This is a genomic window from Enterobacter sp. CRENT-193, from assembly GCF_002787395.1.
In the GTDB taxonomy this organism is placed as follows: domain Bacteria; phylum Pseudomonadota; class Gammaproteobacteria; order Enterobacterales; family Enterobacteriaceae; genus Enterobacter; species Enterobacter hormaechei_C.
This window is the reverse complement of record NZ_CP024812.1, coordinates 914510-1145195: the sequence shown is the minus strand read 5'-3', so window position 1 is coordinate 1145195 and position 230686 is coordinate 914510. Positions and strand designations below refer to the sequence as shown.

At 55.2% G+C, this 230686-nt stretch carries 188 protein-coding genes, 6 tRNA genes, 6 rRNA genes, 1 pseudogene and 1 riboswitch (2 of these 202 cut by a window edge); of the genes and pseudogenes, 88 read left to right on the top strand and 113 right to left on the bottom strand.

Annotated features, from left to right (window positions below; translation table 11 throughout):
• The 3 genes in view from CU081_RS05580 to livK are tightly spaced (at most 46 nt apart) and all read right to left on the bottom strand, a layout consistent with a single transcriptional unit that may run on beyond the window.
• Positions 1-214, bottom strand: the beginning of a protein-coding gene (locus tag CU081_RS05580; RefSeq protein ID WP_003861542.1) for a high-affinity branched-chain amino acid ABC transporter permease LivM. 1064 nt of this gene lie to the left of the window's left edge; the window shows 214 of its 1278 coding nt (coding positions 1-214); its start codon is at positions 212-214; the stop codon falls past the left edge of the window.
• Positions 211-1137, bottom strand: coding sequence for a high-affinity branched-chain amino acid ABC transporter permease LivH (gene livH, locus CU081_RS05575; RefSeq protein WP_022651965.1), 927 nt, complete (start codon positions 1135-1137; stop codon positions 211-213). The genes CU081_RS05580 and livH overlap by 4 nt, the downstream gene beginning before the upstream one ends.
• 46 nt (positions 1138-1183) lie before the next feature.
• Positions 1184-2293 carry a high-affinity branched-chain amino acid ABC transporter substrate-binding protein LivK gene (gene livK, locus CU081_RS05570; protein WP_003861537.1) on the bottom strand — a complete coding sequence of 370 codons (1110 nt, stop codon included), beginning with the start codon at positions 2291-2293 and terminating at the stop codon, positions 1184-1186.
• Between the two features lie 424 nt (positions 2294-2717).
• On the opposite strand from livK, the gene panM reads away from it, so the two are divergent.
• On the top strand, positions 2718-3101 hold the full coding sequence (gene panM, locus CU081_RS05560) for an aspartate 1-decarboxylase autocleavage activator PanM (RefSeq protein ID WP_003861532.1): 384 nt from the start codon (positions 2718-2720) through the stop codon (positions 3099-3101).
• A 117-nt stretch (positions 3102-3218) separates the two neighbouring features.
• On the opposite strand, the gene livJ is transcribed toward panM, so the two are convergent.
• The 6 genes from livJ to ftsY form a co-directional block, all read right to left on the bottom strand.
• Complete coding sequence (gene livJ, locus CU081_RS05555; RefSeq protein ID WP_072200089.1) at positions 3219-4319, bottom strand: branched chain amino acid ABC transporter substrate-binding protein LivJ; 1101 nt, start codon at positions 4317-4319, stop codon at positions 3219-3221.
• Between the two features lie 197 nt (positions 4320-4516).
• Complete coding sequence (locus CU081_RS05550) at positions 4517-5782, bottom strand: 4-aminobutyrate--2-oxoglutarate transaminase (protein ID WP_022651967.1); 1266 nt, start codon at positions 5780-5782, stop codon at positions 4517-4519.
• A 136-nt stretch (positions 5783-5918) separates the two neighbouring features.
• On the bottom strand, positions 5919-6776 hold the full coding sequence (gene rpoH / locus CU081_RS05545; RefSeq protein WP_000159624.1) for an RNA polymerase sigma factor RpoH: 858 nt from the start codon (positions 6774-6776) through the stop codon (positions 5919-5921).
• A 250-nt stretch (positions 6777-7026) separates the two neighbouring features.
• Positions 7027-8082 (bottom strand): permease-like cell division protein FtsX, encoded by a 1056-nt coding sequence (gene ftsX / locus CU081_RS05540; RefSeq protein WP_022651968.1) that lies wholly within the window; start codon positions 8080-8082, stop codon positions 7027-7029.
• The gene (gene ftsE, locus CU081_RS05535; protein ID WP_003861525.1) at positions 8069-8740 is read right to left on the bottom strand and encodes a cell division ATP-binding protein FtsE; all 672 of its coding nucleotides are present in this window, start codon (positions 8738-8740) and stop codon (positions 8069-8071) included. The genes ftsX and ftsE overlap by 14 nt, the downstream gene beginning before the upstream one ends.
• A gap of 2 nt (positions 8741-8742) precedes the next feature.
• Complete coding sequence (gene ftsY, locus CU081_RS05530) at positions 8743-10203, bottom strand: signal recognition particle-docking protein FtsY (protein ID WP_022651969.1); 1461 nt, start codon at positions 10201-10203, stop codon at positions 8743-8745.
• A 127-nt stretch (positions 10204-10330) separates the two neighbouring features.
• Here ftsY and rsmD point away from each other — a divergent pair, with 127 nt between their 5' ends.
• A complete protein-coding gene (gene rsmD / locus CU081_RS05525) occupies positions 10331-10933 on the top strand; it encodes a 16S rRNA (guanine(966)-N(2))-methyltransferase (RefSeq protein WP_003861523.1) in 603 nt (200 codons plus the stop codon).
• Entirely contained in the window at positions 10917-11198 is a 282-nt protein-coding gene (locus CU081_RS05520; protein ID WP_003861520.1) for a DUF1145 family protein, read from the top strand. Before rsmD ends, CU081_RS05520 begins: the two co-directional genes overlap by 17 nt.
• Positions 11199-11258: 60 nt before the next feature.
• Here the strand turns inward: CU081_RS05520 and CU081_RS05515 are convergent, their stop codons facing one another.
• Positions 11259-11615 carry a DUF2500 domain-containing protein gene (locus CU081_RS05515; protein WP_003861518.1) on the bottom strand — a complete coding sequence of 119 codons (357 nt, stop codon included), beginning with the start codon at positions 11613-11615 and terminating at the stop codon, positions 11259-11261.
• Positions 11616-11744: 129 nt separating this feature from the next.
• Between CU081_RS05515 and CU081_RS05510 the strand changes: the two genes are divergently transcribed.
• Both CU081_RS05510 and zntA read left to right on the top strand, forming a co-directional pair.
• Positions 11745-12371, top strand: a complete 627-nt coding sequence (locus CU081_RS05510; RefSeq protein ID WP_003861515.1) for a lysoplasmalogenase — start codon at positions 11745-11747, stop codon at positions 12369-12371.
• A gap of 76 nt (positions 12372-12447) precedes the next feature.
• Positions 12448-14619 (top strand): Zn(II)/Cd(II)/Pb(II) translocating P-type ATPase ZntA, encoded by a 2172-nt coding sequence (gene zntA, locus CU081_RS05505; RefSeq protein WP_003861514.1) that lies wholly within the window; start codon positions 12448-12450, stop codon positions 14617-14619.
• A gap of 89 nt (positions 14620-14708) precedes the next feature.
• Here the strand turns inward: zntA and CU081_RS05500 are convergent, their stop codons facing one another.
• The 4 genes from CU081_RS05500 to tusA form a co-directional block, all read right to left on the bottom strand.
• Complete coding sequence (locus CU081_RS05500) at positions 14709-15995, bottom strand: TRAP transporter large permease (RefSeq protein WP_003861280.1); 1287 nt, start codon at positions 15993-15995, stop codon at positions 14709-14711.
• Between the two features lie 10 nt (positions 15996-16005).
• A complete protein-coding gene (locus tag CU081_RS05495; protein WP_003861278.1) occupies positions 16006-16515 on the bottom strand; it encodes a TRAP transporter small permease in 510 nt (169 codons plus the stop codon).
• Positions 16516-16527: 12 nt separating this feature from the next.
• Entirely contained in the window at positions 16528-17499 is a 972-nt protein-coding gene (locus CU081_RS05490) for a TRAP transporter substrate-binding protein (RefSeq protein ID WP_003861277.1), read from the bottom strand.
• Positions 17500-17733: 234 nt separating this feature from the next.
• Positions 17734-17976, bottom strand: coding sequence for a sulfurtransferase TusA (gene tusA / locus CU081_RS05485; protein WP_000130627.1), 243 nt, complete (start codon positions 17974-17976; stop codon positions 17734-17736).
• A gap of 169 nt (positions 17977-18145) precedes the next feature.
• On the opposite strand from tusA, the gene CU081_RS05480 reads away from it, so the two are divergent.
• The 20 genes from CU081_RS05480 (at position 18146) to acpT (ending at position 34797) form a co-directional block, all read left to right on the top strand.
• Positions 18146-18811: a 7-cyano-7-deazaguanine/7-aminomethyl-7-deazaguanine transporter gene (locus CU081_RS05480; protein WP_003861274.1), complete on the top strand. Its 666-nt coding sequence runs from the start codon at positions 18146-18148 to the stop codon at positions 18809-18811.
• 72 nt (positions 18812-18883) lie between these two features.
• A complete protein-coding gene (locus CU081_RS05475; RefSeq protein ID WP_003861272.1) occupies positions 18884-19441 on the top strand; it encodes a DcrB family lipoprotein in 558 nt (185 codons plus the stop codon).
• Between the two features lie 135 nt (positions 19442-19576).
• A complete protein-coding gene (locus CU081_RS05470) occupies positions 19577-20626 on the top strand; it encodes an AI-2E family transporter (RefSeq protein WP_003861270.1) in 1050 nt (349 codons plus the stop codon).
• Between the two features lie 125 nt (positions 20627-20751).
• Complete coding sequence (locus tag CU081_RS05465) at positions 20752-21474, top strand: beta-ketoacyl synthase chain length factor (RefSeq protein WP_022651970.1); 723 nt, start codon at positions 20752-20754, stop codon at positions 21472-21474.
• Positions 21471-22286 carry a lysophospholipid acyltransferase family protein gene (locus CU081_RS05460; RefSeq protein ID WP_022651971.1) on the top strand — a complete coding sequence of 272 codons (816 nt, stop codon included), beginning with the start codon at positions 21471-21473 and terminating at the stop codon, positions 22284-22286. Before CU081_RS05465 ends, CU081_RS05460 begins: the two co-directional genes overlap by 4 nt.
• On the top strand, positions 22267-22524 hold the full coding sequence (locus CU081_RS05455; protein ID WP_003861263.1) for a phosphopantetheine-binding protein: 258 nt from the start codon (positions 22267-22269) through the stop codon (positions 22522-22524). Before CU081_RS05460 ends, CU081_RS05455 begins: the two co-directional genes overlap by 20 nt.
• An 11-nt stretch (positions 22525-22535) precedes the next feature.
• Entirely contained in the window at positions 22536-22787 is a 252-nt protein-coding gene (locus CU081_RS05450) for an acyl carrier protein (protein WP_003861262.1), read from the top strand.
• Entirely contained in the window at positions 22759-23358 is a 600-nt protein-coding gene (locus CU081_RS05445) for a hypothetical protein (RefSeq protein WP_039269121.1), read from the top strand. Before CU081_RS05450 ends, CU081_RS05445 begins: the two co-directional genes overlap by 29 nt.
• Positions 23351-24697, top strand: coding sequence for an AMP-binding protein (locus CU081_RS05440; RefSeq protein ID WP_022651973.1), 1347 nt, complete (start codon positions 23351-23353; stop codon positions 24695-24697). Before CU081_RS05445 ends, CU081_RS05440 begins: the two co-directional genes overlap by 8 nt.
• Entirely contained in the window at positions 24684-25034 is a 351-nt protein-coding gene (locus CU081_RS05435) for an ApeI family dehydratase (protein WP_022651974.1), read from the top strand. The genes CU081_RS05440 and CU081_RS05435 overlap by 14 nt, the downstream gene beginning before the upstream one ends.
• Complete coding sequence (locus CU081_RS05430; protein ID WP_003861255.1) at positions 25025-26716, top strand: glycosyltransferase family 2 protein; 1692 nt, start codon at positions 25025-25027, stop codon at positions 26714-26716. The genes CU081_RS05435 and CU081_RS05430 overlap by 10 nt, the downstream gene beginning before the upstream one ends.
• A gap of 3 nt (positions 26717-26719) precedes the next feature.
• On the top strand, positions 26720-27142 hold the full coding sequence (locus tag CU081_RS05425; RefSeq protein ID WP_003861252.1) for an acyl-CoA thioesterase: 423 nt from the start codon (positions 26720-26722) through the stop codon (positions 27140-27142).
• Positions 27139-27744 (top strand): outer membrane lipoprotein carrier protein LolA, encoded by a 606-nt coding sequence (locus CU081_RS05420; protein WP_022651976.1) that lies wholly within the window; start codon positions 27139-27141, stop codon positions 27742-27744. The genes CU081_RS05425 and CU081_RS05420 overlap by 4 nt, the downstream gene beginning before the upstream one ends.
• The gene (locus CU081_RS05415) at positions 27713-30034 is read left to right on the top strand and encodes an MMPL family transporter (protein ID WP_039269122.1); all 2322 of its coding nucleotides are present in this window, start codon (positions 27713-27715) and stop codon (positions 30032-30034) included. Before CU081_RS05420 ends, CU081_RS05415 begins: the two co-directional genes overlap by 32 nt.
• On the top strand, positions 30031-30609 hold the full coding sequence (locus CU081_RS05410) for a DUF3261 domain-containing protein (protein ID WP_022651978.1): 579 nt from the start codon (positions 30031-30033) through the stop codon (positions 30607-30609). Before CU081_RS05415 ends, CU081_RS05410 begins: the two co-directional genes overlap by 4 nt.
• A 1-nt stretch (position 30610) precedes the next feature.
• Positions 30611-31777 (top strand): beta-ketoacyl-[acyl-carrier-protein] synthase family protein, encoded by a 1167-nt coding sequence (locus tag CU081_RS05405; protein ID WP_022651979.1) that lies wholly within the window; start codon positions 30611-30613, stop codon positions 31775-31777.
• Positions 31777-32250 carry an ApeP family dehydratase gene (locus tag CU081_RS05400; RefSeq protein WP_023323848.1) on the top strand — a complete coding sequence of 158 codons (474 nt, stop codon included), beginning with the start codon at positions 31777-31779 and terminating at the stop codon, positions 32248-32250. The genes CU081_RS05405 and CU081_RS05400 overlap by 1 nt, the downstream gene beginning before the upstream one ends.
• Positions 32244-32975, top strand: a complete 732-nt coding sequence (locus tag CU081_RS05395; protein ID WP_026094333.1) for a 3-ketoacyl-ACP reductase FabG2 — start codon at positions 32244-32246, stop codon at positions 32973-32975. The genes CU081_RS05400 and CU081_RS05395 overlap by 7 nt, the downstream gene beginning before the upstream one ends.
• Positions 32972-34201: a beta-ketoacyl-ACP synthase gene (locus tag CU081_RS05390; RefSeq protein ID WP_003861237.1), complete on the top strand. Its 1230-nt coding sequence runs from the start codon at positions 32972-32974 to the stop codon at positions 34199-34201. The genes CU081_RS05395 and CU081_RS05390 overlap by 4 nt, the downstream gene beginning before the upstream one ends.
• A 2-nt stretch (positions 34202-34203) precedes the next feature.
• Positions 34204-34797 carry a 4'-phosphopantetheinyl transferase AcpT gene (gene acpT, locus CU081_RS05385; protein ID WP_003861235.1) on the top strand — a complete coding sequence of 198 codons (594 nt, stop codon included), beginning with the start codon at positions 34204-34206 and terminating at the stop codon, positions 34795-34797.
• Between the two features lie 60 nt (positions 34798-34857).
• On the opposite strand, the gene CU081_RS05380 is transcribed toward acpT, so the two are convergent.
• Positions 34858-35364 carry a phenolic acid decarboxylase gene (locus tag CU081_RS05380; RefSeq protein WP_022651981.1) on the bottom strand — a complete coding sequence of 169 codons (507 nt, stop codon included), beginning with the start codon at positions 35362-35364 and terminating at the stop codon, positions 34858-34860.
• A gap of 99 nt (positions 35365-35463) precedes the next feature.
• Between CU081_RS05380 and CU081_RS05375 the strand changes: the two genes are divergently transcribed.
• From CU081_RS05375 to CU081_RS05365, 3 genes are all read left to right on the top strand, one after another.
• A complete protein-coding gene (locus CU081_RS05375) occupies positions 35464-36345 on the top strand; it encodes a LysR family transcriptional regulator (RefSeq protein ID WP_022651982.1) in 882 nt (293 codons plus the stop codon).
• Positions 36346-36377: 32 nt separating this feature from the next.
• A complete protein-coding gene (locus tag CU081_RS05370; RefSeq protein ID WP_022651983.1) occupies positions 36378-37172 on the top strand; it encodes an SDR family NAD(P)-dependent oxidoreductase in 795 nt (264 codons plus the stop codon).
• A gap of 106 nt (positions 37173-37278) precedes the next feature.
• Positions 37279-37941 (top strand): HAD family hydrolase, encoded by a 663-nt coding sequence (locus CU081_RS05365; RefSeq protein ID WP_003861228.1) that lies wholly within the window; start codon positions 37279-37281, stop codon positions 37939-37941.
• Between the two features lie 60 nt (positions 37942-38001).
• Here the strand turns inward: CU081_RS05365 and CU081_RS05360 are convergent, their stop codons facing one another.
• From CU081_RS05360 to pcoA, 8 genes are all read right to left on the bottom strand, one after another.
• A complete protein-coding gene (locus CU081_RS05360) occupies positions 38002-39027 on the bottom strand; it encodes a TerC/Alx family metal homeostasis membrane protein (protein ID WP_003861227.1) in 1026 nt (341 codons plus the stop codon).
• A gap of 427 nt (positions 39028-39454) precedes the next feature.
• Positions 39455-39889 carry a copper resistance system metallochaperone PcoE gene (gene pcoE, locus CU081_RS05355; RefSeq protein ID WP_000723069.1) on the bottom strand — a complete coding sequence of 145 codons (435 nt, stop codon included), beginning with the start codon at positions 39887-39889 and terminating at the stop codon, positions 39455-39457.
• Positions 39890-40106: 217 nt separating this feature from the next.
• A complete protein-coding gene (gene pcoS, locus CU081_RS05350) occupies positions 40107-41507 on the bottom strand; it encodes a copper resistance membrane spanning protein PcoS (protein WP_001211180.1) in 1401 nt (466 codons plus the stop codon).
• Positions 41504-42184, bottom strand: coding sequence for a copper response regulator transcription factor PcoR (gene pcoR / locus CU081_RS05345; RefSeq protein WP_001188930.1), 681 nt, complete (start codon positions 42182-42184; stop codon positions 41504-41506). Before pcoR ends, pcoS begins: the two co-directional genes overlap by 4 nt.
• A gap of 54 nt (positions 42185-42238) precedes the next feature.
• A complete protein-coding gene (gene pcoD, locus CU081_RS05340) occupies positions 42239-43117 on the bottom strand; it encodes a copper resistance inner membrane protein PcoD (protein WP_229692861.1) in 879 nt (292 codons plus the stop codon).
• 55 nt (positions 43118-43172) lie between these two features.
• A complete protein-coding gene (gene pcoC / locus CU081_RS05335; RefSeq protein ID WP_000025662.1) occupies positions 43173-43553 on the bottom strand; it encodes a copper resistance system metallochaperone PcoC in 381 nt (126 codons plus the stop codon).
• Positions 43554-43592: 39 nt separating this feature from the next.
• Complete coding sequence (gene pcoB / locus CU081_RS05330; RefSeq protein WP_001378118.1) at positions 43593-44483, bottom strand: copper resistance outer membrane transporter PcoB; 891 nt, start codon at positions 44481-44483, stop codon at positions 43593-43595.
• 5 nt (positions 44484-44488) lie between these two features.
• Positions 44489-46306 (bottom strand): multicopper oxidase PcoA, encoded by a 1818-nt coding sequence (pcoA, locus tag CU081_RS05325; protein WP_000925240.1) that lies wholly within the window; start codon positions 46304-46306, stop codon positions 44489-44491.
• A 234-nt stretch (positions 46307-46540) separates the two neighbouring features.
• Here pcoA and CU081_RS05320 point away from each other — a divergent pair, with 234 nt between their 5' ends.
• The gene (locus CU081_RS05320; RefSeq protein WP_001023257.1) at positions 46541-46990 is read left to right on the top strand and encodes a copper resistance protein; all 450 of its coding nucleotides are present in this window, start codon (positions 46541-46543) and stop codon (positions 46988-46990) included.
• 288 nt (positions 46991-47278) lie between these two features.
• Positions 47279-48016 carry a peptidoglycan DD-metalloendopeptidase family protein gene (locus CU081_RS05315; protein WP_000287501.1) on the top strand — a complete coding sequence of 246 codons (738 nt, stop codon included), beginning with the start codon at positions 47279-47281 and terminating at the stop codon, positions 48014-48016.
• A 33-nt stretch (positions 48017-48049) separates the two neighbouring features.
• Here CU081_RS05315 and CU081_RS05310 read toward each other — a convergent pair whose 3' ends face one another.
• The 7 genes from CU081_RS05310 to silC form a co-directional block, all read right to left on the bottom strand.
• Positions 48050-48247 (bottom strand): DUF2933 domain-containing protein, encoded by a 198-nt coding sequence (locus CU081_RS05310; protein ID WP_000843494.1) that lies wholly within the window; start codon positions 48245-48247, stop codon positions 48050-48052.
• A gap of 40 nt (positions 48248-48287) precedes the next feature.
• On the bottom strand, positions 48288-50735 hold the full coding sequence (silP, locus tag CU081_RS05305) for an Ag(+)-translocating P-type ATPase SilP (protein ID WP_001353604.1): 2448 nt from the start codon (positions 50733-50735) through the stop codon (positions 48288-48290).
• Positions 50736-50861: 126 nt separating this feature from the next.
• Entirely contained in the window at positions 50862-51302 is a 441-nt protein-coding gene (locus CU081_RS05300) for a DUF411 domain-containing protein (RefSeq protein WP_000758225.1), read from the bottom strand.
• 86 nt (positions 51303-51388) lie between these two features.
• Complete coding sequence (gene silA, locus CU081_RS05295) at positions 51389-54535, bottom strand: Cu(+)/Ag(+) efflux RND transporter permease subunit SilA (RefSeq protein WP_000574029.1); 3147 nt, start codon at positions 54533-54535, stop codon at positions 51389-51391.
• A 10-nt stretch (positions 54536-54545) separates the two neighbouring features.
• Positions 54546-55838 carry a Cu(+)/Ag(+) efflux RND transporter periplasmic adaptor subunit SilB gene (gene silB, locus CU081_RS05290; RefSeq protein ID WP_000157620.1) on the bottom strand — a complete coding sequence of 431 codons (1293 nt, stop codon included), beginning with the start codon at positions 55836-55838 and terminating at the stop codon, positions 54546-54548.
• Positions 55839-55951: 113 nt separating this feature from the next.
• Entirely contained in the window at positions 55952-56305 is a 354-nt protein-coding gene (gene cusF / locus CU081_RS05285) for a cation efflux system protein CusF (protein WP_001246155.1), read from the bottom strand.
• A gap of 27 nt (positions 56306-56332) precedes the next feature.
• On the bottom strand, positions 56333-57718 hold the full coding sequence (gene silC, locus CU081_RS05280; RefSeq protein ID WP_000475506.1) for a Cu(+)/Ag(+) efflux RND transporter outer membrane channel SilC: 1386 nt from the start codon (positions 57716-57718) through the stop codon (positions 56333-56335).
• 189 nt (positions 57719-57907) lie between these two features.
• On the opposite strand from silC, the gene silR reads away from it, so the two are divergent.
• The 4 genes from silR to copM all read left to right on the top strand — a co-directional run bounded on the left by silR (position 57908) and on the right by copM (position 61236).
• Entirely contained in the window at positions 57908-58588 is a 681-nt protein-coding gene (gene silR, locus CU081_RS05275; protein WP_000697968.1) for a copper/silver response regulator transcription factor SilR, read from the top strand.
• Positions 58581-60062, top strand: coding sequence for a copper/silver sensor histidine kinase SilS (gene silS / locus CU081_RS05270; protein ID WP_000555736.1), 1482 nt, complete (start codon positions 58581-58583; stop codon positions 60060-60062). Before silR ends, silS begins: the two co-directional genes overlap by 8 nt.
• Before the next feature lie 244 nt (positions 60063-60306).
• On the top strand, positions 60307-60738 hold the full coding sequence (silE, locus tag CU081_RS05265; RefSeq protein WP_000790485.1) for a silver-binding protein SilE: 432 nt from the start codon (positions 60307-60309) through the stop codon (positions 60736-60738).
• A 147-nt stretch (positions 60739-60885) separates the two neighbouring features.
• Positions 60886-61236, top strand: coding sequence for a CopM family metallochaperone (copM, locus tag CU081_RS05260; protein ID WP_058647310.1), 351 nt, complete (start codon positions 60886-60888; stop codon positions 61234-61236).
• Between the two features lie 168 nt (positions 61237-61404).
• On the opposite strand, the gene CU081_RS05255 is transcribed toward copM, so the two are convergent.
• The 8 genes and pseudogenes from CU081_RS05255 to CU081_RS05220 form a co-directional block, all read right to left on the bottom strand.
• A complete protein-coding gene (locus CU081_RS05255; protein WP_001239419.1) occupies positions 61405-63231 on the bottom strand; it encodes an AAA family ATPase in 1827 nt (608 codons plus the stop codon).
• A gap of 563 nt (positions 63232-63794) precedes the next feature.
• Entirely contained in the window at positions 63795-64094 is a 300-nt protein-coding gene (locus tag CU081_RS05250) for a helix-turn-helix domain-containing protein (protein ID WP_001097216.1), read from the bottom strand.
• Between the two features lie 352 nt (positions 64095-64446).
• On the bottom strand, positions 64447-65373 hold the full coding sequence (locus CU081_RS05245; RefSeq protein WP_058647309.1) for a hypothetical protein: 927 nt from the start codon (positions 65371-65373) through the stop codon (positions 64447-64449).
• 11 nt (positions 65374-65384) lie between these two features.
• A pseudogene (locus CU081_RS26760) lies at positions 65385-66941 on the bottom strand (TnsD family Tn7-like transposition protein).
• Positions 66942-66981: 40 nt separating this feature from the next.
• The gene (locus CU081_RS05235) at positions 66982-68430 is read right to left on the bottom strand and encodes an ATP-binding protein (protein ID WP_001049180.1); all 1449 of its coding nucleotides are present in this window, start codon (positions 68428-68430) and stop codon (positions 66982-66984) included.
• Positions 68430-70553, bottom strand: coding sequence for a transposase (locus CU081_RS05230; protein ID WP_046092614.1), 2124 nt, complete (start codon positions 70551-70553; stop codon positions 68430-68432). The genes CU081_RS05235 and CU081_RS05230 overlap by 1 nt, the downstream gene beginning before the upstream one ends.
• On the bottom strand, positions 70540-71382 hold the full coding sequence (locus CU081_RS05225) for a TnsA endonuclease N-terminal domain-containing protein (protein WP_000090707.1): 843 nt from the start codon (positions 71380-71382) through the stop codon (positions 70540-70542). Before CU081_RS05225 ends, CU081_RS05230 begins: the two co-directional genes overlap by 14 nt.
• A gap of 142 nt (positions 71383-71524) precedes the next feature.
• Entirely contained in the window at positions 71525-72727 is a 1203-nt protein-coding gene (locus tag CU081_RS05220) for an NAD(P)/FAD-dependent oxidoreductase (protein WP_023304587.1), read from the bottom strand.
• Positions 72728-72955: 228 nt separating this feature from the next.
• Between CU081_RS05220 and pitA the strand changes: the two genes are divergently transcribed.
• Positions 72956-74455 (top strand): inorganic phosphate transporter PitA, encoded by a 1500-nt coding sequence (gene pitA / locus CU081_RS05215; RefSeq protein ID WP_003861225.1) that lies wholly within the window; start codon positions 72956-72958, stop codon positions 74453-74455.
• Positions 74456-74509: 54 nt separating this feature from the next.
• Here the strand turns inward: pitA and uspB are convergent, their stop codons facing one another.
• Complete coding sequence (gene uspB, locus CU081_RS05210) at positions 74510-74845, bottom strand: universal stress protein UspB (RefSeq protein ID WP_003861224.1); 336 nt, start codon at positions 74843-74845, stop codon at positions 74510-74512.
• Between the two features lie 283 nt (positions 74846-75128).
• On the opposite strand from uspB, the gene uspA reads away from it, so the two are divergent.
• Complete coding sequence (uspA, locus tag CU081_RS05205; protein WP_003861223.1) at positions 75129-75566, top strand: universal stress protein UspA; 438 nt, start codon at positions 75129-75131, stop codon at positions 75564-75566.
• Positions 75567-75663: 97 nt separating this feature from the next.
• Here the strand turns inward: uspA and rsmJ are convergent, their stop codons facing one another.
• Together rsmJ and prlC are read right to left on the bottom strand one after the other, a co-directional pair.
• Positions 75664-76416, bottom strand: coding sequence for a 16S rRNA (guanine(1516)-N(2))-methyltransferase RsmJ (gene rsmJ / locus CU081_RS05200; protein WP_003861219.1), 753 nt, complete (start codon positions 76414-76416; stop codon positions 75664-75666).
• A 7-nt stretch (positions 76417-76423) separates the two neighbouring features.
• The gene (gene prlC / locus CU081_RS05195) at positions 76424-78466 is read right to left on the bottom strand and encodes an oligopeptidase A (RefSeq protein ID WP_022652005.1); all 2043 of its coding nucleotides are present in this window, start codon (positions 78464-78466) and stop codon (positions 76424-76426) included.
• Positions 78467-78672: 206 nt separating this feature from the next.
• On the opposite strand from prlC, the gene CU081_RS05190 reads away from it, so the two are divergent.
• The 4 genes from CU081_RS05190 to CU081_RS05175 all read left to right on the top strand — a co-directional run bounded on the left by CU081_RS05190 (position 78673) and on the right by CU081_RS05175 (position 83339).
• The gene (locus CU081_RS05190) at positions 78673-79515 is read left to right on the top strand and encodes a 23S rRNA (adenine(2030)-N(6))-methyltransferase RlmJ (protein WP_003861217.1); all 843 of its coding nucleotides are present in this window, start codon (positions 78673-78675) and stop codon (positions 79513-79515) included.
• Between the two features lie 70 nt (positions 79516-79585).
• Positions 79586-80938 carry a glutathione-disulfide reductase gene (gene gorA, locus CU081_RS05185; RefSeq protein WP_003861215.1) on the top strand — a complete coding sequence of 451 codons (1353 nt, stop codon included), beginning with the start codon at positions 79586-79588 and terminating at the stop codon, positions 80936-80938.
• Positions 80939-81109: 171 nt separating this feature from the next.
• Entirely contained in the window at positions 81110-81397 is a 288-nt protein-coding gene (locus CU081_RS05180) for a hypothetical protein (protein ID WP_003861213.1), read from the top strand.
• A gap of 241 nt (positions 81398-81638) precedes the next feature.
• Entirely contained in the window at positions 81639-83339 is a 1701-nt protein-coding gene (locus CU081_RS05175; protein ID WP_058647308.1) for an alpha,alpha-trehalase, read from the top strand.
• Here CU081_RS05175 and CU081_RS05170 read toward each other — a convergent pair.
• Complete coding sequence (locus CU081_RS05170; protein ID WP_039269127.1) at positions 83336-84922, bottom strand: STY4199 family HEPN domain-containing protein; 1587 nt, start codon at positions 84920-84922, stop codon at positions 83336-83338. The two genes, CU081_RS05175 and CU081_RS05170, sit on opposite strands and share 4 nt — an antisense overlap.
• Before the next feature lie 146 nt (positions 84923-85068).
• On the opposite strand from CU081_RS05170, the gene CU081_RS05165 reads away from it, so the two are divergent.
• Positions 85069-85602 carry a GNAT family N-acetyltransferase gene (locus tag CU081_RS05165; protein ID WP_003861207.1) on the top strand — a complete coding sequence of 178 codons (534 nt, stop codon included), beginning with the start codon at positions 85069-85071 and terminating at the stop codon, positions 85600-85602.
• Positions 85603-85679: 77 nt separating this feature from the next.
• Positions 85680-86018, top strand: coding sequence for a lysozyme (locus CU081_RS05160; protein WP_003861206.1), 339 nt, complete (start codon positions 85680-85682; stop codon positions 86016-86018).
• Here the strand turns inward: CU081_RS05160 and CU081_RS05155 are convergent.
• The gene (locus tag CU081_RS05155; protein ID WP_003861204.1) at positions 85997-86599 is read right to left on the bottom strand and encodes a helix-turn-helix transcriptional regulator; all 603 of its coding nucleotides are present in this window, start codon (positions 86597-86599) and stop codon (positions 85997-85999) included. The genes CU081_RS05160 and CU081_RS05155 overlap by 22 nt on opposite strands.
• A 174-nt stretch (positions 86600-86773) precedes the next feature.
• On the bottom strand, positions 86774-87532 hold the full coding sequence (locus CU081_RS05150; RefSeq protein WP_003861202.1) for an SDR family NAD(P)-dependent oxidoreductase: 759 nt from the start codon (positions 87530-87532) through the stop codon (positions 86774-86776).
• Positions 87533-87651: 119 nt separating this feature from the next.
• On the opposite strand from CU081_RS05150, the gene CU081_RS05145 reads away from it, so the two are divergent.
• From CU081_RS05145 to CU081_RS05135, 3 genes are all read left to right on the top strand, one after another.
• A complete protein-coding gene (locus tag CU081_RS05145) occupies positions 87652-88551 on the top strand; it encodes a LysR family transcriptional regulator (protein WP_003861201.1) in 900 nt (299 codons plus the stop codon).
• Positions 88552-88601: 50 nt separating this feature from the next.
• Positions 88602-89627 (top strand): inner membrane protein YhjD, encoded by a 1026-nt coding sequence (gene yhjD / locus CU081_RS05140; RefSeq protein ID WP_003861199.1) that lies wholly within the window; start codon positions 88602-88604, stop codon positions 89625-89627.
• Positions 89628-89887: 260 nt separating this feature from the next.
• Entirely contained in the window at positions 89888-91210 is a 1323-nt protein-coding gene (locus tag CU081_RS05135; RefSeq protein WP_003861198.1) for an MFS transporter, read from the top strand.
• 250 nt (positions 91211-91460) lie between these two features.
• Here CU081_RS05135 and CU081_RS05130 read toward each other — a convergent pair whose 3' ends face one another.
• The gene (locus CU081_RS05130) at positions 91461-93503 is read right to left on the bottom strand and encodes an AsmA family protein (RefSeq protein ID WP_022652011.1); all 2043 of its coding nucleotides are present in this window, start codon (positions 93501-93503) and stop codon (positions 91461-91463) included.
• Between the two features lie 65 nt (positions 93504-93568).
• Complete coding sequence (pdeH, locus tag CU081_RS05125) at positions 93569-94342, bottom strand: cyclic-guanylate-specific phosphodiesterase (RefSeq protein WP_058647307.1); 774 nt, start codon at positions 94340-94342, stop codon at positions 93569-93571.
• A gap of 230 nt (positions 94343-94572) precedes the next feature.
• Between pdeH and CU081_RS05120 the strand changes: the two genes are divergently transcribed.
• Positions 94573-95502 carry a sugar kinase gene (locus CU081_RS05120; protein WP_003861191.1) on the top strand — a complete coding sequence of 310 codons (930 nt, stop codon included), beginning with the start codon at positions 94573-94575 and terminating at the stop codon, positions 95500-95502.
• 61 nt (positions 95503-95563) lie between these two features.
• Here CU081_RS05120 and CU081_RS05115 read toward each other — a convergent pair whose 3' ends face one another.
• From CU081_RS05115 to bcsR, 9 genes are all read right to left on the bottom strand, one after another.
• On the bottom strand, positions 95564-97054 hold the full coding sequence (locus tag CU081_RS05115; protein WP_003861190.1) for a M16 family metallopeptidase: 1491 nt from the start codon (positions 97052-97054) through the stop codon (positions 95564-95566).
• 222 nt (positions 97055-97276) lie between these two features.
• The gene (gene dctA / locus CU081_RS05110) at positions 97277-98563 is read right to left on the bottom strand and encodes a C4-dicarboxylate transporter DctC (protein ID WP_015571524.1); all 1287 of its coding nucleotides are present in this window, start codon (positions 98561-98563) and stop codon (positions 97277-97279) included.
• 159 nt (positions 98564-98722) lie between these two features.
• The gene (gene hmsP, locus CU081_RS05105) at positions 98723-100729 is read right to left on the bottom strand and encodes a biofilm formation regulator HmsP (protein WP_003861186.1); all 2007 of its coding nucleotides are present in this window, start codon (positions 100727-100729) and stop codon (positions 98723-98725) included.
• Positions 100730-100849: 120 nt separating this feature from the next.
• A complete protein-coding gene (gene bcsC / locus CU081_RS05100) occupies positions 100850-104332 on the bottom strand; it encodes a cellulose synthase complex outer membrane protein BcsC (protein WP_039269129.1) in 3483 nt (1160 codons plus the stop codon).
• Complete coding sequence (gene bcsZ, locus CU081_RS05095) at positions 104314-105420, bottom strand: cellulose synthase complex periplasmic endoglucanase BcsZ (RefSeq protein ID WP_022652013.1); 1107 nt, start codon at positions 105418-105420, stop codon at positions 104314-104316. Before bcsZ ends, bcsC begins: the two co-directional genes overlap by 19 nt.
• A 6-nt stretch (positions 105421-105426) precedes the next feature.
• On the bottom strand, positions 105427-107850 hold the full coding sequence (bcsB, locus tag CU081_RS05090; RefSeq protein WP_071787994.1) for a cellulose biosynthesis cyclic di-GMP-binding regulatory protein BcsB: 2424 nt from the start codon (positions 107848-107850) through the stop codon (positions 105427-105429).
• A gap of 10 nt (positions 107851-107860) precedes the next feature.
• Positions 107861-110476, bottom strand: coding sequence for a UDP-forming cellulose synthase catalytic subunit (bcsA, locus tag CU081_RS05085; RefSeq protein WP_058647306.1), 2616 nt, complete (start codon positions 110474-110476; stop codon positions 107861-107863).
• Positions 110473-111225, bottom strand: a complete 753-nt coding sequence (gene bcsQ / locus CU081_RS05080) for a cellulose biosynthesis protein BcsQ (protein WP_003861177.1) — start codon at positions 111223-111225, stop codon at positions 110473-110475. The genes bcsA and bcsQ overlap by 4 nt, the downstream gene beginning before the upstream one ends.
• 11 nt (positions 111226-111236) lie before the next feature.
• Positions 111237-111425: a cellulose biosynthesis protein BcsR gene (gene bcsR, locus CU081_RS05075; RefSeq protein ID WP_003861175.1), complete on the bottom strand. Its 189-nt coding sequence runs from the start codon at positions 111423-111425 to the stop codon at positions 111237-111239.
• A 174-nt stretch (positions 111426-111599) separates the two neighbouring features.
• Between bcsR and bcsE the strand changes: the two genes are divergently transcribed.
• Genes bcsE through bcsG form a run of 3 tightly spaced genes read left to right on the top strand, consistent with a single transcriptional unit; the run spans position 111600 to position 115025 of the window.
• The gene (gene bcsE, locus CU081_RS05070; protein WP_022652017.1) at positions 111600-113162 is read left to right on the top strand and encodes a cellulose biosynthesis c-di-GMP-binding protein BcsE; all 1563 of its coding nucleotides are present in this window, start codon (positions 111600-111602) and stop codon (positions 113160-113162) included.
• Positions 113159-113353, top strand: coding sequence for a cellulose biosynthesis protein BcsF (gene bcsF, locus CU081_RS05065; RefSeq protein ID WP_003861172.1), 195 nt, complete (start codon positions 113159-113161; stop codon positions 113351-113353). Before bcsE ends, bcsF begins: the two co-directional genes overlap by 4 nt.
• The gene (bcsG, locus tag CU081_RS05060; RefSeq protein ID WP_022652018.1) at positions 113346-115025 is read left to right on the top strand and encodes a cellulose biosynthesis protein BcsG; all 1680 of its coding nucleotides are present in this window, start codon (positions 113346-113348) and stop codon (positions 115023-115025) included. Before bcsF ends, bcsG begins: the two co-directional genes overlap by 8 nt.
• A gap of 35 nt (positions 115026-115060) precedes the next feature.
• On the opposite strand, the gene birA is transcribed toward bcsG, so the two are convergent.
• The 11 genes from birA to pepQ form a co-directional block, all read right to left on the bottom strand.
• Positions 115061-116023 carry a bifunctional biotin--[acetyl-CoA-carboxylase] ligase/biotin operon repressor BirA gene (birA, locus tag CU081_RS05055; RefSeq protein WP_003861169.1) on the bottom strand — a complete coding sequence of 321 codons (963 nt, stop codon included), beginning with the start codon at positions 116021-116023 and terminating at the stop codon, positions 115061-115063.
• Positions 116020-117048 carry a UDP-N-acetylmuramate dehydrogenase gene (gene murB / locus CU081_RS05050; RefSeq protein WP_022652019.1) on the bottom strand — a complete coding sequence of 343 codons (1029 nt, stop codon included), beginning with the start codon at positions 117046-117048 and terminating at the stop codon, positions 116020-116022. Before murB ends, birA begins: the two co-directional genes overlap by 4 nt.
• A 134-nt stretch (positions 117049-117182) precedes the next feature.
• A 5S ribosomal RNA gene (gene rrf, locus CU081_RS05045) occupies positions 117183-117298 on the bottom strand.
• 188 nt (positions 117299-117486) lie between these two features.
• Positions 117487-120389, bottom strand: a 23S ribosomal RNA gene (locus CU081_RS05040).
• 171 nt (positions 120390-120560) lie between these two features.
• A tRNA-Ala gene (locus CU081_RS05035) sits at positions 120561-120636 on the bottom strand.
• 105 nt (positions 120637-120741) lie between these two features.
• A tRNA-Ile gene (locus tag CU081_RS05030) sits at positions 120742-120818 on the bottom strand.
• A gap of 70 nt (positions 120819-120888) precedes the next feature.
• A 16S ribosomal RNA gene (locus CU081_RS05025) occupies positions 120889-122430 on the bottom strand.
• The 16S, 23S and 5S rRNA genes sit together here with 2 tRNA genes alongside, the layout of an rRNA operon.
• A 358-nt stretch (positions 122431-122788) precedes the next feature.
• Entirely contained in the window at positions 122789-123331 is a 543-nt protein-coding gene (hemG, locus tag CU081_RS05020) for a menaquinone-dependent protoporphyrinogen IX dehydrogenase (protein WP_003860122.1), read from the bottom strand.
• Positions 123332-123341: 10 nt separating this feature from the next.
• The gene (gene trkH / locus CU081_RS05015) at positions 123342-124793 is read right to left on the bottom strand and encodes a Trk system potassium transporter TrkH (protein ID WP_022649737.1); all 1452 of its coding nucleotides are present in this window, start codon (positions 124791-124793) and stop codon (positions 123342-123344) included.
• Positions 124794-124834: 41 nt separating this feature from the next.
• Positions 124835-125449 (bottom strand): IMPACT family protein, encoded by a 615-nt coding sequence (locus tag CU081_RS05010; RefSeq protein WP_015572737.1) that lies wholly within the window; start codon positions 125447-125449, stop codon positions 124835-124837.
• Positions 125449-126780, bottom strand: a complete 1332-nt coding sequence (gene pepQ, locus CU081_RS05005; RefSeq protein ID WP_003860124.1) for a Xaa-Pro dipeptidase — start codon at positions 126778-126780, stop codon at positions 125449-125451. The genes CU081_RS05010 and pepQ overlap by 1 nt, the downstream gene beginning before the upstream one ends.
• A gap of 190 nt (positions 126781-126970) precedes the next feature.
• Between pepQ and fadB the strand changes: the two genes are divergently transcribed.
• Both fadB and fadA read left to right on the top strand, forming a co-directional pair.
• Positions 126971-129160, top strand: coding sequence for a fatty acid oxidation complex subunit alpha FadB (gene fadB / locus CU081_RS04995; protein WP_039269131.1), 2190 nt, complete (start codon positions 126971-126973; stop codon positions 129158-129160).
• Positions 129161-129169: 9 nt separating this feature from the next.
• Positions 129170-130333, top strand: coding sequence for an acetyl-CoA C-acyltransferase FadA (gene fadA, locus CU081_RS04990; RefSeq protein WP_000416981.1), 1164 nt, complete (start codon positions 129170-129172; stop codon positions 130331-130333).
• Between the two features lie 202 nt (positions 130334-130535).
• Here fadA and glyS read toward each other — a convergent pair whose 3' ends face one another.
• From glyS to CU081_RS04970, 3 genes are all read right to left on the bottom strand, one after another.
• Positions 130536-132605 carry a glycine--tRNA ligase subunit beta gene (glyS, locus tag CU081_RS04980; protein ID WP_022652021.1) on the bottom strand — a complete coding sequence of 690 codons (2070 nt, stop codon included), beginning with the start codon at positions 132603-132605 and terminating at the stop codon, positions 130536-130538.
• 9 nt (positions 132606-132614) lie between these two features.
• The gene (gene glyQ / locus CU081_RS04975; RefSeq protein WP_003860141.1) at positions 132615-133526 is read right to left on the bottom strand and encodes a glycine--tRNA ligase subunit alpha; all 912 of its coding nucleotides are present in this window, start codon (positions 133524-133526) and stop codon (positions 132615-132617) included.
• 160 nt (positions 133527-133686) lie between these two features.
• Positions 133687-133992 (bottom strand): YsaB family lipoprotein, encoded by a 306-nt coding sequence (locus tag CU081_RS04970; protein ID WP_017693801.1) that lies wholly within the window; start codon positions 133990-133992, stop codon positions 133687-133689.
• A 184-nt stretch (positions 133993-134176) separates the two neighbouring features.
• Here CU081_RS04970 and CU081_RS04965 point away from each other — a divergent pair, with 184 nt between their 5' ends.
• Positions 134177-135172 carry an acyltransferase gene (locus CU081_RS04965; protein ID WP_022652022.1) on the top strand — a complete coding sequence of 332 codons (996 nt, stop codon included), beginning with the start codon at positions 134177-134179 and terminating at the stop codon, positions 135170-135172.
• A 52-nt stretch (positions 135173-135224) separates the two neighbouring features.
• Here the strand turns inward: CU081_RS04965 and xylB are convergent, their stop codons facing one another.
• Both xylB and xylA read right to left on the bottom strand, forming a co-directional pair.
• Positions 135225-136679 carry a xylulokinase gene (gene xylB / locus CU081_RS04960; RefSeq protein ID WP_022652023.1) on the bottom strand — a complete coding sequence of 485 codons (1455 nt, stop codon included), beginning with the start codon at positions 136677-136679 and terminating at the stop codon, positions 135225-135227.
• A gap of 59 nt (positions 136680-136738) precedes the next feature.
• Entirely contained in the window at positions 136739-138061 is a 1323-nt protein-coding gene (xylA, locus tag CU081_RS04955; protein WP_026080557.1) for a xylose isomerase, read from the bottom strand.
• Positions 138062-138432: 371 nt separating this feature from the next.
• Between xylA and xylF the strand changes: the two genes are divergently transcribed.
• The 4 genes from xylF (at position 138433) to xylR (ending at position 143410) form a co-directional block, all read left to right on the top strand.
• The gene (gene xylF, locus CU081_RS04945; protein WP_006808602.1) at positions 138433-139425 is read left to right on the top strand and encodes a D-xylose ABC transporter substrate-binding protein; all 993 of its coding nucleotides are present in this window, start codon (positions 138433-138435) and stop codon (positions 139423-139425) included.
• 72 nt (positions 139426-139497) lie between these two features.
• A complete protein-coding gene (locus CU081_RS04940) occupies positions 139498-141039 on the top strand; it encodes a xylose ABC transporter ATP-binding protein (RefSeq protein WP_022652024.1) in 1542 nt (513 codons plus the stop codon).
• Entirely contained in the window at positions 141017-142198 is a 1182-nt protein-coding gene (xylH, locus tag CU081_RS04935) for a xylose ABC transporter permease XylH (RefSeq protein ID WP_003860151.1), read from the top strand. The genes CU081_RS04940 and xylH overlap by 23 nt, the downstream gene beginning before the upstream one ends.
• Before the next feature lie 33 nt (positions 142199-142231).
• On the top strand, positions 142232-143410 hold the full coding sequence (xylR, locus tag CU081_RS04930; protein ID WP_003860152.1) for a D-xylose utilization transcriptional activator XylR: 1179 nt from the start codon (positions 142232-142234) through the stop codon (positions 143408-143410).
• A gap of 35 nt (positions 143411-143445) precedes the next feature.
• Here the strand turns inward: xylR and CU081_RS04925 are convergent, their stop codons facing one another.
• Positions 143446-144270 carry a protein bax gene (locus CU081_RS04925; RefSeq protein WP_022652025.1) on the bottom strand — a complete coding sequence of 275 codons (825 nt, stop codon included), beginning with the start codon at positions 144268-144270 and terminating at the stop codon, positions 143446-143448.
• A 314-nt stretch (positions 144271-144584) separates the two neighbouring features.
• Here CU081_RS04925 and CU081_RS04915 point away from each other — a divergent pair, with 314 nt between their 5' ends.
• Positions 144585-146615, top strand: a complete 2031-nt coding sequence (locus CU081_RS04915; protein WP_022652026.1) for an alpha-amylase — start codon at positions 144585-144587, stop codon at positions 146613-146615.
• 191 nt (positions 146616-146806) lie between these two features.
• Entirely contained in the window at positions 146807-148060 is a 1254-nt protein-coding gene (gene avtA, locus CU081_RS04910) for a valine--pyruvate transaminase (RefSeq protein WP_015572749.1), read from the top strand.
• A gap of 7 nt (positions 148061-148067) precedes the next feature.
• Here avtA and CU081_RS04905 read toward each other — a convergent pair whose 3' ends face one another.
• Both CU081_RS04905 and yiaJ read right to left on the bottom strand, forming a co-directional pair.
• The gene (locus CU081_RS04905; protein ID WP_022652027.1) at positions 148068-148523 is read right to left on the bottom strand and encodes a 4Fe-4S dicluster domain-containing protein; all 456 of its coding nucleotides are present in this window, start codon (positions 148521-148523) and stop codon (positions 148068-148070) included.
• A 3-nt stretch (positions 148524-148526) separates the two neighbouring features.
• The gene (gene yiaJ / locus CU081_RS04900; protein WP_015572751.1) at positions 148527-149345 is read right to left on the bottom strand and encodes an IclR family transcriptional regulator YiaJ; all 819 of its coding nucleotides are present in this window, start codon (positions 149343-149345) and stop codon (positions 148527-148529) included.
• A gap of 223 nt (positions 149346-149568) precedes the next feature.
• On the opposite strand from yiaJ, the gene yiaK reads away from it, so the two are divergent.
• From yiaK to araD, 8 genes are all read left to right on the top strand, one after another.
• Entirely contained in the window at positions 149569-150567 is a 999-nt protein-coding gene (gene yiaK, locus CU081_RS04895; RefSeq protein ID WP_022652028.1) for a 3-dehydro-L-gulonate 2-dehydrogenase, read from the top strand.
• Positions 150568-150577: 10 nt separating this feature from the next.
• On the top strand, positions 150578-151045 hold the full coding sequence (locus CU081_RS04890; RefSeq protein WP_022652029.1) for a YhcH/YjgK/YiaL family protein: 468 nt from the start codon (positions 150578-150580) through the stop codon (positions 151043-151045).
• Between the two features lie 26 nt (positions 151046-151071).
• The gene (locus CU081_RS04885) at positions 151072-151998 is read left to right on the top strand and encodes a DUF4862 family protein (RefSeq protein WP_022652030.1); all 927 of its coding nucleotides are present in this window, start codon (positions 151072-151074) and stop codon (positions 151996-151998) included.
• A gap of 45 nt (positions 151999-152043) precedes the next feature.
• Positions 152044-153363 carry an MFS transporter gene (locus tag CU081_RS04880; RefSeq protein WP_022652031.1) on the top strand — a complete coding sequence of 440 codons (1320 nt, stop codon included), beginning with the start codon at positions 152044-152046 and terminating at the stop codon, positions 153361-153363.
• Positions 153364-153455: 92 nt separating this feature from the next.
• Positions 153456-154961 (top strand): FGGY-family carbohydrate kinase, encoded by a 1506-nt coding sequence (locus CU081_RS04875; RefSeq protein ID WP_022652032.1) that lies wholly within the window; start codon positions 153456-153458, stop codon positions 154959-154961.
• A complete protein-coding gene (gene ulaD / locus CU081_RS04870) occupies positions 154958-155611 on the top strand; it encodes a 3-keto-L-gulonate-6-phosphate decarboxylase UlaD (protein WP_022652033.1) in 654 nt (217 codons plus the stop codon). Before CU081_RS04875 ends, ulaD begins: the two co-directional genes overlap by 4 nt.
• A 2-nt stretch (positions 155612-155613) precedes the next feature.
• A complete protein-coding gene (locus CU081_RS04865; RefSeq protein WP_022652034.1) occupies positions 155614-156474 on the top strand; it encodes an L-ribulose-5-phosphate 3-epimerase in 861 nt (286 codons plus the stop codon).
• Positions 156468-157163, top strand: a complete 696-nt coding sequence (gene araD / locus CU081_RS04860) for an L-ribulose-5-phosphate 4-epimerase (RefSeq protein WP_017382588.1) — start codon at positions 156468-156470, stop codon at positions 157161-157163. Before CU081_RS04865 ends, araD begins: the two co-directional genes overlap by 7 nt.
• On the opposite strand, the gene CU081_RS04855 is transcribed toward araD, so the two are convergent.
• A complete protein-coding gene (locus CU081_RS04855; RefSeq protein ID WP_022652035.1) occupies positions 157164-157982 on the bottom strand; it encodes an AraC family transcriptional regulator in 819 nt (272 codons plus the stop codon).
• Between the two features lie 226 nt (positions 157983-158208).
• Here CU081_RS04855 and CU081_RS04850 point away from each other — a divergent pair, with 226 nt between their 5' ends.
• Positions 158209-159609, top strand: coding sequence for an MFS transporter (locus CU081_RS04850; RefSeq protein ID WP_022652036.1), 1401 nt, complete (start codon positions 158209-158211; stop codon positions 159607-159609).
• 10 nt (positions 159610-159619) lie between these two features.
• Positions 159620-161569 (top strand): glycoside hydrolase family 127 protein, encoded by a 1950-nt coding sequence (locus CU081_RS04845; protein WP_039269132.1) that lies wholly within the window; start codon positions 159620-159622, stop codon positions 161567-161569.
• 137 nt (positions 161570-161706) lie between these two features.
• Here CU081_RS04845 and aldB read toward each other — a convergent pair whose 3' ends face one another.
• Entirely contained in the window at positions 161707-163245 is a 1539-nt protein-coding gene (aldB, locus tag CU081_RS04840) for an aldehyde dehydrogenase AldB (RefSeq protein WP_022652038.1), read from the bottom strand.
• A gap of 166 nt (positions 163246-163411) precedes the next feature.
• Between aldB and CU081_RS04835 the strand changes: the two genes are divergently transcribed.
• Positions 163412-164296, top strand: a complete 885-nt coding sequence (locus CU081_RS04835; RefSeq protein ID WP_003860164.1) for an ROK family protein — start codon at positions 163412-163414, stop codon at positions 164294-164296.
• A 3-nt stretch (positions 164297-164299) separates the two neighbouring features.
• Here CU081_RS04835 and selB read toward each other — a convergent pair whose 3' ends face one another.
• The 3 genes from selB to CU081_RS04820 all read right to left on the bottom strand — a co-directional run bounded on the left by selB (position 164300) and on the right by CU081_RS04820 (position 168232).
• Positions 164300-166138: a selenocysteine-specific translation elongation factor gene (selB, locus tag CU081_RS04830; RefSeq protein WP_022652039.1), complete on the bottom strand. Its 1839-nt coding sequence runs from the start codon at positions 166136-166138 to the stop codon at positions 164300-164302.
• A complete protein-coding gene (gene selA, locus CU081_RS04825) occupies positions 166135-167520 on the bottom strand; it encodes an L-seryl-tRNA(Sec) selenium transferase (protein WP_022652040.1) in 1386 nt (461 codons plus the stop codon). Before selA ends, selB begins: the two co-directional genes overlap by 4 nt.
• A gap of 103 nt (positions 167521-167623) precedes the next feature.
• Positions 167624-168232: a glutathione S-transferase gene (locus CU081_RS04820; RefSeq protein ID WP_015572763.1), complete on the bottom strand. Its 609-nt coding sequence runs from the start codon at positions 168230-168232 to the stop codon at positions 167624-167626.
• A gap of 436 nt (positions 168233-168668) precedes the next feature.
• On the opposite strand from CU081_RS04820, the gene CU081_RS04815 reads away from it, so the two are divergent.
• From CU081_RS04815 to CU081_RS04800, 4 genes are all read left to right on the top strand, one after another.
• Complete coding sequence (locus tag CU081_RS04815; RefSeq protein WP_022652041.1) at positions 168669-170576, top strand: PTS mannitol transporter subunit IICBA; 1908 nt, start codon at positions 168669-168671, stop codon at positions 170574-170576.
• A gap of 101 nt (positions 170577-170677) precedes the next feature.
• The gene (mtlD, locus tag CU081_RS04810) at positions 170678-171826 is read left to right on the top strand and encodes a mannitol-1-phosphate 5-dehydrogenase (protein WP_017382581.1); all 1149 of its coding nucleotides are present in this window, start codon (positions 170678-170680) and stop codon (positions 171824-171826) included.
• On the top strand, positions 171823-172413 hold the full coding sequence (gene mtlR, locus CU081_RS04805) for a mannitol operon repressor MtlR (RefSeq protein WP_015572766.1): 591 nt from the start codon (positions 171823-171825) through the stop codon (positions 172411-172413). The genes mtlD and mtlR overlap by 4 nt, the downstream gene beginning before the upstream one ends.
• 58 nt (positions 172414-172471) lie before the next feature.
• Positions 172472-172834: a YibL family ribosome-associated protein gene (locus CU081_RS04800; RefSeq protein ID WP_022652042.1), complete on the top strand. Its 363-nt coding sequence runs from the start codon at positions 172472-172474 to the stop codon at positions 172832-172834.
• A 32-nt stretch (positions 172835-172866) separates the two neighbouring features.
• Here CU081_RS04800 and CU081_RS04795 read toward each other — a convergent pair whose 3' ends face one another.
• From CU081_RS04795 to CU081_RS04780, 4 genes are read right to left on the bottom strand one after another with little or no spacing between them, the layout of a single operon-like run.
• Complete coding sequence (locus CU081_RS04795; protein ID WP_022652043.1) at positions 172867-173961, bottom strand: fimbrial protein; 1095 nt, start codon at positions 173959-173961, stop codon at positions 172867-172869.
• 9 nt (positions 173962-173970) lie between these two features.
• A complete protein-coding gene (locus CU081_RS04790; protein WP_022652044.1) occupies positions 173971-176451 on the bottom strand; it encodes a fimbria/pilus outer membrane usher protein in 2481 nt (826 codons plus the stop codon).
• A gap of 4 nt (positions 176452-176455) precedes the next feature.
• Entirely contained in the window at positions 176456-177130 is a 675-nt protein-coding gene (locus tag CU081_RS04785) for a fimbrial biogenesis chaperone (RefSeq protein ID WP_022652045.1), read from the bottom strand.
• Between the two features lie 30 nt (positions 177131-177160).
• Positions 177161-177742: a fimbrial protein gene (locus tag CU081_RS04780; RefSeq protein ID WP_003860173.1), complete on the bottom strand. Its 582-nt coding sequence runs from the start codon at positions 177740-177742 to the stop codon at positions 177161-177163.
• A gap of 1099 nt (positions 177743-178841) precedes the next feature.
• Here CU081_RS04780 and lldP point away from each other — a divergent pair.
• From lldP to trmL, 5 genes are all read left to right on the top strand, one after another.
• Positions 178842-180497: an L-lactate permease gene (lldP, locus tag CU081_RS04775; RefSeq protein ID WP_003860175.1), complete on the top strand. Its 1656-nt coding sequence runs from the start codon at positions 178842-178844 to the stop codon at positions 180495-180497.
• A complete protein-coding gene (lldR, locus tag CU081_RS04770; RefSeq protein WP_022652047.1) occupies positions 180494-181267 on the top strand; it encodes a transcriptional regulator LldR in 774 nt (257 codons plus the stop codon). The genes lldP and lldR overlap by 4 nt, the downstream gene beginning before the upstream one ends.
• Positions 181264-182451, top strand: a complete 1188-nt coding sequence (lldD, locus tag CU081_RS04765) for a quinone-dependent L-lactate dehydrogenase (protein WP_006808631.1) — start codon at positions 181264-181266, stop codon at positions 182449-182451. Before lldR ends, lldD begins: the two co-directional genes overlap by 4 nt.
• 180 nt (positions 182452-182631) lie before the next feature.
• The gene (locus CU081_RS04760; protein WP_022652049.1) at positions 182632-183972 is read left to right on the top strand and encodes an MFS transporter; all 1341 of its coding nucleotides are present in this window, start codon (positions 182632-182634) and stop codon (positions 183970-183972) included.
• A gap of 45 nt (positions 183973-184017) precedes the next feature.
• On the top strand, positions 184018-184491 hold the full coding sequence (gene trmL, locus CU081_RS04755; RefSeq protein WP_003860178.1) for a tRNA (uridine(34)/cytosine(34)/5-carboxymethylaminomethyluridine(34)-2'-O)-methyltransferase TrmL: 474 nt from the start codon (positions 184018-184020) through the stop codon (positions 184489-184491).
• Between the two features lie 38 nt (positions 184492-184529).
• Here the strand turns inward: trmL and ilvC are convergent, their stop codons facing one another.
• Positions 184530-186005, bottom strand: coding sequence for a ketol-acid reductoisomerase (ilvC, locus tag CU081_RS04750; protein WP_006808634.1), 1476 nt, complete (start codon positions 186003-186005; stop codon positions 184530-184532).
• 281 nt (positions 186006-186286) lie between these two features.
• On the opposite strand from ilvC, the gene ilvY reads away from it, so the two are divergent.
• Entirely contained in the window at positions 186287-187177 is an 891-nt protein-coding gene (gene ilvY, locus CU081_RS04745; protein ID WP_022652050.1) for an HTH-type transcriptional activator IlvY, read from the top strand.
• On the opposite strand, the gene ilvA is transcribed toward ilvY, so the two are convergent.
• The 7 genes from ilvA to ilvL all read right to left on the bottom strand — a co-directional run bounded on the left by ilvA (position 187174) and on the right by ilvL (position 193724).
• Positions 187174-188718, bottom strand: coding sequence for a threonine ammonia-lyase, biosynthetic (gene ilvA / locus CU081_RS04740; RefSeq protein WP_026094330.1), 1545 nt, complete (start codon positions 188716-188718; stop codon positions 187174-187176). The two genes, ilvY and ilvA, sit on opposite strands and share 4 nt — an antisense overlap.
• A gap of 2 nt (positions 188719-188720) precedes the next feature.
• On the bottom strand, positions 188721-190571 hold the full coding sequence (ilvD, locus tag CU081_RS04735; RefSeq protein ID WP_008501574.1) for a dihydroxy-acid dehydratase: 1851 nt from the start codon (positions 190569-190571) through the stop codon (positions 188721-188723).
• Between the two features lie 60 nt (positions 190572-190631).
• The gene (locus CU081_RS04730; protein WP_022652051.1) at positions 190632-191561 is read right to left on the bottom strand and encodes a branched-chain amino acid transaminase; all 930 of its coding nucleotides are present in this window, start codon (positions 191559-191561) and stop codon (positions 190632-190634) included.
• Positions 191562-191579: 18 nt separating this feature from the next.
• A complete protein-coding gene (ilvM, locus tag CU081_RS04725) occupies positions 191580-191843 on the bottom strand; it encodes an acetolactate synthase 2 small subunit (RefSeq protein WP_003860184.1) in 264 nt (87 codons plus the stop codon).
• Positions 191840-193486 carry an acetolactate synthase 2 catalytic subunit gene (gene ilvG, locus CU081_RS04720; RefSeq protein WP_022652052.1) on the bottom strand — a complete coding sequence of 549 codons (1647 nt, stop codon included), beginning with the start codon at positions 193484-193486 and terminating at the stop codon, positions 191840-191842. Before ilvG ends, ilvM begins: the two co-directional genes overlap by 4 nt.
• Positions 193487-193488: 2 nt before the next feature.
• Entirely contained in the window at positions 193489-193539 is a 51-nt protein-coding gene (ilvX, locus tag CU081_RS26230; RefSeq protein ID WP_192930497.1) for a peptide IlvX, read from the bottom strand.
• An 86-nt stretch (positions 193540-193625) separates the two neighbouring features.
• Complete coding sequence (gene ilvL / locus CU081_RS04715) at positions 193626-193724, bottom strand: ilv operon leader peptide (RefSeq protein WP_001311244.1); 99 nt, start codon at positions 193722-193724, stop codon at positions 193626-193628.
• Between the two features lie 341 nt (positions 193725-194065).
• On the opposite strand from ilvL, the gene CU081_RS04705 reads away from it, so the two are divergent.
• Positions 194066-195586, top strand: coding sequence for a YifB family Mg chelatase-like AAA ATPase (locus CU081_RS04705; protein ID WP_022652053.1), 1521 nt, complete (start codon positions 194066-194068; stop codon positions 195584-195586).
• Between the two features lie 29 nt (positions 195587-195615).
• Here the strand turns inward: CU081_RS04705 and CU081_RS04700 are convergent, their stop codons facing one another.
• A complete protein-coding gene (locus CU081_RS04700) occupies positions 195616-195954 on the bottom strand; it encodes a DUF413 domain-containing protein (protein ID WP_006808641.1) in 339 nt (112 codons plus the stop codon).
• A 118-nt stretch (positions 195955-196072) separates the two neighbouring features.
• On the opposite strand from CU081_RS04700, the gene hdfR reads away from it, so the two are divergent.
• Positions 196073-196894, top strand: a complete 822-nt coding sequence (hdfR, locus tag CU081_RS04695) for an HTH-type transcriptional regulator HdfR (RefSeq protein WP_003860190.1) — start codon at positions 196073-196075, stop codon at positions 196892-196894.
• A gap of 99 nt (positions 196895-196993) precedes the next feature.
• On the opposite strand, the gene CU081_RS04690 is transcribed toward hdfR, so the two are convergent.
• From CU081_RS04690 to btuB, 9 genes are all read right to left on the bottom strand, one after another.
• A tRNA-Trp gene (locus CU081_RS04690) sits at positions 196994-197069 on the bottom strand.
• A gap of 52 nt (positions 197070-197121) precedes the next feature.
• Positions 197122-197198, bottom strand: a tRNA-Asp gene (locus CU081_RS04685).
• A 55-nt stretch (positions 197199-197253) separates the two neighbouring features.
• Positions 197254-197369: ribosomal RNA gene (gene rrf, locus CU081_RS04680) — 5S ribosomal RNA — on the bottom strand.
• Between the two features lie 69 nt (positions 197370-197438).
• A 23S ribosomal RNA gene (locus CU081_RS04675) occupies positions 197439-200341 on the bottom strand.
• A gap of 171 nt (positions 200342-200512) precedes the next feature.
• A tRNA-Ala gene (locus tag CU081_RS04670) sits at positions 200513-200588 on the bottom strand.
• Positions 200589-200693: 105 nt separating this feature from the next.
• Positions 200694-200770: transfer RNA gene (locus CU081_RS04665), tRNA-Ile, on the bottom strand.
• 70 nt (positions 200771-200840) lie between these two features.
• Positions 200841-202382: ribosomal RNA gene (locus CU081_RS04660) — 16S ribosomal RNA — on the bottom strand.
• Positions 202383-202768: 386 nt separating this feature from the next.
• Entirely contained in the window at positions 202769-203620 is an 852-nt protein-coding gene (gene murI, locus CU081_RS04655) for a glutamate racemase (RefSeq protein ID WP_003862067.1), read from the bottom strand.
• Positions 203565-205415 carry a TonB-dependent vitamin B12 receptor BtuB gene (gene btuB / locus CU081_RS04650; RefSeq protein ID WP_039269135.1) on the bottom strand — a complete coding sequence of 617 codons (1851 nt, stop codon included), beginning with the start codon at positions 205413-205415 and terminating at the stop codon, positions 203565-203567. The genes murI and btuB overlap by 56 nt, the downstream gene beginning before the upstream one ends.
• A 66-nt stretch (positions 205416-205481) precedes the next feature.
• Positions 205482-205657: riboswitch (cobalamin riboswitch) on the bottom strand.
• Positions 205658-205761: 104 nt separating this feature from the next.
• On the opposite strand from btuB, the gene trmA reads away from it, so the two are divergent.
• Positions 205762-206862 (top strand): tRNA (uridine(54)-C5)-methyltransferase TrmA, encoded by a 1101-nt coding sequence (gene trmA, locus CU081_RS04645; RefSeq protein WP_003862063.1) that lies wholly within the window; start codon positions 205762-205764, stop codon positions 206860-206862.
• Between the two features lie 90 nt (positions 206863-206952).
• Here trmA and CU081_RS04640 read toward each other — a convergent pair whose 3' ends face one another.
• Together CU081_RS04640 and fabR are read right to left on the bottom strand one after the other, a co-directional pair.
• Complete coding sequence (locus CU081_RS04640; RefSeq protein WP_003862061.1) at positions 206953-207312, bottom strand: YijD family membrane protein; 360 nt, start codon at positions 207310-207312, stop codon at positions 206953-206955.
• Positions 207313-207321: 9 nt separating this feature from the next.
• Positions 207322-207960, bottom strand: a complete 639-nt coding sequence (gene fabR, locus CU081_RS04635) for an HTH-type transcriptional repressor FabR (protein ID WP_003862059.1) — start codon at positions 207958-207960, stop codon at positions 207322-207324.
• Positions 207961-208156: 196 nt separating this feature from the next.
• Between fabR and sthA the strand changes: the two genes are divergently transcribed.
• The gene (gene sthA / locus CU081_RS04630) at positions 208157-209557 is read left to right on the top strand and encodes a Si-specific NAD(P)(+) transhydrogenase (protein ID WP_003862057.1); all 1401 of its coding nucleotides are present in this window, start codon (positions 208157-208159) and stop codon (positions 209555-209557) included.
• On the opposite strand, the gene oxyR is transcribed toward sthA, so the two are convergent.
• From oxyR to argC, 4 genes are all read right to left on the bottom strand, one after another.
• Positions 209540-210457, bottom strand: coding sequence for a DNA-binding transcriptional regulator OxyR (gene oxyR / locus CU081_RS04625; protein ID WP_008501786.1), 918 nt, complete (start codon positions 210455-210457; stop codon positions 209540-209542). The two genes, sthA and oxyR, sit on opposite strands and share 18 nt — an antisense overlap.
• Positions 210458-210762: 305 nt before the next feature.
• Positions 210763-212136, bottom strand: coding sequence for an argininosuccinate lyase (argH, locus tag CU081_RS04620; RefSeq protein ID WP_003862053.1), 1374 nt, complete (start codon positions 212134-212136; stop codon positions 210763-210765).
• 105 nt (positions 212137-212241) lie between these two features.
• Positions 212242-213018 carry an acetylglutamate kinase gene (gene argB / locus CU081_RS04615; RefSeq protein ID WP_086527949.1) on the bottom strand — a complete coding sequence of 259 codons (777 nt, stop codon included), beginning with the start codon at positions 213016-213018 and terminating at the stop codon, positions 212242-212244.
• 6 nt (positions 213019-213024) lie between these two features.
• Positions 213025-214029 (bottom strand): N-acetyl-gamma-glutamyl-phosphate reductase, encoded by a 1005-nt coding sequence (gene argC / locus CU081_RS04610; RefSeq protein WP_022652055.1) that lies wholly within the window; start codon positions 214027-214029, stop codon positions 213025-213027.
• Positions 214030-214117: 88 nt separating this feature from the next.
• On the opposite strand from argC, the gene argE reads away from it, so the two are divergent.
• From argE to gldA, 3 genes are all read left to right on the top strand, one after another.
• Entirely contained in the window at positions 214118-215269 is a 1152-nt protein-coding gene (gene argE, locus CU081_RS04605; protein WP_003862050.1) for an acetylornithine deacetylase, read from the top strand.
• A 271-nt stretch (positions 215270-215540) separates the two neighbouring features.
• Positions 215541-218192 (top strand): phosphoenolpyruvate carboxylase, encoded by a 2652-nt coding sequence (ppc, locus tag CU081_RS04600; protein WP_003862049.1) that lies wholly within the window; start codon positions 215541-215543, stop codon positions 218190-218192.
• A gap of 206 nt (positions 218193-218398) precedes the next feature.
• Positions 218399-219502 carry a bifunctional L-1,2-propanediol dehydrogenase/glycerol dehydrogenase gene (gene gldA, locus CU081_RS04590; RefSeq protein ID WP_003862047.1) on the top strand — a complete coding sequence of 368 codons (1104 nt, stop codon included), beginning with the start codon at positions 218399-218401 and terminating at the stop codon, positions 219500-219502.
• Positions 219503-219594: 92 nt separating this feature from the next.
• Here gldA and katG read toward each other — a convergent pair whose 3' ends face one another.
• From katG to metB, 4 genes are all read right to left on the bottom strand, one after another.
• Positions 219595-221775, bottom strand: coding sequence for a catalase/peroxidase HPI (gene katG, locus CU081_RS04585; RefSeq protein WP_003862046.1), 2181 nt, complete (start codon positions 221773-221775; stop codon positions 219595-219597).
• A gap of 144 nt (positions 221776-221919) precedes the next feature.
• Positions 221920-222810: a methylenetetrahydrofolate reductase gene (gene metF / locus CU081_RS04580; protein ID WP_003862045.1), complete on the bottom strand. Its 891-nt coding sequence runs from the start codon at positions 222808-222810 to the stop codon at positions 221920-221922.
• A gap of 226 nt (positions 222811-223036) precedes the next feature.
• A complete protein-coding gene (locus tag CU081_RS04575; RefSeq protein ID WP_003862044.1) occupies positions 223037-225469 on the bottom strand; it encodes a bifunctional aspartate kinase/homoserine dehydrogenase II in 2433 nt (810 codons plus the stop codon).
• A gap of 2 nt (positions 225470-225471) precedes the next feature.
• Positions 225472-226632, bottom strand: a complete 1161-nt coding sequence (gene metB, locus CU081_RS04570; protein ID WP_003862043.1) for a cystathionine gamma-synthase — start codon at positions 226630-226632, stop codon at positions 225472-225474.
• A gap of 275 nt (positions 226633-226907) precedes the next feature.
• Between metB and metJ the strand changes: the two genes are divergently transcribed.
• On the top strand, positions 226908-227225 hold the full coding sequence (metJ, locus tag CU081_RS04565; protein ID WP_003862042.1) for a met regulon transcriptional regulator MetJ: 318 nt from the start codon (positions 226908-226910) through the stop codon (positions 227223-227225).
• A 42-nt stretch (positions 227226-227267) separates the two neighbouring features.
• On the opposite strand, the gene CU081_RS04560 is transcribed toward metJ, so the two are convergent.
• Both CU081_RS04560 and rpmE read right to left on the bottom strand, forming a co-directional pair.
• Positions 227268-227948 carry an oligogalacturonate-specific porin KdgM family protein gene (locus CU081_RS04560; protein ID WP_022652056.1) on the bottom strand — a complete coding sequence of 227 codons (681 nt, stop codon included), beginning with the start codon at positions 227946-227948 and terminating at the stop codon, positions 227268-227270.
• Positions 227949-228269: 321 nt separating this feature from the next.
• Entirely contained in the window at positions 228270-228482 is a 213-nt protein-coding gene (gene rpmE, locus CU081_RS04555) for a 50S ribosomal protein L31 (RefSeq protein WP_003862040.1), read from the bottom strand.
• A gap of 200 nt (positions 228483-228682) precedes the next feature.
• Between rpmE and priA the strand changes: the two genes are divergently transcribed.
• On the top strand, positions 228683-230686 hold the 5' portion of the coding sequence (gene priA / locus CU081_RS04550) for a primosomal protein N' (protein WP_022652057.1). 192 nt of this gene lie beyond the right edge of the window; only the first 2004 of its 2196 coding nucleotides appear in the window; its start codon is at positions 228683-228685; its stop codon lies beyond the right edge, outside the window.

The following is a 230686-nucleotide window of genomic DNA, read 5'->3' as shown; positions in this document are numbered from 1 at the left end:
CGTTTTTCAGCGTCTTCTGGAACAGCGGACGCAGCAGCTGGAACAGGAACACCACAGCGGTGCCGATAAACACCCACTGCCAGCGGATGTCGGGGGCGGTATCCACCACCAGCTTCGTGCCGTCCAGCCCTAACTGGACGCCCATAAAGACGCCCGCCAGGACGAAGAACATGGCGGCAGAGAGCAGCGCCATCGCAAAATGCATCGGTTTCATACTTTCTCTACCTCCGGACGGCCCAGAATACCGGTAGGCATCACCAGCAGAACCAGAATCAGCAGGGCAAACGACACCACATCTTTATATTCGGTGCTCAGATACGCAGAGGAGAGCGCTTCGGCCACGCCCAAAATCAGGCCGCCGATCATCGCGCCCGGAATGCTGCCGATGCCGCCCAGTACCGCTGCGGTGAAGGCTTTCATCCCGGCCATAAAACCGATGTACGGGTTGATTACGCCGTAGAACTGACCGAGCAACACGCCAGCCACCGCCGCCATCGCTGCGCCGATCACGAAGGTCAGGGCAATCACGCGGTCGGTGTTGATCCCGAGCAGGCTCGCCATCTTCAGATCTTCCGCGCAGGCGCGGCAGGCGCGTCCCATGCGGGAGTAGCGGATGAACAGGGTCAGGGCCAGCATCGCAATAAAGGTCACAACCCAGATTACCAGCTGCATGGTGGTGACAGAGGCGGAGAAGTTTTCGCTGGCCCCCACAATCCACTGGCCGTTAAACAGGCTTGGCAGCGCCACGTCGCGTGAACCTTCAGTCAGGCTGACGTAGTTTTGCAGGAAAATGGACATCCCTATGGCGGAGATCAGCGCGATCAGGCGCTTGGAGCTGCGCACCGGTCGGTAGGCTACCCGTTCGATACTCCAGCCGTAGGCGCTGGCGATCACAATCGCGCCGATAAACCCGGCGGCTACCAGCAGCCAGCTGCTGTCGATGCCCATCATCATCAGCGCGGCGATGATCATAAAGGAGACGTAGCTACCGATCATGTACACCTCGCCGTGGGCGAAGTTAATCATGCCGATAATGCCGTAAACCATCGTGTAGCCGATGGCGATCAGCGCGTAAGTGCTTCCCAGCGTGACGCCGTTAAACATCTGCTGCAAAAAGTAGAGAAACTGCTCGGACATATGCAAACCTTTTTATACCCGCCCGGTGAGCCGGGCGGTGGGATGATTATCTGGCGACCGAGGACGAACCGTCGGCGTGCCACTTAAAGACACCAAATTCAAATCCCTTCAGATCGCCTTTCTCATCCCAGTTCAGCGGCCCAATCACGGTGTTCGCCCCGTGCGCTTTTAAATCTTTCACCAGATCCAGCGGTTCTTTGCTGCCGGTACGGTCCAGCGCGGTGGCCAGAGACTGCACGGCCGCGTAGGTGATCCAGACGTACGGACCACTTGGATCTTTCTTCTGCGCCTTGAGCGCATCCACGATAACCTTATTCGCCGGATCCTGGTCATAGCGTTTTGGCATCGTCACCAGCATGCCTTCGGCAGAATCCCCCGCGATGTTGGACAGGGAGGCATTGCCCACGCCCTCTGGCCCCATGAACTGGGTTTTCAGGCCGGTGGCGCGCGCCTGGCGCAGCATCTGCCCCATTTCCGGGTAGTAGCCGCCGTAGTAAACGAAGTCGATATTCTCTTTTTGCAGGCGGGCGATCAGCGCGGAGAAGTCTTTTTCACCGGCGGTAATGCCGTCGAAGAAGACGATGTTCGCCCCGCCTTTTTTCAGGCCGTCCTGTACGGAACGCGCCAGGCCTTCGCCGTACTGCTGTTTATCATGAATGATGGCGATACGCTGCGGCTTAACGGTTTCGAGGATGTATTTGGCGGCGGTTGGCCCCTGAGAGGAGTCCAGACCGGCGGTACGCATGATGTGCTGGTAGCCGCGCTGGGTCAGTTCCGGGTTGGTGGCGCCCGGGGTGATCATCAGAATGCCTTCGTCTTCGTAGATATCAGACGCAGGCTGCGTGGAAGAGGAACACAGGTGCCCTATGACGTACTGGATACCGTCGTTAACAATTTTGTTGGCGACCGCGACGGCCTGTTTTGGATCACAGGCGTCGTCATACTCCACGCCCACCAGCTTGTCGCCTTTGATCCCGCCTTTGGCGTTGATATCTTTGATGGCCTGACGCGCGCCGTTGAACTCCATGTCACCCCACTGGGCAACAGGGCCGGACATCGCCCCCACTACCGCAACTTTAATGTCGTCTGCCATAGCGGCATGCGAGATCGACAGTGCGACCATCCCCGCGATTAATGTCTTCGCGTTCCTTTTCATCTCTGAATCCCCATTCGTGATGTCGTGTTTATATTTTGTTTTATTATGGTTAAAAAGCATTCTGTACTTTTAATGAACAACGCTATTTTTACCAGTGCCTTTAATGGTTTAGCGCAGTTTTTTGTCAAAAACCAGACTAAAATCTCTATTTTTCAGGCGATTAAGCAAAGATAATATTCTGAAATCAGGCGGAGATAAACAAATAAAAGCGCAGTTGGCAGCATAAAATAACGGCACAAAGCGCCGAATAAATCACTACCCTTCAGGTTAAAATTCTGCTTATTTTTCGATCCATGTGTTTTCAAACTGCGCATTACGCTGTCAAAAAACTAATCACCTGGTAAATGGGAAGAAAAAGAGAAAGCGCCTGAGCAAATAAATTGAGTACACTGGCCCTACTCTTTTTGATTTGGACAAGCAGCTAATGAAACTGACTATCGTGCGTCTGGTGACCTTTAGCGACCAGGATCATATCGACCTGGGCAAGATCTGGCCGGAATATTCCCCTTCATCGCTGGCCGTCGATGAAAACCACCGCATCTATGCCGCGCGTTTTAATGAACGTCTGCTGGCCGCCGTCCGCGTAACGCTGAGCGGCACGGAAGGGGCGCTGGACTCCCTGCGCGTGCGCGACGTGACCCGTCGTCGCGGGGTCGGGCAGTATTTGATTGAAGAGGTGATCCGCGAAAACCCGAGCGTAACCTCCTGGTGGATGGCCGACGTGGGCGTGGAGGATCGCGGCGTGATGGCAGCGTTTATGCAGGCGTTAGGGTTTACGGCGCAGGCGAACGGGTGGGAGAAGCGCTAGATCTGTGCGGCCTGATACCCTCATCCCGGCCCTCTCCCTAAGGGAAAGGGAGAAAACCGGGTAATCCCCTCTCCCCGTGGGAGAGGGTTAGGGTGAGGGCATCAACCCGCGCCAGCATTATTTGGCATCAGTAGCAGTGCCATTGGCATGCCAGTCAAACACGCCGAACTCGAAGCCCTTCAAATCGCCCTTCTCATCCCAGGACAACGGTCCCATCACGGTTTCCACCGAGTTCGCTTTCAGCCAGGTGGCAATCTCCGCCGGATCGGCTGAATGGTTCAGGCCCGCTTGCAGAGATTGCAACGCTGCGTAAGTGGTCCAGACGAACGCACCGCTTGGATCCTGTTTCTTCGCCTTGATGGCATCGACAACAGGTTTGTTCGCAGGCACCTGGTCGTAGTTCTTCGGTTTGGTCACCAGCAGACCTTCAGCGGATTCACCCGCGATGTTAGACAGGGAAACGTTCGCGACACCTTCTGGCCCCATGAACTGCGTCTTCAGACCCGCCGCACGCGCCTGACGCAGGATCTGCCCCATTTCCGGGTGGTAGCCGCCGTAGTAAACGAAATCGATGTTTTCTTTCTTCAGACGCGCGACCAGAGTCGAGAAGTCTTTCTCACCGGCGGTGATACCGTCAAAGAACACCACGTTGGCGTTCGCTTTTTTCAGGTTATCCTGCACCGCACGGGCCAGGCCTTCGCCGTACTGCTGTTTGTCATGAACAATCGCGATGCGCTGCGGCTTCACTTTTTCCACGATGTATTTCGCGGCGGTTGGCCCCTGATCGGAGTCCAGACCGGTGGTACGCAGGATCAGCTTATAGCCGCGCGCGGTCAGCTCTGGCGCCGTCGCGGCCGGCGTGATCATCAGAATGCCTTCGTCTTCGTAGATGTCAGATGCGGGCTGGGTGGAAGAGGAGCACAGGTGACCAATAACGTATTTGATCCCGTCGTTTACCACTTTGTTCGCCACCGCGACCGCCTGTTTCGGGTCACAGGCATCGTCATATTTTACGATTTGCAGCTTTTCGCCCTTGATGCCGCCCTTAGCATTAATGTCTGCAACCGCCTGTTCCGCGCCCGTAAATTCCTGGTCGCCGTACTGTGCTACCGGACCGGACATCGCGCCCACCACGGCCACTTTAATATCGGCCTGCGCCATGGCGCTGAATGCCAACGCGATACATCCTGCCAGTAACGCTTTACCCTTCATGTTCATCCTGAGATTCCCCATTATTATGGTTATAACGATTGTTGTGATGTTGTTGTGTAGCGCTTTATTTCAGTTATAGGCGTGCTGTTCGCGCTTTTTCAGCATACTCTGCTAAAACATACCCCATTTTTATGATTTTGGAATAGCTAATTTGAAATGAAAATATGATAAGCCCGGCCTTCATTTCAGCCGGGCTTTTGGCTTTATCGTGTCAGCGAGGCGGAAATAATATCCAGCGCTTTACGAAACTGCGCTTCGGGGATGGTGAGTGGGTAGAGGAAGCGAATAACGTTGCCGTAAACGCCGCAGCTCAAAAGCAGCAGCCCTTCGTTCAACGCGCGCTCCTGAACCTGACGGGTAAATTCCGGCGACGGCTGTCCGGTTTGCGGATCGGTAAATTCCACCGCCACCATCGACCCCTGCCCACGGATATCGGCGATATACGGACAGCCATCCTTCGCTTTATTCAGCACCTCGACCAGATGATGCCCGAGATGCGCCGCGCGGGTGCAGAGATCGTCCTCGTCAATCACATCCAGCACCGCATGGGCCGCCGCAATCGCCAGCGGGTTACCTGCGTAGGTTCCGCCAAGTCCACCCGGCGCGGGCGCATCCATCACCTCCGCCCGGCCAGAGACGGCAGAAAGCGGCATCCCGCCCGCCAGGCTTTTCGCCATAGTGATCAGATCGGGCTTCACGCAGTGGTTTTCCATGGAGAACAGCTTGCCGGTACGGGCGAAGCCGGTTTGCACTTCGTCGGCAATCAGTAAAATCCCGTGGGTATCGCACAGGGCACGCAGCGCCTGCATAAAATCAGCGGGCGCGACGTTGAATCCGCCCTCGCCCTGAACCGGTTCAATAATGATTGCCGCCACCTGATCGGGCGCGATATCGGCTTTGAAGATGCGCTCCAGGCTTTTTAACGCTTCGGCGGTACTGACGCCGTGCAAGCTGTTAGGGAATTGCGCGTGGTACACCGAGCCAGGGAACGGGCCGAAGCCGAGCTTATAGGGCGCCACTTTGCCGGTCAGCGCCATGGTCATAAAGGTACGGCCATGGAACGCGCCGCCGAAGGTGATAAGGCCGGGACGTCTGGTGTACGCGCGGGCAATTTTCACCGCGTTTTCGACCGCTTCTGCACCGGTTGAGAAAAAGGCGGTTTTGGCTGGCCCCTCTATGGGTACGCGCTGGTTGATGCGCTCGGCAAGCGCCACATAACCTTCATAGGGGACGATCTGATAAGCGGTATGGGTAAAGGCGTGAAGCTGTTTTTCGATGGCGGCGATAACTTTAGGATGGCGATGCCCGGTATTCAGCACGGCGATCCCGGCGGCAAAATCAATATACTCGTTACCTTCCACGTCCCACACCGTGGCGTTTTCGGCTTTATCGGCATAGAAGTTACACATGACGCCGATACCGCGCGGCGTCGCCTGTAAACGCCGGTCGTTCAGTTCGTTATTTTTCACCCTGTCACCCTCTGAAAGTCGCCTGCTTAGCGCATCAGTAAGTGTTTGCCAGGGGGAAGAAATTCGCCAGAGCGGGCGCTAAAAAAACAAAACCCCCAGACTCTCATCCAGGGGTTCTCGGTGTACTTCGCGAAAATTACGCTTCGATAGCGGCGCGAAGTTTCTTCATGGCGTTCTTTTCAAGCTGACGGACACGTTCAGCGGAGACGCCGTAGCGGTCGGCCAGTTCCTGCAATGTGGACTTGTTATCTTCGTCCAGCCAGCGGGCACGGATAATATCCTGGCTACGCTCGTCGAGGCCTTCCATCGCGAAGGTCAGCTTGTTCGCCGCCTGGTCTTCCCAGTTATCCTCTTCAATGCCGTCAGCAAAGTTAGAGGTTTTATCCTGTAGATACAGAACCGGGGCCATCGGCTGGCTGTCGGACGCGTCATCGTCGGCAGACATATCAAACGTCATGTCCTGCGCGGCCATACGGGATTCCATCTCGCGGACGTCTTTGCTGGAAACGCCCAGCTCGCGCGCCACCATTTCCACTTCATCCTGATTGAACCAGCCCAGACGCTGCTTGGTTTTACGCAGGTTGAAGAACAGTTTGCGCTGCGCTTTCGTCGTGGCGACTTTCACAATACGCCAGTTACGCAGGACGTATTCGTGAATTTCCGCTTTGATCCAGTGCACGGCGAAGGAGACGAGTCGCACACCCACTTCCGGGTTAAAACGACGTACCGCCTTCATCAGGCCAATATTACCTTCCTGAATCAGGTCCGCCTGCGGCAGGCCGTAGCCCGCATAATTACGAGCAACGTGAACAACAAAGCGCAGGTGAGACAGGATCAGCGTTTTAGCTGCTTCCAGATCGCCCTGGTAATGCAGCTTTTCAGCAAGCTCCTTTTCTTCCTCAGCCGTTAACATCGGCCAGGTGTTCGCAGCCCGGATGTAAGATTCCAGGTTACCAACAGGGGCTAAAGCTAAAGTTTGCATTTCTTTGGTCATTCATTCCTCTCAATGTTTCTTCTGGTCCAGGTTGTCCCCGTCAGGCAACAACCATGCCAAAGCGTTTGAGCAACGAGATTAGCATTCACTCTTTTATCAGACAGTGATTTTATCCACAAGTTCCAGGTGGAACAGTGAATAAATTACGCACAAAATGTGACATGAAGATGATTACAGGGGAAGAGACAACAGGGACGCTTTCCCTGCAAGCGAACATCTCGGTGCAGGGAAAGATTATATCACGCTTTTATTAGTCGGGAGTAAAGTGGCGTAAATGTTGAACCGTTGCCAGCCATGCCGCCACCCAGCCGATCATGGAGCACACCAGCAGTAACAGCAGGCACTCATCGAAACCTAAACCACTGATATCAAACTTAGTTCCGAAAACCTGCGCCACCTCGGTGACGGCTGACGACAGCCGCATCACCAAAATTTCTGACAATATCAATGAAAGAAATGCACCAGAAAAACCTAATAACGCGCCGCCGTAGAGGAACGGGCGGAGGATGAAACCATCCGTTGCGCCAATCAGTTTCTGCACGTTGATGGTATCGCGACGGGCGAAGATGCTCAGGCGCACGCTGTTACCGATGACGAGGAACACCGCCGCCACCATCAGCACGCCGATCATCGCCGACACGCGTCCTACCAGCCCGGTCAGGGCGGCAAGACGGGCAAACCAGCTGTCGTCCATGCGCACTTCATCAATCCCGTTAATGCGGGTAATGCGGTCGCGCAGGGTATTGAGCGAATCTGTGCCCTGGAAATCGAGTTTCGGGATCACCACCGCCACCGCGGGCAGCGGGTTCTCTTCAAGCATATCCAGCGCGCCGCCAAATCCGGACCAGTTGCGGAATTCGCCCAGCGCTTCATCGCGGGAGAGATAGTTCACCTTTTCCACGCCCTGCTCGGCCTGAATCTGCCCCACTACCTGAGCCGCCGCGTTATCGTCGAGGGCTTTATCCAGATAAACGGTAATCTGCGGCGACGGATAGTACTGGGACGCCGCCTGGTTTACGTTTTTGTAAACCATATAGCAGACGCTGGGCAGCGTCAGGGAGATGGCAATCACCATCACCGTCAGGAACGTCGCCAGCGGTTTGCTTTTCAGATCCTGCAACGCGCCCTGGAAGGCATACCGCACCTGCTCGTTAAAGACGTTGGTTTTGCGGGAGTTCGGTTTCGGTGTCGCTTTGGCACGCTTAGGCGCATTGCGATTGCCGTCCCCACCGCTCTGAGGCTTGCGGAAACGGTCAAACCGGTTGCTGAACTGCCGAATCTGGTTCATTGCATCACGCTTGTTCACCGTGGCCTCCGTGCAAATGCCCGTCGCTCAGGGTCAGCATGCGGTACGAACGGCGGGAGATCAGCCCCATGTCGTGCGTCGCCATCAGTACCGTGACCCCCACGCGGTTAAATTCCTCAAACAGACGCAGGATCCCTTCAGAGAGGGCATCATCCAGGTTACCGGTCGGTTCATCCGCCAGCAAAACGGCAGGCTTGTTCACCACCGCACGGGCGATACCCACGCGCTGCTGCTCACCGCCTGAGAGCTGGATTGGGAAGTTCTTCGCTTTGTCCAGCAGCCCGACCTTATCCAGCGCCGCCGAAACGCGACGGCGGATATCATCGTAACTGGCGCCGGCAATAATCAGCGGGATCGCGACGTTATCGAAAACCGTGCGATCCATCAGCAGGTGGTGATCCTGGAAAATCATGCCAATCTGACGACGCAGGAACGGCACTTCACGGTTCTTAAGACGGCTAATTTCATGGCCGCTGAACCAGATTTTCCCGGCGCTTGGCCGCTCGATCCCACAGATCAGCTTGAGCAGGGTACTTTTCCCCGCGCCGGAATGGCCGGTCAGGAATGCCATCTCGCCTGGCTGGAGGTGGAATGTCACCCCCTGTAGCGCTTGTCTCCCGCCGAGATAGGCCTTGCTGACGTGTTCAAAGCGAATCATTGTTAGTCCTCTCGGGCAAATAGTGCCTCAATAAAGTCGTCCGCTTTAAACGGACGTAAATCCTCAATACGCTCGCCCACACCGATGTAACGGATAGGAATGCCGAACTGGTCGGCCACGGAGAAGATCACCCCGCCTTTCGCGGTGCCGTCCAGCTTGGTCAGCGTGATCCCGGTCAGTCCTACCGCTTCATGGAACAGCTTCGCCTGGCTGATGGCGTTCTGTCCGGTGCTGGCGTCGATAGTCAGCATAATTTCATGCGGTGCATCTTCGTCCAGCTTCTTCATGACGCGAACGATTTTCTTCAGCTCTTCCATCAGGTGCGATTTGTTCTGCAAACGCCCCGCGGTATCCGCAATCAGCACGTCCACGTTACGCGACTTCGCCGCCTGGATGGCATCGAAAATCACGGACGCGGAATCCGCGCCGGTGTGCTGAGCAATGACCGGAATATTGTTGCGCTGGCCCCACACCTGGAGCTGTTCCACCGCTGCCGCACGGAAGGTATCGCCCGCCGCCAGCATCACCGATTTGCCCTGCTGCTCAAACTGGCGCGCCAGCTTGCCGATGGTGGTGGTTTTACCCACGCCGTTGACGCCAACCATCAGGATAACAAACGGCATTTTGCCTTCAATATTAAGCGGTTCGTCAACTTTTGCGAGAATTTCACCCATCTCGTCTTTCAGCAGGCCGTACAGCGCCTCGGCGTCGCGCAGCTGTTTGCGGCTCGCCCCTTCGGTCAGGTTGGCGATGATCTTACGGGTAGTTTCCACGCCCACGTCCGCAATCAGCAACTGCTCTTCCAGCTCTTCAAACAGATCGTCGTCGATCTTTTTGCCGCGGAAAAGACTGATAAATCCGGAACCTAAGTTTTCTTTGGTTTTGAGCAGGCTGCGCTTCAGGCGCGCGAAGAAACCTTCTTTTGTCGGTTTTTCCTGCTCCTGAACGATCTCTTCTTCGGCCTGCTCTTCCACCGGTACGACGATGACCGCTTCTTCAGCCGCTTCCGCCGCCAGCGCCTGGGCTTCCAGCTCTTCGTCGGTCAGCTCTGGCTCAAGGACCGCTTCTTCTTCCACCGCCTCAACAATTTCAACGGTTTCCGCTTCGGCCAGCCACTCTTCGGCAGAAACCTCTTCAGCTTTAACCTCTTCGGGCAGCGGCAGCGCTTCGTGTTCGATAGCGGCCTGCGGCGCTTCGGTAAGGGTTTCTACGATAACCGGCTCTGGCTTCTCGCTCTCCTGAACCTGCTCAGTGACCTCAACCACCTCTTCAGCAAAGGATTCAATCTCTTCTTTACTGTGGGCTGGCTCTTCCGCTTCGACAACCGCAGCGGTTTCGACAGGCGTTTCAGGCTGTGACTGCTCTTCTACAACCTGCTGTTCTTCGGTTTTCTGTTCTGTTTCTTGCTCTTTTTCACCGAAACCCAACCAGGAAAAGAAGCCACGTTTTTTTTGTTTTGCCATCTGCGACTACACTCCTCGCGGCGCTATATACAGGGAAGCTAAAAAAATGATGAAATAGTCTAACACTTTACTTAATTGACATCACCGCCCGCAATCGCAGGGCAATGGTTAACAGAGCTTTCCTGAGATGAAGAAACCCACCCGCGCCCCGGCCGGTCAAATTCGCATTATCGGCGGTCAGTGGCGAGGCCGGAAATTACCGGTGCCGGACAGCCCCGGTTTACGCCCCACCACGGACCGCGTTCGCGAGACGCTGTTTAACTGGCTCGCCCCGTCTATGGTAGACGCCAACTGCCTGGACTGCTTCGCCGGAAGCGGTGCATTAGGGCTGGAAGCGCTGTCGCGCTATGCTGCCAGCGCCACGCTGCTGGAGATGGAGCGCGGCGTCGCGCAGACGTTGCAGCAAAATTTGGCTACGCTGAAGGCAACCAACGCCAAAGTGGTGAATACCAACACGCTGAGCTTCCTCGCCCAACAGGGGACGCCGTACAACGTGGTGTTTGTTGACCCGCCGTTCCGTAAAGGGCTGCTGGAAGAGACGCTATCCCTGCTGGAGCAAAATGGTTGGCTGGCGGATGACGCGCTGATTTACGTTGAAAGCGAAGTGGAAAATGGTCTGCCGCCCGTTCCCGTTCACTGGGATCTGCACCGCGAGAAGGTCGCCGGCCAGGTGGCTTATCGTCTGTATCACCGTCAGGCACAAGGAGGATCCGATGCCAGTACTGATTAACGTAGGGCGCGTGCTGATGCTGGGCGTCTGGGCATTTTTGATTTTGAATCTGGTGCACCCGTTCCCGCGTCCGCTGAATATCTTCATTAACGTGGCGCTGATTTTTACCGCGTTCATGCATGCCTTACAGATGGTGATGCTGAAAAACGGACTGCCGAAAGATAGCCCACCGATGACCGGCTGGCAGCAGCTGCGGGTGTTTATTTTCGGCGTATTTGAGCTGCTGGTGTGGATGAAGAAGTTTAAGGCGCAGGTGAAGAAGTAAGGTGCGGTGTGATGCCCTCACCCTAACCCTCTCCCACTGGGAGAGGGGACCGATCGCGCATTATTCAGCCCTAAAACCTACAAAACGCGACCCTTTATAGCTCAACGTGCCTTTCTCTCCCACCGTCAGCTGATGGTACTGCTGCGCCTCCAGGCGGAAGGTCATCTCCAGCCCGCCGGTTTCCGGCTTAAAGCTCGCTTCATAACGCATTGTTGTGCCCGCAGGCGTCACCTGCTGCTGGCGGGATCGGCGGTCATTAAGCGGCTTCTCACGCTTGTTCGTCACCACCACGCGCTTTTGCATCAGCGGCGCGGCATCGTTATCCGCCTTCTCGCGGCGCTGCTGCACGAAGCGGAACGAGGCGGCAATGACGATAATCGCCACCACGATAATGAAAAACAGCGGCATCTTGCTCATTGAAAAATCCCATCAGATTATGCGGAATTCAGGATACCTCGCCTGCCCCGGCATTGCCAAACGACCGCTCGCGTCACTACACTGGATCAGGAACTGATCATTCAGCCTCAACAGTTACAGGGAGTTAATATGCTTTGGTCATTTATCGCTGTCTGTTTTTCCGCATGGCTTTACGTCGATGCGTCCTACCGTGGCCCAGCCTGGCAGCGCTGGTTATTTAAACCCGTCACGCTATTACTCCTGCTGTTGCTTGCCTGGCAGGCCCCGATGTTTAACGCCGTTAGCTATCTTGTCCTCGCGGGGCTGTGTGCTTCCCTGATTGGCGATGCCTTAACCTTGCTGCCGCGTCAGCGCCTGCTGTACGCCGTGGGGGCGTTCTTCCTGTCACATCTGCTCTATACCATCTACTTTGCCAGCCAGATGACGCTCTCCTTCTTCTGGCCGCTGCCGCTGGTGCTGCTGGTGATTGGCGCCCTGCTGATCGCGGTGATCTGGTCGCGTCTGGAAGAGATGCGTCTGCCGGTCTGTACGTTTATCGCTATGACGCTGGTGATGGTGTGGCTGGCGGGCGAGCTGTGGTTCTTCCGTCCGACGGCGCCTGCAATGTCTGCGTTCTTCGGTGCCGCACTGTTGCTGTTGGGTAATATCGTCTGGCTGGGCAGCCACTATCGTCGCCGCTTCCGTGCGGATAATGCGATTTCCGCCGCCTGTTACTTTGCCGGACACTTCCTGATTGTGCGTTCGCTGTATATCTAAATAACGCTTGACTCTGGAGTCGACTCCAGAGTGTATGCTGCGGTTAATGAGAAAATTATCATTACCGGAGACTGCCATGTCGACTCCAGAAACACCTAAAAAAGTTCCCCAATTCTCGGCACTTAAGCTCAGCCCGGTTCCGCCAAAAGAGGACTGCTGCTGCGAGGGCGCGTGCGAAACCCAGACCGAAGCGCTGCCTGAAAGCGGCAACCGCTACAGTTGGGTGGTCAACGGCATGGACTGCGCGGCCTGCGCCCGCAAAGTGGAAAATGCGGTGAAGCAGGTGCCAGGCGTGAATCACGTTCAGGTGCTGTTCGCTACCGAAAAGCTGCTGGTCAGCGCCGAAAACGACGTCAGCAGACAGGTTGAAGCCGCCGTCAGCAAAGCGGGTTATACCCTGCGCAGCGAAACGGCGCCCGCAGAAAAAACGTCCCCGCTAAAAGAAAATCTGCCCCTTATCACCCTCATCATCATGATGGCCCTGAGCTGGGGGCTGGAGCAGATCAACCACCCATTCGGCAACCTGGCGTTTATCGCCACCACGCTGGTTGGCCTGTTCCCGATTGCGCGTCAGGCGCTGCGTCTGATGAGAAGCGGCAGCTGGTTTGCCATCGAAACGCTGATGAGCGTGGCGGCTATCGGGGCGCTGTTTATTGGCGCGACGGCGGAAGCGGCGATGGTGCTGCTGCTGTTCTTAATTGGCGAACGCCTTGAGGGCTGGGCGGCGAGCCGGGCGCGTAAAGGGGTGAGCGCGCTGATGGCGCTGAAGCCGGAAACCGCCACGCGGGTTATTGATGGTCAGCGTGAAACGGTCGCCATCAACACCCTGCGCCCGAGCGACGTGATTGAAGTGCCCGCAGGCGGACGCCTGCCAGCCGATGGGGCCCTCGTTACTGCCACCGCAAGTTTTGACGAAAGTGCCCTGACCGGAGAATCCATCCCGGTAGCGCGCGCGGCGGGTGAAAAGGTGCCTGCGGGCGCCACCAGCGTCGACCGACTGGTGCAGTTGACGGTCCTTTCCGAACCGGGCGACAGCGCCATCGACCGCATCCTCAGGCTGATTGAAGAGGCCGAGGAGCGCCGCGCGCCGGTAGAACGCTTTATCGATCGCTTCAGCCGGATTTACACCCCCGCCATCATGCTGGTGGCGCTGCTGGTCACCGTCGTCCCGCCGCTGTGCTTCGGCGCGCCGTGGGAGGGCTGGATTTACAAAGGGCTGACGCTGCTGCTGATAGGCTGTCCGTGTGCGCTGGTGATCTCCACCCCGGCGGCGATTACCTCAGGGCTGGCGGCAGCGGCACGTCGCGGGGCGTTGATTAAGGGCGGCGCGGCGCTGGAGCAACTGAGCCAGATCCGGCACGTTGCCTTCGACAAAACCGGAACGCTCACCGTCGGCAAACCGCAGGTGACCGGCGTGTATCCGCAGGATGTCAGTGAAGACGATCTGCTGACGCTGGCCGCCGCCGTGGAGCAAGGCTCCACTCACCCGCTGGCGCAGGCGATTGTGCGAGAAGCGCAGTCGCGCGGGCTGAACATCCCTCCGGCAACCGCCCAGCGAGCGCTGGTCGGGTCAGGGATTGAGGCTGTGGTCGAAGGCAAAAAAGTGCTGATTGCCGCGGCGGACTCGCGCTCTACTCCACAGGTTGAGGCGCTGGAGCAGGCCGGGCAGACGGTCGTTGCCGTGATGCAGGACGGTGTACCGATGGGCATGCTGGCGCTGCGCGACACCCTGCGCGACGATGCGAAAGACGCCGTCGACGCGCTGCACAGGCTGGGAGTACAGGGTGTGATCCTGACCGGCGATAATCCGCGCGCGGCGGCGGCGATTGCCGGTGAGCTGGGGCTGGCGTTTAAGGCCGGATTGCTGCCTGCGGATAAAGTCAGCGCGGTAACCGAGCTGAACAGCAACGCCCCGCTGGCGATGGTCGGGGACGGGATAAACGATGCCCCGGCAATGAAAGCTTCCACCATCGGCATTGCGATGGGCAGCGGCACCGACGTGGCGCTGGAGACCGCCGACGCGGCGCTGACGCACAACCGCCTGACCGGGCTGGCGCAGATGATAGATCTTGCGCGGGCGACGCGGGCCAATATTCGGCAGAACATCGGCATTGCGCTGGGTCTGAAGGGGATTTTCCTGGTCACCACGCTGCTCGGCATGACCGGACTGTGGCTGGCGGTGCTGGCGGATACGGGGGCGACAGTGCTGGTTACGGCGAACGCGTTGCGGCTGTTGCGCCAAAGGTAAAAGTGAAACGGCAACCGGGTTGCCGTTTCTCGTGTTTGCCCCCTCTCCCCGCGGGAGAGGGCCGGGGTGAGGGCATCAGGCCGCACGCATCACTGCATCCCTAGCAGCCCCGGCAACCACAATGAAATCGCCGGGATGTACGTCACCATCCCCAGCACCACCAGCAACATACCGTAAAACGGCAGCATCGCCCGCACCACGTGCTCGATCTTCTGCTTACTCACCGCGCTCGCCACAAACAGCACCGATCCGACCGGCGGCGTGATCAGCCCAATCCCCAGGTTCACCATCATGATCATCCCGAAATGCACCGGGTCGATCCCCAGCGAGTTGGTCACCGGCAGCAGCACCGGGGTCAGGATCAGGATGATCGGCGCCATGTCCATCAGCGTGCCAATCAGCAGCAGCATGATATTGAGGTACATCAGGATCACGTATTTGTTATCGGAGAGCGACGTGAAGAATTCGGTGATGCGCATCGGCAGCTGCATGTAGGTCATTACCGCGCCAAACGCCGCGGCAAAGCCAATCAAAATCATCACGATGGTGACGGTTTTCACCGTGCGGCACATCAGCTTCGGCAGTTCGCTCCATTTATAGTCGCGGTAGATAAACATGGTGACGAAAAACGCCCACAGGCAGGCCACGGCGGCAGATTCGGTCGCCGTGAATATCCCGGACAAGATCCCGCCGAGGATAATCACCACCGTCATCAGCCCCCACAGGGCATCGAGCATGATTTTCAGCGCCTGCCTGAACGGGATTTTGTCCCCCTTCGGATAGCCGCGCTTGCGGGCGAAGCACAGGCAGAGCACCATCAGGCTCACGCCCAGCAGCAGGCCCGGCAGCACGCCCGCGATAAACAGCGTGGCGATGGAAACCGTTCCCCCTGCCGCCAGGGAGTAAATCACCGAGTTGTGGCTGGGCGGGATCAGGATCGCCTGCACCGACCCGCTGGCCGTCACCGCCGCCGCGTATTCGCGCGGATAGCCCTTCTTCTCCATCTCCGGGATCATCACGCTGCCGATAGACGCCGTATCCGCCACCGACGAGCCGGAAATCGCGCCGAAGAACGTTGATGCCACGATGTTCACCAGCGACAGCCCGCCGCGAATAAAGCCGACAAAAACGTACGCGAAGTTAACCAGCCGTCGGGCAATACCCCCTTCCGCCATGATCGCCCCGGCAAGAATGAAGAACGGGATCGCCAGCAGGGTAAATTTATTCACTCCACTGGTGATCTGGATCATCAGCGCCTCCAGCGGCAGGTCAATCCACAGCGCGCCCGCCACGGCGCTTAAGCCGACGGCGAAGGCCACCGGCATCCCCAGCGCCAGCAAAATGGCGAGGGTGAATAACAAAACAAAAGCATCCATTGTTCACCCCTTAACTGTGATTGCCGATCAGCACGACCGGACGGTTTTCCTGCGAGCCAAACAGCAGGCGTTCAAGCACAAACAGGATCAAAATGGCCGACCCGACAGGCAGCGGCAGATAGCTTTCGCCGGAGGTCAGGAGCGGAAACTCCGCCACCGGCTGCTCCCACAGCTCGACGCACAGCCAGTAGCTGTACCAGCACATCAGGCCGGAGATGAGCAGCATCAGCAGATCTACCACTCGCGCGCACACTCTTTGCAGCGACGCGGGCAGGCGGTCGGTGAGCATGTTGACCGCGATATGCGACCCGGCGCGATAGCTCACCGCCGCGCCGATAAAGGTAAACGTCACCATGCAGATAATGGCGATCGGCTCCGGCCAGGATTCGCCGCGATTGAGCACATAGCGAGAGAAGATGCCAATGGGGATCACAATCGTCATCACCAGTAGCGAGAGACCCGCCACCACCATGGCGAGCAGGTACAGACGGTCCATCCACTTCAGGTAGAGTTCGGACATACGTACTCCGGTTTACTGGACGTCAGCGATGGCTTTCATCAGATCCTGATGCTTATCGCCATACTGCGCGCGCACCGGCTCTGTCGCCTTGATAAACACCGTTTTATCGATGTCGTGGAACTGCACGCCGCCGGCCTTCATTTTCGACAGGGCCTGGTCGTTATACGCATTCCACAGCTTGCGCTGCTCGAACTGCGCTTCGCGGGCCAGCGTCAGGATTTTTTGCTGTTCGTCAGCGCTGAGCTTGTCCCATTTCACTTTGGAGTAGAGCAGCATTTCCGGGGTGATGAAGTGGCCGCTCAGCGTGTAGTTTTTGGCGACCGGCATATAGTTGTGGGCGATAAAGGTTGGCGGGTTGTTCTCCGCGCCGTCGATCACCCCGGTCTGCATGCCGCTGTAAACCTCGCTGACGCCCATCGCCACCGAGTTCGCCCCCATCGCTTTCAGCGTGGCCAACGCCACCGGGCTGCCCTGCACGCGGATTTTCTTCCCTTTCAGATCGTCCGGTTTGACGATCGGCTCTTTGGTGATCAGGTTGCGGGTGCCGGAATCCATCCAGCCAAGGAAGACCAGACGCGATTTCGGGTTGGCGGTGAGTTTGTCGCCGATCTGCTTGCCGATATCCCCGTCAATCACCTTGTGCATGTGGTCTTCATCGCGGAATACGTAGGGCAGGGTAAACACTTCGATATCCGGCAGGATGGCAGCCACCGGTGCCATGGAGACGCGGATCATGTCGATCGCCCCCATCTGCGCCTGCTCAATCATCTGCTTTTCATCCCCCAGCACGCCGCCGGGGAAGACCTTAATCTCCAGCTTGCCATCGGTTTGTTGTTTGAGTTTTTCACCCATGTGCTGGACCGCCACCACGTTCGGGTAGCCTTCGGGATGCACATCGGCGGCTTTAATGGTCTGGGCAGAAACGGTGCAGGCGAAAGCAGTCAGACACAGCGCGGCCAGTAACGGCTTGAGGGTCGTTTTCATTAAGTCAACTCCAGGGTAGTGAGATAAGCGTTAAAACGATGTTTTAGTTTTTGACGCTTAAAAATTAGACTACGGCTGGAAAAGGGAGGGTGAAGCGCCTCACAAAAAGCGCGAAATTTTGAAACGATGGTTCGAAATTGTGATGAGTACTTGTCGGGTGGCGGCTGCGCCTTACCCGACCTACTACACCCGTAGGCCCGTGCAAGCGAAGCGCCGCCGGGCGTCAGGCCGCACTTACCCCTTACGAATCAAATACCGGTACGGCAAGGTCTCGGTTTGCTGCGCCACCAGCTCATGTTCCATAAAGGTACAAAAGCCGGGGATATCACGGGTGGTAGCCGGGTCATCGGCGACGATCAGCAGCGTTTCGCCACTCTGCATGTTACGGACGGTTTTACGCACCATCATTACCGGCTCCGGGCAACGGAGGCCCTGAGCATCAAGCGTGTGGTCTGGGCTGGAAAACAGGTCGGTCATTTTCTTCTCGTTCAGGTAAAAACGGCTGTAGTTTACGCCCCGCTATCGCCAATGCAAACCAGGTTAACGATTGCGTGAAAATTAGCCATTGCAAAGTGTCGTCAAAGCAGTATCATGCGGCGGCTTTATTGGGTTCCCTCACCCCAAATATTAATCAAAAAGGTACAATATGAACTCCTTTACACAATCGCAGCGCGTCAAGGCGTTGTTCTGGCTTTCGCTATTTCATCTGCTGGTGATCATCTCCAGTAACTATCTGGTACAGCTCCCCATCTCCATTTTTGGTTTCCATACCACCTGGGGCGCGTTCAGTTTCCCGTTTATTTTCCTTGCGACGGATTTAACCGTGCGTATTTTTGGCGCACCGCTGGCGCGGCGGATTATTTTTGCGGTGATGATCCCGGCACTGTTTGTCTCCTACGCCATCTCCTCGCTGTTTTACATGGGAAGCTGGCAGGGCTTCGAAGCGCTGACGCACTTCAACCTCTTCGTCGCGCGTATTGCCACCGCCAGCTTTATGGCCTACGCCCTGGGGCAGATCCTCGATGTCCACGTGTTTAACCGCCTGCGTCAGAACCATCGCTGGTGGATGGCGCCAACGGCCTCCACGCTGTTCGGTAACGTGAGCGATACGCTGGCCTTCTTCTTCATCGCCTTCTGGCGCAGCCCGGACGCCTTCATGGCAGAACACTGGATGGAAATCGCTCTGGTGGACTACGCCTTTAAGGTGCTTATCAGCCTGGTTTTCTTCCTGCCGATGTACGGCGTACTGTTGAATATGCTGCTGAAAAGGCTGGCAGATAAATCTGAAATCTCCGCATTGCAGGCAGGTTAAGGGTTCGCTTTATCAGTTGTGATAAGATGAACGAATGAGCCGTTATGGCCGTTTATCGAAAGGAAGAAGTCAATGCGCAATCTGGTTAAATATGTCGGGATTGGCCTGCTGGTTGTTGGCCTTGCAGCCTGTGATAACAGCGACACCAAAACGCCTGCTCAGGGCGCGTCAGCAGAAAGCAACGCCACCGGTCAGCCGGTGAGCCTGATGGATGGCAAACTCAGTTTCTCTCTGCCCGCGGACATGACCGACCAGAGCGGTAAGCTGGGTACCCAGGCGAACAATATGCACGTCTATTCCGATGCCACCGGCCAAAAAGCGGTGATTGTGATCGTCGGTGACGATACCAGCGAAGATCTGGGCGTGCTGGCCAAACGCCTGGAAGATCAGCAGCGCAGCCGCGACCCGCAGCTTCAGGTGGTCACCAACAAGTCTGTTGAACTGAAAGGCCACACGCTGCAACAGCTGGACAGCATCATCTCTGCCAAAGGCCAGACCGCGTATTCCTCCGTGGTGCTCGGCAAGGTGGACAATAAACTGCTGACCATGCAGATCACCCTGCCGGCAGATAATCAGCAGAAAGCGCAGACCGCCGCTGAAAACATCATTAACACCCTCGTGATCCAGTAATCGTTCACCGGGATGCCGTGGCCTCCGTCGCTTGCGCCGGGGGCCATTTTTTTGCCACGACTTTCAGACTAACGCTCCAGACGAAGCCCATCCGGCGCACTACAATTAACACGCCCCCCGGAAAAAGGAATTCTTATGACTGCCAGCCCGCCCGACAAAGCCGGACTTCATATTTTATTAAAACTTGCCTGCCTGGTGGTTATCCTTGCGGGTATCCACGCGGCGGCGGATATCATTGTTCAGCTTCTGCTGGCGCTGTTTTTCGCCATTGTGCTCAACCCGCTGGTGACATGGTTTTTACGCCGGGGCATCAGCCGCCCAGTCGCGATTACCATTGTGGTGATGGTGATGCTGGTTGTCCTGACGGCGCTGTTCGGCGTGCTCGCCGCCTCGCTGAGCGAATTTTCCACCATGCTGCCGCAGTACAATAAAGAGCTGACGCGCAAGCTGGTCGATCTTCAGCGCATGTTGCCATTCGTGAATCTGCATATCTCACCGGAACGGATGCTGCGCCGGATGGATTCCGAGAAGGTGATGACCTACGCCACCACGTTGATGACCGGGCTTTCAGGGGCAATGGCCAGCATTCTGCTGCTGGTGATGACGGTGGTGTTTATGCTGTTCGAAGTGCGCCACGTGCCGTATAAGCTGCGTTTTGCCCTGAACAATCCGCAGATCCACATTGCCGGCTTGCACCGCGCGCTGAAAGGCGTATCCAAGTATCTGGCGCTGAAAACATTGTTAAGCCTGTGGACCGGCGTGATTGTCTGGCTGGGGCTGGTACTGCTGGACGTGCAGTTCGCGCTGATGTGGGGCGTGCTGGCGTTTTTACTGAACTACGTACCCAATATCGGCGCGGTGCTTTCCGCCGTTCCGCCGATGATCCAGGCGTTCCTGTTTAACGGTTTTTATGAGTGCATGCTGGTAGGGGCGCTGTTCCTCGTCGTGCATATGGTGCTGGGTAACATTCTTGAGCCGCGCATGATGGGCCACCGTCTGGGCATGTCGACGATGGTGGTGTTTTTATCGTTACTGATCTGGGGATGGCTGCTGGGTCCGGTGGGCATGCTGCTCTCCGTGCCGCTCACCAGCGTCTGTAAAATCTGGATGGAAACCACGAAAGGAGGCAGTAAACTCGCCATTCTTCTGGGTCCGGGTCGGCCAAAAAGCCGTTTGCCGGGATAACCGGGTGGAAAGGGTCAAAAGTGACGTTTATTCGCCAGCGCGACGACAACATTGTACGATGTGCGCAGTAAATCGCGCTGGCGAAGAAAAAGTCACAGAAACAGGTTTATCGCGGACGCGCGTAGATGAAATTTACACTTACCCTTATCGACTGGCAGGCAAGAGCGCCAGGACTCAGCGATGCCGACGAATGGCAGGCATGGTCACGCCGGTCTGACGCCATCGATCCCACTGCACCGCTGGCGAAACTGACCGATCTGCCGATGATGACCGCCCGCCGCCTGAATTCAGGCAGCAGGCTGGCCGTCGATCTTGGCCTGATGATGCTGCGCAAACACCGCATCGATGCCGTCGTCTACAGCAGCCGTCATGGGGAGCTGGAGCGCAATTTCCGTATTCTCCAGGCCCTGGCGGCAGAACAGCCCGTTTCCCCCACCGATTTTGCCATGTCGGTACACAACTCGGCGGTCGGCAATCTCACTATCGCCGCGCGTCAGCCTGTTGTCTCTTCGTCGGTTTCCGCCGGTATGGATACCTTCCAGCAGAGCTTGTGCGACGTGCTGAGCCTGCTGCATGCGGGATACTCCCGCGTATTGCTGGTGGATTTCGACGGTCTGCTGCCTGATTTTTATCACGCCGGGTTGCCACCGCAGATGCCCGTCTGGCCCTACGCGCTGGCGCTGGTGATTGAAGCCGGAAATACGCTCAGCTGTGAAACGCACGTCAACCGCACGCCTGAAGAGCCCGCGCTGCCGCAAAGCCTCCAGTTCCTGCGCCATTACCTGCGGGACGAGCGCCAGTTCACCCTGCCGGGCGAGCGCCTGCTGTGGCAATGGACGCGCCAATGAGAGGGTTACGTTCCCGCCTCGATCGGTTATGGCGGATGCTGATGACCGGATTGTGCTTCGCCCTGTTCGGCCTCGGCGGACTGACGCTGTCGCTGGTATGGTTTAACCTGCTGCTGATTTTCCAGCGCGACCGCAACCAACGTCGCCGCCTGGCACGCCGTACTATTTCTGCCAGTTTTCGCCTGTTCCTCGCGGTGGTACGCGGTGTAGGGGTACTGGATTACCGTTTCAACAACCTGGACGTTCTGCGCGCCGAGCGGGGCTGTCTGGTGATTGCGAATCATCCCTCGCTGCTGGACTACGTTCTGCTGGCGTCGGTGATGAACGAAACCGACTGTCTGGTGAAAAGCGCGTTGCTGCGTAACCCGTTCGTCAGCGGCGTGATCCGCGCGGCTGACTATCTGATTAACAGCGAAGCCGACACGCTGCTTGCCGCAAGCCAGCAGCGTCTGTCCCAGGGCGACACCCTGCTTATCTTCCCTGAAGGCACCCGCACCCGGGTGGGGGAAGCCATGACCCTGCAACGTGGGGCGGCGAATATCGCCGTTCGCTGCAACAGCGCCGTGCGCGTGGTGGTGATCCACTGTAGCGAACGGATGCTGGATAAACAGAGCAGCTGGTATAACGTGCCCCCCAACAAACCTGTTTTCACCGTGGATGTTCGCGAACGCATCAACATTCATGATTTTTATGATGCGAGTCAGCACGAACCCGCGCTGGCAGCAAGGCAGTTAAACCGGCATATGCAGCATCAGTTAACAACCGGTCTTCAATCTTTGTCAGGAACGAAAGATGCAAGCGCTCTATCTTGAAATTAAGAATCTCATTATCTCTACGCTGAATCTGGAAGAACTTACCCCAGAGGATATTGATACAGACGCCGCGCTCTTTGGCGACGGCCTCGGTCTGGACTCAATCGACGCCCTTGAGCTGGGGCTGGCGGTAAAAAATCAGTACGGCGTAGTGCTTTCTGCCGAAAGTGACGAGATGCGTCAGCACTTTTATTCCGTTGCCACGCTCGCGGCTTTTATCCATCAACAACGCGCCTGAGAATGACCGCTATGACAGAACAACAAACGATTTATCAGGAAGTCTCTGCGCTTCTTATTACGCTGTTTGAAATCGCCCCGGAGGATATTACCCCTGAGGCACGTCTTTACGAGGATCTGGACCTCGACAGCATTGATGCCGTCGATATGGTGGTGCACCTGCAAAAGAAAACGGGCCATAAAATCAAGCCTGAAACCTTCAAAGCGGTGCGCACGGTGCAGGACGTCGTGGACGTTGTGGAACAGCTTCAGCGCGACGCGTAACGTGCGTTCGATTCGAGTTCTTCCCGCCCTGACGGGGCTGATGCTGCTGGCATGGCCGTTTTTGATCGGCTTCGGGCTGGCGAATAATAGCCTGCACGGGATACTGCCCGTGATGGCGCTGGTGCTGCTGATGCGCGTCTGCCAGGCCCGTCGGCAAGGCGGCCCCCTGCGTTATCTGTTCGTAAGCGTGGCGCTGGCCGGCATAGCGCTTTGCGCGGCGAGCTACGTCCTGCACGCGCACCAGTGGGTGCTGTTATATCCGGTGGTGGTGAATCTGGTGATGCTGGTGGTGTTTGGCGGTTCGCTGTGGACGGCAATGCCCGTCGTCGAACGGCTGGCGCGCCTGCGTGAACCGGACCTCTCCCCCGTCGGGGTACGTTACACGCGCCGGGTTACCCAGGTCTGGTGCGGCTTTTTTATTATCAACGGGGCGATCGCGCTGTTTACCGTATTACACGCCGATATCCGTCTGTGGACGCTGTGGAACGGGATGATTGCCTATCTCCTGATGGGCACGCTGATGGCTGGCGAGTGGCTGGTGCGACAACGGGTGAAGAAAAACGATGCTTAACCCTCTTCCGCTTAGCCAGTGGCTCAGTGCGCCCCGCCCTGACGACACCCCTGTCGCCTGGCAGGACGACCATCTCTGGACGCTTGGCGATCTGCGCCACGACGTCACTCAGCTGGTCGACACGCTGCGTCGTGAAGATGGCGAGCGCTGGGCGCTGTGCATCGAAAACGGCTATCTGCTTATTGTCGCGCTGCTGGCGACGCTGCATGCGGGTAAAACGCCGGTCCTCCCCGGGCACAGCCGGGCGGCGCAGCTTAACGAACAGCGGGCGCTGTTCAGCGGCGTCCTGAGCGACACCACGCTCGATTTTCAGGGGCAACAGCTGCGGGTGGCTTCCGCTCAGCGGGCAGGCCATCCCTTTTCACCGCTGCCTGCCATCGGTGAGATGCGCACGATCGAGCTTTACACCTCCGGCTCGACCGGCACGCCGCAGCGGGTGAGTAAGCCGGTGGTCAGCCTGGATCGTGAGGCTCGTCTTCTGGCGGCGCATTTTGGCGAGCGTCTGGCGGGCTGTCACGTCGTGGCTTCCGTGGTGCTGCACCACCTGTATGGCCTGACGTTTCGTGTCGTCTTACCCATGGCGCTCGGCCTGCCGCTGCACGCCAGCCTGCTCAACTATGCCGAGCAGCTCTCAGCCCTTCCCGACGATAAACGCTATCTTTTCATCAGCAGTCCGGCGTTTCTCAAGCGGCTGGACGCGTCACTGACGCCGCCCCCCGTCAACCTGCTCTTCTCCGCTGGCGGCGCGCTGCCCTGGCAGGAGGTCGCCGCGGTTCAGGCCTGGCTCAACGTCTGGCCGGATGAAATATACGGCAGCACGGAAACAGGCGTAATGGCCTGGCGCTACCGTCAGGAGGAAAGCACCCGCTGGCAGCCTTTCCCCGGCGTGACGTTTCACGGCGATCGCGTGATGTCGCCGCTGATCCCCGAGGTGGAGGGGGTCGTGCTGGATGATATCCTGCACTTCACGGCTGACGGGCAGTTCAGCCTCGTCGGGCGCCGCGGTCGGGTGGTCAAAATTGAAGATAAACGCATTTCACTCGATGACATTGAGCGCCGCCTGTTGGCGCTGGACGGCATCCGCGAGGCCGCCGCGCTGACGGTGACGCGCGGCGGGCGTCAGGGCATTGGCGTATTGCTGGTGCTGAATGAAGCGGTGCGTCAGCAACACGAACAGGGCAAAAAAGCGCAGGAGCTCGCCTGGCGACGCGCCCTTCGCCCCTGGCTTGAACCGGTTGCCGTGCCGCGCTACTGGCGGATCGTTGATGAAATCCCGGTCAACAGCATGAACAAGCGCGTGACTGCGCAGCTACAGGAGTTGTTTCATGAAGATCCCTGAAATCGGGCGCCTCCAGCCCGATCCACAGCATCTGGAGATAACCTTTTATCTTGATCCTGACCTGCTCTGGTTTAAGGGACATTTCGCCGTACAGCCGCTGCTGCCGGGCGTGGCCCAGCTCGACTGGGTAATGCATTACGCTGCCGCGCTGGCGCCGGGCTACCGTTTTCACAATATTCAGAACGTGAAGTTCGCCGCCCCGCTGTTGCCGGAGAATACGGTCACGCTGCTCCTTGCCTGGCAGCCCGAACGCGAGATGCTGACCTTTAGCTACCAGCGCCATGCGGGTAACGAGCGCCACACCGCCAGCAGCGGGAAGATTCGCTTATGTCAGTAACCTTCCGTCCCTGCGTGCTGATCCCGTGCTATAACCACGGGGCGATGATGGCTTCGGTGCTGGCGCGCCTGGCGCCTTTCGATCTGCCCTGTCTGGTGGTGGACGACGGCAGCGATGAAACCACGCGCCGCACGCTTGAAGCGCTGGCGGCGGATCGTCCGCAGGTCACGCTACTGCGGCTGGCCGAAAACAGCGGCAAAGGCGCGGCGGTGATGCAGGGGCTGAAAGACTGCGCCGATCGCGGCTTCACCCACGCCGTTCAGGTGGACGCTGACGGCCAGCACGCTATCGAAGACATCCCCAAACTGCTGGCGCTGGCCGAACGCCATCCCGATGCGCTCATTTCCGGGCAGCCCGTTTACGATGACTCGATCCCCCGTTCGCGCCTGTACGGCCGCTGGATAACGCACGTCTGGGTCTGGATTGAAACCCTCTCCCTGCAACTGAAAGACAGCATGTGCGGGTTTCGCGTTTACCCTATAGCCCCGGTTTTGCGCCTTGCAGCAACCACGCCGCTCGGCAGGCGAATGGATTTTGATACCGAAGTGATGGTGCGCCTCTACTGGCAGGGCAACACCAGCTATTTTCTGCCCACCCGCGTGACCTATCCGCCGGACGGGGTATCCCATTTCGATGCCCTGAAAGACAACGTGCGCATCTCGTTGATGCATACCCGTCTGTTTCTCGGCATGCTGCCGCGCATTCCTTCCCTGCTGATGCGTCGCCGCTCGCAGCACTGGGCGCAGCAGCAGGAGGTGAAAGGATTATGGGGCATGCGCCTGATGCTGCGCGTCTGGCAACTGCTGGGGCGTAAGGCGTTTACCGCCCTGCTATGGCCGGTTACGGCCGTCTACTGGCTAACCGCCCGCGCTGCGCGTCAGGCGTCGCAGCAGTGGCTGGCGCGGGTTAAAACGGTGATGGCACAGCGGCAAATGCCGCAACCCGCGCGGCTTAACAGTTTTTCCCACTTCCTGCGCTTCGGTCATGCCATGCTGAACAAAGTGGCCAGCTGGCGCGGCGAAATGAAACTCCATCGCGATCTGGTCTTTGCGCCAGGCGCGCAGGAGGCGCTGGGGCTCGACGATCCTCAGGGCAAACTGCTGCTCGCGTCGCATCTTGGCGATGTGGAAGCCTGCCGGGCGCTGGCCCAGCGCGAAGGGGCGAAAACCATCAACGCGCTGGTCTTTAGCGACAACGCCAGACGTTTTAAGCAGGTGATGGAGGAGATGGCGCCGCAGGCGGGCATTCACCTGATGCCGGTCACCGACATTGGCCCGGAGACCGCCATCCTCATCAAAGAGAAGCTGGATCGCGGCGAATGGGTGGCGATCGTGGGCGATCGCATTGCCGTCACCCCGCAGCGCGGCGGCAGCTGGCGGGTGATATGGAGCGAATTTATGGGCCAGCCCGCGCCGTTCCCGCAGGGGCCGTTTATCCTGGCGTCCATTTTGCGCTGCCCGGTGGTGCTGATTTTTGCCCTCTGTCAGCAGGGAAAGCTGACCCTGCACTGCGAGCCGTTTGCCGACCCGCTGCTGCTGCCGCGCGGCGAACGCCAGCAGGCGCTACAGCAGACCGTCGACCGCTATGCGGAGCGTCTGGAGCATTACGCGCTCTTGTCGCCGCTCGACTGGTTTAATTTTTTCGATTTCTGGCAGCTGCCAGAGATCAACGAGAAGGAGTAAAGGGTGCTGACCGATCCCCGCTTTACGGCTGAAGTTGAAATCACCGTTCCGTTCCACGACGTCGATATGATGGGCGTGGTGTGGCACGGCAACTACTTCCGCTACTTTGAGATTGCCCGCGAAGCGCTGCTCAACCAGTTTGATTACGGCTATCGCCAGATGAAAGCGTCCGGCTACGTCTGGCCGGTGGTGGATACCCGGGTGAAATACCGCGACGCGGTGACCTTCGAGCAGCGCATTCGCATCCGCGCCCACATTGAAGAGGTTGAAAACCGTCTGCGCATCGCCTATCAAATCTTCGACGCGCAAACCGGGAAACGCACCACCACCGGCTACACCATTCAGGTGGCGGTGGAAGAAGCAAGCCGGGAGATGTGCTTTGTCAGCCCGGCCATTCTGTTCGAACGCATGGGGATCGCGCCATGAAATGGATAACGCTACTCGCGCTGCTGGTAAGCCCGCTGGTGAACGCGGTCACGCTGGATGAACTGCAACAGCGGTTTGCGGAGCAACCGGTAGTGCGCGCACACTTCGAACAGACCCGCACGATCAAGGATATGCCTCAGCCCCTGCGCTCGCAGGGGGAGATGCTAATCGCCCGTGACAATGGCCTGCTGTGGGATCAAAAAGCGCCGTTCCCGATGACGCTGCTGCTGGATGACAAACGGATGGTGCAGATCGTCAACGGTCAGTCGCCGCAGACCATTACCGCCGACACTAACCCGCAGATGTTTCAGTTCAACCATCTGCTGCGGGCGCTGTTCCAGGCCGACCGCAAGGTACTGGAAGAGAACTTCCGCGTCGATTTCAAAGACCTGGGCGAAGGCCGCTGGTCGCTGGTGCTGACGCCCGTCACCACGCCGCTGGACAAGATTTTCTCCACCCTTGATTTGAAGGGCGCGATCTATCTGGAATCCATTCGCCTGAACGATAAGCAGGGCGACACGACGGATATCGCCCTCTCCCGCCACCAACTGACGCCCGCCCGCCTGACTGATGCAGAACGCCAGCGCTTTGCCGCACCGTAACGCCCTGCGCCCGGCGCTGCTGTGGGCCGCGGTATGCCTGATCCTGCTGGGCGTGCTGCTGTCGCTGCTGCCTGGCGCGCGGCTGAACAGCAGCGTGCTCGCCATGCTGCCGAAACAGACGCTCGGCGCGATCCCTCCCGCTCTCAACGACGGATTTATGCAGCGCCTCGACCGCCAGCTCATCTGGCTGGTCAGCCCCGGCAAACAGCCGGACCCGCGCGTGGCGCAGCAGTGGTTAACCCTGCTGCAACGCAGCCAGGCGCTGAGTGTCGTAAAAGGTCCGCTGGATGCCGCCGGGCAACAGGCCTGGGGAGATTTCTTCTGGCAGCACCGCAATGGCCTGGTCGATCCGGCCACCCGCGCCCGCCTGCAAAACGGCGGTGAAGCGCAGGCTCAGTGGATCCTGTCCCAGCTCTACTCCGCCTTTTCCGGCGTGAGCGGCAAGGAGCTGCAAAACGATCCGCTGATGCTGATGCGCGGCGCGCAGCTCGCGCTGGCGAAGAACAGCCAGAAGATGCAGCTGATGGACGGCTGGCTGGTGACAAAAGATGCGGCCGGGAACTACTGGTATCTGCTGCACGGCGAGCTGGCGGGCTCGTCGTTTGACATGCAGCAAACCCACCAGCTGGTGACCACCCTCAACGCGTTGCAGCAGACGCTGAAAAGCCAGTATCCACAGGCGCAGCTGCTCTCGCGCGGGACGGTGTTCTACAGCGATTACGCCAGCCAGCAGGCTAAAAACGATATTTCCACGCTTGGCGTCGCCACGGTGCTCGGGGTGATCCTGCTGATTGTGTCGGTGTTTCGCTCCGTGCGTCCGCTGCTGCTGAGTCTGCTCTCCATTGCCATCGGCGCGCTGGCGGGGACGGTCGTGACGCTCCTGCTGTTCGGTGAGCTGCACCTGATGACGCTGGTGATGAGCATGAGCATTATCGGCATCTCGGCGGACTATACGATTTACTACCTCACGGAGCGGATGGTGCACGGCGCGGAACACTCGCCCTGGCAAAGCCTGGCAAAAGTGCGTAACGCGCTGCTGCTGGCGCTGCTGACCACCGTCGTGGCGTATCTCTTCATGATGCTGGCCCCCTTCCCCGGCATTCGTCAGATGGCGGTGTTCGCCGCCGCAGGGCTGAGCGCCTCGTGCCTGACGGTAATGTTCTGGCATCCGTGGCTGTGCCGGGGCATGCCGGTTCGCCCGATCCCCCTGAGACGGATAATGCAGCGCTGGCTGGACGCCTGGCGCGACGGTAAAGCCCTCTCTGTCGGGCTGCCGGTAGCGCTGGCGCTGCTCTCCGCCATCGGGATCGCCAGCCTGCGGGTGGATGACGATATCGCCCGGCTTCAGGCGCTGCCGCAGGACATTCTGGCGCAGGAAAAAACCATCACCGCCCTGACCGGGCAAAATGTCGATCAGAAATGGTTCTTGGTGTACGGCGCGTCGGCTCAGCAAACGCTGGAGCGGCTGGAGGCATTTACCCCGGCGCTGGCGCAGGCGCAAAAAGCCGGTGAATTAACCCGCTGGCGTACCCTGCCGCTGAACTCGCTGGCGCGACAGAACAGCGATCTGCATCTGCTGCGCAACGCCGCACCGACGGTGGTGAAAATGCTGCAAAGCACAGGGCTGAACGCCGTCCCTCCGAACCTGAACGCCATGCCTGTCAGCGTGGAAGCGTGGCTCGCCAGCCCGGCCAGCGAGGGCTGGCGTTTGCTGTGGCTGACGTTGCCGGACGGCAAAAGCGGTGTGCTGGTCCCGGTCGATGGCGTCAGAAACAGCGCCGCGCTCGGTGAGCTGGCCACCCGCCATCCCGGGGTCGTCTGGGTTGACCGTAAGGCCAGCTTCGACAGCCTGTTTGCGCTCTACCGCTCGCTGCTGTCGGGGCTGCTGGGCGTGGCGCTGGCGGTGATTGCCGGCGGCGCGATGCTACGTCTCGGCTGGCGAAAAGGGCTGGTGGCGCTGGTGCCGTCCGTGCTGTCGCTGGGCGGCGGGCTGGCGGCGCTGGCCATAACGGGCCATCCGGTGAACCTGTTTTCCATGCTGGCGCTGGTGCTGGTTCTCGGCATTGGCATCAACTACACGCTGTTTTTCAGCAACCCGCGCGGCACGCCGCTGACCTCCATGCTGGCGATTACCCTCGCCATGATGACCACCCTGCTGACGCTGGGGATGCTGGTATTCAGCACCACTCAGGCCATCAGCAGCTTTGGCATTGTGCTGGTGAGCGGTATCTTCACCGCGTTCCTGCTCGCCCCGCTGGCGATGCCGTCTAACAAAGAGAACTTACCATGACCCGTTTCATTCGCCTGGCGGCAGTGATGATGGCCCTGTTGCTGGCGGGGTGTAGCCATACGACGAACCGCGATGACGCGCGCCCTCAGGCCTGGCTCCAGCCCGGCACCCGCGTCACGCTGCCCCCGCCGGGCATCACGCCTGCCATCCGCGCGCAGCAGTTGCTTACCGGCAGTTTTAAAGGCCAGACCCAGTCGCTGCTGGTGATGCTGAACGCCGACGGAAATAAAGTGACGCTTGCCGGCCTCTCCTCCGTCGGGATCCGCCTGTTCCTCGCCACCTACGACGACACCGGGATCCACACCGAGCAGTCGGTTGTGATGCCGCAGCTGCCGCCCGCCAGCCAGGTGCTGGCCGACGTGATGCTGAGCCACTGGCCGCTCAGCGCCTGGCAGCCGCAGTTGCCGAAAGGCTGGACGCTGAACGATACTGACACCAGACGCGAACTGCGCAACCCCGATGGCAAGCTGGTCACGGAAATTGCCTACCTGAACCGTAACGGCAGGCGCGAACCGATTAGCATTGTGCAGCACGCTTTTCACTACCACATCACCATTCAATATCTGGGTGACTGAGATGATTTACCTTTCTGCCGTTGGCATGGTCAACGCGCTCGGCAACTCGGCTGATGAAATAGCGGCGAACCTGATCGCTGGCGTGGCCCCCGGGATGCGCCAGCGTGCGGGCTGGCTACAGGGCTTACCCGAGGCCGTGCTGGGAGGCGTGGAGGGTGAACTTCCCCCTGTCCCCGAGTCTTTTTCCGCCCATCGCAGCCGCAACAACCAGCTGCTGCTGGCGGCGCTTGCGCAAATCTGGCCCGCCGTCGATGCGGCCATTGCGCGCGTGGGGCGAGACCGCGTGGCGGTTGTGCTGGGCACCAGCACCTCCGGACTGGACGAGGGTGATGAGTACGTGCGCCGCGCGCAGAACGGCGAGCGCAGCCCGCAGTGGCAATATCCGCAGCAGGAGCTGGGCGATCCGTCGCGCTTTCTCGCCAGCTGGCTTGCGCTGGACGGCCCGGCGTATACCATTTCGACCGCCTGCTCCTCCAGCGCGCGGGCGATCATCAGCGGTCGTCGCCTGATCGACGCCGGGCTGGTGGACGTCGCCATCGTCGGCGGGGCCGACAGCCTGAGCCGCATGCCGGTCAACGGCTTCAACAGCCTGGAGTCCTTCTCCCCGACCCTGTGCGAACCGTTTGGCCGCCACCGTCGGGGGATCACCATTGGCGAAGCGGCGGCACTGATGGTGCTGACCCGCGAGCCGGGCGAGGTTGCGCTGCTGGGCGCGGGGGAATCCAGCGATGCGTACCATATTTCCGCACCACATCCGCAGGGCGAAGGGGCGATCCGCGCCATCAACCAGGCGCTGAACGAGGCGGGCATAACGGCGGCGGACGTCGGCTATATCAACCTGCACGGCACCGCCACGCCGCTGAACGATCGCATTGAGGCGCAGGTTATCCACGATCTCTTTGGCGACCGCGTGCCGTGCAGCTCCACGAAACATCTTACCGGCCACACGCTGGGCGCCGCGGGGATCACCGAGGCCGCCCTGAGCTGGCTGATCCTGACCCGAGACCTGCCGCTGCCGCCGCAGGATTTTTCCCGCTACGCGCCGGACGACACCCTGCCCGCCTTCGGCCTACTGCACCAGAGCGCACCGCTGAATAAACCGGTGATCCTGTCAAACTCCTTCGCGTTTGGCGGCAACAACGCCAGCCTTCTGCTGGGGAGAGTATGATGCACTACTTACCTCCCGGGGATTATCTTCCTCACGACACGCCGATGCTGCTGCTTGAGAGCGTGGAAAGCGTCACCGATGACCGCGCCGTTTGCAGCGTGACGGTGAACGAACGGGGCGTTCTGGCCCCGTTCCTGGACGCGGACGGCAACCTGCCTGGCTGGTTTGCGCTGGAGCTGATGGCCCAGACCGTGGGCGTCTGGTCTGAATGGCACCGGATGCAAAAAGGGCTGCCGCACTGTGCGCTGGGCATGGTGCTGGGCGCGCGCGAGCTGGTGTGCGACGCAGGGCATTTTGCCGCAGGCAGCACGCTGACCATCACCATCGAACGTCTGATGCAGGATGAACGCTTTGGCAGCTTCGAGTGCACCATTCATGCGGATAGTGTCTCCCTCGCCACGGGCCGCGTGAACACCTTCCAGCCGAGCGAGGAAGAATTAACCACACTTTTCAACCAGGGAACACCATCATGAGATCCGTACTGGTCACTGGCGCCAGCAAAGGCATTGGCCGCGCTATCGCCCTTCAGCTTGCGGCGGACGGTTTCACCGTCGGCGTGCATTACCATCGTGATGAAGCGGGCGCGCAGGAGACGCTGGAAGCGATTGTCCAGGCAGGCGGCGCGGGCCGTTTACTCACCTTCGACGTGGGCAACCGCGAGCAGTGCCGCACGGTGCTGGAACAGGAGATCGCTGACCACGGCGCGTGGTATGGCGTGGTCAGTAACGCCGGTATTACCCGCGACGGCGCATTTCCTGCGCTCAGCGACGATGACTGGGACAGCGTGATCCACACCAATCTCGACAGTTTTTATAACGTCATTCATCCCTGCATTATGCCGATGATCGGCACCCGCAAGGGCGGGCGGATCATCACCCTGTCGTCGGTGTCAGGCATTATGGGCAACCGTGGGCAGGTGAACTACAGCGCGGCGAAAGCCGGGATCATCGGCGCCACCAAAGCGCTCGCCACCGAGCTGGCAAAACGCAAAATCACCGTCAACTGCATCGCGCCGGGGCTGATCGATACCGGCATGATCGAGATGGACGAAGCCGCACTGCACGCGGCGATGTCGATGATCCCGATGCAGCGTATGGGCCAGGCCGAGGAGGTCGCGGGGCTGGCGAGTTACCTGATGTCGGATAAAGCAGGCTATGTGACGCGTCAGGTGATTTCGATTAACGGAGGCATGCTATGACCCGCCGGGTAGTGATTACGGGCATGGGCGGCGTCACCGCGTTCGGCGAGGACTGGCCGACCATCTCGCGCCGTCTGCGCGAGTATGAAAATGCGGTGCGAACCATGACGGAGTGGCAGGCGTATGACGGCCTGCAAACCCTGCTCGCCGCGCCGATTGAAGACTTCACTCTCCCCGCTCACTATACCCGTAAGCGCATTCGCGCCATGGGCCGCGTGTCGCTGCTCTCTACCCGCGCCACCGAGCTGGCGCTGGAGCAGGCGGGACTAATCGACGACGCGGTGCTGACCAACGGTCAGACCGGCATCGCCTACGGCTCGTCGACGGGCAGCACCGGGCCGGTCAGCGAGTTTGCCTCCATGCTCACCGAAAAGCACACCCACAACATCACCGGCACCACCTATGTGCAGATGATGCCGCACACCACGGCGGTGAATACCGGGCTGTTCTTTGGCCTGCGCGGACGGGTGATCCCCACCTCGAGCGCCTGTACCTCTGGCAGCCAGGCGATTGGCTACGCCTGGGAAGCGATTCGTCACGGCTACCAGACGGTGATGGTGGCAGGCGGCGCGGAAGAGCTGTGCCCGTCGGAAGCGGCGGTTTTCGATACCCTGTTTGCCACCAGCCAGCGTAACGACGCGCCAAAAACCACGCCGTCGCCGTTTGACGTTCAGCGCGATGGCCTGGTGATTGGCGAAGGGGCGGGTACGCTGGTGCTGGAAGCGCTGGATCACGCCAGAGCGCGCGGAGCGACAATTTATGGCGAGATCGTGGGCTTTGCCACCAACTGCGATGCGGCGCACATCACCCAGCCCCAGCGTGAAACCATGCAGGTGTGTATGGAGCAGTCGCTGGCGATGGCGGGTCTTGGCCCTCAGGACATTGGCTACATTTCTGCCCACGGCACGGCAACCGATCGCGGGGATATCGCCGAGAGTCAGGCGACCGCCGCCATTTTCGGCGACAGCGTGCCCATCTCATCCTTAAAGAGTTATTTCGGTCATACCCTGGGAGCCTGCGGCGCGCTGGAAGCCTTGCTGAGTCTGCATATGATGCGGGAGGGCTGGTTCACGCCGACGCTCAATTTAAGACAACCGGATGAGCAATGCGGCGCTTTAGATTATATTATGGGGGAAACCCGCCCGATTGATTGCGAATTTATTCAGAGCAATAACTTTGCCTTTGGCGGCATCAATACCTCGATAATCATTAAACGCTGGGCGTAACTATGTACCAGTTTGTACTGGGAAAGATCTCCACCCTTAGCGCGGACCCGCTGGCGTCAACGCTCGCAGACATGGCACCTCAGGGTGCACGACACGCTTCCTGGCTTGCAGGCCGGACGCTGCTCGCCAGAACCTTATCCCCCTCGCCCCTTCCCGAGATAATTTACGGCGAGCAGGGAAAACCGGCCTTCGCTAACGGCCATCCGCTGTGGTTTAACCTGAGCCACAGCGGGGACGATATTGCCCTGCTGATGAGCGATGAAGGTGAAGTGGGCTGCGATATCGAAGTGATCCGCCCGCGGGAGAACTGGCAGGCGCTGGCAAATGCCGTTTTCAGCCTCACCGAACATGACGAGCTGGAACGTGAAGCGCCGGAAGAGCAGCTTTCCGCATTCTGGCGCATCTGGACACGCAAAGAGGCAATCGTCAAACAGCGTGGCGGCAGCGCGTGGCAGATAGTCAGCATTGACAGCACCGCCCAGTCGCTCCCGGTCAGTCAGCTACGCTTCGGCTCGCTGAGCCTGGCGGTCTGTACCCCTACGCCTTTCACCTTAACGGCGGAAGCGGTTACTTACTCCGGTATTCCTGCGGCATAAAAAACGGCCATGCCGGTTAAAACCAACATGGCCGATGTCCCGTTCACGTTGTTCTCGATCTTATTTTAAATTTTCCGGGAAGTTTGCAGGCAGCTCGCTGGCCGCGCAATTGATCACGCTATCGTCATTCGCACCGCAGTCACGCACGAAGGTGATGGTGGCAAATTCATCAATCACTTCGGTTGGATACGCTGGTCCGGCATCACGGTAGCTGTTCATCAGCGGAATGTGATCGTTCTGGAAGCAGACGGTTTTTTCCGGATTATTCATGACCCAGCGCGGGAAGAAGATGGTGCCGTGGAACAGGCGGTCGCCCAGGTTCACGATCAGGCTCACGTCAGTACCGGTTGGCTCCGTCCAGGAAATTTTATAGATGCTCTCCCCAACACGGACGATGTAGGCCTGCTGATCTTTCACCCAACGGTTGCCCACCAGACCACTGTGAATACGGTAGTCCAGGGTGTTTTCGTTTTTAACGTAAATTTCGTAATTCCAATCATTATCGTAGGTATATACAAGATGTTTGCCGACGAAGCCGCTTAAATCATGTTTATCGAAGGTGCTCATACGATGTCTCCTTTGTTTTGATGAGACGATCGTACCCCTTCAAAAAATGAATGAATAACGCTATGTTTGAATCAAATTCATCCAAAATTTAGATTAATTATGCACAAGACGACGCTCGAACAGTGGGCCTTGCTGGAGAGAGTCATCGAGGCTGGCAGCTTCGCTAAGGCGGCGGAAGAGACCTACCGCAGCCAGTCCTCGGTCAGCTATAACCTGTCGCTTTTGCAGAAGCGGCTGGGCGTGGCGCTCCTGATGACAGAGGGACGGCGTGCCGTGCTAACCCCGGCGGGTGAGCTGTTGCTGAATCAGGTTAAACCGCTGCTGAAAGCCTTCGCCTATGTTGAAACGCGCGCTGCGACCCTGCGCAGCGGGATGCGAACCCGTATCGACCTGATGGTAGACAGTATTTTTCCGCGTAGCCGGCTGTTCGCGATTTTGCGCCAGTTTCAGCAGCTGTACCCGCAAACGCAGGTGCGGCTTACCGAGGTGCTGGAAAACAGCCGCGCAGATGCGCTCAATGATGAAGCCGACGTGATGGTCTTAACCCGCCGCCAGGACATTACCGGCCTGGGCGAATGGCTGATGAATATCGATTTTGTTGCCGTCGCGCATCACGCGCACCCGCTGTTTTCGCTGGATACGCCGCTTAATGACGAGATGCTACGGCCGTGGCCGCGCATTCAGATCGCAGACAGCCAGCCCACCACTCACCCCACCGGGGAGTCGTGGACATTCTCCACTATCGATGCCGCGATCGAAGCGGTGATGTATCAGGTTGGATACGGCTGGTTACCGGAAGAACGCATTCAGACCCCGCTCCAGCAGGGCATCCTTAAAACGCTGCCGCTCAGCCACGGCGTACGTCGCGCCACGCCGCTGCACCTCATCGTCAAACGCTCCCTCAGCCCGCTGGACGAGCAGGTTGAGACGCTGTTGCGCCTTTTTAAGCAGGAGCCGTCATCGTCAACTGCTACGCTTTAAGTTTTGAACCATAAAACGACAAGGAGTGAACGATGAAAATCGATTTAACGGGGAAAGTAGCGCTGGTGACCGCGTCCACCGGCGGTATTGGGTTTGCCATCGCCCGCGGGCTGGCGGAGAGCGGTGCGGAAGTGATCGTAAACGGACGCAGCGTCGACTCGGTGAATAAAGGCATTCAGGCGCTACAGCAGGTGGTGCCTGGCGTACAGGTCCGTGCCGCCATCGCCGACCTGAGCTCGCAGGAGGGCGTTGACGAACTGCTCAGGGTCGCCACGCACGTCGATATTCTGGTGAATAACGCCGGGATCTATGGCCAGCAGGATTTTTATTCCACCGACGACGAGACCTGGGAACGCTACTGGCAAACCAACGTGATGTCCGGCGTGCGCCTCTCCCGTGCCCTGTTGCCCGGCATGGTACAAAAGGGCTGGGGTCGGGTAGTGTTTATCTCGTCAGAATCGGCCTGCAATATTCCTGCGGATATGATCCACTATGGCGTGACAAAAACCGCCCAGCTCTCGCTGGCGCGCGGTCTGGCGAAGTTCGTGGCAGGCAGCGGCGTGACGGTGAACAGCGTACTGCCGGGCCCGACAATGTCGGACGGTTTTGCCGCGATGATGAAAGACGAAATCGAAAGAACCGGTAAATCGCTGGAGCAGCTGGCGAAAGCGTTCGTGATGGAGAATCGTCCCAGCTCGGTTATTCAGCGCGCCGCAACGGTAGAAGAAGTGGCGAATATGGTGGTGTATGTCTGTTCCATGCAGGCCTCCGCGACTTCCGGCGCGGCGCTGCGCGTTGACGGTGGCGTGGTGGATGACATAGTTTGACCCGTCAGGCCACAGGTTCAGGAAAAAATGCGGCCTGATATAAGGACTATGAAGGTAAAGCAGGTAAACTAGTGAACAGAATGTGTATTTCAGCTAAGACGTATTTATGACCAATATGATTGCCGACGAAGCCGTGGCGAAGTCCAGCGTGCTCTCTGTCTTTGACTTTGATGGTACGTTGACGCACCACGACAGTTTTATCCCGTTCCTGCGCTTTGCCTTTGGCAAGCGCTACTTTGCTGGCCGACTGGTGCGCATGGCCCTGCCTACGCTGCACTGTGTGCGCCGCAAGCTGACGCGAGATGAGCTGAAAGAGGTGTTGATCAAAACCTTCCTGACGGGGGTGGATGAGCACTGGTTACGTCAGCAGGCGGAAGCCTTCTGTGAAAAATACTGGAACAAGCTGATGCGCCCGGAAGGTGTGCTGGCCGTCGCCAACGAGGTCAATTCCGGTGCGGAAGTGACGATTTGCTCTGCTTCCCCGGCGCTGGTATTGCAGCCGTGGGCCGATAAGCTCGGCATTAAGCTGATTGGCACGCAGCTGGAAGTGAAAGACGGCAAGCTGACCGGGCGGATCACCGGCCACAACTGCCGGTGTGCCCAGAAGGTGGCGAGGCTGGAGAAGGTGTATGGGGATTTGAATGCGTATCACCTGCGCGCCTGGGGCGACACGCGTGGCGACCACGAGTTGCTGGCGGCGGCGCAGGATCCGCACTGGCGGCATTTTCATCATCCGAGCAAGCGCCGAAATTCACCAATTAAGGGTTAGGTGCGGCCCGGTGCCCTCACCCCGGCCCTCTCCCACAGGGAGAGGGAGAAAAGCGGTACATCAGGCCTCACGTTTTCCCGGGAACATCACGCTCGCAATAATCCCCAGCGCCAGTACCCCCAGCACCACAAACAGACTTGCCGTGGCGCCGATGTTATAACCGTGATGCCAGAAATGGTCGGTCGCATTCAGCCCCAGCTTGAACGCCACGAAGAACAGCAGTAACACCACCGCTTTCTCCAGATGCACCAGATACTGCTTCAGCGCTTCCAGCACAAAGTAGAGGGTACGCAGGCCGAGGATCGCGAACATCATTGCGCTGTAGATAATCAGCGGCTCACGGCTGACGGCAATGATTGCGGGTACGGAATCGAAGGCGAACATCACGTCGGACAGCTCCACCACCGCAACACAGAGCAGCAGCGGCGTCGCGTAGCGCTTCGCCTTCTTCACGCGGCCTACCATTACATCCTTGTTTTCAGGCTTCTCCAGTTCGGCATCCACCTCTTTCTGGGTCAGGATAAACGCATGGCTGCTGATTTTTGGCCACACCGGGTAGAAGCGTTTCACCAGGCGGTACGCCAGATGGTTGGAATAATCTTCTACTTCATCGCTCTCTTCATTGCGTTTCAGCATCATCACCGCCGTCCAGCCGACGACCAGCGCAAAAATGACCTCAACATACGGCCCCAGGCTCAGCAGGCTGGTGCCGATGGCAACAAAAATACCGCGGAACACAATCGCCCCGAGCACGCCCCAGTAGAGCACGCGGTGACGATATCTATCCGGCACGCCGAACCAGGCGAAGATCGCCATCATCACAAACAGGTTGTCGACGGAGAGCACCTCTTCCAGCGCATAGCCGGTCAGGAACAGACTGGCCATCTCCGCGCCGTGGTGCACGTATAAGAATCCGGCGAAGGCCATCGCCATCATGACCCAGAAGATGGACCACATGACCGCGTTTTTCAGCGAGATCGGTTTATCGTGACGGTGCATGAAGAGGTCGATAAACATCGCCCCAACGGCCATCACCACGAAGACAACAACGGTTTCCGTCGGGAAACCGAGATGAGCAGCAGACATAGACAACCCTTTTAAGAAGACAAAACACCATGCACGCAATAAAAAGCGTGGGCCCGTTAAGGAGGCATCACGCTAAAAAATAAATATTAACCGTTCTTTTCAGCTGTGTAGAGACATTAAAGTTGTATCCTTTAACCTGAAAAAGACTTTAAAGTTGTAAAGTTTTAAAAAAACACATACAAAACATGATGCTAAGTGTGTATCACACGCTGTTCCAACATTATGCCTTGATGTTCTTGCAGGAACTGCAATTTACAGGAGGAAAAAGGTGTTTTTGTAGTTATCTGGCGTTACGTGACAGTGTTGGTCAGATACTTCCACCTCTTCAGAGTTAAAGTTTGATATATGGGAAAAAAAACGCTCCCGGACGGGAGCGTAAGCCAGTGACTTCGGCGTCAAATGAGGGTCTAACAAGTGGAGCTGCGGGTTAATTCTGGGTGATCTGACTGCGATGCTTATCAGCCTGCTGCTGGTGAACAACGGAAGACTGACCATTATTCGCCTTCTCATGTACAGCTGCGGCCTTCTCATGCTCGCTCATTTCAGAAAATGACTTTGCTGTTTCGTTGGTAGCTCCGGGTTTAGCTTTCATCATTTTTTTATGCATTTCAGCCATGTCCTGGTGGGCAGCAGAATTGCTGTTTTGCATCATGTCATGGGACATTGCGGCCTGATCGTGACTGCTCATATCCATCATTGTCATGCTGTCTCCCTGAATTGCACTTTTTTCAGCAGATGACTGCATCTGGTGGGCAGGTGCCTGTGCATTATTTACCTGGTCATGCATGTTCATTGTCTCTGCAGCCATGGCAGATGAAGCGGCAGCCATAATGGCAACAAATGATACGAGAATCTTTTTCATGGTTGGGTCTCCGGTGTTTACATACCCAAACAATCAATGGCTTATAACAGAGAAAGCAGTTGATCTCAGGGCGGGTTAATCATCACTCCAGGAACCAGGTGATTGTGTTATCACGCTGCTCCTGATTTATGAATAATTATAAAAAACCGCCTCTGTTTATCGCGTGACTGAATGATGACAATTTTGTCACCTTCCAGGTTTCTCCTGAACAACGGGATTAATCCATTAACAGGCGCACTTTGAACACAATTTCACGCCCCTGCTGTTCTGCTGACAGCTCGCCGCCGTGAGCATGAATGATCGACCTTGTAATTGATAATCCCAGCCCCGCGCCTTCCGTGTTGTAGAACCTTGATGAGTCTGCGCGATAGAACCGGTCAAACAAACGTTCCAGATTAGCGGGAACCTGGCCGGACATCGTATTCGTAATCATCACGTTCACACAGTCACTGTCACGCTCAAGGTGTATCGCTGTACAGGTGTTATCGGGAGAATACTTGATTGCATTGGAAAGCAGGTTACTGAAAGCACGTCGGAGCATATCGCTGTCTCCGGCAACAACGCCCTCTCCTTCAACCGTGATTGTCTTTCCTGTTTCGTCTGCCAGGGGCTCGAACAACTCACGTAATTCATTCAGTTCGGCTGCCAGATCCACATCATGTTTATCCAGCCGCAGCAGACCATGCTCTGAACGTGCCAGAAAAAGCATGTCACTGGTCATTCGTGACAACCTTTTCAGTTCTTCCAGGTTAGCGAATAAAATTTCGCGGTAATGCGAAACATCCCTTTCCTTAGCCAGTGCAAACTGCGTCTGCATCATCAGATTACTGACTGGTGTGCGCAGCTCATGCGCGATGTCAGACGAGAAATCTGACAGTTTCCGGAATGCCCCCTCCAGGCGATCAAACATATTATTGAACTCCTGCATGGTCTCAGAGATTTCCGGCGGAGCCAGATCGGGATTTAGACGCTGATCCAGGCTGTGTACGGTCATGGAGGAAGCCAGACTGGTCATTTCCCGTAGCGGTTTCAGACCAATACGTGTGGTCAGCCAGCCCAGAAAAACAGAAATAAAGACCAGACCGATATTGAACCAGAACAGCCAGGTACTGAGTTTGTCCATAAACAGGGTGTGATACCCAGTATCCGTGGCAACCGTAATGATGACATGTTTGCTTTTACCCTGTTCCGGCGTCACGGCAACCCGCCGCGAGATACTGCGGTACACGGTGTTATTTTCTTCCGTCTGGATCATATAGTCGAGAATATCACCCGACTTATTAAGCAGGACCGCTGGAACAACAGAATTTTTGGCATAGAGTTCAACAATTTTTTCATTTTCCATGTTTTTTATAGAAATGAATAAGCCATTGTGCCCCACCATCGCATCGTTTATTTTTTCTGATAATGACTTAATATCCGTTTTGTTCCTGAACGTCTCTGTTTTAAGAAACTCTTCGGTGAGCTGAAGTTTACCTGTCAGAAAATCGCGGTCCTGATTATCGAAATAGCCATTAAGGGTGCTAATCAGGATAAAACTTGATAACCACCATACCGTAAGCATCACCGCAGAAAAAATCAGGCTCAGGCGTGTGGTCAGGGAAATTTTGAACCTCACTCTTCTCTGATCTCCAGGACATATCCGGCACCGCGAACGGTATGGATCAGTTTTGGCTCAAAGTCATCATCAATTTTACTTCTCAGACGTCTCACGGCGACATCAATCACATTCGTATCACTGTCAAAATTCATGTTCCAGACCAGGGACGAGATAAGACTCCTGGGTAACACTTCTCCGGTGCGTTGCAGCAGCAACTCAAGCAGAACGTATTCTTTACCGGTGAGATGGATCTTCTTCCCCGAACGGATCACGGTCCGGCGCACCATATCAACGGTCATATCGGCGATGGTGCAGACTGTTGCGGCCTGCGAGCGTGCCCGGCGCAGTAGGGTTCTTACACGTGCAACCAGCTCCGTAAAATCAAAGGGCTTAATCAGGTAGTCATCTGCGCCAAGCTCCAGTCCTTTCACTTTGTCCCGCACGTTGTCCTTTGCGGTTAAAAACAGGACCGGTTCTTCGTGCCCGGACTCCCTCAGTGCGCTGATGATTTGCCACCCGTCGAGGAAAGGCAGCATCACGTCCAGTATTATCAAATCATACTGTCCCTTCGACGCGGCCCCGAGACCATCGCGGCCATTATTAAAGAGATCGGCCTGATAGCCTTCCTCAACCAGTCCCTGCTGCAGGTAACGACCTGTTTTTTGTTCGTCTTCAACGATTAAAATACGCTGCATGGTCAACTCGCTGATATGAAAGTAAAAATCTCACGCATGAGCTTTGGCTGTCCCCTAGCTGACCTGAGACGGAGCAAGCATTCCGAGCCACGCTACGGCGCCCAGAATGATAATCGCAACAACGAATTCTGTCAGGATGCTGTTTCGCATCAGGGCAACGCTGCGATCATAATTCCCTTCCCTGACCATAACTTCAAGCCGGGGACCCAGGTGAAACCGGTTTGCTGCAGCCAGAAGAAGCATCAGAACAAACAGAGCCGTCTTGGCAAGCAATATCCTCCCCCAGGAACTGTTGAATAAGGGAGTTAAGTTACCCTCAGCAATATACAGATAGTTGACCAGCGCACTCAGGATCAGGGCTACAACAATCACCGTTCCTGCCGTGGCAAATTTTGCCAGGGAGTCAGATATCACAATGACGCTCTGTGCATTATGCTCGTTTCTGCGCATCAGCAGGATAGCAAATGCAACCAGAGCACCTGTCCAGGCACCTGCAGCGCCGAGATGGGTCAGATCGCTCAGTAAATGGAGATAGTAATGCAGACCGTCATGCATAACGGCGTGTCCTCCCCAGGCAAGTGTAGCCAGCGCCACGCCCCCACTCATCGTCATCAGCAGGCAGGACAATACTCTCTTATTAGTGTAAAGGAACAAAGCACCGAGTGTGGTAAACAGGGCACAGAGCCTGACAATCCAGCTAATACCCACATCAGTTTCTTCTATCACCATCTCGATAACATGGATGGATAATTCTCTGAGGTCAGTTACTCCACTCATGGCATTAGATACCAGGAGCATATTAATGCCAGTAAGAATGATGCCTGTAACAACAGCAAAAGTTATAAACGACCTGAAATTAGTCAGGTTATAGGTTTCATGTCTGACACCGCTTATTCCATATATCTGAAAAAATGGCAATCCAAATATTACCATCAAATCCAGATAAAGAAGAAAACGAATAACAATCATAATCAGGTCGTTCATAATATTACTTCACTGTAAAGGTGTAATTACCGGTAATAGGGTGCGTATCTGAAGAAACCGCGCGCCAGTCAACACGATAAGTGCCAGCGGGTAAAGGCTCTCGCGGAATAATGACCATCGATTTAGGGTCAGCGCCTGGCGCCACTTTTGCCGCGACCGGCATCGGAGAATGTGATGACATGCCTTTCATACCCGTCATCGTTAATTTTGCACCTGAGAATTTCACGGTCAGATTTTCCGAGAAATTAAGCTGAATCTTTTCCGGGGCCGCTACGGCTGAATCAGCCTGTGGCACAGAGCTTTTTAATTCCGGATGGGCCATAGCAGAGAAAGCAACGCCCATAACGAGGCCACCTGTAAGAATGGCTTTATTTAAAATCGACATTTTATTTACCTGTTTAGTTGAGTGTTTTATATCAGTGCGTTAAAACCAGATTCTGGCTCCCGCCAGGAATACTACCTGATGGTCTTTCTCACCTTCTCTTTTCGCCATATCGGATGTTTTCCCGTAAAGTTGATTCCAGGAAACGCCTATATAGGGTGCAAACTCACGGCGTATTTCATAGCGCAGCCGGAGCCCCAGCTCTGTGTCAGTCAGTCCCCTGCCGCGACCCCGCGATTCATCATCCTGACTGTAGAAATTCACCTCATAGGATGGCTGGAGTATGAGCCGGTTAGTCAGTAAAACGTCGTATTCTCCTCCCAGACGAAGGGCTGCTTTTCCGCCATTACTGACAAAACCCGTAATTTCAGACTCAAAATTATAGAGTGCCAGCCCCTGAAAACCGACAGCAGCCCAGGTCCGGGCAGAAGCAGGTCTGAAATCCTGCCTGACACCCGCAACCAAATCCCACCATGGGCCAACCGCATGTCCCCAGAGTAACTGCGCTTCAGCCGCCTCCGTTTCCCCATTGCTTCGTTCACCTTCACTCTTTAGCCAAATCCGATCTGTGTCGCCTCCAATCCAGCTGTTAACACTCCAGCTGAAATTGTTGGTGTTATCCGACCGTTGCCATTCCAGTTGATCCAGCAGAACCAGATAATTAATCGCACTGTCGTGAATCGCATGCCCCTGTAAATTGCCGAATGCAGCCTTCCGGTCGGCATCGGTAACAGGCGGAATTGGCGTTCTGCTCTCAGTTACAATGGGCTCCATTGACGTCATCTCAGTGAAATTCTCATCTGCTGGCATCTGCATGGCAGACATGTCGTGCCCGGCGTGGGGATCTGCAGAGACGGAGCCCGCCGCAATAGAAAGCTGTGAGGTAAACAAACCGGCGACCAGAACAGGTATGGCCTTCAAATTTCTCTTCATTCGCATCATTCCTCCACCCGGACTTCACGAAACATTCCCATTTCCATGTGATAGAGCAAATGGCAGTGATACGCCCAGCGGCCAAGCGCATCTGCTGTCACTCTGTAACTGCGTTTTGTACCAGGGGGAACATCTATTGTGTGTTTACGAACCATGAAATTACCGTTTTCATCTTCCAGATCGCTCCACATACCATGCAGGTGAATGGGGTGAGTCATCATGGTATCGTTGATCAGCGTGATCCTGAGCCGCTCACCGTATTTCAGCAGCACCGGTGCGGCATCTGAAAACTTGATTCCGTTAAATGACCAGGCAAACTTTTCCATGTGGCCGGTTAAATGCAGTTCTATGGTACGGCCAGGTTCACGTCCGTCAGGATCCTCAAAGCGGCTTTTCAAATCCGCGTACGTGAGAACCTTTCTTCCGTTATTTCGAAGACCAATACCCGGATCATTTAACTTCGGAGAGACGCTCATCGCCTGCATATCAACCAGTGGGTTATCCGTTTCTGACGCAGGATGACTTTGCATACCCGGCATTCCGGCCATCCGGGAATGATCCATACCGGCCATGCTGCTGTGATCCATGGGCGCGGAGGATGTCCCGCTATCCGGAAGGTCAGCACCGTCCATAGACATCATCTCTCCGCTGTTATCCATGCCTCCCATCTGGCTGTGGTCCATTCCTGCCATATCATGTCCCATTCCCCCCATACCCATATCTTCCATGGTCAACAGAGGACGGGGATCGAGGGGGGGAACGGCAGCACTTAACCCCTCTCTCGTGGCCAGTGTCCCTCGAGCGTAACCGGTCCTGTCCATGGATTGTGCGAAGATGGTATAGGCCTCACCCTGAGGCTCCACAATGACATCATAGGTTTCGGCAACGGCAATCCTGAATTCGTCAACGGTAACCGGGTTTACATACTGGCCATCTGCAGCCACGACCGTCATTTTCAGCCCGGGGATACGGATATCGAAATAGGTCATTGCCGAGCCGTTGATAAACCGTAAGCGTATCTTTTCACCGGGACGGAACAGTCCGGTCCAGTTTTTCAGCGGGGCCTGCCCGTTCATGAGATAGGTGTAGGTGTAGCCACTGACATCCGCGAGGTCAGTCGGATTCATTTTCATTTCAGCCCACATTTTCCGATCGGCAATGGTGGCTGACAGCCCCCTGGTATTCACGTCGCGGAAAAAAGAGCCAACGGTTGGTTTATTGAAATTGTAGTAATCCGACTGTTTTTTTAATTTTTTCAGCAGGCTGTGAGGATTTTCATCGGTCCAGTCAGACAACATGACCACATGCTCACGATCGTAAGTAAACGGTTCTGGCTCCCCGGCATCGATGATAATGGCACCGTATACCCCCTCCTGTTCCTGCAGACCGGAATGGCTGTGGTACCAGTAAGTCCCGTTCTGCTTAACCTTAAAGGTGTAAACGTAGGTATCATCAGGCTCTATGCCCATAAAACTCAGCCCCGGAACACCATCCATATTGGCCGGAAGAATAATGCCGTGCCAGTGAATGGACGTCTGTTCATTAAGACGGTTTTTGACCTTCAGGGTAATGGTGTCACCTTCTTTCCAGCGAAGAACGGGCCCCGGCAGGCCTCCATTGATTGTTTTGGCCTGACGCTCACTGCCCGTGATATTGACGGCCGTTTCACCAATGGTCAGGTCAAACTGAGTACCCTGCAGGGATGCGGCAACTGGCAGGCTCAGACTGGAACGCGCATTGAAACTCCATACGCCAAGACTTCCGGCTACGCCAGAGAGGGTTAACCCCTTCAGGAAAGTTCGTCGAGACGTTTTCAACAGCATGCGCATTCCCTTATTTAAAGTATGGTTACTGACAGAATTCGAGAACCGATTTAAATTAAATTACTGGTTCATCCACTTACAATGAAATGAATCTAGCACACCTTAAGAAACAAATTCATTACAATCGTGTAATGTACATAGCTGTATTACATTTACGTCATCTTCCCCACAGGTTGATTATTTTTATATATGATCATAAGGACATCTTTTATGTACCTCAGAAGGTAATTACACATGAATATATTAATCACGACCACTGCGTTTACAGCTTTATTTTGTGGGGCAGCTTTTGCTCAGTCCAGTGATATTGCCCATGAAGCACATCGATTTGTTAATAATGCCTCAGCCGTCAGTCATGTGAATTCCTCGACGCATGAAAACTTACCGGACAGGGTTAATAAAAACAACACGCCCTCATTCTCTGAAATGAATGAACATGAAAGGGCCATTGTTGCTCATTCATTTATGAACAACAGCGCGTCCTATGCGCATCAGAAAATGATTGAGGAACATAAAAAAATGCTGTCCGGCAGTGATGCAAATTCAAAGACCTCGTCTTCTTCTTTTAACGAACTGAATGCCGGAGAAAAAGCCGCTCTCGTGCATGAGCAGGTCAATAATGCCGGTGCGGAAGCACATCAGACGCAGGCAAGAAAGCTTCGCGGGCTGTATTCGACCAGGTAACTGCAGGCGGGTTAGTGCTTAGCGTCAGGTGCGCAGCAGGGCTTTACTGACGGGTTACGTAGCAGGACATGAGCCCCATATTGCTCTGCCGTAACCTGTTTCAGTCCCGTTAATCATCACCGTCGGGCTGGTCATACAGTTCCCAGAGCTTCAGGAGCAAACGGGAAACAAGATATGTTACAAAAATGACGACCATCAACGGTGCTCCCGATTAACTGACAGATGACACGCCTCCTGAAAACCCCTAGCATACGCCGCAGTGTTCATGCTAACGGCGAATTCCAGTAAATGTATTCTACCGATGTCGTAAAAGAAAATGCCTACCTTTCAGCCACCCGCTCGGGGCTGGAATCGAACGAGATCGCTACTCTTCAGCGCTCCTTGCCTTCCCGGTTTAATCTGCGGCATTTGAAAAAAAATGAATCATTAAAACTCGTACTGCAAAAGAAAGCGGGAAAATCACGTGTCGTGGCCTATAAATTTACGTCCGGTTCATTTAATTACACGGCGTATCGTATATCAGATAAAAAGTTCTATAACCTTTCCGATACTTCCGGGAAAGGCAGTCTCGATTATCCGTTACCGGCCACAGCAAGACTCAGTTCGCCTTTCAATCCTGCAAGACTTAACCCGGTATCGGGAAAAGTGAGTCCCCATAATGGCATTGATTATTCCATGCCCATGAACACGAAAATAGTCAGCGTCATCGACGGAAAAATCACCCGGGCCGAATACAACAGTACCATGGGATATTTTGTTGAAGTAACGGGAAAAGCCGGTGTTAAAACTCGCTATCTCCACCTCAATAAAATACTCGTTACTAAAGGGGCCAGGGTTACACGGGGAGGTGCTATTGCGTTATCCGGTAACAGCGGACGTTCATCCGGTCCTCATCTGCATTACGAGCTGGTCATCAATAACAACCCTGTTAACTCTCTGGCGTTCCGGGCAGCGGCACCCGCTGATAACAAACTCGAACAGCATGCCTTTGCGCATGCCAGAGACTACGAACGATACCTGGACTGATAACGGGACCGCGACGCGGCCCCGTCTGCCGGATTAATTTTTTTTATCGTTTTCACTTCCGTGATGTTGATGATCTCCATGCCCTCCGTGGCCGTGGAAAAGATGCATTAGCGGGCAGACCAGCAATAACAGATATGGCCAGTAACCTGCCACATGTGACCAGTGTTCGCGCAGGAGGGCAAATGCCGCGATCGCGGCGACAGCAATAAGCGCATAGGTGGTACTTTTCATACTGGACTCCTTCTGTTCGTAACTGACCCTTCACTCAGTGTTATTTCCCGAGCCTGACACTTTTCAGACGCAACGCATTCACAATGACGCTGACGGAGGAAAGAGCCATGGCCGCCGCCGCAATAACTGGCGACAGCAGTATTCCATACACAGGATAAAGCAGACCTGCAGCCACAGGCACGCCAAGTGCGTTGTAGATAAATGCAAAAAACAGATTCTGACGGATATTTTTCATGGTGATCTCTGACAGATGACGGGCCCTGTTCAGTATCATCAAGTCGCCTTTGAGAAGGGTGACTCCGGCACTTTCAATTGCCACATCTGTACCCGTTCCCATGGCTATACCCACGTCAGCCGCTGCCAGCGCCGGGGCATCATTCACACCGTCTCCGGCCATCGCAACCACATGGCCAGACTCTTTCAGTCGGGTTATCACTGCTTTTTTGCCATCCGGCAGAATTCCGGCTTCAACCTCATCTATTCCCAGTTTCCGTGCGACTGCTTCAGCAGTAAGCTGGTTATCCCCGGTGAGCATAACGATGCGGATCCCCGCCTGACGCAAAGCTTTAAGCGCATCCGGCGTGGTTGTTTTCACGGGATCCGAGATAGCTATCAGGCCTGCAAGGTCCCCGTCTGTGGCCACATAGATAACGGTAGCGCCTTCCATCCGCAACGTATCCGCAACGGCCTTTTGATTATCAATAACTATACTGTTTTCCTGCATAGCCAGTTCATTACCAATAACAACCCGTTGACCTTCGACATCGCCTGAGACACCTTTACCCGACGGTGCATCGAAATGAGTGACTGCGGGTATTGCGATCCCCTTTTCCTGTGCTGCTTTAACTACTGCCATACCCAGCGGATGCTGCGAGCCTTTTTCCACTGCGGCTGTTACACGCAAAAGAGATGTTTCCCCACCCGGATTGAGACTGATAATCCCTGTCACCGTAGGCGAACCTTCCGTGAGCGTGCCTGTTTTGTCGACAACCAGCGTGTCCACTTTTTCAAGACGCTCAAGGGCTTCGGCATTCCTGATTAACACCCCGGCCTGGGCTCCTTTGCCCACCCCCACCATTATCGACATCGGCGTGGCCAGCCCCAGCGCGCAGGGACAGGCAATAATCAGGACCGACACAGCCGCAATGAGACCGTGCGCCATCCTGGGCTCGGGCCCCCAGACAGACCAGATCACGAAAGCAACAACCGCGATAAGTATCACCAGAGGAACAAACCAGCCTGAAACGCTGTCAGCCATTCTCTGGATGGGGGCACGCGAACGCTGTGCATCAGCGACCATCTGAACAATTCGTGAGAGCATTGTTTCATCACCGACTTTCTCTGCACGGATGATGAGACTCCCTGTCTGATTAATGGTCCCCCCGATGACAGGGTCACCCTCCGTTTTGGTAACCGGCATAGATTCCCCGGTCACCATCGATTCATCAACGGTTGTTTTGCCTTCGATCACGATACCGTCGACCGGAATACTCTCTCCAGGTCTGATGCGGAGCTTATCGCCAGGCAGGACATCTTCCGCATTAATATCCGTTTCATGACCGTCATGATCCAGCCGTCTGGCGGTTTTGGGGGCAAGGTTCAGAAGCGCAGTAATGGCGCCTGAGGTTTGTTCCCGTGCCCGCAGCTCAAGAACCTGTCCCAGCAGAACAAGCACCGTAATAACTGCTGCGGCTTCAAAATAAACGGCCACCAGGCCATCCATGTTTCTGAACGATGCAGGAAACCAGGAGGGGAAGACGGTTGCAATGACGCTGTAAACCCAGGCTACGCCGGTCCCCATTGCAACAAGGGTAAACATATTCAGGGAGCGGTTACGTAACGACATTCCGGCCCGGGCGAAGAATGGCCAGCCACACCACAACACGACAGGGGAGGCCAGAAGCAGCTGCAGCCATGTGTTGTACTGTGGCGGTACTGTATTCCTCAACTCGGGAAACAGATGAGATCCCATTTCGAGTACCAGAACCGGAAACGCCAGCAACAACCCCAGCCAGAAGCGTCTTGTCATGTCGTGAAGTTCATCACTCGGCCCCGTGGATGCCGTAGCTACGAGCGGCTCCAGTGCCATTCCACAGACAGGACAGCTTCCGGGACCACTGCGGCGTATCTCCGGGTGCATCGGACATGTCCACACACCTTCAGAATTCTCTTTTTCCGCCTGGTGGTGAGGCTGTTTTATCTGATCAGGGCTGACTTCGTGATGATCGTGGTGATGGTGATGGGAATGTTCACTGGCATCTTCGGTAAGATAACGATCGGGATGGGCTTTAAATTTACTCTCACAGCTGGCGGAGCAGAAATAAAGTTGATGGTCCTGGTATCGAATGCTGCTGTGCGCCCTGTCGGGCAGGATGGCCATCCCGCACACGGGATCTCTCACCTTATGCAATACGTGGCCCTCGTCCGGGGATAATGTCTGCTCAGAAGCAGTCTGGTTGTTGTGTTGCACTGCATTGTCATTTTTCACAGTAACTCTCCTTATGCATACCGAAGCATCTTCTGTCTTCAGGGTATGTCATGGATGCGATTACCACGAATATCGCCGGCACAGGAGTGCCTGCTACCGGCGTCCCGTTATCAGCCGTTCCGCTGACTATTCGATTCGCTGGAAGACTTTTTTACTTCCATCCGGTGAGAATGCGATAACATCGTAAGCCTCTTTTCGGGCTCCCATCTCCATTCCAGGACTTCCTGCTGGCATACCGGGGGTGGCGAGACCGTATATACCTGAACCAGACTGCATTGCCTTATGTATCGTTGTCGCAGGCACATGGCCTTCAATGATCAAATTACCGGCAACCGCGGAATGACAACTTCGCAGTCCTGCAGGAATAGCATGCTTTTCTTTCAGGGCTGACAGCGCCTGATCATTCATGACGTGAGTTCGTACTTCAAACCCGTCTTTTTCCATCGCCTTGCCCCACAGGGAACAACAGCCACAGTTTTCAGATTTGTACATATCAATCACTTTTTCACTCGCCATCGCGGGCAGTGAAAGGCCGAGAGCCAGCGCCATCAGAACCACTTTTTTCATACTCACCTCTGTATATTATCGATTTAAACCCTGACGTCAGGGTGAATCAGTAAAGAAGGACACCCACAGGGGGTGCCCTTTCAGGTTCAGGACACGCTTTTTTTATGTCTGCGCAGCCAGATTAATTTGTAGGCGGCAGGAATAATGAACAGGGACAGCAGCGGAGCCGTGATCATCCCACCAATCATGGGTGCCGCGATACGGCTCATGACTTCTGAACCTGCACCGGTTCCCCAGAGTATTGGCAGCAGACCCGCAATGATCACCGCCACGGTCATGGCTTTCGGCCGGACACGCAGTACGGCACCATGATAGAGGGCTTCATCAAGGCCTTCCGGTGTGAACGTCTCTTTACGGGACAATTCCGGGTGCGCTTCAATGGCATGACGCAGATACATCAGCATGACCACGCCAAACTCTGCTGCCACCCCGGCCAGAGCGATAAACCCCGTTCCGGTTGCGACAGACATATGGAAGCCCTGCCAGTACAGGAACCATATCCCGCCAACCAGGGCGAACGGCAGGCTCATCAGGATCAGCAGGGCTTCATCAACCCGGCGGAATGCCAGATACAACAGGATGAAGATGATCATCACCGTCATCGGCACCATCAGCTTCAGTTTCTTGTTGGCATGCTCAAGCAGTTCAAACTGTCCGGAGAATGACACGCTGGTACCCGGTCTCAGTTTCACTTTCTGACTGATCGCCGTTTTAATGTCATTAACCACCGACACCATATCCCTGCCGCGCGCGTCAATGTAAATCCAGCTGGCTGGACGGGCATTTTCCGTTTTCAGCATAGTCGGCCCGGAAACGACCTTAATATCCGCAACATCGCCCAGCGTGATCTGCTGCTTCATCGGGGTCAGGATCGGCATCTGTTTCAGGGCCTGCGGGCTGTTCCGGTAATCCTGCGGATAGCGGATATTAATCGGGTACCGGGCCACGCCTTCAACCGTTTCCCCTACCGTCGCGCCGCCGATGGCTGATGAGATGAACAGCTGCACATCGCCCACCGTCATTCCGTAGCGGGAGGCTTTTTCCCGGTTGATATCCACATCAATGTAGCGCCCGCCTTCCAGTCGCTCTGCGAGAGCAGACACTACGCCGGGTACGGTTTTGGCGACCGCTTCGATACTCTGCGCCGTTGCATCGATATCGGACAGAACCGTTCCGGACACCTTGATACCTATCGGGCTTTTGATCCCGGTTGAGAGCATATCAATACGGTTACGGATTGGCGGCACCCAGAGGTTTGCCAGCCCCGGTAAACGGACGGTCCTGTCGAGTTCTTCAATAATCTTGTCAATCGTCATGCCTGGACGCCACTGATCCTCAGGTTTGAGCTGGATCGTGGTTTCAACCATTTCGAGCGGTGCGGAATCCGTGGCGGTCTCTGCTTTACCGGTCTTGCCAAATACAGAGGCCACTTCAGGAACGCTTTTGATTAACTTGTCCGTCGTCTGCAGGAGCGCTGCAGCTTCAGCCGGAGAGACACCCGGCAGGGTCGACGGCATATACAACAGGTCGCCCTCGTTAATCTTCGGCAGAAACTCACCGCCCACCTGGCTCAGCGGCCAGATAACGGTGAAAATGGACAAGGCCGCAACCAACAGGGTTGTTTTTGGCCAGTGGAGAACCCGCAACAGCAATGGATGATACGCTTTGATCAGTACCCGGTTCAGGGGGTTACTGGTCTCTGCAGGAATTTTCCCCCGGATCCAGAATCCCATCAGAATCGGAATGACGATGATGGCCAGCGCGGCCGCGCCCGCCATGGAGTACGTTTTCGTGAATGCCAGCGGGCCAAACAGACGTCCTTCCTGACCTTCCAGGGTAAAGATAGGAATAAAGGACAGGGTGATGATCAGCAGGCTGATAAACAGTGCGGGTCCCACTTCAACGGAGGCATCGGTAATCACCTTCCAGCGGGTGGCGTTGTCAATCTGCTCACCCGGATGCTGATGATCCCACTCCTCAAGCCGCTTATGCGCATTCTCAATCATCACAATGGCGGCATCCACCATCGCACCGACGGCAATCGCTATCCCTCCCAGCGACATGATATTGGCGTTCAGTCCCTGGAAGTGCATGACGATAAAGGCGATACACAGACCAAGCGGCAGAGAGATAATCGCCACCAGGGCAGAACGTACGTGCCACAGGAACAGGGCACAGACGATGGCCACCACGATAAACTCTTCCAGAAGTTTGGAACTGAGGTTATCAATCGCCCGGTCGATGAGCTGGCTGCGATCGTAGGTGGTCACGATTTCAACGCCTTCCGGCAGGCTGGCCTTCAGCGTCTCAAGTTTATCCCTCACTGCCGTGATAACGTCGCGTGCATTTTTACCCGACCGCAGGATCACCACGCCGCCAGCGACTTCGCCCTGGCCGTTCAGCTCGGCAATACCACGCCGCATTTCAGGCCCGGTCTGCACGCGGGCAACATCCCGCAGATAAACCGGCACGCCGTTCTCGCCTGTTTTCAGGACGATGTTATTAAAATCATCAATGCTCTGAAGATAACCGCTGGCACGGACCATATACTCAGCTTCGGCCATTTCAACGGATGAGCCACCGGCCTCCTGGTTAGACGATTCAAGGGCCTGTTTCACTTCGGGCAGGCTGATACCATACTGAGACAATTTTACCGGATTGACCTGAATCTGGTACTGTTTCACCACGCCGCCAACCGAAGCGACCTCAGCCACGTTCGGGATGGTTTTCAGCTCAAATTTCAGGAACCAGTCCTGCAGAGAACGCAGTTCTGAAAGGTCGTGTTTTCCGCTGCGATCGACAAGGGCATATTCAAATATCCAGCCCACCCCCGTGGCGTCCGGACCGATTTCAGAACTCACACCGGCGGGCAGTTTTCCCTGTACCTGGTTCAGGTACTCCAGCACGCGGGAACGGGCCCAGTACAGATCGGTGCCGTCTTCAAAAATGACATACACATACGAATCACCGAACTGTGAAAAACCACGCACGGTTTTTGCGCCAGGCACGGACAGCATGGTGGTGGTAAGTGGATAGGTGACCTGGTTTTCTACAATCTGCGGGGCCTGGCCGGGATAGCTGGTTTTGATAATGACCTGCACATCTGACAGGTCAGGCAAGGCATCGACAGGCGTGTTAATAATCGTCCATGTGCCCCAGATGCTGAGAAACAGGGCCCCCATCATGACCAGGAAACGGTTGGCGACAGAGCGCCGGATAATCCATTCAATCATCGTCGTCTCCTCAGTGCCCTGAATGCATATTTACAGGCTGGTCAGACATTGCTGGCATACTGCTTTCTGTTTTTTCAGGGTGGCGCATACGTTCCAGTGCGCCCGTAATATTGGCTTCAGAGTCAATGAGGAACAGGCCACTGACCACCACGGTATCGCCTTCATTCAGGCCGGAGCCGATGCCGGACTGTTGCTGTGACTCATGCAGAACGTGGATCTGTTTCGGCACAAACTTGCCTTCATCATCAACAGTAATCACGCGCTGTTCTTTGCCGGTATCGATAACGGCCTGGCTTGGTATCAGCAGCATCTCCTGGCTTCTGGTATTCAGTTTCAGATAGGCATTCATGCCCGGCTTGAGAAACTCATCCTTATTAGAAACCTGGAGACGGACCTGAAGCGTACGGGTTGTCTGATCCACGCTGGGAAGAATATTCCATTTTTCGACATGGAATGTTTTATCCGGATAAGCCGGTACCGAAATTTCAAACTGCGACGTATCTTTCAGCAGATAGGCGATAGATTCTGGCACTGCAGCGCTGATCCAGACCGGGTCCATTCCCTGAATCTGAGCCACCACCTTATCTTTCGAAATATTCATGCCGGTGCGCAGGTCAAATGCAGTAATGACACCATCAATAGGTGCTTTAATGGTAAAACGGGTCTGAATGCTCCGGGTAGAACGCAGTCTCTGAATATCCTCTTCCGGCATACCTGCCAGGCGAAGCCGTTCCAGAACGCCTTTAATTTGCGTGGAAGTACCACCGGTGCTGGATAACAGAAGGAATTCACTCTGTGCTTCCACCCAGTCCGGAATGGTAATATCGATAAGTGGCGTCCCCTTCTTCACATGATCGCCAATCGTCATGGGGTAGACTTTTTCGACAAACCCGTCAGAACGCGCCTGCACAATAACAAACTGATACTCGTTATAGCTGACATTAGCCGGGATTGTCTGAGAATAATTCAGCATTCCTCGCGTGACTTTTTGCGTTTTTAATCCCAGATTCTGAACCTGGGTTGGGTCGATACGGATCCCGCCACTGCTTTTATCGCCACTGTCATCAGCATATTTTGGCACCAGGTCCATATCCATAAAGGGCGATTTTCCGGGTTTATCAAATTTGGTATCCGGTTTCATTGGGTCATACCAGAAAAGCACCTTTCGTTCCGGTGCCTTTTGTTCTGTTTTTTCTGTCTTTTGTGCTGAGTTTACATACTGCCAGGCAGTAACCGATATCAGCCCCCCTGCTATGAGGCTGCTGATAATTATTGCAGCATATTTTATCTTTAAAGAAGCCATACAATTTTCCGCTAAAAAATCAAAACACCTGGCATATGCGCCTGACGGTTAACTCACACATATACCTATGTGAATGTACAGGCGCACAGGATGTAATCGCTCCGGACAGCCAATCAGGACTGCGTCACGTTAATGCTTTTGAGTAAGGAGATATTGCCCTGCTGAATAAACGAGAAATCGACATGGTTGCCTGTTTTCAGGGCATTAATAGCATCGTCTGCATTAACAAAAGTAAAGCGCATGGTCATTGCAGGCCAGCCCACCGCTGGAATTGCTTCATGCGAAATGGTGATTTTCTTAGTATTCATATCAATGTCTTTAACGACACCGGTGCCCTTGATAACTTGCTGTACCGAAGCATCACTGGCAGTATTCATATCGCCATGCTGATGTGTTTCAGCATGAAGACCGGCAGAAAACATGACAGAGAAGGCACCAAATAAAACGGCTTTAAGTGAATTACGCATTTTAATTTCCTGATTAATTAAATAAATTTACTCTACCCAACCGCCACCCAGCGCGGTAAACAGATTAATTTCGTTAACCTGCCGGGAATAGGTAAGATCGAGAATGGTTTGCTGGGTAGCGAAGAGGGAACGTTCTGCATCCAGCACTTCGATGTAACTGACAGCACCACTTGCATACAATCCTCTGGCACGCTGGAGAGTTATCTGAAGTGAATCAAGATAACGCTGCTGTGACTCAAGTTGCTGGCTAAGGCTGTCGCGCAGCGCAAGCGTGTCGGAAACATCCTTAAAGGCTGACTGAATTTTTTGTTCGTAATTAACCACCGACTGTTGCTGGCGAATTTCAGCCAGCTTCAGATTGGCTTTATTCCTGCCAGCATTAAATATAGGAATTTCAATTTTAGGGATAAAATTCCACATTCCACTTCCTGACGTAAACAGGCTGGACAGCTCCGTACTGCTTGCGGAAAGACCACTGGTCAGGGTAATTGAGGGGAAAAAGGCCGCTCGCGCTGCGCCAATATTGGCATCAGCCGCTTTCAGCTGATATTCCGCTTCCATAATATCCGGTCGCTGCAGCAAAATTTGTGAAGACAGATTTGGTGGCAATTTTACTGGGGCTATCTCCCCGCCTTTCATCCCTTTTTCTGACGGAAGTGCGCGGTACGTTCCCAGCACCAGTTGCAGGGCATTGTTTGCCTGAGCCAGATCGCCTTCTCGTTTGGCTATTTCGGCGCGGGTACTTTCGATTTGTCCTCGCGCCTGTTCAAGTGCCAGAACGTTCGTACTCCCGGTCACGAGCTGCTGCTCAACGAAAGCATAGGACTGTTGATAATTTTTCAGCGTTTCCCGCGCAATACGAAGTTGTTCGTACGCCAGTTGCTGGCTGAAATAGCTTTGTGAAACGTTGGATACCAGCAGGATGTGTACGGCCCGACGGGCTTCTTCGCTGGCAAAGTAGTTCTGGCGATCAGCATCACTCATGTTCTTAAGTTTGCCGAAAAAATCGAGCTCATAGCTGAGCTCCAGTCTCGCGTCGTACTCCTGTGTGGTCGGCTTGTCACCTTTCAGACCACCGCTGTATGTTATCCCGGATGAGGCATTCAGCTGGGGATAACGATCTGCATCCGTGACGTTGAACTGGGCTCGGGCCTCTTCAACCTTCAGGGCAGCCATTCTCAAATCACGGTTATTAGTCAGAGCTTCACCGATCAACCGGGTAACCTGGGGATCGACAAAAAAGTTACGCCAGCCCGTATCCTGATAGCCATTTACCGCTGGCGTCAGGCTGTTATGGGACAGTGAAAACTGCTGGGGTACCGGTGCTGCGGGCCGCTGATATTCAGGCGCAAGCGACACGCAGCCTGCCAGGATGAATATCGTGCTAATGCTGAGTAATTTTAATTTGAACATAACGCTTCTCGTCCAGGCAGACCTGGTAAATGGTTCAAATGAAGTCCAGAGTATTGATAGGGGTACTTTACCTAACGCTCTCTGTTTGCCGGGTGACAGGATAATGACAATGTTGTCATTTTTGCTGTAATCCGTTGATAACGATCGTGGGCGCAATAGAATGACATTAGCAGCCAGCCGGGGAGCAAGATGAAAATATTGATCGTCGAAGACGAAATTAAAACAGGTGAATATCTCAGCAAAGGGCTTACAGAGGCAGGGTTCGTAGTGGATCACGCTGATAATGGTCTTACCGGATATCATCTCGCCATGACAGCCGAGTATGATTTAGTCATTCTGGATATCATGCTACCTGATGTGAACGGCTGGGATATCATCCGCATGCTGCGCACTGCCGGAAAGGGTATGCCGGTCTTACTGCTGACAGCCCTCGGCACGATCGAACATAGGGTCAAAGGACTGGAACTGGGTGCGGACGATTATCTGGTTAAACCCTTTGCGTTTGCCGAACTGCTCGCCCGGGTGAGAACCCTTCTGAGGCGGGGAAACACGATGATCACGGAAAGCCAGTTTAAGGTGGCTGACCTCTCGATTGATCTCGTATCCAGAAAAGTCAGTCGCGCCGGAAACCGCATTGTGCTCACCAGTAAAGAGTTCAGCCTGCTGGAATTCTTCATTCGCCATCAGGGAGAGGTTCTTCCCCGCTCCCTGATTGCCTCTCAGGTCTGGGACATGAATTTTGACAGCGACACTAATGCGATCGATGTCGCAGTAAAGCGACTCCGCGCTAAAATAGACAACGATTACGAGACAAAGCTGATCCAGACAGTCCGGGGCGTGGGCTACATGCTGGAGGTCCCGGATGCATAGCAAACCTTCCAGACGCCCTTTCTCACTCGCTCTGCGGCTGACCTTTTTTATCAGCCTGTCCACGATACTGGCTTTTATCGCATTCACCTGGTTTATGCTGCATTCTGTTGAAAATCATTTTGCCGAGCAGGATGTCAGCGATCTTCAACAAATCAGCACCACACTGAACCGTATACTGCAGTCCCCGGTGGATCCGGATGATAAAAAAATAAGCAAAATAAAGGAATCAATTGCCAGCTACCGCAACGTTGCCCTTTTGCTCCTCAATCCCAGGGGGGAAGTGCTCTTTAGCTCAGCTCAGGGGGCGGCACTACGCCCGGCAGTGAATTCAGCAGATTTTAGCGAGCACAGCCGCGCACGGGATGTCTTTCTCTGGACGGTGGAGGATCCTGCGGGACCGATGGATACCGGGTCCGAAATGAAGATGGAAACATACAGGATTATCGCCTCCTCTGGTCAGGCGATATTTCAGGGCAAACAGCAGAACTATGTCATGCTGACTGGCCTATCCATTAATTTCCATCTCCATTACCTCGATGCGCTGAAAAAGAACCTGATTGCGATTGCCGTCGTGATAAGCCTGTTGATTGTTCTGATCATTCGAATCGCTGTCCGTCAGGGGCACCTGCCCCTTCGTAATGTCAGCAATGCCATTAAAAACATCACCTCCGAGAATCTTGATGCGCGACTGGAACCGACACGCGTTCCCATTGAGCTGGAGCAACTGGTTATCTCGTTCAATCATATGATTGGAAAGATTGAGGATGTCTTTACCCGCCAGGCCAATTTCTCTGCCGATATCGCGCATGAGATCAGAACGCCCATCACCAATCTGGTGACGCAGACTGAAATCGCACTGAGTCAGGATCGAACACAGAGGGAACTTGAGGATGTCCTCTATTCCAGTCTTGAAGAGTATAACCGGATGACCAAAATGGTCAGCGATATGCTGTTCCTGGCACAGGCAGATAATAATCAGCTGATACCTGACAGGGTCATGTTTGACCTCAGAGCGGAAGTCATGAAAGTCTTCGAGTTTTTCGAAGCCTGGGCCGAAGAACGCAATATCACGCTCAAATTTAACGGGATGCCCTGCCTGGTTGAGGGAGATCCACAAATGTTCAGAAGGGCGATCAATAATCTGTTATCCAATGCCCTGCGTTATACCCCGGAGGGACAGGCAATCACCGTCTCAATAAGAGAGCAGGAGAGCTTTTTTGACCTTGTGATTGAAAATCCGGGGAAACCAATCCCTGAAGAGCATTTATCAAGGTTGTTTGACCGTTTTTATCGGGTGGATCCGTCCAGACAACGAAAAGGAGAAGGCAGCGGCATCGGCCTTGCGATTGTGAAGTCAATCGTGGAAGCACATCACGGAAGAGTGCAGGTGGAATCGGACGTACACTCAACGCGTTTTATCTTATCCGTGCCCAGACTGGAGAAAATGATTCCGGACACCCAGTGCTGGGAATAAAGATTTAAATGACAAAGATGTCATTAGCCTGTCATGCAGCAAACAGAAGCCATTCGATATAATTAGTGCAACTTATCAGGAAGGCTGGATTGCTTTATCAATATCCGGCGTCAGTGGACGCCAGGAAATGAATATCCAGTCCCCTCCCGGAGAAATAAACACTTCCGAACCTGTTTCAGTTATGGAACTGAAAACACCGGTTGTACTCCCCCGGACATCACTAATTAAGAAATGGAGAGTTATCATGAAAAATATCGTATTAGCATCCTTGCTGGGCTTTGGCTTAATTTCTTCGGCCTGGGCCACTGAAACCGTGAATATCCATGAGCGGGTCAACAATGCACAGGCACCTGCTCACCAGATGCAGTCTGCTGCGGCTCCTGTCGGGATCCAGGGGACTGCACCTCGTATGGCCGGTATGGACCAGCATGAACAGGCCATTATTGCTCATGAAACCATGACGAACGGGTCGGCGGATGCGCACCAGAAAATGGTGGAAAGTCATCAGAGGATGATGGGAAGTCAGACCGTTTCCCCTACCGGGCCGTCGAAGTCATTAGCGGCAATGAATGAGCATGAAAGAGCTGCAGTTGCCCATGAATTTATGAATAACGGTCAGTCTGGCCCACATCAGGCCATGGCCGAAGCGCATCGTCGCATGCTCAGTGCAGGCTGACGGCGAGGGAAGTATCTGTGCTGTCCTTATTTCCTTGATAGATTTTTCCGTAACCGGATATATGGCAACATCTTTGCCCCCTACAGGGGGCATTTTTATCAGATTCTGCTACAGTTAACGGGCATCAACGCTAAAAGGATATTTTTTATGAAAGCCAGAAACACTTTATTTGCAGTATTAATGTTATCCCTGCCAGCGATTTCAGCAGAACATTCAGAAGTGAAAATGACTGATATGTCTACCTCGGCTTCGTCACAGGAATATATGGCTGGCATGAAAGACATGCATGACAAAATGATGGCTGCCGTAAATGAGTCCGATCCCGACAAGGCTTTTGCGAAAGGCATGGTAGCGCACCATGAAGGGGCAATAGCAATGGCTGAGACCGAGCTCAAATACGGAAAAGATCCGAAAATGAGAAAGCTCGCGCAGGACATCATTAAAGCTCAAAAAGGTGAAATTGAGCAGATGAATAAATGGCTTGATAGTCAAAAGTAAACATTGTAGAAATGTCACGACAAGCGTGATTTTACATCGTTCCTGGGCGCGGGAGTCGGTTAATCTTTATATAATTCAAACCCGATTAATTTCGGGTTTTTACTACTCTGTACTCCGGTCCTTTGTTGAGGACCGGAATATATGCACCTGAGATGCTTATTTAATACATTATCTCGTCATGGATACAATGTCGCTCAGGATCTCAACCAGCTCGCTTCTCTCCTGCGTTCCGTCATGATAGGTTGATCTTGAGATGATTCTTTCTGATGTCATCTGAGGCCAGAATTTATCTAGTACATTATCGGGTTTCATTCCCACAGCCCGGCCGATTATTTTTTTAGCGTCACAGGTGTCCGTAAACGTGACGGCTACACCAGTAATTTCCTCGATAAGATCCGGGCACAGATAGTTTTCTATCTCACGTTTGCGCGTAGCGAAAAATACCTTACCGGCCTCCTCTACTTCTTTTTTACGCTTCTGGATGGACAGAACCTGTGCAGGGTCTCCCCCAATATCGGAGTCCAGAAATACGCACCAGGGAAGCCCCAGATCTTTGGCCAGATTCAATGTAACCCAGTGTTTGACGCTACCACACCCTCCTATGAGGACTGGCACTATTTTCACGTCCTCCAGAGAGGCTGGCAGCGCACCTGACTGTTTTAATGAACTGGCCGCATGCCTCAGGAAAGTAACATCCGACTTTCCCTCTACCAGAACAATCCCCTGCGCCCTTTCCATACCGGTCTCTGGCAGCACCCCCAGGCTTTCAGTGGCTTCCTTCAGCACTGCGTCATCCGGCATTTTTACTACGGGTTCACCCGCCTCATTTCGGGTAACATAACGTACGCCTTCGACAGGGATTAATCCGGCCAGCGCCGGGACATGGGTGGTGACGATAATCTGACGGTGCGGCTGGCCTGCCAGTGCCAGTAACGCTTTCATCAGCATCATCTGATAGTTCGGATGCTGTGACGTTTCAGGCTCCTCTATGGCATAAATCACATTTCTGGGCGTCCCCGCGACATTCTTTTCAGCCTCAGCCCGAAAAAAATTCAACAGGATAAGCCTCCTTATCCCGCTGCCGCGCTTATTGATGGGGATGCCATTTTCCCCGTCCAGGGTGAAATTGAAGGTCCACTTGGGTTTCTCCTTAAATCGTGGAGTCAGTTCACTGGCGAGTTCGGGGGCCATTTCACGTAATTTATCCAGCGTTCTCTGTGCGACATCCAGGACGCTGTCCTGAATCTCATTTTCCAGCGCTGTAATTTTGTCCTGCAGCGCAGCCTGAGCGTCTTTTACGGCCTGCTGTAAGGGGTTTTTAGCTTCGGAATCCCCGTCGCTGCTTTCCCTGTCGGCTTTGAAAATCGCATACGTGGGCAGCAAATCGAGGATCTTACCCCATAATGATTTTGTGTCGGTTCCGAACTCTTTATCGACATCCAGCATAATTTCCGAACAGGTATAGGGGGCTGCGGCTTCCCTGATGGCCTGACGCCATAACGATGCAGTGCGTTTATCCGCCACATTTTTTTCAACTTCTTTTCCCACCGCCTTGAGCTCAGAAATTTTCATGCCCAGTAAATTTCTCAGGGGCTCCTCATCCGGGTGGATGCAGCGGATGCAGGTCTGCTCCGGTTTTCCTGAGGTCGTTGCTTTAAACGTTTTGACGATTTCAAAATTGCCGTCCTCATTCAGCAGATGTTCTGAGGCGAGCGTGGTCTGCACCCTGTCGTCGATCATGATAAAATCGGGCAGGTCATCAAATTCACAGGCTATTTCAAAACGGCCGTCCCCTTCTCTTAGGCTGAAACAGTTCATGTCATTCTTGTCAGCCTTCATTCCTTCTGTTTCAAAAAAAATAGCCAGCGCTTCCAGAAGCGTTGATTTCCCAAAGTCATTACGACCGACAATACCCGTCATGCTTTCATCAATAATGATTTCAGTAGAGTTTCTGTAGCCTCTGAAGTTTTTCAGTTTTAATTTTCTGAGCCGCATATGAAGTCCTGTGTGTAAGAAAGCGTTTTGCTGCAACCTGAATACAAAATATATTTTCAAATGCCTGCCAACAAGCAGGGATAACCGTTATTCAGAATATCTTAACGACATTTCGGGATTATGATCTGGTCGCGCTTTCAGAACTTTACTGCCCCTCAAAACACCGGAAACTAACTTGTGGTTGGTTACATGGCAAAGTTAAAACTCCAGAATCACGGGTAATGATTTCAATGCTTATTATATTTTTTGGAATTGACTCATGAGCTTTATAATTTAAATGATAATAATAACCATTCTTTTATGCGTAATATTTGCTACTGACACTGATGAATTTAAAAGAAGATAGATTTTCATTTACGGATTATTTCCTAAATTCATCGATAATGTGATCGACATAAAATTTTCACTGAAGAATGAAGAGATAATTTAAGGCCGAGCGAAATAGCTCAAAATGGTGTATTTAACATAACAGAAGAAATGAAAGGCTCTATCGCAACCTGATACTTCAGGCCGCTAAGGGGTTAATCTTGTTGAAGAAAAATTAGACCGGGAAGCGCCAGGCGTCACCATTTCTCCCGCCTGGCTGGAAGTGAAGAATAATTGTGCATAGCTCCGTATTCGGGCTTTGCATCTGACAATGGTTCCCTGGATGAAAGTACGATCTCCACTCCAAGGACGCTGAACACCCTAAACAAACGCTCAAAACCCGCACTTGCAGGGTTGGCCTCTAGTCGGGCATAAGTTTGCTGTGTTATACCCAAACGTTCAGAAACATCTTTTTGCGTCAGTCCATTGGCTTTGCGAAAGCCGATTAAAACAGGACGTAACTGATTCAAAGTCTTCAAAGCGTATTGAGTGTTCATAAGTGACCTTCCGTATCGACGAGTTAACAAGCATAACGCAGGGATTTACAGCATATAGGCTGTAATGCTCATTAACAGACTATAGGCTGTAATACGAATCCTGCCAAGATGCGGCATCTTTCAAATACAAGGCCGTATTGGGTAAGCAGTACACCGTTATATAGCACCCCTTGCCCCTTTGCTGGAGAGGGACCCACGTGATCGCAGGTCTTTTAGACGTTGTTGCTAACCGGCATCATACACAGGTGGTAACCCCCAGGGAAACTCTATGAGTGATAATTTATTCCTGCCCCAGTCAAAATATAAAACCTTATCTAACTAGCTTTCTTAGTATTTTATAAATGAAGTGAAATTAGCGAAGAAGTTTTACATTGTAAAGTGAGCAAAAATATTTACCATTCAACTGGCAAAATTTACAATCTGCAGCCCTTAGCCTGAGAAAATGCACATTAACAGAATAATCATCAAGTCCGATAGAGGCATAACTTACGTCCTCAAAAATATCAGAAATAAATGAGTTGAAATTACAAAAATTAACTTCACTTAACATCTTGAACACCGCAGAAATATATCTATCATGCATTATCTTGACTTCGATAACCTTAGATAAACTTGAATGCGACTTACATTTGAAGAGATCAAAGAGAAAGTAAATCAGCATATTTTTATTGTCCGAAATCCATTTTAAAATTTTATTACGTGCACATGATAATATATACACTGGATTTTTGAAAGGGTTTGAAACGTCAACCACAAGGGAACAATAACCATGAGGATTTATTCCACTTATAATTAAGTCACTAAGTCCTTTCACTGCATTCAAATAGTTATCAAAACAAACCTCATATAAACTGGTACTATGAACTGCACATTTAGATTCAAACAACCATCTATGACGCAGATAACCAATGCCTTTAGAGTGTATATCTTCAACAATACATTTGTGACAGTAACGAATGTTTGAGATGTTTACCAATGGATATGAATTAGTTATGTGAAAATTTTTCCGACAGGCATCTTCAACAGCGTTAAAATACCCGTAAACACCAGAAGATAACGACACTATATTGGAAGTTAGTATATAACCATTTCTAGTGGCAAGAATGTCATATATATCCTGCAAGCTATGCAATTTGTACATATCAATCAGTTCGAAACGAGGAAAGGCATCGTACCTTAGTGCGCCATGCTTTGATATTATGTTCCTGCAATTGGATAAGTTATACATTATCTGTGAACGCAGAAGAAAACTGTGCCACAATTCATTTTCGTAAACCATATAACTCCCTCTTATTTAATTAGTTCCATTTTTCTGAGAAGTATCATTGTCATTGGTAGTTTATCTCTGTATTTCAAAAGCCAGCCATGCCCTCCCAGTAAAGCATCTAGACTTGTAAGTGACATCGAGTACTGCCCCTGAGATAAAACATCATTTATTAATGATGATGAGATAATATCTCTCTCGCTCCAGTCTACTCTTTTATTTTTATAGCATCGTATTGTTTTAGGAAGACAGGAATTAAGCCAGTCACATTCATGTTTATTTAGCCAATAGAAACTTGCATAACAACTTTCTTTGACTAACTTTCGTGTTATAGAAACGGATTGATTATGTATAAATCTTAATATTTTCTGCTTATGACGCCGTCTTAAAGAATCTTTTTTACATTTTTTACGCCATGAGCATAAACCGTAACAAGATGAAATTACAGAGGATACAGCTCCTTCCGATAATGAGTTTTTCTCAGCTATGGATGCCAGACTAAACCCCCTTACAGCCATAGACTTGATAAGCAATTCAGTGAATATATTAATTTTTGTGTTTCGCTTAAACGCCCTCAGGTATTTTTTATAAATAAGTGTTTTAATGTAACATCTGCTGCGACTAAATTCCTTCCCAAGGTTGCTAACACTAGTATTATTTTCAACTATATGAAAACTGTATTTCTTATGACTTTTAAAGATTTCTTTCTTTTTATTAGTACGACTTCCTGCATACGTTGGCCAGCAAGTATTTAACAAACAATAACAAAGCAAAAGATGCTTTGTGGGATGCTGACAACATTTGTCTTTGAGTATAGGCTCCCAGTAATGATAATCAGTTAGGGATGTTGGTATAAGTCCCGATGAACCCTCCCCAAATAACTGGCACTTAGCATAAACATGTGCTTAGAATACATTTTTCTTTAAATTTCCATCCAATGATAATAAATTCAACTTTTTAAGTACATCCATGTAATTGGGGTGTGTAATATCTTTTCTTCTGATTATATTTAGGGACTCATAACAAAACTTAGCAAAATCGAAGTCTATCTCATTGCTAAGTTGTTCTGTATACGAAACAGGAGGCATCAGTCCAATACGTATGTGCGGTGAAGAAGGGACATGGATGCTTTCAAGCGCTACCGGATGCCGATGGCAGGTTGTAACCCCATGAAGCTGATGCGCCAGATGCCAATAAGTAACACCATAATGAAAAGTATCTTCACGAGCGCAAACCGGGCAAAACTTCAATAGTGTGCGCTGCCCTAGTGAAAAATTACTAAGGCGGCACAATCGATTAAGCCTGGCAGGGGTCGTGTTGAAATCCATAATTTCATTACGACTGATTGGTAGTGCCCAGGCAAAAAGAGGGAGTAAAGTCTGTTCATGCCAGAGCTGATCTGCACTTTCGGATGTATGAAGAGAAATAGCCTTTAATCCTGAATTGAGAATTGGATGGACGTTCATATCAGGTTTGTTGAAAATGATCGTTAACAGAGAAGATGGGGACATACCGTACACGGTAGTTGTCCGACAAAACCGGCTGAACAAGGATTCATCAGGCAAAACAGGCAACATTCTCATTTCCCACACCTCTCTTTGACCGTTACGAACTGTTACCTCATTACAATTTATTAAGTGGATCTATATTTATAAGCCCGCAACGCTGAAGAGCATCGTAGGTATTTTTCTTTTCAGCTGTTCTGTTGATAACAAGATCGTGGTCAAGAGACAGTATTTTCTCGTCGAAATTGCGCAAAACCTCGTCTATTTTTCCTACGAATTCCTTGTGCTGTGGCCTGTCTATATCCCCAGGGATCAAAGACTTTAGGGACTTCTCTGCCATGATTTTAGCCGAAGCATCACCCTCATTAGATGCAGAGAGCCATTTAGCTTCCTCATCTTCAGTCGCGGCCCCCGGGAGTGGAGTATCCTTATATTCCTCCGTATGACTCACGAGTACCGGTACAGAGGCCGACAAGACTGCGCCAGTGATGATTTCATTGCCGCTACCGATAACCTTTAATTGTGCCCCCCGATAAATCATCTGAGCCAATCCAATATTGCCTTTAGATAAAATGAATAATTTTTCGTTTAACTCATCATTTAATGGAGTTTCAACATTTGTCCATTGTAATGGCCATAAATAATGAATAAACGATTGCCAGTCTTGTGAATCGTATCTAACATTCTTAATTTTCATGTAACCACCAGACTCTGCCCGCCTGGCAATTCTCATTTTCTTTGTCAGCGTCTCGTCAAAAGGATGATTTCCACAAAAAACCATAGATACCCCCATGGAATCTACAATTTCATGTAAAAAATCAATCAACTTACTCTCACCCCCGGTTCTTGAAAATTTAAGCCTCTGCATTTCATCAATAACAAGGATACCCAAAAATGATGATTTAATTCTTTGTGCAATCTGGCGAGCCAGAGCACCATTTCTAATCTCAGGTGTAGTTCGTTCAATACCAATTGCATCATCTAATTTTTGTAAAATCTCTTCACAAAGGTCTCTCACACTTGAATTGTATGGACAATTAATCTTTACCCATACAATTTGCTTACTGAAGCCGGGAAAAACTCCTTTATAGCTGCTGTGTTCTATAATCTGAGGGAAATGATCCATGACTTGCTCAATCATGGTAGTTTTTCCAGAACCACTCATTCCAACTATCGTAATAGTTTCAGCCTGGGATTTAAAATATCCACTTTCTGGCTCAATATCAGGACGCTCATTTCCATAGTAATGAAGATATTGAATTGTTCCGCTTTTTAAAGGATTACGAGCTGCATAGCTTTCCCTAAGTGCCCGTAAGATCATCTTATAAGCCTGGATAAGATTGGTTTGAGGGCAACGGAATTTCTTTATACGTTCGACATACTGCTCTCTAACATTCGCCGGGGCAGTCCAGCGGATTTTTTCGTCAATTTCGGGGAAATAACTCATTTCCAGAAGTACTTCATCTTCCGTAAGCGCTTCAGGAAGTGCTTCAATTAAGGGATTGCCACGATACTCAGGTAACTCCTGTTCTTTATATATCGCTGAAACGCGCCGTATAAGATTCATTATTCTGCGTCCTCAGTCTTCTTCTTACCTTTTAACCATCTTTGTTTCTCCTCCCGGCCAGGCAAAAGCAGAACATTACTGGATGAAGGAAGTAGGGGTTCAGATCTTCCATTAGCAACATGAGTTCGCCCTAATGAATCAAGTTCATTTTTCCTGTTCTTTTTAATATCTTTACCATGTACCCGGCGAGATTCGTATATTTCATTTAATCTTTCGTTACCTTTCCTGTTAAATTCATCTTTATTATTGATATTGCTGAGCGAATCCAGAGTAAATAAATTAATTTCTTTTTGAGTATCTACCCAATCAGCCATTACATCTGTATCAAGATGAGCTTTCCCTTTAAATACATCTCTTTTCTTAAGTAGGTAATGTTTTTTGAAAATGCTATTTTTGTCAAATCTTACATATATATAATCTACGCAATTGTCATCTATTCTTGCTTCACAAGTGGTTCTTCCAAATACTCTGACACCTGATGCAATTTCAGGATCACATTCATAAAAAAGATTATTGTACTGAATCCCACCGGCGGTAATGTTAGCGTTCACAGGGATTAACAATCGTGCGATCACTTCGTCGGCCCCAACGGCTCTTGCGCTGAATCTCCCGTGCTTTAAGCTTATCATCCAACTATTTTTTGGTGATATTACGAGATCATTTTCAATCAGTAAGGGATTGATATAAGCCAGTTCCTCATACGTTCTCTGATTATGTGCAAGTATCTCCCGAATCAGTAAAGACGTGACCTCCTGAATCGTTAAACAAGCCCTGGATTGCGGTGTTGGCTCTCCTTTAACAATCTTTCCCCTTCGTGTTGTTCCAATAAGCCTATGAATAACCTCATCATTCAGAATGCCGAAACAGCGTTCAACAATGCTTTTTCTGTCGCCTCTACCGACTGGCGCAAACTCAAGTTTTGTCAGGGGGGTCATCTCTTCCTGAGGTTTAAGACCAATCATCTCCCCGTTGTCACACATCAATGTTAATGGAATGTGAGAACAAGGCCAATCATCATCAGTAATAGAGATTCCAAATAATCTACAATATTCTTTTTTTGGCATAAAGCAATTTGCTAACGCTTGTCGGGCGGCTCGCCATGAAGCATGGTATAAAGAAACATGAAGGCCAACAATCATTCTTGTTGCACGATCCACCACTGTATAAATAGTAGGACGCCCAATGACTTTTCGTCTGTTTAAACTCGAAATAAGATGTACATCAGCGACAGTTGAGTCTATTTCGAAAACATCACCCGGCAAAACAGTTGTATTAGCCACACTACCTAAAAGCGCCCGCATTTTGAGGTCTATTTCTTTTTTCGTGTTCTTCTTATTTATCGAGAAATCTTTAGTGAAGAGTTTTTTATTCCAGTATGAAAATTGTTTTAAAGAAGGAACATATGGAGCTCTATTTTCTAGGTTTGCTGTTTTAATTTCATCCCTAAAATACAAATCAATATGTCTCTCTAATGTTTTCTTTATCGTATCTCCGTTAACTTTATAATGATACGTAATGAGAGATTTTCTAATATTATTTATATCTCTTTCATTAAGAATGAAAACACGTGATCGTTCATTAGGTAATGCTCTGTTTTTTTTGGAATTCCCAAGTTTAATTTCATGTTTGATTCTACTTTTCCCAGCGGCGCCACAGTTCGAGAATGCGGGTAGCAATGCATAAATATCCTGCCCATGTCGCCAATACAACGCCAGAAGCGTTCTGATAGTATATTGTGATATTTTTTTATTTCTTGAGTAATCCATTAAAAGGTGCGACTTTTTATGTAATGCATAGTCGAACAGAAACATTCTGTCATCTACAAGATCTTTAATGATATTGTAATTTTCATCTCGCCTTCCTCTGTCTTTATCTGTTAATTCTTTCTCATCTACTAACATATATGAAGGATATATATAATCTTTACAAGTTATGCTATTTGATTCAATATAATATTTAAACATTGAAAATGAGAAAGGGATTGGCTTACCCGTTCTTTCTGTTTTTATTTTAAACAAAATTAACAAATCGACCTTTCTGTCAAAATCCAAAACACGGTAAAGTCCCTCTGCAAGCAAATCAGTGCCTTGAGAGAGCCAGACTGAATTCCTAATAATATCCATTTGCGTTCAGTCCTATATAGTGGTCATTGGAAATTATCTTTATCAGACCGGTTTCGAGTATTGGATATGATAAATCAACATTTATCATTTTTAATCCAATCATTGCCTGCAATAACATCATCGCTTCTTGTGCATCTACCCCAAAGATTGATGAAATCATTGCACGTAGTCCTACTATGGGATAAACATCTGGTTTAAGCTTCCATAGGATTTTATCAAGAGGATATTTATCATAAAATTCAGAACCATCTCTTAATACAGAAGTAGCCCAGCAAATGTTTTTACCGACGACGTTATTGAGTTCCGAGCCAACATAAATTTGAAACTCAACATCAATCAACTGCCAAAACATCCTCTCTATTTCAAGTTTTTGGGCTTCGCGTTCAGGTATGCTCTCGTTATGTTTTACTGCTATAGCTTTGTATCGAAGTCCGCCTTCAGGAGTTCTCAAGGTCAGTAAAAAATCGGTTGTCATAACATTCAGAACTTCGACAGGTACTCCTCTTACTCCCCTCACCATAGGATGTTGAAAATGTAGATGATTTGCTATTTGTTGGGTAAGCCGGAGAGGAAAGAGTGGGAATTGTTCCCGGATATCAATCACCGAGTCATTAAACTCAGCCAGATAGAAAAAGTTACTTTCGACAGAAGAAAGGAGATGATGGTTTCGAAACGTCTTAAGGCCAAAGACTATCGAACGGTTTCCACGGGATTTAACGTCCTGAGCTCTAAGCCAGGGCTGATAACTTTGGCCATAGCCCACTCCTATGCCGTCACCTAGCGCATTTTCATAATCCAAATAGGATTTGAGACGCCTACCCCTAGCCATGATCGTACCCTAAAAACGACATTGATACGTACCTATATGTGCATTTTATAGTCTCCAACCCTATAACCACACATTCAGTAAGTATACAACATTAGCGTCGTTTTTTGAGAATGGTTACAACTTTAGTGCTTTGTGTACAACTTTATTGTCCTCGGACATCAGCCAGCGCTTGCGCGCATGCCCAGGCACTGGCCCACGCCCACTGGAAGTTATACCCGCCGAGCCAGCCGGTCACGTCCATCACTTCACCAATGAAATAAAGACCCGGCACGTTGCGGGCTTCCATCGTGCGGGATGAGAGTTCGTTTGTATCCACGCCGCCCAGCGTCACTTCCGCCGTGCGGTAGCCTTCGGTGCCGTTTGGCTGTACGCGCCAGTTCGTCAGCGTCTCCACCAGCGTTTCCTGCTCACGGCTGTTGAGCTGCTTGAGCGCAACATCCGGAATTTGCCCTAACACCTGCAAGCACTCCACGAGACGCTTCGGCAACTGCATCGCCAGGGTATTTTTCAGGCTTTGATTCGGGTGCGCGGCGCGTTGCTCGTTGAGGAAGGCGTCCAGATCGCAGTCCGGCACCAGGTTTACGGAGACAAACTCCCCCGGCTGCCAGTAGCTGGAGATCTGCAATACCGCCGGCCCCGAGAGTCCACGATGGGTAAAGAGCAGGTTTTCGCGGAACACCGTGCCGTCTTCGGCCGTAATGACCGACGGTACAGACACGCCGGAGAGTGTCTGAAGCTGCTCCAGCAGCGGCTTATGCAGCGTGAACGGTACCAGCCCGGCGCGGGTGGGCAGTACCTTCAGGCCAAACTGCTCGGCAATTTTATAGCCGAACGGTGAGGCGCCCAGCCCCGGCATCGAGAGGCCGCCGCTGGCGATCACCAGGTTATCGGCGCTGACGGTCTCACCGTTGAGTTGCAGCGTGTAGCCCTGCTCGTCACGGGCGACGTCCAGCACTTCGGTGCGCAGGCGCATTACTACGCCGCCTTTCTCGCACTCGGCCACCAGCATATCAACGATTTGTTGCGCGGAGTCGTCGCAGAACAGCTGTCCCAGCGTCTTCTCATGCCACGCGATACCGTGTTTACCCACCAGTTCGATAAAATCCCACTGGGTATAGCGCGCCAGCGCAGATTTGCAAAAATGGCGGTTCTGGCTCAAATAGGCCGCAGGCTCGACATAAAGATTAGTAAAGTTGCAGCGCCCACCGCCAGACATCAGGATCTTGCGGCCAGGCTTTTTTCCGTTATCCAGCAGCAGCACGCGACGACCCGCTTGTCCGGCCATCGCCGCACAAAACATACCCGCCGCACCGGCGCCAATAACTACGGCATCAAACCTTTCCACGTCAAAATCCTCTTCGTTAACTGCCGCGGATTGTAAAGTTTCCTCAGTGGTCGCACCAGCGTAAAAAGATATTACAAAGCCATTTCATTGATATTTAAAGATTATCCTTTCAGGCACATTTCTCAAATCAGGTGGTATGTCAAAAAAAGTCTATATTTCACTTTGCCCGTTGCGCATTTGTCCTGGATAATGCGCCGCGTTCATGTCCTCAAAATGGCGTAACGTCCTATGCTACATTTGTTTGCCGGCCTGGATTTACATACCGGGCTTTTATTATTGCTTGCTCTGGTTTTTGTGCTGTTTTACGAAGCGATCAACGGCTTCCACGACACTGCAAACGCAGTAGCAACGGTTATCTACACTCGCGCAATGCGATCGCAGCTTGCGGTTGTTATGGCGGCGGTATTTAACTTTTTTGGTGTCCTCCTGGGCGGACTAAGCGTTGCGTATGCCATTGTGCATATGCTGCCAACGGATCTGCTGCTTAACGTGAGTTCCGGTCATGGCCTGGCCATGGTGTTCTCTATGCTGCTTGCTGCGATTATCTGGAACCTCGGTACCTGGTATTTCGGCCTGCCGGCATCCAGCTCTCACACCCTCATCGGCGCGATTATCGGTATCGGGTTAACCAATGCCCTGATGACCGGGACCTCCGTCGTTGATGCGCTGAATATCCCGAAAGTTCTCGGCATTTTCGGCTCTCTGATCATCTCCCCTATCGTCGGTCTGGTGGTGGCGGGTGGCTTGATTTTCATCCTGCGTCGCTACTGGAGCAACACGAAAAAACGTGCGCGTATCCACCTGACGCCAGCAGAGCGTGAGAAGAAAGACGGCAAGAAAAAGCCGCCGTTCTGGACGCGTATCGCGCTGATCATTTCCGCTATCGGCGTCGCCTTCTCTCATGGCGCGAACGATGGTCAGAAAGGTATCGGCCTGGTGATGCTGGTTCTGATTGGCGTCGCACCGGCGGGCTTCGTGGTTAACATGAACGCCTCCGGTTACGAAATCACCCGTACCCGTGATGCGGTAAACAACGTTGAGACTTACTTCCAGCAGCATCCTGATTTGCTGAAGAAAGCGACCGGCGTGGACCAGCTGATTCCTTCTCCGGAGTCAGGCGCAACGACGGCACCGGGCGAGTTCCATTGCCATCCGGCAAACGCGATTAACGCGCTGGAACGTGCGAAAGGCATGCTGGCCGATATCGAAAGCTATGACAAACTGGCTGTTGAACAGCGTGGTCAGCTGCGTCGCATCATGCTCTGTATCTCCGACGTGACCGATAAAGTCGCGAAGCTGCCAGAGGTTAATGCTGACGACCAACGTCTGCTGAAGAAACTGAAAGGCGATATGCTCAATACCATTGAGTACGCGCCAATCTGGATCATCATGGCGGTCGCGCTGGCGCTGGGTATCGGTACGATGATTGGCTGGCGTCGTGTGGCGACCACCATCGGCGAGAAGATCGGTAAGAAAGGCATGACCTATGCGCAGGGTATGTCCGCGCAGATGACGGCAGCGGTATCTATCGGTCTGGCGAGTTACACCGGTATGCCAGTCTCCACCACCCACGTACTCTCTTCGTCCGTGGCAGGTACAATGATTGTTGACGGCGGCGGTTTGCAGCGTAAAACCGTGACCAACATCCTGATGGCCTGGGTGTTCACCCTCCCGGCGTCCATCCTGCTGTCTGGCGGTCTGTACTGGATTTCGCTGAAGCTGATTTAATCGGCTGAAGGCGACAAAAAAGCGGGTCAGGAAACTGGCCCGCTTTTTTTATGCTCAGTGCCAAATCATCAGCGCAATCATACTCACCACAACCAGACCACAGAGGGCGCTGGTCAAAATGAACTGACGACGCAGGCGCTCGCAGCGACGGATAAACTCTTCATCGTGGTGATCGCGGTAGCGTTGGTAGTAGATATACCCCACCAGACGCATCTGCTTGCTGGGCTGTCCGTGCGAGGTGAAGAACCCTCCACCGTCCACATACTGATAAAGCAACGGATCGCAACCACGAAGTACCACTAACAGCGCACGTAACGATGAGAAGTAGCGCGCCATATTCACTATGCAAACCACGCATAACGCCCAAAACAATGCGACGGTGCTAATCATACATCCTCCCCGGCGTCCGCCCACGAAGCAAGGCTCCTGAGCTACCGCACCCCAATGCCCTGACAGACAGTTCAGTGAAAGAATGACCAAAAGTCGATCCGGTTCGCGTTTTAATATCCGAACGGCTCATTAAATAGTGTAGGAGATCCGTTAATTTTTTTGCCACAAGGTTAATCGTTATCAACACCAAAGCTTGAAAAATATGTTTAACTGGGCCGTAATGAAAGCATCAGACGACGGCTTTCCCATTTAGTCATCGATAACTTAAGGAAGGAGTAACACTATGGCTTACAAACACATTCTTATCGCGGTAGACCTCTCCCCGGAGAGTAAAGTGCTGGTTGATAAAGCAGTATCCATGGCACGTCCCTACAACGCGAAAGTTTCGCTGATTCACGTTGATGTGAATTACTCCGACCTCTACACCGGTCTGATCGACGTGAATCTCGGCGATATGCAGAAACGCATCTCCGAAGAGACTCACCACGCGCTGAGCGAGCTTTCTACCAACGCGGGCTATCCGATCACTGAAACCTTAAGCGGTAGCGGCGATCTGGGCCAGGTGCTGGTTGATGCGATTAAGAAATACGATATGGACCTGGTGGTATGTGGTCACCATCAGGACTTCTGGAGCAAACTGATGTCTTCCGCGCGCCAGCTGATTAATACCGTTCACGTGGATATGCTGATTGTTCCACTGCGTGACGAAGAAGACGAGTAAGTGCGTTAAATTCCCCTCATCCTAACCCTCTCCCAAAGGGAGAGGGAATAGATCGAGGATGTAGGCCGGGTAAGGCGAAGCCGCCACCCGGCTTTTTCTATTCCGGCGTACCCGAATAAATATCAAACCGGTGCCCTTTCGTGGTCACCGCGTTAGTGGTCGCAACGTCCGCCAGCGGCGGCGCATAGTCCGGCCGCTTCACCACCACACGCTTCGTCGCCAGCTGACGAGCCGGTTCCAGCAGGCCATCGGCATCTAAATCCGGCCCCACCAGCGACTGAAACACCCGCATCTCTTTCTTCACTAGCGCGCTTTTCTGCTTATGCGGGAACATGGGGTCGAGATAAACCACCTGCGGGCGCGGGGTGATGTCGGTGAGCGCCGTCAGGCTGGAGGCATGAATAAGTTGTAAACGTTCCTGTAACCACGGGCCGATTTCCGGGTCCTCATAGCCCCGCGTCAGCCCGTCGTCGAGCAGCGCGGCGACAACCGGATTACGCTCCAGCATCCGCACCCGGCAGCCCACCGAGGCCAGCACAAACGCATCGCGCCCCAGCCCCGCCGTGGCGTCCACCACGTCCGGAAGATAGCTCCCTTTAATGCCAACCGCCTTGGCCACCGCTTCGCCGCGACCGCCGCCGAACTTACGCCGGTGCGCCATCGCGCCGCCGACAAAATCGACAAAAATCCCGCCAAGCTTTGGCTCATCGCGCTTGCGCAGCTCCAGATGTTCCGGCGTCATCACCAGCGCCATCAGGTTGTCTTCATCATGTTCCAGCCCCCAGCGGGCCGCCAGAACAGATAAGGCGCCGTCCCCGGCGCCTGTTTCATCTACTAAGCAGATCTTCACGTAGCAATCAGCCTTTGATTCCGTAATGCTCCAGCATCGCATCCAGCTGAGGCTCGCGGCCACGGAAGCGTTTGAACAATTCCATAGGCTCTTCTGAACCGCCGCGGGTCAGGATGTTGTCGAGGAACGACTGACCGGTTTCGCGGTTGAAAATCCCCTCTTCTTCGAAGCGCGAGAAGGCATCCGCCGCCAGCACGTCGGCCCACAGGTAGCTGTAGTAGCCTGCGGCGTACCCGCCTGCGAAGATATGGCTGAACGCGTGCGGGAAGCGTCCCCAGGTTGGCCCTGGAATAACGGCAACCTGCTTTTTAATCTCAGCCAGGGTTTCGAGGATTTTCGCCCCCTGCTCCGGGCTGAACTCGGCGTGCAGGCGGAAGTCGAACAGGCCGAACTCCAGCTGGCGCAGGATAAACATCGCCGCCTGGTAGTTTTTCGCTGCCAGCATTTTATCCAGCAGTTCTTTCGGCAGCGGTTCACCCGTTTCGTAATGGCCGGAGATAAACGCCAGCGCGTCCGGCTCCCAGCACCAGTTTTCCATAAACTGGCTAGGCAGCTCGACCGCATCCCATGGCACACCGCTGATACCGGCGACGCCAGCGGTTTCGATGCGGGTCAGCATGTGGTGCAGGCCGTGACCGAACTCGTGGAACAGGGTGATCACTTCATCGTGGGTAAACAGCGCAGGTTTGCCGCTCACCGGACGGTTGAAGTTACAGGTCAGGTAGGCGACCGGTTTTTGCAGGGAACCATCCGCTTTACGCATCTGGCCCACGCAGTCGTCCATCCACGCCCCGCCGCGCTTGTTCTCACGCGCGTAGAGATCGAGGTAGAAGCTACCGCGCAGTTCATTTTTCTCGTCATACAGCTCAAAGAAGCGCACGTCCGGATGCCAGACGTCGATGTCGGTACGCTCTTTCGCGGTAATGCCGTAGATGCGTTTCACCACCTCGAACAGGCCGTTAACGGCTTTGTTTTCCGGGAAGTACGGACGCAGTTGTTCGTCGCTGATGCTGTAGAGATGCTGTTTCTGTTTTTCGCTGTAGTACGCGATATCCCACGGCTGAAGCTCGTCTACGCCGAACTCCGCTTTCGCAAAGGCGCGCAGCTGAGCCAGTTCTTTTTCACCCTGAGGACGGGCGCGTTTCGCCAGATCGGTCAGGAAGTCGAGCACCTGCTGTGGGTTCTCGGCCATTTTGGTGGCGAGGGATTTATCCGCGTAGCTGTCGAAGCCCAGCAGCTGTGCCAGCTCGTGGCGCAGGGCGAGGATCTCCGCCATCACCGGGCTGTTATCCCATTTGCCCGCATTCGGCCCCTGATCGGAGGCGCGGGTGCTGTAGGCGCGGTACATCTCTTCGCGCAGGGCCTGGTTGTCGCAGTAGGTCATCACCGGCAGATAGCTTGGGATATCCAGCGTTAACAGGAAGCCTTCCTGCTCTTTCGCTTCGGCCTGGGCTTTTGCCGCCGCCAGCGCGCTTTCCGGCATGCCCGCCAGTTCAGATTCATCGGTAATCAGCTTCGTCCAGCCCATGGTGGCGTCGAGGACGTTATTGCTGTACTGGTTGCCCAGCTCGGACAGGCGCGCAGCGATTTCACCGTAGCGAACCTGTTTTTCTTTTGGCAGGCCAATCCCGGACAGTTCGAAATCACGCAGGGCGTTATCGACCGATTTTTTCTGCGCCGTGTTCAGTTCGGCATAGTGGTCGCCGTCGCGCAGGTCGCGGTAGGCTTTGTAGAGCCCCTCATGCTGGCCGACCCAGGTGCTGTACTCAGAGAGCAGCGGCAGGGTTTGCTCGTAGGCTTCGCGCAGCTCCGGGCTGTTTTTTACCGAGTTCAGGTGGCTCACCGGGGAGAAGATGCGCCCCAGCACGTCGTCCACTTCGGCCAGCGGCTGACACAGATTTTCCCAGGTGTACGGCCCGCCCTGCGCGACCACGCTTTCTACCGCCGCGCGGCAGTTGTCCAGCGATTGCGTAACCGCTGGAACCACATGCTCGGGGAGGATTTTAGAAAACGGTGGCAACGAAAAAGGCGTCAGTAATGGATTGGTCATAAACGCTGTCCTGTTGAAATAGGTGAATGAAGCGCGCATCCGGCGCTGTGCATATTGTTCAGTAATGGGGTTAAGTGTAGAGGATTTCAATGCCAGACGTGGGGGAAAAGAGCCCGGTGGCGCTGCGCTTACCGGGCCTGCGGGTAATCTGTGCCGTTCTGCTGTAAACTGTGGCAAATCGTCAATTCAGCGGAATATCATTACCCATGCTCAGTTATCGCCACAGCTTCCACGCAGGCAACCACGCCGACGTCCTCAAACACACCGTTCAGAGCCTGATCATCGAATCGCTTAAAGAAAAGGATAAACCGTTCCTTTATCTGGACACCCACGCGGGCGCGGGCCGTTATCAGCTGAGCGGCGAGCATGCCGAGCGTACCGGTGAATATCTGGAAGGGATTGCGCGTATCTGGCAGCAGGACGATCTGCCTGCCGAGCTGGAGCCGTACATTGGCGTGGTGAATCACTTCAACCGCAACGGCCAGTTGCGTTACTACCCTGGCTCCCCGCTGATTGCCCGCCAGCTGCTGCGCGAGCAGGACAGCATCCAGTTAACCGAGCTGCACCCGAGCGACTTCCCGCTGCTGCGTTCTGAGTTTCAGAAAGATAACCGCGCCCGCGTGGACAAAGCCGATGGCTACCAGCAGCTGAAAGCCAAACTGCCGCCGGTTTCCCGTCGCGGCCTTGTGCTAATTGACCCACCGTACGAAATCAAAACCGACTATCAGGCGGTGGTGACCGGCATTAACGAAGGTTACAAACGCTTTGCGACCGGCACCTATGCTCTGTGGTATCCGGTAGTGCTGCGCGCGCAAATTAAACGCATGATCAAAGACCTCGAAGCGACGGGCATTCGCAAAATCCTGCAAATTGAGCTGGCGGTGCGCCCTGACAGCGACCAGCGCGGCATGACCGCGTCTGGCATGATCGTCATTAACCCGCCGTGGAAGCTCGAAGCACAGATGAACAACGTGCTGCCGTGGCTGCACAAAACGCTGGTGCCAGCCGGTACGGGTCACGCCACCGTGAGCTGGATCGTGCCGGAGTAATCGCAGCCATCGGTGGAAACTATTGATTTCAGGTATACAATCGCGGCAATTCACGATTAAGGACAACGCTATGACTAAGCATTATGACTACATCGCAATCGGCGGCGGCAGCGGCGGCATCGCCTCCATCAACCGTGCAGCCATGTACGGCCAGAAGTGTGCGCTGATTGAAGCCAAAGAACTCGGCGGCACCTGCGTGAACGTGGGTTGTGTACCGAAGAAAGTGATGTGGCATGCCGCGCAAATCCGTGAAGCTATCCATATGTATGGCCCGGACTACGGCTTTGACACCACCATCAACCACTTCGACTGGGATAAACTGATCGCCAGCCGTACCGCCTACATCGACCGTATTCACACCTCGTACGATAACGTGCTGGGCAAGAATAACGTCGACGTGATCCGCGGCTTCGCCCGTTTCGTGGATGCGAAGACGATCGAAGTGAACGGCGAGACGATCACCGCCGATCACATCCTGATCGCCACCGGCGGCCGTCCGAGCCACCCGCACATTCCGGGCGCGGAATACGGTATCGACTCCGACGGGTTCTTCGAGCTGCCTGCTCTGCCAGAACGCGTTGCCATTGTGGGCGCAGGTTACATCGCGGTTGAACTGGCCGGCGTGATTAACGGCCTGGGGGCGGAAGCGCACCTGTTCGTGCGTAAACACGCGCCGCTGCGCAGCTTTGACCCGCTGATCGTCGACACGCTGGTCGAGGTGATGAACGCCGAAGGCCCAACCCTGCACACCAACGCCGTGCCAAAAGCGGTGGTGAAAAATGCGGACGGTAGCCTGACGCTGGAGCTGGAAGATGGCCGCAGCCAGACCGTTGACTGCCTGATCTGGGCGATTGGCCGTGAACCGGCCACCGACAACTTCAACCTGGCCGCAACCGGGGTGAAAACCAATGAAAAAGGCTACATTGTCGTTGATAAATTCCAGAACACCAGCGTACCGGGCATTTATGCCGTCGGTGATAACACCGGCGCCGTAGAGCTGACGCCGGTTGCCGTGGCGGCGGGGCGTCGTCTTTCCGAGCGTCTGTTTAACAACAAGCCGGACGAACATCTGGATTACAGCAACATTCCGACCGTGGTCTTCAGCCACCCGCCAATCGGTACCGTCGGCTTAACCGAGCCGCAGGCGCGTGAGCAGTACGGCGATGATCAGGTGAAAGTGTATAAATCGGCGTTTACCGCGATGTATACCGCGGTCACCTCGCACCGTCAGCCGTGCCGCATGAAGCTGGTCTGCGTGGGCCCGGAAGAGAAGATCGTCGGCATCCACGGCATTGGCTTCGGCATGGACGAGATTCTGCAAGGCTTCGCGGTGGCGCTGAAGATGGGCGCAACGAAGAAAGACTTCGATAACACCGTGGCAATCCACCCGACTGCGGCGGAAGAATTTGTGACCATGCGCTGATCGGTCTGATCCGCAACAAAACCGGCCAACTGGCCGGTTTTTTTATGCCCTGGGCAGGTAAACCCAACGGGTGTACAAACGGTAACAAAATAACCCGCTACCCGCGGTGGAATTAACTAATCTTAGAAAGCGCTACGCGTTCGCCTGTTACTACGGAAAAAGATTAGAGATATGAAAATGCACGTAAAGATCACCGCAAAACTGATGGCCAAAATGCACCTTGTTCTCGCGCTGGTATGGGCGATACTGACTATTCCTACCCTGCTGTGGTGGAAAAACAGCATTCTGTGGGTGTCGTTAATGAGCATTTACGCTATCGTGATTTCCCATCTGGCTGCGTACAGCGCCGCCCATGCAGAAAAAGCGGCCAGCAAGGCGATGGATAAAAGCGAAGGCGCCAGCCAGAAAGCCAATCAAACCGCCAACAGCCTTCAAGGCAATGCGCGTCAGGCACATTAATCCCTGCGTAAATGCAGAATACCGAATGCTCTGAATTTTATTCCTGCTCTGTTTCCAAAGATTCTGATTTAATGATTTCATAATCAAAGGGATATCTGATTTTCAGCGTGTTTAAATCCATTTTGAAAGCGTGATCTACCGCACACTTCGCACCGCATTAACCGAAGCGAATGTCTACGCTTAAAAGATAGCCGGGAAAAACCCGTATTTGTTACGACAAAAACCGGAGGTCCTGAACACCATGTTCAACCAGAAACTACAGACTGCCGAGGATATCGAGTTCGATATTGCAGAAGAGCTGCGCTATGAAACCGATCCCTGTGAGTTAAAACTGGATGAGATGATCGAGGCAGAGCCGGAACCGGAAATGATTGAAGGGCTGCCGGCGTCCGATGCCCTTACGCCCGCTGACCGCTACCTTGAACTGTTTGAACACGTCCAGTCGTCGCGGCTGTTTGCGGACAGCAAAACCTTTCCCGACTGCGCGCCGAAGATGGATCCGCTGGATATTTTGATCCGCTATCGCAAGGTGCGTCGCCACCGTGATTTTGACCTGGCGCGCTTTGTGGAGAATCACTTCTGGCTACCGGAGGACTACAGCAAAGAGTACGTCTCTGATCCCGGCCTGTCCCTGAAAGAACATATCGATAATCTGTGGCCGGTGCTGACGCGCGAGCCGCAGGATCACATCCCGTGGTCGTCGCTGCTGGCGCTTCCGCAGGCCTATATTGTGCCCGGCGGGCGATTCAGCGAGACCTACTACTGGGACTCTTACTTCTCCATGCTGGGGCTGGCAGAAAGCGGTCGTAACGATCTGCTGAAATGTATGGCCGATAACTTCGCCTGGCTGATTGAGCGCTACGGCCATATCCCGAACGGCAACCGCACCTACTATCTCAGCCGCTCCCAGCCGCCCGTTTTTGCCCTGATGGTGGAGCTGTTTGAAGAGGACGGCGTGCGCGGGGCGAAGCGCTATCTTGAGCACCTCAAGATGGAGTACGCCTTCTGGATGGACGGGGCGGAATCGCTGCTGCTCAATCAGGCCTATCGCAGTGCGGTTCGTATGCCGGATGGCTCATTGCTCAACCGTTACTGGGACGATCGAGATACGCCGCGGGATGAATCGTGGATTGAGGACGTTGAAACTGCCCGTCATTCTGGTCGTCCGCCGAACGAGGTGTACCGTGACCTGCGTGCCGGGGCAGCCTCAGGATGGGATTACTCATCCCGCTGGCTGCGCGATCCTGCGCGGCTGGCCAGCATCCGCACAACACAATTTATCCCCATCGATTTGAACGCATTCCTGTTCAAACTGGAGAGCGCTATCGCCAACATCTCCGCGTCGAAAGGGGATAAAGAGACGGCTGATCTGTTCCGCCAGAAAGCCAGCGACCGGCGCGCGGCGGTAAACCGCTATCTGTGGGACGAAGAGAACGGCTGTTATCGTGATTACGACTGGCGGCGTGAAGCCCTGGCGCTGTTCTCTGCGGCCAGCATTGTGCCGCTGTATGTGGGCATGGCGACGCATGAGCAGGCTGAACGGCTGTCCGATGCCGTTAAAGCCCGTCTGCTCACGCCGGGCGGTATTCTCGCCACCGAATATGAAACCGGGGAGCAGTGGGATAAGCCGAACGGCTGGGCGCCGCTCCAGTGGATGGCGATCCAGGGGTTCAAGCAGTACGGCAACGACTCGCTGGGAGATGAGATCGCCTGGAGCTGGCTGCACACGGTGAACCATTACTACAAAACCCATCATAAGCTGATTGAGAAGTACCACATCGCCAGCAGCACGCCACGCGAAGGTGGCGGGGGGGAGTATCCGTTGCAGGATGGCTTCGGCTGGACGAATGGCGTGGTGCGGCGGTTGATTGGGTTATATGGTGAACCTTGGGCCTTGCCCCTTACCCTAACCCTCTCCCCTGAGGGGAGAGGGAAAAGTTAACGAATCACCTCATAAATGGCAGTCTGGATGGACTGCCATTTTTTTGTGCTGGCATCGGGCTGCGTCTTCGCGCGGCGCGTTGCCATATCGGCGTCGTGCTGCTGGCGTTTCACCACCGCAGGGACGGTACAGAATGCTTTCAGGTACTGCTTACGCATAGGCGTCAGCGATTCCCCGTTCGCCATCGCATGGCTAAGCGTATTAATAAAGCGTCGGCAGGGCTTTTGCTCTGTCATTTGCAGGCGGTAGCGCAACATTACTTCCAGCACATCGTCGTAGCCTGCCGACAACGCCTCCTCCGTCCATGACATTTTCCAGTCCATCCCGCCCTGCAAAAACAGGAGCGCCACCCGGGTATCGTTGCGGCTAATCGCTGAACGGAAGTTGTTTTCATCCCAGGTGACACCCATCCGCGTCAGCGTTTCTCGCGAGGAAGGCGTTTCGCGCATCTCCTGCACCGGTGCGGGAGATGCCGTACTGGCCACAGCCGGCTGCGGTTTACTGCTGGTCACCAGCCAGAATCCCCCCACGACAATGGCGATAACCATCACGCCAACCGCTCCCCACAGCACGCCGGAAATCAGCTGTTCGCGCTGCTCTGGCGTACGCGTGGCACGCTGAGTCGGTTTTTCTATACTGTCGCGCACTTCAAAAAGATCGCCGCCTGTGGTGCGGTCCATTTTTTGCGCCTTTTCCCAGAACGCGTGCAGCTCGCTTTCGTCCACCGCCATCAGCGCCGCCGGGTTAACGCGTGTCCGCCCTTCCTCAAACGCGCGCTGAACGGAGCGGGTGATCTGCGTGTAATAGCAGTCGAGCAGCTGGATTTGCGCTCCGCTTAACGGCTGCTGCACGGTGATGCTGTTGCGGATTTGTCGAATATCTTCGAGGAAGGTTTGCAGGGTTTTGCGGGGCTCTACCAGCAGCGTCAGCATGTCCGGGGCGTTAAACAGCGGCGCGTAGTAGCGGCTAAATTCTTTTTTATCCACCAGCAGTTGGGCCAGTTCGCTGAACAACATGCCGCTCAGAACATCATTAATCTCACCGTTTTTCAGCCAGCGACGCACGCGTTCAGCGTTAAACAAGGTCTTAAGATGATTATTCAGCCGCACCGGATCGGGCCACGCCTGCTGTATCAGCCCTTTAATCATCAGCTCAATGGCACGCACCTGTTTCTGCGCCTGAAGCTGGCTCTCCTTCTCTGGCACCCTCCCGGTTTCGTAGGTCAGGAGGGGCTGTTGCAGACGCAGATATTCAAGGGAGGTGACGAAGCGCATCGCCGCAATCAGCTGATTTTCGCTGACATCCTGCCCGCTTTCATACTGGGGAACACGCTGCTGAAGCAAGCGTAATTGCAGCGTAAAGGCCGTCATTTCCGCATCATTCAGGTTCAGCTTCCTGGCTACAGCGCCCCACCCGCCCAGCCCCAGGCGGGCGCTATCCAGTTGCTCCAGAAGCCAGCGTGGATCTTTTCCTTCAGAAACATGTACATTCAACAGAAGTAAAATTTCAACAGACGCCTGACGGATCGCCGCCAGACAGTGTTCAAACTGTTCGCGGGTATGATGCGATGAGCTAATCATCATTGTTTTCCTTGAGAGACAATGAGTACCGCTAAAGCGGCATTAAAAGTCGTTTTTCTTTTTATTTATATGAGGTTAAACATACCTGACTTTCTGTTGAAATAAAGTGACAACCTTATAATCATTTGCAATGTCTCCGGAGGATCGTCATGCCCGCCTTAACCACCGCGCGTCTCACCTGCTCGCCGCTGCAAGAGCAAGACTGGCCCTTTTTTCTGTCGCTACAGCAAAATCCTGAGGTAATGCGTTTTGTCGCCCCTGCGCGTAGCGAGGCGGACATTCGGGAAGCCTTTGAGTCTCGTCTGTTGCCGTGGACGCCGGGCAGTTCGCACTGGCTCTGCCTTATGGTGCGTGAGACGGCCAGCCAGACGCCGCTGGGCGTAACCGGATATGTGCACCGGGAGGCAGATTGTGCTGAAGTCGGTTTTCTCTTTGCGCCTTCTGCGCAGGGGAAAGGTTACGGCTTTGAATCTCTGCGGGCTGTGTGTGATTTTGCGCTGACTCAGGGCAATATCCGTCGGCTCACCGCGACCGTGACGGCGGGAAATATCGCCTCCAGGCGACTGCTGGAAAAAACAGGTTTTCAGCTGGAAGGTGAGTTGCGCGAGAGTTATTTCCTTTCAGGGCAATGGCATAACGACTGGCTATTCGGTTTACTGAAAAAGGAATTCCCGTTCAGTTAAACCTGATCAACAGCCATTTGGCGGATATTTCCCCGGCGGCGTTTCCTCTATAGTCGCGTCATTAAGAGGAAACGCTTATGACGGGTTATGCAATGCAGATATCTTCTGCTGCAATCGCATTAATTAAAAAACAACAGGGTCTTTCCCTGGAGAAATACCGTGACGAAAAGGGAATATGGGTTATTGGTTATGGTCACGTAATTCGCCAGTGGGAAAAATTTAACGGTCTCATCACGCCGACTGAGGCGGAGAATTTGCTTTGTAATGATATTCAATTATGTGAGGCGCTGCTGCGGGAAATGAACAAACGCCCATTAACCCAACAGCAGCATGACGCACTGATATTAACCCTCTTCAGTTTTGGGGAAGAGTCCCCTCTGCCAGAGAAGATCCTTCAGGCCGTCGCCCGGGTGTAGTACATCGCGGCTTGCGTCCGGTTTTTGACATCAAGACGCCGGAAAAGCGTCTCAAGATGGGCTTTTACCGTTGCCGCACTGATATTGAGATTACGTCCAATCTCTTTATTGGACTCTCCGGCCGCCAGTAACTTCAATACCTCACGCTGGCGCTCGCTTAACACTGCCAGTTCATCCTGAGAGGTGTGCTGCTTCAGCCACTCGCCGGGAAAACAGACCATTCCTCGCGATACAGAATCCAGCACTGCGGAAAAGCGTTCGGGATTCGCATTGCGGGGAATTATCGCCACCACGTTGCGCTGAAACATTTGCTCAACCCAACGCCGCTCTTTTTTCGTTAACACCAACACCACGCGCGACGTTGGAAAGCGATCCATAATCTCTTCCAGTAAAGCCACACCATTATCACGAATTAAATACCCATCTATCATGACGATAGCGGAGGGTGACGCGGATAATTGCGCCCATAATTCATCAGTCTGACGAGTTCCTGTCATATCTATTTTCGGAATTAACTTCTGCAAACTGTACATCGCTCCATGAATAAATAATGACTGCCTGTCAAACATGATTACTCGCATCGTTTTACTCCTCTGAGAATAGCGAAGGGGGATTCTACAGAGGCATTTTTTAAGAAAAAACTCAATGAATGGAGAGGTTACAAATCACCCAGCTCTCTTTATATCTTCCAGCATTTAGACATAACTGTTTTAAGGATTTCCTTAAGAGGGTTCCTTCCCCCTTAAGACTGAATATTACAGAAACATACCGCCTGAAACTTCAATACGTTGCGCATTCATCCAGCCCAGTTTGTCACTGAGCAACGCCGCAATGGCGTCACCAATATCATCGGGCAGGCCCACGCGTCCCAGCGCTGTCTGCGAGGCCAGCAGCTGGTTAAGCTCCGCATTATCCCGCACTCGCCCGCCCCCAAAGTCGGTTTCAATCGCGCCGGGCGCGATGATATTGACGGTAATTCCGCGCGCGCCAAGCTCTTTTGCCTGATAGCGGGTCAGCACCTCCATCGCCCCTTTCATTGCCGCGTAGGTTCCTGAACCGGGCTGAGTAAAACGGGCCAGTCCGCTGGAGACGTTCAGGATCCGCCCTCCGTCTTTTATGAGCGGCAGCAGCTGTTGCGTGAGGAAAAACGGTCCTTTGAAGTGAATGTTCATCGCATCATCAAACTGCGCCTCGGTCGTCTCGGTATAGGGTGCATATAACCCTGTACCTGCGTTGTTCACTAAATAGTCAAAGGTGTCACGTTGCCAGACGTGTTTAAGGGTATCTTTCACCTTTTGAGCAAAGCGCGAAAAGCTTGCCGTATCGCCGACGTTGAGCTGCAATGCTGCCGCTTTTCCGCCTTTTCCCTCGATTTCGCGCACAACTTCCTGCGCCTCCTGCTGGCTGTTGATCCAGGTGAGGATAATGCCTGTCCCTTCCGCGGCCAGCTTCAAAACGGCATTTTTACCCAGGCCGCGGCTACCGCCCGTCACTAAAGCAATACGTTCACTCATAATTCACCTCGTTTCGGCTGTGATGAAGATTGAGAAAGAGCTTATTAGATGGTAGAAAATCAATAAATAGTGCCGTGAGCGCTTCACTGTTTCATTCTTAACAACAATGACCAACATCTATGGATAAAATACACGCAATGCAGCTTTTCCTTCGGGTCGCGGAACTGGAGAGTTTTTCCCGCGCGGCGGAGACGTTAAGCCTGCCGAAGGGGAGCGTATCGCGACAGATCCAGGCACTGGAAAACGCGCTGGGCACGCAGCTGCTGCACCGCACTACCCGCCGCGTCAGCCTGACGCAGGACGGCATGGTTTATTACGAGCGCGCCAAAGATCTGCTGATGAATCTGGACGAACTGGACGGCATGTTCCTGCACGACCCTTCAACCATCAGTGGTCGGCTACGTGTGGATATGCCCGTTGCCATTGCGCGAAATGTCGTCATTCCGAAACTGCCTGCATTTTTACAACAGTTTCCCGGCATTGAACTGGAGCTGAGTAGCAGCGATCGTCTGGTCGATGTCATCCGCGAAGGATTTGACTGCGTGGTTCGCGTGGGAAACTTAAAGGACTCCGGGCTTATCGCCCGCCCGCTTGGGAAACTCTCGGTGATTAACTGCGCCAGCCCGGATTATCTGACGCGATTCAGCTACCCTGAGACGCTGGACGATTTGGCTTCGCATGCCCTCATTCACTACTCCGCCACGCTGGGCACCCGTCCGCAGGGTTTTGAATATTACAACGGCAGCGCGACCCAGTGGGTAAAAACGGGGGGCGTATTGACGGTTAACAGCACAGAAACCTACCAGGCCGCCTGTATCGCCGGGCTTGGGATTATTCAGGTCCCGCGCGTCGGGGTGCGTGATGCCCTGCGCACGAAAAAACTCGTTGAGATCCTGCCGCAATATCGGGCTGAACCAATGCCCGTCTCCCTCATTTATCCCCACCGCCGTAACCTCTCCCGTCGGGTGCATGTGTTTATGGAGTGGCTTACCGAACTCACAAAAGGTTACGTGGACTAGTCGCAAGCTATAATTCAGTAACATCCAGCTCAACGAAAAGGAAAATGCGCGTGACGCCGGAAAATAACCCGCAACGACCGACTCAACATTTAGATTATGAACCCATCAAAAAGATGGATAACGAGCCTGAAGCGCCGAAAGAGCCTGGAACGGCCAGCAAAGCGCTGGGTACCGTGACCGGCATAGCCGAAAAAATTCAGCAGATACCCGCGATTGCTCACCTGATACGCGCCGCTGAGCGCTTTAACGACCGCATGGGAAATCAGTTTGGCGCGGCGATTACCTATTTCTCGTTCCTGTCGATGATCCCCATCCTGATGGTGTCATTTGCCGCCGCCGGTTTTGTGCTGGCGTCTCACCCGACGCTGTTGCAGGACATCTTCAATAAGATCCTGACCAACGTCAGCGACCAGACGCTCGCCACAACGCTCAAAAGCACCATCAACACCGCCGTGCAGCAGCGTACCACTGTGGGTATCGTCGGGTTGCTGATTGCGCTCTATTCCGGGGTGAACTGGATGGGCAACCTGCGTGAGGCTATTCGCGCCCAGTCGCGTGACGTCTGGGAGCGTAGACCGCAGGATCAGGAGAAGATATGGGTGAAGTATCTGCGCGACTTTATTTCGCTGATTGGGCTGCTGGTGGCGCTGGTCATCACGCTCTCTATCACCTCGGTCGCCGGTTCCGCGCAGCAGATGATTATCTCCGCGCTGTACCTGGATTATATTGAATGGCTGAAACCGGCCTGGCGCGGTATAGGGCTTGCAATCTCCATCTTTGCTAACTACCTGCTTTTCTTCTGGATCTTCTGGCGTTTGCCCCGCCATCGGCCGCGCAAGAAGGCGCTGATCCGTGGGACGTTGATTGCCGCCATTGGCTTTGAAGTGATCAAAATTGTGATGACCTATACGCTTCCGTCGCTGGTGAAGTCGCCCTCCGGCGCGGCCTTTGGTTCGGTGCTGGGGCTGATGGCTTTCTTCTATTTCTTCGCTCGCCTGACGCTGTTCTGCGCCGCGTGGATCGCCACGGCTGAGTATAAAGATGACCCGCGCATGCCGGGTAAAACCCACCGCTGATGTCCTGTCGGGCTGATATTTCAGCCCGATCCGCCATTTCAGCATATAAATCCAGTCCGTAACTTTTATTTAACGCAAAACCAGTTTTAATGACTAATATTTAAAAAGTGTGAAGCATTTCATAGAAGTGTTTTCGCTGGTCTGAAAATTATCCGCTTTTTGTTGCTTTTATGACCACGCCACGCCTTTGTTACAGATTGAAATGTCGCTTTTGCTATGCCTAATATGGCCCTTCGTTCGTCCAAAAATAAGAAAATATTATGCAAGCAACAGCCACCACACTTAACGAAGGGGCGGAACACGTTCCGGTCAACTCGCGCAATAAAGTCGTCGTCGCATCGCTGATTGGCACCGCCATTGAGTTCTTCGACTTTTATATTTACGCCACCGCTGCGGTCATTGTCTTTCCGCATATTTTTTTCCCTCAGGGCGACCCGACGGCAGCCACGCTACAGTCTTTAGCCACCTTTGCTATCGCCTTCGTTGCGCGTCCGATTGGTTCAGCGGTCTTTGGGCATTTTGGCGATCGCGTTGGCCGTAAAGTGACGCTGGTTGCCTCGCTGCTGACGATGGGGATCTCCACCGTCGCCATCGGCCTGCTGCCGACCTATGAAACTATCGGCATTCTGGCGCCTGTGCTGCTGGCGCTGGCGCGCTTTGGTCAGGGTCTGGGGCTGGGCGGGGAATGGGGCGGCGCGGCACTGCTGGCGACCGAAAACGCTCCGGCGCGCAAGCGTGCCCTGTATGGCTCTTTCCCGCAGCTGGGCGCACCGATTGGGTTCTTCTTCGCTAACGGCACCTTCCTGCTCCTCTCCTGGCTGCTGACCGATGAACAGTTCATGAGCTGGGGCTGGCGTATTCCGTTCGTCTTCTCTGCCGTGCTGGTGCTGATTGGCCTGTACGTGCGCGTGTCGCTGCACGAGACGCCGGTCTTTGCTAAAGTCGCCGCGGCGAAAAAGCAGGTTAAAGTTCCGCTGGGGACGCTGCTGACCAAACACCTCCGCGTGACCGTGCTGGGCACGTTCATCATGCTGGCGACCTACACGCTGTTCTACATCATGACCGTTTACTCCATGACCTTCAGTACTGCCGCCGCGCCGGTCGGCCTGGGCCTGCCACGTAACGAAGTGTTGTGGATGCTGATGATGGCGGTCATCGGATTTGGTGTGATGGTGCCTATCGCGGGCCTGCTGGCGGATAAATTTGGCCGTCGTTCAAGCATGATCGTCATCACCTCCCTGATTATTCTGTTCGCGCTGTTTGTCTTCCCGCCGCTGCTGGGTTCAGGTAGCCCTGCGCTGGTGATGGCGTATCTGCTGATTGGCCTGAGCCTGATGGGGCTGACCTTTGGCCCAATGGGCGCGCTGCTGCCGGAGCTGTTCCCGACTGAAGTGCGTTACACCGGCGCCTCGTTCTCCTATAACGTTTCGTCGATTCTGGGCGCCTCGGTAGCCCCGTATATCGCCACCTGGCTTCAGGCAAACTATGGCCTGTTCTATGTGGGTGTCTATCTGGCGGCAATGGCAGCGCTGACGCTGATTGCGTTGCTGCTGACGCATGAGACGAAGCATCAGGCGCTGTAAGTGAATGCCGGGGCGAGGCGCGGGGATGCGCCGAGAGGGCGGGTCGCCAGGGTGGTGGCGACTGAGCCACCCTGGCACGTTCACCGGTTATGTTGTGACAGAGTAGTAAGGAACATAACGTGAACGGAATGACCACCAGAGCCGTATGTTCCCCCTCACCCCAGCCCTCTCCCTCAAGGGAGAGGGGGCCGTCTGTGCAGGCATTATTTTGTGGGGATCCCTCACCCCACAGGGAGAGGGAGAAACGGGACTACTTCTTCATCTGCGACAAAATCGTCCGACACTGATTCGCTTCGCCTTCTGACGGCGAAATCAACGCCAGCAGCGCCGCCGCAGGGGTGACCAGCGTAGCGAGCGCGGCGGCGACCGCACCACGCGCAATCAGCGGCCCAGCCTTCACGCCCGCCTGCGGATCTTTGAAGGTTCCGCGAACGTACAGCGGCGAGCGCAGGGTGATGATACGAATGCCTTTACTTTCCGGATCGATGGTTAAATCGAGCTGCTCGGACGCCATGCTGGCGGTACCGGTGACGTTGATAACCGCGTTTTCCGTGTCGAAGGCGAAGATCTGCGGACGCGCCACGCCGTTGACCAGATCCAGATTTGCCGCCGCGCAGTTAACGCGTACTTCGTCGTCACCGAAGATTTGCCCGATGATAAAGTTCCCGACGTTCAGCCCCAGGATCTCCATCAGGTTACGGCTCACCAGCCCGTCGTTCATCAGCAGTTTCAGGTTGCCGTTTCCGCTGCCCAGCAGCGCCGCTACGGAGTTACCCGTGCCGCGAATATCCGCGTCGCCGTTCATCTCACCGAGGGTTTTCTGCATCAGTTCCACGTCCGGCATCAGCTCTTTCAGCTTCAGCCGACGCGCCTGGATCTCCGCCCTTCCCTGCATCGGCTTTTTATCCCCCTCCAGGTGGATATTCGATGAAATGGTTCCCCCGGCCATGCCAAACTTCAGCGGTTGCAGGCGCAGGTCGGCGTTTTTCAGGATGATATGGGTCGAGAGGTTGCTCAGCGGCAGCGTGCTGCCATGCTCGATTTTACGTCCTTTGAAGCGCACATCCGCATCCATCACGTCCCATTTGTCGGTTTCGAAGCGGTCATAGGGCAGCACTTTACCCGCAGGCTGAACGTCCTTTTTAACCTCTTTAGACTTCGTGCCTTTGCCCGAATCTACGCCAATCAGCGGACCAAGATCGGCCAGACGCAGCTGGCGGGATTCAACGTCCCCCTCCAGTTTCGGGCGCGGTTTACCGGTGGTGTAGGTCAGCGTGCCGTGGATATCGCTGTCGCCGATGCGGCCGTTGAATCCACGGTAGTCAAAGACGGACGATTTTTCGGTGTTGATTTTGGCAACCAGGTGCCCGTCCGTTTCAAACGGCGGAGTATCCGGCAGCAGTACGCCGGTGAGATCGTACAGTTCCCCCAGCGAATCACCGGCAAACTTAAGCTGGAGGTCGACGCCGCCCATGTTCATCGGGTCGTTAACCGTGCCCACGAACGCCACGCGGGTATTGCCCGAGCGGAAATCCGCCTGCACCGGGAACGGCGTGCCCTCGCTCCTGAGCGCCAGCATGCCGCCGATTTTGCCTTTACCGGTGAGCGGCTGGCCGTTGTAGCGCCCTTTCGCCGTCAGGCCAAAGACGTAATCGCCCGCTTTGCTGTCATCGCCTTTGGCTTTGCTGCCCGTTACTTCGCTAAACGGCAGCGGCTTGCCCAGCGGATCGACGAGGATCTCCACGTCAGCCTTACTCACTTTATCGTCAATGGCGATCCGCCCCCGATCGAACAGAATATTGTCGAGGCGGAAAGACCACGAAGAGGGCTGCGCATTCTGATCTTTATCGCCGCTGCTGGCGAGATCGAACGTCCAATTGTTGTTTTTCTCTGACAGGCGAATCAGCCGCGCGTCGGGCTGCTGGAGTTTGATCCACGGCAGATACACCGTTTTGGTTAACAGGGCTAACGGCGCCAGCGTGGCTTCCACTCGCGGCAGGTGGATCATGGTTACTTCTGGGATGTCGGGCGGGTTACCGAGAATAATATCGTCGGCATGAACGTGCGGCCAGGGCACCCAGCTCCGCCAGCCAGTTTCCTCTTTCTGGCGCTCCCACACGATGCCCAAATCGCCACGTATTGCGAAGGGGCGGTTCAGCTCGGTTGAGACTTTCTGGTTGATGGTCGGTTTGAGGCGGTTCCAGTCAAACGTGGCGATAATGATGATTAAGACCACGATCAGCAACAAGAAAATCCCTGCTGTCCAGGAAATCACCCTGGTTGTTTTTGTCATTGTTGTCCCCTTTCCTGATGAACTTGCCTCTAAAACTATAGTTCAGACAAAGGGAAGCGGGCAGATCAGAGGCTGGTTATCACCTTTTCCAGGGTATCCATGGGGACAGGACGAGAGAGGAAATAACCCTGTGCCGCCGCTGCCGGGGAATTTTGCACGTCGCGCCACTCCTCCAGCGTTTCTACGCCTTCCACAATGACACCCTGGCAATAGCGGTTCATCAGTTGCAGGAGCATCGTAAACAGGTTCCGTCCCTCCGGCGTCTGGCGCAGCATGATAAACAGATCGCGGGCCACTTTGATGTAGTCATAACGCACTTCGCTCAGGGCGGAGAAATTGGCCATACCGGTACCGAAATCATCCAGCCACAGCGGGCCAAACTCACACATCGAGGCAAACGAGGAGTCCTGCGGCAGCTGAACATGTTCCACCAGCTCGAAGCGCATCCACGGCAAGGTAGCAATCAGCGCCTGCAACGTCGCATTCTGACGTAACGCCATCAGGGTGGGGCCATCCACGTTCACCGACGCCAGAATACCGTGCTGCTCGAAGAACGCCTGCTTCGTCGCCAGCATTCTCAGCTGCTCTTCCAGCACGTCGATACGCTGACGCACGGCAACCTCCGCAAAATAGCGGTCCGGTGCAATACGATGTGAAGGATTCGATGGATGAGTGACGACCGTTAACACCTCAATCGCCATTAACCGACCGTCGGTACGGTAGATGGGCTGATAAGTGTACGCTCGCTCACATTGCAGCCAGTAGCGATGCTCCTGCAAGTTCTCAATACTTGCCTCAGGCGTAGTGCTCAGCCGCTGGATAACCTGCTCTGACTTCATTTCGGATGTCCTGTTGTATGGGATAGCCTTTCTGGACTCGTCACTGAGTTATCGGCCCGCCAGGTGAGAACTTTATGTTCAATTCACCGGGAAAATGAAATTAAGATGACAGAAATATGCCGGAATACGCGCTGGCTCAAAAAAAATAATGGAACGTCGTTTTAATATAGTTGACCATAAAAAACACACAGCGCACACTACCCTTAATTACTTTGTTCAGGTTCACGACTATGTCTAAAAAAATTGCCGTGATTGGCGAATGCATGATTGAGCTGTCCCAGAAAGGCGCGGAAGTCAGCCGCGGTTTTGGTGGCGATACATTGAACACCTCCGTTTACATTGCCCGTCAGGTCTCCCCCGACGCGCTGAGCGTGAGCTACGTTACCGCGCTGGGAACGGACAGCTTCAGCCAGCAGATGCTGGAAGCCTGGCAGGGTGAAAACGTTGGGACCTCGCTGATCCAGCGAATGGAAAACCGCCTGCCGGGTTTGTACTACATCGAAACCGACAGCACCGGCGAGCGCACCTTCTATTACTGGCGTAATGAAGCGGCCGCCAAATTCTGGCTGGAAAGCGAGGCCGCCGCTGCCATTTGCGAAGAACTGGCGACCTTCGATTATCTCTACCTGAGCGGGATCAGCCTGGCGATCCTGAGCCAGGAGAGCCGTGAAAAGCTGCTGTCACTGCTGCGCGAATGCCGTGCCAATGGCGGTAAGGTGATTTTCGATAACAACTACCGTCCACGTTTGTGGGCCAGCCGCGAAGAGACGCAGCAGGTCTACCAGCAGATGCTCGAATGCACCGATATCGCCTTCCTGACGCTGGATGATGAAGATGCTCTGTGGGGCGAAAAACCGGTTGATGAGGTCATCGCCCGGACGCAGGCTGCCGGGGTCAGCGAAGTGGTGATCAAGCGCGGGGCGGAGTCTTGCCTGGTGGCGGTTGCAGGTGAAGCCGTGACAGAGGTCCCGGCGGTGAAGCTGGCGAAAGAGAAAGTGATCGATACCACTGCGGCGGGAGATTCTTTCAGCGCGGGGTATCTGGCGGTACGTCTGACGGGAGGTACGCCGGAAGCGGCGGCGCAGCGCGGTCATTTAACGGCCAGCACGGTGATTCAGTATCGCGGAGCGATTATTCCGCGCGAGGCAATGCCTGCTTAAGGACTGGGCGGGCTGATGCCCTCACCCTAACCCTCTCCCACAGGGAGAGGGGACGCAGGGCTTACTGGCCCTGCGGAATATCGCTCGCATCCTGATGTAAATCATCGGCTGCCGTTTGCGCTGGCTGCGGCGCCGTCGCCATGATGGCGTTCCAGGTGGCCTTCAACTCTTTCATGTCATATTCCGGCTCACCTTTCGGCTGTAACAGAATCAACGCCATATCCTGCGACAACTGCTGGCGCAGATCCTGATTCAGCATCTCCACGGTCAGACCGTTCAGGAAGTCCTGACGCAGTTTCTGATACTGCTCCGGCGCGATATCCACCACCTGATTCTGCAAGGAGCGAATGCGCTGGCTGATTAAGATATCGGTATCGGCGCGGGCATAGGTGGCGAACAGTTTCTGCAATTCAAGGGATTTCTGCGCCACCAGCGCGTTAAACTCCTCTTCAGACAGGCCCTCTTTACGCACTTTAGCCAGCTCTTTCGCCACCACGCCGAGATTGGCATTGAGCTTATCGCCCGGCGATTCCACGTTAATGGCGCACTGGGCGCGCTGGAACAGCACACGGCAGTCAAAGCCCAGGCCAATATCTTTCACGTTGTTCTTGCTGAGCGTCTGCTGAACGTGCCAGAACAGCGCTTCACGCGCGAGATCCGCACGCCAGTAACGCAGCAGCGCAGAAGACTCGCGGATCGGCTGCCAGGCCGTATCCCACATCATTGAAAGACGATCCTGACGCACGGTATCCGTCATGATGCTGACCGTCTCAGGACGCAGCGGGGACAAGGTAGGAACAGGGGCAGGCGTTTCACGCTTCCCTTTCAGATCGCCAAAGGCTTTGTTGATCTGCTCTATCACCGCACGGCTGTCCACGTTGCCCACTACAATGAGGGTCATGGCATCCGGGGTGTACCACTGCTGGTAGAAAGATTTCACCTGCTCTGCATCCACCGGCTGTTTCAGCGGTTCTGCCGGGTCGTGGCCAAGCAGCGTGGACCCTTTCAGGCGGTAGCGCCACCAGCCTTCTTTGGTATCCGTCGGCCAGGTCGCCACCATGTCGCTGTTGCTCAACGCATAGTTTACGGTCTCAGGCGTAATCGCCAGTTTGCCGGTGGCATCGGATAGATAGGTAAGCGCTTCTTTAAGCAGATCGTTACGGTTGTTGGGCAGGCTCAGGTTAAACATGGTGTAGTCATAGGAGACCACAGCCGGGGGCAGCGGGCGTTTCGGATCGATGGCCTGTTGCCATAAAGAACGCACCTGAACCGCCTGCAAACTGCCGCTCTGGGTGAGCGCCAGTCGAGGAATAAAGTGGCTTAAGCCGGTCTGCTGGGTGCTTTCAGTGAGGGAGCCGGTATTCACAGAAAGACGGATTTCAATGCGATCGCTCGGACGTTGCGGAGTGGATAATACCTGCCACTGGAAACCGTTCGCCAGTGTTCCCTGTTGCCAGGCCGGGTCTGGCTGGAGCGCATCTGCCTGCACATAACTGGCTGCTGCCATCATCAGCAAACCGCCGGTTAAGAGTCGAATTTTTGTGCCCTGCATGTGAACCCCTGATCAACATTCCTGGTTAAAGAGAGTGTCTCGCGACGTGAGCACTCAAAGATGACGATGAAAACCTTCCGATTAGACAGCGTGTTCGGCTAAACGTCACGGGCGGAAGTGAAATATACCCAAAAAAAATCTTGTCGAATTATGACAGGTATGAACGGTTATTATGCGCAGGTGCCCGCATCCCCACAAGGGAATACGGGCATTTATGAGGGATTAAGAGGATAAACCGGGGGTTTTGTCCTCAGATGTGCGGTTATTCAGCGTATCGTTAAGCTTCTTGTGATCCAGCTCTTTCACCCACTTCGCCACCACAATCGTCGCCACGCCATTGCCGACCAGGTTGGTTAACGCACGGGCTTCAGACATAAAGCGGTCAATACCGAGGATCAGGGCCAGGCCCGCCACCGGCAGATGGCCCACCGCCGAAATGGTGGCCGCCAGCACGATAAATCCGCTGCCCGTTACGCCCGCCGCCCCTTTTGAAGAGAGCAGAAGCACCACCAGCAGCGTAATCTGATGGAAGATATCCATGTGGCTGTTAGTGGCCTGGGCAATAAAGACCGCCGCCATCGTCAGGTATATCGAGGTGCCATCCAGGTTAAAAGAGTAGCCCGTAGGAATAACCAGCCCCACCACTGACTTACGGCAGCCCAGCTTTTCCATTTTATCGAGCATACGCGGCAGCGCGGACTCCGAAGAGGATGTGCCGAGGACAATCAGCAGCTCTTCACGAATGTAACGGATAAATTTGAAGATGCTGAAGCCGGTCGCACGGGCGATGGAGCCGAGCACCACCACCACAAACAGAATACAGGTGATGTAGAAGCAGACGATCAGCTGGCCCAGCTGTACCAGCGTGCCGACGCCGTATTTCCCGATGGTGAAGGCCATCGCGCCAAAGGCGCCAATCGGGGCCAGACGCATAATCATGTTGATGATGCCGAAGATAACCTGCGAGAAGCTTTCAATGACGTTAAAAATCAGCTGGCCTTTGCTGCCAAGACGGTGCAGGGCAAAGCCAAACAGCACGGCAAACAGCAGTACCTGGAGGATGTTTCCGCTGGCGAACGCGCCAATCACGCTGCTCGGGATCACGTCCAGCAAGAAGGCAACAATCCCCTGATCTTTCGCCTGTTCAGCGTAAACCGCCACCGCTTTCGCATCCAGCGTGGCCGGGTCAACGTTCATGCCCGCGCCAGGCTGTACCACGTTGACAATAATCAGGCCGATAATCAGCGCGATGGTACTGACAATCTCGAAGTACAGCAGGGCAACCGCCCCCGTACGCCCGACCGCCTTCATGCTTTCCATGCCAGCGATACCGGTCACCACGGTACAGAAAATGACCGGCGCGATGATCATTTTGATGAGCTTAACGAACGCGTCGCCAAGCGGTTTCATCTGCGCGCCCAGCTCCGGGTAGTAGTGACCGAGCAGAATACCGATGGCGATGGCTGTCAGGACCTGGAAGTAAAGACTTTTGAAGAGTGAGGTTTTCATAGGGTGTCCCTGGAAAGAAAAACTACAGGCTTTGTAAGGTTATGGTTAACCTGCGGCTTTAAAATAACACCCACATAACAGGACAGAAATAAACGGGGTTCAAATTTGAAACACAAATGTTAAGAACTTTGAGCTGGCTCGCACAAGCCAGCAACAAAATTACACTTTTGCGTTATTGCCAGCGTCGGCGAGATAGCGTTGCTCAAAGATATCCGTCGGTACGGCGCGATCAAACAGGAAGCCCTGTCCGCTCTCTACGCCCGCCGCAGCCAGCCACTCACGCTGGGCGTCGGTTTCAATACCCTCGGCAATGACGTGCAGATTCAGGCTGTGCGCCATCTGAATAATGGCCTGCACCAGGCTGCAATCCTCCGGCAGCCCTTCCACAAAGGTTTTGTCGATTTTCAGGACGTCCACTGGCAACGTTTTCATGTGCTGGAGCTGACGCAGGCCGGAATACCCCATACCGAAATCGTCCAGCGCAATGCGGATCCCGGCATTACGCAGCGGTTTCAGGATGGCGACAGCGTCGTCAGGATTATCGATACAACGGCTCTCGGTGACTTCCAGGATCAGCGTGTGGGGCTGGATGCGGTAGCGATGGATCAACTCAAGCATCTCCGGCACCATGGTCGGGTGCATCAGCTGTAGCGCAGAGAGATTCACCGACAGCGGCAGCGTGATGCCCCGTTGTTGCCAGGCCGCAAGCTGGCGGCAAGACTCTTCCAGCACCCAGTAGCCGACGGTGACCATCAGGCCGCAGGACTCGATACGTTCGATCATCCCTTCAGGCAGCTCCCACGTGCCGTCCGGCTGTTGCATACGCAGCAACGCTTCGGCGCTGGTCACTTCACCCGTGCGCAAATTGACCTGCGGCTGTAGCCAGAGCGCAAACTGGCGATTGTCCATCGCCGTCAGAATGTCGCTCTCTTCCGTCAGGCGCTGCTGGGCTTTTTCCATCTGCTCCGGATCAAAGAACTGGATCTGGTTTTTCCCTTTCCGGCGCGCGGTGAACGCGGCCGAGAAAGCCCGACGATAAAGCTGCTCGGCGGTCAGCCCCCCGGAGTACATCGCAATACCGATGCTGGCGCTCGGGCGAAGCTGGATACCCTGAATGGGCAGCCGCTCATTAATGACAGTGAGTACTTGCTGACCTAGCGTAATGGCGTGCCACGGCTCTTTAACACCGTTCGCGATCACCACCAGGTCATAGCCGCTGACCTGGGTGAGCACCATGCGCGGCGCCAGAACGGATTTCACCTTTTCCACCAGCGTCAGTAACAGCATTTCGCGCTGGCTCTCTTTCAGCACGCCCGCCGTGTCCTGCAAGGTTTCGCAGGCAATTACCATCAGCGCGGTGGTCTGCTGGCGGGCGACGGTCTGCTCCAGCAAGGCCATTAAAAACGCTTTGTTTGGCAGATCAGATACCGGAAAACGGGTGGCGTTGCTACTGAGCTCTTCCTGCTGACGCAGGACACGCTGCTGGTTGATATTGTAACTGCGGACCAGCATGCCAATTTCATCGTCGTGATGCAGGCGCGGCAACGGAAGCTGATGCCCCATGTGCTCCTGTGGAGAGAGGTCGTTCAGCTCCCGGGCTATGCGGCGCAACGGATGCACAATTAACCGGTTGATACACCACGTCAGCGCCACGCTCAGCATTAATGTCAAAAGTAAGTAAGTGGTCACTAATGTAGCAACCCAACTCATGACGAATTTATACATGCGGTACGAGTCGGCCTGTAGCACCAGGTAGGCCAGCGGTTGCGGGTTAGCCGGTCTTTCCAGGGAGTAGAGAGGCAGGGAAATTTGCACCGGCAGTTCAAACAGGCGCATCACCATCATCGGGACGGAACGCTCCGGGATAAAGCTCATCCGCAGCGCCTGGAACTGGTTCGGCAGTACAACATCCGCGCGGCTCACGATACCGGCGGGCTGAATGCGCTTCAGGATGGATTCCGCCTCGGGGATATCCCCTTTCAGGATCGAGGCTGACAGGGGTTCCCGCACCGAGCGGGCAATACTTTCCAGTTGCGAAGCCGTGTTGTAGCGATTCTGCTGTACGGAGTGAAACAGCAAAATGACGCAGAAGATGAAGACAAACAGCATTGTGACGGCAGACACCATCGCCATCTGTTTGATCGTTAAGGAACGGCTGACACGCAAAATGACTCTCCACAAAACTCGAAGCGCAGGGCGCACCAGGGTGTAAACCTGGTGCGTCCGAGTATACCCGATAGCTGCACTTTTAAGAGAGACTTACAATTAGATTAAGTAAAAATCCGATCACCAGTCTGCATAAGGCACCAGCGGTTCCGGTGGTAAGTCCATATCACCCTGCCAGCCCGCGGCAGAATACCGAACGTAGAGCAGCGCATGGCTCGGGGTATAGTCTTTTGCTTCCTGAATATCGACGCCCAGACCGACAAACCAGTTGGACGTCACGCGGCGTTCAACAATCGCCCTTGCGGTATAACCCGTGCCTGACGAGCTACTTCCGGTTTCCATCACACCTTTATCGGTATAACGGCCTGGCTCATTGTCCGGGATCAGCCCCTGTAACGGATAACGCATCACATCTTTTGTTTTTGAATGAGACCAGGAGACGGAGCCGCCCAGCTCCCATGACCAGTTCTCTGTGCGTTTACGCCAGTTCACCGGTAAGGCGAACGACACATACTCCTGGGGACTGTAGTAACCGCCCTGGCCCAGCGAATAGCCACTTAAATCCTTATCGTAATGCCAGAGCATGTTGGACACGCCCACCGTCAGGCGTTCGTTGTTCTGATTGATGAGCTTGTAGTAATAGCCGGTCATCCAGCGGACGCGCCAGTTATCTTCGACATTCTTCCCGGTGAGGCTGTCGGCACTCAGGCTTGACCAGATACCGTTAGCTTCGCCTTTGTCGTAGCTCATGCTCACGCCGCCACCGGTGGCACGCACGCCGCCCCAGGTGGTGTCGGTATTGGGATCTTTTTGCCCGGCGAAGGCCAGCACCGAGCTGGAAATCGGACGGCGATGGGCGTTCAGGGTGTAGCCAATCGGCCCTAAATCGTTGCTGTAGCTCAGGCTGCCCACCACATCGACCACGTCGAAGCCCATCGGCGTTGTACCGATATCCCACGCCCAGGTTTTGTTCTGCCAGCCGACGGCCACGCTGGCGCCGTTGGCCGACTGGTTCGTGCTGCCGTGACATGGCGTTTCGGCACAGGTCCCCCATGTCGGGTCGTAAGTTCCGTTATCGGTGTCAAAGGAACCGGCGTTCATATTGACCAGATCGCTACGGAAGAACATACGTCCATCCGACAGCGGCGCATCAACCTGGAGCATGGTGGTGTGCGCTTTCAGGTCGGAATAGCCTCCCGTGCCGCTGGAGCCCCAGTAGTCGTGTTGCAGCGTGACGTTCAGATCCTGCTGACGATAAAGATCGCCTGCATCGCTACGCACGCCGCGCTTCAGCCAGTCATCTTTCTCATCGTTACGCGTGAGTCGCGTAAAGCTGTCGTTATCGGTCGGACGGGTCGTTGTGATGCCCGATGAGACCATCGCATCTTTCCAGGTGTCCAGCGCCTGCTGAGGCTGACCATTTTGTGCCTGGAAACGGGCGGCATCGCGCATCACCAGCGCACTTTCCATCGAAGGCTGCTGCGATTTGGCCTGCGGAAGAATGGCGTTGAAGGTCTTTTCGGCCGCGGCAGGATCACCCAGTCCGGCCTGCGCCATGGCAAGCCGGCGCTGCATATTGATGGAGAGCGGTTCGCCGTTCTGTGCCGCGGGCAGTTTCGCCAGCGCCGCGCGCGCCGAGTCCTTGTTGCCCTGGGCAAGAGAGACCTCGGTCAGGCCGAGGATCGCGTCTTCGTTCTGCGGTTCGCGTTGCAGAATGGTGTTGTAGGCGGTTTTCGCGGCCTCATGATCGCCCCGCTGTTCAGCCCAGTCCGCCAGCGTCAGGTCGATACGGGTGGACGGAGGCTGCTGGCGAAGCAACGTTTCCGCCTCCTGCTCTTTTCCACTGTCGCGCAGGCGGTTGGCGGTTTCCAGCACCTGGTTACTTTGCAGGCGGTCCGCCAGCGCCTGAATGTTGCCGTTCCACTTGTCGCGCGGCAGCGTGTTCAGATGCGCCAGCGCCGCCCGGTCCTGATCGTTACCGGACAGGTACAGCCCGCTGGCGTAAACCTGATCCGGATCGCCCGGTTTCTGACTTGCCAGCTGACGCATCAGGTTATCCGCCTGGCTGCGCTGACCCGCGCTATACAGATCGCGTGACAGTCGGTAGGTGATCCACACGTCGCCCGGGGAAAGCGCAAGGCGTCGGCGCTGAATTTCTGCGGCCTGCGCATATTTCCCCTCGCTTTCCAGCCGTTCAGCCTGGGCTGACAGCTGCTCGTTCGTCAGGCTACGTTCAATATCATCAATGCTGCGGCGCTGGCTGGCAGAGAGCGACTGAATAAACTGCGTCGCCTTCTCCGGAGACTGCGCGCGATAAATATTGGCGAGACCGCGCACCGCGTTGCTGTTGCCGCTGTCCATCCGCAACGCCTGGCGGTAATAGCGCTCGGCCGCGTCGTTATCTTTGCGCGCCGCCGCCGCATCACCGAGCCCCAGAACCGCGTAGCTGTCAGTATTGTCGATATTGCGCGCCTGCTGGTAATAGCGTTCGGCCTGGGTCGTATTATTGGCTTTCAGGGCGTTATCCCCCTGCTGGATCAGCAGCCAGTATCGGTTGACCTTCAGCAGGCTGTCCCATTTGCCCCGGTTATCGCTCTGCGGATCGAGGGCGATCGCCTTTTCAAACTGCGCAACCGCACGCGCGCGATCGCCTTTCTGAGAATAGGCCTGCCCCAGCGCGCCTACAGCTTCACTGTCAGCGTGGTTGGCGCTGACTGCTTTTTGCAACTCCGTTACCGCTTTACTGCCCTGCCCGGCATCCACTGCGGCTAACCCTTCGGCTTTGGCGCGGAACGCCGGATCGGCGAGCTGTTTTTGCTGTGCTTCAAGCTGGGTGCGCGCCGCCGTCACGTTATCGCCATCGCTGAATACGCTCAGGTATTGTTGCAGCGCGGTGACGCTGGCGCTGCTGACCGGCTGATCTTTGATCTGCTGGTACCACATGTCCGACGCCTGACTGCGGCCATTATTCGATTTGGCCATCTCCTGCAACACCGCGAACCCTTCATCACGCCGTCCGCTCTGGAACAGAAGCTGTGCCAGCGAGGACTGTAGCGGGACGTTGCCCGGACTGCTGGCGTTTATTTTCTTAAGCTGATTAATGGCCAGGTTGCGGCGGGCTGGCTCTTTCGCCACCACGTTCCAGTACTCCGTCGCGATGTCGCCGCTGGGCGGCTTACCGTCAAACAGTTTGTCATACGCAGCAATGGCTTCCTGCGTGTGCCCGGTGGTGGCAAGCAGGCGAGCCTGCTGGAGGGCCTGGCGACCATCCGGCGTGGAGAGCAGCATGGTAGTACGGGAGGACTGGTAGGCACTGGAATCGGGTGCCATTCCTTTCAGGCGATCCAGCTCTTTTTGCGCGCCCGCCGTATCGCCCTGTCGTAACAGGTAGCGGAAGCGCGCGGCAATCACGTCCGGGTTGTTGGGGTCGATCAGCTCAAGGCGATAGAGCGACTGGCGCACTAAATCCTCACGCTGGGTGGATTCCCCCAGACGGACCTGTTCCAGCAGCTGTCTCTGCTGCGGGGAGTTGGCGGCCTGGGCCAGGGGCATTAGCGCCAGGCCAAGCGATAAGGTGAGTAGATTCAGTGTGAACGTGCGCATTCCTGGCCCCAATCCGGTAGTAATTCACCTTGCACGGTGAAACGAAAACGATGCTGATCCCACCCTTGTCCAAAGAGGGTCAGAACGTAGCTGTAATAAGCATTGTTATCGGGAAAACGATCGGCGACGTGCTGGCGTTGCACCGCCTGCGCGTCCCGGTTTTGTAAAAACGGAAGGAGAGAGGCAGAAAACCCTACCGGCCCATCTCCGGTGCGTTTCCCGGTTGCTACATCCACTTTCTCCGGCGGCAAGCCTTGTTTGATCGTGGTGGTCGCCATGGGCTTGAAACGCGCCAGTAGCCGGGCTTTCTGCGGATCGTTATCGTTCATCATCCCTACCCACAGATAGACGCGAATCGCATCGTAGCTGCCGATCAGGGATGCATCCTGCGACAGCTGCCAGCCGCCCTTTTTCTGGTATTTCACCCAGTTCGGGGAAAATCCTTTAGGCGCGGTCTCCAGCAGCAGACGCAGGTTAGTTTCACGGAGCGTCGTCCACGGCGCGCCAAAACGGGTGAAATAGCTCGCAAGCTGCGGCGGCAGGTAGCTGGGGTTGAAGCGCCAGACACTCTCTTCGGCAAAACCGACTTTACCCGGCAGCAGCATAGAACCCAGCCCCGGCACCTTCACCACTTCCTCACTGGCAATGCGCGTCAACAGCGCCTTACCCGTGCGCGTGTAATCGGGATTTTTCCACAGCCGCCCGGCTTCCAGCAGCGACCAGGCAATCCAGATATCGGCATCAGACGCGGAGTTAGGGTCGATAACCGCCCAGGTTTCGTCGTCCTTTTTTCCCCACAGCCAGGCCGGGAGATGTTGGGCTAAATCTCCCTCGGCAAGGTTATCGCGCGTCCATGCCAGCAGCAGATCGAACGCCTTGCGATCGTTTGCCGCGAGGGCAAAGAACAGCCCGTAGCTTTGCCCTTCGGAGGTGGTGATTTTGCGCGCGTCACTGGGATCAATGACCCGCCCACTTTCGCTCATATAATCCTGCTTGAACGTCTCCCAGGCAGGCCAGCGACAGGCGGCGTGAAGATTCGCCGCCGTCAGCATCAACGCTGCGACTACACACCCGCGAAAGATTTTCATCACCGCTTACTCATGGTCCGGGTTAAGACGACGACGGCTGATGATTCGCAGCAGACGCCACAGTACCCATGCCAGCAATACGACGCTGAGCGCAGCCAGCACGGCCAGCAGCACCGGGTGGTTAGACAGGGCGTACCACAGGCGTTCGAACCACGGCAGATGACCGACGTAGTAGACATCCCCCACGCGCAGGCTGTTTACCCCCGACTCACGGATCACCGAGACGGAACCGAACATTGCTGCCCGTTTACCGCTGTCGTTCATGGCCGTGTTGAGCAGCTCATAGCCGCGTGGGCTGTCCGCCAGCAGGGCGATAACGCTGCGCTGGTCGTTATACGGCGACTGGAAGCCGACAATCGCGGCCATCGGACCCGTTGAACTTACGGTCGTCCTGATATTGGCCTGACGATCGCCGCTGTCCGGCATGATGCTCGGGAACTCGGTCTGACGCAGCGGCGTGTTGACCCATGACTGAGCCGCCTGCACCAGCAGATCGACGCGCTTCTCGTCTTTCAGCTTGTCCGGAATGTTGCCGATGACCATGATATCGGCATCTTTGTTCTGGATCTGACTACCGTCATCCGTCACCGTCACGTTGATAGCCGGCAAGCCGGTTTGCGCCCCAACGGTGCCCATGGTGTCCAGCAGCGTGGCAACCTGACCTTCGTTGGCCGCTTTTGGCATCACGACAATCGATTCAGAGAGATCAGCCATGCGGCTGAACGGGAAGCTGGCGTTAGCAAAGGCACGCAGATCCGGCATCGCGATAAAGTGGTAATACTTCGAGAAGTCGATCGTGGAATCATCGCCAATCACCACGTGGTTTTGCACCGGCTGGAAGGTAATACAGTTTTCTACCGATCCACCCGGCATGGGGTTCATATACTGGAAGTTAAACCGCAGCTGGTTCACCGCACCGAGCTTCAGCGCCGGGATCGACACATCGGTTTTGCCGTCCAGCAGCCCCTGCAATACAGGCAGACGAAGCATCAACCGGTTTGTCTCCTGGCTGCTGGTCAGGCTGAACGATTGCAGGAACTGGTTGTTGAGGCTGATATCCATGCGCGAGCTATCTTTGGTTGCCGGCGCGGTGTAACGGTAGTTCAGGTTGATATCAATGCCGTTGGTGCGCAGCAGATAGAGATCCGGCGGCAGGTTCAGCGACAGGCTGACAGGAGAAGGTTCAAGCCCGGTTGACTGCAATTGCTCTTCATAGGTTTTCAGCTCGCCAAAGGTGATTGCCCGGTCGGTACGTACCCAGTTCGGCGCATCATAAGGCTTACGCGCCAGCAGCGGTTTCACCTCATCCACCACAACGCTGTTACCGCGGAACAGGATATTTCCCTGCGCAATGCCCTTCGCCGCCTGCACCAGATCTTTGTCATCACGGCCGAAGATCACCAGCAGCTTCACGTACGGATTGTCCGGATGGCTGATCATCTCGATGGTGGGTGCTTTCACCTCCGGATGGTCACGCAGGAATGCCGGGCGTTTGGCGTTGGTGGCAAACACAATCGCGTTTTTGTCCGGCATTTTGTCGTACATGACCGGGAAACTTTGACCACGCCAGCCGGAGCGGGAACCAAACCAGGATGCCACGATAGAGGCCGCCAGCTGTTCGGTCACATCCGGCGAGCCGGCAAAGACCATCGGCAGGTTCAGCGGACGGTTATCACGCGGGTCGAAGAACGGCACCGGGAAGGCGGAGAGATCGTTTTTCAACGCCAGCGGCTGATAGGTCATCTGAAGCGAAGAGTTACGCCCGACATCCAGCCACAGGGTGCTGCTGGCCGGGTTTTCACAGACATCGCGGTAGTGGCCGACAAACTCCAGACGCACGCGGTTAAAGTCGGTGATAAACAGCGGGTTAATCGGCACCTGAGCCAGGGTTTTCTTACCCAGTTGCTCTTTGGTGACGGGCAGGACGTCCATTAGCTCGTCATTCAGATAGACCTTAAGCTGGGACTGCACCGGCAGCAGCGACGGCGATGGGGTGTATTCCAGGTTGAGCACCGCTTTCGACACGACTTCATCACTGCGCATACCGAATTCGATACCGCCATTTGGGTTGATGCCGCGCAGAACCATACTGCCCGGAGGAGGCGCGATCTGGGCAAACGTCAGCTTAACGTCACGCGACGGCGTATTTTCGGCAACCACCGGCGCACTGGCTCCCGGCACGCCAGGCATGACCTGCCCAACCACCGGGTTGTCGCCGGGCAGCGTATTCCCCGTCGTCGGCTGATTCGGGACAACGTTCTCCGTCTGCCCCGGCGCGGCCGTCACAACCGGATCGGTCGCTTGCGCGACGACAGGCACCGTTGGCGCGGGCGTGGTCGCTGCGTTATCAGGCGCCGCGTTAGCCACTGTTGCAGGGAGCGCACTCATCCCCATTGCCACTGCACATAACCAGGAAAGTTTTGTTTTCATCGCGTTATCATCATTGTTGAGCCATAACCGGGTCCGCCTGCTTCGCTTCATCTCGCTCAGGTCGACGCGGAATGAACGACACGACCCAGGAAACCAGTGAAGTAAGTGACCGGAAAATTAATTTCACCGACGACGGGGCAAATTCTGCAAGGTGACGATAGCCACGGAACCCCAGCTTAAGAATATCCAGCAGGCTTTCCAGAGGCTTATCCTCAGGGAAGCTGTCCTGCCAGAGAGCCCACGTATCCGCGCGGGCAAACGTACACTGCACAAAATAAATGTGTTGTTTTTTGGTCAGCGGCATCAGTTGCAGACCCACTTCATTTCCTCTCACACGCACCACCTGCGTCGGGAAGACATACTCCTGCTGGCCGCGCTTAAGCAGTAGGTTGACCTTCTGCCCCTCCAGCACCTTCGCCTGACCGTTGATCTTGATACCCAGACCGCCATCCGAAAAGTCATGTACGGTACAGGAGAAGAGATGTCCATCGTCGCGGGCAATGGCCGCTGGCATGCTGATTTCGACGCGATGCGCGCGGCGAACCTGCTTGCTCTCCACCGATACCGCCACCGCGCCACCGAGGATAATCAGGTTATAAAACACCCACGCCATACTCACGAAGACCGTCAGAATTTCGTTTTCCGGGCCGTAGAAGTAGCGCCAGATCCCAACAATCACGCCCACAATATTCAGCAGCACCAGGAAGATATAGGGCCGGGAGATCACCCAGTCGACATACTCCTCTTCCACCAGCCCGCCCTTCGCGGTGACGTTGAATTTCCCTTTATGCGGGTTAATCAGCGCCACCATGGTTGGCGGCGCGATGTACCAGGCCAGCACCGTTTCGTAAATTTCACTCCAGAAGGAGTGCCGATATTTCCCCTGAATCTTCGAGTTCGTCAGGCTGGCGTGGATCATGTGCGGCAGAACGAACAGGGCAATCATCAGCGCAGGCGCATAGATGATGTAAGCGTGAAGGAGCAGGAACGCCAGCGGCGCTGTGAGAAAGATAAGCCGTGGAATACCCGACAGGAAGTGGAACATGGCGTTGACGTAGCACAGCCGTTGCGCCAGCTTCAGCCCTTTACCCATCAGCGGGTTATCGAGCCTGAAAATTTGCACCATGCCGCGGGCCCAGCGAATACGCTGGCCGATGTGCGCCGACAGGGATTCCGTGGCCAACCCCGCCGCCTGAGGAATACGCATGTAGGCCGAGGTATAGCCAAGACGGTGCAGACGCAGCGAGGTGTGCGCATCTTCCGTGACCGTCTCGACGGCGATCCCGCCAATTTCATCCAGCGGTTTCCGGCGGATCACCGCACAGGAGCCGCAGAAGAACGTGGCGTCCCACATGTCGTTCCCGTCCTGCACCAGGCCATAGAACAGCGTGCCCTCGTTCGGGGTTTTACGAAAACGACCGAGGTTACGTTCAAACGGGTCCGGTGAGAAGAAGTGGTGCGGCGTCTGCATCATCGCAAGCTCTTTCTCCTTCAGGAACCAGCCCATGGTCATTTGCAGGAACGAGCGCGTTGGCACGTGGTCGCAGTCGAAAATAGAGACGAATTCCCCTTTGGCATATTTCAGCGCATTGTTGATGTTACCGGCTTTCGCGTGTTCATGCGTGGTACGGGCGATGTACTCTACCCCCACTTCGTCCGCGAACTGGCGGAACTCGGCGCGGCCACCGTCATCGAGGATCCAGATTTTGATTTTATCCTTCGGCCAGTCGATACCCAGCGCGGCGTAAATGGTGTTTTTTACCACCGACAGGTCTTCGTTGTAGGTCGGCACGAAGAGGTCCACCGTAGGCCACTGGGTCGTGTCTTTTGGCAGCGGCACCGGCTGTCGATTCAGCGGCCAGATAACCTGGAAGTAACCCAGCACCAGCACGATCCAGGCGTAAGTCTCAGCAAACAGCAGCACTAAGCCGCACACCAGGCTGACCGGATCGTCCCAGTTCAGCGTTGAGGTATATCGCCACCAGATGTAGCGGCAGGAAACGGTCAGCGATAGCACAATCAGCATCAGGGCAGAAAAACGCCCTGGTATGCGCCGCACCAGCAGCGCCACGCCCCACAGCAGGATCAGGAAGGTGAACTGCGCCAGCGGGTTGAAAGGCTGGGTAATACAGACCAGCGCAAGAATCAGCGAGAACACCACAACCACGCCGAGAATAAAACGCCGCAAGCCCGGGTGTAGGTGCCCGAGCTCTTTTTGGTTATCTAAATGACCCGTTTTGTCGCCCACCCGGTCGGGTAGCCGGTCAAGCCACTGGTGGTAGTGTTCACGCAGGTTCTGCACACGATCGAAGCTGCGCCAGCGGGACGTTTTTTTCTCCGCGCCCGTTGAGGTCGTCAGTAGCCAGATGGACTGAATAGCGTAGCGCGCGGGATCCAGCGGACGCGGCTTGTCAGGGTTGATATGCGGATAGAGTTCACCGTGGCGCGCGCGAATGCGTTGCCAGCGGGGATGCTCGAGGGGGATGAACATCCACGCCAGAATCATCCACAAACAGCCCAGCGCTGCGCTCAGCGACGAGGCGCCGTGATGACGGTAATGGCGGTAGCGTTCACTTAAGCGCGAACTGACCGGCGGAATGAGCAGCCAGTTAGTCAGGCGGCTCATACTGAACTCCCGGCAGGCTCCGGCCGTTTAGCAAAGTGCAGCAGACACCAGTTGGCCAGCGTCAGGATCTCTTCCGCCGCCAGTGAATCGCTACGGTACTCCCCGAGGGGTTGTTTGGACGCGAGGCACTCCGCCATCGCTTCGTCACGATGGATCACCATCGGCAACAGGCGGCGCTGACTCTGGAGCCAGACCTGGTAGAGATCGTCCTGGATCTGGCTGCCAATGCGCAGATCGTTGATCAGAATATGGGCATTGGCAGGCATCGGCTGCTGATGCAGACGGATATGACAATTCGCATCTACGTTCGCGATGGAGAGCACATGGTCGCACTGCGCCAGCAGCTGGCGGGTCAACGACGCGGCACCGTGCGGCAGGTCCAGCAGGATCCACTGGTAGTGCCCGCTCTCTTTCAGGCTCTGCAATGCGGTGATGAAGCGAGAGAACAGGCGCTGGTACGCGGCTTCATTCCCGCGCTCGGTTTCGGTCAATTGACCAAAGGGAAGCAAATCGAGCTGGGAGGTATAACGCAAACCCGCATCCCGCCAGTCTTTATCGTCCAGAAGCGCACGTCCCCAGCCGTTTGCATGCGTAAAGTCGACATTGAATGACATGCGCAGCAAATTATCGGAACAGGCATCAATGACCAGTACCGATTCACCTAATACCTGCAATGACCACGCCAGCGCCGCGGTAACGGAAGTTGTACCCACCCCACCACGGACGCCCTGTAATCCTAGTACAGCCATCAATGGCTTCCTTATTGTTGTTGGGCAAACTCAGCTAATAACGGCCAACGTTTAATAGCCGCCGCCAACTGTTCCCGCTGGGAAATATCGGTGTAATCTATTTCAGGCAAAGAAAAAGCCTGCGTGAGTGCCAAAAAATCGTTCTGGAATGTGTAACCCAGACTTGAGTCGACTGGGGTTGCGGGTTCGTTATTTTGCATTCTTTTTTCATCCCTTTGAGTAAAATCATAAGATTCAGATGCAGCGAGGCGTCCTGCCCACTAAATTTCATTTACATGCTAAATCTGATGTTCTTTAATTTCAATGTTAGGTTTATTTCTACGCTTTCGCTAGTAAACTGAGAGACATAGAAATTCGACGAAAAGAGGGACACCGTGGACTCCATATTTTCTATTGGCATCCAGTCATTATGGGACGAATTGCGCCACATGCCAGTCGGAGGAGTCTGGTGGGTTAATACGGATCGTAATGAAGATGCCATCAGTCTGGTAAACCAGACGATAGCGGCGCAGGGGAAGGATTCCCGCGTGGCCATAATTACGATGGGCGAAGAGCCGAAGTCAATCATCAGGCTCGACAGTGACCGTGGACCCCAGACAGTACGATTATTTTCCATGCCTGCGGAGGCTGACAGTCTATACTTTTTACCCCGCGATATTCAGTGTTCTATTGTTCCTGAACACTATTTACTGATTCTAAAATGCTCTAATAACGGCCTGCAAAATATCCCCTCTGAAAAACTGCTGAAATGGCTGGAAAGAATCAACAGATGGGCAAAAAATCAAAATTGCACCTTATTGGTTGTTAACCCAGGCAGTAATAATGACAAGCTTTTTTCACTTTTAATGAGTGAATACCGTTCTCTCTATGGCCTGGCCAGTATTCGTGTCCAGACCGACAGCCATCTTTACGACGTGGCTTTCTGGTGCAATGAAAAAGGGGTGAGCTCCCGACAACAACTTACCCTCAAACATGTCGGGGATGAGTGGCATCTTGCTCAACAGGAAGAGACGGTAGTTCAGCCACGCAGTGATGAAAAACGCGTTCTGAGTCATATTGCGGTACTGGAAGGTGCGCCTGCACTGTCTGAGCACTGGTCACTGTTCGATACCAATGAAGCCTTATTTGATGAGGCGCGCACCACGCAGGCGGCGACCATTATTTTCTCGTTGATCCAGAATAACCAAATCGAAACGCTGGCAAGGCACATTCACACATTACGTCGCCAGCGCGGCAGCGCGTTAAAAATTGTGGTGCGTGAAAATAATACCAGCCTGCGCGCCACCGATGAGCGCTTATTACTGGGCTGCGGCGCGAATATGGTCATCCCGTGGAATGCTCCCCTGTCGCGCTGTCTGACGCTGATCGAAAGCATCCAGGGCCAGCAGTTTAATCGACATGTTCCGGAAGATATCAGCACCCTGCTTTCAATGACGCAGCCGATGAAACTGCGCGGCTACCAGAAATGGGACACCTTCTGCGATGCGGTGGGCAACATGATGAGCAATACGCTGTTACCGGCAGACGGAAAAGGGGTGATGGTTGCCCTGCGCCCCGTGCCGGGTATTCGCGTTGAGCAGGCGCTTACTCTGTGCCGCCCTAACCGTATCGGGGATATCATGACCATTGGCGATAACCGCCTGGTGCTGTTCCTCTCCTTCTGCCGGGTGAACGATCTGGATACGGCGCTTAACCATATCTTCCCGCTTCCTACCGGGGATATCTTCTCGAACCGCATGGTCTGGTTTGAAGATAATTTGATCAGCGCTGAGCTTGTCCAGATGCGTGCCCTGGCTCCTGAAAAGTGGGCGAAACCGTTGCCTGTGACAAGCGGTGCCAAACCGGTTCTGAACGCGAAACATGACGGGCATGTCTGGCGTCGGGTACCTGAGCCGCTACGCTTACTGGATGAGAACAAGGAGAGCGCGCCATTATGAATATCAGCGATATCATCCAACTGGTTGTTCTGTGCGCGCTGATTTTTTTGCCGCTTGGCTACTATGCACGCCATTCCCTGCGCCGTATTCGCGATACGGTCAGATTACTGTTCGTCAAACCTCGCTATATTAAACCCGCCGGAACACTGAGTCGCGCTCCGAACGTCAAGGCAAACCGAAAACATGACTAATTCTACCTATACCTCTTCGGCGCCATCGCCACTCTGGCAATACTGGCGCGGCCTGTCCGGCTGGAATTTCTACTTTCTGGTGAAGTTTGGTCTGCTGTGGGCAGGCTATCTTAATTTCCACCCTCTGCTTAACCTGGTGTTTATGGCATTCCTGCTGATGCCAATCCCGAACCTCAGGCTGCACCGTATACGTCACTGGGTCGCTATTCCCATCGGTTTCGCCCTGTTCTGGCATGATACCTGGCTGCCCGGCCCTGAAAGCATCATGAGCCAGGGCTCCCAGGTCGCAGGTTTCAGTGCGGACTATATGCTCGATCTGGTTGAGCGCTTTATTAACTGGCAGATGATTGGCGCGGTATTTGTCCTGCTGGTCGCCTGGCTGTTCCTGTCTCAGTGGATCCGGGTGACGTTGTTTGTCGTCGCGATTATGATCTGGCTTAACGTCCTGACGCTGACGGGCCCGAGCTTCTCGCTGTGGCCAGCCGGTCAGCCGACGACAACCGTGACCACCACGGGCGGTTCCGCCGCCGCGACCGTCGCGACAGCAGGGGATACGCCTGTGGTTGGGGATATTCCAGCGCAGACTGCACCGCCGACATCCACGAACCTGAACGCGTGGCTCTCCAGTTTTTACGCTGCGGAAGATAAGCGTCAGACGAAATTCCCGGACGCGCTGCCTGCCGATGCTCAGCCGTTTGAACTGCTGGTCATTAACATCTGTTCTCTGTCCTGGGCTGACGTTGACGCGGCTGGTTTGATGTCGCACCCACTGTGGTCGCATTTCGATATTCAGTTCAAGGACTTCAACTCGGCCACGTCGTACAGCGGCCCGGCGGCTATCCGCCTGCTGCGCGCCAGCTGCGGACAGCCTTCGCATAAGAACCTCTACCAGCCGGCAGCTAACCAATGTTATCTGTTTGATAACCTGGCAAAACTGGGCTTTACCCAGCACCTGATGATGGGTCATAACGGTCAGTTCGGTAACTTCCTGAAAGAAGTACGTGAACAGGGTGGCATGCAGGCCCCGCTGATGGACCAGAAAGGGCTGCCGGTAACGTTGCTGGGCTTTGATGGCTCGCCGGTGTATGACGATACCGCCGTGCTTCAGCGCTGGTTAGATACCGTCGGCAAAGAGGAAGGGACACGTAGTGCGACGTTCTATAACACGCTGCCGCTGCACGACGGGAACCATTATCCCGGCGTGAGTAAAACGGCCGATTATAAGGCCCGTGCGCAGAAGTTCTTTGACGAGCTGAACGCGTTCTTCAACGAGCTGGAAAAATCAGGCCGCAAAGTGATGGTGGTGGTAGTACCGGAACATGGGGGAGCGTTGAAAGGCGACAGGATGCAGGTGTCTGGTCTGCGCGATATCCCAAGCCCGTCCATCACTAACGTTCCGGCCGGGATTAAGTTCTTTGGCATGAAGGCGCCGCATCAGGGAGCGCCAGTTGAGATCACCCAGCCAAGCAGCTATCTGGCTATCTCGGAACTGGTCGCTCGCGCAGTAGACGGTAAGCTGTTTGTGGAAGATAGCGTGAACTGGGATCAGCTCACCAGCGGGCTGCCGCAGACGGCGGAGGTATCGGAAAACGCCAATGCGGTGGTGATCCAGTATCAGAATAAGCCTTATGTCCGACTGAATGCCGGGGATTGGGTGCCGTATCCGCAGTGATGAGCTGCTACACCCTCTCCCCTGTGGGGAGAGGGTTACTCTGCACTTCGTAACGAAATTTCACCGCCCACCCAGGGCTTAATCACACCATCCTGTTCAAGAAGCAACGCACCCTGCGCGTCAATGCCGCGTGATGTGCCGTAAATCTCTTTATCCCCAATCAGCAGCTTCACCGGTCGGTTAATAAAGTTATCCAGCTTTTCCCAGCGGGACAGGAATGGCGCTAACCCCTCCTGTTCAAAGAGCGTCAGCGAACTACGCAACTCATTGATCATGCGGACGGCAAGCGTATTGCGATCGATGGTGATCCCCGCTTCCTGTAGGTTGGTCCAGGCCTGGTTCACGACATCGTTCTGCACGTTTCGCATCACCATGTTCAGCCCCGCTCCAATAACGATCTGTGCGGCATCGCCTGTTTTTCCCGTCAGTTCGACCAGGATCCCCGCCAGCTTCCGATCGTTGAGATACAGATCGTTGGGCCATTTTACCCGCACCTGATCGGCACCCAGATCGTGCAGCACCTCTGCCATCACAATGCCGATGACCAGGCTCAGCCCGATGGCCGCAGCTGGCCCCTGTTCAAGCCGCCAGTACATGGACAGGTAGAGGTTGGCGCCAAATGGTGAGAACCACTTACGCCCCCGGCGGCCACGTCCTGCCTGTTGGTACTCGGCAACGCAGGCATCACCGGATTTCAGCTCGCTCAGGCGATCCAGCAGATACTGGTTCGTCGAATCAATGACCGGCAATACCGCGACGTTACCGTGCCCAATCTGGCTGCGGATGATCTCTTCATTCAGTAACTGGATCGGTTCCGGCAGGCTGTAGCCTTTTCCCGGCACCGTAAACACATCCACGCCCCAGTCGCGGAGCGTTTGAATATGTTTATTGATGGCAGCGCGGCTCATGCCCAGCTGTTCGCCCAGCTGCTCGCCAGAATGAAACTCGCCATCAGCAAGGATACCGATGAGAGTTAACGGAATAGTATTGTCCTTCACGCAATGGTCTCCACGGCATTCACTTCGCCCGTTCGGCCAATAAAGCGAACTTCAGGCTCCAGCCAGACGTTGAATTTTTCGCCCACGCGCTGACGAACATGGTGCGCCAGGTTGACGACATCCTCACTTGTCGCGTTGGACTGGTTGATCAGTACCAGCGCCTGCTGACGATGAACAGCAGCGCCACCAAGAGTAGTACCTTTTAATTCACACTGATCGATAAGCCAGCCTGCGGCCAGCTTCACGCTGCCATCCGCCTGAGGATAATGCGGGGCCGTTGGCCAGCCAGCGAGAAATGCTTTTGCATTTTCGCTGCTGATCACCGGGTTTTTGAAGAAACTGCCCGCATTTCCGTTGACTTTCGGGTCCGGGAGCTTGGTCATGCGCATGTGGCATACGGAATCAAATACCTCACGCGGTGTGACGGTAGCCGGGTCAAGACGGGTCAGATCGCCGTAAGTCAGAACGGGTTTCCAGGCTTTCGCCAGGCGCAGACCAACGGCCACAATGACGAAACGATCCTGATAATCGTGCTTGAAAATGCTGTCGCGATAACCAAAGCGGCACTGCTCTGCGGTCAGGCGCTTCGCCGTTCCGGTCGCGAGTTCGATGCAATCGACATATTCGCAGACGTGTTTCAGTTCGATGCCGTAGGCACCGATGTTTTGAATAGGAGATGATCCTGCACAGCCCGGGATCAGGGCCAGGTTTTCCAGTCCGGGCATCCCTTTTTCAAGGGTATATTGCACCAGATGGTGCCAGTTCTCGCCAGCACCCACGTGTAAATGCCAGCTTTCAGCGCTCTCTTTACACTCAATCCCCATGATGCGATTGACGATTACCGTCCCCGCAAAATCATCGAGAAACAGGACATTACTTCCTTCGCCCAGAATAAGTACGGGTTCACCGTTTCCTGTTGCGTTTTGCCATGCATTCAGCAACTGCTGAGCACTTTCGGCACGTACAATTTGATTAGCATTCCGTTGAATACCAAAGGTATTCCAGGGCTTAAGGGAGTGATTCATAGACGCTATCCTGATGCAAAAACCGGGATAGTTTACCGTATATATGGGGGGATAGGTGATTTGTTTATGGAAAGGAAGCAGGTGTAGAAACGCAAAAAGGCCATCCTTGCGGATGGCCTCTTCACTTGTTTGATGCCTGGCAGTTCCCTACTCTCACATGGGGAGACCCCACACTACCATCGGCGCTACGGCGTTTCACTTCTGAGTTCGGCATGGAGTCAGGTGGGACCACCGCGCTAAAGCCGCCAGGCAAATTCTTGTGCTCTGTCCTGTGTCTTTCGCACTGATACTGCGTTGGCTGCTCTCGTAAAGTCAGTCACATACCTCAGTATGCTCCTTCCTTTCCTTCGTTTGCCGCCTTGTCTCAGCGCAAAATCCTTCGGACTCTGAATCTAAGCTGAAAATTTCGTCTCTTCGCCAAAACATCTTCGGCGTTGTAAGGTTAAGCCTCACGGTTCATTAGTATCGGTTAGCTCAACGCATCGCTGCGCTTACACACCCGACCTATCAACGTCGTCGTCTTCAACGTTCCTTCAGGAGACTTAAAGTCTCAGGGAGAACTCATCTCGGGGCAAGTTTCGTGCTTAGATGCTTTCAGCACTTATCTCTTCCGCATTTAGCTACCGGGCAGTGCCATTGGCATGACAACCCGAACACCAGTGATGCGTCCACTCCGGTCCTCTCGTACTAGGAGCAGCCCCCCTCAATTCTCCAGCGCCCACGGCAGATAGGGACCGAACTGTCTCACGACGTTCTAAACCCAGCTCGCGTACCACTTTAAATGGCGAACAGCCATACCCTTGGGACCTACTTCAGCCCCAGGATGTGATGAGCCGACATCGAGGTGCCAAACACCGCCGTCGATATGAACTCTTGGGCGGTATCAGCCTGTTATCCCCGGAGTACCTTTTATCCGTTGAGCGATGGCCCTTCCATTCAGAACCACCGGATCACTATGACCTGCTTTCGCACCTGCTCGCGCCGTCACGCTCGCAGTCAAGCTGGCTTATGCCATTGCACTAACCTCCTGATGTCCGACCAGGATTAGCCAACCTTCGTGCTCCTCCGTTACTCTTTGGGAGGAGACCGCCCCAGTCAAACTACCCACCAGACACTGTCCGCAACCCGGATCACGGGTCTACGTTAGAACACCAGCCATTAAAGGGTGGTATTTCAAGGATGGCTCCACGCAGACTGGCGTCCACGCTTCAAAGCCTCCCACCTATCCTACACATCAAGGACCAGTGTTCAGTGTCAAGCTATAGTAAAGGTTCACGGGGTCTTTCCGTCTTGCCGCGGGTACACTGCATCTTCACAGCGAGTTCAATTTCACTGAGTCTCGGGTGGAGACAGCCTGGCCATCATTACGCCATTCGTGCAGGTCGGAACTTACCCGACAAGGAATTTCGCTACCTTAGGACCGTTATAGTTACGGCCGCCGTTTACCGGGGCTTCGATCAAGAGCTTCGCGTTGCCGCTAACCCCATCAATTAACCTTCCGGCACCGGGCAGGCGTCACACCGTATACGTCCACTTTCGTGTTTGCACAGTGCTGTGTTTTTAATAAACAGTTGCAGCCAGCTGGTATCTTCGACTGATTTCAGCTCCGCCCGCAGGGGCTTCACCTACATATCAGCGTGCCTTCTCCCGAAGTTACGGCACCATTTTGCCTAGTTCCTTCACCCGAGTTCTCTCAAGCGCCTTGGTATTCTCTACCTGACCACCTGTGTCGGTTTGGGGTACGATTTCGTGTTACCTGATGCTTAGAGGCTTTTCCTGGAAGCAGGGCATTTATCACTTCAGCACCGTAGTGCCTCGTCATCACACCTCAGCGTTAAAAGGTACCGGATTTACCTGGAACCTCCGCCTACATGCTTAAACCGGGACAACCGTCGCCCGGCTGACATAGCCTTCTCCGTCCCCCCTTCGCAGTAACACCAAGTACAGGAATATTAACCTGTTTCCCATCGACTACGCCTTTCGGCCTCGCCTTAGGGGTCGACTCACCCTGCCCCGATTAACGTTGGACAGGAACCCTTGGTCTTCCGGCGAGCGGGCTTTTCACCCGCTTTATCGTTACTTATGTCAGCATTCGCACTTCTGATACCTCCAGCATGCCTCACAGCACACCTTCAACGGCTTACAGAACGCTCCCCTACCCAACAACACATAGTGTCGCTGCCGCAGCTTCGGTGCATGGTTTAGCCCCGTTACATCTTCCGCGCAGGCCGACTCGACCAGTGAGCTATTACGCTTTCTTTAAATGATGGCTGCTTCTAAGCCAACATCCTGGCTGTCTGTGCCTTCCCACATCGTTTCCCACTTAACCATGACTTTGGGACCTTAGCTGGCGGTCTGGGTTGTTTCCCTCTTCACGACGGACGTTAGCACCCGCCGTGTGTCTCCCGTGATAACATTCTTCGGTATTCGTAGTTTGCATCGGGTTGGTAAGCCGGGATGGCCCCCTAGCCGAAACAGTGCTCTACCCCCGAAGATGAGTTCACGAGGCGCTACCTAAATAGCTTTCGGGGAGAACCAGCTATCTCCCGGTTTGATTGGCCTTTCACCCCCAGCCACAGGTCATCCGCTAATTTTTCAACATTAGTCGGTTCGGTCCTCCAGTTAGTGTTACCCAACCTTCAACCTGCCCATGGCTAGATCACCGGGTTTCGGGTCTATACCCTGCAACTTAACGCCCAGTTAAGACTCGGTTTCCCTTCGGCTCCCCTATACGGTTAACCTTGCTACAGAATATAAGTCGCTGACCCATTATACAAAAGGTACGCAGTCACACCCGAAGGTGCTCCCACTGCTTGTACGTACACGGTTTCAGGTTCTTTTTCACTCCCCTCGCCGGGGTTCTTTTCGCCTTTCCCTCACGGTACTGGTTCACTATCGGTCAGTCAGGAGTATTTAGCCTTGGAGGATGGTCCCCCCATATTCAGACAGGATACCACGTGTCCCGCCCTACTCTTCGAGTTCACAGCAAGTGCATTTTCGTGTACGGGACTATCACCCTGTACCGTCGGACTTTCCAGACCGTTCCACTAACACACAAGCTGATTCAGACTCCGGGCTGCTCCCCGTTCGCTCGCCGCTACTGGGGGAATCTCGGTTGATTTCTTTTCCTCGGGGTACTTAGATGTTTCAGTTCCCCCGGTTCGCCTCGTTAACCTATGTATTCAGTTAACGATAGTGTGTCGGAACACACTGGGTTTCCCCATTCGGACATCGCCGGGTCAAGGGTTCATATCACCTCGCCGGCGCTTTTCGCAGATTAGCACGTCCTTCATCGCCTCTGACTGCCAGGGCATCCACCGTGTACGCTTAGTCGCTTAACCTCACAACCCGAAGATGTTTCACTTCATGGTTGCGAAAATTTGAGAGACTCGAACACACATGAGCTGTGTGTCGTTTCAATTTTCAGCTTGATCCAGATTTTTAAAGAGCAAAACTTCGCAGTGCACCTTTTCAGGTTCACTCTGAAGTTTTCTTGTGTTCGCAGTAAAAGATGGTGGAGCTATGCGGGATCGAACCGCAGACCTCCTGCGTGCAAGGCAGGCGCTCTCCCAGCTGAGCTATAGCCCCATCGTAGTCACCTCTGTACCGGTAATTTTTGTTGAAGCAAGGCGTGGTGACACGAAGCATACTCAGGTATGTGAGTGTCGCCGCAACGCAGCATCAGCAAAAATTTGGTAGGCCTGAGTGGACTTGAACCACCGACCTCACCCTTATCAGGGGTGCGCTCTAACCACCTGAGCTACAAGCCTGTAGAGGTTTTTTACTGCTGTTTTTCATCAGACAATCTGTGTGAGCACTGCAAAGGCAGGTTCTTTAAGGTAAGGAGGTGATCCAACCGCAGGTTCCCCTACGGTTACCTTGTTACGACTTCACCCCAGTCATGAATCACAAAGTGGTAAGCGCCCTCCCGAAGGTTAAGCTACCTACTTCTTTTGCAACCCACTCCCATGGTGTGACGGGCGGTGTGTACAAGGCCCGGGAACGTATTCACCGTGGCATTCTGATCCACGATTACTAGCGATTCCGACTTCATGGAGTCGAGTTGCAGACTCCAATCCGGACTACGACGCACTTTATGAGGTCCGCTTGCTCTCGCGAGGTCGCTTCTCTTTGTATGCGCCATTGTAGCACGTGTGTAGCCCTACTCGTAAGGGCCATGATGACTTGACGTCATCCCCACCTTCCTCCAGTTTATCACTGGCAGTCTCCTTTGAGTTCCCGGCCTAACCGCTGGCAACAAAGGATAAGGGTTGCGCTCGTTGCGGGACTTAACCCAACATTTCACAACACGAGCTGACGACAGCCATGCAGCACCTGTCTCAGAGTTCCCGAAGGCACCAAAGCATCTCTGCTAAGTTCTCTGGATGTCAAGAGTAGGTAAGGTTCTTCGCGTTGCATCGAATTAAACCACATGCTCCACCGCTTGTGCGGGCCCCCGTCAATTCATTTGAGTTTTAACCTTGCGGCCGTACTCCCCAGGCGGTCGACTTAACGCGTTAGCTCCGGAAGCCACGCCTCAAGGGCACAACCTCCAAGTCGACATCGTTTACGGCGTGGACTACCAGGGTATCTAATCCTGTTTGCTCCCCACGCTTTCGCACCTGAGCGTCAGTCTTTGTCCAGGGGGCCGCCTTCGCCACCGGTATTCCTCCAGATCTCTACGCATTTCACCGCTACACCTGGAATTCTACCCCCCTCTACAAGACTCTAGCCTGCCAGTTTCGAATGCAGTTCCCAGGTTGAGCCCGGGGATTTCACATCCGACTTGACAGACCGCCTGCGTGCGCTTTACGCCCAGTAATTCCGATTAACGCTTGCACCCTCCGTATTACCGCGGCTGCTGGCACGGAGTTAGCCGGTGCTTCTTCTGCGGGTAACGTCAATCGACAAGGTTATTAACCTTATCGCCTTCCTCCCCGCTGAAAGTACTTTACAACCCGAAGGCCTTCTTCATACACGCGGCATGGCTGCATCAGGCTTGCGCCCATTGTGCAATATTCCCCACTGCTGCCTCCCGTAGGAGTCTGGACCGTGTCTCAGTTCCAGTGTGGCTGGTCATCCTCTCAGACCAGCTAGGGATCGTCGCCTAGGTGAGCCGTTACCCCACCTACTAGCTAATCCCATCTGGGCACATCCGATGGCAAGAGGCCCGAAGGTCCCCCTCTTTGGTCTTGCGACGTTATGCGGTATTAGCTACCGTTTCCAGTAGTTATCCCCCTCCATCAGGCAGTTTCCCAGACATTACTCACCCGTCCGCCACTCGTCAGCAAAGCAGCAAGCTGCTTCCTGTTACCGTTCGACTTGCATGTGTTAGGCCTGCCGCCAGCGTTCAATCTGAGCCATGATCAAACTCTTCAATTTAAAAGTTTGATGCTCAATGAATTAAACTTCGTAATGAATTACGTGTTCACTCGTTGAGACTTGGTATTCATTTTTCGTCCGAGGACGTTAAGAATCCATGTCACTTTGAGTGCCCACACAGATTGTCTGATAAATTGTTAAAGAGCAGTGCCGCTTCGTTTTCGCTGCGGCGCGGGGTGTGCATATTACGCTTTCCCGCTTCAGAGTCAAGCGTTTGTTTTGCTTTTCTCTGCTGACCCGGCGGCTTGCGTGCCGTTGTTCCGTGTCAGTGGAGGCGCATTATAGGGAGTTCTTCTGAAGTGACAAGCACTAAATACAAAAAACTTTTCGTTCGCTCATTTTTCAAACTCAACGCTTATTAAACCCGCGCATCGTCCGTTAAATGCGCAATTTCACGGGCAAAACTGGCGACCTGAGCCCAGTCGGTATAAACCACTTCTTTACGCGTATCCGTTTCCCCGCCCGTCATTTTCATGATCAGGCGGATCATAAAGCGGTCGTACCAGCGGTAACGCGGGTAACGCAGCGCGCCAGCAAAGACAGAACAGATATCGGGCTGCCATGGCGAACTCAGCAAAAACTTGCGCGTATAGCTGTTAGTCTGCGGCGTACGCTTCTCTGCTTTACGGGCAACCAGGTTGACCGAGTAAAACGCGCCAGGCAGCTGAGCGAGTTCCGCCGTATGCTTTTTCACAAAGCGATCCAGCGCCGGATGGAAATGGCCGTAACGAATTGAAGCGCCAATGACCACGCGGTCGTAATCCTGCCAGGCAATCTGTTCAGTGCGATTCAGGTTCACCACATCAGAATAAATGCCCAGCTCTTTGAGTTCAGAAGCCAGATATGAAGCAATCTCACGCGTTTGTCCGTCACGCGTTGAGAAAAGAATTAACGTTTTCACCAATGTCTCCTTACTCACGCCAGAATGTTGGGGTAAACAGCACCAGCAGCGTAAAGACCTCAAGACGCCCAAACAGCATATTGGCGATTAAGATCCACTTCGCCACCGGGTTCATACTGGCGAAGTTATCCGCCACGACGCCCAGCCCCGGCCCCAGGTTGTTTAACGTTGCCACCACAGAGGCGAAGGCAGAAAAATCATCCACGCCCGTGGCGATTATCGCCAGCATACTGACAATAAAGACCAGTGCATAAGCGGAGAAGAATCCCCACACCGCTTCGAGGATGCGTTCCGGCAGCGCGCGGTTCCCCAGCTTAATACTGTAAACCGCATTCGGGTGGACCAGACGTTTCAGCTCACGGTTCCCCTGCTTGAACAGCAGCAGAATACGGATCACCTTCAGACCGCCGCCCGTTGACCCGGCACAGCCGCCGATAAACGCAGAGCACAACAGCAGCACCGGCAGGAACAGCGGCCAACGCGCAATACTGTCCGTGGTGAAACCGGCGGTTGTTGCCATCGATACCACCTGGAAGAAGGCCTGGTTCAGGGTCGTGACCGCCGAGTTATAAACATCGTGGAACCACAGTACCAGGGTACAGATGATCACCAGAGTCAGCTGGACGCCAATAAACATCCGGAATTCCGGGTCGCGCCAGTACACCTTCAGGCTCCGTCCGCTAAGCAACGAGAAGTGTAGACCGTAGTTACAGCCTGAGATCAGCAAAAAGATGGCAATGATGGTATTGATTGTCGGGCTGTCGAAGTAGCCGACGCTGGCATCGTGGGTGGAGAACCCGCCGATAGCAATAGTCGCAAAGCTGTGCCCGATGGCATCAAACGCAGGCATCCCGGCAAACCACAGCGCCAGCGCGCAGGCCACCGTCAGCAGGACATAGATAAGCCACAGGGTTTTCGCCGTCTCCGCAATACGCGGGCGCATTTTGTTATCTTTCAGCGGGCCGGGCATCTCCGCCCGGTAAAGCTGCATCCCCCCGACGCCCAGAATCGGCAGGATAGCCACCGCCAGGACAATGATCCCCATACCGCCGAACCACTGAAGCATCTGCCGGTAAAAGAGAATCGCATGCGGGAGCGAATCCAGCCCCACAAGCGTGGTGGCCCCGGTGGTCGTTAATCCGGAGAACGATTCAAAAAACGCATCCGTGACGGTGAGATTCGGTTGTTCGGAGAAGATAAACGGCAGCGCACCCACGCTTCCCAGTACCGTCCAGAACAGGACCACAATCAGAAACCCCTCCCGGGATTTCAGTTCACCTTTCTCACGGCGGTTTGGCCACCACAGCAGGGAGCCAATCGTCAGCGCGACAAAAAAGGTTTGGGTAAATGCACGCCCCGCGCCGTCCCGGTAGATGAGCGCCACCAGTCCGGGAATGATCATTGTCCCGGAGAAAAGTATGACCAGCAATCCAACGATTCGGGTAATGGCACGAAAATGCATCTCTGCCGCTTCCTTAGGTATTCAAAATTGTGAGGTGGGGATTATTCTTCAATCGGCAGTAATTGCAATGAACCGCGACTAAAATCAGCGAGTTTTGCTGAAAAAGCAGCCAGTTCCGCCTGAGGAAGCGCCACGCGTAATTGCACCATTGCCTGATAATCACTGTGTGCGATGACACCGTTAAACTGTTTAAGCAGTGCTTCGATACCCGATAGCTGGGCGTAATCGCATAACAAAGTATATTCCGTAAGTGGCGTTTTGCGGGTTGTTATCAGAAGATTAAGCGCCTGCTGGACACCACCTCCGTAGGCTTTGACCAGCCCTCCGGTGCCTAACAAAATGCCCCCGTAGTAGCGGACCACGACGGCGGTGATTTCACCCACGCCGCTGCCCATCAACTGGGAGAGCATCGGTTTTCCGGCCGTACCCGCCGGTTCACCGTCGTCAGAAAACCCGAGCTGCTGTGAGTCGTCTGGCGGCCCTGCGACCCACGCCACACAGTGATGGCGGGCATCCGGGTGCTGCGCGCGGACGGACTCGACGAACGCCTTCGCCGCCTCCACGCCGTCGGTATGCGCCAACAGCGTGATAAAGCGGCTTTTTTTGATTTCCTCAACAAAGGTGACCGGCTCGGCCGGTATCAGCCAGCTTTCCATCAGGCCAGCTTCAAATCTCGCGTCATGTTCTCAATGCTGTTCTCGTGAATAACCACGTTATCCTCGATACGAATGCCGCCATAAGGCTTCAGCGCTTCAATTTTCTCCCAGTTGAAGTGCTTGCTGAATTGCCCTTCGCGCCACGGCGCCAGCAGGGATTCAATAAAGTAGATGCCCGGCTCGATGGTCAATACCATACGCGGCGCCAGAACGCGGGTGCAGCGCAGATAAGGATATTTAGACGGTGCCGCCAGGTGCGTGCCGGTATCATCCTGCATAAAGCCCGCGACGTCATGAACCTGCAAACCCAGCGGGTGGCCGATACCATGCGGCATAAATGGCCCGGTCAAATCGTTCTCAACCATCGCCTCTTCGCTCATGTCTTTGATAATCTGATGCTTACGCAGCAGTTTAGCGATGCGCTGATGGAACTGGATGTGATAATCCACGTAGCTGGTTCCGGCCTTCATGGTGCCAATCAGCGCCAGCTGTTCGTCGTTCACGTCTTTAATCAATTGCGCAAAATCGGTATCCGCATTCGCCGCCCAGGTACGGGTCAGGTCTGCCGCATAACCATTGTACTCAGCCCCCGCGTCCAGCAGGAAGCTACGCATCTCAGCCGGAACCTGATGATCCAGTTTGGTGTAGTGCAGAACCGAGGCATGTTCATTCAGCGCCACGATGTTGCTGTACGGCACGTCGGTATCGCGGTGGCCGGTCGCCGTCAGGTAAGCCTGATTGATATCGAACTCGCTCATACCGGACTGGAACGCTTCGTGCGCCGCACGGTGGCCATTCACCGCCGTTTTTTGCGCTTCACGCATGCAGTAAAGTTCGTAGTCGGTCTTGTAGGCGCGATAGTAGTGCAGATAATCCAGCACGCCTTTCGGGTTGAGTTTATCTGCCGGAATATCCAGACCCAGCGCGCGCTCAGGAACCGGACCAATGTAGCCGATGTTGCCGCGCGCCGCTGGCAGCTGGCTGCCTATGCCGTCTGCTTTTGGCAGCGCAATCACGTCAATTTCTTCGGTCCAGAATGAGGTCGGCAGCGGCTCCACGTTGTGCCAGTAATCGACCGGCAGGTAGAACCACAGTTTCGGCTTGTTCACGCCATCCACCAGCAGCCAGCAATTTGGAACCTGCGTGACAGGCACCCAGGCTTTAAACTGCGGGTTAACCTTGAAGGGATAAGCATGGTCATCAAGAAAAGTATTCATCAGCTCGCCGGAGTGGATCAGCAGGGCATCCAGCTTGAAGCGGGCCAGTACATCGCGGGTACGTTCCTGTAGGGTAACGATATGATTTTTATAAAGCGAAGCCAGTGAGTCCATCATTCTTCCTTTCGTTTTTTTGACCTCAAGTCATCGCATCTTAGCACACCTCACTCCGGCTGCGTGATTTCCACCGACCGTGATCAGCGCAGCAATTTCTTAATGACTAATTTGCATTTTATTAACATAAATTCCACACTCCGTTTCATCTGGTATGACCAGATCCAATTGCTGGATTCAGGAGACCGACATGCTCTACAAAGGCGACACCCTGTACGTAGACTGGCTGGAAGATGGCATTGCCGAACTGGTGTTCGATGCCCCCGGCTCAGTGAATAAGCTTGATACCGCGACGGTGGCCAGTCTTGGCCAGGCGCTGGATGTACTTGAAAAGCAATCAGATTTAAAAGGGCTGCTGCTGCGCTCCAACAAAGCGGCCTTTATCGTTGGCGCGGATATCACCGAATTCCTGTCGCTGTTCCTGGTGCCCGAAGAACAGCTGAGCCAGTGGCTGCACTTCGCGAACAGCGTCTTTAATCGTCTGGAAGATCTGCCTGTCCCGACCCTTTCTGCCGTCAACGGTTACGCGCTGGGCGGCGGCTGCGAATGCGTGTTAGCCACTGATTACCGTCTGGCGACCCCGGACCTGCGTATCGGCCTGCCGGAAACCAAGCTGGGCATCATGCCGGGCTTTGGCGGCTCCGTCCGTATGCCGCGCATGCTGGGCGCCGACAGCGCGCTGGAGATCATTGCCGCGGGTAAAGACGTCGGCGCAGAACAGGCGCAGAAAATTGGCCTGGTCGACGGCGTTGTAAAGCCTGAGAAGCTTGTTGAAGGCGCACTCGCCATTCTGCGTCAGGCCATTAACGGCGACCTCGACTGGAAAGCCAAACGTCAGCCGAAGCTGGAGCCGTTGAAGCTCAGCAAAATTGAAGCCACCATGAGCTTCACCATCGCCAAAGGCATGGTGATGCAGACGGCGGGTAAACACTACCCGGCGCCGATCACGGCGGTGAAAACCATTGAAGCGGCAGCCCGTCTGGGCCGTGATGACGCCCTGAAGCTGGAAAACCAGAGCTTTGTCCCGCTGGCGCACACCAACGAAGCCCGCGCGCTGGTTGGTATCTTCCTTAACGATCAGTTTGTGAAGGGCAAAGCCAAACAACTCACCAAAAACGTTGAAACGCCAAAACACGCGGCGGTACTCGGCGCGGGCATTATGGGGGGCGGCATCGCCTACCAGTCTGCCTGGAAAGGCGTGCCGGTGGTGATGAAGGACATCAACGAGAAATCCCTGACGCTGGGCATGACCGAAGCGGCCAAGCTGCTGAATAAACAGCTTGAGCGCGGCAAAATTGATGGTCTGAAGCTTGCAGGCGTGATCTCCACCATCCAGCCAGTGCTGGAATACAGCGGTTTCGACCGTGTGGACGTGGTGGTTGAAGCGGTCGTCGAGAACCCGAAAGTGAAAAAAGCGGTGCTGGCCGAAACCGAAGACAAGGTGCGTCCGGAAACCGTGCTGGCCTCTAACACCTCCACCATTCCTATCAGCGAACTGGCGAGCGTGCTGAAGCGTCCGGAAAACTTCTGCGGGATGCACTTCTTTAACCCGGTGCACCGCATGCCGCTGGTCGAAGTGATCCGTGGGGAGAAAACCTCCGACGAAACCATCGCCAAAGTGGTGGCGTGGGCGAGCAAGATGGGCAAAACGCCGATCGTCGTTAACGACTGCCCGGGCTTCTTCGTTAACCGCGTGTTGTTCCCTTACTTCGCCGGCTTCAGCCAGCTGCTGCGCGACGGCGCAGACTTCCGCAAAATCGATAAAGTGATGGAAAAACAGTTCGGCTGGCCGATGGGCCCGGCGTATCTGCTGGACGTTGTCGGCATCGATACTGCCCATCACGCGCAGGCGGTGATGGCGGCGGGCTTCCCGCAGCGCATGCAGAAAGACTATCGCGACGCCATTGACGCCCTGTTCGACGCCAATCGCTTTGGTCAGAAAAACGGTCTGGGCTTCTGGCGCTATAAAGAAGACAGCAAAGGCAAACCGAAAAAAGAAGAAGATGCGGCGGTGGATGGCCTGCTGGCCGACGTCAGTCAGCCGAAACGCGACTTCACTGACGACGAGATCATCGCCCGGATGATGATCCCGATGATCAACGAAGTGGTGCGCTGCCTCGAAGAAGGCATTATCGCCAGCCCGGCAGAAGCGGATATGGCGCTGGTGTACGGCCTCGGCTTCCCTCCGTTCCACGGCGGCGCGTTCCGCTGGCTGGATACGCTCGGCAGCGCTCGCTATCTCGATATGGCTCAGCAGTACCAGCACCTCGGCCCGCTTTATGAGGTGCCGGAAGGTCTGCGTAACAAAGCGCGTCATAACGAACCCTACTACCCAGCAGTTGAGCCAGCCCGTCCGGTTGGCACGCTGAAAACGGCTTAAGGAGTCACAATGGAAAAGGTTGTCATTGTTGATGCGATTCGCACCCCGATGGGCCGTTCAAAAGGCGGTGCGTTCCGTAACGTGCGCGCGGAAGACCTCTCCGCGCACCTGATGCGTAGCCTGCTGGCGCGTAACCCGGCGCTGGACCCTGCTGCGCTGGACGATATCTACTGGGGCTGCGTCCAGCAGACGCTGGAGCAGGGCTTCAACATTGCCCGTAACGCGTCTCTGCTGGCGGAGATCCCGCATTCGGTTCCGGCGGTCACCGTCAACCGTCTTTGCGGTTCGTCGATGCAGGCGCTGCACGACGCGGCGCGGATGATCATGACCGGCGATGCGCAGGCCTGTCTGGTGGGCGGCGTGGAGCACATGGGCCACGTGCCGATGAGCCACGGGGTCGATTTCCATCCAGGTATGAGCCGCAACGTGGCGAAAGCCGCCGGTATGATGGGCCTGACCGCCGAGATGCTCTCCCGTCTGCACGGCATCAGCCGTGAGATGCAGGATGCCTTTGCCGCTCGCTCGCATGCCCGCGCCTGGGCCGCCACGCAGTCTGGTGCCTTTAAGAATGAGATCATCCCGACCGGCGGTCACGACGCAGACGGCGTACTGAAGCAGTTCAGCTATGACGAAGTCATCCGCCCGGAAACCACCGTTGAAGCGCTTTCTACCCTGCGTCCGGCGTTTGATCCGGTCACCGGCACGGTAACGGCGGGCACCTCGTCTGCCCTGTCCGACGGTGCCGCCGCGATGCTGGTGATGAGCGAAAGCCGCGCCCGCGAATTAGGCCTGACGCCACGCGCCCGCGTGCGTTCGATGGCGGTCGTGGGCTGCGATCCATCCATCATGGGCTACGGTCCGGTTCCGGCGTCAAAACTGGCGCTGAAAAAAGCGGGGCTGAGCGCAAGTGATATCGACCTCTTTGAGATGAACGAAGCGTTCGCCGCGCAGATCCTGCCGTGCATTAAGGATCTGGGGCTGATGGATCAGATCGACGAGAAGATTAACCTCAACGGCGGCGCGATCGCCCTCGGACACCCGCTGGGCTGTTCCGGGGCGCGTATCAGTACCACGCTGATTAACCTGATGGAACGCAAAGATGCCCAGTTTGGTCTGGCAACGATGTGTATCGGGTTGGGTCAGGGGATCGCGACAGTGTTTGAGAGGGTGTAAATTAATTGAGAGAGTGTAAATAAGGAAAAGTATCTCAAAGCCAATGACGTCAGAACAAGGCGGCAAGCGAGCGAATCCCGATGAGCTTACATTAGTAAGTGATTCGGGTGAACGAGCGCAGCCAACGCAGTTATGGCGCCATTGGCGAAGAGAGACAGTTTAGTTGCCGTTCTTCCCGCCTGTCAGGGGCGGGTTTTTTACGTTATTGCAGCAGCGAAATATCCGCCACGCGCAGGAACAGCTCACGCAGTTTCTCAAGCATCGAGAGACGGTTAATCCGCAGCTCTTTATCTTCCACGTTCACCATCACCTTCTCGAAGAAGGCGTCGATGACGTCACGCAGCTCCGCCAGCTCCACCAGCGCTTCCTGGTAGCGACCTTCCGCGAAATACGGCTCCAGCTTGTCGCGCAGCACCACAACCTGCATCGCCAGAGAAATCTCTTCCGGCTCTTTCAGGGTTGCAGCGTTTACGCGATCGTTCAGCGTCTCGTCGGATTTCGCGAGGATGTTGGATACGCGCTTGTTAGCCGCGGCCAGCGCAGACGCCGCTTCCAGCGTACGGAAGTGGGATACCGCTTTCATACGCGCATCGAAATCTGCCGGACGGGTCGGACGACGCGCCAGCACCGCCTGAATGGTATCAACGGAGTAACCTTCGTCCTGATACCACGCGCGGAAACGACCGAGCATAAAGTCGATAACATCATCCACAACCTTCGCGTTGGTCAGCTTATCGCCGTACAGACGTACCGCTTCTTCGGTTAGCGTTTGCAGATCGAGGTTCAGGTTCTTCTCAACGATGATTCGCAGCACGCCCAGCGCAGCACGACGCAGCGCAAACGGGTCTTTGTCGCCTTTTGGATGCTGGCCGATACCGAAGATACCCGCCAGGGTGTCCATCTTATCGGCAATCGCCACGGCGCAGGCAACCGGATTGGACGGCAGATCGTCACCGGCAAAGCGCGGCTGATACTGCTCGTTCAGGGCTACCGCCACGTCTTCCGCTTCGCCATCGTGACGCGCGTAGTGCATACCCATCACGCCCTGGGTGTCGGTAAATTCGAACACCATGTTGGTCATCAGGTCGCACTTGGAGAGCAGGCCCGCACGGGTAGCGTGGTTAACGTCGGCGCCAATTTCACGGGCAATCCAGCCGGACAGCTCCGCGATACGGTCGGTTTTGTCGCGCAGCGTACCCAGCTGCTGCTGGAACAGTACAGTTTGCAGACGCGGCAGGTTATCTTCCAGACGTTTTTTACGGTCGGTGTTGAAGAAGAACTCGGCATCCGCCAGACGCGGACGCACCACTTTCTCGTTACCGGAGATAATCTGGCTCGGATCTTTCGATTCGATGTTCGCTACGAAGATGAAGTTTGGCAGCAGCTTGCCGTCGTTGGCGTAAACCGGGAAGTACTTCTGGTCACCCTTCATGGTGTAAACCAGCGCTTCTGCCGGAACGGCCAGGAATTTCTCTTCGAATTTCGCGGTCAGTACAACCGGCCATTCGACCAGCGAGGTCACCTCTTCCAGCAGGCTGTCGCTCAGGTCAGCGTTTCCGCCAATCTTGCGCGCCGCTTCTTCTGCGTCCGCTTTAATTTTGGCTTTACGCTGTTCGTAGTCGGCAATCACTTTACCGCGTTCCAGCAGGATCTGTGGATACTGGTCGGCATTGTCGATGGTGAACTCCGGCTCGCCCATAAAGCGATGGCCGCGGATCACGCGATCGGACGCCACGCCCAGAATGGTCGCCGGGATAACGGTATCGCCCAGCAGCAGGGTCACGGTGTGAACCGGACGCACAAAGTGAACGTCGGACGCGCCCCAGCGCATCAGCTTAGGGATTGGCAATTTTGCCAGCGAGGTCGCGATCATGTCAGGCAGCAGCGCTTCGGCGCTTTCGCCTTTCACATGGGCACGATACAGCAGCCATTCACCTTTGTCGGTGGTCAGACGCTCGGCCTGATCAACGGTGATGCCGCAGCCGCGCGCCCAGCCTTCTGCCGCTTTGCTCGGCTTGCCTTCCGCGTCGAACGCCTGAGCAATGGCCGGGCCACGTTTTTCAACTTCGCGATCCGGCTGGGACGCCGCCAGGTTTGCCACTTTCAGCGCCAGACGACGCGGCGCAGCAAACCACTCAATTTTACCGTGCGCCAGGCCAGCGTTATCCAGCTCAGCAGTGACGTTCGCAGCAAAAGATTCAGCCAGGCTGCGCAGGGCTTTTGGTGGCAGCTCTTCAGTGCCGATTTCCACCAGGAAAGTTTTCTCAGACATGGCCGCCTCTTATTTGTTTCGGTTGCACATCGGGAAGCCAAGGGCTTCACGGGACGCGTAGTAAGCTTCTGCAACGGCTTTGGTCAGGGTACGAATACGCAGAATGTAGCGCTGACGTTCAGTCACGGAGATCGCTTTGCGGGCATCCAGCAGGTTGAAGCTGTGGGCAGCCTTCAGAATACGCTCGTAGGCAGGCAGCGGCAGCGGAGTCTCCAGCGCCAGCAGCTGCTGGGCTTCTTTCTCGTACTGCTCGAAGCAGGTGAACAGGAAGTCCACGTCCGCGTATTCGAAGTTATAGGTGGATTGCTCCACTTCGTTCTGATGGAACACGTCGCCGTAGGTGGTTTTACCCAGCGGGCCGTCGCTCCAGACCAGGTCGTAAACGCTGTCTACGCCCTGAATGTACATGGCCAGACGTTCCAGACCATAGGTGATTTCGCCGGTAATCGGTTTACATTCCAGACCACCAACCTGCTGGAAGTATGTGAACTGGGTCACTTCCATGCCGTTCAGCCACACTTCCCAACCCAGACCCCAGGCACCCAGCGTTGGGTTTTCCCAGTTATCTTCCACGAAACGAATGTCGTGAATGGTTGGATCCATACCCAGCTCTTTCAGTGACCCGAGGTACAGTTCCTGAATGTTGTCGGGTGATGGCTTAATCACCACCTGGAACTGATAGTAGTGCTGCAAACGGTTCGGGTTTTCGCCATAACGGCCATCGGTCGGACGACGGGATGGCTGCACATAGGCGGTCGCCATTGGCTCTGGCCCTAACGCGCGCAGGCTGGTCATCGGGTGTGAGGTGCCTGCGCCAACTTCCATGTCCAAAGGTTGAACAATGGTGCAGCCCTGACGAGCCCAGTAATCCTGTAAGGTCAGGATCAGGCCCTGGAAGGTCTTGGTATCAAACTTTTGCATAGTATTTCGTGCTGGATACGTGTGGTTTTAAATGGAAGGGATCAGTATACCCGCTGGCTGCAAGATATACAGTACGAAACGGGGTTGTTTAGGGAAAATTGGGGAATAAGCCCTACAGCCAGAACCTGCGAAGGCTCTGGTTGCTGCTTATACGAGCAATTTAACGCATTGAGAGATGTAAAAACTGGCCGTCTGCATCAAAAGAGCAGACAAAGCCCTCTTTACGCGCCGTATAGCCTTTCAGTTCATAGCTGCCCTGAAAGCGCTCGAAGCCGTTTATATGAATTTTCTGTGCTTCAGAATTATAGCGGTGAGCCGCCTGATCCCTGCACAGCTGTTCCATATTCAGGGAACGCTCCGGGCTCATTTTCCCCTGCTGCGCTTTTTGGACAGGTATCTCCTCAGAAGCACTGCATCCTGTTAATAAGAGCAGCAGAAAGAGTGACACCCCACGCTTCATCATCATTTTTATTACCGCCCTGGTCAGTGGCTGTTATTTTTAGTAGCAACACGTTTATAGATTAAAGTCCGTCATTCTGCGAATCTCGCCAGCTCCCTACAAGTTAGCCTGGCTAAACTCAGAATTTTCCAAGGGAAAAGTTTTACGCAATCGCAGTCACACTTTCTTTATCAGGAATACAGAGGAACTGATGCAGTCAAAAATTAACTGGATTGATAACCTGCGGGGAATAGCCTGTCTGATGGTGGTGATGATCCACACAACGACCTGGTATGTCACGAACGCGCACAGTATCAGCCCTGTTAACTGGGATGTCGCCAATGTTCTGAACTCGGCCTCCCGCGTGAGCGTCCCGCTGTTCTTTATGATTTCCGGTTTTCTCTTTTTTGGCGAGCGTAGTGCACAGCCGAGACATTTCATCCGTATTGTCTCCTGTCTGCTGTTTTACAGCGCGATTTCGCTGCTCTATATCGTCCTGTTCACTTCAATTAACGCTGAACGTTCCCTGCTCAACTTGTTGCAAAAACCGGTGTTCTATCATCTATGGTTTTTCTTCGCGATAATCGTTATTTATCTTGTTTCACCGTTAATTCAGGTAAAAAACGTCAACGGTAAAATGCTGCTGGCGCTGATGGTGGTCATCGGGATCGTGGCCAACCCGAATACCGTCTCACAGAAAATTGATGGCTTTGAATGGCTGCCCGTTAACCTCTATATCACCGGGGATACGTTTTATTACGTGCTGTACGGCATGCTGGGGCGCGCCATTGGCATGATGGAGACGCAAAAGCGAGGAATAAACTGGCTATGCGCGGCCGCGTTTCTCGTCGGTGTGTTTATTATCTCTCGCGGGACGCTGCATGAGCTGCAATGGCGCGGCAACTTTGCCGATACCTGGTATCTGTACTGCGGCCCGATGGTCTTTATCTGCGCGCTCTCTCTGCTGACGCTGGTTAAAAACACCCTGAATGCCCGCCCGCTTCCGGTACTGGGGTTTATCTCTCGCCACTCGCTGGGCATTTACGGTTTTCACGCGCTGGTGATCCACGCCCTGCGCACCCGTGGCGTTGAGCTTAAAAGCTGGCCGGTGCTGGATATTGTCTGGATATTTACCGTTACGCTGGTTGTCAGCCTGCTGCTGTCAATGTTGCTGCAAAGAATCGATACGCGCCGGTTTGTGAGCTAACCCGGTTGAAGGCTGGCAGGCCGGGTAAGCGTTAGCGCCACCCGGCTCCTGTTTATGACATTAGCGGCAAAAGCTGCCGATAAATTTTGCGGAACACGTCTCGTCTTTCAGCATAGCGAGCATGATTTTTCGCATCAGGACGATGCTGCTGTTCAAGCGACAGCTGGGGCAAAAGCTGGGGCAGTGGTTTATCCCGGTTCAGCGCAATTTGCGCCAGCCGTGCCGCACCGAGCGCCGGGCCGACATCGCCTCCCGTACGATAGTCCAGCTGCAACCCGCTGATATCGGAAAGCATTTGCCGCCAGTAGCTGCTTCGCGCACCGCCGCCAATTAACGTAATGCTGGATGGCGTAAGTCCACAGTCATGCACGACATCCATTCCGTCCGCCAGAGCATAGCCAACGCCTTCAAGCACCGCGCGCGCCAGCTCTGCCGGGCCGTGCTGATGGGTAAGACCGAAGAACACCCCTTTCGCTTCCGGGTTGTTATGAGGCGTCCGCTCGCCGGAAAGGTACGGTAAAAACCAGACCGCACCGGCATTATCATCCGCCTGCTGTGCCGCTGCGATAAGCGCCGGGACGTCCGCCATTCCGGTTAGTTTTGCCGCCCAGTCGAGGCAGGAAGCCGCGCTCAGCATCACCGACATTAAATGCCATTTACCCGGCAACGCGTGGCAGAAGCTGTGTACGGCGCTTCCAGGATTGCTACGATACCCGTCACTGACGGCAAAATAGACACCGGAAGTGCCGAGCGAGAGCATGGCCTGTCCTGCCTCGACCATCCCCACGCCGACCGCCCCCGCCGCATTATCGCCGCCGCCAGCGACGACAGGTACGGCTGGCATATTCCAGCGTTCAGCAACAGAAGGCTGCAAAGCGCCCGTGATTTCGCTGCCTTCAAACAGCGCAGGCATATGATCGCGCGTCAGCTGGCAGGCATCCAGCATCGCCTCGCTCCAGTCCCGTTTCGCCACGTCGAGCCACATCGTGCCCGCGGCGTCAGACATGTCGCTGGCAAAATCCCCCGTCATGCGAAAACGCAGGTAGTCTTTCGGCAACAGAACCTTCGCCACCTGGCGAAAAATATCAGGCTCATGGCGCTGCACCCACAGGAGTTTTGGCGCGGTAAAACCGGGCATCATCAGGTTGCCCGTAATCTCGCGGGACGCAGGCACACGTTCCTCAAGGATCGCGCACTCTTCCGCACAGCGGCCATCGTTCCAGAGAATAGCCGGGCGCAGAACGCGATGCTGGCTATCCAGCAACGTTGCGCCATGCATTTGTCCGGCGATGCCCAGCGCTTTAACGTCGCGCAGGCTGTGCTGCTCGCCTAAGGCTGTCATCGCGCGGTCCGTCGCCTGCCACCACTGCTCCGGATCTTGTTCCGACCAAAGCGGATGCGGGCGTGAAACCTGCAACTTTTCAGTCTGCGTGGCTAACACATCGCCCTGCTCGCTTAACAGGATGGCTTTCACCCCCGACGTGCCAAGATCGATCCCGATATACATGTGGTGACTCCTTTGACAGAAATGCCCGGTGGCGCAGCGCTTACCGGGCATGAATGCTGTTATTTATCGAACAGGTAGTGATTGACCAGGTTTTCCAGCAGCTCCTGATGGCCGCTCTGATGCTGCGGCGCAAGCTGATGCTGTTCAGCGTACTTCGCGATCTCCGCAAGCGATAACTGACCTTTCAAAATTTGCTGGCCCAGCTCACTGTTCCAGCCGCTGTAGCGCTTCGCCACGCGCTTATCCAGCTCACCGTCTTCAATCATACGGGCTGCCACTTTCAGCGCCAGCGCCATGGTGTCCATCGCGCCAATATGCCCGTAGAACAGATCGTATTTGTCGGTGCTCTGGCGACGCACTTTGGCGTCGAAGTTCAGGCCGCCGGTGGTGAAACCGCCCGCTTTGATGATCTCGTACATCACCAGCGCATTCTCTTCCACGCTGTTCGGGAACTGGTCGGTATCCCAGCCCAGCTGTGGATCGCCACGGTTAGCATCGACAGAGCCGAAGATGCCCAGCGCAATCGCAGAGGCAATTTCGTGATGGAACGAGTGGCCCGCCAGGGTAGCGTGGTTAGCCTCAATATTCACTTTGATCTCTTTTTCCAGACCAAACTGCTTCAGGAAGCCATACACGGTGGCGACATCATAATCATACTGATGCTTGGTTGGCTCCTGTGGTTTTGGCTCAATCAGCAGCGTGCCGCGGAAACCGATTTTGTGTTTGTGGTCCACCACCATCTGCATAAAGCGACCAATCTGCTCACGCTCCTGACGCAGGTCGGTATTCAGCAGCGTTTCATATCCTTCACGACCGCCCCAGAGTACATAGTTCTCACCGCCCAGCTGATGCGTGGCGTTCATCGCAGTCACGACCTGGGTTGCCGCCCAGCTGAAGACTTCCGGATCCGGGTTGGTTGCCGCGCCCGCGCCATAGCGAGGGTTGGTAAAGCAGTTAGCCGTACCCCAGAGCAGCTTGACGCCACTTTGCTGCTGTTTTTCAGCCAGTACGTCGACCATCTGCGCGAAGTTGTTCAGATACTCTTTCAGCGATGCCCCTTCCGGCGACACATCCACATCGTGGAAACAGTAGTACGGCACGTTCAGCTTATGGAAGAACTCGAACGCGACGTCGGCTTTACGCTTCGCCAGCTCAATGGCCTCGCCCGGCTGTTGCCATGGACGGTCAAAAGAGCCCACGCCGAACATATCGGCACCGTTCCAGCAGAAGGTGTGCCAGTAGCAGGCGGCAAAGCGCAAGTGATCTTCCATGCGCTTACCCAGCACCAGCTCATCCGGGTTGTAGTGACGAAATGCTAAAGGATTGGTCGTTTTCGTGCCTTCGAAACGAACGCGATCGAGTTGGTCGAAATAAGCTTGCATATTGAGCTCCATAATCAGGGTATGCGGCGTGGTCTTGCTTCTGGAGTAATAGTGAATAGACATTGGAGGTTGCTCAATTACGTTATTTCACACTGCTATTGAGAGAATGCGCAATTGTGCGCTGGCTCGCAAAATAATGTGCAGACAAACTATTTTTCGGCGCGCATTCCAGAATCAAATGTAATTAATAGGTTACGCTTTTTAAAATCCGATCGCGGTCATAAATTCAGAAATAAACCAAATATCGTAATGAGAAGATAAAAATCTGTAATTGCCAGCAGGCCTTTCCACGTTAAAAATTTGCTGCGTCTCAGCAGTGAATGTTTCTTTTATCTCAGCTACACATACCCCTACAAAAAGGCCTAATAATTATGAAGATAAAGAACCTGACCCTAACGCTCTGCACTACTCTCCTGCTTGCAAGCTTTGCCGGCCACGCCAAAGAGGTCAAAATCGGCATGGCGATTGATGACTTACGCCTGGAGCGCTGGCAAAAAGATCGCGATATCTTTGTTAAAAAAGCGGAATCTCTCGGCGCGGAGGTGTTCGTTCAGTCCGCTAACGGCAACGAAGAGACGCAAATGTCGCAAATCGAGAATATGATCAACCGTGGCGTCGATGTGCTGGTCATTATCCCGTATAACGGCCAGGTATTAAGCAACGTGGTGAAAGAAGCGAAACAGGAAGGCATAAAAGTCCTGGCTTATGACCGCATGATTAATAATGCCGACATTGATTATTATATTTCGTTCGACAATGAAAAGGTGGGCGAATTACAGGCTAAAAGCCTGGTCGCAAAAGTGCCTCAGGGGAATTATTTCCTGATGGGCGGCTCGCCCGTGGATAACAACGCCAAACTGTTCCGCCAGGGACAAATGAAAGTGCTGAAGCCGTATATCGACGAGGGCAAAATTAAAGTCGTCGGCGACCAGTGGGCTGACGGCTGGTTACCGGAAAACGCGCTGAAAATTATGGAAAACGCGTTGACTGCAAATAACAACAAAATCGATGCGGTGGTGGCCTCTAACGATGCCACTGCGGGTGGCGCCATTCAGGCGCTGAGCGCGCAGGGTCTGGCCGGGAAAGTCGCTATTTCCGGACAGGACGCCGACCTTGCGGGTGTAAAACGCATCATCGCGGGTACCCAGACCATGACGGTGTATAAGCCCATTACCGAGCTTGCCAATACGGCCGCCGAAATTGCCGTTGAGCTGGGCAATGGCCAGCAACCTAAAGCAGACGCGACGTTAAATAACGGCCTGAAAGACGTACCTGCTCGCCTGCTTACCCCTATCGAAGTCAACAAAGAGAATATTGACGCCACCGTGGTGAAAGACGGTTTCCATAAGAAGAGTGAACTGTAATCCAGCGCAGCCCCTGCCCGGCAGGGGCGCATCGACCTGCCCTGTACATCTGTCGGGCCATGCGGAGCAGTTATGTCTTATTTACTTGAAATGAAAAGCATTACCAAAGCCTTCGGGGCGGTGAAAGCAGTCGATAACGTAAGCCTGCGGCTGAATCCCGGCGAAGTGATGTCGCTGTGCGGCGAAAATGGCTCGGGAAAATCCACGCTGATGAAAGTGTTGTGCGGGATCTATCCGCACGGCAGCTACGAGGGCGAAATCGTCTTTGCCGGCGAGGTGCTCCAGGCCACGCACATTCGCGATACCGAACGTAAAGGCATCGCTATTATTCACCAGGAGCTGGCGCTGGTGAAGCACCTTACCGTGCTGGAAAATATTTTTCTCGGCGCCGAACTCTCACGCCACGGCGTACTGGATTACGACACCATGACGCTGCGCTGCGAAAAACTGCTGGCCCAGGTGAGCCTGGCTATCTCACCGGATACGCGCGTGGGCGACTTAGGTTTGGGCCAGCAGCAGCTGGTGGAGATCGCCAAGGCGCTGAACAAGCAGGTACGCCTGCTGATCCTCGACGAGCCAACCGCCTCACTCACCGAACAGGAAACCGCCGTTCTGCTCAATATCATCCGCGACCTGCAAAACTACGGTATCGCCTGCATCTATATTTCGCACAAGCTCAATGAGGTGAAAGCTATTTCCGACACCATCTGCGTCATCCGCGACGGGCAGCACATTGGCACGCGTGAAGCAGAAGGCATGAGCGAAGATGACATCATCACCATGATGGTGGGTCGCGAACTCACCGCACTGTATCCCAACGAACCACACACCATAGGCGAAGAACTCCTGCGCGTGGAAAACCTGACGGCGTGGCATCCCGTTAACCGCCACATCAAGCGCGTGGATAACCTCTCCTTCTCGCTGCACCGCGGCGAAATTCTCGGTATTGCGGGTTTAGTGGGTGCCGGAAGAACCGAGGCCGTGCAGTGTCTGTTTGGCGTCTGGCCGGGGCGCTGGGAAGGCAAAATTTATATCGACGGTCAGCCGGTAAAAATCGACAACTGCCAGCAGGCCATTGCCAAAGGCATTGCTATGGTGCCCGAAGACCGCAAAAAAGACGGCATCGTGCCGGTCATGGCGGTGGGAAAAAATATCACGCTGGCGGCGCTCAGCCAGTTTTCCGGCGCGCTGAGCAGCCTGGATGATGCCGCAGAACAGCAGTGTATTCTTCAGTCACTTGCCAGGCTCAAGGTGAAAACCTCCTCGCCGGAACTGGCGATAGGTCGCCTGAGCGGCGGCAACCAGCAGAAAGCGATTCTGGCGCGCTGCCTGTTGCTTAATCCGCGCATTTTAATTCTGGACGAACCCACGCGCGGGATCGATATCGGCGCGAAGTATGAAATCTACAAGCTGATCAACCAGCTTGTGCAGCAAGGGATTGCCGTCATTGTTATCTCGTCCGAATTGCCTGAAGTGCTGGGGCTGAGCGACCGCGTGCTGGTCATGCATGAAGGGAAACTCAAAGCCAACCTGAACAACCAGAACCTGACGCAAGAGCAGGTGATGGAAGCTGCCTTAAGGAGCGAACGCCATGTCGAAAAGCAACCCGTCTGATATCAAAGTCGCTGTTCCGACGCCCGGTGCGTTCGCAGGACTTAAATCGCTGAATCTGCAAGTTTTTGTAATGATTGCCGCCATTATCGTGATCATGTTGTTCTTTACCTGGATGACCGATGGCTCCTATTTGAGCGCACGTAACGTTTCTAACCTGCTGCGTCAGACCGCCATCACCGGGATCCTGGCGGTGGGGATGGTCTTTGTGATTATCTCAGCGGAAATTGACCTGTCAGTAGGGTCGATGATGGGTCTGCTCGGCGGCGTGGCGGCAATTTTTGACGTCTGGCTCGGCTGGCCGCTGCCGCTGACGATTGCGGTCACGCTGGTACTGGGTCTGCTGCTGGGGGCGTGGAATGGCTGGTGGGTGGCCTACCGTAAGGTCCCGTCGTTTATCGTCACCTTAGCGGGGATGCTGGCCTTCCGCGGCATTCTGATTGGGATCACCAACGGCACTACCGTCTCCCCGACCAGCGCCTCGATGTCCCAGATTGGCCAAAGCTACCTCTCTGATGGCGTCGGTTTTACGATCGGCGTGGTTGGGCTGATGGCGTTTGTCGCGTGGCAATGGCGAGGACGCATGCGTCGCCAGGCGCTGGGGCTGGCCTCGCCTGCTTCAACCTCGGTTGTCGGCCGTCAGGCGCTTACTGCGGTGATTGTACTGGGCGCCATCTGGCTGTTAAACGATTATCGCGGCGTCCCAACGCCCGTTCTGCTGCTGGCGCTGTTGCTGTTAGGTGGGATGTTTATGGCCACGCGTACCGCATTCGGTCGCCGTATTTATGCCATCGGTGGCAATCTTGAAGCCGCGCGTTTGTCCGGCATTAACGTAGAACGCACCAAACTCGCCGTCTTTGCCATCAACGGCCTGATGGTGGCCATCGCGGGGCTGATCCTCAGCTCACGTTTGGGGGCGGGCTCCCCCTCTGCCGGTAATATTGCCGAGCTGGACGCCATCGCCGCCTGCGTGATTGGCGGGACCAGCCTCGCCGGGGGCATTGGCAGCGTGGCGGGGGCGGTGATGGGCGCATTTATTATGGCTTCGCTGGATAACGGGATGAGTATGATGGACGTGCCGACGTTTTGGCAGTATATCGTCAAGGGTGCCATTCTTTTGCTGGCAGTCTGGATGGACTCTGCCACCAAGCGGCGCGCCTGATAACAGTATCGTGACTAATTTGGGAAATAAGCCATGTTTGAAAAGCGTCACCGCATTACGTTGTTATTCAATGCCAACAAAGCCTATGACCGGCAGGTGGTTGAAGGGGTTGGCGAATATTTGCAGGCGTCGCAATCCGAATGGGATATTTTCATCGAAGAAGATTTCCGTACCCGTCTGGAGAACATCAAAGACTGGCTGGGCGACGGGGTCATCGCTGACTTTGACGACCCCGTGATTGAACAGTTGCTGAGTGGCGTTGACGTGCCTATCGTGGGCGTTGGCGGCTCTTATCATACACCGGAACATTATCCTCCCGTTCACTACATCGCCACGGATAACCATGCTCTGGTCGAGACCGCCTTCCTCCATTTAAAGGAGAAAGGCGTCCATCGTTTTGCGTTTTACGGATTGCCCGCCACGAGCGGAAAGCGCTGGGCGATGGAGCGTGAGTATGCCTTCTGCCAGCTGGTTGCCCAGGAGAAGTATCGCGGCGTCGTTTATCAGGGGCTGGAAACCGCGCCAGAAAACTGGCAGCACGCACAAAATCGTCTGGCTGACTGGCTGCAAACGCTGCCGCCCCAGACAGGGATTATCGCCGTGACGGACGCCCGCGCCCGCCACGTATTACAGGTGTGCGAACATTTGCATATTCCGGTGCCTGAAAAGCTGTGCGTGATTGGTATTGATAACGAAGAGCTTACGCGCTATCTGTCGCGCGTGGCGCTCTCATCCGTGGCTCAGGGTACCCGTCAGATGGGCTATCAGGCCGCAAAGCTGCTGCACAGACTGTTAGACAACGAATCCCTGCCGCTCCAGCGTCTGCTGGTTCCTCCCGTTCGCGTGGTCGAACGTCGCTCAACTGACTACCGCTCATTAAACGATCCGGCCGTGATTCAGGCGATGCACTACATTCGCAATCATGCCTGCAAAGGGATTAAGGTCGATCAGGTGCTCGATTCGGTCGGCATATCACGTTCGAATCTGGAGAAGCGGTTTAAAGAGGAAGTGGGTGAGACGATCCACGCCGTGATCCATGCGGAAAAGCTGGAGAAAGCGCGCAGTCTGCTGATCTCCACCTCGCTGTCGATCAACGAGATTTCACAGATGTGTGGCTATCCGTCGCTTCAGTATTTCTATTCGGTGTTCAGGAAAGAGTATGACACCACGCCGAAGGAGTACCGTGAACGGTACAGTGAAGTCCTGCTCTAGAAAAAAGAACGCCTTCCAGTGGAAGGCGTTTTTCATTACATATGTGCGGCAATCAGACGCTGGTTATCCTGGTACATGGAGAACAGGTAATTGTTATAACGCTGTCCCTGAGTGGAATAACCTTTCAGCTTATGGATCATCGCCGTGGCCGTCACTTCCTGATCCGCCTTACGCAGCTGAGCGCGTGACTTACGGAACGAGGAATAGGCCGGGTGGGTGTTCAGGTTCACCACGTAGGCATTCACGGAATCTTTCACCGATTCAAACTGTGAATAGCCCTTCACCTTGCCGGGCGCGTTAGTACAACGACCTTTTACGCATTTCATGCCAAACAGATTGTTGTTGTTGCGCGCCAGCTTCGAGGTGCCCCAACCGCTTTCGGCGGCGGCCATTGTCGCGACCATACTGCCTGGAATGATGTCCACACGTTCTAACAGTGAGTTCCAAGGCACGCGACGCGTGTTCCCGCTCCACTTCACTTTATAGCGTTTGGCGATATCTTTAAGGCGAGTGCGCTCAGACGGCGACCAGCGGCTGTCGTACTGTTTGGAGATCAGCCAGTTACGATCCGCAGTAATCGCGGCATTTTGGCTTTTAATGTAAGGCATTACCGTCCGGAGAAACGCTTTTTTCCTTGGTGTCCCGGAAGGGTATTTTCGCAAATCAGGAAGTGAACTACTCTTTGCACTATTGCGAGAATACTCTTGTTTACTGCTAACCTTACTGCTTGTCGTCTTTATTACGTGGGCTTTCTTACTCGTTGTATCCGTGTGCGTCTTTGCAAGCACCTCACCTGAAAATGCCATGGTGAGTAACATGAGTATCGCGGCCCCATATCGTCGAATGGGAGTCGATATCATTAGGTCTCCTGGTCGGATATAAACATTCCAACACCTTATTTTCTTCAAAAATTTGAGAGCGGAATCTCAAATCGTACCAAAAATAGTCTTCAAGAGCACGTCTATAAATAGTCCAATTCCGAAACTATGTCATCCGGAACATGCTCATTAAAGCATCAACGCTGGAAAAATGTGCGCGATATCGCAGATAACTGCCTAATTTTGCGCGGGATCACTCATCCCTTCGCGTCCTCCTTGCAGAAAGCCGTAGAGGAGGAGTTTTTCCCCTGAGCCGAATGGCACACTGGTCAAAAATGCCGCGACAGGAAAATGGAATGAAACGCACTGCATTAGCTGTTCTGATGTTACCCGCATTCGCGCATGCCGACTGGTCATCGCCGGGATTTAACGCGTTTAGCGCTGAAGGTACCGGCGTCTTTACCAGCCAGGCAACGCTTGCGAAGGGTACCCGCCCGCTGACGTTGAGTCTTGACAACGCGTGCTGGCAGCCGACAGGTGCCATTAAGCTCAACGAAATGCTGTCGCTCAAACCGTGCGAAGGCACCCCACCGCAGTGGCGGTTATTCCGTGACGGCGTTTATCAGATGCGTATTGATACGCGCTCGGGAACGCCGACGCTGATGTTGACGGTGCAAAGTGCGGCGCCACAGCCTGTCGCAAACGTCACCCGCCAGTGCCCGAAGTGGGACGGCAAACCGCTGACGATCGACGTCGTTAACACCTTCCCGGAAGGCACGGTGGTGCGTGATTTTTACAGTAAACAGACCGCGACCGTTCAAAATGGCAAAGTGACTCTTCAGCCAGCCGCCAACAGCAATGGCCTGCTGCTGCTTGAGCGCGCCGAGACGGACAAACCCGCGCCGTTCAGCTGGCAAAACGCCACCGTCTATTTCGTGCTGACCGATCGCTTCGTGAATGGCGACCCCACCAACGACAACAGCTATGGCCGTCATAAAGACGGTATGCAGGAGATTGGTACTTTCCACGGCGGCGATCTGAAAGGGCTTACCAGCAAACTGGATTACCTTCAGCAGCTGGGCGTGAATGCGCTCTGGATAAGCTCGCCGCTGGAGCAGATCCACGGCTGGGTTGGCGGCGGCACCAAAGGGGATTTCCCCCACTACGCCTATCACGGCTATTACACTCAGGACTGGACGAAACTCGACGCCAACATGGGCAACGAAGATGATTTACGCCAGCTTGTCGACGACGCGCACAGGCGCGGTATCCGCGTCCTGTTTGACATTGTCATGAACCACGCGGGTTATGCGACGCTTGCAGATATGCAGGAGTATCAGTTTGGCGCGCTCTATTTGCAGGGCGATGAGCTGAAAAAAACCCTCGGCGAGCGCTGGACTGACTGGAAGCCAGGAGCGGGGCAAAGCTGGCACAGCTTCAACGATTACATCAACTTCAGTGACAAAGCCGCATGGGAAAAATGGTGGGGTAAAAAATGGATCCGTACCGATATCGGTGATTACGACAACCCGGGCTTTGACGATCTGACCATGTCGCTGGCCTTCCTGCCTGATCTGAAAACGGAATCTAAGATCCCGTCAGGTTTGCCGAACTTTTATCAACACAAGCCCGACACCAACGCGAAAGTGATGACGAATTTCACGCCGCGAGATTACCTGACTCACTGGCTTAGCCAGTGGGTACGTGACTACGGCATCGACGGTTTCCGGGTCGATACCGCTAAGCACGTTGAGCCTGAAGCCTGGCTGCAACTGAAAAACCAGGCCAGCCAGGCGCTGGCCGCGTGGAAAGCCGCCAACCCGGACAAAAAACTCGACGATGCGCCATTCTGGATGACCGGTGAATCCTGGGGCCACGGCGTGATGCAGAGCGATTATTACCGCCACGGCTTCGATGCGATGATCAATTTTGACTATCAGGAGCAGGCGGCAAAAGCGGTGGACTGCCTGGCCGATATGGATTTGACCTGGCAGCAAATGGCAGAAAAGCTGCAAAGTTTTAATGTGCTGAGCTATCTCTCCTCCCATGATACGCGTCTGTTCCGTGAAGGAGGCCAGCGCGCCGCTGAGTTACTGCTGCTGGCACCGGGAAGCGTGCAGATCTATTACGGCGATGAATCAGAGCGTCCTTTCGGCCCGACGGGCTCCGATCCGCTACAGGGAACCCGTTCGGATATGAACTGGCAGGACGTCACGGGTAAACAGGCGTTAACTGTCGCCCACTGGCAGCTTCTGGGGCAGTTCCGCGCCCGTCATCCGGCGGTGGGTGAAGGCAAGCAAACAACGCTGTCGATGAAAGAAGGCTACGGCTTTGTGCGCGAGCACAAGGGCGATAAGGTGATGGTGGTGTGGGCGGGTAATCAATAGACCCCCTCACCCTAACCCTCTCCCCAAAGGGGAGAGGCCTGGGGTGAGGGGCATTCACCAGAACAATTCACCACACAAATACAAACCCGCCACATAAAACAACAAATCCGACCACATCCGCCGATTTGCACCAACACGGTGCTGGCGTTATGGTTACTGCCTTTCATATTAAGCCCGACAGATCACCTGCTATGACGTTTTCACTTTTCGGCGACAAATTTACCCGCCATTCAGGCATTACCCGCCTGATGGAGGACCTCAACGACGGGCTGCGCACCCCAGGCGCTATCATGCTTGGCGGCGGAAACCCGGCTCAAATTCCGGAGATGAACACCTACTTCCAGACGCTGCTGGCAGAGATGCTGGAAAACGGTAAAGCAACCGATGCGCTATGTAATTACGACGGCCCTCAGGGTAAAACAGAACTACTGACGCTTCTGGCGGCAATGCTGCGGGAAGCGCTGGGTTGGGATATCGAACCACAGAATATTGCACTGACAAACGGCAGTCAGAGCGCGTTTTTCTACTTATTCAATCTGTTCGCCGGACGCCGCGCCGACGGCACCACGAAAAAAGTGCTGTTCCCGCTGGCACCGGAGTATATTGGCTATGCCGATGCCGGCCTCGAAGAAGACCTGTTTGTTTCCGCACGTCCGAATATCGAGTTGCTGCCAGAGGGCCAGTTCAAATATCACGTCGATTTTGAACATCTGCATATCGGTGAAGAGACGGGCATGATCTGCGTATCTCGTCCCACCAACCCGACGGGGAACGTGATCACCGACGACGAGCTGATGAAGCTGGATGCGCTGGCGAATCAGCACGGCATCCCGCTGGTGATCGATAACGCCTATGGCGTACCGTTCCCGGGGATCATCTTCAGCGAAGCGCGTCCGCTATGGAACCCGAATATCATCCTCTGCATGAGCCTCTCCAAGCTGGGCCTGCCGGGCAGCCGTTGCGGCATTATCATTGCTAACGAGAAAATCATCACCGCCATTACCAACATGAACGGCATTATCAGCCTTTCGCCTGGCGGCATCGGCCCGGCGATGATGTGCGAGATGATCAGGCGTAACGACCTGCTGCGCCTGTCGAATGAGGTGATTAAGCCGTTTTACTCTCAGCGCGTTCAGGAAACTATAGCCATCCTTCGCCGCTACTTACCGGAAGAACGCTGCCTGATCCATAAACCGGAAGGGGCAATTTTCCTGTGGCTGTGGTTTAAGGATCTGCCCATTACGACAGAGCTGCTTTATCAGCGTCTGAAAAAACGTGGCGTACTGATGGTGCCAGGGGATTACTTCTTCCCGGGGCTGGATAAGCCGTGGCCGCACACGCACCAGTGCATGCGTATGAACTACGTCCCGGACCCGGAAAAAATCGAAGCGGGTGTGAAAATTCTCGCCGAAGAGATTGAGAACGCCTGGCGCGAGGCCGGTTAATAAAACCTCAGGCCATATTACGCAGCCGTTCCGCGCGTAAGCTGGCGGGGTCTATGCAGCGCAGCGCGTGGGTGGGACAGGCTTCGACGCAGGCGGGACCGCCCTCGCGATGCGCGCACAAATCACATTTCAGCGCCTGAACGCGATCTTCCACGACCCGAACCTGCATTGCCCCGAACGGGCACGCCACCATACAGCTTTTGCAGCCGATACAGCGCGATTGCTTAACGAGCCAGGCTCCCGCAGCGCGGTGAATGGCCCCCGTCGGGCAGACATTCGCGCAGGGCGCATCTTCACACTGGTGGCAGCCCACTGCCGTGGTGAAGGTTTCCCCCTTAACCACGCGGATCCGTGACGTAAACGCTACTGGCGTGGCGCTGCTTTGATGCGACATCATGCACGCTACCTCACAGGTACGACACCCGATACATTTTTCAGGATCCGCCAGGATAAATTGGTTCATCAGTTACGCCTCGCGCACGTTAAACCCCAGTTCTTTCGAGATAGCTTCCGCCGTGTCACGCAGCGGTTTTAGCAAGTTTTTCTCACCCACCTGCTTCATGCGCGACGTCGACAGCGAAATGGAGATGGCATAGGGTACGCGCCCGTGAATATCAAAGACCGGCACGGCGATACATGACACACCCAGCTCGTTCTCTTCTTTATCCATCGCCATACTGTGATCGCGAATTTCCGCCAGCTCATCATACATCGCGCTCAGTTCGGTGATGGTGTTGCGGGTCAAAGGTTGGATCTGTTCCTGGTGGCTTTCCCAGTAGCTCGCCACGTAATCCTGATGACCAAACGCCATATAGATTTTGCCCATTGCAGAACAATAGAGCGGCATATGCTGGCCGATATATGCGCGCGTGCGCAGCATACCGGTTGTCGGCTCAAGCTTATAAATCAGGATCGCGTGATCATCTTCACGGCTGGAGAAGTTGACCGTTTCGCCGGTGGCAATGTTCAGCGCCTCGAGGTGCGGCGCCGCCACGTGAATAATATTGAGAGATGAAAGTGCCTTTTGCCCGACGGCGATAAATTTGGTGGTCAAACGATAGCTCCCTGCCGCCGGCGCTGGCGTCACGTACCCGCACGACTGCAACCCCTGCAATAACCGGTGCACGGTACTTTTATTCAGCCCCGCCAGTTCTGATAAATGCGCAAGCGGACACCCGTTCGGATAGTTACTGAGGATTTCAATCAGCATCAGGCCGCGAAACAAGCTCTGGCTACCTGCTGGCCTCTCTTTTTCTTGCGTCATTTCGCTCTCTTTTATGCTCATCCAATAGCTCCTGTTTATTGCGCCCTGATGGTAGCGCAAAGTGTGTTTTAGTTCACGATCTCAACAGAAAAAACACAACCATTTGATTTTAATCGATTTGAAAAACGTGAATGTCGTTGATCTGACAAAATTTGATCGTTATATTTGAAATCATATTTCGCATAGTGAAATTTAGTGATAAAAAAGCACTCGCACTTGCCCCTAAAAAAACAGGAGAACAGGGATGAAAGTGACCTTCGAAGAGTTGAAAGCGGCGTTCAATCGGGTTCTGCTCGATCGCGGTGTAAAAGCGGATACCGCTGACGCCTGCGCCGAGATGTTCGCCCGCACCACGGAGTCCGGCGTTTATTCACACGGCGTCAACCGCTTCCCGCGATTTATTCAGCAGCTTGACGCAGGCGACATCATCCCTGACGCCCAGCCGAAACGCGTAACGACATTAGGCGCCATCGAACAGTGGGATGCGCAGCGTTCCATCGGCAACCTGACGGCGAAGAAGATGATGGACCGTGCTACTGAGCTGGCGTCCGATCACGGGATCGGCCTGGTGGCGCTGCGTAACGCGAACCACTGGATGCGCGGCGGCAGCTACGGCTGGCAGGCGGCGGAGAAAGGCTATATCGGCATCTGCTGGACCAACTCTATTGCCGTGATGCCCGCGTGGGGATCAAAAGAATGCTGCATCGGCACAAACCCGCTGATCGTCGCTATCCCGTCGAATCCAATCACCATGGTCGATATGTCGATGTCGATGTTCTCCTACGGCATGCTGGAGGTGAATCGCCTGGCCGGACGCGAATTACCGGTCGACGGCGGCTTTGACGATGAAGGCAATCTGACCAGAGAGCCGGGCGTGATTGAGAAAAACCGTCGCATTCTGCCCATGGGCTACTGGAAAGGTTCTGGCTTATCGATTGTGCTCGACATGATCGCCACCCTGCTCTCTGACGGCGCGTCCGTTGCGGAAGTGACCCAGGACAACAGCGACGAATACGGCGTATCGCAGATCTTTATCGCCGTCGAAGTGGATCGCCTGATCGACGGTCCAACCCGCGATGCCAAACTACAGCGCATCATGGACTTCATCACCACCGCAGAACGCGCTGATGAAAATGTCGCCGTCCGTCTGCCTGGACATGAATTTACTCGCCTGCTGGAAGAAAACCGCCGGGACGGCATCACCATCGACGACAGCGTGTGGGCGAAAATCCAGTCTCTGTAAGGAGTGGGTCATGATATTCGGACATATTGCACAGCCAAATCCATGTCGCCTGCCGCTGGCGATAGAAAAGGCGCTTAATTTTCTGCGTACCACGAATTTCACCACCCTGGCACCGGGCGTGATCGAAATTGAAGGCCGCAACATTTTTGCCCAGGTTCTCGACCTCACCACAAAGGAGCAGCACGAGAACCGCCCTGAAGTCCATCGCCGCTATCTGGATATCCAGTTTCTGGCCTGGGGTGAAGAAAAAATCGGTATTGCTATTGATACCGGGAATAACAAAATCAGCGAATCATTGCTGGAGCAACGGGATATTATTTTTTATCACGACAGTGAACACGAGTCGTTTATCGAAATGATACCTGGCAGTTACGCCATATTTTTCCCGCAGGATGTTCACCGTCCTGCCTGTATTAAAAACAAGGGATCCGCAATTCGTAAAATTGTGGTGAAAGTGGCCATCAGCGAATTAGATTAATTTTCTGATAAATACAGGAATGCGAAATGACCAACACCGGTTTTATTATTGGTGCGTACCCCTGCGCACCCTCGTTTCACCAGAAAGGGGAGCAGGAAGAATACACCTTCTGGCGGGAACTTTCCGACACGCCAAATATTCGCGGGCTGGAACAACCTTGCCTTGAAAATCTCCATCCGTTTGGTGATGAATGGCTGTTTCGTCATACGCCGGGCAACTGGCAGATCGTTGTCACAGCCGTTATGGAAACCATGCGCCGCCGCGGCAGCAACGGCGCGTTTGGCCTGGCGTCCGCGGACGAAGAACAGCGTAAAGCGTGCATTGAATATTACCGCCATCTGCATCAAAAGATTGATGCCGTTAACACCCGCTTTCCCGGGAAAGTGGTCGCTCTGGAAATGCAGGCCGCACCGCAGGCGGGTAATGAATCTGTCGAGCAAGCGACAGAAGCATTCTCCCGCTCGGTACGGGAAATCGCGAGCTGGGACTGGGGCTGCGATCTGGTGCTGGAACACTGTGATGCGATGAATGGCCCGGCGCCGCGTAAAGGGTTCTTGCCCTTAGAGCAGGTGCTGGAGGTAGTGAAAGAGACCGATATCAGCGTCTGTATCAACTGGGCACGTTCGGCTATTGAAGGTCGCAACACCGCCCTTCCGCTGGAACATGTTCAGGCGGCACTCGCTGCCGGGAAACTGGGGGCGCTGATGTTTTCGGGCACGACCCCTCACGGTGAGTATGGAGAATGGCAGGATCTGCACGCGCCGTTTTCTTCGTTCTGCGCCGACAGTCTCATGTCCATTGAACATGTAAAAGCGCTGTTTACTGCGGCGAGCGCCGCAACATTGAAATTCTCCGGTATTAAATTACTGGAAATAAATGCTAATGCTGACGTCAGCCATCGCATCGCTATTTTGCGCGACGGCATTAGCGCTATGAATAAAGCATCACAATAAAAATAAAGAATACATTTTCCGGTTACCTTCACTGAGATATTAACTATGAATATTTCTTCTAATGCTCTACACGCGGACATTCCGCGTCAACGCTGGCTAAGGATCATTCCCCCTATTCTTATCGCCTGCATTATTTCCTATATGGACCGCGTAAATATAGCTTTTGCGATGCCCGGCGGTATGGATGAAGAGCTGGGCATTTCCGCCACGATGGCGGGCCTGGCGGGGGGGATCTTTTTTATCGGCTATTTGTTCCTGCAAGTTCCCGGCGGCAAAATTGCCGTGCACGGCAGCGGTAAGAAGTTTATCGGCTGGTCGCTGGTTGCCTGGGCGGTGATCTCGGTTCTGACCGGGCTTGTGACCAACCAGTATCAGCTGCTGGTGCTGCGCTTCTTACTCGGTGTGGCGGAAGGCGGGATGCTGCCCGTTGTGCTCACGATGATCAGTAACTGGTTCCCGGATGCCGAGCGCGGCCGCGCCAACGCGATTGTGATCATGTTCGTGCCCATCGCCGGGATCATCACCGCCCCGCTGTCGGGCTGGATTATTACCGCTCTCGACTGGCGCTGGCTGTTCATTATTGAAGGTCTGATGTCCGTTGTTGTGCTGGTGCTGTGGGCGTTCACCGTCTACGACCGGCCTCAGGAAGCGCGCTGGATCTCTGAGGCCGAGAAAAACTACCTGGTACAAACGCTGGCGGCAGAGCAGCAGGCCATTGCGGGTAAAGAGGTGAAAAACGCCTCGCTCAGCGCGGTGCTGTCTGACAAAACCATGTGGCAGCTGATCGCCCTCAACTTCTTCTACCAGACCGGCATTTACGGTTACACCCTCTGGCTGCCCACCATTCTGAAAGAACTGACGCACACCAGCATCGGCCAGGTGGGAATGCTCGCCATTCTGCCTTACATCGGCGCCATTGCCGGCATGTTCCTGTTCTCTTCACTCTCTGACCGCACCGGCAAGCGCAAGCTGTTTGTCTCCCTGCCATTGATTGGCTTTGCGCTCTGCATGTTCCTCTCCGTGGCGCTGAAAGAGCACACCTGGCTGGCCTATGCCGCGCTGGTGGGCTGTGGCTTCTTCCTGCAATCCGCAGCGGGCGTGTTCTGGACTATCCCGGCGCGTCTGTTCAGCGCTGAGATGGCGGGTGGCGCTCGCGGCGTGATCAATGCCCTGGGCAACCTCGGCGGGTTCTGCGGTCCTTATGCGGTAGGCGTACTGATCACCCTGTACAGCAAAGACGCAGGCGTTTACTGCCTGGCGGTTTCGCTGGCGCTGGCATCGCTGCTGGCCCTGCTGTTACCGGCGAAATGCGATGCCGGAGCAGAGCCTAATCCCACGGTGACTCCACATAAACGTGCGGCCTGATGCCCTCACCCCAGCCCTCTCCCACGGGGAGAGGGAGAAAACCGAACCGTAGGCCGGGTAAGCGAAGCACCCGGCAATTAAGCGAGAAGAAGATGAGTGAAAAAGAGCCCTTCTGGCTGGGTATCGATTGTGGCGGTACTTATCTGAAAGCCGGTTTATACAACAGTCAGGGCAAAGAAGTCTGTATTGAACGCCGCTCAGTGACCACGCTCAGCCCACGTGCCGGCTACGCCGAGCGGGATATGCACCAGCTCTGGCAGCACTGCCACATAACGGTCGCCCTGCTGCTCAAAAATTCAGGCGCTGACGGCGGTCAGATCAAAGGCGTTGGCATTTCAGCCCAGGGGAAGGGGCTGTTTTTGCTCGATAAACAGAATCGCCCCTTGGGTAACGCCATACTCTCCTCCGATCGCCGTGCGCTGGAGATCGTGCAACGCTGGCAGCAGGACGGTATACCCGAAAAGCTCTATCCGCATACTCGCCAGACGCTGTGGACGGGGCATCCGGCCTCGCTCCTGCGCTGGGTTAAAGAGAACGAGCCGCAGCGGTATCAGCAAATTGGCAGCGTGATGATGGCGCACGATTACCTGCGCTGGTGTCTGACCGGGGTCAAAGGCTGCGAAGAGAGCAACATCTCGGAATCCAATCTCTACAACATGAATACCGGGCAGTACGATCCGCAGCTCACGCGCTGGCTCGGCATCAGCGACATTGACGGTGCCCTGCCGTCCATTATCGGTTCAGCAGAAATTTGCGGGGAAATCACCGCTCAGGCAGCCGCACTGACCGGTCTCACGGCGGGTACTCCCGTCGTTGGTGGACTGTTTGATGTGGTTTCCACCGCGATCTGCGCCGGGCTGCATGACGAACATACGCTGAATGCCGTAATGGGGACCTGGGCCGTGACCAGTGGGATTGCCCACGGCATCCGCGACAACGAGCCGTTCCCCTACGTCTATGGCCGCTACGTCCATCCGCAGCAGTTCATCGTTCATGAAGCCAGCCCCACGTCGTCCGGCAACCTGGAATGGCTGACGGCCCAATGGGGCGATATGTCATTTGATGAGATTAACCACGCCGTGGCCAGCCTGCCAAAAGCTGAAAGCGATGTGTTCTTCCTGCCTTTCCTCTACGGCAGCAACGCCGGGCTGGAGATGACCAGCGGTTTCTATGGTTTGCAGGCGCTGCATACCCGCGCGCACCTCCTCCAGGCGGTTTATGAAGGGGTGGTATTCAGCCACATGACCCACCTCAACCGTATGCTCGAACGCTTTTCCCATGTGCAGGCCCTGCGCGTGACGGGCGGCCCCACCCATTCGGACGTGTGGATGCAGATGCTCGCGGACGTCAGCGGCCTGGCGATTGAACTCCCGCAGGTGGAAGAGACCGGCTGTTCCGGTGCGGCGCTGGCCGCGCTCGTCGGTACAGGTCTCTATCCTGATTTTTACGCCGCTCAGCGCGCCCTCAGGCATGACATCCGGATGATTGAACCTGACATGCGTGCCCATGCCGCCTACCAGCGCAAATATCACCGTTACCAGCTACTGATTTCAGCATTACAGGGCTATCACGCCCGTGTTAAGGAGTACGACCTATGAGCCGACCATTATTGCAGCTGGCGCTCGACCACACCTCGCTTCAGGCCGCGCAGCGCGATGTCGCGACGCTTTCCGAGCACGTCGACATCGTCGAAGCTGGCACCATTTTGTGCCTGACCGAAGGGCTAAACGCCGTTCGCGCCCTGCGTGCGCAGTGTCCGGATAAAATTATCGTGGCGGACTGGAAAGTCGCCGATGCCGGAGAAACGCTGGCTGAACAGGCGTTTGGCGCAGGCGCAAACTGGATGACCATCATCTGTGCCGCCCCGCTGGCCACCGTTGAACGTGGCCACGAGGTCGCACTGCGCGGCGGCGGCGAGATCCAGATGGAGCTGTTTGGCAACTGGACGCTGGACGACGCGCGCGCGTGGCACCGCATCGGGGTGAAGCAGGCGATATACCACCGCGGGCGCGACGCACAGGCCAGCGGCCAGCAGTGGGGCGAGGCGGATCTCAGCAAAATGAAGGCGCTGTCCGATATCGGGCTACAGCTTTCCATCACTGGCGGTATCACCCCCGCTGACCTGCCGCTGTTTAAGCAGATCAACGTCAAAGCCTTCATTGCCGGTCGCGCGCTGGCTGGCGCCGATAATCCGCCGCAGGTGGCACAGGCATTCCATTCGCAAATCCGCGACATCTGGGGAGAGTAACCATGCGTCAGCATCCGTTAGGCATTTACGAAAAAGCGCTGCCAAAAGATCTCTCCTGGCCGGAGCGCCTGGTTCTGGCAAAAAGCTGCGGCTTCGATTTTGTGGAGATGTCGGTGGATGAGACCGACGAGCGTTTATCGCGCCTTGAATGGAGTACCACGCAGCGCGCCTCTCTGGTGGAAGCGATGCTGGAGACCGGCGTGGCGATCCCGTCGATGTGCTTGTCTGCCCACCGTCGCTTCCCGTTTGGCAGCCGCGAAGAAATCGTGCGCGAACGTGCCCGCGAGATCATGACCAAAGCCATCCGGCTGGCCCGTGATTTGGGTATTCGCACCATCCAGCTTGCGGGTTATGACGTGTACTACGAGGAGCATGACGAGGGCACGCAACAGCGCTTTGCCGAAGGGCTGGCGTGGGCCGTGGAGCAGGCTGCCGCCGCACAGGTAATGCTGGCGGTAGAGATCATGGACACCGCGTTTATGAACTCCATCAGCAAGTGGAAAAAGTGGGACGACATGCTCGCCTCGCCGTGGTTCAGCGTTTACCCGGACGTCGGCAACCTGAGCGCGTGGGGCAACGACGTCACCGCCGAGCTGACGCTGGGCATTGACCGCATCGCCGCTATCCACCTGAAAGATACCCGGCCCGTAACCGAAAAAAGCCCCGGCCAGTTCCGCGACGTGCCGTTTGGCGAGGGCTGCGTCGATTTCGTTGGCGTGTTTAACACGCTGAATCAACTTAACTATCGCGGCGCATTTCTGATTGAAATGTGGACCGAGAAAGCCAAAGAGCCGGTGCTGGAGATCATCCAGGCGCGCCGCTGGATTGAAGCCCGAATGCAGGAAGGAGGCATGACATGTTAGAACAACTCAAAGCCGAGGTGCTGGCGGCAAATCTCGCCCTGCCCGCCCACCAGCTGGTGACGTTCACCTGGGGCAACGTCAGCGCTGTTGACCGTGACAGCGGCATGATGGTGATCAAACCATCCGGCGTGGAGTACGACGTGATGACCGCAGAAGATATGGTGGTGGTAAATATCGCCACGGGTAAAGTGGTCGAGGGGAGTAAAAAACCCTCCTCCGACACCCCGACCCATCTCGCGCTGTATCGTCGTTACCCGGAAATTGGCGGCATTGTGCATACCCATTCCCGCCACGCCACCATCTGGTCGCAGGCGGGGCAGGATTTACCCGCGTGGGGCACAACGCACGCGGACTATTTCTACGGTGCGATCCCCTGCACGCGGCTGATGACCCCGGCTGAAATCGCGGGTGAATATGAATACCAGACGGGGGAAGTCATTATCAAAACCTTCGAGGAGCGCGACATAAGCCCGATGCAGGTCCCGGCGGTGCTGGTTCATTCTCACGGCCCGTTTGCCTGGGGCAAAGACGCTGCCGATGCGGTACACAATGCCGTGGTGCTGGAAGAGTGCGCCTATATGGGGCTTTTCTCACGCCAGCTTGCACCACAGCTTCCGGTTATGCAGCAGGAATTGCTGGATAAGCATTACCTGCGCAAGCATGGCGCAAATGCCTATTACGGCCAGTGATCATCCAGAATTAATATGCTCTTTACAGTACCGCCGTTTCCAGACGGCGGGCGTTAACCCGGTATGTTTCGAGAATATTTGCCGGAAATAACCCACGTCATTAAAACCGCACCGGGCGGCCACTTCAGTTAATGAGGCCGCATCGTTCAGCAGCAGTTTTTCAGCGGCCCTGACGCGCTGGCGGTGAATTGCCTCCGTCAGGGTTAAATGAAACGTCCGGCGAAATACTCGCCCCAGATAATCGGCGTTGCAGTGCAGCTCTTTCGCCAGCTGTGAAGTGGACAGGGGCAAATGAAAGTGCGTGCGGATAAGCTGCTTGGCCTTCCACGCCATTGCTGCGCCCGCATCATCCGCTTTATCTTCATATCCCGGCGAGAGCGATATCTGCTGCAAAATTAACAGCAAAATTATCTCCAGCGCCTGGCTACGCTGTAATTTTTCCTGCTCGCTTAAAAACTGACGGAATAACGCAATAACATATTGCGGATCCCGCACGCTACAGTGTTGCTCAATCGACAGCGGCGTCGCGCCTGGCAACACCGGCAAGCGTTCATCCACCTCAAAATGCAGCCAGTAAAATTTGAGATCGTCCGGAAAATCTTCCACGCCGACATGCCGTCGCTTCGGCCAAAGTAATAAACTCTCGCCAGCGTTTACCTCAAACAGCGTATTTTCCTCCTGGATCGTTAATGTCCCTTTTTCGACAAAAATTATCTCCCACGAAGATAATTTTCGTGCGGGATGACGGCCCACGCCCCGGGAGATAAATAACCCGCCATTTTGAACCCTGATCGGAAGTGCTATGGATAATTCAAGCATGGATATTCATTTTTCCGCTTTTATGGTGGCTAATATTGTCTTTATCCCTTGATTATTAATAAATATCAGCAGAACGGCTCGATCAAACTCACAGTTTTATCATCAGGTCGGAATTGTCACCTTTTTATACTTTTCCCTTCCCTTGTTGGTCTGCCCGTTGAATGCAGAATAAATGGGGTACCTTGCACAAATACGATAAAAAAATCGTTTATCGAGGAGTTACCCCATGACTTCCACACCGATTACAGACGCAGAAGTTGCAAAACAGGCAGCCGATGAACGGCTGTCAGTCCGCGAGAAAATTGGCTACGGCCTGGGCGACGCGGGCGGCACGGTAATTACCTGCCTGATCATGAACTTCCTGACCTTTTTCTATACCGATGTATTTGGCCTGACGCCCGCGCTGGTGGGCACGCTGTTTATTGCCCTTCGGGTATTTGACGCGATTTCCGATCCGGTGATGGGCGTGATTGCCGACCGCACGCAGAGCCGCTGGGGGCGTTTTCGTCCGTGGCAGCTGTGGGTCGCGCTTCCTATCGGGATCGTCGGCGTGCTGACCTTCACCGTCCCGGACGCCAGCATGGGCGTGAAAATCGCCTGGGCGTTCGGCACCTATCTGTTGCTTTCAGTGGGCTATACCGCCATCAACGTGCCGTATTGCGCGCTGATCAACACCATGACCACCCGCCACAACGAGGTTATATCCTGCCAGTCCTGGCGCTTCGTACTGTGCGGCGTGGCGGGCTTTCTGGTCTCCGTTGGCCTGCCGTGGCTGGTGTCAGAGCTGGGACAGGGCAATACCGCCCGGGGTTATCAGTTGGGCGTTGGCGTGCTGTGCGCCATCGCTGTGGTGATGTTCCTGTGCTGCTTCTTCTGGGTGCGCGAGCGCGTCCCGCTTGCGCTGATGGGTAAATTCACCCTGCGCGAGCACCTGGCTGGCCTGCGGAAAAACGATCAGCTGCTGCTGATGCTGGTGATGTCGTTTCTGCTGATCAACGTCTTCAATATTCGCGGCGGCGGATACATGTATTTCATCACCTACGTGCTTCAGGGCAGCACGGCGTACACCTCGCTGTTTTTCACCATGGTGACCTTTGCTGCCATTCTGGGCGCGGTGATCGTCAGCCCGCTGTCGCGGCGGATTGATACCGTCAAACTCTACTACTACACCAACCTGGTACTTGCTGCGCTTGCGGTGGGAATGTGGTTCCTGCCGGGTGGCCCGGCGCACCAGACGCTCTGGCTGATCGTGATTTTAAGTAACGGCGTGATCCTGGGCTTCACCCTGCCGCTGCACTTCTCACTGATGGCCTTTGCCGATGATTACGGCGAATGGAAAACCGGCGTGCGCTCCTCGGGGATGAACTTCGCCTTCAATCTGTTTTTCATCAAGCTCGCGTGGGCATCCAGCGCCGGGATCATCAGCCTGGTGTTTATTGCCGTGGCCTATCAGCCAGGCGCGGGTAACCAGACGCCCGCCTCATTGCAGGGCATCACCGCCATGGAGACGCTGCTCCCTGCCCTTTTCCACCTGCTGCTGGCGGTCGCTATCCGCTGGTGCAGGCTTAACAATCCCGTGATGTCGCGCATTGCCACCGTTTTGCGCCAGCGTCATGTACAGTCCTGAGGAGAACGATATGACCATAATGGAAGCCGACCTGCATCAGCTGAAAATCAACGACCCGTTTCTTGGTCAGTACCAACGGCTGGTCCGCGATGTGGTGATCCCCTACCAGTGGGATGCGCTTAACGATCGCGTGGCAGAGGCCGAACCCAGCCACGCCATCGCCAACTTCCGCATCGCGGCCGGTCTGGAACAGGGGGAGTTCTACGGGATGGTCTTTCAGGACAGCGACGTGGCGAAATGGCTCGAAGCCGTGGCGTGGTCGCTGTGCCAGAAGCCGGATGCTGAACTGGAAAAAACCGCCGACGAGGTGATCGAGCTGGTCGCAGCGGCGCAGTGTGAAGATGGCTATCTCAATACCTATTTCACGGTGAAAGCACCGGCCGAGCGCTGGACCAATCTGGCCGAATGCCACGAACTGTACTGCGCCGGGCATATGATTGAAGCGGGTGTGGCGTATTTCCAGGGAACCGGAAAGCACCGCCTGCTGGACGTGGTGTGCAGGCTGGCGGATCATATCGACAGCGTGTTTGGCCCGGGCGAAAACCAGCTGCACGGCTATCCGGGCCACCCGGAAATCGAGCTGGCGCTGATGCGGCTGTACGACGTCACGCAGGAGCCACGCTATCTCAATCTGGTGAAATACTTTATTGAGGAACGCGGCGCGCAGCCTCACTTCTACGATATCGAATACGAGAAGCGCGGCAGAACGTCATACTGGAACACCTATGGCCCGGCGTGGATGGTCAAGGACAAAGCCTACAGCCAGGCGCATCTGCCCCTTGCCGCACAACAAACGGCCATCGGCCACGCCGTGCGTTTTGTCTATCTGATGGCGGGCATGGCGCATCTGGCGCGCCTGAGCAACGACGAGGGGAAACGTCAGGATTGCCTGCGGCTGTGGAACAACATGGCACAGCGCCAGCTGTACATCACCGGCGGGATTGGCTCCCAAAGCAGCGGCGAGGCGTTCAGCAGCGATTACGATCTGCCCAACGATACGGTCTACGCCGAAAGCTGCGCCTCCATCGGCCTGATGATGTTTGCCCGCCGGATGCTGGAGATGGAGGCGGACGGCCACTACGCCGACGTGATGGAGCGCGCGCTGTACAACACGGTGCTGGGCGGCATGGCGCTGGACGGTAAGCATTTCTTTTATGTGAATCCGCTGGAAGTGCACCCGAAAACCCTGGCCTTTAACCATATCTATGACCACGTCAAACCGGTGCGCCAGCGCTGGTTCGGCTGCGCCTGTTGCCCGCCGAATATTGCGCGCGTGCTGACCTCGCTGGGGCACTACATTTATACCGTTCGCCCGGACGCGCTGTTGATCAACCTGTACGTGGGGAACGACGTCGCCATTCCGGTTGGGGATAACATCCTCCAGCTGCGGATTAACGGGAACTATCCGTGGCATGAGCAGGTGAAAATCGAGATTACCTCACCAGTTCCGGTGACTCACACGCTGGCCCTGAGGCTGCCGGACTGGTGTGCGGAACCGGCTGTTTCGCTCAATGGTCAGGCCATTACAGGCGAGGTCTCCCGTGGATACTTATACCTCAACCGCAGCTGGCAGGAAGGCGACACGCTGACGCTGACGTTACCGATGCCGGTCCGCCGCGTGTACGGCAACCCGCAGGTGCGCCAGCAGGCGGGGAAAGTCGCATTGCAGCGTGGGCCGCTGATTTACTGCCTGGAAGAAGCCGATAACGGCGCAAATCTGCATAACCTTTCTTTGCCCCAGGACAGCGCGTTTCGGGTATTTGAAGGCAAAGGCATTTTCGCGCACAAGATGCTGATACAGGCAGAAGGGATCGGGTGTCAGGCGAAGGACACTGATGCCCTGTGGCAGTACGACCACTCACCGGTAGAACGTCAGCCCCGGACGCTGACCTTTATTCCGTGGTTCAGCTGGGCAAACCGGGGGGAAGGGGAAATGCGGATATGGGTGGATGAAAGCTGAATAACTGCGGCCTGTTGCCCTCACCCCAGCCCTCTCCCACGGGAGAGGGAGTAAAAAGTAGGCCGGGTAAGGCGAAGCCGCCACCCGGCTTTAACCCGGCTCAGGCCACCCCACCCGGGACGGCCTGAGCCCGGAGATTAAAACAACCCCAGCGGTTTATCGGAGTAGCTGACCAACAGACATTTCGTTTGCTGGTAGTGCTCCAGCATCATCTTATGGGTTTCACGCCCGATGCCCGACTGCTTGTAGCCGCCAAACGCCGCATGAGCCGGATAGGCGTGATAGCAGTTTGTCCATACGCGTCCGGCCTGAATGCCCCGGCCCATTTTATAGGCCAGATTACCGTTACGGCTCCAGACGCCCGCCCCCAGGCCATACTGCGTGTCGTTGGCGAGCTCCAGCGCCTCGTCCATGGTTTTAAACGTGGTGACGGCCAGCACCGGTCCAAAAATTTCCTCCTGGAAAACGCGCATGTTGTTCTTACCGAACAGGATAGTCGGCTCAAGGTAGTAGCCCTCCTGCAAATCGCCGCCCAGCACCTTACGACGACCGCCGGTCAACACATCGGCCCCCTCTTTTTTACCGATATCAATATAGTTGAGGATGGTTTCCAGCTGGCCATGCGATACCTGCGCCCCCATCTGGGTAACGTTATCCAGCGGATTACCGCTGCGAATCGACTCCACGCGCCGGATCGCCCGCTCCATAAAGCGCTCATAAATGGATTCCTGCACCAGCGCGCGGCTCGGACAGGTGCAGACTTCGCCCTGGTTAAACGCGAACAGCGCAAACCCTTCCAGCGCTTTGTCGAAGAAGGCGTCCTCTTCGTCCATCACGTCGGCAAAGAAGATGTTCGGCGATTTGCCGCCCAGCTCGAGCGTGACCGGAATGATGTTCTGGGTCGCGTACTGCATGATCTGCTGGCCCACTTCCGTTGAGCCGGTGAACGCCACTTTGGCGATACGTTTTGAGGTAGCCAGATATTCGCCGATCTCTCCCCCGGCCCCGTTGACCACGTTAATGACCCCCGGCGGCAACAGGTCGCCAATCACCTCCATAAGCAGCAGTACCGAAAGCGGCGTTAAGCGAGCGGGTTTCAGCACAACGCAGTTACCCGCCGCCAGCGCGGGCGCCATTTTCCAGCTAGCCATCAGCAGCGGGAAGTTCCACGGAATAATTTGCCCCACCACGCCGAGCGGCTCGTGGAAGTGATACGCCACGGTATCTTTGTCAACTTCACTTATTCCCCCCTCCTGGGCACGAATGCAGGACGCAAAATAGCGGAAATGGTCAATCGCCAGCGGCACGTCCGCCACCATGGTTTCCCGGATCGGCTTGCCGTTGTCCCACGTTTCTGCGGTCGCCAGCAGCTCCAGATTCTGCTCCATCCGATCGGCGATTTTGAACAAAATGGCCGCTCTGTCCTGAACGGACGTTTGTCCCCACTTATCTTTCGCCTTATGCGCCGCATCCAGCGCTAAATCGATATCCCGCTTGCCCGAACTGGCAATTTCACACAACGGCTGGCCGGTAACGGGCGTCAGGTTGGAATAGTATTCACCGTCGACGGGCGCCACCCAGTCGCCGCCAATAAAGTTGTCATAGCGGGGCTTCAGCTTAAGGGGAAAACCATACTCGCCTGGCTGGATACGCGATGAGGGAGGATTGTTTGTCATGACCGTCTCCTTGCAGTAGGTGTACAACAAGGGTAGTTCCGGCTGGTGGTTTTCTCGCCTGTCGGTAACGGGTTTACGAGCCGTATCACGGATTACCGTACTTTACGTTTCGTTTCTGCCGCCAGAGCCATACTTAATAGCTCAGGGGCTCATGAGGAACGATGCAATGCAGCTATTTATCGGCTTTGACGTGGGCGGAACCCACATCAAACACGGCGTGATTAACGAAAACGGCGAAGAACTGACATCCGATGAATATGATACGCCTGACGATGAAAGCACCTTCAAACAGAAGTGGAAAGCGGTGGTGGATAAGTACCGCCAGGAGCATGAGATCGTCGGCATCGGCGTGAGTTTTCCGGGCCACATCAATCACCATACCGGCGAAGCGGCCAAGGCCGGGGCGCTGGATTACCTTGACGGTGAAAACCTGTGCGAGCTTTTCGCACAGCTGACCGATCTCCCCGTAACAACCGAAAATGACGCCAACTGCGCGGCGCTGGGCGAACGCTGGCAGGGCGCCGGCAAGGACTATGAGCATTTTGTCTGCATCACCATCGGCACCGGCATCGGCGGCGGTATCGTCATGGAGGGCGATCTCTACCGTGGGTCGCACTACCGGGCGGGTGAGTTTGGCGTGCTGCCCGTTGGCAACAACGGCGAGCCGATGCACGAAGTGGCGTCAGCCAGCGGCCTGATGAAAGCCTGCCGCCGCGCGCTGGCCGTGTCGGAAGATGAGATGCCTGACGGTGAGGAGCTGTTTAAACGCATGGACAGCGACGTGCATCTGCGTGAGGCCATAGAAGAGTGGGCGCATTTCCTCTCGCGCGGCATCTACAGCGTGATCTCCATGTTTGATCCGCAGGCGGTGCTGATTGGCGGCGGCATTAGCGAGCAGGAGAAAATCTATCTCCTGCTGGATAAATACCTACAGCGATTCGAGGAGTGGGAGGCGCTCCGGGTGCCCATCCTTCCCTGCGAGCTGGGTAACCAGGCGGGAAGGCTGGGCGCGGTCTGGCTGGCTAAGCAGAAACAGGCGCGCAGCGCTTAACGCTTACGGAAATAACTGCGCGTCGCGTAGCACATGGTCATTGCCACGACGACGCGTAAACCCGATGCGGTTGAAATACTCCAGGATCTGAATCGCCAGTTTGCGTCCCACATTCAGCCGATCGCGGAAGTCTGCGGCGCAGGTTGATCCGCGCGCCTGATCCAGCTCCCGGATCAGGTTCGCAAACGCTACGATCCGATCGTTGCGGTAATAACGATCTTTCACGATCGCCACAATCATCCCCTGCTGTGCCGCATGGCGCAGTACCTGACGCATCAGCTGCTCATCGGTATTGGTTTCACGCGCCAGATCGCGCACCCACCACGGTTCATCGCCAAACAGCGCCGCCACTTTTTGCCAGACCGCGTCCTGCTCAGCGGTAAAACCGGCCTTGTGTTCCGGCAGGTGTAGCCAGCCGTGATGACTTGCAATAACGCCGCTTTCACGCATGTTTTCAATCAGCAACAGCACCAGCGCGTCGTCTTCCATGGGCAACGCCATGCGCCGCAGACGTTCACGGCCCGGGCCGGGCTCATCCTGATGCTGTTCATGGTAGGTCGCCAGCGTGCTCAGCACTTTGCGCTGCCAGCGCGCCGCCACCGGCGCGTTCAGCAGGCTGTTCCCGGCCTGAATAAAACCTGGCTCCTGCGTCAGAAGACGCAATCCTTCGCCGCTGAGCTGGCGCGCCCAGGCGAACGCCGCCAGATCCACCGCGCCACGCTCAAGGTGGATATCTAACGCAGACTTATCATCGCGGGTCTGGGCCAGCGCGGCCAGCCACTGTAAATACTCGGGCTTACGTTTGCCGCGACGGGGCGGATCCAGCATGACCACGCGCGCGCCCGCCAGCGTTTCCCGCGCCGAAATATCGCGCAGAACCAGGCGGTCGTTATTCGCCAGCCAGAGCGGGGAGTCGAACACCAGTTCGGCGAGATCGTTTTCCAGCAGCGACACGCGTCCGGTGATGTGGCTGGCCGCGTGGTGGATATGCAGCGGCTGCCACTGGGTCAGCGGCGTATGGGTCTGGAGAGAAACGATAATCCGTTCAGAGGGCTCCGGCGGCGCGTCGGCCAGCAGCCAGTCGCCGCGGTTAAGCTGGTCTTTTTCGGCATCACCGGCAATATTCAGCGCGATACGCTGCCCGGCGTGGGCCTGTTCCACCGGCTGGTTTTGCGCATGAAGCCCGCGCACGCGCATCGGTTTGTTCACGCCCGTGAGCCACAGGGTATCGCCCACGTGCACTTCCCCGCTCAGCGCGGTACCGGTCACCACCAGCCCAGCCCCTTTCACGGTAAACGCCCTGTCGATCGCCAGACGGAAGCGGTGATGGCTGGCCTGTTCACGAGACGGGATCTGCTGCAAATGGTTGCGAAGAGCATCGATACCGCGGCCTTCTGTCGCTACGGTGACAAACAGTGCGGCATCCTTAAAACCGTATTCACTCAGCGCCGCCAGCACCTCTTGACGCACCTCGTCGATACGCGCCTCCTCCACACGGTCCGCTTTAGTGAGGGCGACGGTCAACTGCGGGTTTCCCGTCAGCTGGAGGATCGCCAGATGCTCGCGCGTTTGCGCCATCACCCCGTCATCGCACGCGACCACCAGCAGAGCGTGATCGATCCCGCCCACGCCCGCGAGCATATTGGAAAGAAACTTCTCGTGGCCGGGCACGTCGATAAAGCCCAGCACGCGACCGTCGGGCTGCGGCCAGTAGGCGTAACCCAGGTCAATGGTCATGCCGCGCTTTTTCTCTTCCGGCAGGCGATCGGCATTCACGCCCGTAATGGCCTGCAATAACGTGGTTTTGCCGTGGTCAACGTGACCGGCGGTGGCAATAATCATTTCAACATCATCTCCAGAAACCGCACTTCATCTTCCAGACAGCGTAAATCCAGCCACATGCGCCCGTCACCGATCCGGCCAATCACCGGCGTCGGTAATGCGCGCCAGCGCGCCGACAGCGCCTCAAGCTGGCTTCCGCGTCCGTCGCGCGGGGTGAACGTCAGCGCTTCGCTCGGTAACCTGTCCACCGGCAGCGAGCCGCTGCCAATTTGCGACAGGCAAGGCTCGATACGAACTTCAAACTCAGGGTAATGAGGAGCAACCTGCGGCAGTAGCGCTTCCGCCTGCGCGCGAACAGAGGCCGCATCACGGCTCAGCAAACGCAACGTGGGCAGGCGGTCAGCCAGTTTCTCCGGGTGGAGATAGAGCCGCAGCGTGGCTTCCAGCGCGGCCAGCGTCATTTTATCGGCACGCAGGGCGCGCTTCAGCGGATGCTGCTGTAGCTGCGCAATCAGCTCGCGCCTGCCGACGATAATACCCGCCTGCGGCCCGCCCAGCAGTTTATCGCCAGAGAAACTGACCAGGCTTACGCCCGCGGCAACCATTTCCTGCACCATTGGCTCTTTTGGCAGACCATACTGGCGCATATCCACCAGCGACCCACTGCCAAGATCGGCAATCACCGGCACGTTTAGCTCGCGCCCGATGGCGGCCAGTTCAGCCTCTTCCACCGTTTTGGTGAAACCCTCAATGTGGTAATTGCTGGTATGCACTTTCATCAGCAGGGCGGTGTTTTCATTCACCGCCGCGCGATAATCTTTTGCATGGGTACGGTTAGTTGTGCCCACTTCATGCAGCGTGCAGCCCGCCTGCCGCATGACGTCCGGAATACGAAACGCCCCGCCGATCTCCACCAGCTCGCCGCGAGAGACGACAACCTCTTTTCCGCTTGCGGTGGCCGCCAGCATTAACAGCACCGCCGCCGCGTTGTTATTCACAATGCAGGCATCTTCCGCGCCGGTGATCTGGCAGAGAAGATCCGCCAGCGCGCGATCGCGATGTCCGCGCCCGGCGCCGTCCAGATCGTACTCCAGCGTCACCGGCGAGCGCATGGCCCGGGTGACGGCCTCTATTGCCTCTTCTGCCTGCTGTGCCCGGCCCAGATTGGTGTGCAGAACCGTGCCTGTCAGGTTAATAACCGGGCGCAACGCGCTTTGCGCGTGCTTGCTCAACCTCCTTTCAACTTCCTGCGCCCATGCCTCGCACCAGCCGGGTAGCGCGTTCTCAGCCTGAATATGGCGACGCGCATCGTCCTGAAGCTGGCGTAGCATGTCGACCGTTGCAGTATGGCCAAACTGCTCCAGCACCGCAGTGATGCGCGGGTCACGAAGCAGACGATCGGTAGCGGGGATCTGGCTGTAGAGGGAATGATGAGTAGTCATGAATGCGCCTGGCGAGTAAATATCTTCCCCCCTCCCGACGGGAGAGGGAGTTAACATGTGGGGGGATTGTACCGCCTCCCGCCAGGAAGTGTTATAACCCGCATCAAGCCTTTGGCGGTTCAGTCCGGGCGAAACTTTCGCGCTGGAAGAGCGTCTCCGCCAGTTTGACCAGCAGCGGACGATCTACGCACCAGCCCGGCGAGACGCGGCGGAAATTGAGGTAGCCGATGGCGCAGGCGATGGCGATCGTCGCCAGATTCAGGCTATCGCTCTGAATTTTCCCGTCGCGGATCAGCTGTTCGCACATATCCAGGCTGCGGCTGATTTTTTCGCGCTGGCGCAGCAGCTCATTTTCTGACTGCTGGGCGGCGGGCCTTGCCTGCTCGCGTACGGACGTTAATGCCGCATCCATAATGCCATCCGCCAGGGCTTCAATTTGCTTCATCGCCAGCGCTGCTTTTGGATCCGCCGGCAGCATGGCCGGCGCAACGCCAAGCAGCTCGATGTACTCCGCAATGATCGGGGAATCAAACCAGTAGTCGCCCTCGTCCGTTACCAGGGCCGGGACTTTCCCCAGCGGGTTGTACTGCGCAACGCCGTTCTCAGCGTTGTAGGGTTGTTCATTTACGAATTCAAATTCAATCCCTTTCTCCAGCAGGAGAATCGAAATCTTACGCACGAAAGGACTTGTATAACTGCCGATGAGTTTCATTGCTTATCCTTAATGCCCACAAAGAGGTCAGTATGGATCAAGCCGTGGTAAAAGACAGGTGTGCGTATCGCATTCCTGTCGTGAGGGGATACGGGAGAAATCTGCATAAAAATATTTTGTGAATCAAATCACAATCTGAAAACAAACAGCCAACTTAACATTGTGATATTAATCACAAAAACCCGCCCATTTTGGCGTAATTCTGAACGATGTATTTTTTTTACACACTCATTATGTGATCGCGATCACTTCATTAATATCCTCACCCCCTACATTCATGTGATTCAGATCACACAAAATTTCGCTGTCTGGACAGTTGAACGATTCAGTGCCAGATTTCACAGCATCAGAACAGGGCCCGGCTACCTCTGCCGCCGCACATTAACGATAAACCTCGGGCCACAAGCCTAAGCGTAAACATAAGAAGGGGTGTTTTATGTCATCCGATTTCAAGATCAAAGTGCAAAGCTTTGGTCGTTTCCTCAGCAACATGGTGATGCCAAATATCGGCGCGTTTATCGCGTGGGGTATTATCACCGCATTATTTATTCCGACAGGGTGGTTGCCTAACGAAACGCTGGCGAAACTTGTTGGCCCAATGATTACGTACCTGCTGCCGCTGCTCATCGGTTATACTGGTGGTCGTCTGGTGGGCGGTGACCGTGGAGGCGTCGTGGGTGCCATCACAACCATGGGGGTGATCGTCGGTGCGGATATGCCGATGTTCCTCGGTGCGATGATTGCCGGTCCTCTGGGCGGCTGGGCGATTAAGAAATTTGACGTCTGGGTTGATGGCAAGATCAAATCCGGCTTCGAAATGCTGGTGAACAACTTCTCTGCGGGCATCATCGGGATGATCCTCGCGATTCTGGCGTTCCTCGGCATTGGCCCTGCGGTTGAAGTGCTCTCCAAGCTGCTGGCGGCGGGCGTTAACTTCATGGTGGCGCATGACATGCTGCCGCTGGCGTCAATCTTCGTTGAACCGGCGAAAATCCTGTTCCTGAACAACGCCATCAACCACGGTATCTTCTCGCCGCTGGGTATTCAGCAGTCTCACGATCTCGGCAAGTCCATCTTCTTCCTGATTGAAGCCAACCCGGGTCCGGGTATGGGCGTTCTGCTGGCATATATGTTCTTCGGTCGCGGCAGCGCGAAGCAGTCTGCTGGCGGCGCGGCAATCATTCACTTCCTGGGCGGTATTCACGAAATTTACTTCCCGTACGTGCTGATGAACCCACGCCTGATCCTGGCCGTTATCCTCGGCGGTATGACCGGCGTGTTCACCCTGAGCGTACTGGGCGGCGGTCTGGTCTCTCCGGCTTCTCCAGGCTCTATCCTGGCGGTGCTGGCGATGACCCCGAAAGGCGCCTACTTCGCGAACATCGCGGCGATCTGTGCGGCCATGGCGGTCTCCTTCGTGGCCTCCGCTATCCTGCTGAAAACCAGCAAGGTGAAAGAAGACGACGATATCGAAGCGGCAACCCGTCGTATGCATGACATGAAAGCCGAATCCAAAGGCGCAACGCCGCTGGCGGCAGGCGATGTCTCTAACGACCTGAGCCACGTTCGTAAAATCATCGTGGCCTGTGATGCCGGTATGGGCTCCAGCGCAATGGGTGCGGGCGTGCTGCGTAAGAAAGTGCAGGATGCGGGTCTGATCAACATCTCCGTCACCAACAGCGCGATTAACAGCCTGCCGCCGGACGTTGACCTGGTGATCACGCACCGCGATCTGACCGAACGCGCTATGCGTCAGGTACCGCAGGCGCAGCACATTTCCCTGACCAACTTCCTCGACAGCGGCCTGTACACGAGCCTGACCGAACGTCTGGTGGCGGCGCAGCGCCATGAAGATAACGAAGTGAAAGTACGTACCAGCCTGCAAGACAGCTTCGACGAGAGCAACGCGCATCTGTTCAAACTGGGCGCAGAAAACATCTTCCTTGGCCGCACGGCGACCAATAAAGAAGAGGCCATTCGCTTCGCCGGTGAGCAGCTGGTGAAAGGTGGCTACGTTCAGCCGGAATACGTTGAGGCGATGCTGGAGCGTGAAAAGCTGACCCCAACCTACCTGGGTGAATCCATCGCGGTTCCACACGGTACGGTGGAAGCCAAAGACCGCGTGCTGAAAACCGGCGTCGTGTTCTGTCAGTATCCTGATGGCGTGCGCTTCGGTGAAGAAGAGGACGACATCGCCCGTCTGGTGATTGGTATCGCCGCTCGCAACAACGAGCATATCCAGGTGATTACCAGCCTGACCAACGCGCTGGATGACGAAACGGTTATTGAGCGTCTGGCCAACACCACCAGCGTTGAAGAAGTTCTGGCCCTGCTTAACAAATAACGGTACTCCTCCCTCTCCCCCCCGGGGAGAGGGCTAGGGTGAGGGGAAAACGTTCCTCACCCCAGCCCTCTCGGGTAAAAACATTGATGAAGGTTAACACTATGAAAGCATTACATTTTGGCGCAGGTAATATTGGTCGTGGCTTTATCGGTAAACTGCTGGCAGACGCGGGCATTACCCTGACATTCGCCGATGTGAATCAGGTGGTTCTGGATGCCCTGAATGCCCGTCATAGCTATCAGGTTCACGTGGTGGGTGAAAACGAACAGGTTGAAACGGTCTCTGGCGTCAACGCGGTAAGCAGCATTGGCGACGATGTTATCGATCTTATTGCCAGCGTTGATCTGGTCACCACAGCCGTGGGTCCGGTGGTGCTTGAGCGTATCGCCCCGGCGGTCGCGAAAGGCCTGGCGAAGCGTAAAGCACAGGGCGTTGAAACGCCGCTGAACATCATCGCCTGTGAAAACATGGTGCGCGGCACCACGCAGCTGAAAGGCCACGTTCTTGCGGCCGTCGCCGACGAAGATAAAGCCTGGGTTGAAGCGCACGTAGGTTTTGTTGATTCCGCCGTGGATCGCATCGTTCCGCCGTCAGCATCCGCCACCAACGACCCGCTGGAAGTGACCGTGGAAACCTTCAGCGAGTGGATCGTTGATAAAACCCAGTTTAAGGGCGCGCTGCCGACCATTCCGGGAATGGAATTAACCGATAACCTGATGGCATTTGTCGAACGTAAACTCTTCACGCTGAACACCGGGCATGCTATAACCGCGTACCTCGGAAAATTGGCCGGTCATCAGACCATTCGTGACGCGATCCTCGATGAGAACATCCGTGCGGTGGTCAAAGGGGCAATGGAAGAGAGCGGCGCGGTGCTGATCAAACGCTACGGTTTTGATGCTGATAAACACGCAGCATACATCCAGAAAATCCTCGGTCGTTTTGAAAACCCGTATCTGAAAGATGACGTTGAGCGCGTGGGTCGTCAGCCGCTGCGTAAACTGAGCGCGGGCGATCGCCTGATTAAACCGCTGCTGGGCACGCTGGAATACGGCCTGCCGCACGCTAACCTGGTGAAGGGAATCGCTGCCGCAATGCACTACCGCAGCGAGCAGGACCCGCAGGCGATTGAGCTGGCTCAGCTGATTGATGACAAAGGCGCGCAGGCTGCGCTGGCGCAGATCTCCGGTCTGGATGCCAACAGTGACGTAGTTGCGGAGGCGGTCAGCGCATACAACGCAACCAAATGATGCAGAGTCCGGCGCAGGTGAGCCTGCGCCCGAATAACAGATTGTCAGATATGCAGGCAATAATGGAACAAACCCAGGCCTTTGAAAATCGTGTGCTTGAGCGTCTGAATGCTGGCAAAACCGTACGAAGTTTCCTGATTGCCGCCGTCGAGCTGTTAACCGAGGCGGTAAACATTCTGGTGCTTCAGGTGTTTCGCAAAGACGACTACGCGGTAAAGTACGCTGTAGAACCGTTACTGGACGGAGACGGACCGCTGGGCGATTTATCGGTACGGCTGAAGCTGATTTACGGTCTCGGCGTGCTGAACCGTCAGGAGTATGAAGACGCAGAGCTGTTAATGGCGCTGCGCGAAGAGCTCAATCATGACGGCAATGAGTACACCTTTACCGATGATGAGATACTGGGGCCCTTCGGCGAACTGCACTGCGTATCCGCGCTCCCTCCCGCACCTCAGTTTGATAACAGCGACCCAGAGCTGTACGCGATGCAAAAGCTGCGTTATCAACAGGTTGTCCGCTCCACCATGGTGCTTTCCCTGACTGAGCTGATTTCTAAAATCAGCTTAAAAAAAGCGTTTCAGAAGTAAGCCCGCACACATTGGTGTATCCTTCCCTGTAAATTCCCCGTTTTCAGAGTTATTTGTCATGAAAGAAGTCGAAAAGAACGAAATTAAACGCCTGAGCGACCGTCTGGATATGATCCGCCATCAGATGGCCGGCCTCTCCCTTGTTGATTCCGCCGAGAAATATGCCGAGCTGGAAAAAGAGTCCGTGAAGCTGGAGGCGGAAATTGAACGCCTGCGCGAAGTGAAAGGCCAGAAGCTGAGTAAAGAAGCGCAGAAGCTGATGAACATGCCGCATCGCCGCGCGATCACCAAAAAAGAGCAGGCCGACATGGGCAAGCTGAAGAAAAGCGTCCGTGGCCTGGTGGTGGTGCACCCGATGACTGAGCTTGGTCGCGAAATGGGCCTGAAAGAGATGACGGGTTTTTGTAAGACCGCGTTCTGATCGTCCTCCCCTGCCGCTGCGGCAGGGGAAACTCAGTTGTAAATCAGGTTAAACGTGGCCATCGCATCCGCTTTTCCCGCCGTCACGTTCGCTTCCGTCTGAATGTAATGCGCATCAAACCAGAAGGTTTGCGTCTGGTTATCCCCTACTTGCCCAAGCGCTGATACCTGCGGGGTGTTCCACGGTACCACCTGCCCCTGAACCGAACCGGTATTGTCACCGTAAAGCAGTTCGATCCCGACACCGCTGGCGCTATCCTCCTGCTTCGTCAACGCCAGCGCCCGATCGTTGCCCGGCGTGGTATCGCCAAAGAAACCCATCTTAACCGCCGTGTTATTTTCGCAAGTCACCGGAATGCTGAAGCGTCCGCCCCCGGCGCGGGAGCCGATGCCGTGAAATTCACGCTGGCTCACGCTCCCCATGGGAACAAGAATGCTGCGAGAGCCCACTGAACAGCTGGTACGCCTGACGGTGAAGCTGGCGAGATGAATCTGTACTGGTGTCGCCACGTTGGTGGCGCTGGCTTGATTTTCTCCCGCCTGCAATATCAGCGATCCGACATTTTGCTCCTGGGAGTTGGCGTTATCGTCAGGCATGGGGCTGGTCGTCGGGATTTTGTAAAACACCACCCAGAACTGCAATTTATACGTTGGGGCGCTGGCAAAGGCAGGATTCTGTGAGGCATCGCAGATACGCCGGGACTCGTTGCCGTCTACCGGGCTGGTGCCATCAATATACCGTACGGCATCCGCACCACAGTACTGCTGCTCGCGGAACCCGAGCGCGTAGCCGATGCCGTCAATTTGGGTTTTGTAGACGTGCCGCGACGCACCGTCTTCCCCCACCACGGTGCCGACGGGGTTATCCAGCTCGACAAATCCGATACTACGCCAGGGGTCATTCCCGCCATCACAGCTGTAGAAATCCGCCCCGGTAGACTGTATCGGCGCAGATATCGGCGTCCAGTCAGACGTGCCGGGCGCATACCCAATGGCATAAGGCACCTGAACGACCCACTGATCGCGCGTGGTGCGGCAGGTTGAAGTCTGGGCATGGGCATGAAAACTCAGCATGCCAAAAAGCGAAAGCAGACTGAGATAGAAAAACCAGTGAATAAAACGACGCATGATATTCCTCTAGTGGCACTCAAGAGACAGCGTAGCGATGCCGGGGGCCATATGAGCTTTCCCCAATCTGAAAGGTGTCTGGCATTGCTGCTGCTCCCCGTTTTCATACCAGGTGACGCGCAGGGTGCCGCGCTCGGGTACTCCGCTCAGGTAGGCCTGACCGCCGTCAGCGACCATGCTTCGGTTTGCAGAATGGCGGTTCTGCTCCACCACTTCAGCCTGCGCGCCAAACGGCAACGGTTCACCGTGGTAGCGCAGGGAAAACAGAACGCGATAACCAATGTGGGTTTTGTAATTGGCCAGCACCACCGCGCCGCTGGTGGGAATGAGCGTCAGACCGCTCTGCTCAACGTCGACGTTCTCACCCAGCGTCGCCGTATCAAGGCTGACGGTATTTTTGCGATACGCCGAGAGCGTTGGCATGACCGCATAGCCGCGGCTGTCGGTATGGATCCCGTTGTAACCCTCCGGCTCAACGTTCGCCGCACCGGGCACGCGCAGCAGGGCGACGGTATCGCCCAGCGGCTCGCTAAGCGTGACGCCATACTGCGTGGCGATAACGCCTCCGGCGAGTCCGAGGCTCGCGTTGCTACCGCTTCGGCTGTGGTCATAACCGAGGCTGACGTTGCCGTAGCCACCGTTGTATTGCAGCGCCAGGCTGGTACTGTCGGCTTGTCCCTCGCTGGCCTTACTCTGCTGAACGCTGTAATTAAGGTTGCGATTCGCCAGCGCGCTGCCGTTGAGAGACATCTGCTGCGTGGTCATTCCACGATTGTTGTGGTTGATGAAGTAACTGACCGAGCTGTCCGGTAACCAGTGGCCAAGCGGAACATTGACGTTAAACGACACGGTGCGATCGGGATGCTGCTCACGCGCTGAGTCGGTGTAGTCATATCCCGCGCCCCAGGAAATGCCCCGCCAGCTGGTGTACCAGCCAATGTGGATGGTTTTATCCTGCCCGGACGTATGCCAGTAATCCTGCATCCATGCCGAGACGCTGAGGCTGCCGAACTGACCCAGCGTCTGTGAAAAGGTGACCTGCGAGCGGCTACGGCGATTATTGAGTTGCAGCTGTTGGCTGTCAGACTGATTCAGTTCACTAAATTCATAGTAATTGCGCGAGGCATAGCGATAACTCGCCAGGTTGAAGGCGGTGCCGGTAGCGCTGAAATCTTTCTGATACTGAATGCGCCACGCCTGCCCTATCGCGTTTTTGCCGTCGGGTAAATGGCTTTTTGCCAGCGTATCGTCAATGCCCAGCGAGCCAAATGCGCCAAACCCTCTGCCTATGCCAATTGCACCGGCCTGGTAGTTGCTCGCCGTACGAAAGCCGCCATACACCGTCATCCTGGAGAGCAGACCGTAGAAAAAAGCGCCTTCAACAAACTCAGGCGAACGCGCATCGCCGGAGCCGGAGTGAAATCGTCCGGCGTTGAGACTGTATTTCAGGCTGCCCTGGCGTCGCATAAACGGCACCGCAGAATAGGGTTGGGTAAAGACGCGCGTTGAGCCGTCACTTTCCGTGACCGTAACCTGTAGATCGCCGCTTTGTGCGCCGGGGAACAGATCGTTAATGATAAATGGCCCGGCGGCCACCCAGGTTTCATAGATCACATAGCCATTTTGCGAAACGGAGACTTTAGCGAAGCTGTGTGCAACGCCGCGGATGGTTGGTGCGAAGCCGCGCTGGCTGTCGGGTAACATGCTCTCGCTGGACGAGAGCTGAACCCCGCGAAACGCCACGCTATCGAAGACGTCGCCTGCGGTCCAGGCATCGCCGATCCGTAGCTGGCTGTTAAGACGGCGAATATCCCGGCTCAGCCAGCTACTTTGCGACTGAAAATGGTTGCCGCCCGCGTCGCTGTGGCTCCAGGCCGAAGAGTTGCGCAACCGCCACGCCCCCAGATTGATGCCGTTACGCAGGCTCAGATAGCTGGATGTCGTGACCCCGCTCTGATGACGGGCCTGACCGCCCGACAGACTGTAATCAGTAAATGCCGCCGGGATACCATCGTCCCACTGCGACTGCGGCACGTAGCCACGGCTGCGGTGTTTCATCGCCGCCTGCGGCAGGTTGAGAAAAAGGCGCTGTTGGTTGAAATCATAGGAGGTTCGCGCTGCCGGAATAAAATCCTCGAGGTGCGTGAACGTTTCTCCCTCCTGCAACCGGGAGAATGCAGGAATGGCCCCTACATTTACGCCAAGCGCTTCCAGCAGCGATACGCTAAAAACGGGTTGCAGGCTGCCTTTCTCATTGACGAAGGTGATCTCCTGATGCCGCTCCTCGCGTCCGTTAATCTCCAGCGTCACGAGCCAGGTGCCTGGCATCTGCCCGCCCTTTTCAGAGAAATAGTGCAGATCCGCCGTTTTCTGTTCAGTAGAGGAAAGCTCCAGCGCGGCGGGATCAAAGTAATCCTCGGCCATCCCCGCACGGCTGAAGCTAAGCAGCAACACTGAAAGCGGCGCGTAACGAAACAGGCGAAAAGGCATGATCTTAAAGAGGCTGGGTGTGGGTGGCGGTGATGGCACCAAAATCATTAATAGCCGACCAGCTTACGCCCCCGGAGGCGGACACAGGCCATTCACGGGTTTCCCCTGGACCGATCATGCCCGGCTGCTCAATTTTATGCCCGCCAACGGTCAGCCGATAAAAAGAGACGTAGTATGGCGTCGGGTTAGCGGCCTTAAGCCCTTTTCCCGTCCGCGAAAACGTTATTTTCTGCCAGGCAGTTGCAGCGTCCCCTTTTAGATTGTCCGGGCGGTAGAAAATTTTAAATTTCGATTTAACGTTAACTTGTAATTCGTTGCTGCTCTCTTTTGGCTTTGGCGCAATCGCTTTAATATCGAGCCAGAATACAGATTCACGATCTGTGGGCAGCGGAGCGCCGGTATATTGAATACGCAGCGTATTGGTCTGCTCCGGATCAAGTCTGAACAGAGGTGGCGTGACAATAAATGGCGCAGCGTTATTTTTACCCTGCCCATCCCCTTCAACCCACGACTGAATAAGATAGGGAACCGCACTTTCCATATTAGAAACAGAAAATGCCACCTCCTTGCTGTGTTGTGGGTATACGATCCGTGTTCCCCCCATTACAACGCCAGCGGAAACTGACGCAGAACTAACCATTAATGCAGTGAGCATAATATACGATAAACGTTTCATCATTATTATCTCTGGAGGTGGCTGACAGTGAAATCAGTTATAAACCATCAGGAAGTTAGAAACGGCGTTAACATCGCCGGCGTTGATTTCTGTGCCATCTTTGTCAAGTGCGGCATAGAAAGTTAATTCAGCATTGCCTTCATCATCCGGTGCGGTTGTTTCAGATACCGTACCCGGTTTAATCGCGGTGCTGCGATCGCTGTTATAAAGCTTCACGCCGACACCCGTCGCCATACCTTCACCTGGCGTAACCTGAAGCAGTGTGTCATTCACCGTATCTTTGGTTCCGTCAAACAGTACCGCAACCGATTCAACCGTCTCCGGGCAGTTTTCCACGTTGATTTTGAACTCGCGCGGCGTCGTTTCGTTGTGATCGTCAAAGTAGCTTTTTGCCCACGCCCCAAGGTCTACCGTTTTGTTTTTAGAGGCCGGAGTAATATCACAGGAAATAAGGGTAATCTTCCCGGTAAAATTGATCACCCCGCCCGTACTTTGCGAACCCGCACCGGTATCCAGAGAAGCATTAACGCCAGAATCACTGCTTGCCAGTACCGATTGAGAAGATAACAGCAGCCCCGCCGCGGCAATCGCCAGCGCCACATTTTTGATTTTCATTTGGAACACTTTCCCCTCTGTAAATTAAACAGATATAGACTTGTTGTACCAGGTACAATAACCGCTATAAGGATTTAAAAACGCCACCGAAAGGGTTTTAGCAGAATGGGTGACGCGACCTTATAGAATAAAGCAGGGTCCATCCCATGGTGATAATCCGTATATTTTCAGAAGGCCATACACAGATATCCTTCAACTGAGGAATGACTTCTGGCCGAAAATAACACTGAATACGTTGTGGTTAGTAATAAATTTAAAATCTTCTGTTACGTTGCTTCTGAATAAATAGTAAATCAAATGCCTTTTAACGTCTACGTATTGAAAAGTAATACGCCGCGCTTGTAAACATTCTGAAATTAACACTCAACTAACAAATTTAACCCCTTTCCATTGCCCTAATAATTATTAATCTGCTTTTAATACCGCAACTAAATTACAAGAGAGTTAACTGATCATTGTTTGATCAATTTATTTCAGAATATTATTAGCCAAAAAATGTCACTTCAGCAAAAAATTATTTCACTTTATCCTGAAAAATCGCGGTTAAACAGGATATTTCCTTATCGATCAGCAATTGATCGTTTGTAATACACTGTTAAAATCTATATGTGAAATTTACCTTAATTAAAATTTTTTGCTACAGCTTCGATTTCGCATTTTTAACCAAAAAAAATTTTTATTTATAAGAAATATATCACTCTGATCACACATATACAGATTTTCAAAAACATAAATAAAACAAACAAACCTCATTTGATTCACGCAATATTATCACATACCCATTTTATTCAACCTCTTTTACGCGCCGTATCTGCTCAAAAGGCGAATGTAATGCCCTCCACCTGACTACCGCTCCCAACGCACGCGGTGAGTTGAACTTGCGGTTTTGGTCCTACCAATCATGCGTAAAGCTATCCATCGTTCACAGTTTCGATGCTCCACTTCACAAAAGCATTGCTGAATAGCAACACTTGGTTAACCATTTATTGCCATTAACCCTACATCACAATATTGGAAGGACCACTTTTACACTAAGTGTGACGCTGAGATGAGCAGAGACTCACCCGACGAACACCCGTGTGGTCCTCAGGAGACCTGCATGAGCCTCTGGCAACAAAACTACGATCCGGCCGGGAATATCTGGCTGTCGAGCCTGATCGCATCGCTACCGATCCTGTTCTTCTTCTTTGCGCTGATAAAGCTCAAGCTGAAGGGCTACCTTGCCGCAACGTACACCGTTGCCATCGCCCTGCTGGTGGCGCTGTTCTTCTATAAAATGCCGGTCGATCGCGCGCTGGCCTCCGTGGTGTATGGTTTCTTCTACGGCCTGTGGCCGATTGCGTGGATCATCATCGCCGCTGTCTTTGTCTACAAAATCTCGGTGAAAACCGGGCAGTTCGACATTATTCGCTCGTCGATTCTCTCTATTACACCGGACCAGCGTTTACAGATGCTGATTGTCGGTTTCTCCTTCGGGGCGTTCCTTGAAGGGGCGGCAGGATTTGGCGCGCCGGTGGCGATCACCGCCGCTCTGCTGGTCGGGCTGGGCTTTAATCCGCTGTATGCCGCTGGCCTGTGCCTGATTGTGAACACCGCCCCGGTGGCGTTTGGCGCGATGGGCATTCCGATTCTGGTGGCGGGTCAGGTGACCGGGCTGGACAGCTTCGAGATCGGCCAGATGGTGGGCCGCCAGCTGCCGTTCCTGACCATTATCGTGCTGTTCTGGATCATGGCGATTATGGACGGCTGGCGCGGCGTGAAGGAGACCTGGCCTGCGGTGATGGTAGCGGGCGGTTCGTTCGCCATTGCCCAGTATCTCAGCTCCAACTTCCTCGGCCCGGAACTGCCGGACATCATCTCTTCCCTGGTGTCGCTGGTCTGTCTGACGCTGTTCCTGAAACGCTGGCAGCCGGTACGTATCTTCCGCTTTGCTGACATGGGCGCATCGCACGTGGATCAGACGCTGGCGCGCACCGGCTATACCGCCGGACAGATTGTACGCGCATGGTCACCGTTCCTGTTCCTGACCGCCACCGTGACGCTGTGGAGCATTCCGCCGTTTAAAGCCCTGTTCGCCCCGGGCGGCGCGCTGTACGACATGGTGATTAATATCTCCGTGCCGTTCCTCGACAAAATGGTCGCCCGTATGCCGCCGGTGGTGCACGACGCCACGCCGTATGCGGCAGTGTTTAAGTTCGACTGGTTCTCAGCCACCGGTACGGCCATCCTGTTTGCCGCTATCCTTTCCGTTGTGTGGCTGCGCATGAAGCCTGCCGCCGCGGTACAGACCTTTGCGGCGACGATTAAAGAGCTGATGCTGCCGATTTACTCCATCGGCATGGTGCTGGCGTTCGCGTTTATTTCGAATTACTCCGGCCTGTCGTCGACGCTGGCGTTAGCGCTGGCGCATACCGGCCACGCGTTTACCTTCTTCTCGCCGTTCCTCGGCTGGCTGGGGGTGTTCCTGACCGGTTCAGATACGTCATCTAACGCCCTGTTTGCTGCCCTACAGGCCACGGCCGCGCAGCAGATTGGCGTCTCGGACGTGCTGCTGGTCGCTGCGAACACCACCGGCGGCGTGACCGGGAAGATGATCTCACCGCAGTCCATCGCCATTGCCTGTGCTGCGGTGGGGCTGGTAGGCAAAGAGTCGGATCTGTTCCGCTTTACCGTTAAACACAGCCTGATATTTACCTGCATGGTGGGCGTGATCACCACATTGCAGGCCTATGTCTTAACCTGGATGATTCCATGATAGTGATGCCCAGACGCCTGTCCGACGAGATTGCCACTCGCGTACGGGCGCTGATAGAAGAACAACAGCTGGAAGCGGGCATGAGATTGCCCGCCGAGCGTCAGCTTGCCGCTCAGCTTGGCGTGTCGCGCAACTCACTGCGCGAGGCGCTGGCGACGCTGGTTAGTGAAGGGGTGCTGCTGAGCCGTCGCGGCGGCGGCACCTTCGTGCGCTGGCAGCATGACGACTGGTCCGAACAAAACATCGTGCAGCCGCTGAAGACGCTGATGGAAAACGACCCTGACTACAGCTTCGACATCCTCGAAGCGCGTCACGCCATCGAAACCAGCACCGCGTGGCACGCGGCGATGCGGGCAACCGACGCCGACAAAGAGAAGCTCAAAGCCTGTTTTGAAGCCACGCAAAGCAGCGACCCGGACATCGCCTCCCAGGCGGACGTGCGGTTCCATCTGGCGATTGCCGAGGCCTCGCACAACGTGGTGCTGCTGCAAACCATGCGCGGGTTCTTCGACCTGCTGCAATCCTCCGTCAAGCAGAGCCGCCAGCGCATGTATCTGGTGCCGCCGGTGTTTGCCCAGCTGACCGAACAGCACGAGGCGGTGCTCACCGCCATTCTGGCCGGAGATGCCGAGGCCGCGCGCAAGGCGATGATGGCGCATCTCGGCTTCGTGCATACCACCATTAAACGATTCGATGAAGATCAGGCCCGACAGGCGCGTATTACCCGTCTGCCTGGCGAGAGTGATATTTCCAGGGAGAACAAAGCATGATTATTTCAGCAGCCAGTGACTATCGCGCCGCGGCGCAGCGCATTTTGCCCCCGTTCCTGTTCCACTATATCGACGGCGGGGCGTATGCCGAATATACCCTGCGCCGTAACGTGGAGGATCTGTCGGAAGTGGCCCTGCGCCAGCGCGTGCTGAAAAATATGTCTGACCTGAGCCTTGAGACGAAGCTGTTTAACGAGACGCTCTCCATGCCGGTAGCGCTCGCACCTGTCGGTTTATGTGGCATGTATGCCCGTCGCGGTGAAGTGCAGGCCGCCGCCGCCGCAGATGCCAAAGGCATTCCGTTTACCCTTTCCACCGTGTCCGTCTGCCCGATTGAAGAAGTCGCCCCGACCATCAAGCGCCCGATGTGGTTCCAGCTGTACGTCCTGCGCGATCGCGGTTTTATGCGCAACGCGCTGGAGCGCGCCAAAGCGGCGGGCTGCTCAACCCTGGTCTTTACCGTCGACATGCCGACCCCCGGCGCGCGCTACCGCGACGCCCACTCCGGCATGAGCGGCCCTAACGCGGCCCTGCGCCGTTACTGGCAGGCGGTGACGCACCCGCAGTGGGCGTGGGATGTCGGGTTGAACGGCCGTCCGCACGATCTGGGCAATATTTCGGCCTACCTCGGTAAACCGACCGGGCTGGAGGACTACATTGGCTGGCTGGCGAACAATTTCGATCCGTCGATCTCCTGGAAAGACCTGGAGTGGATCCGCGAATTCTGGGACGGCCCGATGGTGATCAAAGGGATCCTCGACCCGGAAGATGCCCGTGACGCGGTGCGTTTTGGCGCCGATGGGATCGTGGTCTCTAACCATGGTGGCCGCCAGCTTGATGGGGTGCTCTCCTCCGCCCGCGCCCTGCCGGCCATTGCCGATGCGGTGAAAGGCGATATTGCGATCCTGGCCGATAGCGGCATCCGTAACGGGCTGGACGTGGTGCGCATGATTGCGCTCGGCGCCGACAGCGTGCTGCTGGGCCGTGCTTACCTGTACGCGCTGGCCACCAGCGGCCAGGCGGGCGTGGCGAATCTGCTGAACCTGATCGAGAAAGAGATGAAAGTAGCGATGACCCTGACCGGGGCGAAGTCGATTAGCGAAATCAGCAAAGACTCTCTGGTGCAGGAGCTCAGTAAGCTGCCTGCGGCGCTGGCCCCTCTTTCCCAAGGAAACGCGGCCTGATCTTCCCCGGTTAGCCTCCCCTTCTTCCGCGCCCGACTTTCCCCTCGGGCGCTTTTTTTGTCGAAAATAACACCTGCGTAACATTTTTGATAAGAAAATTTGACACACCCCGCCCCTCCGCAATTGTATAGACAAGCAAATACAAGAACACAAAAACAACATCACATCGGAGGGGAACGTATGACGTATTCAGGTCGGGTGGATATTCAGCAGGTGATCGATGAAAGTCCTTTTTCAGGGTTTCACTGGCTTCTTATTGTGCTGGGCTTTCTGGTGCTGGCGATCGATGGGTTTGATACCGCAGCGATGGGTTACATTGCGCCTACGCTGTCGACGGAGTGGGGAATACATAAACAGGATCTGGGGCCGGTGCTGAGTGCGGCGCTGCTGGGGCTGTCGCTGGGAGCCCTGATTGCAGGTCCGGTATCGGACCGGATGGGACGCAAGCGCGTGCTGGTCTTTTCGTGTCTGTTCTTCGGCCTGGCGAGCCTGGGCACGGCCTGGGCGCAAAGTCTGAATACCCTGACGTTATGGCGATTTCTGACCGGTCTCGGGCTGGGCGCCGCGATGCCTAACGCCATCACGCTGATCTCAGAGTTTGCCCCCCAGCGCTGCCGCGCCATGGCAATTAACACCATGTACTGCGGCTTTCCGCTGGGTGCGGCGGGCGGCGGGGCGATCTCGTCCTGGCTTATCCCTCACCATGGCTGGCGAAGCGTGCTGCTGACCGGCGCGATTGCGCCGCTGATTTTAACGGTGCTGCTGGCGCTGCTGTTGCCGGAGTCGGTGAAGTTTCTGGTGCAGCGCGGGAAAGACATCGCCCAGGTTCGCCGCATCGCCAGCCGGTTCGCCCGCAGCACGCTGGATAGCGTCACGGGCTTTTTCCTGACAGAGGAGAAAGTCGCGTCGAAAAAAGGCAGCGTGTCGCAGCTGTTTTCCATGCCCTGGCTGCCCGGCACCCTGATGCTGTGGGTCACCTACTTTATGGGACTGGTGATTTATTACGTCCTGCTGAGCTGGATGCCGACGCTGATGCAGGGGATGGGGTATGCGCTGGCGGAATCCGCCTGGCTCACCTCGCTGTTCACCTTCGGCGGCACCGCTGGCATTTTGCTCGCGGGCTGGATGATGGATCGCTGGGAAGCGCACAAGGTGGTCGCGTGTGGTTTCGTGCTGACGATGGGCCTGATTCTTTTACTCGGCATTGAGCATAACCATATCGCCCTGTTTGGCGGGTTAATTTTCCTGATGGGGATCGCGATGAACGGCGCGCAGTCGGGCATGCAGACCCTGGCCGCCACCTTTTACCCTACCGAGTGCCGCGCGACGGGTATCGCCTGGATGCAGGGGATCGGCCGCTTCGGCGGCGTGGCGGGCACCATGACCAGCGCCCAGCTTCTTTCCATGCAGTGGCAGGCAGACAGTATTTTAATGATCCTCAGCGTGCCTGCTCTCGTGGCCGCGGCGGCAACCGTCTACAAAATGCTGTATAGCCGCGCGCAGGAGCCGGGCGTCGCCTAGTCCCTCTCTTTTCTGCTATTCTGCCCCCGCAATTAAGGGGGCAGCATGCTTAACATCGTCTTATTCGAACCAGAAATTCCGCCGAACACCGGCAATATTATCCGCCTGTGCGCCAACACCGGTTTTCGTCTGCACATCATTGAGCCGATGGGCTTTACGTGGGACGACAAACGTCTGCGCCGCGCGGGGCTGGACTACCATGAGTTTACCGCCGTCGTTCGTCATCACGATTACGCCGCGTTTCTGGGATCCGAAAAACCACAGCGCATGTTCGCCCTGACCACCAAAGGCACGCCAGCGCACAGCGCCGTAAGCTATCAGGACGGGGATTATCTGATGTTTGGTCCGGAAACCCGCGGCCTGCCGGCCACCATTCTGGATGCCCTGCCAGCCGAGCAGAAAATTCGTATTCCGATGATGCCGGACAGCCGCAGCATGAACCTGTCGAATGCGGTGTCGGTGGTGGTGTATGAGGCGTGGCGCCAGCTGGGTTATCCCGGCGCGATACTGCGTAGCTAAAACAGTTCGGGTGGCTTGCGCCACCCGATTCATCGTGTTTAGCCTGCTACCGCGATACGTTTCATATCGGTCATGTAGCCACGCAGTTTCTGGCCCACTTTCTCGATTTCGTGGCTGCGGATCGCTTCGTTAACGTCACGCAGCTGCGCGTTATCAACCGCACCTTCCGCAATCGCCTGGCCCAGATCGCCCGCTTGCAGGGTGGTCATGAACTCTTTCAGCAGCGGTACGCAGGCGTAAGAGAACAGGTAGTTACCGTACTCGGCGGTATCGGAGATCACCACGTTCATCTCATACAGACGCTTACGGGCGATGGTGTTTGCGATCAGCGGCAGCTCGTGCAGCGATTCGTAGTACGCAGACTCTTCAATGATGCCGGAATCCACCATAGTTTCGAACGCCAGCTCAACGCCTGCTTTCACCATCGCAATCATCAGGACGCCTTTATCGAAGTACTCCTGCTCGGTGATCTTGCCGTCGTACTGTGGTGCGGTTTCGAACGCGGTTTTACCGGTCTCTTCACGCCAGGTCAGCAGTTTCTTATCGTCGTTCGCCCAGTCTGCCATCATGCCGGAGGAGAACTCGCCGGAGATGATGTCGTCCATATGTTTCTGGAACAGCGGCGCCATGATGGTTTTCAGCTGTTCAGAGAGTGCGAACGCGCGCAGTTTTGCCGGGTTGGACAGACGGTCCATCATCAGCGTAATGCCGCCCTGCTTCAGCGCTTCGGTGATGGTTTCCCAGCCGAACTGAATCAGTTTTTCCGCGTATGCCGGATCGGTGCCTTCCTCCACCAGCTTGTCGAAGCACAGCAGAGAGCCAGCCTGGAGCATGCCGCACAGGATAGTCTGCTCGCCCATCAGGTCAGATTTCACTTCCGCAACGAAGGAAGATTCCAGTACGCCCGCACGATGGCCGCCGGTGGCCGCTGCCCAGGCTTTGGCAATCGCCATGCCTTCGCCTTTCGGATCGTTTTCCGGGTGAACGGCGATCAGCGTCGGTACGCCGAAGCCACGTTTGTACTCTTCACGCACTTCGGTGCCCGGGCACTTCGGCGCCACCATCACCACGGTGATGTCTTTACGGATCTGCTCGCCCACTTCAACGATGTTGAAGCCGTGGGAGTAACCCAGCGCGGCGCCGTCTTTCATCAGCGGCTGTACGGAACGCACAACGTCAGAGTGCTGCTTGTCCGGCGTCAGGTTCACCACCAGATCCGCCTGCGGGATCAGCTCTTCGTAGGTGCCCACTTTGAAGCCGTTTTCGGTCGCTTTACGCCATGAAGCGCGCTTCTCGGCAATCGCTTCTTTGCGCAGGGCGTAGGAGATATCCAGCCCGGAGTCACGCATGTTCAGGCCCTGGTTCAGACCCTGTGCGCCACAGCCGACAATGACCACTTTTTTACCCTGAAGGTAGCTCGCGCCATCAGCAAATTCATCGCGCGCCATGAAGCGGCATTTGCCCAGCTGCGCCAGCTGCTGGCGCAAGTTCAGTGTATTAAAGTAGTTAGCCATGGGTGATACCTCGTGATGTTGTGTTGTTTATTACTCTATGGATTTCACGTTTTAGGAAGGCGTCAAGTCTGCGAACCCCCAGGAGCTTACTCTGGTAAGTGACTGGGGTGAGTTGACGCAGACAACGCACCTACAACGTGAAAGACGACGAGTAATTTATTGTTCGGTTCGCCTTTCAGCGACAATGTACCCACATTACAACAGGAAATTTATTGCGGAAATTGATATATTCACAACGTCACATTGCAATTTATGCAATGTAAAAAGAGGGAGTGGAATCGGTGGATTTACGCGATCTGAAAATGTTCCTGCACCTGGCGGAAAGCCGTCACTTTGGCCGCAGCGCCCGGGCGATGCACGTCAGCCCGTCCACGCTTTCGCGCCAGATCCAGCGCCTTGAGGAAGACCTCGGCCAGCCGCTGTTCGTGCGCGATAACCGCACCGTCACCCTCACGGAAGCCGGCGAAGAGCTGCGCATCTTTGCCCAGCAAACCTTGTTGCAGTATCAGCAGCTGCGGCACACCATCGACCAGCAGGGGCCGTCGCTTTCCGGCGAGCTGCATATTTTCTGTTCCGTGACCGCTGCCTACAGCCATCTTCCCCCCATTCTTGACCGCTTCCGCGCGGAACATCCGTCGGTTGAAATTAAGCTCACCACCGGCGATGCCGCCGACGCGATGGAAAAAGTGGTCACGGGCGAAGCGGATCTCGCGATTGCCGGGAAACCGGAAACCCTGCCGGGGGCGGTGGCGTTCTCGATGCTGGAGAATCTGGCGGTGGTGCTGATTGCCCCGGCGCTGCCCTGCCCGGTGCGCAACCAGGTCTCGGTGGAGAAACCGGACTGGTCGACGGTGCCGTTTATCATGGCCGATCAGGGGCCGGTGCGCCGCCGCATCGAGCTGTGGTTCCGCCGTCAGAAAATCAGCAACCCGTCGATTTACGCTACCGTCAGCGGCCATGAGGCGATGGTGTCGATGGTGGCGCTTGGCTGCGGCGTGGCGCTGCTGCCGGAAGTGGTGCTGGAAAACAGCCCGGAACCGGTGCGCAACCGCGTGATGATTCTGGAGCGCAGCGACGAGAAGACGCCGTTTGAGCTGGGCGTGTGCGCACAAAAAAAGCGGCTGCATGAGCCGCTTATTGATGCGTTCTGGACGATATTGCCGAACCACTAGCCAGCCAGAAAGAACCTGAAAGCCGGGTTATGGGTTTCGTCATGACATTCATAGCCCAGTTCGTTCAGGCGCGTTTCGAAATCCGGCTCGTGCTCGCCCAGTTCGAACGCCGCCAGCACGCGCCCGTAGTCGGTGCCGTGGCTGCGGTAGTGGAACAGGGAGATGTTCCAGTGCGTGCCGAGCGTGTGCAGGAACTTGAGCAGCGCGCCCGGTGATTCCGGGAACTCGAAGCTGAACAGGCGTTCCTTCAGCGGCTTGGAAGGACGGCCGCCGACCATGTAACGCACGTGCAGCTTCGCCATCTCATCGTCAGAGAGATCGACCACGCTGTAGCCGCCGTCGTGCAGCAGGCTGAGGATCTCTTTGCGCTCCTCCACGCCACGGCTCAGACGCACGCCGACAAAAATGCAGGCATCTTTGGCGTCGGCAAAGCGGTAGTTGAACTCCGTTACCGAACGGCCGCCCAGCAGCTGGCAGAACTTCAGGAAGCTGCCCTTCTCTTCCGGAATGGTCACCGCCAGCAGGGCTTCACGCTGCTCGCCCAGCTCACAGCGTTCGGACACGTAACGCAGGCCGTGGAAGTTCACATTGGCACCGGAAAGCACGTGCGCCAGACGCTCGCCGCGGATATTGTGCTGGGCGATGTATTTCTTCATCCCCGCCAGCGCCAGCGCGCCGGAGGGTTCCGCCACCGCACGCACGTCTTCGAACAGATCTTTCATCGCCGCGCAGATAGCGTCGCTGTCGACGGTGACGATATCGTCGAGATACTCCTGGCACAGGCGGAACGTTTCGTCGCCAATGCGCTTCACCGCCACGCCCTCGGCGAACAGCCCGACGCGCGGCAGATCTACCGGATGTCCCGCGTCCAGCGCCGCCTTCAGGCAGGCAGAGTCTTCCGCTTCAACCGCAATCACTTTGATCTGCGGCATCAGCTGTTTGATCAGCACCGCCACACCTGCGGCTAAGCCACCGCCGCCCACCGGGACGAAAACGCGGTCGAGATGGGCGTCCTGCTGCAACAGTTCCAGCGCCAGCGTACCCTGCCCGGCAATCACCATCGGGTGATCGAACGGCGGCACCCAGGTGAAGCCCTGCTGCTGCGCCAGCTCAATCGCTTTGGCTTTGGCTTCGTCAAAGTTAGCGCCGTGAAGCAGCACTTCTCCGCCGAACCCGCGCACCGCGTCGACCTTGATATCTGCGGTGGCGACCGGCATCACGATCAGCGCCTTCAGCCCCAGACGCGCCGAGGAGAACGCCACGCCCTGCGCGTGATTGCCCGCCGAGGCGGTAATCACCCCGCGTGCTTTCTGCTCGTCCGTCAGCCCGGCCATCATCGCGTAGGCGCCGCGCAGCTTGAAGCTGTGCACCGGCTGCCTGTCTTCACGCTTCACCAGAATGACGTTGTCGAGACGCGAAGAGAGTTTGTCCATTTTTTGCAGGGGCGTGACCTGCACCGCTTCATAGACCGGCGCGCGTAGTACCGCTCTCAGGTATTCCGCCCCCTCCGGGGCGGCGGATAAGGGTTGTGACTCGGCCATCATTAGCCCCCCAGTTTAGATTTATCGCGCACCGCGCCTTTATCTGCACTGGTGGCAAGACTCGCGTAAGCGCGCAGGGCGAAGGAGACTTCACGCTGACGATCTTTCGGCGTCCAGGCTTTGTCGCCGCGGGCTTCCTGCGCCTCACGACGGGCCGCAATCTCCTGGTCACTCAGCTTCAGCTGAATGCCGCGGTTCGGAATGTCGATTTCGATCAGGTCGCCATCTTCGATGATCGCGATATTGCCGCCGCTTGCCGCTTCTGGCGAGACGTGGCCAATGGAGAGGCCTGACGTGCCGCCAGAGAAACGACCATCGGTGATCAGCGCGCAGGCTTTGCCGAGGCCCATCGATTTCAGGAAGGTGGTCGGGTAGAGCATCTCCTGCATGCCCGGACCGCCTTTCGGCCCTTCGTAGCGAATGACCACCACGTCGCCTTCCACCACTTTGCCGCCGAGGATAGCGTCTACCGCTTCGTCCTGGCTTTCATACACTTTTGCCGGGCCGGTAAATTTCAGGATGCTGTCGTCCACGCCTGCGGTTTTCACAATGCAGCCATTTTCTGCGAAGTTACCGTACAGCACGGCCAAACCGCCGTCTTTGCTGTAGGCATGTTCCAGCGAGCGAATGCAGCCTTCGGCGCGATCGTCATCCAGCGTGTCCCAGCGGCAATCCTGCGAGAACGCCTGGGTGGTACGGATGCCCGCCGGACCGGCGCGATACATGTTTTTCACCGCGTCGTCTTTGGTCAGCATCACGTCGTACTGCTCCAGCGACTCCGGCAGCGTCAGGCCGAGCACGTTTTTCACGTCGCGGTTCAGCAGCCCGGCGCGATCCAGCTCGCCGAGAATACCAATCACGCCACCCGCACGGTGGACATCTTCCATGTGGTACTTCTGGGTACTCGGCGCGACTTTACACAGCTGCGGCACTTTGCGGGAGAGCTTGTCGATGTCGCTCATGGTGAAGTCGATTTCAGCTTCCTGCGCGGCGGCCAGCAGGTGCAGAACGGTGTTGGTGGAACCGCCCATGGCGATATCCAGCGTCATGGCGTTTTCGAACGCCGCTTTACTGGCGATGTTACGCGGCAGCGCGCTGGCGTCGTCCTGCTCGTAGTAGCGTTTGGTCAGCTCAACGATGCGCTTGCCCGCGTTAAGGAACAGCTGCTTACGGTCGGCGTGGGTCGCCAGCAGCGAGCCGTTGCCCGGCTGAGACAGGCCCAGCGCTTCGGTCAGGCAGTTCATGGAGTTGGCGGTGAACATCCCGGAACAGGAGCCGCAGGTCGGGCACGCGGAGCGTTCCACCTGGTCGCTCTGCTCGTCAGAGACTTTCGGGTCCGCGCCCTGTATCATCGCATCGACCAGGTCGAGCTTGATGATTTTGTCGGAAAGCTTGGTTTTCCCCGCTTCCATCGGGCCGCCGGAAACGAAGATCACCGGAATGTTCAGACGCAGGGAGGCCATCAGCATCCCCGGGGTGATTTTGTCGCAGTTGGAGATACAGACCATCGCATCGGCGCAGTGGGCGTTAACCATATACTCCACCGAGTCGGCGATCAGCTCGCGCGACGGCAGCGAATAGAGCATCCCCCCGTGGCCCATTGCGATACCGTCATCCACCGCAATGGTGTTGAACTCTTTCGCCACGCCGCCGGAGGCTTCGATTTGCTCGGCAACCAGCTTACCGAGATCGCGCAGGTGCACGTGGCCCGGCACAAACTGGGTGAAGGAGTTCACCACGGCGATAATTGGCTTGCCGAAATCGGCGTCGGTCATTCCGGTGGCGCGCCACAGTGCGCGGGCACCCGCCATATTACGGCCGTGGGTGGTGGTGGCTGAACGATACTTAGGCATGCTTTATTTACTCCCGTCTGACTATTTAATGGGACGGTGCGTGCCGTCCCAAATTTATATTTAGTGATTAACCTGATCCAACCAGCCGTATTTATCTTCTGTCTCGCCGGTGAAGAGGCCAAAGAACGCTTGCTGAATGCGTTTGGTCACCGGGCCACAGCGGCCTTCGCCCACCTGAATGCCATCGACGCTACGCACCGGCGTAATTTCAGCCGCGGTACCGGACATAAACACTTCGTCAGCCAGGTACAGGGATTCGCGGGACAGCACCTGCTCGCGCACTTCGATACCCAGATCTTTTGCCAGCTTGATGATGGCGTCACGGGTGATGCCTGGCAGCGCGGACGAGGTAAACGGCGGGGTGAACAGAATGCCGTCTTTTACTTCAAACAGGTTTTCGCCCGCACCTTCGGAGATGTAGCCATTCACATCCAGCGCGATACCTTCCTGGTAACCGTGACGGCGCGCTTCGCTGCCGACCAGCAGTGAGGACAGGTAGTTACCGCCCGCTTTAGCCGCAGTCGGGATAGTGTTTGGCGCCACGCGGTTCCAGGAAGAAACCATTGCGTCGATCCCCTGATCCAGTGCTTCCGCGCCCAGGTAGGCGCCCCACGGGAACGCAGCAATAATCACATCGGTGTTATAGTCAGCGGGCGGGTTGACGCCCATGCCGACATCACCCACGAAGACCAGCGGACGAATATAGGCGCTGGTCAGTTTGTTCTGGCGAATCACCTCGCGGCAGGCTTCCATCAACTCATCAACGCTTTGGGAGACCGGGAAACGATAAATTTTGGCTGAGTCATGCAGACGCTGCATGTGTTCACGGTGGCGGAACACCACTGGTCCTTTGTGAGAGTCGTAGCAACGGATCCCTTCAAACACGGAGGTGCCGTAGTGCAGCGCGTGGGACATCACGTGAACTTTCGCGTCTTCCCAGCGAACCATCTCACCATTGAACCAAATGTAATCAGCTTTTTTTGTCGTCATTTTTTCGTCCTGTCACGCTTAAGCGCGGATTTGTTGTGATGTGGTTGTGCTCTGGCAGATGGCAACATGGGCAACGTCTACCAGTTTTGATAACTGACTAAACAGTAAGTCGACCGGCCGCGGGCTGGCAACGGTTAATTCGATACTGATGTTCTGTGCGTCGGTAGCCGTTTCCATATTCATAGAGCAAATCTGAAAGCCACGGTGGCGAACCACGCGCAAAACGCGTTCTAACGTTTCCGGGTTGAAGCGAGCCTGCACGGCGACCTGATGTTGCATCATGATAATTTCTCCAGCATTTGTGAGTTACTGGCACCGGGCGGTACCAACGGCCAGACGTTCTCAAGCTCATCGATTGAGACATGAAGCAGGTATGGCCCTTCGCTTGACAGCATGGTGTCGAGTGCCGCTTCAACCTGGTCTTTACGGGTGATGTGCTGGCCAGGAATGCCGAAGGCGCTGGCCAGGGTGAGGAAATCGGGGTTATCGGTCAGGGTGGTTTCACTGTAACGTTCCTGGAAGAACAGCTGTTGCCACTGGCGAACCATCCCTAAACGCTGGTTATCGAGCAACACGATCTTCAGCGGTAACTGCTTGCGCTTCACGGTGCCGAGCTCCTGAACGTTCATCATGAAGGAGCCGTCACCGGAGATACAGATAACGGTATCGTTCGGGCGGGCAACCTGTGCACCAACGGCGGCTGGCAGACCGAAGCCCATCGTCCCTAACCCGCTGGACGTGATGAAGTTTTCCGGACGGGTGTAGGTCATGTGCTGGGCAGACCACATCTGATGCTGGCCGACATCGGTCGTCACCACGCTGTCGGCGGGCTTACGGTCGGACAACTGCTTCAATAGCAGCGGCGCGTAGATGGCCTCGCCGGGGTGGTCGTAACGCCAGGCGTGTTCAGCGCGCATATCGGCGGTGTGCTGACGCCATGGGTTAATATCCAGCGGCTGCTCCAGGGCCGGTAACAGCGCGTTAAGATCGCCCTGCAACGCGACATGCGCCTGACGCAGTTTGTTCATCTCCGCCGGGTCGATGTCCATATGGATCACTTTGGCGTTCGGCGCGAAGGTATTCAGCTTGCCGGTAACGCGGTCGTCAAAACGCGCGCCGACGGCGATGAGCAGGTCGCATTCCTGCACCGCCAGGTTTGCCGCTTTGGTACCATGCATCCCCAGCATGCCCAGATAGTAGGGGTAATCAGCATCTACCGCACCCAACCCTTTCAGCGTGCAGGTGGCAGGCATTTGCGTTGCCGCGATAAATTCGCGCAGTGCAGGAACCGCCTGCGCCATACCTACGCCACCACCAACGTACAGCATCGGTTGTTTGGCCTGCGCTATCATCTGACGCGCCTCTTCCACCTCTGCATGCGGGAATGCATCATCGCTTTTCACGGTAGAGAAATGCGGTTCCAGATCGCCGAGTGCAACCTGGATATCTTTCGGGATATCAACCAGAACCGGGCCAGGACGGCCAGAGCTGGCAACCTCGAACGCTTCGGCCATCACCCGCGGCAGCTCTTCAAGAGACTGAACGAGGAAGCTGTGTTTGGTGCAGGCCAGCGATAAACCGAGCACATCCACTTCCTGGAAGGCATCGGTGCCGATGAACGGAGAGGCAACCTGTCCGGTGATCGCCACCACGGGTACGGAGTCGAGCAGCGCGTCAGCCAGGCCGGTGATCAGGTTCGTTGCGCCGGGACCTGAGGTGGCCATACAGACACCGGTTTTACCGGTCGCACGGGCATAACCGATGGCGGCCATCGCTGCGCCCTGCTCGTGTCGGCACAACAGGTGCTCCACGCCGCCGTCATACAGTGCATCGTAAATCGGCATAATTGCGCCACCCGGATAACCGAATACTGTCTCGACTCCCTGCGCGCGCAACGCATGTACTACCCACTGTGCCCCATTCATAGTTAGTTCCCCGTCATAAATCTGGAGAAACAGAATTTTGTGCTACTTGTCATTCTCTGCTCCTCATTTACGTTTTTTAGTCATAAAAAAACCCCCGGACCTTTCGGTGCGGGGGTCTTAGTTCGTTAAGGCTTGATTTCTAAGCCTTTCCTCGTCCAAGTGCAGCCCCGCACGGTGGGATAATAATCACCACCACGCTAATCACGACCAGGCTAATCACTCGTAGAAGGGCTGTCATTTTCAGTTCTTTTTGCATCTTGTTCGAAGGAATACCTAAAGAGTTACCACAGATATTTCATCTGACACAAGATTTTTTTATGACCTGTTTCTGTAGCAGGCGAACTATTTCTTTCAAAATCGTTGTTTTATATAGGGAAAAAATAGAAATGAAGATTTTTCATTTTTTTTGTCCTGTTTCATCAGGCAAGGCGCGCATGATTCCTTTTCTGCGAGGCCGATTCCACCGACATGTAATGATTACATTTAGGCGCTAAAAGGCTGGAACGAGCGCCGTAATTCAGTGAATGAGCGCTAAACAGGAAAAAATGATGCTGGCATAGTCACCGCCAAGGAGGGCTTATGTCACTGTCAGTTGTTTATACACGCGCGGCCATCGGCGTGAAGGCACCGCTTATTTCTGTAGAGGTTCATTTAAGTAATGGACTGCCCGGACTGACGCTGGTCGGCTTACCAGAAACGACCGTTAAAGAGGCGAGGGATCGCGTGCGCAGCGCAATTATTAATAGCGGTTATGCTTTTCCGGCGAAGAAGATCACCATCAACCTTGCGCCCGCCGATTTGCCAAAGGAGGGAGGGCGATATGATTTACCTATTGCTATAGCGCTTCTCGCGGCTTCTGAACAGCTCAATACGCCAGGGCTAAGCTCGTGCGAGTTCGTGGGTGAATTAGCGCTTACAGGCGCGTTAAGAGGCGTTCCCGGAGCAATCTCGGGTGCGCTTGAAGCCATACGCGCGGGAAGACAAATCATTGTGGCCAATGAAAATGCCTCTGAAGTAAGCCTTATCGCCGAAAAGGGATGTCTTGTCGCGGGACATTTGCAGGAGGTTTGCGCCTGGCTGGAAGGCCGACACGAGCTTGCCGAGCCGCAGGAGAATGACGAGGTGGCGCCAGATTCGCCCGAGGATCTCAGCGATATTATGGGTCAGGAACAGGGTAAACGAGCGTTAGAGATAACGGCCGCGGGTGGGCATAACCTGTTACTGATAGGTCCGCCAGGCACGGGGAAAACGATGCTGGCGAGCAGATTGAGCGGCCTGTTGCCACCCCTCAATAATCACGAAGCGCTGGAAAGCGCCGCGATATTTAGCCTGGTCAGTTCTACGTCGCTGCATAAACAGTGGCGCCGCCGTCCCTTCCGCTCTCCACACCACAGTGCGTCTCTTACCGCGATGGTGGGCGGGGGTTCGATCCCCGGGCCGGGTGAAATCTCACTAGCGCACAACGGCATTCTGTTTCTGGATGAATTGCCAGAGTTTGAACGCCGCGTGCTGGATGCATTGCGGGAGCCGATTGAATCCGGCGAAATCCATTTGTCTCGTACACGGGCCAAATTAAGCTACCCTGCGCAGTTTCAGCTGGTCGCCGCGATGAACCCTAGCCCTACGGGTCATTATCAGGGCAATCATAACCGCTGTACGCCGGAGCAGACACTGCGCTATCTGAGTAAGCTGTCCGGCCCCTTCCTCGACCGTTTTGATTTATCTCTCGAGATCCCCCTGCCCCCGCCCGGTCTGCTGAGGCAAACCGGTATTAAGGGCGAAAGCTCAGCAACTGTGCGTGAACGGGTTATTGCGGCGCAGGCGCGGCAGTATGTTCGTCAGAACAGGCTGAATGCCCGGCTGGATAACAGCGGGATCCGACAGTTTTGTTCTCTCAACGCTGAAGATGCGGGCTGGCTGGAAGAGACACTGACGCGGTTTGGGCTATCCATTCGCGCGTGGCAGCGTTTGTTGAAAGTTGCGCGCACGGTCGCCGACGTGGAGGGCTGCCCCGGAATAGAGAGGCGGCATTTGCAGGAGGCATTAAGTTACCGTGCGATCGATCGGCTGCTGTTGCATCTGCAAAAAATGCTGGCGTAAAAAAAAAGGGGCCGTAGCCCCTTCTCTTCTTAATCGTCAGACTCGGTGTAGTCTTCTGCACCTTCCATCTGCGGCTTGCCGCCAGACAGCGTATGGAAACGCTTAGGACGCTTAATGCGAGCCATATACTTGATCCATACACGTTCTGCATCAGATTGCGGCTCACGCTCACCACGGCAAACAGAGACAAACTGTTTTTCATCTTCGGTTGCCGGTTCACGTTTACCCAGATCCAGCTCGTTAAAGGCATAACCATGGCGCTCAAGAAGTTGAGCTTCTTTGATAGTGAAATCGCCGTGACGAGAGAACCCGCGCGGATAATGTTTATTGTCGAAAAAACGATTAGTCGTCGTAAAGCTTTCCGCCATCCTACACGCTCCTAATTCTTTGGCCGAGCTATTTATGGCGCGGAGTATTAGTTACGCTTGACAGAGTGTAAAACAAAACATTTAAATCATAACGACAAATAATTTTGCGGAGAAAGATGTGGATACGGAATTGCTAAAAACTTTCCTCGAAGTGAGCAGAACGCGACACTTTGGGCGAGCAGCTGAAGCCCTCTACCTGACGCAGTCAGCAGTCAGTTTTCGTATTCGACAGCTGGAAAATCAATTGGGTGTGAACCTTTTTACCCGCCATCGCAACAATATTCGTTTAACCCCGGCCGGTGAAAAGCTATTGCCTTATGCAGAAACCCTGATGAATACCTGGCAGGCAGCGCGGAAGGAGGTTGCGCACACCTCCCGGCATAATGAATTCTCGATCGGTGCCAGCGCTTCACTATGGGAATGCATGCTCAGCCAGTGGCTTATGCGGCTATATCGCTCACACAACCATCTGCAATTTGAGGCGAGGATTGCGCAACGCCAGTCGCTGGTTAAGCAACTCCACGAGCGGCAGCTTGATCTCCTGATCACCACAGAAGCGCCCAAGATGGACGAATTTAGCAGCCAGATTGTTGGACAGTTTAGCCTGGCGCTCTATGCATCCGAGCCTGCAATGATGAAGGCCGACCTGAATTATTTACGCCTGGAATGGGGGCCTGATTTTCAGCAGCACGAGACGGGGTTAATTGCCAGCGATGATATCCCGCAACTCACGACAAGCTCTGCGGAGATCGCATGCCAGCATCTTCCCGCATTGAAAGGCTGTACATGGTTACCTGTTCGCTGGGCGGATAATAAACCCGCACTCCATGTTGTCACCGATTCGACAACTCTCTCCAGGCCGCTGTATGCCATTTGGCTGCAAAACAGCGATAAGCAGTCGCAGATAAAAGATCTGTTAAAAACCAGCATACTGGATTAACGCAAAAGCCTGCGGAAACGCAGGCTGCTTATTCTTCAGGAAGGTGTTGAGCTGTTTTGCAGGCAAAAAAAATCCTTTGCCGAAGCAAAGGATTCTATATGGCAGGGGCGGAGAGACTCGAACTCGCGACACCCGGTTTTGGAGACCGGTGCTCTACCAACTGAGCTACGCCCCTAAAGTTTTTGCCATTAAGCCTGCCGAAAGGGCAGGCTTAATGTCTTAATAAGTGGCGGAACGGACGGGACTCGAACCCGCGACCCCCTGCGTGACAGGCAGGTATTCTAACCGACTGAACTACCGCTCCACCGAATACTTCTGTAACCACCGGATTAATGCACCGGCTTACTACTTAATTTGATGCCTGGCAGTTCCCTACTCTCACATGGGGAGACCCCACACTACCATCGGCGCTACGGCGTTTCACTTCTGAGTTCGGCATGGGGTCAGGTGGGACCACCGCGCTAAAGCCGCCAGGCAAATTCTGTTAATCTGTATCAGGCTGAAAATCGTGTCTGTCTCTTCGCCAAAACATCTTCGGCGTTGTAAGGTTAAGCCTCACGGTTCATTAGTATCGGTTAGCTCAACGCATCGCTGCGCTTACACACCCGACCTATCAACGTCGTCGTCTTCAACGTTCCTTCAGGAGACTTAAAGTCTCAGGGAGAACTCATCTCGGGGCAAGTTTCGTGCTTAGATGCTTTCAGCACTTATCTCTTCCGCATTTAGCTACCGGGCAGTGCCATTGGCATGACAACCCGAACACCAGTGATGCGTCCACTCCGGTCCTCTCGTACTAGGAGCAGCCCCCCTCAATTCTCCAGCGCCCACGGCAGATAGGGACCGAACTGTCTCACGACGTTCTAAACCCAGCTCGCGTACCACTTTAAATGGCGAACAGCCATACCCTTGGGACCTACTTCAGCCCCAGGATGTGATGAGCCGACATCGAGGTGCCAAACACCGCCGTCGATATGAACTCTTGGGCGGTATCAGCCTGTTATCCCCGGAGTACCTTTTATCCGTTGAGCGATGGCCCTTCCATTCAGAACCACCGGATCACTATGACCTGCTTTCGCACCTGCTCGCGCCGTCACGCTCGCAGTCAAGCTGGCTTATGCCATTGCACTAACCTCCTGATGTCCGACCAGGATTAGCCAACCTTCGTGCTCCTCCGTTACTCTTTGGGAGGAGACCGCCCCAGTCAAACTACCCACCAGACACTGTCCGCAACCCGGATCACGGGTCTACGTTAGAACACCAGCCATTAAAGGGTGGTATTTCAAGGATGGCTCCACGCAGACTGGCGTCCACGCTTCAAAGCCTCCCACCTATCCTACACATCAAGGACCAGTGTTCAGTGTCAAGCTATAGTAAAGGTTCACGGGGTCTTTCCGTCTTGCCGCGGGTACACTGCATCTTCACAGCGAGTTCAATTTCACTGAGTCTCGGGTGGAGACAGCCTGGCCATCATTACGCCATTCGTGCAGGTCGGAACTTACCCGACAAGGAATTTCGCTACCTTAGGACCGTTATAGTTACGGCCGCCGTTTACCGGGGCTTCGATCAAGAGCTTCGCGTTGCCGCTAACCCCATCAATTAACCTTCCGGCACCGGGCAGGCGTCACACCGTATACGTCCACTTTCGTGTTTGCACAGTGCTGTGTTTTTAATAAACAGTTGCAGCCAGCTGGTATCTTCGACTGATTTCAGCTCCGCCCGCAGGGGCTTCACCTACATATCAGCGTGCCTTCTCCCGAAGTTACGGCACCATTTTGCCTAGTTCCTTCACCCGAGTTCTCTCAAGCGCCTTGGTATTCTCTACCTGACCACCTGTGTCGGTTTGGGGTACGATTTCGTGTTACCTGATGCTTAGAGGCTTTTCCTGGAAGCAGGGCATTTATCACTTCAGCACCGTAGTGCCTCGTCATCACACCTCAGCGTTAAAAGGTACCGGATTTACCTGGAACCTCCGCCTACATGCTTAAACCGGGACAACCGTCGCCCGGCTGACATAGCCTTCTCCGTCCCCCCTTCGCAGTAACACCAAGTACAGGAATATTAACCTGTTTCCCATCGACTACGCCTTTCGGCCTCGCCTTAGGGGTCGACTCACCCTGCCCCGATTAACGTTGGACAGGAACCCTTGGTCTTCCGGCGAGCGGGCTTTTCACCCGCTTTATCGTTACTTATGTCAGCATTCGCACTTCTGATACCTCCAGCATGCCTCACAGCACACCTTCAACGGCTTACAGAACGCTCCCCTACCCAACAACACATAGTGTCGCTGCCGCAGCTTCGGTGCATGGTTTAGCCCCGTTACATCTTCCGCGCAGGCCGACTCGACCAGTGAGCTATTACGCTTTCTTTAAATGATGGCTGCTTCTAAGCCAACATCCTGGCTGTCTGTGCCTTCCCACATCGTTTCCCACTTAACCATGACTTTGGGACCTTAGCTGGCGGTCTGGGTTGTTTCCCTCTTCACGACGGACGTTAGCACCCGCCGTGTGTCTCCCGTGATAACATTCTTCGGTATTCGTAGTTTGCATCGGGTTGGTAAGCCGGGATGGCCCCCTAGCCGAAACAGTGCTCTACCCCCGAAGATGAGTTCACGAGGCGCTACCTAAATAGCTTTCGGGGAGAACCAGCTATCTCCCGGTTTGATTGGCCTTTCACCCCCAGCCACAGGTCATCCGCTAATTTTTCAACATTAGTCGGTTCGGTCCTCCAGTTAGTGTTACCCAACCTTCAACCTGCCCATGGCTAGATCACCGGGTTTCGGGTCTATACCCTGCAACTTAACGCCCAGTTAAGACTCGGTTTCCCTTCGGCTCCCCTATACGGTTAACCTTGCTACAGAATATAAGTCGCTGACCCATTATACAAAAGGTACGCAGTCACACCCGAAGGTGCTCCCACTGCTTGTACGTACACGGTTTCAGGTTCTTTTTCACTCCCCTCGCCGGGGTTCTTTTCGCCTTTCCCTCACGGTACTGGTTCACTATCGGTCAGTCAGGAGTATTTAGCCTTGGAGGATGGTCCCCCCATATTCAGACAGGATACCACGTGTCCCGCCCTACTCTTCGAGTTCACAGCAAGTGCATTTTCGTGTACGGGACTATCACCCTGTACCGTCGGACTTTCCAGACCGTTCCACTAACACACAAGCTGATTCAGACTCCGGGCTGCTCCCCGTTCGCTCGCCGCTACTGGGGGAATCTCGGTTGATTTCTTTTCCTCGGGGTACTTAGATGTTTCAGTTCCCCCGGTTCGCCTCGTTAACCTATGTATTCAGTTAACGATAGTGTGTCGGAACACACTGGGTTTCCCCATTCGGACATCGCCGGGTCAAGGGTTCATATCACCTCGCCGGCGCTTTTCGCAGATTAGCACGTCCTTCATCGCCTCTGACTGCCAGGGCATCCACCGTGTACGCTTAGTCGCTTAACCTCACAACCCGAAGATGTTTCACTTCATGGTTGCGAAAATTTGAGAGACTCGAACACACATGAGCTGTGTGTCGTTTCAATTTTCAGCTTGATCCAGATTTTTAAAGAGCAAAACTTCGCAGTGCACCTTTTCAGGTTCACTCTGAAGTTTTCTTGTGTTCGCAGTAAAAGATGGTGGAGCTATGCGGGATCGAACCGCAGACCTCCTGCGTGCAAGGCAGGCGCTCTCCCAGCTGAGCTATAGCCCCATCGTAGTCACCTCTGTACCGGTAATTTTTGTTGAAGCAAGGCGTGGTGACACGAAGCATACTCAGGTATGTGAGTGTCGCCGCAACGCAGCATCAGCAAAAATTTGGTAGGCCTGAGTGGACTTGAACCACCGACCTCACCCTTATCAGGGGTGCGCTCTAACCACCTGAGCTACAAGCCTGTAGAGGTTTTTTACTGCTGTTTTTCATCAGACAATCTGTGTGAGCACTGCAAAGGCAGGTTCTTTAAGGTAAGGAGGTGATCCAACCGCAGGTTCCCCTACGGTTACCTTGTTACGACTTCACCCCAGTCATGAATCACAAAGTGGTAAGCGCCCTCCCGAAGGTTAAGCTACCTACTTCTTTTGCAACCCACTCCCATGGTGTGACGGGCGGTGTGTACAAGGCCCGGGAACGTATTCACCGTGGCATTCTGATCCACGATTACTAGCGATTCCGACTTCATGGAGTCGAGTTGCAGACTCCAATCCGGACTACGACGCACTTTATGAGGTCCGCTTGCTCTCGCGAGGTCGCTTCTCTTTGTATGCGCCATTGTAGCACGTGTGTAGCCCTACTCGTAAGGGCCATGATGACTTGACGTCATCCCCACCTTCCTCCAGTTTATCACTGGCAGTCTCCTTTGAGTTCCCGGCCTAACCGCTGGCAACAAAGGATAAGGGTTGCGCTCGTTGCGGGACTTAACCCAACATTTCACAACACGAGCTGACGACAGCCATGCAGCACCTGTCTCAGAGTTCCCGAAGGCACCAAAGCATCTCTGCTAAGTTCTCTGGATGTCAAGAGTAGGTAAGGTTCTTCGCGTTGCATCGAATTAAACCACATGCTCCACCGCTTGTGCGGGCCCCCGTCAATTCATTTGAGTTTTAACCTTGCGGCCGTACTCCCCAGGCGGTCGACTTAACGCGTTAGCTCCGGAAGCCACGCCTCAAGGGCACAACCTCCAAGTCGACATCGTTTACGGCGTGGACTACCAGGGTATCTAATCCTGTTTGCTCCCCACGCTTTCGCACCTGAGCGTCAGTCTTTGTCCAGGGGGCCGCCTTCGCCACCGGTATTCCTCCAGATCTCTACGCATTTCACCGCTACACCTGGAATTCTACCCCCCTCTACAAGACTCTAGCCTGCCAGTTTCGAATGCAGTTCCCAGGTTGAGCCCGGGGATTTCACATCCGACTTGACAGACCGCCTGCGTGCGCTTTACGCCCAGTAATTCCGATTAACGCTTGCACCCTCCGTATTACCGCGGCTGCTGGCACGGAGTTAGCCGGTGCTTCTTCTGCGGGTAACGTCAATCGACAAGGTTATTAACCTTATCGCCTTCCTCCCCGCTGAAAGTACTTTACAACCCGAAGGCCTTCTTCATACACGCGGCATGGCTGCATCAGGCTTGCGCCCATTGTGCAATATTCCCCACTGCTGCCTCCCGTAGGAGTCTGGACCGTGTCTCAGTTCCAGTGTGGCTGGTCATCCTCTCAGACCAGCTAGGGATCGTCGCCTAGGTGAGCCGTTACCCCACCTACTAGCTAATCCCATCTGGGCACATCCGATGGCAAGAGGCCCGAAGGTCCCCCTCTTTGGTCTTGCGACGTTATGCGGTATTAGCTACCGTTTCCAGTAGTTATCCCCCTCCATCAGGCAGTTTCCCAGACATTACTCACCCGTCCGCCACTCGTCAGCAAAGCAGCAAGCTGCTTCCTGTTACCGTTCGACTTGCATGTGTTAGGCCTGCCGCCAGCGTTCAATCTGAGCCATGATCAAACTCTTCAATTTAAAAGTTTGATGCTCAATGAATTAAACTTCGTAATGAATTACGTGTTCACTCGTTGAGACTTGGTATTTATTTATCGTCCGAGGACGTTAAGAATCCATGTCACTTTGAGTGCCCACACAGATTGTCTGATAAATTGTTAAAGAGCAGTTGCAACGCGGCTTTCAGCACATCGTTGCGAGGTCCCGTATATTACGTTTTCCTCATTCAGAGTCAAGCAATTATTTTCACTTTTCTCTGTTGGCGTTCATCTCTGAACCCCGCTGTCCCGGCGGCTTGCAAGCCGTTGTTCCGTGTCAGTGGAGGCGCATTATAGGGAGTTCTCAGACGTTGACAACCCCTCTTTGAAAAAAAACGTTCAACCGTCTCTTTTTTGCTCAAAACCGTGCTACAGCGCCAGTTTTTCGAGCGTTTCAAAGCCATAACGACGTAAAACGGGCAAAAGTTGTTCAGTTTCTTTTGTTATCGCCATACAAAAAGCGATGTTCGCATCCGCGGATTTCGCATCCGGCGCCTCGTGTTCCAGCAACCAGGCCGTCCGACGCGCAATCGCAGCACCGGAATCCACCAGCCGGGTCCCTTCAGGCAGAACCTTTAACAGCTCTTCCTGTAATAGCGGGAAATGGGTACAGCCGAGAACAACCGTATCCGGTGGTTCCTGCATCCGCAGCCATGGACGCAGAATACGACGCAGCTCTTCAAGCGAGACCGTCTCGCCGTGCAGCTTCGCTTCCGCCATTTCCACCAGCTCCGCGGAACCGAGCATGGCGATCTGGCATTCATTGGCAAAGCGCTCAATAAGCTCGCGCGTATAAGGACGTTTTACCGTACCACGCGTCGCCAGCAAACCCACGATGCCGTTCGCCGTCAGACGCGCAGCAGGTTTAATTGCCGGCACAACGCCCACAACCGGGAACGGGAATTTTTCGCGCAGGGCAGGAAGAGAGACCGTGCTTGCCGTATTACAGGCAATGACCGCCAGCGCCAGAGGATAACGCTTTTGTACCGCGGTGACGATTTCAACCACACGCTCAACAATAAAGTCTTCACTCTTTTCCCCATACGGGAACGCGACGTTATCGAAGGCGTAGATGTAATGGAGATCCGGCAGGAGCTGCCGAATCTCATCATAGACCGAAAGCCCACCGACGCCGGAATCAAACACCAGCACGGTGGGACGCGGATCAGAAGGTGTAGCTGCCAGACAAGGTGTATTCCCGTCCTGCAGTTTGGTAGCCATAAACTGTCTCGTAATCTTTATCGAACAGGTTGGCTATTTTACCACGAACTGTGAGATGAGAGGTGACGGGATATGAAACCGCGACGTCCCACAGGCTGACGCCGCCCATTTTCACGCGTTCTGTTGCATAGGTATTCGGATCAACGGCAACGTCATAGCGAGTGCCCAGATAACGGTACGCCAGATTCCAGTCGAGATCCCACACCTGCCAGTCAAGCTGATACTTAACCTGCTGCTTTGAGCGACGTGCCAGGACTTCGTTGGTTTTCACATTGCGCGGGTCAACGTAGTCATAGGAAATTTGGTGCCCTACCGGTCCGGTATCGAACTGCGCCGTCACCTCAATCCCTTTGATGCGAGCCTCATCCACGTTGTAATAACGGTAGGTCCGCGGGTCGCTGTTAATCAGGTTATCAATATCATTACGATAACCCGTCACGCGCCAGTTTACCGGCCCCGTCAGGCCTTCAAAACCACCTTCCCACTGCTTACTCTCTTCTGGCTTCAGGTCCGGATTGCCGTAATCCTTACTGTGGATCTGGCTCATGGTCGGCGCTTTATACGCTGTGCCGTAAGAACCGATGATGCGATACCCGTCGATGAACTCCCATGCGGCGCTGGTCTGCCAGGTGGCATGATTGCCAAAGTTAGAGTTATCGTCATTACGCGCCGCCGCTTCCAGCGTCACGCTGTTGAACTGCTGCATCGCCGAAAGGAACACGCCGGTATTACGTTGTTCGTAACCTTTTTCCAGATAGCCCGTACCCGCCTGGGTTTTCTGCTTCTGCCAGTCCAGACCCGCGCCGATATTGCCGTGCCCCACTTCAACCGTATTCAGCCACTGGGTGGTGTACTGCTTCACGTCATCCATGGTTGCGGAGTCAGCGTAGCGGCCTTTTTTCGGATCATAGTTCTGATCTTTGCTACGGCCATACCCTGCCACCAGCTGTGACTGGAAAATACCCTGGTTATAGCGCAACCCGGTGTCCCAGTTCTGGCTGTAAACCTGACGCGTGTCCGGCCGCCCATCAATGCCGGTCGCGCCATAGTGATCGTAACCGTCATACGCGGAGCGGTTATCGTAGCCAAAGCCACGGACGAATCCGCTGACGCTGTCGGTAAACTGCTGCTCCACCGAGCCAAACAGCGATTTACTCATAAAACCATCGCGGTCTGGCTGGCGCGGGGCATCTTTTGCGGCAATATCAAAACCACGGGTATAGGTATAATCACCGGCCATGGTGATTTTGGTTTTATCGAACACCTGCTGGAAGGCACCGTTATAGTTTTGATACCCCTTTGAACCGACACCCGCAGAAATTTCCGCACCCGGCTTGTCGCGCCCGGTAATGATGTTAATCACACCGCCAATCGCGTCGGAGCCATACAGCGCCGAACGTGGGCCGCGAATGTACTCAATACGCTGAATCAGCGACGTCGGAATTTGGCTTAAATCGGGAACGTTGCTGATCCCGGCATTATTCAGAGGGATACCATCAATCAGTACCAGAACATGGCGGGATTCCGTACCGCGAATAAACGTTGAAGAGGTCGACCCCATCCCGCCGCTTTGTGCGATGTCCACACCCGGCAGGCGTGACATGATTTCCACAACACTCGTTGCCTGCCAGCGTTCAATATCCTCACGCGTCACGACGGAGGTCGGAGCCAGAACGGTTTTTGCTGGTTGTTCGAAACGGTTTGCTGTCACCACCAACGAGTCGGCGCTTTCCTGCGCCCAGCCCGAAAATGCCGTGACGGAAAACACCGTCAACAGCGATACTTTTTTAATCATTGTTAAAGCATCCACAATATAAGAAGGATGCCGCAGGCCTCACCGATAGCACGCGATGATGAAACCAAATGCGACGTGATCCCGGCAGGTCTTCGGGCTGGGTGGCGTTATACGGATGAAGACTTCCCATTTTCACAGTGTCTACAACTCTCATCCCGCCAGTCTTTACCGCTGCGCGTCAGCTCCAGATTTGCACTGGATTCCCTTTTCACTCTCAGGAGACCGGAAACAGAATGCTACAATTAGACACGTATAGATGTCCAGATAGCTATTAGCCATTAAATCTGGACATCCACTGCACAATCCCTACAATCCCCGCGTAATTCTTTATCACTCAGGACGCATCATGACCCCCGAACACCTCCCGACAGAACAGTACGACGCACAGCTGGCAGAAAAAGTTGTCCGCCTGCAAAGTATGATGACGCCTTTCAACGCGCCGGTTCCCGAGGTGTTTCGTTCTCCGGTCAGCCACTACCGTATGCGCGCTGAGTTCCGCATCTGGCACGATGGCGATGACCTGTACCACATCATTTTCGATCAGCAGACGAAATCCCGTATTCGCGTAGACAGTTTTCCGGCGGCGAGTGAGCTCATCAACCAGCTGATGACGCTGATGATCGACGGTGTGCGCAACAATCCGGTACTGCGCAACAAGCTGTTCCAGATTGACTACCTGACCACCCAAAGCAATCAGGCCATTGTTTCTCTGCTCTATCACAAAGCACTGACCGACGAGTGGCGCGAGCAGGCAGAAGCCCTGCGCGATGCGCTGCGCGCGCAGAATATCAACGTGCACCTGATTGGCCGCGCGACCAAAACCAAAATCATGCTGGACCAGGATTACATCGACGAGCGTCTGCCGGTGGCAGGAAAAGAGATGGTTTACCGTCAGGTGGAGAACAGCTTCACCCAGCCGAATGCCGCCATGAACGTGCAGATGCTGGAGTGGGCGTTGAAGGCGACGGAAGGGTCTAAGGGCGATCTGCTGGAACTCTACTGCGGTAACGGCAACTTCTCGCTGGCGCTGGCGCGTAACTTCGAACGCGTGCTGGCGACGGAAATCGCCAAACCGTCGGTGGCAGCCGCGCAGTACAACATCGCCGCTAACCATATTGATAACGTACAAATTATTCGTATGGCGGCAGAAGAGTTTACCCAGGCGATGAACGGCGTACGCGAGTTTAACCGCCTGCAAGGGATTGATTTGAAGAGCTACCAGTGTGAGACAATTTTTGTCGATCCGCCGCGCAGCGGGCTGGACAGCGAAACCGAGAAGATGGTGCAGGCGTACCCGCGTATTTTGTACATCTCCTGTAACCCGGAGACGCTGTGCAAGAATCTGGAAACATTAAGCCAGACGCACAAGGTTGAACGTCTGGCGCTGTTCGATCAGTTCCCGTATACGCACCATATGGAGTGCGGCGTACTGCTTACTGCACGATAATCTTTAGGCCGGATAAGCGTAGCGCCATCCGGCATTTTTTGGCAGGTGGCGCTTCGCTTACCTGCCCTACAACGACTACAAAACCCTTCTCTACTCCGGCAACTCGCTCTTGCGGCTACGCATGCGAGAGCCAATCCAGAACACCAGCGCCACAGACAGTACCGCAGGCAGGAAGTTAGAGCCAATATCCGGATACTCCGCGCGCACCACCGTGCTATAAAGCAATACACCCAGAATAAAACAGGCTGCGGCCAGTCCCGGTAACCCAACTGGCATCGTGCGGTTCAGATAACGTTGATGCAGGCAGTACACCGTCAGCACCAGCGCGATAATCGGGAAAATCGAGAACGGTACAATTGAGCTGAAAACCGCCGCAAACGTACCATTAATGGATAAGCCAGCGATCAATGCCAGCAACAGCGTTCCTTTATCCTGACCTGACTGTTTCATTACTCACCTTCACTCATCGTTTTGATGTGCCAACTTCTCTTGTTCACGGCGATACCAGTAGTACGCGCCTTTAGAAATCATCCGCAGCTGCAATACCAGTCGCTCTTCGAGTTGCTTACGTTGTTCAATGCTGACATCCAGCGCTTCAGCACCCGCGCTGAACACAATCGTCACCATCGCCTCAGCCTGTGCTTCAGTAAACGCACGCGGCATATGGTTTTCGAGTTCAAGATAGTCGGCAAGTTCCGCGATGAAATGCTGAATTTCACGCGCGACGGCGGCACGAAACGCGGCTGACGTTCCGGAACGCTCACGCAACAGCAGGCGAAACGCGTTAGGGTTATTGCCGATAAATTCCATAAATGTCGACACGGAAGTGCGGATCACGCTGCCGCCCTTGGCGATACGCTGACGCGCCTGACGCATAAGCTGGCGCAGCATCAAACCGCTCTCGTCGACCATGGTCAGGCCCAGTTCATCCACATCACGGAAATGACGATAGAAGGACGTTGGCGCAATCCCGGCCTCGCGCGCCACTTCACGCAGGCTCAAACTGGCAAAACTCCGCTCAGCACTCAGTTGACTGAATGCGGCTTCCACCAGCGAACGCCGGGTTTTCTCTTTTTGTTGTGCTCTTACGCCCATCACGATAGTTGAATCCTTCCAAAGGCCCGTTGGCACTATACCAGAGAATAAAATTAATCTGTTTACCTGACTTTGTGAATGATTGTTTACGCGCGGTTTGTGCTCCACTGCCCGAAAAAAGCACAACGATAATTGGGTTACCCTGGCAATGATGTTATGATTCTGTTGCTTTTATGTATAAGAACAGGTAAGCCTTGCCATGCCACATTCCTACGATTACGACGCAATAGTTATTGGTTCCGGCCCCGGCGGCGAAGGTGCTGCTATGGGTCTGGTAAAACAGGGAGCCAGAGTAGCGGTTATTGAGCGCTACCATAATGTCGGCGGCGGTTGCACCCACTGGGGCACCATCCCTTCGAAAGCCCTCCGCCACGCCGTTAGCCGCATTATCGAATTTAACCAGAACCCTCTTTACAGCGACCACTCCCGACTTCTTCGCTCCTCCTTTGCCGATATCCTGAATCACGCAGACACGGTCATTAACCAGCAGACGCGCATGCGTCAGGGTTTCTATGAGCGCAACCACTGTGAAATTCTGCAAGGGAACGCGCATTTTGTGGATGAACACACCCTGGCGCTGGAGTGCCACGACGGTTCGGTTGAGACGCTCACCGCTGAAAAATTTGTGATCGCCTGCGGCTCCCGTCCTTACCATCCGGCAGACGTGGATTTCTCGCACCCGCGCATTTACGACAGCGACTCCATCCTCAGCCTGCACCACGAGCCACGCCATGTGATCATTTATGGTGCGGGGGTGATTGGCTGTGAATATGCGTCGATCTTCCGCGGAATGGAGGTCAAAGTTGATTTGATCAACACCCGCGACCGGCTGCTGGCGTTCCTCGATCAGGAGATGTCAGATTCCCTCTCTTACCACTTCTGGAACAGTGGCGTGGTGATTCGCCACAACGAAGAGTACGAGAAAATCGAAGGCTGCGATGACGGTGTGATCATGCACCTGAAATCCGGTAAGAAGCTGAAAGCCGACTGCCTGCTGTATGCCAACGGCCGTACCGGCAACACGGATTCATTGCAGCTGGAGAATATCGGGCTTGAAACCGACAGCCGCGGTCAGCTCAAGGTCAACAGCATGTACCAGACTGCGCTGCCGCACGTTTACGCGGTGGGCGACGTGATTGGTTACCCAAGCCTGGCCTCCGCCGCTTACGATCAGGGCCGCATCGCCGCACAGGCGCTGGTGAAAGGTGAAGCGACGGCGCATCTGATTGAAGATATCCCGACGGGCATCTACACCATTCCGGAAATCAGCTCTGTCGGCAAAACCGAGCAGCAGCTGACGGCCATGAAGGTGCCTTACGAGGTGGGTCGTGCCCAGTTTAAACATCTGGCGCGGGCGCAAATCGTGGGAATGAGCGTGGGTACACTGAAGATCCTGTTCCATCGCGAGACGAAAGAGATCCTCGGTATTCACTGCTTCGGTGAACGCGCGGCGGAAATCATTCATATCGGCCAGGCGATCATGGAGCAAAAAGGTGGTGGCAACACCATTGAGTACTTCGTTAACACCACCTTTAACTACCCGACCATGGCGGAAGCTTATCGGGTCGCTGCGCTGAACGGCTTAAACCGCCTGTTTTAACGCGCTGTCAAAATGGCCATCCATCGCACCGCGGATGGCCTCTGCCAGCTGCTCATAGCGGCTGCGCAGCGGTGACCCCGGACGATAAACCAGACCAATGGTGCGACGCGGCTCCGGCTTAATACACGGCAGATAGACCACGCCATCACGTTTACGCTCGTGCGGCACCGCCAGCGCCGGCAACAGCGTAATACCGCTTCCCGCCGCCACCATATTACGCAGCGTTTCCAGGCTGGTTGCGCGGAAATGGGTATCTTCATCGGCACCCGCTTCGAAGCAGAAGCCCATCGCCTGATCGCGCAGACAGTGGCCGTCTTCCAGCATCAGCAGTTTTTCACCGGCCAGATCGGCCATCGGTACGCGATCGCGGTTCGCCCACGGGTGATCTTCATAAATCGCCAGCATCATCGGCTCATCGAACAGCGGTACTTCAATAAACGCTTCACTCTCTTTAACGAGCGCCAGAATCGCACAGTCGAGCTTACCGCTGTCTAACTGCGCCAGCAGCTGATGGGTTTGCGCTTCATGCAGGTACATTTCGAGTTTCGGGAACGTCTGGTGCAGCATCGGAATGATGTGCGGCAACAGGTACGGGCCAACGGTTGGGATCAGGCCAATATGCAGCGGGCCGGACATCGCTTCCCCCTGCTGGCTTGCCATTTCCTTGAGCACTTTGACCTCGCGCAGTACGGTGCGCGCCTGATCCACCAGCAGCAGACCTGCCTGCGTGAACAGTACTTTACGACTGGTGCGCTCCAGCAGCATCACGCCCAGCTCATCTTCCAGCTTGCGGATCTGACCGCTCAGCGTTGGCTGGCTGACATGGCAGGAGTCTGCCGCGCGGCGAAAATGGCGATGCTCAGCTAACGCTACCAGGTATTCAAGATCACGAATATTCATTATTCATCCTCCGTCGCCACGATAGTTCATGGCGATAGATAGCATAGCAACGAACGATTATCCCTATCAAGCATTCTGTTGAATAATACATCACATAGACGAGGCGGCACGTGTTTGACCCTTGACGTCCCCGCACCGTCAGCGAGTTTCTCTCAAAACTCGAAAAACTAAAGCCAACGTGAACTTTTGCGGACCCCGTGGTCCGCTTTTTTTTGCGTAAAAAAAAGCCCAGCACTAAGCCAGGCTCCGTTTTTCTCCCTCTCCCAGTGGGAGAGGGCCGGGGTGAGGGCACCAGCCCGCACGGTTTAAACCAACCGGTTTTTCGCATCCGCAATCGCCTGCGCTACCTGCTTCGGTGACACGCCGCCTTTCGCTGCACGCTTATCCAGGCAGGATTGCAGGGCCAGAATCGGGTAGACATCATCCCCGATAACCGCGCTGAATTTTTGCAGGTCGGCAAGCGCCAGCTCTTCAAGGGCTTTACCCTGACGAATCGCTTCCACTACCGCTTCACCCACAATATGGTGTGCCTCGCGGAACGGTACGCCTTTCGCCACCAGGTAGTCCGCCAGCTCGGTAGAGTTAGCATACCCCTGCTGCGCCGCTTCCTGGCAGCGCGGACGTTTCACCTGAATGCCGTCCAGCACCAGCGCGCCCATATGCAGACAGTCCAGCCAGGTGTCGAGCGCGTCGAACAGCCCCTCTTTGTCTTCCTGCATGTCTTTGTTGTACGCCAGCGGCAGCCCTTTCAGAGTCATCATCATACCGGTCAGCGCACCCTGCACGCGGCCACATTTCCCGCGGATCAGCTCCAGCGCGTCCGGGTTTTTCTTCTGCGGCATCAGGGAGGAGCCGGACGTCACACGGTCGGACAGCTCCACAAACCCGGCTTCGCCAGAGTTAAAGAAGATCAGGTCTTCGGCAAAGCGCGACAGGTGCACCATCCCGATAGACGCATTTGAGAGCAGTTCCAGCACGTGGTCACGGTCAGAGACGCTGTCCAGACTATTGCGGGTGGCGGAGGCAAAGCCCAGCCAGCCTGCCAGCTGCTCACGGTCAATTTCATAAGCCGTGCCGGCAAGCGCGCCGCTGCCCAGCGGGCTCACGTCCAGACGCTTTAAGGTATCCTGTAAACGGCTCTCATCACGCGCCAGCATCTCAACATAGGCCAGACACCAGTGCGCGAACGTCACCGGCTGCGCGCGTTGCAGGTGGGTATAACCCGGCATCACCGCGTCCTGATTGTTCTGCGCGGTGTCCACCAGCGCGCCCTGCAACTGACGATTCGCCGCCAGCAGTTCGCCGACGGTCTCTTTGCACCACAGCTTCAGGTCGGTCGCCACCTGGTCATTACGGCTACGCCCGGTATGGAGCTTTTTACCCAACTGGCCGACTTTGTCGATCAGTTTGCCTTCCACCCAGCTGTGAATATCTTCAGCATCGCTCTGGAGGATTTGCTGCGGATCCAGACGCACCTCTTCCAGCAGATTGTTCAGCGCCTCTTCCAGCTGCTGCTGTTCGTCTGCGGTCAGCACGCCAACGGTCACCAGCGCTTTGGACCAGGCCACAGAGCCGACAATATCCTGTTCGGCCAGGCGGTAGTCGAAGCGCAAAGAGTCGTTGAACTGTTTGAACCGCTGATCCGCTGCCTGTGTAAAACGCCCACCCCAAAGTGCCATAACGAATTTCCTTAATGATGATATTTTTGCCCGGTGGCGCTGCGCTTACCGGGCCTACAAAATTCACGTAGGCCGGATAAGCAAAGCGCCATCCGGCACAGAAACTTAAGCCAGAATACGCGTACCAATCGGCGTACCGTTAAACAGCGCCGGGAGTTGCTCCGCGTGCCGCCAGGAGGCGATATCCACCGGGCGACCCAACGTGCGGGCCGCATCCAGCGCCGCATTCACTTTAACAATCATGCCGTCGGTGATAATGCCTTGATCGATCAGCTGCTCGGCTTTTGCGGCGGTCATTTCCGCAATACGCTGGCCTTTGCCGTCCAGTATGCCGCTCACGTCGGAGAGCAAGATCAGGTCTGCGCCCAGCGTGGCCGCCAGCGCGGTTGCCGCCTGGTCAGCGTTAACGTTCATCAGCTCGCCCTCTTCGGTCACGCCGATTGAGCTTACCACCGGCAGGAAACCGCCTTCCAGCAGGGTGTTAATCAGCTTAGGCGAACCCGGCTGCGCCAGTCCAACATGGCCAAGCTCTTCGTCGAGCTGGGTCACTTTCACGCTATCGCCATCGCCCAGACAGAGGCCAACGGAGGCGATATGGTGTTTCTTCGCCCACGCCAGCAGCGTTTTGTTCGCTGTGCCCGCCAGCGCGCCGGTAATGATGTCAATCTGGTCGGCAGGCGTCACGCGCAGGCCATTTTTCTTTTTCACCGGCAGGTTGAGCCCTTTCATCAGCTCATCCACCACACAGCCGCCGCCGTGCACAATCACCAGCGGACGTTGGTGTGATTCACGATAGTTCACCAGTGCGTTAAACAGGCGCTCCAGCGCTTCTTCGCTGTCCAGCAGTACACCACCGAGTTTGATAATTAATGGGTTCATCATCACACCTTAAATAAGAGCCTGCGTTTCAGGGAAGCCGAAACGAATATTTGCACACTGCATTGCCTGTGCGGCAGCGCCTTTGAGTAGGTTATCTTCTGCTGCCACCACGATGAGATGCTCACCCTGCACGGCAAAGCCGATATCGCAGAACGGCAGGCCGACCACATTTTTCAGCGCCGGCACGCCTTTGTCGTACAGGCGCACCAGCGGTTTATCCGCATACGCCTGCGTGAAGACCTCGTTCACCTGTTCTTTGGTCACACCCGGCTTCAGGCGGCAGGTAATGGTTTCGAGGATCCCGCGCGGGAAGCTGCCCAGATGCGGGGTGAAAATGACGTCCGCGCCCAGATGCGTCGTGATTTCAGGATGATGACGGTGGTTAAACACGCCATACGGCTGAAGGCTCACTTCGCAGAAGCTGTTGGAGATTGCCGCTTTGCGCCCGGCGCCGCTCACGCCACTGGTGGCGTTGATCACCGGCCACTGGTTCAGATCCAGCAACCCGGCGTCGATCAGCGGCTTCAGGGAAAGCTGCGCCGCCGTCGGGTAGCATCCCGGAACGGCAATCAGGTTCGCTTCTTTCAGTTTATCTGCGCTCCACTCCGCCAGGCCGTACACCGCTTTTTCAAGCAGATCCGGATGCTGGTGGGTGAAACCGTAATATTTTTCGTAGAACGCGCCGTCGTTAACGCGGAACGCGCCGGAGAGATCGAACACCACGCATCCGGCTGCCAGGAACTGCGGCGCCAGGTCGTGACTGACCTCGTGTGCGGTGGCTAAAAACACCACGTCAACGCCGTCGGTAAACTCGCTGATGTCAGACATGGGCTGCAAAGGCAAATCAACCACGCCCTTAAGTTGTGGATGCAAATCGGAAATTAACTTTCCGGCATCATTGCTTTGCGCTGACACGGTCAAAGCGGTTATGGTCATATGAGGGTGGCGATTTACGTAGCTTACAAGCTCTGCGCCCGCATAACCGCTAGCGCCTACAATCAGCGTATTCAACATCGGGTTCCTTTATGCTCAACGTTAATGTATTTTTATTCACATTTATTGCATGAATATTGATACTATCACGACCTAAGGTGTGTCAACAATGAAAATGAACTTACCGCCATTTATCGAGATTTACCGCGCCCTGATCGCCACACCCTCCATCAGCGCGACGGAAGAAGCCCTGGATCAGAGCAATGAGTCTTTAATCAATCTGCTGGCGGGTTGGTTTAGCGATCTTGGGTTTAACGTTGAGGTTCAGCCCGTCCCCGGAACACGCCACAAATTTAACCTGCTCGCCAGTACCGGACATGGCGCGGGCGGCCTGCTGCTGGCTGGGCACACTGACACCGTGCCGTTTGATGATGGCCGCTGGACGCGCGATCCGTTCACGCTGACCGAGCATGACAACAAGCTTTATGGTCTGGGCACCGCCGACATGAAAGGCTTCTTCGCCTTTATCCTCGACGCGCTGCGTGACGTGGACGTGACGAAGCTGAAAAAACCGCTCTACATTCTGGCGACCGCCGATGAAGAGACCAGCATGGCGGGCGCACGTTATTTCTCTGAAAACACATCGATTCGTCCTGACTGCGCGATCATCGGCGAACCAACCTCTCTGCAACCGATTCGGGCGCACAAAGGCCATATTTCTACCGCGGTGCGCGTACTGGGCCAGTCTGGCCACTCCAGCGATCCGGCGCGCGGCGTGAACGCCATTGAGCTGATGCATGACGCGATTGGCCGCATCATGACCCTGCGCGACGATCTGAAAGAGCGCTATCACTACGAGGCGTTCACCGTGCCTTACCCAACGCTTAACCTCGGCAGCCTGCACGGCGGTGATGCGTCCAACCGTATCTGCGCCTGCTGCGAACTGCATATGGATATCCGTCCTCTGCCGGGTATGACGCTGAGCGATCTGGATGGCTTACTGAACGAAGCGCTGGCACCGGTCAGCGAGCGCTGGCCGGGCCGTCTGACGGTCTCCGAACTGCATCCGCCGATTCCAGGCTACGAATGCCCGCCTGACCATCAGCTGGTTCAGGTAGTGGAAAAACTGCTCGGCGAGAAAACCGACGTGGTGAACTACTGCACCGAAGCGCCGTTTATTCAGACGCTGTGCCCGACGCTGGTTCTGGGCCCTGGCTCCATCAACCAGGCACACCAGCCGGACGAATATCTCGAAACCCGCTTCATCAAGCCCACCCGCGAACTCATTACCCAGGTTGTGCATCACTTCTGCTGGCATTAAAACCGCACCGAAAAGTCCCCTCTCCCTGTGGGAGAGGGTTAGGGTGAGGGCAACAAATCGCATGATCACCGTCACATTTCCATAAGCATCTCTTATCTGACGCAATGCGAATTAAATTTCGTAAATTGCCCGCATTTATTCGTCTGCTGAACCGTTTTCGCAGCAATTGACGACGGGGGTTTTACGTGGCTTTATAAAGGGAGATGACAAAATAATGTCCAGAAGATTTTCGCCTGGGCATAAACAAAAATGATGGGGTGACTGGGTTTTTATGAACGAACAATATTCCGCGTTGCGTAGTAATGTCAGTATGCTCGGCAAAGTGCTTGGAGATACCATCAAAGACGCACTGGGGGAGAACATCCTCGACCGCGTTGAAACCATCCGCAAGCTGTCCAAATCTTCCCGCGCCGGTAATGAGGCCAACCGTCAGGAGCTGCTTACCACCTTGCAGAACCTCTCCAACGATGAGCTGCTGCCCGTTGCCCGCGCCTTCAGCCAGTTCCTAAACCTGGCAAACACCGCTGAGCAATACCACAGCATTTCGCCAAAAGGCGAAGCGGCCAGCAACCCGGAAGTCATTGCCCGCACCCTTCGTAAACTCAAAGACCAGCCCGACCTCAACGAAGCGACCATCAAAAAAGCGGTGGAATCCCTTTCGCTGGAGCTGGTGCTGACCGCACACCCAACCGAAATCACCCGTCGTACGCTGATCCACAAAATGGTGGAAGTGAACAACTGTCTGAAGCAGTTGGATAACAAAGACATCGCCGACTACGAACGTAACCAGCTTATGCGCCGCCTGCGCCAGCTGATTGCCCAGTCCTGGCACACCGATGAAATTCGTAAGCATCGCCCAAGCCCGGTCGACGAAGCCAAGTGGGGCTTTGCGGTGGTGGAAAACAGCCTGTGGGAAGGGGTACCCAACTACCTGCGCGAGCTGAACGAACAGCTGGAAGAAAATCTGGGCTATCGCCTGCCGGTCGACTTTGTGCCGGTTCGCTTCACCTCCTGGATGGGCGGCGACCGCGACGGCAACCCGAACGTGACGGCGGAAATCACCCGTCACGTCCTGCTGCTGAGCCGCTGGAAAGCGACCGACCTGTTCCTGAAAGATATCCAGGTACTGATCTCCGAGCTGTCGATGGTGGAAGCGACGCCGGAACTGCGCGCGCTGGCCGGTGAAGAAGGCGCCAGCGAGCCGTACCGCTTCCTGATGAAAAAGCTGCGCGGTCAGCTGATGGCCACTCAGGCCTGGCTGGAAGCGCGCCTGAAAGGCCAGCGCCTGCCGAAGCCGGAAGGTCTGCTGAGCCAGAACGAACAGCTCTGGGAGCCTCTATACGCCTGCTATAAATCGCTCCAGGCTTGTGGGATGGGCATCATTGCCAACGGCGAACTGCTCGACACCCTGCGCCGCGTGAAGTGTTTCGGCGTGCCGCTGGTGCGTATCGACGTTCGTCAGGAAAGTACCCGTCATACCGAAGCGCTGGGCGAGCTGACCCGCTACCTCGGCATTGGCGACTACGAAAGCTGGTCAGAAGCCGACAAACAGGCGTTCCTGATCCGCGAGCTGAACTCCAAGCGCCCGCTGCTGCCGCGCAACTGGGAGCCAAGCAATGACACCCGCGAAGTGCTCAACACCTGTAAAGCGATTGTAGATGCGCCGAAAGGATCTGTGGCCGCCTACGTGATCTCCATGGCGAAGACCCCGTCCGACGTGCTGGGCGTTCACCTTCTGCTGAAAGAAGCGGGCATTGACTATGCTCTGCCGGTAGCACCGCTATTTGAGACTCTCGACGACCTGAACAACGCTAACGACGTGATGACCCAGCTGCTGAACATCGACTGGTATCGCGGCTTTATTCAGGGCAAACAGATGGTGATGATCGGCTATTCCGACTCCGCGAAAGATGCGGGGGTGATGGCAGCCTCCTGGGCGCAGTATCAGGCACAGGATGCACTGATCAAAACCTGTGAGAAAGCCGGTATCGAGCTGACCCTGTTCCACGGACGCGGTGGCTCAATTGGTCGTGGCGGTGCGCCTGCACACGCGGCGCTGCTCTCTCAACCACCAGGAAGCCTGAAAGGCGGCCTGCGCGTGACCGAGCAGGGCGAGATGATCCGCTTCAAGTACGGCCTGCCGGAAGTGACCATCAGCAGCCTGTCGCTTTATACCAGCGCGATCCTCGAAGCCAACCTGCTGCCGCCGCCGGAGCCAAAAGAATCCTGGTGCCGGATTATGGACGAACTGTCTGACATCTCCTGCGATCTGTACCGCGGCTACGTGCGTGAAAACAAAGACTTTGTCCCTTACTTCCGCTCGGCCACGCCTGAACAGGAGCTGGGTAAACTGCCGCTGGGTTCGCGCCCGGCCAAGCGTCGTCCGACCGGCGGCGTTGAATCCCTGCGCGCCATTCCATGGATCTTCGCCTGGACGCAAAACCGCTTAATGCTGCCAGCCTGGCTGGGTGCCGGTGCGGCGCTGCAAAAAGTGGTGGAAGACGGTAAGCAGAGCGAACTGGAAACCATGTGCCGCGGCTGGCCATTCTTCTCTACCCGTCTGGGAATGCTGGAGATGGTCTTCTCGAAGGCCGACCTGTGGCTGGCGGAATACTACGATCAGCGCCTGGTGAAGCCGGAGCTGTGGGCGCTGGGCAAAGAGCTGCGCGAACTGCTGGAAGGCGACATCAAAGTGGTGCTGGATATCGCCAATGACTCCCACCTGATGGAAGACCTGCCGTGGATCGCCGAGTCTATCCAGCTGCGTAACATCTACACCGACCCGCTGAACGTTTTACAGGCTGAACTGCTGCACCGTTCGCGTCTGGCGGAAGAGGAAGGTAAAGAGCCGGATCCACGCGTTGAACAGGCGCTGATGGTAACGATAGCAGGCGTTGCGGCAGGTATGCGTAACACCGGTTAATGCTCAGTGCCCGGCAGCGCTACGCTTGCCGGGCACTTCTCGATCTTCCCCCTTCCCTGATCTCCCCCTCAATCTTTGCCACCGGTAAGGCAATCACGTTTCCCTTAGACGTAGCGCAACAAATGACCGGCACGCCGGGAGTAGAGTCACTCTTAGTGCAGTTCGAACAGGACAGAATTTACCTCAAACACTAAGGGAGTAATGTTATGGACCGTGTCATTCAATCCCCGGGAAAATACATCCAGGGCGCAGATGTTCTTACTCGCCTCGGCGACTACCTGAAGCCGCTGGCGAATCGCTGGCTGGTGGTGGGCGATAAATTTGTGCTGGGTTTTGCTGAAGAAACCCTGCGTCAGAGTTTTAAAAAAGCCGGACTCCATGCCGAAATCGCACCGTTTGGTGGCGAATGTTCGCAAAATGAAATCGATCGCCTGAAAAAGCTGGCCGACAGCGCCGACTGCCTGGCGGTGCTGGGTATCGGCGGCGGAAAAACGCTGGATACCGCCAAAGCGCTGGCCCACTTTATGGACGTGCCGGTGGCCATTGCCCCGACCATTGCCTCCACCGATGCGCCGTGCAGCGCCCTCTCCGTGATTTATACCGACAGCGGTGAGTTCGATCGCTACCTGATGCTGCCGCACAACCCGAACATGGTGATTGTCGATACCAAAGTGGTGGCAGGCGCACCTGCGCGCCTGCTGGCCGCCGGGATTGGCGATGCACTGGCAACCTGGTTTGAAGCGCGCGCCTGTTCGCGCAGCGGCGCCACGACCATGGCGGGTGGCAAGTGCACGCAGGCAGCGTTAGCGCTGGCAGAGCTGTGCTACAACACGCTGGTTGAAGAGGGCGAGAAAGCGATGCTGGCGGCAGAGCAGCACGTGGTCACACCGGCGCTGGAACGCATTATCGAAGCCAACACCTATCTCAGCGGGGTGGGCTTTGAAAGCGGCGGGCTGGCGGCGGCGCATGCCATTCACAACGGCATGACGGCGGTGCCGGATGCGCATCATTTTTACCATGGTGAAAAAGTCGCGTTCGGCACGCTGACACAGCTGGTGCTGGAAAATGCGCCGGTAGAAGAAATTGAGACCGTCGCCGCGCTTTGCCACAGCGTTGGGCTGCCGATCACCCTGGCGCAGCTGAACATCAAAGAGGATATTCCGGCCAAAATGCGGCTGATCGCGGAAGCGTCCTGCGCCGAAGGTGAAACCATTCACAACATGCCTGGCGGCGTCACGCCGGATCAGGTCTATGCGGCGCTGCTGGTGGCCGACCAGTATGGACAGCGATTCTTGCAGGAGTGGGAGTAACGAAAAAAGCCGGGTGGCGCTGCGCTTACCCGGCCTACATGGCACTTTAATTTGTAGGCCGGGTAAGGCGTAGCCGCCACCCGGCACATGGGTTACTTCACGTCAAACCGGTCCAAATCCATCACTCGCGCCCACGCGGCAACAAAATCACGGACGAACTTCTCGTGTGCATCACTGCTGGCGTAAACTTCGGCCAGCGCACGCAGGACGGCGTTTGAACCGAAGACCAGATCGGCGCGGGTGGCGGTGTATTTCACTTCCCCGCTGGCGCGATCGCTACCGGCAAACAGCTCGTTTGAGTCATCGGTCGCTTTCCACTGGGTGTTCATATCCAGCAGATTAACGAAGAAGTCGTTGCTCAGCACGCCCTCGCGGTTGGTAAACACGCCATTCTTGCTGCCATCGAAGTTTGCACCCAGTACGCGCAGACCGCCGATTAGCACCGTCAGTTCCGGCGCGGTCAGGGTCAGCTGCTGGGCTTTGTCGATCAGCAGCGACTCGGTGGTGGACACATCCACCTGCGCACGGTAGTTGCGGAAACCGTCGGCAACCGGTTCGAGCAGGTTAAACATCTCGATGTCCGTCTGGTCCTGACGCGCATCTACGCGGCCTGGGGTAAACGGTACGTTGACGTAAACGCCTGCCGCTTTCGCCGCCTGCTCAACGCCCACAACACCTGCCAGCACGATGATATCGGCCAGTGAGGCTTTATTAGTGGTGCGCTGAATAGCTTCCAGAGCCGGTAACGCCCGTACCGCCGCGGCGTTCACATCCCAGTCGCGCTGAGGCGCCAGCGCCAGACGCGCGCCGTTAGCGCCGCCACGCTTGTCGCCGCCGCGGAAGGTCGATGCCGACGCCCAGGCCACGGAAACCAGCTCGCTCACGGAGAGACCAGAGGCCGCGATTTCCGCTTTCAGGCTTTCAATATCTTCCTGCGTCGGATGGAACACCGGCTGAGGCAGCGGATCCTGCCAAATCAAATCTTCTTTCGGCACTTCCGGGCCAATGTACCGCGCTTTTGGCCCCATATCGCGATGGGTCAGCTTGAACCACGCGCGCGCAAAGGCTTCGTTGAAGGCCTGCGGATCGTTCAGGAAGCGACGGGAAATTTTCTCGAATTCCGGATCAAAACGCAGCGTCAGGTCGGTGACCAGCATGGTTGGCTTGCGTTTTTTCGACGGGTCAAACGGGTCAGGCATAATTTCTGGCGCATCCACGGCTTCAAACTGAATGGCGCCCGCCGGGCTACGCGTCTGCACCCATTCGTATTTGAACAGGTTCTCGAAGAAGTAGTTGCTCCACTGGGTCGGGGTTTGAGACCAGATAACTTCCAGCCCGGAGGTGATGGCGTCAGCGCCAATACCGGTGCCGTGCGTGCTGGCCCAGCCCAGACCCTGCGCTTCAATCGGCGACGCTTCCGGGTCAGTGCCCACATGCGTGGCTTCGCCTGCGCCGTGCGTTTTACCGAGCGTATGGCCGCCTGCAATCAGCGCGACGGTCTCTTCGTCGTTCATGCCCATATTGCCAAAGGTAGCGCGGATCGCCGCCGCCGCAGACAGCGGTTCACCGCTGGCGTTTGGCCCTTCGGGGTTAACGTAAATCAGGCCCATTTCAGTGGCCGCAAGCGGGCGCTTCGCCAGCGCTTCCGGGTCACGGTGGGTCAGCCAGGCTTTTTCATCGCCCCAGTTCACGTCCAGATCCGGTTCCCAGACGTCTTCACGCCCGGCACCGAAACCAAAAGTGCGGAAGCCGGAGTTCTCCAGCGCCACGTTACCCGCGAGGATAAACAGGTCGGCCCAGGAGATTTTTTGTCCGTATTTTTGCTTAACTGGCCACAGCAGACGGCGAGCCTTATCCAGGCTGACGTTATCAGGCCAGGAGTTCAGCGGCGCAAAACGTTGCTGGCCGCGCCCCGCGCCGCCGCGACCGTCAACGGAGCGATAGGTACCCGCACCGTGCCAGGCCATACGAATAAACAGGCCCGCATAGCTTCCCCAGTCGGCAGGCCACCACGGTTGTGAGTCAGTTAAAAGGGCTTTGAGATCGCCCTTAAGGGCGGAATAGTCGAGCTTGCTGAATTCTTTGCGGTAGTCGAAGTCTTCACCCAGCGGGTTCGAACGGTTGGAATGTTGGTTTAGAAGATCGATGCGGAGTTGTTTAGGCCACCAATCTTTGCTGCCGGTACCTGCACCCGCGCTGTGATCGACGCCGCCCTGGTGGAACGGACATTTGCCGGCGGATGCCGCGTTATTGGTCTCGTCTGACATGCTCATCGCTATGCTCCCTTTACAGTGTTACCGTTACGATATACACCACTAGCGATAAGAGATAGTTGAATTAATCCACAGATTCGATAGCTAATACCTTTTAACTCTCTGTTCGATTAAAAAGCCCTCGTTTTATGAGGGCTTTTTACTTTACAGCGCCGGGCGAACACCGAGCGTATGGCAAATGGCATAGCTCATTTCCGCGCGATTCAGGGTATAGAAATGGAAATCTTTCACCCCTTCGCGGCTTAAAATCTTCACCATGTCCATCGCGATATTGGCTCCCACCAGCTTGCGGGTTTCCGGGTCGTCGTCCAGCCCTTCATACATTTTGGACATCCACAGCGGAATGCGCACGTTGGTCATATCCGCGAATTTCTTCGCCTGTTTGAAGTTCGAGACCGGCAGAATACCAGGGATGATTTCGACATCAATACCTGCCGAGACGCAGCGGTCACGAAAGCGCAGGTAGCTTTCAACGTCAAAGAAGAACTGAGTAATCGCACGGTTAGCACCAGCCTCCACTTTACGCTTCAGGTTGAGCAGATCCGCCTGGGCACTTTTGGCTTCCGGGTGAACTTCAGGGTAGGCGGCCACGGAGATATCAAAGTCGGCAACGTCTTTCAGCAGGCCGACCAGATCGGCGGCAAACATCTCTGGCTTACCGCTGCCTGGCGGGAGGTCGCCGCGCAGGGCCACAATGTGGCGAATGCCGTTATTCCAGTAGTCCTGGGCAATGGCGCGCAGTTCATCACGGGTGGCGTCGATACAGGTCAGGTGCGGCGCCGCTTCCAGACCGGTTCGGTCTTTAATGCCCTTAATGATGCTGTGCGTGCGGTCACGCTCACCGGAGTTGGCGCCGTAGGTCACGGAGACGAACTTCGGCTTGAGGCTGCTCAGGCGATCGATAGAGCTCCACAGGGTTTGCTCCATTTCACTGGTGCGCGGCGGGAAAAATTCAAAAGAGACGTTAATCTGGCCGTTTACTTCGGCCAGGCTCTGGTTCAGTGCTTCCCGCTGGTTGGCGTGAAAAAAGCTCATACCCTACCCCTATCAATCGCGTGTCATTGTCTGTTGTGTTGTGAACTTCTATACGTTTAGACGTCCAGATGTAAAAATGACGGAAAAGCGGGATGACGTCAACAGAAATAATCAACATTAACGGTGAGGTTTGTTCAGGGAAGATGAAGGGCATTCATGATGGGGGTGAGTGCGGTCTGATACCCTCACCCCGACCCTCTCCCACAGGGAGAGGGAAATGCAGACGTTACAGCAGCTTAGCCAGACGATTAATGTCGGACTGAATGGCTCCGGCGGTGACATCGCGCCCCGCGCCCGGGCCACGGATCACCAGCGGGTTATCGCGGTACCAGCGGCTTTCGATGGCGAAGACGTTGTCGCATGGCAGGAGCGCCGCCAGCGGATGTTCAGGACGCACCGCCTCCACGCCCACGCGCGCTTTACCGTTCGCCTCGAAGCGCGCCACGTAACGCAGCACCAGCCCCATCTCGTTAGCTGCTTCCAGACGTTGCACCATCTGCTCGTTCAGCTCGTCGCCGTTCTCGAAGAAGTGATCGACGGACCCTTCCTCGCAGCCCGCAGGCACCAGCGACTCAACGCGTACCTGACCCGGCTCAATGTCGTAGCCGGCTTCACGCGCCAGGATCACCAGCTTGCGCATCACGTCTTTACCGGCAAGGTCAACGCGCGGATCCGGCTCGGTTAAACCCTGCTGCCACGCCTGATCCACCAGGTCGGTGAACGGCACGGTGCCGTCAAATTGCAGGAACAGCCAGGAGAGCGTGCCGGAGAAGATCCCGCTCAGCGCCAGAATGCTGTCGCCGCTTTCAATCAGATCGCGCACGGTATGGTTAACCGGCAGACCTGCGCCAACAGTGGCGTTATACAGCCAGTGACGACCCGTTTTTTCGAACGCGTCGTGGATCTGGCGATATTTATCAGTGCTGCTCGCGCCCGCCAGCTTGTTGGCGCTGATGACGTGGAACCCGTGGCTGGCGAAATCCAGATACTGATCGGCCAGCTGCTCGCTGGCGGTCACATCCAGCACTACCAGATCGTCATACGGGTGCGCACGCATCCACAGGAACAGCGACTCTTCATCTTGCTCGACGGCTTCATCATTAAAGAAGGCCAGCGCGCGGCTGGCATCCAGCCCTTCGTAGTTCAGCAGGCTGCGGCGGCTGTCCACCACGCCTGCGAGAATGAATTCGAACCCGGTACGCGCCGAGAGCGTGACCTGTTCGCGGGCGAACAGCTCCAGCCAGCGGGAACCGATGTTGCCTTTACCAAACAGCACCAGGCCGATGCGTTTTTCCGCACGGAACAGGGAGGTATGCAGGCCCTGAATCAGGCTTTCGGTTGGCCCTTTACGCAGAACGGCAACCAGGCTGATGCCCTCTTCTGATTGCCAGGTGAACTCCACCGGCTGGCCTTTCAGCTGCTGCCAGAAGCGGTGGCAGTGCAGCGGGTTACGGGTGACGCCCGCGCCTACCATCGCCACCAGCGCCAGCCCCTGACGCAGGCGAAGCTCGCCCGGCAGGCCCGCTTCATCCAGAATTTTCAGGGCGCTGTCCACCACTTCGGCGGTATAGCAGAACTGCAACAGCTGGCGATCGTTATGCACGCCAACGGCCAGCGGACGCACCTGAGCACGTTTCAGGATGGTGTCGATATCTTTGTGCGCCAGTTTGAAATCCTGGCCCGCAGGCACCTGGAACTCAATCAGGCAGATGTCATCGTGGCTGGTGACAATGCGCGCGCCCGTACCGGATGCCAGCACGCGCTCGATGCGGGTGGAACCCTGATCCGGCGTGTAGCTACAGCGTAGTTGCAGGTCGATGTCGCTGCCGGAAACCGGCTGTAGCGTGCGCGCGTGCAGCACCGGGGCCGCCAGACGCGCCAGCTCGCTCGCTTCGTCGAGACGCAGCAGCGGCAGCAGGCAGGCATCTTTCACTTTGCGCGGGTCCGCGCTGTAGACACCGGCCACGTCGCTCCAGATGGTGACGCGGGACACGCCCGCCAGGGCACCAATCTGTGTTGCCGAGTAGTCAGAGCCGTTACGGCCCAGCAGAACGGTTTCGCCGGCATTGCTGCGGCTGATAAAGCCGGTGACGACAATACGTTTACCGGGATGTTGCACCAGCAGCTGTTGCAGCAGCGGGTAGGACAACCCTTCGTCCACCTGCGGCTGCGCGGCACGTTCGGCACGCAGGAAATCACGCGCGTCGAGCCAGGCGGCTTCCACACCCAGGTGTTGCAGCACGGCGGCCATCAGGCGCGCAGACCACACTTCACCGTGGCCAACCACTTCGGCATACACCGCATCGGTAATGCCGCTGTCCAGCAGAGCGGCCAGACGCTCAAGGTCGTGCGTAAAAGCGCTAATCAGCCCGTCCGCCACGTCCGCAGGCAGCAAACCGGCAATCAGTTCGCTCTGGTAACGACGTAAGGACTGTTGCACCTGATGCGCAGAGAGGCGATCGGTCTGGCTCAGTTTCAGCCAGCTAATCAACTGGTTGGTGGTGCTGCCTGCCGCAGAGACAACCATCATGTCCCCCGGCTGTGAATACTCGGTCATGATCCCTGCGACACGCAGGTAACATTTCACATCAGCAAGACTACTACCACCAAACTTGTGCAGCTGACGACCCTTCGCCCCTGCCTGCGCTATCACACTCATGATTACCCCTTGGCTGCGACCCGGAAGCCATTTTCCAGATCGGCAATTAAATCTTCAGAATCTTCAATACCGGTCGAGATACGTAGCAGCGTCTCGGAAATCCCGGCGGCGGCACGTGCTTCGGGTGCCATACCTGCGTGCGTCATGGTTGCGGCGTGGGAGATCAAGCTTTCTACTCCCCCTAAGGATTCCGCCAGCGTAAACAATGACAACCCGCTCAGGAAGCGACGCAGCGTTTGCTCGTCACCGTCCAGTTCAAAACTTAACATCGCGCCAAATCCTTTCTGTTGGCGCGCGGCAATCTCGTGCCCCTGGTTTTCCGGCAGCGACGGGTGATAAAGCTTTTTCACCAGCGGCTGGTTTTTCAGGAAATCCACGATCGCCTGGGCATTACGCTGCGCCACGTCCATACGCGGTGATAGCGTGCGAATACCGCGCAGCAGCAAATAGCTGTCGAACGCGCCCGCGGTGACGCCAATGTTATTGGCCCACCATGCCAGTTCGGTGACAACGTCGGGATCTTTGGCAATCACCACGCCCGCCACCACGTCAGAATGGCCGTTCAGATATTTCGTGCATGAATGCAACACCAGATCGGCACCCAGTGCCAGTGGGTTCTGAAGGGCCGGACTGAGGAACGTATTATCCACTACACTTATCGCTCCCGCATCCCTTGCGAGCTGACAAATTTTCGCAATATCGACTACGCGCAACAATGGATTGCTTGGACTTTCCACCAGAACCAGCTTCGGCTGCTCGGCAAGCGCCTGTTTCAGCGCCTGTTCGTCGTTTTGATCGACAAACAGCACACGGTAGCAGCCACGTTTCGCCAGGCTATCAAACAGACGATAGCTGCCGCCGTAACAGTCGTGTGGTGCCACCAGCAGATCGCCAGGTTTCAGGAACACCGTGGTTACCAGGTGAATGGCAGACATGCCGGTATTGGTTAATACCGCCCCTGCGCCGCCTTCCAGTTCCGCCAGCGCTCGCTGGGTGACGTCGCGCGTAGGATTGCCGCGACGCGAGTAGTCATGCGCGCGAGGTTCATTAAATCCGGTGAAATTATAGGTACTGGAGAGATGAATTGGCGGGACAACGCAGCCGTACTGCTCGTCATCATTCAATCCGCTACGCACTGCGATGGTGGCCTGTTTACGCGTCATGGTGAGGCTTCCTGGCGAATGAGGTGAAAAGTCAGGCACCAGAGTAAACATTGAAAGTATGGACGTCAATACATCTGGACATCTAAACTTCTTTGCGTATAGATTGAGCTATGCGCAAATAGCCGTTAAAATTATATGCTTTAGGACACGCTACAGCGGCAATATCCGTGCCTCGGTATCGTCTCTACGGTAAACTACGCAAGATTACGGTTCAAAACTGATGGTTACGGGTTTTGCACCTTTAGATTAATGACTGAGAGGATTAAAGGTATCTCATGGCTGAATGGAGCGGCGAATATATCAGCCCATACGCTGAGCACGGTAAGAAGAGTGAGCAAGTCAAGAAAATCACGGTGTCCATTCCTCTGAAGGTGTTGAAGATCCTCACCGATGAACGTACGCGTCGTCAGGTGAACAACCTGCGTCACGCCACCAACAGCGAACTGCTGTGCGAAGCGTTCCTGCATGCGTTTACCGGCCAACCGTTGCCGAACGATGACGATCTGCGTAAAGAACGCAGTGACGAAATCCCGGAAGAGGCGAAGGTGATCATGCGTGAACTGGGTATCGACCCGGAGACCTGGGAATACTAACAGCGATGCGGTCCCGCTGAGGGTGCTCAGCGGGATGGTTTCTCAGAAGTTGTAACCTAAGCCGACACGCAGACGCGTTTGTCGGTCGTCAGTGGTAGCAGTGTTATAGCCGGAAGAGACATTACCCACCTCCACGAATGGCACCCACGAATCGATGTTATACGCCACGCGGAAGTTATATTCGTAATCCTCTTTTTTGTTGTTATACAGATCTTCGTTGTCGGCGAATTTATAAATTCCGTTCAGCTCAAACATCCAGTTATCAATATTATATCCCAGCCACATTTCCGGGCGATATACCAGTCTGTCATCTTTGCCGTCTGCATTACGGCGGGTATATTCGGTACGATAACGGAACGCCGTCCACCAGCTTTCATTAATATTATACTGTACGCGTAAATAGGGTTTATAAATAGCCATGTCGTCACCCATTTCAACCGCGACACCCGGCTGCCAGATAAATCCCTGCCAGGTAAACTGGTAGCTGGCAGTATATTCGTTGCTGTTACTCTCCATATTATTGAGCGCATCATTAGATTGCTTTTCGTCTGAGCGTGAGACGGCCTCTACGGCCACACCAAAGCCCGTCCCGAAACGGTGTGACATGTACACACGGTCATAGTTACGTCCATCGTCGTAATACTCGTGTCGGTAATCAACATATCCCGCCTGCGCCGCGCACGATAGTAATGGAAGCACGAATAAAAGTTGCTTCAGTTTCATCCTTTTTCCCTCAAAGTAAATACACCCTGAAAGCCATCGCTGTTGAAATGGCAAATAAGAATTTATGTCGAGCGCAGTGTAATTTTACACCCAGAGGGAAACCTTTTATTTATTGCCATATCCGGCAATAAAATGGCAAACAGGCCAAGAATACAGAGATAAAGCTCACTATCCGTATAAATAGGAATATATTAAGACACGGTGATTATTTTTCGGAAAAATTAAAATATATATTTGAAGAGGAAATATAAATACAGAATTAATTCAGGAGAGATATTACAGGCACAAAAAAACCGCCCGGAGGCGGTTTCTTCTGGATGCTTATTTAGCGCCCGGGATGCTGAAACGCTTGTTGAAGCGGTCAACACGGCCACCGGTTGCAACATCACGCTGCTTACCAGTGTAGAACGGGTGGCATTTGCCGCACACGTCCAGGTTCAGATCGTGACCCACGGTAGAGCGGATCTGGATAGAGTTACCGCAAGAGCAGTTTGCAGTAATCATTTCGTATTTCGGGTGAATATCTTTTTTCATGGGAGAACCTCAGTTAAGGCCGCGTCGCTCTTCCAGCCCTAACGCCAGACACCACGCGATGTTGAATGTAAGTTCTTTGGCGTAAAATACACCAAAGGCGGCGAATCATACAGAATTTGACCAACGTATGCAAACTGATCCGCACGCCGCTTTCACTAATGTGTATACTAACGCGCCACTTTTCAAGTCAGGAAGATTCGATGCCCGTCGCTCACGTTGCCCTGCCCGTTCCGCTTCCCCGCACCTTTGACTACCTGCTGCCCGACAGCATGAGCGCCAAAGCGGGCTGTCGCGTGACCGTGCCGTTTGGCAAACAGCAGCGCGTGGGGATCGTGGTGTCCGTCAGCGACAAAAGCGAACTGCCGCTTAACGAGCTGAAATCGGTTGTTGAGGTGCTGGACAGCGAGCCGGTTTACTCCACCAGCACCTGGCGACTGCTGCTGTGGGCGGCAGATTATTATCATCATCCGATTGGCGACGTCCTGTTCCATGCCCTGCCCATTATGCTGCGCCAGGGTAAGAGCGCCAGCCACGCGCCAATGTGGTACTGGTTTGCCACCGAGCAGGGCCAGGCGGTGGACATTAACAGCCTGAAGCGCTCGCAAAAACAGCAGCAGGCGTTGGCCGCGCTGCGCCAGGGAAAAATCTGGCGCCATCAGGTCGACGAGCTTGAGGTAAGCGAAACCGCGTTGCAGGCATTAAGGAAGAAAGGGCTGAGCGAGCTGGCCAGTGAAGCACCTGCCCTTCACGACTGGCGCGACGGCTTTTCCGTCTCGGGCGATCGTCTGCGTCTGAATACCGAGCAGGCCACCGCCGTAGGCGCGATTCACAGCGCTGCCGATCGTTTTTCCGCCTGGCTGCTGGCGGGCGTCACCGGCTCCGGTAAAACCGAAGTGTATCTGAGCGTGCTGGAAAACGTGCTCGCGCAGGGCAAACAGGCGCTGGTGATGGTGCCGGAAATCGGCCTGACGCCGCAAACCATCGCGCGTTTCCGTGAACGTTTTAATGCGCCCGTTGAGGTTCTGCACTCCGGCCTGAACGACAGCGAGCGCCTCAGCGCCTGGCTGAAAGCGAAAAACGGCGAAGCGGCGATTGTGATCGGCACCCGTTCATCGCTGTTTACGCCGTTTAAAAATCTCGGCGTTATCGTGATCGATGAAGAGCATGACAGCTCCTATAAACAGCAGGAAGGCTGGCGCTATCACGCCCGCGACTTAGCCGTGTACCGCGCCCACAGCGAGCAAATCCCCATTATTCTCGGGTCTGCCACCCCCGCGCTTGAAACGCTGCACAACGTTCGCCAGCGTAAATACCACATGCTGCGCCTGACGCGCCGCGCGGGAAATGCCCGCCCGGCCATTCAGCATGTGCTGGATCTGAAAGGTCAGCAGGTGCAGGCCGGGTTAGCGCCTGCGCTGATTAGCCGCATGCGTCAGCATTTGCAGGCGGGCAACCAGGTGATCCTGTTCCTGAACCGCCGCGGCTTTGCGCCTGCGCTGCTGTGCCACGACTGCGGCTGGATCGCGGAGTGCCCGCGCTGCGATCACTACTACACCTTCCACCAGGCTCAGCGCCATTTGCGCTGCCACCACTGCGACAGCCAGCGTCCGGTCCCCCGTCAGTGCCCGTCCTGCGGCTCAACGCACATCGTGCCGGTCGGTCTGGGAACGGAACAGCTTGAACAGGCGCTCGCGCCCTTCTTCCCGGATGTGCCCATCTCCCGTATCGACAGGGATACCACCAGCCGTAAAGGGGCGCTTGAGCAGCAACTGGCGGAAGTACATCGTGGCGGCGCGCGTATCCTGATTGGTACTCAGATGCTGGCGAAAGGGCACCACTTCCCGGACGTGACGCTGGTCGCCCTGCTGGACGTCGACGGCGCGCTGTTCTCCGCGGATTTTCGCTCCGCCGAGCGTTTCGCCCAGCTTTATACCCAGGTTGCCGGTCGCGCTGGTCGAGCGGGTAAGCAGGGCGAGGTGGTGCTGCAAACGCACCACCCTGAACATCCGCTGCTGCAAACCCTGCTGCACAAAGGCTATGACGCCTTCGCGGACCAGGCGCTGGCCGAACGTCAGACGATGCAGCTTCCCCCGTGGACCAGCCACGTTATCATCCGTGCGGAAGACCATAATAACCAGCAGGCGCCGCTGTTCCTGCAACAGCTGAGAAACCTCCTGCAAGCCAGCCCGCTGGTGGATAATCAG

What these genes read in the sequence shown, in the direction of transcription:
- livH (WP_022651965.1), bottom strand. Translation starts at nt 1,137, where the DNA reads ATGTCCGAGCAGTTTCTCTACTTTTTGCAGCAGATGTTTAACGGCGTC.
- livK (WP_003861537.1), bottom strand. Translation starts at nt 2,293, where the DNA reads ATGAAAAGGAACGCGAAGACATTAATCGCGGGGATGGTCGCACTGTCG.
- panM (WP_003861532.1), top strand. Translation starts at nt 2,718, where the DNA reads ATGAAACTGACTATCGTGCGTCTGGTGACCTTTAGCGACCAGGATCAT.
- livJ (WP_072200089.1), bottom strand. Translation starts at nt 4,319, where the DNA reads ATGAACATGAAGGGTAAAGCGTTACTGGCAGGATGTATCGCGTTGGCA.
- rpoH (WP_000159624.1), bottom strand. Translation starts at nt 6,776, where the DNA reads ATGACCAAAGAAATGCAAACTTTAGCTTTAGCCCCTGTTGGTAACCTG.
- ftsE (WP_003861525.1), bottom strand. Translation starts at nt 8,740, where the DNA reads ATGATTCGCTTTGAACACGTCAGCAAGGCCTATCTCGGCGGGAGACAA.
- ftsY (WP_022651969.1), bottom strand. Translation starts at nt 10,203, where the DNA reads ATGGCAAAACAAAAAAAACGTGGCTTCTTTTCCTGGTTGGGTTTCGGT.
- rsmD (WP_003861523.1), top strand. Translation starts at nt 10,331, where the DNA reads ATGAAGAAACCCACCCGCGCCCCGGCCGGTCAAATTCGCATTATCGGC.
- CU081_RS05520 (WP_003861520.1), top strand. Translation starts at nt 10,917, where the DNA reads ATGCCAGTACTGATTAACGTAGGGCGCGTGCTGATGCTGGGCGTCTGG.
- CU081_RS05515 (WP_003861518.1), bottom strand. Translation starts at nt 11,615, where the DNA reads ATGAGCAAGATGCCGCTGTTTTTCATTATCGTGGTGGCGATTATCGTC.
- CU081_RS05510 (WP_003861515.1), top strand. Translation starts at nt 11,745, where the DNA reads ATGCTTTGGTCATTTATCGCTGTCTGTTTTTCCGCATGGCTTTACGTC.
- zntA (WP_003861514.1), top strand. Translation starts at nt 12,448, where the DNA reads ATGTCGACTCCAGAAACACCTAAAAAAGTTCCCCAATTCTCGGCACTT.
- CU081_RS05500 (WP_003861280.1), bottom strand. Translation starts at nt 15,995, where the DNA reads ATGGATGCTTTTGTTTTGTTATTCACCCTCGCCATTTTGCTGGCGCTG.
- CU081_RS05495 (WP_003861278.1), bottom strand. Translation starts at nt 16,515, where the DNA reads ATGTCCGAACTCTACCTGAAGTGGATGGACCGTCTGTACCTGCTCGCC.
- CU081_RS05490 (WP_003861277.1), bottom strand. Translation starts at nt 17,499, where the DNA reads ATGAAAACGACCCTCAAGCCGTTACTGGCCGCGCTGTGTCTGACTGCT.
- tusA (WP_000130627.1), bottom strand. Translation starts at nt 17,976, where the DNA reads ATGACCGACCTGTTTTCCAGCCCAGACCACACGCTTGATGCTCAGGGC.
- CU081_RS05480 (WP_003861274.1), top strand. Translation starts at nt 18,146, where the DNA reads ATGAACTCCTTTACACAATCGCAGCGCGTCAAGGCGTTGTTCTGGCTT.
- CU081_RS05475 (WP_003861272.1), top strand. Translation starts at nt 18,884, where the DNA reads ATGCGCAATCTGGTTAAATATGTCGGGATTGGCCTGCTGGTTGTTGGC.
- CU081_RS05470 (WP_003861270.1), top strand. Translation starts at nt 19,577, where the DNA reads ATGACTGCCAGCCCGCCCGACAAAGCCGGACTTCATATTTTATTAAAA.
- CU081_RS05465 (WP_022651970.1), top strand. Translation starts at nt 20,752, where the DNA reads ATGAAATTTACACTTACCCTTATCGACTGGCAGGCAAGAGCGCCAGGA.
- CU081_RS05460 (WP_022651971.1), top strand. Translation starts at nt 21,471, where the DNA reads ATGAGAGGGTTACGTTCCCGCCTCGATCGGTTATGGCGGATGCTGATG.
- CU081_RS05455 (WP_003861263.1), top strand. Translation starts at nt 22,267, where the DNA reads ATGCAAGCGCTCTATCTTGAAATTAAGAATCTCATTATCTCTACGCTG.
- CU081_RS05450 (WP_003861262.1), top strand. Translation starts at nt 22,536, where the DNA reads ATGACAGAACAACAAACGATTTATCAGGAAGTCTCTGCGCTTCTTATT.
- CU081_RS05440 (WP_022651973.1), top strand. Translation starts at nt 23,351, where the DNA reads ATGCTTAACCCTCTTCCGCTTAGCCAGTGGCTCAGTGCGCCCCGCCCT.
- CU081_RS05435 (WP_022651974.1), top strand. Translation starts at nt 24,684, where the DNA reads ATGAAGATCCCTGAAATCGGGCGCCTCCAGCCCGATCCACAGCATCTG.
- CU081_RS05430 (WP_003861255.1), top strand. Translation starts at nt 25,025, where the DNA reads ATGTCAGTAACCTTCCGTCCCTGCGTGCTGATCCCGTGCTATAACCAC.
- CU081_RS05420 (WP_022651976.1), top strand. Translation starts at nt 27,139, where the DNA reads ATGAAATGGATAACGCTACTCGCGCTGCTGGTAAGCCCGCTGGTGAAC.
- CU081_RS05415 (WP_039269122.1), top strand. Translation starts at nt 27,713, where the DNA reads ATGCAGAACGCCAGCGCTTTGCCGCACCGTAACGCCCTGCGCCCGGCG.
- CU081_RS05410 (WP_022651978.1), top strand. Translation starts at nt 30,031, where the DNA reads ATGACCCGTTTCATTCGCCTGGCGGCAGTGATGATGGCCCTGTTGCTG.
- CU081_RS05405 (WP_022651979.1), top strand. Translation starts at nt 30,611, where the DNA reads ATGATTTACCTTTCTGCCGTTGGCATGGTCAACGCGCTCGGCAACTCG.
- CU081_RS05400 (WP_023323848.1), top strand. Translation starts at nt 31,777, where the DNA reads ATGCACTACTTACCTCCCGGGGATTATCTTCCTCACGACACGCCGATG.
- CU081_RS05390 (WP_003861237.1), top strand. Translation starts at nt 32,972, where the DNA reads ATGACCCGCCGGGTAGTGATTACGGGCATGGGCGGCGTCACCGCGTTC.
- acpT (WP_003861235.1), top strand. Translation starts at nt 34,204, where the DNA reads ATGTACCAGTTTGTACTGGGAAAGATCTCCACCCTTAGCGCGGACCCG.
- CU081_RS05380 (WP_022651981.1), bottom strand. Translation starts at nt 35,364, where the DNA reads ATGAGCACCTTCGATAAACATGATTTAAGCGGCTTCGTCGGCAAACAT.
- CU081_RS05375 (WP_022651982.1), top strand. Translation starts at nt 35,464, where the DNA reads ATGCACAAGACGACGCTCGAACAGTGGGCCTTGCTGGAGAGAGTCATC.
- CU081_RS05370 (WP_022651983.1), top strand. Translation starts at nt 36,378, where the DNA reads ATGAAAATCGATTTAACGGGGAAAGTAGCGCTGGTGACCGCGTCCACC.
- CU081_RS05365 (WP_003861228.1), top strand. Translation starts at nt 37,279, where the DNA reads ATGACCAATATGATTGCCGACGAAGCCGTGGCGAAGTCCAGCGTGCTC.
- CU081_RS05360 (WP_003861227.1), bottom strand. Translation starts at nt 39,027, where the DNA reads ATGTCTGCTGCTCATCTCGGTTTCCCGACGGAAACCGTTGTTGTCTTC.
- pcoE (WP_000723069.1), bottom strand. Translation starts at nt 39,889, where the DNA reads ATGAAAAAGATTCTCGTATCATTTGTTGCCATTATGGCTGCCGCTTCA.
- pcoR (WP_001188930.1), bottom strand. Translation starts at nt 42,184, where the DNA reads ATGCAGCGTATTTTAATCGTTGAAGACGAACAAAAAACAGGTCGTTAC.
- pcoD (WP_229692861.1), bottom strand. Translation starts at nt 43,117, where the DNA reads ATGGTAATATTTGGATTGCCATTTTTTCAGATATATGGAATAAGCGGT.
- pcoC (WP_000025662.1), bottom strand. Translation starts at nt 43,553, where the DNA reads ATGTCGATTTTAAATAAAGCCATTCTTACAGGTGGCCTCGTTATGGGC.
- pcoB (WP_001378118.1), bottom strand. Translation starts at nt 44,483, where the DNA reads ATGAAGAGAAATTTGAAGGCCATACCTGTTCTGGTCGCCGGTTTGTTT.
- pcoA (WP_000925240.1), bottom strand. Translation starts at nt 46,306, where the DNA reads ATGCTGTTGAAAACGTCTCGACGAACTTTCCTGAAGGGGTTAACCCTC.
- CU081_RS05320 (WP_001023257.1), top strand. Translation starts at nt 46,541, where the DNA reads ATGAATATATTAATCACGACCACTGCGTTTACAGCTTTATTTTGTGGG.
- CU081_RS05315 (WP_000287501.1), top strand. Translation starts at nt 47,279, where the DNA reads ATGTATTCTACCGATGTCGTAAAAGAAAATGCCTACCTTTCAGCCACC.
- CU081_RS05310 (WP_000843494.1), bottom strand. Translation starts at nt 48,247, where the DNA reads ATGAAAAGTACCACCTATGCGCTTATTGCTGTCGCCGCGATCGCGGCA.
- CU081_RS05300 (WP_000758225.1), bottom strand. Translation starts at nt 51,302, where the DNA reads ATGAAAAAAGTGGTTCTGATGGCGCTGGCTCTCGGCCTTTCACTGCCC.
- silA (WP_000574029.1), bottom strand. Translation starts at nt 54,535, where the DNA reads ATGATTGAATGGATTATCCGGCGCTCTGTCGCCAACCGTTTCCTGGTC.
- silB (WP_000157620.1), bottom strand. Translation starts at nt 55,838, where the DNA reads ATGGCTTCTTTAAAGATAAAATATGCTGCAATAATTATCAGCAGCCTC.
- cusF (WP_001246155.1), bottom strand. Translation starts at nt 56,305, where the DNA reads ATGCGTAATTCACTTAAAGCCGTTTTATTTGGTGCCTTCTCTGTCATG.
- silC (WP_000475506.1), bottom strand. Translation starts at nt 57,718, where the DNA reads ATGTTCAAATTAAAATTACTCAGCATTAGCACGATATTCATCCTGGCA.
- silR (WP_000697968.1), top strand. Translation starts at nt 57,908, where the DNA reads ATGAAAATATTGATCGTCGAAGACGAAATTAAAACAGGTGAATATCTC.
- silS (WP_000555736.1), top strand. Translation starts at nt 58,581, where the DNA reads ATGCATAGCAAACCTTCCAGACGCCCTTTCTCACTCGCTCTGCGGCTG.
- silE (WP_000790485.1), top strand. Translation starts at nt 60,307, where the DNA reads ATGAAAAATATCGTATTAGCATCCTTGCTGGGCTTTGGCTTAATTTCT.
- copM (WP_058647310.1), top strand. Translation starts at nt 60,886, where the DNA reads ATGAAAGCCAGAAACACTTTATTTGCAGTATTAATGTTATCCCTGCCA.
- CU081_RS05255 (WP_001239419.1), bottom strand. Translation starts at nt 63,231, where the DNA reads ATGCGGCTCAGAAAATTAAAACTGAAAAACTTCAGAGGCTACAGAAAC.
- CU081_RS05250 (WP_001097216.1), bottom strand. Translation starts at nt 64,094, where the DNA reads ATGAACACTCAATACGCTTTGAAGACTTTGAATCAGTTACGTCCTGTT.
- CU081_RS05245 (WP_058647309.1), bottom strand. Translation starts at nt 65,373, where the DNA reads ATGGTTTACGAAAATGAATTGTGGCACAGTTTTCTTCTGCGTTCACAG.
- CU081_RS05235 (WP_001049180.1), bottom strand. Translation starts at nt 68,430, where the DNA reads ATGAATCTTATACGGCGCGTTTCAGCGATATATAAAGAACAGGAGTTA.
- CU081_RS05230 (WP_046092614.1), bottom strand. Translation starts at nt 70,553, where the DNA reads ATGGATATTATTAGGAATTCAGTCTGGCTCTCTCAAGGCACTGATTTG.
- CU081_RS05225 (WP_000090707.1), bottom strand. Translation starts at nt 71,382, where the DNA reads ATGGCTAGGGGTAGGCGTCTCAAATCCTATTTGGATTATGAAAATGCG.
- pitA (WP_003861225.1), top strand. Translation starts at nt 72,956, where the DNA reads ATGCTACATTTGTTTGCCGGCCTGGATTTACATACCGGGCTTTTATTA.
- uspB (WP_003861224.1), bottom strand. Translation starts at nt 74,845, where the DNA reads ATGATTAGCACCGTCGCATTGTTTTGGGCGTTATGCGTGGTTTGCATA.
- uspA (WP_003861223.1), top strand. Translation starts at nt 75,129, where the DNA reads ATGGCTTACAAACACATTCTTATCGCGGTAGACCTCTCCCCGGAGAGT.
- prlC (WP_022652005.1), bottom strand. Translation starts at nt 78,466, where the DNA reads ATGACCAATCCATTACTGACGCCTTTTTCGTTGCCACCGTTTTCTAAA.
- CU081_RS05190 (WP_003861217.1), top strand. Translation starts at nt 78,673, where the DNA reads ATGCTCAGTTATCGCCACAGCTTCCACGCAGGCAACCACGCCGACGTC.
- gorA (WP_003861215.1), top strand. Translation starts at nt 79,586, where the DNA reads ATGACTAAGCATTATGACTACATCGCAATCGGCGGCGGCAGCGGCGGC.
- CU081_RS05180 (WP_003861213.1), top strand. Translation starts at nt 81,110, where the DNA reads ATGAAAATGCACGTAAAGATCACCGCAAAACTGATGGCCAAAATGCAC.
- CU081_RS05175 (WP_058647308.1), top strand. Translation starts at nt 81,639, where the DNA reads ATGTTCAACCAGAAACTACAGACTGCCGAGGATATCGAGTTCGATATT.
- CU081_RS05170 (WP_039269127.1), bottom strand. Translation starts at nt 84,922, where the DNA reads ATGATGATTAGCTCATCGCATCATACCCGCGAACAGTTTGAACACTGT.
- CU081_RS05165 (WP_003861207.1), top strand. Translation starts at nt 85,069, where the DNA reads ATGCCCGCCTTAACCACCGCGCGTCTCACCTGCTCGCCGCTGCAAGAG.
- CU081_RS05160 (WP_003861206.1), top strand. Translation starts at nt 85,680, where the DNA reads ATGACGGGTTATGCAATGCAGATATCTTCTGCTGCAATCGCATTAATT.
- CU081_RS05155 (WP_003861204.1), bottom strand. Translation starts at nt 86,599, where the DNA reads ATGCGAGTAATCATGTTTGACAGGCAGTCATTATTTATTCATGGAGCG.
- CU081_RS05150 (WP_003861202.1), bottom strand. Translation starts at nt 87,532, where the DNA reads ATGAGTGAACGTATTGCTTTAGTGACGGGCGGTAGCCGCGGCCTGGGT.
- CU081_RS05145 (WP_003861201.1), top strand. Translation starts at nt 87,652, where the DNA reads ATGGATAAAATACACGCAATGCAGCTTTTCCTTCGGGTCGCGGAACTG.
- CU081_RS05135 (WP_003861198.1), top strand. Translation starts at nt 89,888, where the DNA reads ATGCAAGCAACAGCCACCACACTTAACGAAGGGGCGGAACACGTTCCG.
- CU081_RS05130 (WP_022652011.1), bottom strand. Translation starts at nt 93,503, where the DNA reads ATGACAAAAACAACCAGGGTGATTTCCTGGACAGCAGGGATTTTCTTG.
- pdeH (WP_058647307.1), bottom strand. Translation starts at nt 94,342, where the DNA reads ATGAAGTCAGAGCAGGTTATCCAGCGGCTGAGCACTACGCCTGAGGCA.
- CU081_RS05120 (WP_003861191.1), top strand. Translation starts at nt 94,573, where the DNA reads ATGTCTAAAAAAATTGCCGTGATTGGCGAATGCATGATTGAGCTGTCC.
- CU081_RS05115 (WP_003861190.1), bottom strand. Translation starts at nt 97,054, where the DNA reads ATGCAGGGCACAAAAATTCGACTCTTAACCGGCGGTTTGCTGATGATG.
- dctA (WP_015571524.1), bottom strand. Translation starts at nt 98,563, where the DNA reads ATGAAAACCTCACTCTTCAAAAGTCTTTACTTCCAGGTCCTGACAGCC.
- bcsC (WP_039269129.1), bottom strand. Translation starts at nt 104,332, where the DNA reads ATGCGCACGTTCACACTGAATCTACTCACCTTATCGCTTGGCCTGGCG.
- bcsZ (WP_022652013.1), bottom strand. Translation starts at nt 105,420, where the DNA reads ATGAAAATCTTTCGCGGGTGTGTAGTCGCAGCGTTGATGCTGACGGCG.
- bcsB (WP_071787994.1), bottom strand. Translation starts at nt 107,850, where the DNA reads ATGAAAACAAAACTTTCCTGGTTATGTGCAGTGGCAATGGGGATGAGT.
- bcsA (WP_058647306.1), bottom strand. Translation starts at nt 110,476, where the DNA reads ATGAGCCGCCTGACTAACTGGCTGCTCATTCCGCCGGTCAGTTCGCGC.
- bcsQ (WP_003861177.1), bottom strand. Translation starts at nt 111,225, where the DNA reads ATGGCTGTACTAGGATTACAGGGCGTCCGTGGTGGGGTGGGTACAACT.
- bcsR (WP_003861175.1), bottom strand. Translation starts at nt 111,425, where the DNA reads ATGCAAAATAACGAACCCGCAACCCCAGTCGACTCAAGTCTGGGTTAC.
- bcsF (WP_003861172.1), top strand. Translation starts at nt 113,159, where the DNA reads ATGAATATCAGCGATATCATCCAACTGGTTGTTCTGTGCGCGCTGATT.
- bcsG (WP_022652018.1), top strand. Translation starts at nt 113,346, where the DNA reads ATGACTAATTCTACCTATACCTCTTCGGCGCCATCGCCACTCTGGCAA.
- murB (WP_022652019.1), bottom strand. Translation starts at nt 117,048, where the DNA reads ATGAATCACTCCCTTAAGCCCTGGAATACCTTTGGTATTCAACGGAAT.
- trkH (WP_022649737.1), bottom strand. Translation starts at nt 124,793, where the DNA reads ATGCATTTTCGTGCCATTACCCGAATCGTTGGATTGCTGGTCATACTT.
- CU081_RS05010 (WP_015572737.1), bottom strand. Translation starts at nt 125,449, where the DNA reads ATGGAAAGCTGGCTGATACCGGCCGAGCCGGTCACCTTTGTTGAGGAA.
- pepQ (WP_003860124.1), bottom strand. Translation starts at nt 126,780, where the DNA reads ATGGACTCACTGGCTTCGCTTTATAAAAATCATATCGTTACCCTACAG.
- fadB (WP_039269131.1), top strand. Translation starts at nt 126,971, where the DNA reads ATGCTCTACAAAGGCGACACCCTGTACGTAGACTGGCTGGAAGATGGC.
- fadA (WP_000416981.1), top strand. Translation starts at nt 129,170, where the DNA reads ATGGAAAAGGTTGTCATTGTTGATGCGATTCGCACCCCGATGGGCCGT.
- glyS (WP_022652021.1), bottom strand. Translation starts at nt 132,605, where the DNA reads ATGTCTGAGAAAACTTTCCTGGTGGAAATCGGCACTGAAGAGCTGCCA.
- glyQ (WP_003860141.1), bottom strand. Translation starts at nt 133,526, where the DNA reads ATGCAAAAGTTTGATACCAAGACCTTCCAGGGCCTGATCCTGACCTTA.
- CU081_RS04970 (WP_017693801.1), bottom strand. Translation starts at nt 133,992, where the DNA reads ATGATGATGAAGCGTGGGGTGTCACTCTTTCTGCTGCTCTTATTAACA.
- CU081_RS04965 (WP_022652022.1), top strand. Translation starts at nt 134,177, where the DNA reads ATGCAGTCAAAAATTAACTGGATTGATAACCTGCGGGGAATAGCCTGT.
- xylB (WP_022652023.1), bottom strand. Translation starts at nt 136,679, where the DNA reads ATGTATATCGGGATCGATCTTGGCACGTCGGGGGTGAAAGCCATCCTG.
- xylA (WP_026080557.1), bottom strand. Translation starts at nt 138,061, where the DNA reads ATGCAAGCTTATTTCGACCAACTCGATCGCGTTCGTTTCGAAGGCACG.
- xylF (WP_006808602.1), top strand. Translation starts at nt 138,433, where the DNA reads ATGAAGATAAAGAACCTGACCCTAACGCTCTGCACTACTCTCCTGCTT.
- CU081_RS04940 (WP_022652024.1), top strand. Translation starts at nt 139,498, where the DNA reads ATGTCTTATTTACTTGAAATGAAAAGCATTACCAAAGCCTTCGGGGCG.
- xylH (WP_003860151.1), top strand. Translation starts at nt 141,017, where the DNA reads ATGTCGAAAAGCAACCCGTCTGATATCAAAGTCGCTGTTCCGACGCCC.
- xylR (WP_003860152.1), top strand. Translation starts at nt 142,232, where the DNA reads ATGTTTGAAAAGCGTCACCGCATTACGTTGTTATTCAATGCCAACAAA.
- CU081_RS04925 (WP_022652025.1), bottom strand. Translation starts at nt 144,270, where the DNA reads ATGATATCGACTCCCATTCGACGATATGGGGCCGCGATACTCATGTTA.
- CU081_RS04915 (WP_022652026.1), top strand. Translation starts at nt 144,585, where the DNA reads ATGAAACGCACTGCATTAGCTGTTCTGATGTTACCCGCATTCGCGCAT.
- avtA (WP_015572749.1), top strand. Translation starts at nt 146,807, where the DNA reads ATGACGTTTTCACTTTTCGGCGACAAATTTACCCGCCATTCAGGCATT.
- CU081_RS04905 (WP_022652027.1), bottom strand. Translation starts at nt 148,523, where the DNA reads ATGAACCAATTTATCCTGGCGGATCCTGAAAAATGTATCGGGTGTCGT.
- yiaJ (WP_015572751.1), bottom strand. Translation starts at nt 149,345, where the DNA reads ATGAGCATAAAAGAGAGCGAAATGACGCAAGAAAAAGAGAGGCCAGCA.
- yiaK (WP_022652028.1), top strand. Translation starts at nt 149,569, where the DNA reads ATGAAAGTGACCTTCGAAGAGTTGAAAGCGGCGTTCAATCGGGTTCTG.
- CU081_RS04890 (WP_022652029.1), top strand. Translation starts at nt 150,578, where the DNA reads ATGATATTCGGACATATTGCACAGCCAAATCCATGTCGCCTGCCGCTG.
- CU081_RS04885 (WP_022652030.1), top strand. Translation starts at nt 151,072, where the DNA reads ATGACCAACACCGGTTTTATTATTGGTGCGTACCCCTGCGCACCCTCG.
- CU081_RS04880 (WP_022652031.1), top strand. Translation starts at nt 152,044, where the DNA reads ATGAATATTTCTTCTAATGCTCTACACGCGGACATTCCGCGTCAACGC.
- CU081_RS04875 (WP_022652032.1), top strand. Translation starts at nt 153,456, where the DNA reads ATGAGTGAAAAAGAGCCCTTCTGGCTGGGTATCGATTGTGGCGGTACT.
- ulaD (WP_022652033.1), top strand. Translation starts at nt 154,958, where the DNA reads ATGAGCCGACCATTATTGCAGCTGGCGCTCGACCACACCTCGCTTCAG.
- CU081_RS04865 (WP_022652034.1), top strand. Translation starts at nt 155,614, where the DNA reads ATGCGTCAGCATCCGTTAGGCATTTACGAAAAAGCGCTGCCAAAAGAT.
- araD (WP_017382588.1), top strand. Translation starts at nt 156,468, where the DNA reads ATGTTAGAACAACTCAAAGCCGAGGTGCTGGCGGCAAATCTCGCCCTG.
- CU081_RS04855 (WP_022652035.1), bottom strand. Translation starts at nt 157,982, where the DNA reads ATGCTTGAATTATCCATAGCACTTCCGATCAGGGTTCAAAATGGCGGG.
- CU081_RS04850 (WP_022652036.1), top strand. Translation starts at nt 158,209, where the DNA reads ATGACTTCCACACCGATTACAGACGCAGAAGTTGCAAAACAGGCAGCC.
- CU081_RS04845 (WP_039269132.1), top strand. Translation starts at nt 159,620, where the DNA reads ATGACCATAATGGAAGCCGACCTGCATCAGCTGAAAATCAACGACCCG.
- aldB (WP_022652038.1), bottom strand. Translation starts at nt 163,245, where the DNA reads ATGACAAACAATCCTCCCTCATCGCGTATCCAGCCAGGCGAGTATGGT.
- CU081_RS04835 (WP_003860164.1), top strand. Translation starts at nt 163,412, where the DNA reads ATGCAGCTATTTATCGGCTTTGACGTGGGCGGAACCCACATCAAACAC.
- selB (WP_022652039.1), bottom strand. Translation starts at nt 166,138, where the DNA reads ATGATTATTGCCACCGCCGGTCACGTTGACCACGGCAAAACCACGTTA.
- selA (WP_022652040.1), bottom strand. Translation starts at nt 167,520, where the DNA reads ATGACTACTCATCATTCCCTCTACAGCCAGATCCCCGCTACCGATCGT.
- CU081_RS04820 (WP_015572763.1), bottom strand. Translation starts at nt 168,232, where the DNA reads ATGAAACTCATCGGCAGTTATACAAGTCCTTTCGTGCGTAAGATTTCG.
- CU081_RS04815 (WP_022652041.1), top strand. Translation starts at nt 168,669, where the DNA reads ATGTCATCCGATTTCAAGATCAAAGTGCAAAGCTTTGGTCGTTTCCTC.
- mtlD (WP_017382581.1), top strand. Translation starts at nt 170,678, where the DNA reads ATGAAAGCATTACATTTTGGCGCAGGTAATATTGGTCGTGGCTTTATC.
- mtlR (WP_015572766.1), top strand. Translation starts at nt 171,823, where the DNA reads ATGATGCAGAGTCCGGCGCAGGTGAGCCTGCGCCCGAATAACAGATTG.
- CU081_RS04800 (WP_022652042.1), top strand. Translation starts at nt 172,472, where the DNA reads ATGAAAGAAGTCGAAAAGAACGAAATTAAACGCCTGAGCGACCGTCTG.
- CU081_RS04795 (WP_022652043.1), bottom strand. Translation starts at nt 173,961, where the DNA reads ATGCGTCGTTTTATTCACTGGTTTTTCTATCTCAGTCTGCTTTCGCTT.
- CU081_RS04790 (WP_022652044.1), bottom strand. Translation starts at nt 176,451, where the DNA reads ATGCCTTTTCGCCTGTTTCGTTACGCGCCGCTTTCAGTGTTGCTGCTT.
- CU081_RS04785 (WP_022652045.1), bottom strand. Translation starts at nt 177,130, where the DNA reads ATGATGAAACGTTTATCGTATATTATGCTCACTGCATTAATGGTTAGT.
- CU081_RS04780 (WP_003860173.1), bottom strand. Translation starts at nt 177,742, where the DNA reads ATGAAAATCAAAAATGTGGCGCTGGCGATTGCCGCGGCGGGGCTGCTG.
- lldP (WP_003860175.1), top strand. Translation starts at nt 178,842, where the DNA reads ATGAGCCTCTGGCAACAAAACTACGATCCGGCCGGGAATATCTGGCTG.
- lldR (WP_022652047.1), top strand. Translation starts at nt 180,494, where the DNA reads ATGATAGTGATGCCCAGACGCCTGTCCGACGAGATTGCCACTCGCGTA.
- lldD (WP_006808631.1), top strand. Translation starts at nt 181,264, where the DNA reads ATGATTATTTCAGCAGCCAGTGACTATCGCGCCGCGGCGCAGCGCATT.
- CU081_RS04760 (WP_022652049.1), top strand. Translation starts at nt 182,632, where the DNA reads ATGACGTATTCAGGTCGGGTGGATATTCAGCAGGTGATCGATGAAAGT.
- trmL (WP_003860178.1), top strand. Translation starts at nt 184,018, where the DNA reads ATGCTTAACATCGTCTTATTCGAACCAGAAATTCCGCCGAACACCGGC.
- ilvC (WP_006808634.1), bottom strand. Translation starts at nt 186,005, where the DNA reads ATGGCTAACTACTTTAATACACTGAACTTGCGCCAGCAGCTGGCGCAG.
- ilvA (WP_026094330.1), bottom strand. Translation starts at nt 188,718, where the DNA reads ATGGCCGAGTCACAACCCTTATCCGCCGCCCCGGAGGGGGCGGAATAC.
- ilvD (WP_008501574.1), bottom strand. Translation starts at nt 190,571, where the DNA reads ATGCCTAAGTATCGTTCAGCCACCACCACCCACGGCCGTAATATGGCG.
- CU081_RS04730 (WP_022652051.1), bottom strand. Translation starts at nt 191,561, where the DNA reads ATGACGACAAAAAAAGCTGATTACATTTGGTTCAATGGTGAGATGGTT.
- ilvM (WP_003860184.1), bottom strand. Translation starts at nt 191,843, where the DNA reads ATGATGCAACATCAGGTCGCCGTGCAGGCTCGCTTCAACCCGGAAACG.
- ilvG (WP_022652052.1), bottom strand. Translation starts at nt 193,486, where the DNA reads ATGAATGGGGCACAGTGGGTAGTACATGCGTTGCGCGCGCAGGGAGTC.
- ilvL (WP_001311244.1), bottom strand. Translation starts at nt 193,724, where the DNA reads ATGACAGCCCTTCTACGAGTGATTAGCCTGGTCGTGATTAGCGTGGTG.
- CU081_RS04705 (WP_022652053.1), top strand. Translation starts at nt 194,066, where the DNA reads ATGTCACTGTCAGTTGTTTATACACGCGCGGCCATCGGCGTGAAGGCA.
- CU081_RS04700 (WP_006808641.1), bottom strand. Translation starts at nt 195,954, where the DNA reads ATGGCGGAAAGCTTTACGACGACTAATCGTTTTTTCGACAATAAACAT.
- murI (WP_003862067.1), bottom strand. Translation starts at nt 203,620, where the DNA reads ATGGCTACCAAACTGCAGGACGGGAATACACCTTGTCTGGCAGCTACA.
- btuB (WP_039269135.1), bottom strand. Translation starts at nt 205,415, where the DNA reads ATGATTAAAAAAGTATCGCTGTTGACGGTGTTTTCCGTCACGGCATTT.
- trmA (WP_003862063.1), top strand. Translation starts at nt 205,762, where the DNA reads ATGACCCCCGAACACCTCCCGACAGAACAGTACGACGCACAGCTGGCA.
- CU081_RS04640 (WP_003862061.1), bottom strand. Translation starts at nt 207,312, where the DNA reads ATGAAACAGTCAGGTCAGGATAAAGGAACGCTGTTGCTGGCATTGATC.
- sthA (WP_003862057.1), top strand. Translation starts at nt 208,157, where the DNA reads ATGCCACATTCCTACGATTACGACGCAATAGTTATTGGTTCCGGCCCC.
- oxyR (WP_008501786.1), bottom strand. Translation starts at nt 210,457, where the DNA reads ATGAATATTCGTGATCTTGAATACCTGGTAGCGTTAGCTGAGCATCGC.
- argH (WP_003862053.1), bottom strand. Translation starts at nt 212,136, where the DNA reads ATGGCACTTTGGGGTGGGCGTTTTACACAGGCAGCGGATCAGCGGTTC.
- argB (WP_086527949.1), bottom strand. Translation starts at nt 213,018, where the DNA reads ATGATGAACCCATTAATTATCAAACTCGGTGGTGTACTGCTGGACAGC.
- argC (WP_022652055.1), bottom strand. Translation starts at nt 214,029, where the DNA reads ATGTTGAATACGCTGATTGTAGGCGCTAGCGGTTATGCGGGCGCAGAG.
- argE (WP_003862050.1), top strand. Translation starts at nt 214,118, where the DNA reads ATGAAAATGAACTTACCGCCATTTATCGAGATTTACCGCGCCCTGATC.
- ppc (WP_003862049.1), top strand. Translation starts at nt 215,541, where the DNA reads ATGAACGAACAATATTCCGCGTTGCGTAGTAATGTCAGTATGCTCGGC.
- gldA (WP_003862047.1), top strand. Translation starts at nt 218,399, where the DNA reads ATGGACCGTGTCATTCAATCCCCGGGAAAATACATCCAGGGCGCAGAT.
- katG (WP_003862046.1), bottom strand. Translation starts at nt 221,775, where the DNA reads ATGAGCATGTCAGACGAGACCAATAACGCGGCATCCGCCGGCAAATGT.
- metF (WP_003862045.1), bottom strand. Translation starts at nt 222,810, where the DNA reads ATGAGCTTTTTTCACGCCAACCAGCGGGAAGCACTGAACCAGAGCCTG.
- CU081_RS04575 (WP_003862044.1), bottom strand. Translation starts at nt 225,469, where the DNA reads ATGAGTGTGATAGCGCAGGCAGGGGCGAAGGGTCGTCAGCTGCACAAG.
- metB (WP_003862043.1), bottom strand. Translation starts at nt 226,632, where the DNA reads ATGACGCGTAAACAGGCCACCATCGCAGTGCGTAGCGGATTGAATGAT.
- metJ (WP_003862042.1), top strand. Translation starts at nt 226,908, where the DNA reads ATGGCTGAATGGAGCGGCGAATATATCAGCCCATACGCTGAGCACGGT.
- CU081_RS04560 (WP_022652056.1), bottom strand. Translation starts at nt 227,948, where the DNA reads ATGAAACTGAAGCAACTTTTATTCGTGCTTCCATTACTATCGTGCGCG.
- rpmE (WP_003862040.1), bottom strand. Translation starts at nt 228,482, where the DNA reads ATGAAAAAAGATATTCACCCGAAATACGAAATGATTACTGCAAACTGC.